Here is a 227,046-nt window from a genome sequence, read left to right as displayed (position 1 = left end):
ATGCAATCCAGACGTAATTCTCGTGGGGAAAATGACCGTATCTGCTGAGCCCATCCGCACAGGAGATCAACGGGAGCCGGTTTCCGGTTCTTCAACGCGAACGGAAACCCTGCAGCCGTCAGAGCATGGCGCATCGGTTTCGTCTGGAGTCATTTAATGTCGTTCATCGCAAAATCGCTTGTCACCGTAACGGCTGCCGTCATGGTCGCAACCAGTGCCTATTCGGCTGATCTTACCAACTATAATGCGCAGCAATTCGACTATGCCAATCCGCCGGCCTTTTCCTGGGGCGGGGCTTATGTCGGTGCCCATGGCGGCATCGCCTCCCCCAAATTTAATCCGCTGGCCAGCGGCCGGGGTCTGACGGGTGGCGTACAGGCCGGCTATAACTTCCAGTTCGGCTCCGGCGTTGTCGGCGCGGAACTGGAAGGATCCTATCTTGGAAACGAAGCACGCGTGCCGAACGGTCGGTTGAGAGAGCGCTTCCGGGGTGCGGCCAAGCTGAAGGCCGGTGTTGCGCTTGACCGCACGCTCGTTTACGGCACCGCCGGCCTGACCACGACGAAATTCAAGGATACGAATGGCGTTAACGGTCCCGATGGCTGGAAACAGGGCTATCTGCTGGGAGCAGGTCTGGAACAGAGCTTTGGTGGCGGTCTGTCGGCCAAGTTTGAATATAATTATGTGAGCACCGGAAATGTCACCACGACGACCTCGAGCGGGCGGTCAAAAACCGATGTGACCGATCATGTCATCAAGGCCGGCCTGAACTATCGTTTCTGAGCGGCCGATCCGATGACAGATTCCAGGGAGAGTTCAAAAGAATATCGCCGCTTTCAACATGGAAGCGGCGGTAAAACAGCGCATGGCGCGAAACGGGCGGGGCCGGGGGGAGATACGAAATCCCGAAACGATCATTCGCATTCAAGCGAAGGCTGCCGGAAGCTCGTCACATACCACTCGCTCCCGGAATTGCGGGTGTAGAATGTATAGAAACAATCGATGCGTTCGACATAACCCGGCGTTTCCGACACTTCGTAACGTTCGCCATGCCGGGTCGACCGCACTTCACCGCTGGATGATCCGGCAACGACCTGTGTCTTGTTCTTGCGCCACTGGTAAGCCTGCTGGCCGGGACCCATGCTGTAAATATTGTCCGGCGGTCCGTAGTCCAGCATCACGCTGGTAATAGGCGCGCCAATATAGCTTTTCATGACCGTCGAGGCGCAGGCGGTGAGCACGGCCGATACGGCGGCGATGAGGATGATCGCTGCCGGGACTGCAAGTGACGATCTGTCGGACATGGGAATTCCTTTCAGCTGCGGTGGATTTCCGCAGGGATAGGAACCGGTCATTGCAAGTACATTGCACGTAAAGATCGCAAGGCGAGCGGGGTGCCGGTGTCAGAGGCCGGCAATATTGCGGCCGATATGCCGCAGGATGCTCTTGAAAAGCTTTACCTCATTGGGATCGAGACCTTCGATCGCGGTTTTTTCGAACATCGCGGCGATGGGCATCAGCTCGTCGGCCAATTCCTTGCCTTTTGTCGTCAGCGTGATGCGCACGATGCGGGCATTGTCGGCCGGCCGCTCGCGGCTGACGAGGTTGCGCCGGACCATCAGCCCCACCAGCCGGGATAGCGTGGAAATCTCCACCGACACCATGTCCGAAAGCTCGGTCAGTGTCTTGCTCTCCTGCTGTCTCAGTGTCGCCAGCACGCGATACATCGGCAGAGTGATGTCATAGGAGGCCAGTCTCAGCGAAAAACGCTCGCCAAGCCGAACGCCCACCCAGTTGAGCAGGTAGGGTACCGAGTCGGTGAACTGATAAGACACGAAGCAAATCCCCGTTTGAGAACCATCTGCGCAGATGCTGATGTGCGCCTATCGGCTGTACCGGCACAATCCATCCGTTTCAATAGCTTCGCTCCAGAAGACCGGGGAATGCGCGGCTGCCTCGCCGTCTGAAATGACAAAAAACATTTGCGTTGACAAATGTTGCAAACGCAAATAAATAAGAATGCAGGATTTGGGAGGATCTCATGACATCAGCACTGTTCGGCCTGAGCAACCTTGCACCGGAAGGCGTCGGCCAGACTTTTCGCACGACGATGCGCCGTTTTCCGGCAACCGTGACGGTTATCACTGCCTGTGCTTCCGGCGATCAGCGTGATCATGGCATGACCGTAACGGCCGTCACGTCAGTCTCGATGGAGCCGCCCTCTCTTCTGGTTTGTCTGAACAATCGCACCTTGCTGCATGAATTGCTGCTGTGCCGGCCGGATTTCATCGTCAATGTGCTGACCCAGGATCAGATCGCGCTTTCGGATGCGTTCAGCGGCAAGGTCTCGCCGGAGGAGCGCTTCGGCAATGGTGACTGGCAGCGCCACGAAAACGGCGTCCTCTATTTGCCAACCGCCCATGCGGCCATCGCCTGCCGTCGGGTGGCTGCTATGCCCTATGGAACGCATACCGTGTTCATCGGGCAGGTGGTTTCGGCCGATGTTAGCGAGACGACGCGGCCGCTGCTTTACGAAAACGCCCAATATTGCGCCGCAAGTCCGGCAAGTCTGCCAGCCTGATATTTCCCGGCCTGTCAGCCACCGACCAAGTACCTTTCCGAAGGAGACAATCATGAACGATATGAGCCATGCGCCGCAACCGGCGCAAACGACCCCGCGTGTTCACCTCACCGGCCGCGTTGCTGGCATAGCCGATCTTTTCCGGGCGAGCGCCCGCCAGACGGAAGAGGCGCGGCGCGTTCCCGCCAGCCATATCGAGGCGCTGCGTGGTATCGGTTATTTCGACATCGTCAAACCCCGTGCCTTTGGCGGAAAGGGCGGTGAATTCGCTGAACTGGTCGAGGCCAATATCGAGCTTTCGGCTGCCTGTGCGTCGACGGGCTGGGTGGCTGGCCTGCTTTCCGCCCATCAATGGCTGCTGGCGATGTTTCCGGAAGAGGCGCAGGCCGACGTCTGGGGTGAAAACCCTGACGCGCTGCTATGTGGTTCCTACGCACCGGTGAAAATGGCTGACGTCGCCGAGGGCGGTTATCGCCTCAGCGGCAAATGGGCCTTCGCTTCGGGTTGCGAAAATGCGCAATGGTCGCTCTGCGCCGCCATTCTGCCGCCGCAGGGTGAGGGCAGGCCGGTTCCCGCTTTCCTGCTCGTTCCCGCCAGCCAATATGTCATTGAAGATACCTGGCATGTGGTGGGGCTGGCCGGCACCGGCTCCAAGACGCTGGTTCTCGATGATGTCTTCGTCCCCAAGCATCGGGTTCTGACCTTCCCGGACGCCACGAGCGGCAAGACGCCCGGCGGGCAATATTATGCCGGGGAAGGCCTGTTCAACATGCCGCTTCTGACCGGCATTCCTTCCTGTCTCGCGGCGGCCGGTGTTGGTGCGGCCAAGGGGGCGCTTGCGGCTTATGTCGACCATGTCGGTGGCCGGGTGACGCGCGGTGCGGTGGCCGGTGGCAATAACCGCATGGCCGAATTCCCGACCATTCAACTGCGCGTTGCCGAAGCGGCGGCAAGCGTGGATGCCGCCTGCGAAATCCTGCTGCGCGATGTGGCGCGCGCGCAGGTGCTGGCGCAGGCCCGGATCGAAGGTCGGGCGGAATTCAGCGTGGATGACCGTCTTTTGAGCCGTCGTGGCCAGGCCTTTGCGGTGTCGCTGGCGCTGCGCGCCGTGCAGGCGCTGAACGATTCCACCGGCGGCGTCGGGCTCGATCTTGCCAACCCCGTGCAGCGGGCCTGGCGCGATGCCAATGCGGTCGGCCGCCACATCAGCATGAACTGGGATGCCGTGGGCACGATGATCGGCCAGAGCATGCTCGGGCTGGAACCCAAGGGCCAGTATTGACCGCGCATCTGGCGGCACATGAACAGCAATTTCGGAGGAAACAACATGCAAGGCAAGGTCGCTCTCGAGGAGCATTTCGCAATCCCGGAAACCCTTCAGGATTCGGCCGGTTTCGTACCCGGTGACTACTGGAAGGAGCTGCAGCACCGCCTGCTCGACATTCAGGATACGCGCCTGAAGCTGATGGATGCGCATGGCATCGAAACCATGATCCTGTCGCTGAATGCGCCGGCGGTGCAGGCTATTCCGGACAAGAAGAAGGCGATCGAGATTGCGCGGCGCGCCAATGACGTGCTTGCCGAAGAATGCGCCAAGCGGCCGGATCGTTTCCTGGCTTTCGCCGCCCTGCCTTTGCAGGACCCGGATGCGGCGACGGAGGAACTTCAGCGCTGTGTCAACGATCTCGGTTTCGTCGGTGCGCTCGTCAACGGTTTCAGCCAGGAGGGCGACGGCCAGACGCCGCTTTATTACGACCTGCCGCAATATCGCTCCTTCTGGGGAGAGCTCGAGAAGCTCGACGTGCCGTTTTACCTGCATCCGCGCAATCCGCTGCCGCAGGATTCGCGCATCTATGACGGCCATCCCTGGCTGCTTGGGCCTACCTGGGCCTTTGCGCAGGAAACGGCTGTTCATGCGCTGCGTCTCATGGCGTCGGGCCTGTTTGACGAACATCCGCGCCTCAACATCATTCTTGGCCATATGGGCGAGGGCCTGCCTTACATGATGTGGCGCATCGACCACCGCAATGCCTGGGTGAAGCTGCCGCCGCGTTATCCGGCCAAGCGCCGTTTCGTGGATTATTTCAACGAGAATTTCCACATCACGACGTCGGGCAATTTCCGCACCCAGACGCTGATCGACGCCATTCTGGAAATCGGTGCCGACCGCATCCTGTTTTCCACCGACTGGCCATTCGAGAATATCGATCACGCCTCCGACTGGTTCAACGCGATGAGTATTGCGGAAGCCGATCGGGTGAAGATCGGCCGCACCAATGCCCGCCGCCTGTTCAAGCTCGACGGGGCCTGAGCCATGCAGCCCTTCGTCTACATGGCAGCTCCTGCCCGCATCGTCTTCGGAGCGGGCAGCTCGACGGGGGTGGCGGAGGAAATTCGCCGCCTTGGCCTGTCGCGGGCGCTGGTGCTTTCCACGCCACAGCAGAAGGGCGATGCGGAAGCGCTCGCCGCACGGCTCGGTCGTCTCGCGGTCGGTATCTTCTCCGAGGCTGCCATGCACACGCCGGTTGAGGTGACGAAGAGGGCGGTCGAAGACTACCGCGCCGCCAATGCGGATTGTGTCGTTGCGCTCGGCGGCGGCTCGACCACCGGTCTCGGCAAGGCGATTGCGCTGCGCACCGATGCGGCGCAGATCGTCATTCCAACCACCTATGCCGGTTCCGAGGTGACGCCCATTCTTGGCCAGACGGAAAACGGGGTGAAGACCACCATGCGCGGGCCGGAAATCCTGCCTGAGGTCGTGATCTACGATGCGGAACTGACGCTGGGGCTGCCTGTGGCTATCAGCATGACAAGCGGACTGAACGCCATGGCCCATGCGGCTGAGGCGCTCTATGCTGGGGACCGAAACCCCATCGCCAGCCTGATAGCGGTGGAGGGATTGCGGGCAATGGTCGAGGCGCTTCCCGGCGTGAAGGCCGATCCGAAGAATATTACGGCGCGCGAGACGGCACTTTATGGTGCGTGGCTGTGCGGCACGGTGCTCGGCGCCGTCGGCATGTCCCTGCATCACAAGCTTTGCCACACGCTGGGCGGTAGTCTCGATCTGTCGCATGCCGAAACCCATGCGGTGCTCTTGCCGCACACCGTTGCCTATGTGGAGCAGGCGGTGCCCGATCTGCTCGCGCCGCTCGCCGCACTTGTCGGCGGCAGAGCCGGGGCTGGGCTTCACGACTTTGCCGCCCGACTTGGCGCACCATCGAGCCTCGCAGCGCTTGGTGTGCAGCAGAGCGATCTCGACCCCATGGCCGAGCTTGCGACGGCCAATCCCTATTGGTGCCCGCGGCCAATCGAAAAAACCGCGATCCGCGACCTGTTGCAGCGCGCCTTTGACGGCGCGCGGCCGGAGTGATGGGAGGAAGACATGACGGATACGAAGATGACCAGCGATGATGGCTATTTCGTCGAGGAGCGTTCGGCGGAGACGGTGATTGCCCGTATGCGTGACTGTGACGATCCGCGCCTGAAGGAGATCATGGCCGTCGTCACCCGCAAGCTGCATGAGGCGGTGAAGGAAATCGAACCGACCGAGGAGGAATGGATGAAGGCTATCCATTTTCTCACCGAGGTCGGCCAGATCTGCAATGAATGGCGGCAGGAGTGGATCCTGTTTTCCGATATTCTCGGTGTTTCCATGCTGGTTGACGCCATCAATCACCGTAAGCCGAGCGGCGCGTCGGAATCCACCGTTCTCGGCCCTTTCCATGTGGCTGATGCGCCGGAAATGCCGATGGGCGCCAATATCTGCCTCGATGGCAAGGGCGAGGACATGGTGGTGACCGGCCGTATTCTCGATACTGAAGGCGCACCGGTTGCCGGCGCGCGCATCGATGTCTGGCAGGCCAATGATGAAGGTTTCTATGACGTGCAGCAGAAGGGTATTCAGCCCGACTTCAATCTGCGCGGTGTTTTCGTTACCGGCGAGGACGGGCGCTACTGGTTCCGGGCGACGAAGCCGAAATATTATCCGATCCCGGATGACGGCCCGGTCGGGCGATTGCTGCGGGCCATGGGGCGTCATCCCTACCGGCCGGCGCATCTGCATTATATCGTTTCGGCAGAAGGCTTTACTACGCTCGTCACGCATATTTTCGATCCGGATGATCCCTATATCCGTTCGGATGCAGTGTTCGGCGTGAAGGAGAGCCTGCTGGCCGATTTCCAACGGGTGGAGGATGCGGAAAAGGCCCGGCAACTGGATTTCATCGGCGAGTGGTTCTGGTCGGTGAACCATGATTTCGTGCTTGCCCGATGAGCACGGGCAACCAGACAGGTTTCTATGTTCGCTTTGCCGAAAGCGACCCCGCCGCCGCGGAGCAGCGGACGGCGCAGATGGACGCGCACAAGGCCTATTTGCGCAGTGAGGAGACCGCGCCCCTGGGGTTCAAAATTCTGGCATCCGGCCCCATGCAGGCGGAAAGCGGCGGGTCATCTGCCGCACTCGTCATTGCTGAAGCCCGTTGCATTGAAGATATGATTGCCTTCAGCGCTGCCGATCCGTTTGTCGTTCACGGCGTCTATAAGAGCGTTCGTATTCTGCACTGGACGCCAACACTATCGAGGATTTCCGGGCTGAAGCCTGACTGACATTTCCGTCGGGTCCTGGGGCCTGACAATCATCAATATTGCATTTGCAATTTTTGCAAATGCAATATTTAATCGGAGACGGGTGATATCGGCGATATGTGTCTTGACAGGAGCGGGACACATATCAGGGTGGAGCAGGCCGGGCACTCGCGGAGCTATCGCCAGGAACGGGAGACGCAATCCATTCCGGATAGCGCGTTCAGGCGTGAAAGGGAGGAAGATGTCCACGAATTATATGAGCGCCGCCTCGGTGCGGACGAAAAACCCGGCTGGCGTCATCGCGACATGTGGTCTGATGATCATGTTCGACGGATACGATCTGGTTGTTTACGGCGCGGTTGCGCCGGCGTTGTTGAAAGAGGGCGCTTGGGCGCTCAACCCTGCCATGGTCGGTCGCGCTGCGGCGCTGACGCTGGTGGGAATGCTGCTCGGCGCGCTGTTTGCCGGCACCATGGCGGACCGTATCGGCCGCCGCAAGGTCGTGCTCATCAGCCTTGCCGGGTTTTCATCGATGATGATTGCTTCGGCCATGACGCCGAACTTTCTGGCTTTTGAAATCACGCGCTTCCTTGCCGGTCTCGGCCTGGGCGCGCTTTTGCCGACAGTGACCGCGCTGGTGCTGGAATTCTCGCCGCCGCACCGCAGGGCGCAGGCCAATTCCCTGTCTTTCCTCGGCTATCTCATCGGCGGCATTATTTCCGGTCTGATGGGTATTCTCCTGCTGGAGAGCTATGGCTGGCGACCTTTGATGCTGATCGGTGGTCTGCCACTTGTTCTTCTGCCGATATTCATGCGGTTCCTGCCGGAATCGCCGGAATGGCTGGCAAGCAAAGGCCGGCAATCGGAGGCAGACGGCATTTGCGACAGCTACGGTCTGCAACGCATCGTGCCCCATGCGAAAATTCAAAAGGGTGGCGTCGGCGCGCTGTTTTCGGAAGGCCGGTTGCTTTCGACGCTGAATGCCTGGGGCATTCACTTCTGCTCGCTGCTTCTGACCTTCGGCATGGTCAACTGGCTGCCGACCATCATGAACAAGATGGGTTATGATATCAGCTCGGCGCTCAGCTTCTCGATCATGCTCAATGTCGGGGCCGCGATCGGCATCCTCATTGGCGGGCGGTTTGCCGATAAGGGCAACGTCAAGGTGGTCGTCGCGGTGCTATTTGCCATCGGTGCCGCCTCTATCTGGGCTTTGACGGTGAACAAGGGGCCGCTGCTCTATGTCTTCGTCGCGCTTGCCGGTGCCGGAACGATCGGAACCCAGATCCTTGCCAATGTTCTGGTCGGCCGGCTTTACCCTGTTCATATTCGCGGCACGGGCCTCGGCTTTTCGCTGGCGGTCGGCCGGCTCGGCGGCATCGCTGGCCCGATGATCGGCGGCCTCGTTTTGCAACGCGGTCTCGCGCCGGAATGGAATTTCTACATTTTCGGCTCGGTCGCGTTGACTGGTTTGTTGCTGACCGTGTTGACCCTGCTTTACCGCACATCGGGTGATGAGCGGGTTTGATGGTAGAAACGACGAGCCGCGGGACCGAAATCCGCGGCTCGCGCACTATGCCTTACGGGAAACCGGCGCAATGCTTTCCATTTGCTGCAATGTCCGCTCATTCGTGCGCTTGGCGCGGGCCAGCGCATCGTCGCGATCTTCGGGCAGCGTGTAGGTCATATAGGACAACGAGGTTTCAAGGTCGTTGTTGTTATGTCCGAGAATGGCAGCGAAATAGCTGTTCTTGGTGACGTGGGGCGGTGCGAAATTGTGATAGGCGACCTCGGCATAGAGGTGCCGCAGCCCATAGGGCTTGGGAAGCTCTTCCTTCGGCCAGAAATCCTCGAACAGGTTAAAAACCGTGTCCCGGAGCAGCAGACGGGTTTCTGACGAAAAATCGTCGATCGACATGCCGTGCCACAGTTTTCCCTGACCGCTTGCGCGCAGGCGTTCATAAGCGGAGAGAATGGTGGCGGAGCGGGCAAGAACCGGGATTTCGTAGGTGATCCCGAATTTCGTTCCTTCGCCCTGTTTCGTCTTGGCCTGGCCGTTGAACAGGATGCTCCATTTGGAAACGCCCTTGCCATAGGGGGCGGTGGAAAACTCGGCCTGGGTAAAGACCTCGTAAGGACGTCGTCCCGTCATGCCGATCAGGCCTATGCCGATCATCAGCGGATCGGCTGACTGCAGGCAATCGGCGCAGATCTTCAGAACCTGCCGGTAGTTTTCGAATGTGATCAGGGCGCCATGCTTGTTGGCGATCTTTTCCATCTTGACCTTGCGGGCGTCGTCATACATCGCGGCATCGCCGGTTGCGATCTTCAGCATCGGGTGATCATCACCGAAGGCTTCGCGGATCGCATTGCGGTACTTGGTGATGTAGGAGATGATCGTCGTCTGCGCCCGGTCCTTCATGATGCTGAGTTCAGCATTCCAGAGGGCCTGCATTTCCTCTTTTTTGGCCACGCCGTTCATTGCTGCAATGAAGTCCGCGATGCGCAGAAGAACCGTGGGCTTGCGGCCGGCGGTGTTGAATTCCGCCCGCTCGATTTTTTCGACGATGGATGTCGCCACGCCGGTTTTCGGATAGTCGGCCCGCTCGATATAGGTATTCAGCCGTTCGCGCAGTTTTTTCATGTTGCAGATGGCAAGCGGTGTGCTCTTTGGGCCGAACTCGGCCTTCAGCGCATACCGATATTTCATGATGTAGAGTTCGAGCGTCTTTTCAGTGCGGCCATTGTCGAAATGGTAGCGGACTTCAGCGTCCCACAGATCGCGGATTTTCTTGTTCCGCACAGCGTCGCTGCTTTTCATCGCTTCTCTGACGCCGGCGACGAACTGGTCGATGCGTTCCACGAGGACGGGTGTTTTTGTCTTGCGCTTTAAGGCGGGCATGCGGCGGCTCCCTGAACCGGTCCGAAAATATAAAATCCATGGTTGGCAATCAACAGAAGCATGGTTGAGGAAACGCCATGAACATTCGCCGCCGGCCGGGTTCTTTTGAATAATAATTTAATCGATTCCGCAAGCGTGGGTGGCGATCGAAGACGGGTTTCGAACTGCCGCCGGTCATTCAACCGGGGCTGAAGGCTGCGGGAGATGATGTTTCCGGGGAGGGAGCCTGCAAATTCATGTTCGGAGCTTCGGAAATTCTCCCGAAGCCCCTCAGGTCAAAATACTCTATTTGGGCAGGCGGGTCTTCAGCGATGTCACAATCCGCTTTGCGAGTGCCTCATAGTCTTCGTCGAAATGGTGGCCGCCTTCAATGGCGATGGTTTCCACACCCTTCGCCTTCAGGCCGGGGCAGGGGTCTTCATCCTCCTCCTCCGTGCCATATACGCACTGCACCAGCTTCGGATCGATCTTGGCGATGTCATCCACCGTCTTGCCGCCCTTGCCTTCGCCAGCCACGCCAAGCCAGCCCTGAACGGAGATTTCGAAATCCACTTCCGTCGACAGGCCCAGCAGCGAGAGCTGCACGACGTGGGATTTCGCGCGTTCCGGCAGAAGATTGTAGGTTGCAGGAATGATGTCGGCACCGAAGGAATAGCCGATCAGCACGACGTTGCGAACCTTCCACTGTTTGCGATAGGTGTCGATGATGCGGCCAAGGTCGCTTGCCACTTCCTGTGGCTGCTTTTCTTTCCAGAAATACCGCAGGGCATCGACGCCGATCACGGGAATGCCCTGTTTCTGCAGCGCACCGCCCACTTCCTCGTCGAGATCGCGCCAGCCGCCGTCGCCGGAATAGATCACCGCCATGGTGTCCATGACAGGGCTCGTTTCGAGAACCTTGATCGGCAGGCCGAGCGGGCTGTCGGTGTCGCCGGCGGCGTCGATCTGGTCGGACAGGGTCTGTGTCAGAATTTCGTCCGCCTTGTCCTCCACGTCAGTCACGTCGATATCGGGATGCAGCTTGACGAGTGCGTTGACGTGGTCGCGGCCCTTCTGGTCCGCAGCGGGCGTAAACAGCACGCTGACGGGCGCCGGCAGCGGACCGTCGGTCAGGCCATAGACCGTTTCGCCATCCACCTTGTCCTTGGTGGCGGGCGTGCAGAGTATCTTCTCGAGCGGCAGGCCCGCCTTGGGGTCGACGGCGATGGCGTCGCGGACGGTGGAGACCGGGCTTTGCGCGATCATTGCCAGCGCCAGCGTTCCGCCCTTGCCGATGCCGGCGAGAATGGGCTGGCGATAGCTGCTGGTGCCGGCGGTGCGCTGGATCTGCTGCGACAGCGACTCGATGTCCGAGATCATGTAGATACACTCGTCGTCATCGGCTTCGAGCGCCTTCAGATATTCCCTGAAGTCGATACCGACCACGGCGGCACCCTTTGCGACCAGCGCCTTGGCGCGGGTCTCGTCGGCGGCTGTCCAGCCGTCCGCGTCGGAAATCAGGAAGACGCTGGCGAGAATATCGCCGTCTGGTACCATGATGTGCTCGGCCGGGATCATGCCGGTCTCATAGGCTGGCTTGTCCTGCGCAAAAACGGAGGTAGAGGCGAACAGGGCGGAAGCGGCGATGACCGCCTTCATCATGGTGGATTTTCTCATTTTCCGATCACTCCTCTGACGCCGCCGCTGATCAGAACCGTTGCGTCCATCAGCGCCAGCGCGGCGTCTGCGCCGTTCTGAACGGCAAGGTAACGCGGTTCCCATTTCGGGTGGAACTTCGTCTTGAACGCACGAAGGCCCTTGAAGTTGTAGAAACGTTCGCCGTGTTCGAACAGCGTGCTGCCAATGCGATCCCAGACGGGCGCTGCATCGCGCTTCGACATGCCGGACATGGGCGCCATGCCGAGATTGAAGCTCTCATAACCCGCCTCACGCAGATATTGCATGATACTGACGAAGAGGAAATCCATCGCGCCGCGCGGCGCATCCGCCGAAAAGCGCATGAGATCGACGGTGGCTTCCTTTTTCGTTTCCGTCACCATCAGATTGGCAAAGGCGGTGATCTTTCCATCTTTGCGAAGAATGGCAACGGGCTGGGACAGGATGTAATCCGGTTCGAAAGCACCGAGCGAGAAGCGTTTTTCCCGCGTGTTGTGATGCGCAAGCCAGCCATCGGAGACCTGTTTCAATTCATCGAGAATATCCGGCACCTGCGATTGTTCGACAACCTCGAAGGTCAGCCCGTCGCGCGCGCCGCGGCTCAGCGACTGGCGAAGGGTGGCGAGCTTGCCGCCCTTCAGTTCGAATGCGGTGAGGTCGACCAGTGCCAGTTCGCCGAGCTTGAAGGCGCGCAGGCCAGCATCGGCGCAATGGGAGAGCAGGAAAGGCGAAATCTGATAAAAGGCGGCGCGTGCGCCCGCCGAACGGGCGGCTTCCACAAATTGCCAGACGAGATCGGGAAAATCCTCCTCGTCGCCAACCGGATCGGCAAAGGCAATCCAGGAACGGCCCTGAATGCCGTACATGATGAAGGCGTTGCCGCTCTCGGAGAACATCACGTGTTTGTCGCCCATGCGCACAAGGTTTGCGTCGGCGGCGTCCTGTTTCATGACGATGCCGGTTGCGTTTACCACGTCTTCGGGCTCGATCGCATCCGGCCTGTAGGCCACCGGCCGCATGAGGCTGAAGATGGCGATGGTGGATGAGGCGAGCACGAGACCGAGAAGGGCGCGCAAACCGCGCGGCGCTTCTTCGGAGAATTCGAACTGCCACCACAGGGTCTGACTGTAATCCGTATCGCGATAGACAAAGAGCAGGATGGTTGCCGCGCCGGCGACGATGACGGCCATGGCGGCGAGCCAGCTTGGCCCCAGCGCCTGCTTCACCAATGAGGCATGGCGGTTGAAGCTGCGCATATTGGCGGCGAGTGCGATGATGAAGACGCCGAGGATAGCGGCTTCAAAGACGGCGATGGCCTTGAGGATGGAGAGAACCAGCGCCAGCGAGGCGGCGACCAGCGCAATCCACCAGGCTCCATCAAGCCGCTGGCCGAGGCCACGTGAGGCGACGACGAGCACAAGGCCGAGAATGCTGGTGAGAAAATGCGCGGCTTCGATGATCGGCAGCGGCACGAAATTGGAAAGGAAATCCAGATTGCTGTCGGGCGTCGGCGTCACGCTCGAGAAGATCAGCATGGTACCGAGGATCATCGCGAAGGTGGATAGCAGCGGCGGTGCGAGCCGCACGGCAAGCTGGCTGATATCGGAGACGACAGGCTTTGCGGCGAACTGCTTCATCTCCGAGACCAGCATCACCAGAATGGCGACCACCAGCGGCAGGACGTGATAGATCACGCGGTATAGAACAAGGCTGCCGAGCAGCTGGTCGACGCTGATGGCGTTGCCAAGCCCTGCGACCATCACGGTTTCAAAGACGCCAAGACCGGCCGGCACATGGCTGAGGACGCCAAGGCCGACGGCAGTGGCGTAGATGGCGAAAAATGTCGGCCAGCCGAGATGCGTGTCGGGCAGCAGCACGTAAAGCACGGAAGCGGAGGCGGCGATATCGAAAGCCGAGACGAGGAACTGACGCGACGATGTGCGGCTGTCGGGAAGGCGAAGACGCCATGCGCCGAGACGGATCGTGCGGCCGTTGCGCCCGATATAGGCGGCAACCACGAGAACGGCGATGACGGCGAGCGCCGCCCCTCTGAGGATCAGCGCATCAACGCCGATAATGGCGGCGATGCGTGGTGCGACGATGAAGGTGGAGATGGCACTGACCGAAAGCAGGCCAAGCCCGAAGGACAGCGTGACAAAGGCGATGACGCGGGCGATTTCACCGGGCGACAGCCCAAGCCGCGAATAGGCGCGAAAGCGGATGGCGCCACCGCTCAAGGGGCCGAAACCGGCGGTATTGCCGATGGCATAAGCGGCAAAAGCTGTCGCCGCCATGGGCGGCAGCGGCAATTTGCGGCCGATATATTCGATCGCATTGGCGTCGTAGAGTATCAGTGCCAGAAAGCTGAGCGCCGTGAAGAAAATGGCAAGCAGAACCGCCGAAGCCGAGGTCTGCGTCAGCGCGTCGATGACGTCGTCATAACGCACCTCCGAGGTCAGGTGATAGATGGCGAAAGTCATCATCACGAAGACGAGCGTGATGGCGATCGCGGTCAGATAGGGGCGGTTTCGGGCAATGAAGCTTTCAACCGCGGATTCCGCGACATCGGTTTGTGTGATTTCGCTCTTGTCTGCCATTTGCTTTATCCAGCGCCCATTCCCAGCTTGGCGAACCACAGGAATGTGTCGCTAATTCGTTTCGGTTGAGGAAATGTGATTAGCAGAAAAGCATGAAGTGTCGATGTAGAGTTTGGCCCGCTCGTCGGTGGATTTTCGCCAATCCTAAAGGCAGAAATGCAACTATGAAATGCATGATTTGCCGGATTGTTCCGAAAGATATCAAATTGAGCGCTGCGGTTGCTTGGTGGTGGCGTTTGATGCCATTACACGCTCCTTTTGATTGAAGGAGATGCAGATGAACACGCCCACAAGAATAGCGCTTTCGCTCGTCGTCGCCCTCGTGGCGGGCGGCGGATACATGGCAGTGGACAAGATGCGCGGTGCCGAATGGGTCGTTTCGCCGCAGCAGATTGCGGAGGCCAAGGCAAAAGGGCAGATGGGTTATGAATCCCGCCCGGGCACAGTGACCGTGTTGCCGATCCGCAGTGAAACGGCGGATGTATTGCCGATGAAATGGGCGATGATCGGTGTGGTTGCCGGGCTTCTGGCCTTCCGGGCGAGCGGCAAGAAAAAAGCGGCAAAGGCTTAAGGGCCTGCCGCTTCATATCTCCGGCGTTCCGCGCCGGAGATGGATTTTACGCTGAGCCTTATGCGCCCCAGGTTTTTTCCAGCACGCGGACCCAGTTGCCGTGGCAGATCTTGGCAAGCGCCTCGTTGTCGTAGCCGCCCTTGCGCAGGGCTTCGACCAGCAATTGCAGATCGCCCGCATCCTTCATGGCGGCGGGAATGGTGGTGCCGTCGAAATCCGAACCGAGGGCCACGTGATCGATGCCGATGCGGTTGACGATATAGTCGACATGGCGGACGAGTTCGCCCAGATCGGTATTCGGGTTCTTCACGCCGTCCTGGCGCAGGAACAAAACGCCGAAATTGATGCCGGCAAGACCACCCGTGTCGCGGATGGCATCCAGCTGGCGATCCGTCAGGTTGCGGCTGTGGTTACACAGCGCATAGGCGTTGGAATGCGAGGCGACGAGCGGTGCGTCTGAAATCCTGGCGATGTCCCAGAAACCCTGCTCGTTCATGTGCGACAGGTCGACCATGATCTTCAGTTCGTTGCAGGTCTTCACCAGTCGTTTGCCGGTATCGGTGAGGCCGGGGCCGATATCCGGCGTCGAGGGGAACCGGAAGGGAACGCCATAGGCGAAAATGTTCGGGCGGCTCCAGACCGGTCCGAGCGTGCGAAGGCCTGCCTCGTAGAGCACGTGCAGCGCATCCAGATCAGCGCCGATCGCTTCCGCGCCCTCGATATGGAAGACCGAGGCAAAAGCGCCCGATGCCATGGCGCTGCGGATATCGGCGGCGGTGCGGCAAACCTTCAGTGCGCCGGCGGATTGTTTCTCGGCGCGGAACAGCAGGCCGGCCATGGAGAGCGTCGCCTTCAGCGCATCGGCTTCTGCCGGTGTCGAAAAATCGCCGTTGGCGTCCTTCTCCATGCTTGGCGACGGCACGTAGATGGCGCAGAGGCCGCCGGCCAGCCCACCCTTCCTGGCGCGTGGCAGGTCGATGTGGCCAACCGTGTCACCCTCGATGAGCAGGGTTTCGGGAGAGGCATTGCCCGACCGCCATAACCGCAGAAGCACATCGTTGTGGCCGTCGAAGACGGGTACGGTTTTTTCATCGGTCATGGTCATTCACCTTCGGATAGGGGGAGGGCGCGGATGCGCGCCTATTCAGACTTTTGGGAATTGGTAGAGGAAAGGTCAAGGCGGGAGCAAATGCAATCCGTGCATAGGCTCTGCCAAATTTGGAATTGGTCGGGCCTCGTTTGCTCGTGTTAATCGCGGGAAAACATAAAAAAAATGACTGGATTGGGGCAAACCCACCGTTTTCCGAAAAATAAGGTCCGAAAGGGGATTTTCGATGATTTCAAGACGCAACCTGTTGATTGCCGGCGCTGCCGTTCCGTTCCTGTCCTATGCGCGCATTCCGGCATTTGCCGCGACACCCAAGGACATTCTTGTCGTCGCGCAGCAGCTGGACAATATGACGAGCCTTGACCCGCATGAAGGTTTCGAAGCCGTCGGTGGTGAAATCATCTCAAACATGTATCAGAAGCTGGTGCGCGCCAACCGCGAGGATTCCACCAAGGTTGATCCGGTTATCGCGAAATCCTGGGAAGCCGATGCGGACAGCAAGGTCTTCACCTTCGTGATCGGTGACGAAGCGACATTCGCGAGCGGTGAGAAAGTGACCGCGGAAGATGTTGCGTTCTCGCTGCAGCGCGCCATCAAGATGAACAAGAGCCCGGCCTTCATCATCAGCCAGTTCGGCTTCACGCCTGAGAATGCCGAGACGACCATCGTTGCCGCCGACGACAAGACGGTGAAGCTGACGACGGCAGAGCCGACCGCCATCTCCTTCCTGCTTTATTGCCTCTCCGCCAATATCGGTGCGATCGTCGAAAAGAAGGCGGTTCTTGCCAATGCGTCGGGCGAAGACCTCGGCAATGGCTGGCTGCAGAAGAACAGCGCCGGTTCCGGCGATTTCATGCTGCAGGCCTGGAAGCCGAGCGAAAGCGTCGCACTCACCGTCAACCCGAACGGTCCTTACAAGGGCAATATCAAGCGTATCGTGCTGCGCCATGTCACCGATCCGTCTTCGCAGCTGCTGATGCTGCAGAAGGGCGATATCGACATTGCACGCGACCTGACGTCGGAGCAGCTGCGTACCGTCAAGGACGACGCCAATATCGAGCTGGAGCGCAAGTCCATCGCCTCGCTGGTGCTGATCTCGCTCAACCAGGGCAATGAGAACCTTGCCAAGCCGCAGGTCTGGCAGGCGATCAAGTGGGCGCTGGACTATAAGGGCATGCAGGAAAACCTGGTGTCACTGACCCACAAGGTTCACCAGAGCTTCGAGCCGGAAGGTTTCCCGGGTGCGGTCAACGACACGCCCTACCAGCGCGATGTCGAAAAGGCCAAGGCGCTGATGGCCGAAGCCGGCCTTGCCGACGGTTTCGAGATCAGCATGGACCACTATTCCGCCCAGCCTTACCCGGATCTGGCGCAGGCCATTCAGGCCAACCTTGCCGATATCGGCATCAAGGTGCGTCTGCAATCGGCTGAAAACCGTCAGGTTCTGACCAAGATGCGCGCCCGCGAACACCAGATGGCGCTGTCCGCATGGGGCACGGATTATTTCGATCCGCATTCCAATGCCGATGTCTTCAACATCAACAAGGACAATGGCGACGACGCCAAGTCGAAGCCCTTCCTGTGGCGTTCGCGTTTCAAGAACGACGACTTCGCCGCCAAGGCGGAAGCCGCCCGTGACGAGAAGGACCCGGCCAAGCGCGTGGAGCTTTATGAAGCCCTGCAGCGCGAGCACATGGAAAACAGCCCGTTCGTGTTCATGTTCCAGACCACGAAGACGGCAGCCTTCCGCAAGGGTGTTTCCGGCTTCGAACTCGGCGTTCTCTCCGAGGGCAATTCCTACCACGATGCGAAGAAAGCGTGACATTGAACAAGCGCGTTAAAAGCATATCGTCGATACTGAGCAGCGTCCTCCTGACGCTGTTCGGTTTGATGGTCATCACCTTCATGATCGGGCGCGTCATGCCCGTCGATCCCGTCATCGCGGCGGTCGGCGATAACGCGCCCGAAGACGTCATCGTGCGGGTGCGGGCCGAAATGGGCCTCGACCAGCCGCTGGTCGTGCAGTTCTTCCACTATGTCACGCAGGTCCTGCATGGCGATTTCGGCAACTCGATCCTGACCCGCAATCCGGTCTGGATCGATATCAAGCGCGTTTTCCCCGCCACGTTCGAACTTGCCACCGCAGCGCTTATTCTCGCAGCGCTGATCGGCATTCCGCTCGGCGTCTGGGCCGCCGTGAAGCAGGGCAAGCTGACGGATCAGGTGATCCGCGTCGTCTGCCTTGCCGGTCACTCCGTGCCTGTTTTCATGCTGGCGCTGATTTCGTTGCTGGTGTTCTATGCCACGCTCGGCGTCGCACCGGGACCGGGCCGTCAGGACATCATCTATGACGGCATGATCACGCAGGTCACTGGCCTGATGACGGTCGACACGCTGCTTGCCGGTGACTGGGATGCCTTTTACGACGCCATCGCCCATATGGTGCAGCCCGTCTGCATCCTCGCCTATTTCAGCATGGCCTATATCACCCGCATGACGCGCGCCTTCATGATCGACGCGCTGAAGGGTGAATATGTCATCACCGCCCGCGCCAAGGGGCTTTCGGCCATGACCGTGATCTGGGGCCACGCCTTCCCGACGGTCGCCGTGCAGCTCGTCACGGTTCTGGCGCTCACCTATGCCGGCCTTCTCGAAGGTGCCGTGGTGACGGAAACCGTCTTCAGCTGGCCGGGCCTTGGTCAATACCTCACCGTCTCGCTCATGAACGCGGACATGAACCCGGTCGTCGGAGCAACCCTGTTGATCGGCTTCATTTATGTCGCCCTCAACCTGCTTGCAGACGTGCTTTACAGAGTTATGGATCCTCGCGTTCGATGATGTTAGCTAATTTCAGAAACTGGGCTCTGGATGAGACGCCGCATTCCCGCACACAGGCTGCCTGGGGAAACCGGTATCGCATCTGGCTCAACCTCAAGTCCAATCCGCTGGCGGTGATCGGTCTGACCATCATCGTCCTGTTCATCGCCCTGTCGCTTCTGGCGCCGCTGCTCGCGCCCTATGATCCGGCAACGCAGAATCTCGGCAACCGCCTGGCATTCCCCAGCGCCGAACACTGGTTCGGCACGGATGAGCTGGGCCGCGACATTCTCTCGCGTATTCTCTATGGCGGCCGCGTCACGCTCGGCATGGTCATTGCCGTCGTCGTTCTCGTGGCACCCATCGGCCTCGCCATCGGCTGCATCGCCGGTTATTTCGGCGGCATTGTCGATACGGTGCTGATGCGGGTGACGGATGTGTTCCTGGCCTTTCCGCGCCTCATCCTCGCGCTCGCCTTCGTCGCGGCACTGAAGCCCGGCGTTGAAAGTGCCATTCTCGCCATCGCGCTCACCGCATGGCCGCCCTATGCGCGCCTTGCCCGCGCCGAAACCATGACGGTGCGCGGCAGCGACTTCGTCGCGGCCTATCGCCTGACCGGCGCTTCCGCCTGGCGCATCATTGCGCGTCACATTGCGCCGCTCTGCGTGCCGAGCCTTATCGTGCGTATCACGCTCGACATGAGCTCGATCATCATCACCGCCGCAAGCCTCGGCTTCCTCGGCATGGGCGCACAGCCGCCTTCGCCGGAATGGGGTGCGATGATTGCAACGGCCAAGCGCTTCATCTTCGAACAATGGTGGGTCGCCACCATTCCCGGCATCGCCATCTTCCTCGTTTCGCTCGCCTTCAACTTCCTTGGCGATGGTCTGCGCGACGTTCTCGACCCGAAGGGACATTGAGCCATGCTGGTCGAAATCGAAAATCTGAAGATCGCTTTCCAGACCCGCACCAGCCGTTTCGAGGCGGTGCGCGGTGTCTCCATGAAGCTCGGCACTGAAAAGCTCGGTATTGTCGGCGAATCCGGTTCGGGCAAGAGCCTGACGGCGCGGGCGCTGATGAAGCTTCTGCCCTCCAATGCGGATATCCGCGCTGACAAGCTTGCCTTCGACGGCATCGACGTGCTGTCCGCAAGCGAAAGGCAGATGCGCCAGATCCGTGGCAAGCGGGCGGGTTTCATTCTGCAGGATCCGAAATATTCGCTGAACCCGGTGAAGACCATGGGTGCGCAGATCGCCGAAGCCTGGCGCGCCCATAAGGGCGGCAGCAAGCGTGCCGCCATGGAAGCGGCCATCGGCCTGCTCGATCAGGTGAAGATCCGCAATCCGCGTCAGGTCGCCTCGTCCTATGCACATGAGGTTTCCGGCGGCATGGGCCAGCGTGTGATGATCGCCATGATGCTGGCGCCCGATCCGGAACTTCTGATCGCCGACGAGCCGACCAGCGCGCTCGACGCCACGGTGCAGGCGGAAATCCTGCGGCTGATCGAGGAACTGGTGTCGGAACGCGGCATGGGCCTCATCCTCATCAGCCACGACCTGCCGCTCGTTTCGCATTTCTGCGACCGCGTGGCCGTAATGTATTCCGGCCGGGTGATGGAGGAGCTGAAGGCGTCCGAACTCCTGAAAGCCGAACATCCCTATACAAAGGGACTTCTGAACTGCATTCCCTCGCTGACGCATCCGCGCGAGCGTCTTCCCGTTCTCAACCGTGATGCAGCGTGGTCCAGCCAATGATCGACGTCGATAATCTCCGTATCAAGTTCGGCGACCGCGAAGTGGTGAAGGGCGTGTCCTTTTCGGTGGAAAAGGGCGGCAGCTTTGGCATCGTCGGCGAAAGCGGCTCGGGCAAGTCCACCATCCTGCGCGCTATGGCCGGCCTCAACGAAAGCTGGGAAGGCCGCATTGCCTTTGCCGGCAAGGACGCACCGCTGAAGCGCACGCCGGAGTTCTTCCGGCAGGTGCAGATGGTGTTTCAGGATCCCTATGGCTCGCTGCATCCGCGCCAGACCATCGACCGCATTCTCAGCGAATTGCCGCTGGTACACGGCATGGACAATATCGAAAAACGCATCCAGCAGGCCTTGTCCGACGTGGCGCTGCCGCAGGCGGTGCGTTTCCGTTTTCCGCACCAGCTCTCCGGCGGCCAGCGCCAACGCGTGGCGATTGCCCGTGCGCTGATCGCCGATCCGCAGGTGCTGCTGCTCGATGAGCCGACTTCGGCGCTCGATGTGTCGGTGCAGGCGGAAATCCTGAACCTGTTGCAGGACCTGCGCGCGGCGCGCAACCTCACCTATATTCTCGTCAGCCACAATCTTGCGGTCATTGCGCATCTGTGCCCGCAGGTTGGCGTGATGCTGAACGGGGACATGGTGGAGCAGCTGAGTGCCGGCGATCTGCGAGATGGCCGGACCAAACATCCGCATACGGAAGAGTTGCGTAGCTTGAGTATCCGGCTGGAAGAACCGGCCTGAGTCTACGTTGCCAATAAACCGAGCGGGTGCCACGAGTTTCTTCTCCCCGAGGGGGAGAAGTCCGCGGCAGCGGGATGAGGGGGCAAGCTTCCCGCAAATCTCTACCGTTGCCCCCTCATCCGACCCTTCGGGCCACCTTCTCCCCGGCGGGGAGAAGAAACAAGCGGCGATGCCGAGGCTTTCTGTAGAGACGACAAGACACGAGACCGAGCCATGCCAAAAGAATTCGACTGGAACGCCGCTTCAACCCTTTCGCAAAGCTTCGTCTCACAATGGGCGGGCAATGAGCCGGGCGGGGCGGTCATCGGTTTTGATCTCGATGGCATCCGTTTCGCTCATGCCGGCGGTGTCGAGAGCCTCTCGACCTTCGCACCCTTTACGCCGCAGAGCGTGGTGCGGTATGCCTCGGTCACCAAACATGCCTTCTGCGCCATGGTGCTTGCGCATTCCGATCTGATCGGGTTGGGCGACCCACTCGGCAAACACCTGCCGGAGTTGCAGCCGCCGCTCCGCGACGTCACGGTGGGACAGGCGCTGGATATGAGCGGTGGCCTGCCGGATACGCGTGAATGCCTCTCGCTGCTTGGTCTTTCCGTCTATACCGAAACGAAGGCCGAACCGCTTCTCGACTATCTGTCGCGGCTCACCCGGCTGAATTTTCCTGCCGGCAGCGAGGTGTCCTATTCCAATACGGGTTACCGGCTGGTGGAAGCGGCGCTGGAGCGTCGCGGTTTCCGTTTCGATGATTTCGTGCAGACACAGATTGCCGATCCCTTCGGCGTGTTTCTGAAGGCGCCGGATGTCTGGAACGATCCAGTCGACGGGCTGGTGCCGGGTTACTGGAAAGCTGAAGACAACTGGCAGCTTTCGGCCGCCGGCCTGCATATCTCCGCTTCAGGTAGCCTTGCGGGCAGCGCCGAAGCACTTACCCGTTGGTTGCAGGGTCTGATGCGGGGCGAGGGAGGCTTCGCGGGTGTTCTTGACGCGCTTTCGGCTGAACGACCGCTCGCCGATGGGCGGATGAGCGAATATGGCCTCGGCCTGCGCTGGTCGCATCTCGGTGACAGGCGTTTCGTCGGTCACGGCGGTTCGCATCCGGGTTACAAGACTTACTTTCTGCTTGATCCGGAAAACGGCACTGGCTTCGTCGTGGTGTCGAACCGCGAGGATACCAATGGCTTCAAGATCGCGCTGGAAGGCATGGCGGCTTTGACCGGCCTGCCTTTGCCCAAACCCGCCGCCAGTCTGCCGGAAGGCCTCTATGTCACCGAAAGCGGGCCGTGGTGGCTGGAGATCAAGGGCAGCACATCCACCTTCATCGATGGTGACGACACGCTTTATGAAGATGTCGATGGCTGGGTCTCCTCCCGTTCCGCATCCTCTCCGATGCGTCTCAGGCTGGATGGTGCCGCCATTGTCGGCGAGGCCGGCCACGCCGCCCGCCGCTTTCTGCCGGTCGGCCAGCATGTCGTGCCGGACGATTTTTCGGGTTTGTGGCGCTCGGATGAGGGAGCGGAATTTTCGATCAGCAGTTCGTCACTGACGATGGGCATCGGCCCCACGCGCCGCAGCATGCCCTTGAAGGCGCTCGGCAATGGCCGTTTCCTTTTCACGCTCATCGACGGGCCGTGGACGAAGCGCGTCTGCCTCAACCGGCTGGGTGAAGACCGGATCGAGCTGGTGTCCAGCCGGGCGCGGATGATCGAATATTCCAGAAACCGCTAACGACTGAGGCCGATCCCGGTGCGCCCCACAAACTCGATGTCATCCTCGGGCTTGACCCGAGGATCCATTGTCGCACTTGGTTGTGGATCCTCGGGTCAAGCCCGAGGATGACGCAAGCGGGCTTTAGTCAGTTTGCTAAACGACCCGAAGCTTTCTAAAGGGTTTCAATCGGCTTCCATTGCTCCTAATAAAGACCCATGTTCCCGGCAGGCTGGGACAACATCTTTGTGGGAGAACAGGCCCTTGGAAGTCAAATGGCTCGAGGATTTCCTGGCGCTGGCCGGAACGCTCAATTTCTCGAAGGCGGCGGATGAGCGGCATGTGACGCAATCCGCTTTCAGCCGGCGTATCAAGCAGCTGGAAGCCTGGGTGGGTGCGACGCTGGTTGACCGCGCTTCCTATCCGTCCCGGCTGACCGAGGCCGGTGTGAAATTCGTGCCGGTGGCGCAGGAGACGCTGAAACAGCTTTACCATGCACGGCGCACGCTTCTTCAGGAAGAAGGGGCCGACGCCAGAACCGTTCGGCTGACGGCGCTGCATACCCTGTCTTTCACCTTCTTTCCCGACTGGCTGAAACGGGTGAACGAGACGGCCGGGCCGCTGTTTTCGGTTCTGCGGCCGGATTCCGGCAGCATGGAAGAAAACCTCAATTCGCTGGTGGACGGGCAGAGCGATTTTCTGCTGACCTATGCCCATCCCGAAGTGCCGATGCTGCTCGATGCGCAGACCTTCGAGTTCCGCGTGCTGGGTGCAGAAAACATCATTCCGGTTTCCGCGCCGGCGAAAGATGGTTCACCGCTGCATGCGCTGGTGGAAAATGCGCGAAAACCCTTTGCCTATCTGGATTATGAAAAGGCCTCGTTCTTCGGGCCGTTGCTGCGCGATCTCCTGAGCGCGCGGCTGCCGCAATTCGAGCGGGTGCATGAGGGCAGCATGTCGGTGGGGCTGAAAGCCATGGCGATGGCCGGCTGGGGTGTCGCCTGGGTGCCGGAAAGCCTGATGCGGCACGAGCTGGATAGCGGCGCTCTGGTGCGCGCCGCTGATTCAAGTTTCGATATTGCCGTCGATATCAGACTTTATCGTTCCAAGGAGAACCGCCGGCCCGTGGTTGAGCGCATCTGGGCGGTTCTCGAAAGTTAGAGCATTTCCGGGAAAAGTGGCCCCCGGTTTTCCATCCGGAAATGCGGCAAACAAAACGCTTTCGATCAGATGGCCGTGCGGCGGGCGTTTTCGAGGTAGAGCGCGCGCAGGCGGCTCACCATCGGGCCGGGCTTGCCGTTACCGACCGGCTTGCCGTCGATCTTCGTGACCGAAACCACGAAGTTGGAGGCGCTGGTCAGGCAGGCCTCGTCGGCATTCAGCGCCTCTTCCAGCGTGAAAGGCCGCTCTTCCAGCGTAAAGCCGGCTTCCTTGGCCAGCTGCAGGGCGGCAAGACGGGTGCAGCCGGGCAGGGTCTTGTTGCTGTTGCCGCGGGTGATGATCTTTTTATCGGCGGTGACGATGTAGGCGGTCGAGGATGCGCCTTCGGTAACGAAACCGTCCTCGATCATCCACGCCTCGTCGCAGCCTTCGGCCTTGGCGATGCGCTTGGCCATGACCTGCGGCAAAAGGCAGACGGTCTTGATATCGCGGCGCTCCCAGCGCTGATCGGGAACGGATTTGACGGCGATGCCGGCTTCTTCGACCGGGGTGCCGATCAGCTTCTTGGCCTGGGTGAACATGACCAGCGTCGGCTTCAGATCGGCGGAGAACAGGAAGTTGCGGTCTTCGGCGCCACGCGTCAGCTGCAGGTAGATCATGCCTTCGACGAGGTTGTTGTCGGCAATCAGGCGGCGCTCTGCCTCGACGATCTCTTTCGTGGTGACCGGCAGCGGCACGTCGATTTCGCGGGCGCTGCGCTCCAGCCGGGCCATGTGCAGGTCGCTGTCGATCAGCTTGCCTTCCAGAACGGAGGTAACTTCATAAATGCCGTCGCCAAACAGGAAACCGCGGTCGAAGATGGAGAGGCGGGCGTCCGCTTCGGGCAGGAATTCGCCGTTGACGTAAACGATGCGACCGGATGGGCTAGTCATGAAAACTCCGTCTGGAAAAGTCAGGCTGAAAGAAGGGTTTTAAGGGCGTCGATGGAAATGGCCTCGACCGTGGAGGCCTTGCCGGTGCCGGCATTGAAGCCCGTCGTCGTCGTTGCCGCACAGAGCGAATTGAGGATCGCCTCCTCCGTCGCCTCTATCGCGGCTTCGAAGAGCGGCGAAATCGCATCGTTGGAAAGTTCCGGATAGTCTGCGACGGCCTTGCGGCGCGCAGGCGTGCGGAGCAGCCGCTCATCGGTGGAAAAGGCCAGAGCGTAATCGCCGGAGCCATTGCTGAGCGCTGCACCCGTGCGCGCCAGCCCGCCGAAGCTTCTGGCCGCCAGACGCTTCAGGTTGCGGGAGGAGAGTGGCGCGTCGGTGGCGACAATGATGACGATCGAGCCATCCTTGTCCTTATGGTCAGGGCTGGCATAAGGCTTGCCGCAGACCAGCAGATGGCCGCCGTAATTGGACTGGACAAGAATGCCGATCGTATAGGTCGTTCCGGCGATGGTGACGATGCGGGATGCGGTGCCGATGCCGCCTTTCATGCCGAAGGCCACCGTGCCGGTTCCGGCACCCACGCCGCCCTCGGCCACCGGGCCTGTGGCCGCGTTTCTGAGCGCGGCTGATATCTCATCGACCGTCGGGCGGCCGGCGCGAATGTCGTTCAGGCGGGAATCGTTGGTTTCGCCGACGACGGCATTGATCGAGACGACTTTCTCATTGCCCGGCTGTGCCAGCGTATGGTGGTTAATCGCCTCGATGGCCCGGCCTGTCGCCAGCGTATTGGTGAGGATAACAGGTGTTTCGAGCTCGCCTAGTTCCTCGATCTGGGTGGAGCCGGCAAATTTGCCGAAGCCGTTATAGACGGCGAAGGCGGCGGGCACCTTGTCCTGAAAGAGATTGCCGCCATGCGGCAGGATCGCGGTTGCGCCGGTGCGGATCGTGTCGCCTTCGATGACGGTCGAATGGCCGATGGTCACGCCTTCGACATCGGTGATGGCGTTGAGCGGGCCGGTCTCGAAATGGCCGGGCCGGAAACCGATATCGCGCAGTCTCGGGCGGGTCGTCTGATGCATCGGGCGATCACTTTTGCGGAATTCAGGCTCAAGGTGGAACAGGCGCGGCTTCATGAAAAGCTTTGCTCTGACTTGACGTTAGACTACTTCGCCGGGAAACGGCATCGCAAAAATGGAATAGTTTTATGCGGGCAATGGATGCGCTCAGGAGGCGCGCAGCGCGGCTTCGCCTTCACGCTCCAGCCATTGCCGCATCGCGTCTTCCGTCCCTTCGCGCGTCGGTGCGCCGATGCGGCCGCCGAATACGGTGCATTTCAGCGCGGCGGCAACGGAGGAGAGGCGGATGGCCGCGCGGCTTTGCATGCCTTCAGCCATCGCCAGCGCAAATGTGCCGTGGAAGATATCGCCCGCCGCCAGTGTGTCCACTGCCTTAACCTGCATGGTCGTCTGGAAATGCACCGTGGGATCGCCGGCCTCCGTCCACCAGCAGCCTTGCGGACCGGCGGTGACGGCGATGAAGGTCTGCGGGTAGCGGGAATGCAGCACCGGCAGCATGTCCTTCACCGTTTCAAGTCCGGTCAGCCGGGCGGCGGCGGGTTCGGAAAAGACGATATGGGTTGCGGCGGGCGCAAGCTTCTCCAGCGTTTCCATCGGCGCCACATCGCCATCCAAAATGGCAGGTTTGCCAAGCGCGCGCGCCACGGTCAGCACATCAAGCGCGAGTTCCGGCCAGCGCACATCCACCAGAACGGCATCGAACGGGGCAATATCTTCCGGTGTACAGGAGCGTTTTTTCTCATGCAGACGATGATCGTAAAAAGGCACGATTAGCCGTTCTCCTCGGTCATCGATGATGATCGTCGACAGGGCCGAGCGCGCGCCGGCGGCGATGGTCATGCCCGCAACATCGATGCCGCTTTCGGCGAGATCGCGCAGGATGCGGGTGCCGGTTTCGTCGTCGCCCACCGCGCCCCAGAGGCTGGCGCGGCCGCCCATGCGATGGGCGGCATAGGCGGCGCTCGACGCCATGCCTTCGGCGATCTGCAGCATCTCATAGGGCAGGACCTTGCCTTCGCCCTTCGGCATGTCATACACACGAAACAGGGTGTCCAGCACGGCGGCACCCACGCAGAGAACATGCTTGCCGCCCGCTTCCTTTACCATTCTCTTCGCTCCTGCCGTGTTCAGATGCGCTTGCCGCTGTCCTTGTCGAACAGATGCACCGTTGCCGGATCGATGGCAATGTGGATCGTATCGCCGAAGCGGACATTGAGGCGCTCGCGGAACAGGCAGGCGATCTCGTCGCCCTTGCAATTGAGCTTGGCGTAGATTTCCGAGCCGGTGCCTTCGACCAGTTCTACCCGGCCTTCAATGCCGGTCTCGGCGGCCCGGATGTGTTCCGGCCGTACGCCGTAGACGAGGTCGCGGCCGCCCAGTTTGCCGATCTCGGCATTGGCGGGCAGCGGCAGGCTGAGACCCTTTGCGGTGCGGAAGACGCCTTCCTCCACCCGGCCGCGAATGAAGTTCATGGCCGGCGAGCCGATGAAACCGGCAACGAAGAGGTTGGCGGGATTGTCGTAAAGCTCAAGCGGCGCGCCGATCTGCTCGATCACGCCATCGTGCAGCACCACGATCTTGTCTGCCATGGTCATGGCTTCCACCTGGTCGTGGGTGACATAAATGGTGGTCGTGCCGATGCGCTGGTGCATGGCCTTGATCTCGCCGCGCATCTGCACGCGCAGCTTGGCATCGAGGTTGGAAAGCGGCTCGTCAAACAGGAAAACCTGCGGATCGCGCACCAGCGCGCGGCCCATGGCGACACGCTGGCGCTGGCCGCCGGAAAGCTGGCGCGGATAACGGTCCAGCAGCTTTTCCAGTCCCAGAATGGCGGCGGCCCTGTCGACCTTGGCCCTGGTTTCCTCGGCGCTGACCTTCTTCAGCTTCAGCGCGAAGCCCATATTGTCCTTGACCGTCATATGCGGATAAAGCGCGTAGTTCTGGAAGACCATGGCGATATCGCGGTCACGGGCGGGCAGGTGGCTCACCTCGCGCGCGCCGATGTGGATTTCGCCGTCGCTCAGTTCCTCCAGCCCGGCGATCATGCGTAGCAGGGTGGACTTGCCGCAGCCGGAAGGGCCGACGAGGACGACGAATTCTCCGTCCTTGATATCGATATCGATACCGTGGATGACGTTGACCGAGCCGAAGCGCTTCTGGACATTTTGAATATTGACCGGTGCCATGTTTTTGGTTCCCGTTATGAGCAATTCCAGCAAAAGTGTGTCGCGGTTTGCGTCCGGAATTGCGTTTAAGAAGCAAGGGCATGGAATGCCCTTTGTTGGTTCAGCCGCCCTTGACGGCGCCGGCGGTGAGACCCGCCACGATCTGTTTCTGTGCGAACATGGTGAGCAGCAGCACCGGCAGCGTGACGATGAGCGCGGCTGCGGCCAGCGGCCCCCAGCTGACCTGTTCGAAGGACAGCATGTTGTAGACCGCGACCGGCAGGGTGCGCGTTTCACGGCTGGCTAGCACGATGCCGAAGACGAAGTTGTTCCACGAGAAGATGACCGCGAGGATGAAGGAGACGACGATGCCGGGCTTGGCAATCGGCAGCGCCACCAGCCGGAACACCTGCCAGGAGGATGCGCCATCGATGCTTGCCGCCTCTTCCAGTTCCTTCGGTGTGGTCTCGAAATAACCGATCATGATCCAGACGACGATCGGCACCGTCACGACAAGATGGATGATGATCTGCGGCCAGAGCGTGCCCAAGAGGTTCAGCCATTGGAACAGCAGGAACAGCGGAATGAGGAATGAGAGGCCCGGCGTCATGCGGGCGATCATGATGATGACGGCGGATTTTTCCGCCTTCAGCCGCGCAATGCCGTAACCGGCGGGAACGCCGATGACGAGCGCCAGAATGGTGGCCGCTCCGGTGACGAGCACCGAGTTCCAGAAATAGAGGAAGAAATTGTTCTCCTCGAACACCTTCACATAGTTCGACCAGGCGAAACGTTCGGGAATGAGGATCGGCGGATAGGCGCCGTTGTCGATCTCATATTTCAGCGAGAGCGAGATCATCCAGATGAAGAACAGGATGACCGGCGAGATCATCACCAGTGCCACGAAGAACAGGCCGATGCGATCGAGTGTCTTGCGTTTTAGAATTTTTCCAGACATCAGCGATCCTCCATCTCGTTCCATTGCGAGCGCTGGCGCACCATCAAAAGCACGAAGGACAGCGCCACGATGATGATGAAAAAGACGACGGCCATGGCCGAGCCGTAACCGATGTCGTAATAGGAAAACGCCGTATTATAGAGATAGATGTTGATGGTTTCAGACGCCGTGCCGGGCCCGCCTTGAGTCATCGCATAGATGATGTCGAAGCTTTTGACGGCATCGATGGAGCGGATGATGACGGCGATCATCAGAAACGGCGCAATCATCGGCATGGTCAGGTAACGGAATTTCTGCCAGGCGTTGGCACCGTCGATTTCAGCACTTTCATAGGGTTCGCGCGGCACTGCAGCCAGCCCGCCGAGCACGATCAGCATGACGAGCGGTGTCCACTGCCAGGTTTCCACCAGCACCAGCGAGGGAATGACGGTCGACTGGTTGTAGATCCATTCCAGCGGCCCGATGCCGATGAGCGACAGCAGATAGTTCAGGACGCCGAGCTGCGGGTGGAACATCATGGTCCAGACGAGCGCGATGGCGACCGGGGTCGCCATCATCGGCATGACGAAAACGCCGCGCAGAAAACCCCGCAGCGGAAACTGCGCATCGAAAACCAGCGCCGCCAATGTTCCGAGGAACAGCGGGGCGACCACCGACAGCACGGTATAAATGAGCGTGTGCCAGAGCGATTCCCAGAACCTGATATCGCCGGCGAGCCGGATATAGTTCTCGAAACCGATAAAGCTCTGCTCCTGTCCGAGCGTCCAGCGGTGCACGCTCATCCACAGGGTAAAGACCCATGGAAAAACGATGACAGCCAGAATGACGATAAGTGCCGGTATAACGAAGGGCCAGTAGTTGGGAGCAAGCCTTGCCGGCCTGCTCCCTTCTCTACGACTGACGCCTGTCTTGGTGTTTTCGATGCTCACGGAGGCCATTATCCCTCGCTACGTGCCAGAACGGGTGCGAACTGTTCCGTCGCCTTTTTCAGCTCGGCCGCCGGGTCCGCGCCGCCGATCATGTTGGTGAGGCCGACGCCGTAGATGTCGCGGAATTCCGTCACCGGAATGATGACGGGAAGCGCAAGCTGCGAGACCTTGCCGGAACCGACAACGGCGTCCAGCCAGGCGGCCGGCATCTTCACGCCTTCGCGGACCTTCTGGTCTTCGAGGATGGACTGGCGGAATGGAACGCCGGCGCCGGCCTGCAACAGACGCGCGCCCATTTCATGCGAGATCGCCCATTGGCAGAAGAGGTAAGCGGCTTCCTTCTTGCTGCTGGCTTCGACAACGCCGAGACCATCGCCAAACGTGCCGGCGGCCTGAACTGCCGGGCCTTTCGGCATGACGCCGTAACCGACCTTGCCGACGACGCGGGATTTTTCCGGGTTCTCGATCGGCGGCGCAAAACCGACGCCATCGAACCACATGCCGATCTTGCCCTGCAGGAAGGCCGATTGCGCTTCCGCCCAGTTGAAGCCGGAGACGCCGGGAGGGGCGGCCTTGGTCATCAGGCGTTGGTAAAGCGCTGCCGCTTCCACCGCTTCCTTGGATTCGGTGTCGATCTTTCCGTCCGCACCGATCGGCTTTGCGCCATAACCCAGCATCAGCGAGGTCCAGACCGGGGTATTGGCGTTCTTCAGGCCGCGGGCGACGAAACCATAGGTGTTGGTTGCGGGATCGGTGATCTTTTCCGCCGCCGTTACCAGTTCCTCGAAGGTTTCAGGGTATTTCAGGCCCTTGGCCTCGAAGAGTTCCTTGTTCCAGTAAACGATCCAGTAATCCACCGAGAAGGGCAGCGAGCGCAGAACGCCATCGCTATCCTTGGCAAACAACATGCCGGCTTCAGCGAAATCCTTTTCGACGAGCGACGGATCGGTGAGCGACGGGTCCTTGAGGAAGCCGCTGATATCGGCCAGCCACTTGCCCTTTTCGAACTGGCGCTTCTGGACGTGATAGCTCAGATGCACGACGTCGAAGCTCGGCTTGCCGGAGGAAAGCTCGATGACGACCTTCTGGCGCTGCTGCTGTTCCGGGGTTGCCTCGGCATTGACCTTGATGCCGGTCAGTTCTTCGAATTCGCCGAGATATTTGATCAGCGTTTCGCTGCGCGGGCTTTTGACGAGGTTGACCTCAAGCGTGGTGCCGGCGTGTTTTTTCCAGTTCACCGCCGCCGATGCCGGGCGAATGCCGAGCATCGCGCTGCCGCCAATCGCGGCCGTGCCTGCCAGAAAGGCGCGACGCGTGGGGTTGAGCAATGAATGCGTCATGTCAGTTCTCCTCCAGATTAGCCGGAAATTCTCCTCACCCCGGCTTGTTGCTTATTTTCATGCAATCCCGGCGCAGGACCGTTTTTTACCCTGCCGGAATTGCCTTACACCGCCAGCGCCCTGTCCCTTGCGTTACGGATATGGGCGGTCAGCCGTTCCACGGCGTCTTCCACGGATCGTTTCTCGATGGCTTCGAGAATGGCGAGATGTTCCTTCATCACCGACTTCACATGGCCAGCGATGCGAAAACGCTCCTGGTTGATCAGGCGCATCTTGATGGAATTGACGCGGTAGGCATTTGATATGATCGAATTGCCGAGACTATCGATGAAGGCATCGTGCATGCCCCAGTCCACCTGCTGGGCATGCTGATCGAGCTCCGGCGATTCTCCGCTATTTTCAGCCGCTTCGGCAATATCGCGATGCTGTTTCAAAAGCTTGGCGATGGCCTCATCGGAAGCCGAGCGGGTGAACAGCGCCACGGCCTCCTTTTCAAGGAAGATGCGGAACTGGAATGCTTCACGGATAAGGTTGATGTCGATATGGGCGACCTGCAAGCCCCGCTGCGGCACGGTCTTGATCAGCCCTTCCGCCTCCAGCCGCGGAATTGCCTCCCGGATCGCCCCCAGTGGCAGACCCGTCAATTCCACGAGGCGGCGTTGCGAGATGAATTGCCCCGGGCGAACATCACGCGAGAGAAGGTGATGCGTAAAGCTTTCATACGCCCGTTCCCGCAATGTCTGTTCGCCGGTATCGTCCATGCTCAACCTTTCAAGGTCTGTTCAAGCGGCCTGTTTGCGAAACAGCGCGTCGAAAGCGCCTTCGATCTGCCGCCGATCCTCAGGTGAAATGGCGACGAGCGGCGCGCGCACATCCGCCCAGATATTTTCGCCTGTCGTGTGTGATACCAGCACCTTGACGGCAGGCGTAACCGGAAATTTCAGAAGTTCCACAACAAGATCGACGATGCGCTTGTCGTCCTTGCCGTCAACGGCCATGGCGCGGACTTCCTGCGTCAGGAAATTGGCGACACCGGAGATGGCGCCCTGGCCGCCGAGGCGGACGCCTCTGGCGAGATCACGCTCATCGCCGATCAGGATGGCGAGATCGCCATGCTCTTTCAGCAGGCGCTCGGTATGGCTCCAGTTGCCTGAGGAATCCTTGACGCCGGTAACGATGCCCGGAAACGCCGCCTTCAGCCGTCCTACCAGTTCGACGGACAATGTCACCATGGTCACGGAGGGGATGTTGTAGACGAGAATGTCGCGTGCATCCTTGCCGATCTTTGCGAAAACCGCCGAGAACCAGGCAAACAGCCCGTCATCGCTGACATTTTTGAAATAGGACGGCGGAGCGAGAAGAATATTGCGGGCGCCCGCTTTCAGGGCCTCGGCCGACTGGTCCGCCGCATCCTCGATGGAGTCCACCAGAACGCCGGTGACGATGCGCGATGGCGCAATACCGGCCTCGACAAAGCGGGACAGGATGACCTGTCGTTCACGGCTGCCGACGGAGCATCCTTCACCGGTGGTGCCGAACAGCGTCACGCTATCACAGCCGTTTGACAGGCAGCGGCGGGCATGCGCGATCATCGCATCGATATCGACGGTTCCATCCGTTTTGAACGGTGTCGTCAGGGCTGCCGAAAGGCCGAATTTCTGGGTCAATTAAGATGCTCCTCCAAGGTGACCGCGGATTGATGGCATACTGACATGTTAGTTGTAAAGCAGTAATTGCAGCGTGATTGTTTGAGGCCTGCAGGACGGGGCAGGAATTCGGTTTTCGACGCGGCGAGTGCCTTGTCTGTGCGGGGTCGGGGATGGGCGATTATGGATGATCGGCGCGGATGCCGTTTTCCGCCCATTTTGCCCGCTTGTTTTCTCTGCCGGTGGTCACGAAAAAATGCGAAAATAAAATTTGACTGTTGGAGTAAAGATTTTTATCAGGCAGTCTGAATATAGGGATAAAGGGACCATCACCATGACCATTGCGGAGCAGACAGCGCCTGTGGCAGAAATCGAACAGAGCCGCGTCAAGCGCCTGAAAGCGGCGACGCGTGGCGCCCATGGCGACCTCGATACTTTCATCATGGCCGCAAAGCCATTCGAGAGCCGCGAAAACTTCGGCAAATTCGTCGAGACGCAATATCTTTTCCATCGCGACCTCGACGTTTTCTTTTCCAATGCCACGCTTGATGGCCTGCTTCCCGATCTCAAAGGCCGCCGCCGTCTTGCCATGATCGAGCAGGACCTTGCCGATCTCGGTCTTGCTATTCCGGAAGCCAAGGCTGCGCGTTTCACCGGCGAAACGCCGTTCGATCTGCCGGAGGCGATGGGCTGGCTTTATGTCGTCGAAGGTTCCAATCTCGGTGCGGCTTTCCTGCTGAAAGATGCAGCCAAGCTCGGTCTTGGCGAAGAATTCGGCGCGCGCCATCTGGCCGGCGCACCGGAAGGGCGCGGCCTGCATTGGCGCACGTTCACCGCAGCGCTGGATGAAATTGCACTGACGGTTGAAGAGGAAGAGCGGGTTGTCGCGGGTGCCGAGGCTGCGTTTCGTGCCGTCCATGCCTATGCGCAGCAGCGGCTGGGTTGAGGTTTTGGCATAGCTGCGCGATTGTTGTCCTCATCGCGCAGAAGTGCTCCGTCGCGTGTGCGATTTTGATTGAGTATCAGCACCCCAGCGCCGCCACCCCGGACTTGATCCGGGGTCCAGCGCGATCAAGTCCTTGATCGCGAAGACTCTATTCATGGCGCAGACGCGCCGCGGCTGGATGCCGGATCGGGTCCGGCACGACGGAGGAGAGCCTTCGGATTTTTTACATCGGTCTGCGAGTGTGGTGAGGGCCGCTCACCTTTGAGCGATCGCTCTCCATATTTGCCAAATAAACAGGCAAATATTTTGACCAAATGATAAATTTTTTGCCTTTTGGTCAAAGCTCCGCCCGCCCCAAAATTTTATCCATTTGATAAAATTATTTTATTTGGTCTGGCACGGAACCTGCTACTCTTTTGTCAAGTCAGGAGACACCTGACGTAAAAAGGGAACAGCAAAATGGAAGTTGGTGTTTTTATCCCGATCGGGAACAATGGGTGGCTTCTTTCTGAAAACGCGCCGCAATACAAGCCGAGCTTCGACTTGAACAAGGCGATCACGCTGAAGGCGGAGCAATATGGCTTCGACTTTGCGCTGTCGATGATCAAGTTGCGCGGCTTCGGCGGCAAGACAGAGTTCTGGGATTACAATCTGGAATCCTTCACGCTGATGGCGGGCCTTGCCGCCGTCACCTCCAAGATCAAGCTTTTCGGCACGGCCGCCACGCTGGTCATGCCGCCGGCCATTGTTGCGCGTATGGCAACGACGATCGATTCCATTTCCGGCGGACGTTTCGGCATCAACCTGATTACCGGCTGGCAGCGTCCGGAATATAGCCAGATGGGGCTGTGGCCGGGCGATGATTATTTCGGTGATCGCTACGAATATCTTGGCGAATACACCACCGTTCTGAAAGAGTTGCTGACGGACGGGCAATCGGATTTCAACGGCAAGTTCTTCAAGATGGAGGATTGCCGCATGAAGCCGGTGCCGCAGGGTGATGTGAAGCTCATCTGCGCTGGTTCTTCCAATTCCGGCATGGCGTTTTCGGCCAAGTTTGCCGATTACAGCTTCTGCTTCGGTGTTGGCGTCAATACACCGAAGGCCTTCGCGCCCACCAATGAGCGGCTTTTGGCGGCAACGGAAAAGTCCGGCCGCGAGGTCAAGTCCGTCGTGCTGACGATGGTGCTTGCCGAGGAAAAATCCGAAGACGCCTGGGCGAAGTGGGAGCATTACAAGGCGGGTGCGGATGAGGACGCCATCAAATGGCTCGGCCTGCAAAGCGCCGTCGACACCAAATCCGGCTCCGACACCAATGTGCGGCACATGTCCAATCCCGTCTCGGCGGTCAACATCAACATGGGAACGCTGATCGGTTCCTATGAGGAAGTGGCGGCCATGCTGGACGAGATGAGCGAAGTGCCGGGAACGGGCGGCGTGATGCTGACTTTCGACGACTTCCTCGAAGGCGTCGAAAAATTCGGCAAATATGTGCAGCCGCTGATGAAGAGCCGGGCGCATGTTCAGGCCGGACTGGAGGCTGCGGAATGAGTGAAGCCGTCGTGGCGGGTTACAAGGGGCCGGAAAGCCGTTCGGAAAGCGTCACGCTTCCCGCAAGGCCGGAGCCGATCACCCTGAAACCCAGCGAGACCGCCGTTGTCGTGGTTGACATGCAGAACGCCTATTCGACCGAGGGCGGTTATGTCGATCTGGCCGGGTTCGATATATCAGGGGCCAAGGGCACCATCGCCAATATCAGGAAGACGCTGGACGCCGCGCGGGCGGCGGGTGTTCAGGTCATCTATTTCCAGAATGGCTGGGACAAGGACTATGTCGAGGCGGGTGGCCCGGGTTCGCCCAACTGGCATAAATCCAACGCGCTGAAGACCATGCGCAAACGCCCGGAATTGCAGGGTCAGCTCTTGGCCAAAGGCACATGGGATTATGCCATCGTCGACGAGTTGCAGCCGCAGCCCGGCGATATTCTGGTGCCGAAGACGCGTTACAGCGGTTTCTTCAACACCAATATGGACAGCGTGCTGCGCGCCCGCGGTATCCGCAATCTGGTGTTCGTCGGCATCGCCACCAATGTCTGCGTCGAAAGCTCGCTGCGCGATGCCTTCCATCTCGAATATTTCGGGGTGATGCTGGAAGATGCCACGCATCATCTGGGCCCGGACTTTATCCAGCAGGCGACGGTCTACAATGTCGAGAAGTTTTTCGGCTGGGTCGCCACCGTCAATGATTTCTGCGGTGTCATCTCGCAGGCCGCACCCGTCAGCGCTTGATATTCAACACAAAAGGAGAACGAAATGCCGAAAAAGATTGTCGTGCCTGCCGGTACCAGCAAACCCATCGCTCCCTTTTCGCCGGGAACCCTTGCCGATGGCGTGGTTTACGTTTCGGGCACGCTTCCCTTCGACAAGGACAATAATGTCGTGCATGTGGGCGATGCCAGCGCGCAGACCCGCCATGTTCTGGAAACCATCAAGTCCGTCATCGAAACCGCCGGCGGCACGATGGAGGACGTGACGATGAACCACATCTTCATCACCGACTGGGCGAATTACCAGGCCGTCAACACGGTCTATGCCGAATATTTTCCCGGCGACAAGCCGGCGCGATATTGCATCCAGTGCGGTCTGGTAAAGCCCGACGCGCTGGTGGAAATCGCCACCGTCGCCCATATCGGCAAATAGGGCTAACGGCAGATGATGCATTTCGAGGTTCATGGCCGGACTGATCCAGAAGCGGCAACCATATTGCTGTCTTCGGGGCTGGGTGGATCGGGCACTTACTGGACGCCGCAGATCGATGCCCTTTCCGATCATTTCCGCATCGTCACCTATGACCATCGCGGAACCGGCAGGACCGGCGGCGAGGTGCCGGCAGAGGGCGACATATCGGCGATGGCGGATGACGTGCTGGAGATTGTGTCGGCCCTGAACCTCGAAAAATTCCACTTCATGGGCCATGCGCTCGGCGGCCTGATCGGTCTCGATATCGCGCTGCGCCAGCCCCGCCTTATCGACCGGCTGGTGCTCATCAATGCCTGGAGCAAGGCCGATCCGCATTCCGGGCGCTGCTTTGACGTGCGGATCGAGCTTCTGGAAAAATCCGGTATCGAGGCGTTCGTGAAAGCCCAGCCGCTGTTTCTTTATCCGGCCGCATGGATGTCGGCACATCAGGAGCGTCTGGCGCGGGACGATGCCCATGGCGTCGCGCATTTTCAGGGCAAGGCGAATGTGCTGCGGCGCATCGCGGCGCTTCGGGCTTTCGATGTCGATAGCCGGCTTGGCGAGATCGATAATCCGGTGCTGGTGGTGGCGACGAAGGACGATCTTCTGGTGCCCTATACGCGTTCCCAGCGGCTTGCCGATGGCTTGCAGCAAAGCGAGCTTTGTCTTCTCGATTTCGGCGCGCATGCGGTCAATATCACCGAGCCCGAGCTTTTCAACACAAGGCTTCTGCAGTTTCTGCTGCCGAGCACCCAGACATTCTGACAGGATTTTAAAGTAACATGACGAAAGCACTTGATGACACGGCTCCTCTGGACAGCAAGGCACTGGCAACGCTTTTTACCGAGGCGCGCACCCATAATGGCTGGACGGACAAGCTGGTCAGTGACGAGACGCTGAAGGCGCTTTACGATCTGACGAAGATGGGGCCGACTTCGGCCAATTGCTCGCCCGGCCGGTTCGTGTTCGTGCGCAGCCCGGAAGCCAAGGAAAAGCTCCGGCCCGCGCTGTCTTCCGGCAATCTCGAAAAGACCATGGCGGCCCCGGTCACGGTCATCGCCGCAATCGACAGCGAATTTTACGAGAAGCTGCCGGTGCTGTTTCCCCATGCCGATGCCCGTTCGTGGTTCACCTCCAGCGCGGCCATGGCCGAGGAGACGGCCTTCCGCAATGGCACGCTGCAGGCGGGTTATCTCATTCTCGCGGCCCGGGCTTTGGGGCTGGATACCGGGGCCATGTCCGGTTTCGACAAGGGCAAGGTGGATGCGGCATTTTTCGCCGGCACGACGTGGAAATCCAATTTCCTGATCAATCTCGGCCATGGTGATCCGTCGAAGCTCTTCGGCCGCCTGCCGCGGCTTGGCTTTGAAGACGCCTGCGTGCTGGCTTGATGGCCTGTTAAGGAAGGATGGGTTAGATGCAGATGATGTCTCTTGAAAAGGAAGCGGAAATGGAGACGAAGACTGCAGAGCAACGCAGCCTCGATTATAGAAACGCCATGGCGCGGCTCGGTGCGGCGGTCAACATCGTCACTACCAATGGTGCAGCTGGTCGTGCCGGCTTTGCAGCAACCGCCGTCTGCAGCGTTTCCGACAATCCGCCCACGCTTCTTGTCTGCCTCAACCGCAATGCTTCAGCCTATAAGGTGGTGAAGGCAAACGGTGTCATCTGCGTCAACACGCTCGCCGCGCATCACGAGGTGCTGAGCACGCTTTTCGGTGGCAAGACGCCGGCCGACGAGCGTTTTGCTGCAGGCAGCTGGAGTGTGCTTGAAACCGGCGCGCCGGTTCTGGAGGACGCGCTCGTCTCTTTCGACTGCCGCATCCGCGAGGCGCATGACGGCGGCACGCATGATATTCTGATCTGCAATGTCGTGGATATGAAGATCAATGGGGGCGATGAGGCGCTGATGTATTTCAACCGGCGTTATCGGATGCTTTGAAGGTGACCGTTTGGCTGAGCACCAGCTCGAACCTGACCGTCGTCATCCTCGGGCTTGACCCGAGGATCCACAACCTGACGCGCGATGGATCCTCGGGTCAAGCCCGAGGATGACGTTGAGGTGGAATAGCGTCTCGGAAATCGAAGGGCGTTTCCGGTTTCCCGGAAACGCCCTTTTCGTTACTTGATCAGCGGCAGGAGATCGTTGATCGACTTCTTCGCATCACCGTAGAACATCCGCGTATTGTCCTTGTAGAACAGCGGGTTCTCGATGCCGGAGTAGCCTGTGCCCTGGCCGCGCTTGGAGACGATGACGAGCTTCGACTTCCACACTTCCAGCACCGGCATGCCCGCGATCGGCGAGTTCGGGTCGTCCTGCGCTGCCGGGTTGACGATGTCGTTGGAGCCGATGACGATGACGACATCGGTATTGGGGAAATCGTCGTTGATTTCGTCCATTTCCAGCACGATGTCGTAGGGCACCTTGGCTTCGGCCAAGAGCACGTTCATGTGGCCGGGAAGACGGCCTGCGACGGGGTGGATGGCGAAGCGCACGGTCTTGCCGTCGGCGCGCAGCTTGCGGGTCAGTTCCGAAACCGCGCTTTGCGCCTGCGCTACCGCCATGCCGTAACCGGGCACGATGATGACGCTGTCGGCATCGTTCAATGCCGCTGCGACACCTTCGGCGTCGATAGCAACCTGCTCGCCCTCGATTTCCATCGCCGGACCCGTCGTGCCGCCGAAACCGCCGAGGATGACCGAGACGAAGGAGCGGTTCATGGCCTTGCACATGATGTAGGACAGGATCGCACCCGAAGAGCCGACCAGCGCGCCGGTGACGATCAGCAGATCGTTGCCGAGCGTGAAGCCGATGGCAGCCGCCGCCCAGCCGGAATAGCTGTTCAGCATGGAGACGACGACCGGCATGTCGGCGCCGCCGATGCCCATGATCAGGTGGTAGCCGATGAAGAAGGCCAGCAGCGTCATCAGCACCAGCGACCATGCGCCTGCGCCGTTGCAATACATGATGAGCAGCACGAGCGACAGGATCGCGGCGCCGGCATTAAGGACATGTCCGCCCGGCAGTTTCTTCGCCTTCCCGTCCACCTTGCCGGCAAGCTTGCCGAAGGCGACAACGGAGCCGGTGAAGGTGACCGCGCCGATGAAGACGCCGAGGAAGACCTCGACCTTCATGATCGCCAGTTCGACAGGCGTCTTGTGGGCGAGGATGGCGGAGAAGCCTGTCAGCAGCGAGCGTGCCGTCTCATCGAGCGAGGCGACATGCGCTTCTTCGATATGGGCGTTGAAACCGATGAAGACGGCGGCGAGGCCGACGAAGGAGTGAAGGGCTGCCACAAGCTGCGGCATTTCGGTCATCTGTACGCGGTTTGCGACGTAATAACCGAGGACGGAGCCACCCGCGATCATCAACAGGACGATGAAGCCTATGCCGACATCAGGTCCGAAGACCGTGGCGGCGGCGGCAAGGCCCATGCCCGTTATGCCGTACCAGACGGCGCGTTTGGCGCTTTCCTGGCCGGAAAGGCCGCCAAGCGAAAGGATGAAAAGAACGGCTGCGGCAACATAGGCCGCGGAAACGATACCAATGGTCATTTATAAGATCCCCGCTTGGCTTACGACTTCTGGAACATGGCGAGCATGCGCCGTGTCACGAGGAAACCGCCGACGATGTTGATCGTCGCGATCAGGACGGAAAGCGAGGCAAGGATCACCACCAGCCAGTTGCCGGAGCCGATCTGCAGCAGCGCGCCCAGAATGACGATGCCGGAAATGGCATTCGTCACTGCCATCAGCGGCGTGTGCAGCGAGTGGCTGACATTCCAGATGACCTGGAAACCGATGAAGCAGGCGAGCACGAAGACGATGAAGTGGCTCATGAAGCTTGCCGGTGCAAACAGACCGACGAGAAGCAGCAGTGCCGTGCCGATAACGAGCAGCCCGACCTGGTTTTTCGTCTGTGCCTTGAACTCGGCCCGTTCCTTTGCGTGCTTTTCCTCGGGTGAAAGCTCTTTGGCTCTTTCCTTCGGTTTCTGTGCGGCAATCGCCTGGATTTTCGGCGGCGGCGGCGGGAATGTTATCTCGCCCTGATAGGTGACGGTGGCGCCACGGATGACATCGTCTTCCATGTTGTGAACCGGCTTGCCGTCTTTTCCGGGTGTCAGATCGGTCATCATGTGACGGATGTTGGTGGCGTAGAGCGTCGAGGCCTGCGCTGCCATGCGGCTCGGGAAATCCGTGTAGCCAATGACGATGACGCCATTGTCGGACACGACACGCTGGTCGGGAACCGTCAGATCGCAATTGCCGCCGCGCTCGGCCGCAAGGTCGATGATGACAGAACCGGGCTTCATCATCGCGACCATGTCGGCAAGCCACAGCTTCGGGGCATCGCGACCCGGAATGAGCGCCGTGGTGATGACGATATCGATCTGCGGTGCGAGCTCGCGGAACTTCTCCAACTGCTTCTCGCGGAATTCCGGCGAGGAGGGGGCGGCATAACCGCCGGTGGCGGCGCCATCCTGCTGCTGATCGGCGAAATCGAGATAGACGAATTGCGCGCCCATGGATTCGATCTGTTCGGCCACTTCCGGGCGAACGTCGAAGGCATAGGTGATGGCGCCGAGCGAGGTGGCCGTGCCGATCGCCGCAAGACCGGCAACGCCGGCACCGATGACCAGAACCTTGGCGGGCGGAACCTTGCCGGCGGCGGTGACCTGACCGGTGAAGAAGCGGCCGAAATTATTGCCGGCCTCGATGACCGCGCGATAACCGGCGATATTGGCCATGGAGGACAGCGCGTCCATCTTCTGGGCGCGGGAAATGCGCGGCACCATGTCCATGGCGATGACGTTTGCGCCCTTTTCCTTGGCCTGCTCCAGAAGGTCCTTGTTCTGGGCGGGGTAGAAGAACGAGATCAGCGTCTTGTCCGAAGACAGGCGATCAATCTCCGACGTTTCCGGCGGACGAACCTTGGCGATGATGTCGGATCCGGCGTAAAGCGCATCCGCGCTATCGACGACGGTAACCCCGGCTGCGCGATAGGCGTCGTCGGAAAATCCCGCCGCCTTGCCCGCACCGGCCTCAACGATGCAATCATATCCGAGTTTCTGCAATGCCTGGGCGCTGTCGGGCGTCATACCGACGCGCGCCTCGCCTTCATATAATTCCCTGGGCGTCCCGATCTTCAAAATGGCTCTCCCTGTGCCTGATAATATAGGGGGGTCATAACCTATTCAGGGGGGCTTTGTCTTCATATTGATTTTGTCTTGCCTGCGACGGAATGACAGCCCGCTGCGACAGGCTCTTTCGATATGCCGGCTTGCCACGCAATAAAAAAACCCGGTGCCTGCGCACCGGGTTCCGAAAGTGTCGATGAGGATGATGATCAATCCATTGTGTGGATGTCGCGATCCTTGGTTTCCGGCAGGAACAGCAGGCCGATGACCAGCGTGATGCCTGCAAAGACGATCGGGTACCAGAGACCGTAATAGATGTCGCCCTTCGCCGCGCTCATCGCAAAGGCGGTGGCGGGCAGAAGACCACCGAACCAGCCGTTGCCGATGTGATAGGGCAGCGACATGCCGGAGTAGCGGATGCGGGTCGGGAACAGTTCGACCAGAAGCGCCGCGATCGGGCCATAGACCATCGTCACATAGATGACGAGGACGGTAAGGACCGCAATGATGACGACCCAGTTCACGGCTGCCGGATCGGCCACCATGGTGAAGGCGCCGCCGCCGGCAATGGTGTAGACGGCCATTTCCGCCGCACCACCGGTCTCGGCCGGTGTCAGCAGCTTGTCCGCCACCAGCTTGTCGGTTGCCACCATCTTCTTGTCGGTGGCGCGAACGGCTTCAGCATTGAGGCTGAGTTCCGGGTTTGCGGCGATGAAGGCGTCCAGTTTTGCGTCCGGAACCTGCGCTGCGCCGCGCACCAGCGGATAACCGCTGTCATGCAGTGCGATGTTGACCTGCTTCTGGAAGGCCTTGTCCTTGGCCGCCGCATCCGCACCGGCTGCGATCGCGTCGTAGCTGGCGATGGTGGCGTCGCCGAGCTTGACGCTCGCCGGCTGGCCGGCCGTTCCGGCAACCACGTCATAGGGAACGGAGTTGCGGGTGAGGAACGAGGTGGCGATATCGCAGGATGTGGTGAATTTCGCCGTGCCTGTCGGGTTGAACTGGAATTTGCAGTCGCCGGGGGCGGCGGTCACGGTGGCGCGAACGGTGGACTGTGCTTGCGCAAGTGCCGGATTGCCCGCCCAGGTGAGCGCTTTGAACAGCGGGAAGTAGGTCAGCATCGCAAGAACGAGGCCGGCCATGATGATCGGCTTGCGGCCGATCTTGTCGGAAAGCCAGCCAAAGAGCACGAAGAAGCCGGTGCCGAGAATGAGGGCTGCCGCAACCATGATATTGGCTGACTGGCCGTCCACCTTCAGAATGCTCTGCAGGAAGAACAGCGCGTAGAACTGGCCGGTGTACCAGACGACGGCCTGACCGATGACGGCGCCGACGAGGGCAAGCAGGGCGATCTTGGCGTTTTTCCACTGGCCGAAGGCTTCGCTGAGCGGTGCCTTGGAGGTCTTGCCCTCTTCCTTCATCTTCTTGAAGGCGGGGGATTCATTCATCTTCAGACGAATCCAGACCGATACGCCGAGCAGCAGAACCGAAACGAGGAAGGGAATGCGCCAGCCCCAGGCGGCGAAGGCTTCCTTGCCGAGTGCGAACTGCACGCCGAGAATGACCACCAGCGACAGGAACAGGCCGAGCGTCGCCGTCGTCTGAATCCACGAGGTGTAATAGCCTCTGCGGCCGTTCGGCGCGTGTTCGGCCACGTAAGTTGCGGCACCGCCATATTCACCGCCGAGCGCCAGACCCTGCAGCATGCGCAGGATGATCAGGATGATCGGAGCGGCGATACCGATCTGCGATGCACTGGGCAGGACACCGACGAGGAAGGTGGAAACACCCATGATGAGAATGGTGATGAGGAAGGTGTATTTACGGCCGACGATATCGCCGAGACGTCCAAACACCAGCGCGCCGAACGGGCGCACGAGGAAGCCGGCGGCAAAGGCCAGAAGCGCGAAGATGTTGCGCGTCGTTTCCGGATATTGGCTGAAGAAGTTCGCGCCGATATAGATCGCGAGCGAGCCGTATAGATAGAAATCGTACCATTCGAAAACCGTTCCGAGAGAAGAGGCGAAAATCACCTTCTTCTCCTCGCCCGTCATTGGACGGGCGGGGCTGCTCACGGCTGCAACATTTGCCATTGTCTGTCCTCCACAGATGTCCCAATCGGCGCAGTGCGGAGCCCGTCTCTCTCCTCCGGGCTCCCCTTTCGGTTGCAATGCGCATGACATCAGAGTGACAGAAAATTAACCCCAATAAGAGCGATGCTTTCGGATTATGACTTTAGTCTAATGTATAACGTGCAAAAATGTCGCGGAGCGGTTTTTGCCTGCCGGGAGCGGACGGACCGAAACATGCCTTTTTTCTTGACACAAACAAGAAACCTTCTAATAGCTTCTCGCGAAGAAGGAGCATCACCTTGCGCAGGCATGTTGCAGACATGATTGTCATGGAAGGACCGGCACAATCCGCCGGCGATGATCCGCGTCTTTCTTATTCCATCCGAATTACGGCCAAAACGACGATTAAAACCGTCTGACGTCTCTGGCCCGCCGCTCTCTCCCCGGTTTGGCTGGGGATCGAGGAAGCCGCGATGCGATGCGGTTTCCCCACCTCACCCAAAAGAGGAGAGACAGAAAGAGAGCTTGATCATGGGTTTCAAAGTTGCAATTGCAGGCGCCACCGGCAACGTCGGTCGCGAAATGCTCAATATCCTCGCCGAACGCGGCTTTCCGGCCGATGAGATCGTGCCGCTCGCTTCCGCCCGTTCGCAGGGCACGGAAGTCTCCTATGGCGATCGCACGCTGAAGGTTTCCAACCTCGAGAATTACGATTTTTCCGACACGGATATTTGCCTGATGTCGGCCGGCGGCGATGTGTCCAAGAAGTGGTCGCCGAAGATCGGCCAGCAGGGTTGCGTCGTCATCGATAACTCGTCTGCATGGCGCTACGATCAGGACGTTCCGCTGATCGTTCCGGAAGTCAATGCCGATGCGGTCGAGGGTTTTTCCCGCAAGAACATCATCGCCAATCCGAATTGCTCCACGGCCCAGCTCGTCGTCGCGCTGAAGCCGCTGCATGACTTCGCAAAGATCAAGCGCGTCGTCGTTTCCACCTACCAGTCGGTTTCCGGTGCCGGCAAGGAAGGCATGGACGAGCTGTTCCAGCAGACCCGCGCCGTCTTCGTCGCCGATCCGGTTGAAACGAAGAAGTTCACCAAGCGCATCGCCTTCAACGTCATTCCGCATATCGATGTCTTCATGGAAGACGGTTACACCAAGGAAGAGTGGAAGGTTCTGGCCGAAACCAAGAAGATGCTCGACCCGAAGATCAAGGTAACCTGCACGGCCGTGCGCGTTCCTGTCTTCATCGGCCATTCGGAATCGGTCAATATCGAGTTTGAAAACGAGATCACCGCCGATCAGGCGCGTGACATCCTGCGCGAAGCGCCGGGTTGCCTCGTCATCGACAAGCATGAAAATGGCGGCTACATCACGCCGGTTGAATCCGCCGGTGAAGATGCGACCTATATTTCGCGTATCCGTGAAGATGCAACGGTTGAAAACGGCCTCAACATCTGGGTCGTTTCGGACAATCTGCGCAAGGGTGCTGCCCTCAACGCCATCCAGATCGCCGAACTCCTGGTCAATCGTGGTCTCATCAAGCCCCGCAAGGCGGCTGCGTGATACGATTTTTTAAGGTTCGTTAAGTATAACCCGTCTGTTCTGTGTGGGGCAGACGGGTTTTCATTTGTGACGATCACGGCCAGTTTATTTGCAGGCCTTGCTGCCGAAAGGCAATTTAAGCCGCCAAAAGACAATTTGGCACCCGAACCCCTGCAACGGCGACGTGTTGGTTCTCGGGATGAATTCCCCAAAGGATATCGAAGGCAGATTTTGATGCGGGCAATGAAGGCAATTCTGGCTGGTGTGGCCATGGTCTCGGTTTTGGCAGCGACGCCGGTTATGGCTGCGCAATGCGGCAACACTTCGGCAGGCTTCGATGCCTGGGTCGGCGCCTTCAAGCAGGAAGCGGCGGGCCGCGGCGTCAGCGCTTCGGTGCTCGACCGTGCCTTCTCCGGCGTCTCCTACAATCAGGCGACCATTCGCGCCGATCGCGGCCAGCACAGCTTCAAGCTGTCCTTCGAACAGTTCATGCAAAAGCGCGGCGGTCAGACGATCATTTCGCGCGGCAAGACCATGAAGAAGAACAACGCCTCTCTCTTTGCTTCGATCGAGAGAGCTTACGGCGTTCCGGCCGGCCCGCTTCTGGCTATCTGGGGCATGGAAACCGGCTTTGGCGGCTTCATGGGCAACCAGCACACGCTTTCCGCCGTTGCAACGCTTTCCTTCGACTGCCGCCGTTCGGATTATTTCACCGAGCAGCTTTATGCGGCGCTGAAGCTCGTCGGCAGCGGCTCGCTCAACGTCAACGCCAAGGGTGCTGCCCATGGTGAAATCGGCCAGACGCAGTTCCTGCCATTGAATGTCGTGCGCTACGGTGTGGATTTCGACCGCGACGGACGGGTCGATCTGGTCGGTTCGCGTGCCGATGCGCTGGCCTCTACGGCCAACTTCCTCGTCGGCCATGGCTGGCAGCGTGGTGCCGGTTACCAGCAGGGACAGGCGAATTATGCCGCCATCCAGGGCTGGAACGCCGCAAGCGTCTATCAGCAGGCCATCGCCTTCATCGGCAAGGCGATCGACGGCCAATAAGGTCGCTTTCAAGGACTAAAGGCCCACTTTCGTCATGCCGGACTAGATCCGGCATCCAGCCCCGGCGCGTCTGCGCCGTGAAAGATCCTTACGCGATCAAAGACTTGATCGCACTGGACCCCGGACCAACTCCGGGGTGACGAAGTTGAATATTATTGGCGGCGACTACGCGTCTAAATCACAGATCCGGGCGGCGAAAGTCGCCCGTTTTGCCGTCCATCACCCACAATTCGCCGGTCGAGATATCGAACCATGCGCCGTGCAGTTTGACCTTGCCGGCGGTCTCCTGCGCCTTGACGAAGGGGAAACCGCGCAGATTGGCGATGGAGTTGCGGATGGAGACGCGTTCCAGCGCGGTCTGTCGCTCGGAGGCGGTCATGACGTCATTGCTCTGGATTTGTTCGGCCGCAGATTTGACCATGTTCATCCATTTGCCGATGAAATCACCGGGCGACAGCGGCTCGAGATTGGGGTCGAGGGCCGCCTGAATGCCGCCACAGCGGCCGTGGCCCATGACGACGATATCTTTCACCTTCAGAACCTGCACGGCATATTCGATGGCCGCCGAGGTGGCGTGGTATTGCCCGTCAGGCTCGAAAGGCGGCACCATGTTGGCGACGTTGCGGACGACGAAAAGCTCTCCCGGTCCGCAATCGAAAATGGTTTCCGGCGCTGAACGGGAGTCACAACAGGCAATGAACAGGGTCTGCGGTTTCTGTCCGGTATCGGCCAGAACGCGATATCTTTCGCGCTCATCGACATAGCGGCCGCTCATGAAGTTCTTGTAGCCGTTCAGAAGAGTTTCCGGAAAATCTTTCATCTATCGCAGTACCGTTATGCTTGGACCAAGATCACGGGGCGAACCTGGCGCGTTGAAGACCAATCCTTTAGAGCATTTTCGCTTTTCTTCGAACCGCGAAACCGCTCCAACTTCCTGTTGCCGCATTTCCGGATGGAAAACCGAGGGCCGCTTTTCCTGGAAATGCTCTAGCCGCTATTTGCGCTTGCTGCGTGAAGGATGCAAGAGATGACGCATCTGCACCATGGCCATGGGTGTGGAAAGACTTGAAGAATCAGTCTCCAGCGTCAGCTCGTTCATTTCGCGTTTTTTTGTTCGCGCCAGAATTTCGAACACGCTGGCGGTGGCCAGTTGCAGCGCCTTTTCATCATCCAGGCCTTCCAGCAGGCGGGCGAGGAACAGCGCCGACATCAGGTCGCCAAGCCCGTTCGGCGCATTCTCGATGGCGCGGTGTTCGGCCAAAAGGGCGTGCCGGCCGCTGAGGTAAAGATTGCCGGTACCACCCGCCATCATTGGCACGGCCGAGGTGACCAGCATTTTCGGCGGGCCGAGTGCGAGCGCCGCATCCATGATGGCATTGTTGGTTTCAAGCTCGGCGCCGCTCATCCACGCCAGTTCGTAGCGGTTCGGTGTCGCGACGGTCGCAAGGGGAATGAGGTGGTCGCGGATGGCTTCGGCGGTCTCAAGGGGAATGTAAAGCCCGCCCAGATCGCCCATGACCGGATCGCAGGCATAAATAAGCCCCGGGTTCTTTTCCTTCAGATTGCGGATCAGCCTTGCGACGGAGCGCACCTGTGACGCGCTTCCGAAATAACCGGTCAGTACAGCCTTGACCTCGCCGACCCATTTGGCGTTCTCAAGGTCGGTCATGGCCTTGTCGAAGTCGTCGTCCTGAAAGCGCATCCGCGTGGACGGGCCATGGCCGGGATGCCAGGGCATGACGATGGTGGGCACTGCCCATACCGGATAACCAAGGGTTTCCAGCGCGAAGACCGCGGCGCGATTGCCGACCGATCCACGCATGACGTGGCTGGAAATGACGATGACGGCGCCCTGTGTATTTTCCTGCATCACGGCCTTCTTGCTTTCAAATGTCGCAGAAGCGCGCAAGTGCCCCTGCCTAGAGATCAAGATGCGCTCTCATGACATATCGCAAGGCCGGTTTCCACCGTTAATCCCGCAAGGGTCTGTCCCGCAAAAGGAAGGGCGGGGCCGGGCGTTCCTGCGCTGCCGGGTTGCCTTCCCGTCATTGCGGGGGGCGAGGCGCTTTTTATTGGCGTATCGGGTCCTCCGAAAAGCACGCTACACTTTTGGGTCTGATGCCCTATAGTTGTAATATGCTCGATCTCGTCATTGCCTATTGGCCCCATATCCTTGCCGTCCTTTCCATTTTGATGGGAACCGTGGCGGCCGTGCATGCCACGATGACGAAAGAGGAGGTCCGTTCCGCACTGGGCTGGGTTGGCGTCATCGTGCTGTCGCCCATCGTCGGCGCGGTCATCTATGCCATTGCCGGCATCAACCGTATTCGCCGGTCGAACATCACACAGCAGCGGTCCTTCATGCAGGACGAGATCATGGATCGCGTGGCGCGTTTCGATGCGGACGCAGAACTGGTTGCCACGCGGTTTGGCCGTCGTTTTGAAGCGATGAAGACGCTGGGTGACCGGGTGACACGCCACGCGCTGACGACCGGCAACACCATCGAACCGCTGGTGACGGGTGACGTCGCCTATGCCGCCATGCTGGAGGCGATCGGGGAGGCGAAGCGCTCGATCATTCTCGAAACATATATTTTCGACAATGACAGGATCGGCGCCCGCTTCGTTTGGGCGCTCGAGCAGGCAAAACTGCGCGGCGTGGAAGTGAGAGTGCTCATCGATGCGGTGGGGGCGCGATATTCCGTACCCAGCATCCTGCCGACGCTCCGGGACAGGGGCATCATCGCCGATGTCTTCAATGGCAATGTCATCATGGGGCTGCGGTTGCCCTATGCCAATCTGCGCACCCACCGCAAGATACTGGTGGTGGACGGGCGCATCGCCTTTAGCGGCGGCATGAATATCCGTGAGGGTTTCACGCTGGAATTCGGTGGCGAGAAGCAGTCGCACGATACCCATTTCAAGATTACCGGGCCGGTGGTTTCGGATTTTTTCTCCATTGCGGCGGAGGACTGGCGTTTCACCACGAAAGAGCGTCTGGACACCCCGGTCTGGGATATCGCCATTCCCGACGGGGTGCCGGGTTCGCAGATCGTCGCCCGGGTTTCCTCCTCCGGGCCGGATAAGAGCATCGAGACCAGTCACAAGATGCTGATGGGTGCGTTTTCCGTCGCCCGTTCCTCCATTCTTATCATGTCGCCCTATTTTCTCCCCGATCGGGAGCTTATTTCGGCACTCATAACCGCAGCAAGGCGGGGAGTGGTGGTCGATATCATCGTGCCCAAAAGCAACAATCTGGTGCTTGTGGACAGGGCGATGACGGCGCAGTTCGACCAGATGCTGAAGAATTATTGCCGCATCTGGCGGGCGACTGGGGCTTTCAACCATTCCAAGCTTCTGGTGATCGACGAGCGCTGGACCTATATCGGCTCCTCCAATCTCGATCCACGCTCGCTGCGACTGAACTTCGAGATCGATCTCGAAGTTATGGATGAGGCGTTTGCCGGGGTGATCGGGGAGCGCATCCGGGATGCGCGTGCGACCGCCTTGCCGGTGCGGCTCAGCGAACTGAATGCGCGCCCATTCGTTGTTCGTTTCGTGGAGCGTGTCCTGTGGCTCGCTTCGCCCTATCTTTAGAGCGCCATGTGCCCATAAGCGGCCATACGGACGTTCTAACAGTTAAGATGTGCGGAGACATTGACGCGTGAAGAAAAACGGTTTGCTCAACAGCGAAAAGAAGGCCCTGGCGACGAATAGCAGTTTGCCAGCCTTCGTCATGCAGTCGCTGCGCGACCATCGCCAGCGGCAGAACGCGGTGCAGGCGGCGAAAGATCATCCCTTCCCCGTCATCGCTTCCTACAATGTGCATAAATGCGTCGGCCGCGACCGCAAGTTCGATCCCGATCGCACCAGCCGCGTCATTCAGGAAATCGGCGCCGACATCATCGCGCTTCAGGAGGCGGACAGCCGTTTTGGCGAGCGCACCGGCCTGCTCGATCTCGCCCGGCTGGAACGGGAAAGCGGCCTCATCCCCGTGCCTATCCAGGCCGGCGTGAAGGCGCATGGGTGGCATGGCAATGTCGTGCTGTTCAAGGAAGGTGCTGTCCGGGATGTGCATACGCTGAAATTGCCGGGGCTGGAGCCGCGCGGTGCACTTGTCGTGGAGCTTGACCTGAAAAGTGGTGGCAGGTTGCGCGTCATTGCCGCCCATTTCGGCCTGTTGCGGCATTCCCGCGCCCAGCAGGCGAAAGCGCTGATCGGGCTTCTGGAAGCGCGCAACGAGTGCGCGACCGTCCTCATGGGAGACCTGAATGAATGGCGGCTCGGTAATGGGTCGTCGCTGAATACGTTCCGGGATGCTTTCGGCGCGCTGCCGCCGGCGGTGCCGAGTTTTCCGTCAAACCTGCCGGTGCTGGCGCTGGACAGGATCATCGCCAATCGTGAAGGTCTGGTCGAGCAGGTGGAAGCGCATGATAGTACGCTGGCGCGCATCGCCTCGGATCACCTGCCGCTGAAAGCCGCGGTCAGGACCGACCTGCTTCAGGCCTGATTTCCCGACATCACATCTTCCAGGTCGTGTCTAAATCCGTTGTGCCGTTGTGAGATGGTTGCGCGAGCGCGCTTCCAGCAATGACCTGCGAATGGCTTCCATCAGTCGCTCTCGATTGTTTCTGGTCTTGCACCGGTCGAGATTTTGCGCGGCAAGCGCGAGATCAAGACCCTCATGCATCACTATCGAATAGGCAACGGTTGTTGCCCAGTTTTCGTAGTCCTGCTCCATCATGTCGCCCCTGAACTAAATCATTTAGTCCGAATCACCCAGTTCTTGAAAGTTACCATAAAATTCAAAGCATAAAATATCATTGTTTCTTTGGTGGTTCGTTACTCGGTGAAGCTATATTGCTTTTTGGCAGTTCTATTGCGGCGCAATATAGATGCTTATTCCAGTTAAGCATTTGAAACTGATTCAATTTCAGGGGAGCCGCATAGACATTTCGTCCATAAAAAACGCCGCGCATCGGGGGGATGCGCGGCGGGCTTGCGTCGAAGGTGGCGGTGGATGGGAGGTTAGGTTTCAGCCGGCCTTTTCGAGCTTGTAGTCCGAATTGGCCGGTTCTTCCTGTTTGTGCTGGATGAGCGGGCGGTTGCCCGCCAGCTTGCGCACCAGCACATAGAAAACCGGTGTCATGAAGATGCCGAAGAACGTCACGCCGATCATGCCGGAGAACACCGCCACACCCATGGCGGCGCGCATTTCAGCGCCCGCACCGGTGGAGATGACCAGCGGCACCACGCCCATGATGAAGGCGAGCGAGGTCATCAGGATCGGGCGAAGGCGAAGCCGGCTTGCCTCGATGGCCGCCTGAAGCGGCGTTCGTCCTTCAAATTCCAGCTCCCGGGCGAATTCCACGATCAGGATCGCGTTCTTCGCCGAAAGACCCACAAGGACGACAAGGCCGATCTGCGTAAAGATGTTGTTGTCCCCTCCTGTCAGCCAGACGCCTGTGAGGGCCGCAAGTACACCGAGCGGGACGATCAGGATGATCGCGATCGGCAAAGTGAGGCTTTCATATTGCGCAGCCAGCACGAGATAGACGAGCAGCAGCGCCAGCGGGAAAACCACGATGCTGGAATTGCCTGCGAGGATCTGCTGGTAGGTCAGGTCCGTCCACTCATAGTCCACGCCCGCGGGCAGGGTTTCAGCGAGGATTTTCTCCATGGCCGCCTGTGCCTGTCCAGACGAGAAGCCCGGTGCCGGACCACCGTTGATATCGGCCGCAAGGAAGCCGTTATAACGGTTGGTGCGCTCCGGCCCTGTCGTCGCATCCACCTTCAACAGCGTCGAAAGCGGGATCATCTGGCCGGTTGCGGAGCGAACCTTCAGGCGGCCAATATCTTCCGCATGGGCGCGGAACTGTGAATCTGCCTGCACCCGAACGCTGTATGTCCGTCCGAAGGCATTGAAGTCGTTGACATAGAGCGAACCGAGATAAATCTGCAGCGTCTGGAACACGTCGCTGACGGAGACACCCAGCTGCTCGGCCTTGGCACGGTCGAGATCAGCGAAGAGCTGCGGCACGTTGATCTGGTAGCTGGAGAAGATGCCCGCCAGCTCCGGCGTCTGATAGGCCTTGCCGATCACCGCTTTGGTTGCTTCATCGAGCGTCTGGTAGCCGTAGCCGGCGCGGTCTTCGATCTGCAGCTTGAAGCCGCCCGTCTGGCCAAGACCGTTGACCGGCGGCGGCGGGAACATGGCGATGAAGGCATCCTGAATGCCCGCATATTTCTGGTTCAGCTGCATGGCGATGGCATTGCCTGACAGTTCCGGCGTCTTGCGCTTTTCGAAGTCGTCGAGAACCGCAAAGACGATGCCGGAATTGGAGCCAATGGTGAAGCCGTTGATCGACAGGCCGGGGAATGCGATGGCATGGCTCACGCCCGGGGTTTCCAGGGCGATGTCGCTCATGCGCTTGATGACGTTTTCCGTGCGGTCAAGCGTTGCGCCATCCGGGAGCTGGGCAAAACCGATCAGGTACTGCTTGTCCTGCGCCGGCACGAAGCCGCTCGGCACTGTCGTGAACATGCCGTAGGTGGCGGCCACCAGCGCCATATAAACGATCATAACAAGGCTCTTGCGCGTCACCAGCCCGCCGACGGTCTTGCCGTAGCCGTTCGATGCGGCGCCGAAGGCACGGTTGAAGCCGCGGAAGAACCAGCCGAGGATTTTGTCCATGAAGCGGGTCAGCCAGTCTTTCGGCGCGCCGTGTTCCTTGAGCAACAGGGCCGCAAGGGCGGGCGACAGCGTCAGCGAGTTGATCGCCGAAATGACGGTGGAGATGGCGATCGTCAGCGCGAACTGCCGGTAGAACTGCCCGGACAGGCCGGAGATGAAGGCGAGCGGCACGAAAACGGCGACCAGAACCAGCGCGATGGCGATGATCGGGCCGGACACTTCCCGCATGGCCTTGTAGGTGGCGTCACGCGGCGAGAGCCCGTTTTCAATGTTTCGCTCGACGTTTTCGACGACCACGATCGCGTCATCCACCACGATGCCGATGGCCAGCACAAGGCCGAACAGGGTCAAGGCGTTGATGGAGAATCCGAAGGCATACATGACGGCGAAGGTGCCGATGATCGAGACCGGAACGGCGATCAGTGGAATGATCGAAGCGCGCCAGGTCTGCAGGAACAGGATGACGACAAGCACCACGAGGCCAACGGCCTCGAGGAGTGTGTCAACGACCTTCTCGATGGAGGAGCGCACGAATTTCGTCGTATCGTAGACGATCTCGTATTTCACACCATCAGGCATTGCCAGCTGCAGATTGTCCATTGTGGCGCGGACATTGTCGGCGATTTCGATGGCGTTGGAGCCGGGGGCCTGAAGCACGGCGACAGCCACGGCGGGTTCGCCGTCGAGCAGCGAGCGCAGCGTGTAATCGGCCGCACCCAGTTCAATGCGGGCGACGTCACGCAGGCGGGTGATTTCACCATTGGCGCCGCTCTTGACGATGATGTTGCCGAATTCCTCCGGTGTCGTCAGACGGCCCTGCGCATTGACGTTGAGCTGCAGGTCGACACCATTAGGGCTTGGCGAAGCACCGATGACGCCGGCTGCGGCCTGCACGTTCTGCTGGCGGATGGCGTCGGAGACGTCGCTGGCCGCCAGATCATGCTCGGCCACCTTCTGCGGGTCGAGCCAGACGCGCATGGAATAGTCACCGGCGCCGAAGACCTGCACCTGGCCAACGCCTTCGATGCGAGCAAGGCGATCCTTGACGTTCAGCGTCGCGTAGTTACGCAGATAGGTGATGTCATAGGCGTCGGTCTTCGAGACGAGGTTGACCACCATGATGAAGTCGGGTGAGCTCTTGACTGTCGTGATGCCGAGTGCGCGGACTTCCGCCGGCAGGCGCGGTTCGGCCTGCGACACACGGTTCTGTACCAGCTGCTGCGCCTTATCGGGATCGGTGCCGAGCTTGAAGGTGACGGTCAGCGTCAGCACGCCGTCAGAGGTTGCCTGGCTGCCCATGTAGAGCATGTCCTCGACGCCGTTGATCTGTTCTTCCAGCGGTGTCGCGACGGTTTCGGCGATAACGGTCGGGTTCGCACCGGGATAGGTGGCGCGCACGACGACGGATGGCGGAACGACTTCGGGATATTCCGAAATCGGCAGGGCGCGCATGCCAAGAAGGCCTGCCACCACAATCAGGATCGACAACACGCCGGCGAATACCGGCCGGTCGACAAAAAATCTGGAAATATTCATATCCAGTCCCTCTCCGGGTCTTTGGGATGCGAAGGCCGTTCCGGCGGCAATCCTGCCGCCGGTGAAGGCCGGTTCTGTCTGAAGGGGCGTCTCGCGGGAGGCGGGACGCTTACTGATCAAAGAGACGGGTTACTGCGAGGCAACCTTGTCTTCCGCCTGCGGTGCAATGGTGGCACCGGGGCGAATGCGCTGTAGGCCGTTGACGACGATCGTATCACCGGCGGCAAGGCCGCTTTCGATGATGCGCTGGCCATCAGCCGGTGCACCGGGCTTGATCTGGCGGTAGCTTACCTTGTTTTCGGCATCGACGATGAAGACGAAGCGCTTGTCCTGATCCGTGCCGATGGCGCGGTCGCTGATGACGATGCGGTTTTCCGGCTTCGGTTCGCCCATGCGCACCCGCACGAACTGACCGGGAATGAGCCTGCCATCCGGATTTTCGAAGACGGCGCGGACACCGATGGTGCCGCTTGCCGAATCCACCTGGTTGTCGATCAGGTGCAGCGTGCCCTTGATCGGCGTGCCTTCATCCGAAAGCGTGCCGATTTCCACCGGGATCTGTTCGAGAGCCGGCAGGGCGCCATCCGTCTGCGGCAGTTCGGCAAGGGCCTTGGCCACCACGCCTTCGCTGGCATTGAAGCTGGCATAGATCGGGTTGACCGATACCAGTGTCGTCAGCGCCGGCGATGTGGAGCCGGCGGCGACGAGGTTGCCGGCGGTGATTTCAATGCGGCCGACACGACCGGAAACCGGGGCGAGGATTTCGGTGTAACCAAGATCGAGCTGCGCCGTGGTCAGTGCGGCGCGGGCGGCGCGAAGCTGGGCTTCGGCATCCGCAAACGAGCTTTGACGCTGGTCGAGATCGCTCTGGGAGATGGTGCGATTGTCGGAAAGCCGGCGGCCACGGTCGAGTTCCGTTTTCGCGAGGCTGACCTTGGCTTCAGCGGAAGCGACCTGGCCCTCAGCGCCAGCAACGGCGGCCTGATAGGGGGCGGGATCGATGGTGAAGAGGGGGTCGCCTTCCTTCACCAGCGCGCCTTCGCGGAAATGCACGGCCTTGATCTGGCCGGCGACACGGGAGCGGATCTGCACCCGGTCAACGGCTTCGAGACGGCCGGAAAATTCTTCCCAGCGCATGACGTCGCGGCTCTCCACCTTGGCGACGGTGACCGGGATAGCCGGCGTCTCGGCGGGCGTGGAAGCTGCCGTCGCATCGCGGCTGGCTGGCAGGTCAAAAAACAGCGCTGCGGCTGCAACGGACATAGCTAGCCCGATGCCGGCGCCCGTCAGGGCCCGGCGCTTTGTGTTCAGCGTCATGGGGTTCTCCTTGGCTCGGTTCAGGAGCCGTCAGTGTCTTAAAATATGCGGTATCAGTGTCTCAACTGGTCAACGAAGGTCTTGAACTCCGAACAGACGGATGAGACCCATCCGCCGCCCTCTCCTTGATAAAGCCCCGTCCAGCCGACGCCGGAGGGGAAAACATGCTGTCGGACGTTGACACCGGAGGCGATGAGCCTGTCGGCATAACCGACCGTTTCGTCGCGCAGAGGGTCGTCCTCGGCGGTAAAGATCAGCGCCGGCGCCACCCGGTTCAGCCGCGTACACTGGCAGGGCGCGGCATAGGGGTGGAAGAACCCACAGGCCTTGGCAAGATAATGGCTCCAGCCATCCGCCCAGCGCTCACGCATGCCGATCCTGTCCGCGTCGCGAAAGGATTCCGTCGTCATCATCGGGTCGATCATGGGCGACAGAAGAATTTGCCCGGCGAGCTTGCCCGGCATGCGGTCACGGGCTTTAAGCGCAAGTCCCGCCGCCACATTGCCGCCTGCCTCTTCGCCGGCCACGAACAGCAGCGATTTCGCGCTGCCATAATGTTTGCGGTCCCGGCTCAGATGGTCGAGCGCTTCGAAAGCGCAATCGATCACCATCGGAAACTCGTTGCCGGACGGCTTGCTATAATCAGCCTCGACAACGATGGCACCGCTTTCCGCCAGGGCGCGCGCTACCGGAAGTTCCGGGCAATTGCCGCCCTTTTCCAGAAACGAACCACCCCGCAGATAAAGGATCACCGGCGGATGGCTGCACAGGCCGGCGCTCTCATATCGGCGCACGGAAAGCTGGGATGCGGGGCCCCCACAGCATTCGATGTTTTCCCAGTGCGCCTTCATTTGATCCGGTCCCGTGTACCGCCATCGGCAGTTCACCATATTTGCAAAATCTGAAATTCATATTATTGTTCGAGAGAAAACGATCAAGTACGTCAAAATGAAAACACTATTCCAAAAAAACGGATAATAGCTTCGATGGATCAGCTTTCCGCCATGCGGGTCTTCACGCGCGTCGTCGAGACCGGCAATTTCAGCCGCGCCGCCACCGCGCTGAACATGCCCAAAACGACGGTTACCAATATGGTGCAGGCGCTGGAGGCGCATCTGCAGACCACGCTTCTCAACCGCACCACGCGGCGGGTGATGCTGACGACTGATGGCGCTCTCTATTATGAGCGAGCCTCACAGATTTTATCGGAAATCGAAGAACTTGATGGTAGCATGTCCAGCGCGCAGGTGCAGCCATCCGGCCGGTTGCGTGTGGAAATGGCGGGTGTCTTTGCGGACCTCGTGGTTATCCCACATCTTTGCGAATTTTACCAGCGTTATCCGCAAATCCGTCTCGATCTCGGCGTAGGTGACCGGCTGGTCGACTATATTGCCGAAAATGTCGACTGTGCGCTCCGGGTTGGCGTGCTGCGCGATCAGTCGCTGATTGCCCGTAAAGTGGGCGAACTCAGGTTCGAGACATTCGCTTCGCCATCCTACATCGAAAATTTCGGCATGCCGCGCGAACCCGAAGATCTGGAGAAGGATCATTATTCGGTGGGTTATCTCAATGCCACCACCGGCCAGATCATGCCGGCTTCCTTCGACAATGGTGTGCGCAGCGTCGAGCTGACCCCGAATTATGTGGTATCCGTCAATGACAGCCGCACTTATCTCAATGCCGCGCTGGCGGGCATGGGCATCGTGCAATTGCCGATCTTCATGGTGAAAGATCACCTGGCGCGCGGCGAACTGGTGCCGGTCCTTTCGGAATGGCAGCGCGAAGCCATGCCGATCTATGTTGTTTATCCGCAGACCCGGCACGTTACTAACAAGGTGCGGGTTTTTGTCGACTGGCTCGCCAAGCTGGTGCACGGCATGGTCTGAGGTGGTCAATCACCGCCCGACCCTTGCCGCGACAAAATCGATGAAGGCGCGCACGCGGGCGGCCAGGTGCTCATGGCCGGCATAAACCGCGTGGATCACTTCCATCTCTTCGGCATTATAGTCTTCTAGCACCGGCACCAGCAGGCCCGCCTCGATATCCGGTTCGATATGAAACTCGCCGACCCTTCCGAGCCCTAACCCCGTCAGGCATAGCCTTCGCATCGCCATGCCGCTGTTGACCGCGACATTGCCGGTGACGGGAAGGCGATAGACTTCCGCCGAGCCGGGATCACGAAACGGCCATTCATTGAGGTTGCGGCTGAAATTGAAGCTGAAGCAATTGTGCTGCGCCAGATCCTGCGGTTTTTCCGGCATGCCGTGTTTTTCGATATAAGCGGGGGAGGCGACGATGATCCGGCGCACCTCTTTCAGCTTTCTCGCCTTCAGGGATGAATCGCCCATCGCGCCCGAGCGGATGGCGATATCGGTGCGCTCCTCGATCAGGCTGATGACGCCGTCGGTCAGTGAGATATCTAGCTCGATGTCAGGATATAGCGACAGGAACTCAGGCGCGAGCGGCAGGAGATAACGTTCGCCGAAACCCAGCGTGGCGTTGACGCGCAGCAGGCCGCGCGGCATCACCTTGCCGCCGCTCGCCACGATCTGTTCCGTCTCGGCTATGTCCGCCAGAATGCGCCGTGCCCGGGAAAGGTAAACCTCCCCCTCCGGTGTCAGCGTTACCACACGGGTGGAACGGGCCAGAAGACGGGTGCCAAGGCGGTCTTCAATGCGGGTGACGAGCTTGCTCACCGCCGAGGGCGACAGTTTCAGCCGACGTCCTGCGGCGGAAAAACTGCCGAGTTCAGCTGCCGCCACAAAGACTTCCATTTCTCCGGCCCGATTGTCCATCGCCGTACCACCTGTGAAATCAATTCAAAGGTATTTATCCAACCTTGCCGATTATCATGCAAGTCCCCTTCGCCCATATTGCGTCCATAGATTTGATCCAACCGGACGGCACCGCTGTCCAGAACGCCCGCGATCCCGCTGGGCGAAGAGGTATTCGTCATGCCATTGGCCATATTTGCCCTGACGATCGCGGCCTATGCGATCGGCACCACGGAGTTCGTCATCGTCGGCCTTCTGCCGACGGTGGCAAATGATCTCAACATTACCCTGCCGCTTGCCGGCCTCATCGTCAGCGTTTACGCGCTGGGCGTCACCTTCGGTGCGCCGATCCTGACGGCGCTGACCGGAAAGATTGAAAGGAAACCGTTGCTGCTTGGACTGATGGCCCTGTTCATCATCGGCAACAGCGCTGCGGCGCTTTCTCCCAGCTACGAGATGTTGCTCGTTGCCCGCGTCATCGCCGCCTTTGCCCATGGCGTCTTTTTCTCGGTCGGCGCAACGATTGCCGCGGATCTCGTGCCGGAAAACCGTCGTGGTTCGGCGATTGCCATGATGTTCATGGGTCTGACGGTCGCCATCGTCACCGGCGTTCCGCTCGGCACCTATATTGGTCAGGTGTTTGGTTGGCGCGCGACCTTCTGGGCCGTTGCCGGGCTTGGTGTCATCGCCTTCTTCGGCATTGCCGCCCTTCTGCCGAACACGCTCAAGAAGGCGCCGCCTGCCAGCCTGCTCGATCAGGTCCGCGTTCTCGGTTCCGGTCGTCTGCTCATCGTTTTTGCCATGACCGCGCTCGGTTACGGCGGCACCTTTGTCGCCTTCACCTTCCTTGCGCCGATCCTGCAGGACGTAACCGGTTTTTCGGAAAAGAGCGTCAGCCTGATCCTCGTGCTTTACGGCATCGCCATTGCCGCCGGCAATATCGGCGGCGGAAAGATCGCCAACCATAACCCTGTCAAGGCGCTGATCGGCCTCTTCCTGGCGCAGTCCATCGTGTTGCTCGTCTTTTCCTTCACGGCTGTCTCGCCGGTGCTGACGCTCATCACACTTGCCGCGCTCGGTTTCCTGTCCTTCGCCAATGTTCCCGGCCTGCAGCTTTACGTGGTGCAACTGGCCAAGGAGCACCGCCCCGGCGCGGTCGATGTTGCCTCGGCGCTCAACATCGCCGCCTTCAATCTCGGCATCGCCATCGGCGCATGGCTCGGTGGTCTGGTGGTGGAATCGCCGATGGGCCTTGCCGCAACCCCATGGGTCGGCGCGATCCTCGTCGCCGTCGCCCTGCTGCTGACCCTCTGGAGCAGCGCTCTTGATCGCCGCGCCGCACTGACGCTGAAAACCGCTTGAGCTTTTCACACCCAATTCCCGGCCATTCCCCTGGGGCTGGCCGGGCAATATCACAGGAGAAAATATATGTTTGACGTTACCGCCAATGGCGCTTCCATTCAGGCGCTCGGCTTCGGCACCTTCCGCATTCCCGGCCCGGATGTCCTGCGCATCGTTCCGCACGCGCTGAAAGCCGGTTTTCGCCATATCGACACGGCCCAGATTTACGGCAACGAGGCCGAAGTGGGTGAGGCCATCGCCGGCTCCGGCGTGGCACGGGGTGATATCTTCCTCACCACCAAGGTCTGGGTCGAGAATTACCGGCACGATGCTTTCCTCGCCTCGGTTGATGAAAGCCTGAAAAAGCTGAAGACCGATTATGTCGATCTGCTGCTTTTGCACTGGCCGAACGAGGCGGTGGCGCTCTCCGAGCAGATCGGCGCGCTGAACGAGGTCCGGCAGGCCGGCAAGGTGCGCCATATCGGCATTTCCAACTTCAATACGGTGCTGATGGCCGAAGCGGTGAAGCTCTCCAAAGCGCCGATCGTCACCAATCAGATCGAATACCATCCTTATATCGATCAGGGCGCGGTGATGGCGGCTGCCAGAGAAGCGGGCATGTCGGTCACCGGTTATTACGGCATGGCTGACGGTAAGGTCTTTGCCGATCCGGTGCTGAAGGATATCGCCGCAAGCCGGGGTAAATCCGTGGCGCAGGTGGTGTTGCGCTGGCTGGTACAGCAGGAGGGCGTTGTTGCTCTCTCCAAAACCGTCAATGAAGCCCGGGTTGATGAAAACCTGGCGATTTTCGATTTTGCGCTGTCGGCTGATGAAATGGCGGCGATCCACGCTCTCGCCAAACCGGATGGCCGTATCGTCTCGCCGGATGGGCTGGCGCCCGTGTGGGATGAAGCTGCCTGAATCGTGACAGCCGGGAGGGGCCAACTCCTCCCGGTTTCATGCATGTGCGGGAAACCGCCACGAAGGCCGAAATTGGTCACGCATCCGGGCTTGCCAGAATGATCACCCGGCACAACAAGCTGCGCAAATCTTTACTTATCGATCCGGAAAAACTGGAGCGGGCGAAGGGATTTGAACCCTCGACCCCAACCTTGGCAAGGTTGTGCTCTACCCCTGAGCTACACCCGCTCAAAACCGCTGGTCCGGGGTAGTTCGCTGGACTGCGGACCGCCGAAGTTCGGCGACGGGTGCTATATCGCTCAATCGATTTTGGAATGCAATAGTTTCTTTTGCGGTTTCGGTGGAAATCCTTCCGGCTGCTGCTTTATTCGAGGGGGCGCGCCGGAGGCAGCGCCATATGCAGTCAGGGGCGGGCGAAAGCTTTGTTTCTGATGGTCTTTATTGCCACGGCAGAAGGCGCGCGGATAACCGGTAGTGCAGAAAATAACCTGTTTACATTTGGTTAAAATCTGATTCGACAAGTGATTCGTTCGGGTGTACAAAATTGATGCCCACGAAAAAAAGAAACGATACTTGGCATATCATCATCGGGAGGATGAGCCTTGTCGTACGCAGCTTTTGAAAGAGTCGGCGCACAATTGTCGCCAGAACAAATCACCGATCTGCAGAATATTTTCGATGGTGTTTGTTTCGAGTGCCTTCAAGATCGCAGCAGCCATGTTGCCAATGAATGTGCAGCAATTTTGATCCGCAGCGCCCAGCGCGGCATTCTGGATCATGAGATGTTGCGCGACATAGGGCTTGCGGTTCTGCGCCGCCATTGATGGCATCATCTTTACGAAAAAAGCGCCCGAGTCTCTCGGGCGCTTTGCTGTGATGAGCCGGCTGCAAATGCCTTTGGCTCAGCTCTTTTCCTGTACGTGTGCTTCGAGAAACCACAGGGATTTGTCGAGATCGCGCGAGGCGGCGGTGAAGATGTCGGCTGTCGTCGGATCGCCGGCCTCGTCGGAATCGTCGATCGCCTTGCGGATCATGTTTGCCACCTCACCATAACGCTCGATCAGAGCGTCGAGATGGTCGTGGATTTTATAGATATCGGTCGGATAGGCCTTGAGCTTCGTCGTTGAGGAGACGTCTTGCAGGCTGCCCAGCGCCGTGCCGCCAAGCTGCACGACGCGTTCGGCAATCGTGTCGCCGTGATTGTCGAGCTGGGTGCGGAAAGTGTCGAGAAGTTCGTGGACGGCGATGAATTGCGGGCCTTTCAGGTTCCAGTGCGCCTGCTTGGTGATAAGCGCAAGGTCGATCACCGAGGCGAGCGATTCATTCAGAATGCCGATCACGGTCGATTTCGCGTTGGAAGGCAGATCGTTTTTCGTCTTGTGCGTCTTCATCGATGTCTCCTGAAGTTGCGGACGGAATGCCGCTTTGGAAAAGTCTGTCGATTAACGTCCGGGCCTGTGGCCCTGTTCCATGTTAAGCACTGCAGCGGCAAAAATCCTGCGCAATCATCAGGTCATTCGTAAAACAGGCAGATGCGCCGGCCGTCTATGTCCTCGACGCGGATCGGCATGTCGTAGATGTCCTTGAGAATCTCCGGGCGGATGATTTCTTGCGCCGGTCCCTGATGGCAGATGCGGCCCTCGCGCATGGCGATGATGGTGTCGGAATACCAGGAGGCGAAGTTGATGTCGTGCAGCACCAGAACCACGGTCTTCTTCAATTCGTCGGCTGCCTTGCGCATGATCTTCATCATGCTGGAGGCATGTTTCATGTCGAGATTGTTGAGCGGCTCGTCGAGCAGCACATAATCCGTGTCCTGACACAGAACCATGGCCACGAAGGCGCGCTGGCGCTGGCCGCCGGAAAGCTCGTCCAGAAAGCGGCCGGCCAGCGGTTCGAGATTGAGATATTCCAGCGCCCGATCGATATGGACCTTGTCCTCGATGGTCGGGCGACCCTTGGAATAGGGATAACGGCCGAAACCGACGAGATCGCGCACCGTCAGGCGCGAGGAAATGTGGTTGTCTTGCCGCAGGATCGAGAGGCGTTTTGCCAGCGTATCGGAAGCGGTCTTGCTCACATCCAGACCGTCCACCGTCACGGTTCCTGCGTCCATGGACATCAGCCGCGCGACGATGGAAAGCAGCGTGGATTTTCCCGCCCCGTTCGGGCCGATGATCGAGGTGACGCCGCCTGCCGGAATGGAGACGGAGACGCCGTCGACGACGAGCGTATCGCCATAGGATTTGCTGATCTGACTGGCGATGATCATCGCGCACCCCGCTTCAAAATAAGACCGATAAAGACGATGCCGCCCAGAAATTCGATGATGATGGAAAGCGCCGTATCGAAGGCGAAGACCCGCTCCAGCACCACCTGGCCACCAACGAGGCAGATTATGGCGATGAGGATCGCCGCCGGCAGCACATAGGCGTGTTTGCTGTTGCCGGTGAGATAATGGGCAAGGGCGGCGACCAGCAGGCCGAAGAACATGACCGGGCCGACGAGCGCGGTTGAGACGGCGACGAGCACGGAGACCAGCACGAGGATGATCGTGACCGTGCGTTTATAGTCGACGCCAAGGCTGATGGCCGTTGCCCGGCCAAGCGAGAGGACGTCGAGCGTGTGCAGGAGGCGCAGCCCGATGATGGTCACGACACCGATGATGATCGCCGAGATCGTCAGAAGCGTGGGATCGATGGAGTTGAAGCTGGCGAAGAGCACGTCCTGCAGCACCGTATATTCGTTCGGGTCGAGCACGCGCTGCATGAAGCCCGAGAGGCTGCGGAAAAAGACGCCGAAGACGATGCCGACCAGTACGAGAAGATGCAGGCTGCGTTCCGCGCCAACGAAAAGCCAGCGATAGAGCAGGGCGGAAAAGGTGACGAGCAGCGCGGTTTCAACGATGAACTTCAGCTGCGGATCGATCATGACAACGGTTGCCGAGCCGAAGACGAAGATCAGCCCGGTCTGCATCAGCACGTAAAGCGAATCGAAACCCATCACCGAAGGGGTGAGGATGCGATTGTTTGTGACGGTCTGGAACAGCACCGTGGAGACGGCGATGGCATAGGCCACCAGCAAGAGCGACAGAAGCTTGATGCCGCGAAACGGCAGTACGAAGCTCCAGCTCCCTTTTGCGCCGAGTGTCATGAAGGCGGCCATGGAGATGAGTGCGAATGCCGCGAGCACGAGCAGAACGGTTTTTGCACGCCGGTCGGGATGTCTCTCACGCATGGTGGCGTTTCCGCAGCAGGAGATAGAGGAACAGCGCGCTGCCGATGACGCCGACCACGGTGCCGATCGGTATCTCGTATGGCGCGCGCACGGTCCGACCGATGATGTCGCAGGAAAGCACGAAGACCGCGCCAAGCGTTGCCACCCAGGGCACGGAGCGGCGCATATTGTCGCCGATCATCAGGCTGACGACATTCGGTACGATCAGGCCGAGAAACGGGATCATGCCGACGGTGACGACGACGACGGCGCTGACCAGAGAAACGATTGTGAGGCCGAGCGCCATCACCCGGCGGTAGTTGAGGCCGAGATTGGTGGTGAAGTCGCGCCCCATGCCGGCCACGGTGAAGCGGTCGGCGGCGAGATAGGCGGCAATGGCGAAGAGGAAACCGACCCACAGCAATTCATACCGGCCGCGCAGCACGCCGGAAAAATCGCCGGTCATCCATGCGCCGAGCGATTGCAGCAGGTCGAAACGATAGGCGAAGAACGTGGTGACGGCGGAAATGACGCCGCCGAGCATGATGCCGATCAGCGGCACCAGCAGCACATCGCGCAGCGGCACCTGTCTCAGGATACGCAGGAAAAGCGCCGTGCCGGCGAGCGCGAAAACGGCTGCCACCAGCATCTTGCCGAAGATCGGCGTTTCGGGTGCAAACAGGGTGACGACGAGAAGGCCGAGACCGGCGGATTCGGTCGTGCCGGCCGTCGAAGGTTCCACGAAGCGGTTGCGCACCAGCATCTGCATGATGAGACCGGCAATCGCCATCGAGCTGCCGGCCAAGATCAACGCCAGCGTGCGCGGAATGCGGCTGACGAGCAGCACGCGCAGCGCATCCGCGCTCGTATCAGGCGAAAAGAGCGTTGTGAGCGAAACGTCGCTCACGCCGACAAACAGGCTGACGATGGCGAGCGTCAAGGCCAGAAGAAGGGCTGATATCAGTGAAAGGGACTTCACGTTGGCAGTTTCCGGAAAAGACGAAAGCTCCCGGCGGCCTCAAGCCATCGGGAGCCCTGATGATATTTGGCAGGGGTTACTTCTTCTCGGAGACGGCCTTGTAGACCTGATCGAGCAGGGTGGAGAGCGCGGTATAACCGCTGCTGACGATATAGGCCGCCTGGGGATCGAGATAGACGATCTGCTTTTTCTTCCAGGCATTGGTCTGGTGGATCAGTTCGTTGTCCAGCACCTGCGCGGCGGCCTTGCCGGGGTCCGTGGCGCGGCCGATGCCGGCGTCACGGTCGATCACGAACAGCCACTCGGGATTGACCTCGGCCAGATATTCGAAGGATACGACGTCGCCGCGGTCGAAGCGGTCATCAATGTCGGCGGCGACCGGCTTGAAGCCGATTTCGGTGTGCAGCCAGCCGGTGCGCGAGCTCGGGCCATACACGCCGACCTTGCCGGCATTGGTGAGGAGGATCATCGCCGTGCCGGAATTCGGGGCGATCTCTTTCAGCCTGGCGACTTTTTCGTCGAGGGCGGCGTCGAGCTTCTTTGCTTCTTCCTGCTTGCCGAAGATATCGCCGAGCTTGGTGATGTTGCCTTTGACGCTGTTGATGAATTCCTTGGAATCGATCGACATGTCGATGGCGGGCGTGATCTTCGAAACGTCAGGATATTTCGCCCGCGAACGGCCGCCGACGATGACGAGATCGGCTTCAGCCGCATTGATCGCCTCGTAATCGGGCTCGAACAGCGTACCGACCTTCAGATATTTGCCGTCGGCATATTTCTGCAGATAGGCCGGCAGGTTGGAGCCGACGACGCCTGTCGGCTCGACGCCCAGCGCATCGAGATTGTCGAGCGAGGGAATATCCAGAACCAGAACCTTCTTCGGTGCCGCTTTCAGCACGGTTTCGCCCTGCGCGTGCTTGATCGTCATTTCCTGCGCGCCCGCGGTCATTGCGCCAAGGCTGAAGGCCGCTGCCGCCAGCAGCCGAACGGGGAAGGTGAAGTTGATGGCCACGAATATGTCCCTTGCAATATGGTTCCGGACCGGCGGAAAGCTTTCCGTCGGGTTAACTTGATGTTCGTTATCAGCTTTATTGACAAGGTCGGCGGAAATCAAAAATATGTTTTAGAACGGTTCTGAATTGCGGTGAGCGGGAAATGTGGGGGGCAGATGAAACATCTGCTCGAACCTCTTCCCCGTCATCCTCGGGCTTGACCCGAGGATCCACTGCGGCGGTGGTGATGGATCCTCGGATCAAGTCCGAGGATGACGTTGAGGGGAAGGAAAGGCCGGCGTCAATTTTGTCGGTGCCTTTTACCCATCACGACCAACGTGACAGCCGCTGTCAATCCGGCGGCCAGTCACCAACAATTTCGCGCCTCTCCAGCTTCAGCGACCGGTCCGGCTGCACCCGATAGGTTTCCACGGCAAACCGCCCATCCTCCATGACAAATTCATTGCTGAGCGTGCTGCCGATGGGGGATTTGGTGAGTTTGGTACGGGGTTGCCCGCCATAGGTGATACTGCCGGGAATGGGTTCCACATCGGGGGCGGCGGTGGAGCAGCCGGCAAGGGCCAGAACCATCATGATCGCGATCGTGCGCATGTTTTTCTCCCAGGTTTGGAGAGTGATCCTATCACGGCTGCACATGTGCCACATATCCCGTTGGCGTGAATAAAAAAGGCCCCGCATCCGAAGATACGGGGCCAGTTGCCTTGGGAGGTTCGTGGTTTCTCAGTCTTCGTTGGCGGCAAGCTGCGTCAGCACCTCGCCACGGCCGCGGATACGCATGATCAGCGGGATGATGAAGGCGGCTGCCGCAACGATGAACAGGCCAACAGCAATCGGCGAAGTGAACAGCACCGTCGGGTCGCCCTGGCCGATGGCAAGTGCACGGCGCAGCTGCTGTTCGGCAAGTGGGCCGAGGATGAGACCAACGACCGCAGGCGCAATCGGATAACCGAAGATGCGCATGATATAGCCGAGGATACCGAAGGCGAGCAGCATGCCGAGTTCGAAGACCGACGGGTTGGCGCCGATGGTGCCGAGTGTCGCAAACAGCAGAATACCCGCGTAGAGCCAGGGCTTCGGAATGGTCAGCAGCTTCACCCACAGGCCGACGAGCGGCAGGTTGAGCACCAGCAGCATCAGGTTGGCGATGAACAGGCTGGCGATCAGGCCCCAGACGAGCTGCGGATTGGTGGCGAACAGCAACGGGCCGGGCTGCAGACCATATTGCTGGAAGCCGGCGAGCATGATGGCGGCGGTTGCCGTGGTCGGCAGGCCGAGTGTGAGCAGTGGCACCAGCGTGCCGGCGGCGGACGCATTGTTGGCGGCTTCCGGACCGGCGACGCCTTCGATGGCGCCATGGCCGAATTCTTCCGGATATTTGGTCAGCTTCTTTTCGGTAGCGTAGGACAGGAAGGTGCCGATTTCAGCACCGCCCGCCGGCATTGCGCCGATGGGGAAGCCGATCAGCGTGCCGCGCAACCAGGCTTTCCACGAGCGTGCCCAGTCCTGCGCGCTCATCCAGACCGAGCCCTTGACGGCTTCGACCTTGTCCGGGCCGGTGCTGCCCTGGGCGACGATGAACAGCGTTTCGCCGATGGCGAACATGGCGACGGCAAGCGTCGTTACTTCGACGCCGTCGAGCAGATCGGGAATACCGAAGCTCATGCGGGTCTGGCCGGTCAGCTGGTCGATGCCGACGATGGCAAGCGCAAAGCCGATGAACAGCGAGGTGAGGCCGCGCAGTGCCGAATCCCCGAAAGCGGAGGAAACGGTGACGAAGGCGAGCACCATCAGCGCGAAATATTCACGCGGGCCGAAGACCAGCGCCAGCTTGACGATATAGGGCGCGATGAAGGCGAGCGCGATGGTGGCGATAAGGCCGGCGACGAAGGAGCCGATGGCGGCGGTGGCCAGCGCCGGCCCGCCTCTGCCCTTGCGGGCCATCTTGTTGCCTTCGAGCGCGGTCACGATTGAAGCGCTTTCGCCCGGCGTGTTGAGCAGGATCGAGGTGGTCGATCCGCCATACATGCCGCCGTAATAGATGCCGGCGAACATGATGAGCGAACCGGCGGGATCGAGCCTGTAGGTAACGGGCAGAAGCAGCGCCACGGTCAGCGCAGGCCCGATGCCGGGCAGAACGCCGACGGCGGTGCCGAGCGTGACGCCGATCAGCGCATAGAGCAGGTTCATGGGTTGGGCAGCAACCTCAAGACCGTGCAGCAGGAATTCAAACGTACTCATGGACAGATGTCCCCCAAAGTGGACCCGATGGGCGGGCGGAACGGCTGGCGTATGCGTCATCGCGCGCCTGCGGTTTCCTGTGATCTCGAATTCGGCGGAATGGCTGTTAGAAGAACAGCCGTTCCAGAGGTCCGGCGGGCAGCGAAAGCTGCAGCAGGCGCGCAAAAATGAACCAGATGGCAAAGCTCAGAACGATGCCGATGGGGATCGAATACCAGAGTTTGCGTTTGCCGAAGGCGCGCGCCGTGAAGGCGAAAAGCAGACCCGTGGCAATGGAGAAACCCGCCACATTCAGCAGCAGCATCTGCGCGGCGAGACCGGCAATGACCCAGACGACCGGAGCGATTTCCTGCCTGTCGCGTTCGGGAAAATCACCGCGCCAGGCCTCAACGGCTGTCCAGAGCGCCAGGCCGACAAGACAGAAGCCGATGGCATAAGGCACGGTTGCCGGGCCGACCGGCGAATAACCGGTGACGCTGGCGAGACGCGCGCTGTCCCAGAAGATCACGCAGGCAATGAGGACGAGGAAGACGGCGATCGCCAGCGCCGCCCAATCAGGGCGGCGCTTTTGATGCTCAGAAGGGTTGGAACCCTGGCTCATTTTACCAGTCCGATGTCTTTGAGGATCGTTTCGGTAGCGGCAGTGTCCTTGGCAAGCTGTGCCTTGAACTCGTCGCCGGAAAGGTAGGTGTCCATCCAGCTCTTGGTCTTCAGGGTTTCCTGCCACTTGGCGGATTTCGCCAGCTTTTCGACGTCTGCACTAACGGCCTTTTCCTGTTCCGGCGTCAGGCCGGGAGCAGCGGCGACCATGCGCCAGTTCTGGACGACGACATCAAGGCCGCTTTCCTTCAGCGTCGGTGCGTCAACGCCTTCCAGCTTCTCTTCGCTGGAAACGGCGAGCAGGCGCAGCGTGCCGGCCTTGACCTGGCTTTCGAATTCGCCGTAGCTCGAAATGCCGGCCGTGACCTGCGATCCGAGGATCGAGGCAAGCGCTTCGCCGCCACCGGAATAAGCGATGTAGTTGATCTTGGTCGGATCAACGCCAGCCGCCTTGGCGATCAGGCCAACGGCGATATGGTCGGTGCCGCCGGCAGAGCCGCCGCCCCAGGAAACGCTGCCCGGGTCTTTCTTGAGCTGTTCGACGAGGTCGCCGATGGTCTTCAGCGGCGAAGATGCCGGAACGACGATGGCTTCATATTCGCCGGTCAGGCGGGCGATCGGCGTCACTTCATTGAGGGTGACGGGCGACTTGTTGGTGAGGATCGCGCCGACCATCACGTAACCGCCGACGATGAGGGCGTTCGGGTTGCCCTTCTGCTGGCTGGCGAACTGCGCAAGACCGATGGTGCCGCCGGCGCCCGGTACGTTCTGCACCTGAACGCTCTTGGAAATGCCTTCTTCCTGCAGCACGGTCTGCAGCGAACGTGCGGTCTGGTCCCAGCCGCCGCCGGGGTTGGCCGGGGCAATGATGGTGTAATCCGCTGCAACCGCCGGAAGAGCGATCACGCCCGCCAGAAATGTGCCGATAAGAAAATGTTTCACTTAGAAAACCCTCCTCAGGATGCCCTTTTGGGCGTCGTTTTTCGTTTATGCGGAAGGGGGCTTCAGGGCGCATCTGTGCCGGCGCTGAGAACTCAGCGCAGGGCCTTGGCAATCCTCAAGATTTCCTCCCGCATCTTCTTCCGCCTCCACGGAATGAAGAAGGATTGCAGAGCATCACAAAAAGCTGTCATCTAACTGACGCTACGCAAGTCCTTGCGCATTTACTCTCTATTAATTTGTGTCGGACGTCCACAGTGGTGTGTCGGGTCAGCGCTTTCAAAGCCTGCCGCTGCCTCATCCCTGTGACAGGCACAGGAATGAGGGACGGTGGGGCGTTCAAACCTATTGCGAGCGCAACGCCTCGTTCCAGCGCTCGATCAGCCGGCTGCGCTTGACCTGGTCCAGATAGACCATCAGGCCGGGGCTGACGGGGACCGGGCGCAATTGTGCGCCGTGGATGGCCTGCATGGTGTTGGCGGTGTTTTCGCCCGCCACTTCCGGGCTGACAGCGGGGATCTGCAATTGCCGGGCCATGATCGTCTGGCCTTCCTTGGACATGAAGAATTCGAGATAACGGCGGCCGAGTTCGGGATTGGCGGCGGCTTCCGGCACCAGCCCGATGCGCGACATGACCACGGTATAATCCTTGGGCAAGACGATGCCGACATCGGGGTGGCGTGAGGCCCAGTCCGCCGCATAAGAACCGAGAATATTGTAACCCAGCACGAAGCGGCCGTCGGAAACGCGCTCCAGAATGGCCGAGGAGGTGGAATAGACCTTCACGCCTGCGGCCCCCATGGCCTTGATGACGCTCCAGATATCGCCGAACTGCTCCTGGTCCCGCGACATGAACAGGAAGCCGACACCGGAGCGCTCAATATCGTAGGTGGCGATGCGGCCATATACTTCCTTGGCGTGGTGTTCGAGGTAATTGACGAATTCGGCACGGGTGGCGGGCGGCTTTTCGGTGGTGAAACTCGGCTTGTGATACACGAAGACCGCCGGCTCGAAGGTCAGCGCATAGGCGGTGTTGCGCCAGTTGGCCCAGGCGGGCCAGCGGGCGCTCATGGCGAGATCCGAGCGCTGGGCGTAACCGTCATTGCTCAGTTTTACCTGCAGATCCATGGCGGAAGAGAAGGCGAAATCAGCGGTCTGTTTGCCGGCATCGGTTTCCTTGACGATGCGGTCATAGATTTCGCCGGTCAGCATATCCTCGTAATGGACGGCGATATCAGGATTGGCCTTCTGGAAACCCTCGATCATCGGCGTTGCCAGAGGTTCATCCAGAGAGGAATAAACCACCAGCGTTTGCGCATCCGCCTTGCCCGATGGGGCCGGAAAAACGGCAACCTGCGCAAGCGCGGGTGAGACCATGCAGAGACAGAGGCAAAGAAGAAGACAGATACGCATGGAAAAGATCATGCCGCAGGCGCTTGCCATTCACAAGCGGTAAGGGCTTGGTTAAACTCGGGAATGCTGCAGGAGGAAGATTTGCGTATTTTGCTGGTCGAGGACAATCAGGTGCTGTCGGAAGGTCTTTCGGCGCTGCTGCGTGGCAGTGGCTATGCGGTGGACGTGGTTTCCGACGGTGCGTCCGCCGATGCGGCGATTGCGGCTGAAAGTTTCGATCTGGTCATTCTCGATCTCAACCTGCCGGAAATGGACGGCATCGAAGTGCTGCGCTCCATGCGTTCACGCCAGGACAAGGCGGCGGTGCTGATCCTGACGGCGCGCGGCACGCCGGAGGAAAAGGTCAAGGGGCTTGATCTCGGTGCCGACGACTACATGATCAAGCCGTTCGACATTACCGAATTCGAGGCAAGGGTGCGGGTGCTGCTGCGCCGCAATGCCGGCCTGCGCTCCTCGGCGCTCAGTTTCGGCAAGGTGCTGTTTGATCTCACATCGCGCACCTTTTCGGCCGATGGGCGTCCGCTCGATATTCCGGCACGCGAGGTGGCGCTGCTGGAAGTGCTGTTCATGCGGGCAGGCAAGGTGGTTGCCAAGGAGGCGATCGTACAGTCGCTGACCGGCTTCGACGACGATATTTCCGCCAATGCCATCGAGCAATATGTCAGCCGCCTGCGCAAGCGGCTTGCCCCCCATGGGCTGACGGTGAAGACGGCGCGCGGCATCGGTTATTATCTGGAAAAGCTGCCGGAGATGGCTGAATGAGACAGGCCGCCTATTCGCTCAGGCGGCGACTTCTAGGCTGGCTTCTCATTTCCACCGCCATCATCGGCTGTGTTGCGCTGACCGATACCTGGCGCGAGGCGGTCAACACCGCCAATGTCGTCTCCGACCGGGTGCTCTCAGGTTCGGCGCTCGCCATTGCCGAGCGGGTGGTGGTGGCCGAAGACGGCTCGCTGGAAGTCGACATTCCCTATGTCGCGCTGGAAATGTTGACATCTGCGGCGCAGGACCGGGTGTTTTACCGTGTCGACGGGCCGAACGGGCAATTCCTCACCGGTTACCAGAACCTGCCGACGGTGGAGAACACGAATGGTGATACGCCCGCCTATCGCGATGCGGTGTTTCGCGACGAGCCGATCCGCATCGCCGCTATCAGGCGTTTTGCCTCCACCGGCATCAATTCCGTGCCGTTTTCCGTAACGGTCGCCGAAACCACCATTGCCCGCAGCCAGCTGGCGCAGGCCATCATTCTGCGTTCGGCGCTGCGGCTGCTTTTGATGATCGTGGGGGCGGCGATCATCGTCTGGATTGCGGTGACGATTTCGCTGAGGCCGCTTTACCGGCTCAGTGAAGCCATTGCCGAGCGCAGCCCCAACGACCTGCACCCCATCCGTCAATCCGTGCCGGTGGAGGTGGAGAATCTGGTGGAAACCGTCAATTCCTTCATGGTGCGGCTGCAATCGGCGCTCGATGCGCTCCGGCATTTCACCGGCAATGCCAGCCACCAGCTGCGCACACCGCTTGCCATCATCAGCACCCAGCTAGCGCTTTCCGCTCGTGCCGGAAGTTTAGAGGAAGCACAGGCGGCGGCGCTGAAGGGCGGCGCGTCAGTGGCGCATGCCGAACATATCCTTGCCCAGCTTCTGCGCATGGCCAATATTGACGCCGCTGGCTCCAGCGAAAAACACGATTTTTCCGCGATAGACCTCGTGGCCGTTGCGCAGAACGTGACTGCCGATTTCGTGCCGCGCGCGGCCGACGCCGGCATTGATCTCGGTTTCGAGGGGGAGGGCGAGGCGACCATTCTTGCCGAGCCGCTCTTGATCGGTGAGCTGATCGGCAACCTCGTCTCCAATGCCATCAATTATGCCGGGCGTGGGGCGGAAGTCACCGTGCGTGTCGGCAGGGAGACGGGCACGGTCTGGCTGGAAGTTGAAGATAACGGCCCCGGTATTCCGCCTGAAAAACGGGCCATGGTACGCCAGCGCTTCGCCCGCGGCGAAGAAAACGCCGCCCCCGGCGCCGGCCTCGGCCTTGCCATCGTTGAGGAAATCGCCGGGCTGTTCGGCGGGCGGCTAACGCTGGAAGATGGCGCGGACGGGCGGGGCCTGAGGGCAAGAATACGCTTCGGGTGAGGCGGCGCATTCAAAACCGCCCCACTATGCCGTCCAATGGGACATCGGCTGGCGTTATTCGTTCATCTTGTCGATGATCTGCATCATGATGTCTGCGCAGGCCTTCATCGGCTCATCGTCAGCACATTTTACATCGATCTTGCGCTCGCCGTCTTCCAGGCGGAAATGAGCTGCCTTGGAGGGCGGCGGCATTCTCTTGCCGTGCGGACCATCCCGCCAACCCGCATGTTTCGGACCGTCAGGGCCGGGCGGCGGCGGGGGCGGTGCATCTGCCCTGGGGCCGGCGTCGGCTGCTCCCGGGGGTGGCGGAGGAGGCGGCTGTTGGGCAAAACTAGACCCTGCCGCGAAGAGAAACGCGGCGCCGGCAATGACCAGTTTTTTCATGTGAATGACCTCGCTGTTGGGCTACGGTCAAGAAACGGCTACATGAGTTGCTCGGTTGCCGGTCGGTGAAAATAATTCCGCATCGTTCAGTTCGGCTGTGCCGTTATCTCACCCCATCCGTTCCGAAGCATAACTTCCCGGGCTTGGCGGGAAGACCACGGTGCGGTTACCGTTGATGAAGGTGCGGTGGTGGATGTGGGCGTGGATGGCGCGGGCCAGTACCTGGCTTTCCACGTCACGGCCAAGCGAGACATAGTCTTCGGCCGATTGCGCGTGGGTGACGCGCACCGTGTCCTGTTCGATGATCGGGCCTTCGTCGAGATCGGCGGTGACGTAGTGCGCTGTCGCACCGATCAGCTTCACGCCGCGCTCATAGGCCTGCTTGTAGGGGTTGGCACCCTTGAAGGAGGGGAGGAAGGAGTGGTGGATGTTGATGATTTTGCCCGACATCTTGCGGCACAGGTCATCGGAGAGAACCTGCATGTAACGGGCCAGCACGACGAGTTCCGTGCCGCTGGTCTCGACCAGGTCCATAAGCTGTGCTTCGGCCTTCGGCTTGTTCTCCTTCGTCACCTTGATGTGGTGGAAGGGGATGTCGTGATTAACGACGACCTTCTGGTAATCGAAATGGTTGGAAACGACGCCGACGATGTCGATCGGCAGCGCACCGATCTTCCAGCGGTAGAGAAGGTCGTTGAGGCAATGGCCGAAACGCGACACCATCAGCAATGTCTTCATGCGCTGGCCATCCGGATAGATGTCCGCCTGCATGCCGAATTTCTCCGCGACCGGCTGAAAGCCCTCGGTGATGGCCTGCAGGGACGCGCCTTCTTCCGACATGAAGGAGACGCGCATGAAGAACTTGCCGGTTTCCAGATCGTCGAACTGCGAACTGTCGACGATGTTGCAGCCTTTTTCCGCCAGATAACCGGAAATCGCGGCGACGATGCCGCGGGTCGATTTGCAGGCCACTGTCAGAACATAGGATGTCATGCGTTTCCCCTCAAAGACGTCGCGCCGGCTTGAGCCGACGCGGTTTGGCGCGTTCCATAGCGCAGCTTTGCGGCAGAGCAAAGCGCCAAGACGAACGCAGCCAAAGTCATAAAACGGGAAAGGCACCCGCGCCGTGCCGGAAGCGACATGGAATGTTCCACGGCCAGCACGGCGGCGGCAGGCATTACAGTGGGGCCGTTACGGCCTCAGGCGCGGCGCAGGCGCATGGCCGTGCGGCCGCGGCCGTCGATCAGTTCAAGCGTGCCGCGGCGCGGCTCCAGCCTGAAGGAGCGCGCGCCTTCCAGCGCATCGATGAACTGCCGTTCCTGGCGCATGATATCGGGAGCGCAGGCCATCTGGGTGGAAATCATCCGGCCGAAATCGACGCGATTGCGGCTGATTTTCACTTCACCACCAATGCCGTTGCAGCCGGCATTGGCTGACACGCGGCCATCGCGGGAAATTTCAAGCGTCGCCTGGCGGCGGCCACGAACCCGCTCGCCTCTGATGTCCTGCACCAGCCAGCGCCCGTCAATGCCGGCTTCCGGTTCCGGCCTGCCCGGGCCGGCACCCACACGCTCCAGCACGAGGTCGGTATTATCCCGGCCGCCGGTCAATACCGAATAGCGCTGCGTGGTGGTGAAGAGCAGCCGGTCGCGGTCACGGATTTCGGCGCTCAGCGCATAGGAGCGGCGGCCCCTGATGTCGCGGTCGTCATAACGCAGCACAAAGGGTACCGGCACCTGGCCGCGTGGGCGGATGGTGGTTTCGGCAATGGTCTGCGACGGCGCATCCGCCAGCGAGACATCGATCAGGCGTACGGTCACGGTTGCGCCCGGCGGCAGGGCGATGCGCTCACGATAGGAGACGGTGCCGCGCAGGCTTGCCGGTGCGGCAGCCGCGCCGCCTGCCGCAAAAAGCGGGGCGAGCGCAACAAGCCCGGCAAAACTGCGGCGGGAAAGAAGAGGCTGGCGATCATTCATGGGGCTTGCTCCGTGCGGTTTCCGTTCGAATTTCAACGGATGATAGAAAACGGCACTGAACGGGCGATGAACCGATGGATGTTCCCCCAAATGCTCGAGGAGAGGTTCGGGGTGGGTGATGGCGTGTGCGATTGCGAGAGCCGAGGCATCTCCACCCTCATTCCTGTGCTTGTTACAGGAAACCAGCCCCCGCGCGTCCACGCGGCAGAGGAGTCTTTTCAGCCCAAGTCCTTGGGCTGACTAGATTCCTGTGACAAGCACAGGAATGAGGGCTAGGAGAGGTCGCCGCAGCCGTGGAAAGCAATTCCTCGGGGTGCAGCCTCCGGCTCACCTCAGCCGCGGAAACCGTCCCGCAATGCTTCGAACTTCGACAGTTGCTCGGCGCGCAATTCCTTGTTTTCGTCGCGGCGGACGAAAATCTTGAACATGGCGCCGCCGGCGGCATTCATGAACCAGACGGAACAGGAGCGGCGGCCGTGAAAACCGCGGTCGACGAAGGTTATGCCGGCGCAATTGTCCTTCTTGATGTGACCGCCGATCGGGCTGTCGCCATGGATGTTGAACCAGCCGTGGCTTTCACTGCCTTCCGGCAGGTGGCCGGGCACTTCCAGCACGATATCGCCGGTCTGCACGATCATGAGGACTTCGCCCCAGCCGCGCATCTCGTTCCAGATCGCGTCGAAACGGTCGGCGGCAGCGGAAACGGCGGCGCCTTGCGGCAGGATCGCCAGAATTTCGGCCGGCGTCACCTCGGCCTTGGCGGCGATGGCTTCGACGATGCCGTCGGGCTTTTCGGCAAGGGCTGCGGCGGCGCGGGCCTGCCGGTCATCGGTCTTTTGGGCTGCAATGCTCATCGGTTGCCTCAGGCAGCAATCGAACGGCGTTCGCCATTCTTGTCTTCATGGATGATGACGTCGAAGCCTTCGAAATGCGGGCCGGAGAGATATTCGACCTTGCCGCGGTTATCACCGGCCTTGGCGTGGGCGGCACGGAACTGTTCGGACTTCGTCCAGGCAAGGAAGTCGTCCTTGGTGGCCCACACGGTGTGCGAGGCATAAAGCGTGTGGTCGTCGGCCTTGGGGCCTTTCAGCATGTGGAATTCGATATAACCCTGCAATTCGCTGAGGTGCGATTTGCGTTCGCGCCAGATGGATTCGAAGGTTTCCTCGTAACCCGGCACGACGCGAAAACGGTTCATTGCGATAAACATGGAATTCTCCCTTTAAGTTTCCTGTTTCAGTCAGGATATCCAGCCGCGGCGACGTTGGGAAGAGGCTCACGACAAAGCGAACAAATTTACTCCACTTATTGATTGCGCGGCTCATAAACATGTGCAAAGAACTCAAGTTAAATGGTGCGGGCAAAGCCGCGCCCGCCCGTGTTTGTGTCGTGTTTCAGGATAACGCCATGTTGAATTTTCGCCTTCGTCCGCTTGTTTTCGCCGCACTCGTGCCCGCCGCAATCGCCTTTGCCGCGCCGGCTGCCATGGCTTCGGACAAGGGTAATCCGGAGGCGAAACGCATCGTCGCGGTGGGCGGTACGGTGACGGAAATCCTCTATGCGCTGGGTGCGCAGGACCGTATCGTGGCGCGCGACAGCACCAGCAGCTATCCGGCGGATGCGCTCTCCAAGCCTGACATCGGCTATATGCGGGCGTTGTCTTCGGAAGGCATTCTGTCGCAGAAACCGGATCTCATCCTCTCCGAAGACGGCTCCGGCCCGGCGGATGTCGTTGCTATTCTCAAGGCCAGTGCGGTGCCTTTCGTCACCGTCGATACGCCGCCAAGCGGCGATGCGATACCGAAGAAGATCGAGGATGTCGGCGCGGCCGTGGGGCTTTCCGACAAGGCGAAGGCGCTGGCGGCGGAGACCAGGGCCGGACTGGATGCGCTTGCCAAGGATGTTTCGGCGGTGCCTGAAAAGAGCAGGAAGCGTGTTCTTTTCGTGCTCTCCAGCGCCGGCGGCCGCGTCATGGCGGCGGGCAAGGATACGGAAGCCGCGGCGATCATCGAAATGGCCGGCGGTATTAATGCCGCTCAGGAAATCAGTGGCTACAAGCCGCTGACGGATGAGGCGGTCATTGCCGCCGCACCCGATGTGGTGCTGACGATGGCGCGCGGCGACCATGCCGCCAAGGCGGCCGAGATTTTTGCGCTGCCCGCCTTCCAGTCCACGCCGGCTGCGGCTTCAAAGGCGCTGATCAGCATGGACGGGCTTTATCTCATCGGTTTTGGTCCGCGTACGCCGGCCGCCGGACGTGAACTGGCAGCGAAGCTTTACCCGGAGGCGGTAAAGCCGTGAGCCTTGCTGCCTTGAGCTCCGCTGAGGGCAGGGTTGCCGGCGACAGATCCCGGCAGGGGGTCGTCACGCTTGCCGTGCTTGTCGGCATCCTGCTGTTTGCCTGTGGCGTGTCGCTTGTCAGTGGACCGACGGGCGTCGGCATTTCCGAGCTCTTCACCTATCTTACCGGCGGCGCGGCTGAGCTCGACGCGCGTGACAAAATCATTCTCGAAGCGGTGCGCCTGCCACGCACGGCGCTCGGCATGTTGATCGGCGCGGGGCTTGGCGTGTCCGGCGCGATGATGCAGGGGCTGTTCCGCAATCCGCTGGCAGATCCCGGCATTGTCGGTGTCACCTCGGGGGCAGCGCTGTTTGCGGTTGCAGCGATTTCTCTCGGGGAAGGCGCGCTTGCCACGGTTGCGGTGTTTTTCGGCCCGCATTTTCTGCCGCTGATGGCGTTTTTCGGCGGGCTACTGAACACCTGGGTGCTTTATCTGATCGCTACAAAGGATGGCGCCACCTCCACCACCACGCTCATTCTGGCCGGTATTGCGGTTGCGGCAATCAGCGGCGCACTGACCGGCCTGATGATTTTCGTCGCCGATGACCGGGCGCTGCGTGATATTACCTTCTGGTCGCTCGGCTCACTTGGTGGGGCAACTCCCGCCAAGGTGCTTGCCACCTTGCCCTTCATCATCGTCGTGCTGGCCATCATTCCCTTCGTCGCACGTGGGCTGGATGCGCTGATTCTGGGCGATGCCGCCGCCTTTCATATGGGCATTCCGGTGCAGCGGCTGAAGCGGATCGTCATCCTGGCCGTTGCTGCCGCCTGCGGGGCAAGTGTGGCGGCGGCCGGTTCCATCGGTTTCGTCGGCATCGTCGTGCCGCATCTTCTGCGTCTCGCCATCGGTCCGTCACATCGCTTCCTGCTGCCGGCCTCGGCGCTGGGCGGCGCCGCGCTTCTGCTCTTGGCGGACAGCTTCGCCCGCACGGTGGCGGCTCCGGCGGAACTGCCCATCGGTGTGGTGACCGCGCTGATCGGCGCGCCGGTCTTCCTGTTCCTGCTGCTGGGCCGCGGCGGTTTTTCCATGCGGAATGCGTCATGATCCGGGCCGAAAACATCACTCTCATCCGCTCCGGTCGCCGCTTGCTGGAAGACGTCAGCGTCGATCTGAAACCGGGCAAGGTCAATGTCATCATCGGCCCGAACGGTGCGGGTAAATCCACGCTGATGAAGGTTCTATGCGGTGAGCTGCATCCGGAACATGGTTCGGTGACCTATAACGACATCGCCCTGCCGCTGTTCAAGCCGGTCCAACTTGCCCGCCTGCGGGCCGTGCTGCCGCAGAATACCCAGCTTGCCTTTCCCTTTACCGCACTTGAAATCGTGCGCATGGGAGCGGTGGCGCAGGGATCACGCGCGCCGGAAGAACAGGCCCGCCGGGCGCTTGCCAAGGCGGGCTTGAGGGGCTTCGAGCAGCGCTCCTACAACATGCTGTCGGGCGGCGAGCAGCAGCGGGTGCAATTTGCCCGGGCCCTGGCGCAGGTGCCTTTTCCGGTGGAAAATGGCGAGGTGCGGGCGCTGTTTCTCGACGAGCCGACGGCAAGTCTCGATATCGGCCACCAGATCGCAGTCCTGGAAACCGCGCGCGATTTCGCGGCTGGTGGCGGTCTCGTGCTTGCCATCCTGCACGATCTCAACCTTGCGGCGGAGTTTGCCGATCAACTTATCGTCATGCATGGCGGCCGGGTGACGGCCAGTGGACCATCGCTGGAAACCATCAGCGACGAGACGATTGCGCGGGTCTATGGCATTGGCGGCGTGGTCGGCCGGCTGCCGGCGCGGCACATTCCTTATGTGTTGCCACAGTCGCGACACCGCTAGGGGAAACCCGCTCAGCTTTCCGGGCGCGTGGCGATGAACAGCGCCGAACCGAGCATGACGGCGGCAACGATGGCGGCGCGCATGAGCGGCGGGTCGCTCAGGAACCAGAAGGCGGCGTAACTCACCGTCATGGCCGACAAGGCTGCGATCTTGGCCTTGCGGGCGATTGCGCCACGTTCGCGCCAACGCCGAAGCGATGGGCCGAATCTGGGATGGCTGAGAAGCCATGCCTCGAGCTTGGGCGAAGAGCGGGAGAAGCACCACAGCGCCAGAAGCAGAAACGGCGTGGTGGGCAAAACGGGAAGAAACGCGCCGACAATGCCGGTCGCGACCATAAGCCAGCCAAGACAGAGGTACAGAAGGCGCATGGCTATGCCGGTATCATGACTTATCTACTCATGATAGAGCGGGTGCGAGAAAACCGCGAGCCTTGTTGCCGCAGGCCCTCGCCGCACCTTAAAAACCGGCGGTTTTTACCATCACATTTGCCGTGATCGGACTGTTACCTCCTGTCGCAGGACGCCTTTAGGGTTGAAAGCGGGGTGCACTGTCTTTATCCCCTTGGGCCGCGATGTCCGGAGCATAACCGGACCGTTAACAGGAAGAAGAAGGAAAACACCATGGCCAAGCTGATCCACTCGATGGTCCGGGTGCTGGACGAAAAGCGTTCGGTGGAATTTTACACGCAGGCTTTTGGGCTTGAGGTTGCGGAACGCGCCGAGTTCGAGAATTTTACGCTGATTTATCTCAGCAATGCCGAGGGCGATTTCGAGCTGGAGCTGACCGTCAACCGGGGTCGCGAAGTGCCCTATGCGCTGGGTGATGGCTATGGTCACCTTGCCGTCAGCGTTGCCGATGTGGATGCCGAACACCAGCGCTTCACCGAGATCGGGCTTTCGCCAGGCAAGATCATCGAAGCCGATTTTAAGGGCCAGCCTTTCGCGAAATACTTTTTCATCTGCGATCCGGATGGTTACAAGATTGAAGTGCTGCAGCGCGGCAACCGGTTCAAATAAGCACCATCATGGGAGAGACGGGCATGGCAGAGGCAGGCGTCAAACTCGAAGACAGCTGGAAACACGTTCTTTCCAGCGAATTCGCCAGCCCCTACATGCTGAAGCTGAAAGACTTCCTGCTTGCCGAAAAAACAGCCGGCAAGCGCATCTTTCCCAAGGGTGCCGAATATTTCCGGGCGCTGGATCTGACGCCGCTGGATGAGGTCAAGGTCGTCATTCTGGGACAGGACCCCTATCACGGGCTTGGCCAGGCGCACGGTCTGTGTTTTTCAGTGCAGCCCGGCGTGCGCATTCCGCCGTCGCTCGTCAATATCTACAAGGAATTGCAGGCCGATCTCGGCATCCGCCCGGTTGGTCACGGTTTTCTGGAAAGCTGGGCAAAACAGGGCGTGCTTTTGCTCAACAGCGTGCTGACGGTGGAAGAATCCCGCGCCGCCTCGCATCAGGGGCAGGGCTGGGAGAAATTCACCGACGCTGTCATCCGCGCCGTCAATGATGAATGCGATCACGTGGTCTTCCTGCTCTGGGGGTCCTACGCCCAGAAAAAGGCGGCCTTTGTGGATCAGCGCAAGCATCTGGTGCTGCGCTCGCCGCATCCGTCTCCGCTTTCGGCCCATAACGGCTTTTTCGGCAATGGCCATTTTTCCAAGGCCAACGCCTTTCTCGCCTCCCACGGTCGCCAGCCGATCGACTGGCAATTACCGGAAACGGTGTAAGCCATCCCTGCATGTACTTCCGTCATTCCGGCCTTGAGCCGGAATCCAGCCGACGCGCGTCTGTGCGGCGAGAAGAGTCCTTTCAGCCCAAAGACTTGGGCTGGCTGGATGCCGGATCAGGTCCGGCATGACGGGATTCAAAACCAAAATGTCTTTACAGCGCGGCAGCCTCCGGTCTAAAGAATACTAGACTACAAAGTGAAGGATTATGCCCGTGTCTCTCCTGTCTGCAGAAACCTCCGTCTCGCTGCCCGATCCGCTGTCGATCGTCGATGCTTTCGAGGATCATTTTTCCGAGCATATGGAGATGGAACGCGAAGGCCCGACGGTGCGCTTCAAGACCGAATATGGCCATGGCAGCTTCAGCGCCGAAGGTGGCCGGTTCGCCGCACGGGTCAACTGCATTTCCGAACATATACTGATGTCGGTAAAGGCCATGGTGGCCGAGCATATCGTCGAGTTTTCCGGCGAGACGGGGCTGGATTTCCGCTGGAGCGGCCATGGGGCCCATCAGCGTGAACTGCCCAATCTCTTCATCGGCAGGGTTGCCCGCGCCTATAACCTCACGCCGCATATGCGCCGGCTGGTCGTCTCCGTCGAAAGCGGCATCGAAAGACTGGTCACCGGCGGCATGCATGTGCGCCTGCTGCTGGTGCCGGACCAGGCCCGCGCGCCGGTCTGGCCCTATCTCGCGCCCACCGGCGCCATCGTCTGGCCGGCCGGTGACGACCTGTTGATGCGGCGGGTTTACACCATCCGTTCCGGCGATGTCGGTCGCGGCGAAGTGGATATCGATTTCGTCATGCATGAGGGTGATGACATGCCGGGCGCGACCTTCGGCGCGACGGCAAAGCCGGGTGATGTCCTCGGCATCATCGGCCCGAGCGGCACCTGCCCGGAGGCGGAGCGTTACGTCTTTGCCGGTGACGAGACCGCGCTGCCGGTGATGCTGCGCATGGCGGCCGAAATGCCTGCTGGCAAGAAGCTCCGCGTCTACGCTGAAATTGACGACGAGGCCGAGCGGCAGGAGATCGTCTGCGCGGCCGATGTCGAATGGACATGGCTTTATCGTCGCGGCAAGCCTGCCGGCACCTCCGGCCTCATCGAAAAGGCGCTGCGCGAGCATGCCTGGAGTGCGGACCATGACGGCCTGCATGTCTTCGTTGCCTGCGAAAAGTCCGAGGCAAGGGTGGCGAAATCCTTCCTGACCGATGAAATAGCCTTCCCCAAGGCGTCGCTGCGCGCTGTCGGTTACTGGACCATGGGCGCAGCCGACGATCATTGAGGTCTGCGGCATGGCAGCTTTGGCTGAACAGTAGATTTTATCGTTCACCAATCGGGAACAATCCGTTCCCGTCGTCCACTCTATGCCTGACGCGCCTATTACCCCATCTTTACGCCATGAACAGAGCGGGCCCGATTACGAGGCCTGCCAGGCGAAAAGGGGTTTATCATGCTCAACCAGATCAAGGGCCTGCACCACGTCACGTCAATGGCGGCCAGTGCGCGCCAGAACAACGGTTTTTTCACCGATACGCTCGGCCTGCGCCGGGTGAAGAAGACCGTCAATTTCGACGCACCTGACGTCTATCACCTCTATTATGGCGATGAGCTCGGCACGCCTGGCTCCGTCATGACCTATTTTCCGTTCCCGCATATCGCCCAGGGCCGTCCCGGCACCGGTGAAGTGGGCACGACGCTGTTTTCCGTTCCCGAGGGATCGCTCGGCTACTGGCAGGAGCGCCTTTCAAAGGCCGGTGTTGACGGCCTGAAGGCCGATGAGGCCTTCGGCAACAAGCGCCTGCATTTTGCCGGACCTGACGGAGACGGTTTCGCGCTGGTCGAGGTCAGAGATGATGCCCGCGCACAATGGACTGGCAACGGCGTTGGCGAAGATCAGGCGATCCATGGGTTTCAGGGCGCATCCCTGCGTCTTCGCGACGAGGGCGCAACCGCCGAGCTTTTGAAGTTCATGGGATATCAGGAAGTGGATCGTCAGGACGGTGTTTTGCGTCTTGGCATGCCCGGCGGCAATGGTGCCGACGTCATCGACATCGAAACCATGCCGAATATCTCCGGCGCCCGGCTGGGCGCAGGCTCCGTGCACCACATCGCCTTTGCGGTCGAAAACCGCGAAAAGCAGCTGGAGGTACGCAAGGCGCTGATGGATACCGGTTATCAGGTGACGCCTGTCATCGACCGGGACTATTTCTGGGCGATCTATTTCCGCACGCCGGGCGGTGTGTTGTTCGAAGTGGCCACCAACGAACCCGGTTTCGACCGTGACGAGGACACCGCTCATCTTGGCGAGGCGCTGAAGCTGCCGACCCAGCATGCGCATCTGCGCTCCGTGCTGGAAAAGCACCTGGAGCCGCTGGGTGATGAGAAGGCGGTTTAATCCGCTCTCACTTAACCCTCCATTGCGTTTGGCAGGACGTTGCCGCGTCTTTCTTCTCCCCGTTCGGGGAGGAGGTGGCCTGAAGGGTCGGATGAGGGGGAACCCCCCGCGGTTTATCTCCCGCCGCGCTCCCTCAACCCGCTACCGCGACCTTCTCCCTGGCGGGGAGGAGAAACCGGCGGCAAGCCTCTTGCTCCACATGCGATCGCGCTGCCCGGAAACTGAAAAAGCCACGGGTATCGCTGAACCTTCTCCTTCCAGAAAGGATTATCCGATGAACACGGACACCTATTTCCACAAATCCCGCGCCGGTGCCGCCGGTGCGCCGCTTTTCCTGGTGCTGCATGGCACGGGTGGCGATGAAAACCAGTTCTTCGACTTTGGCTCCCGTCTTTTGCCGCAGGCCACCGTCCTCTCACCCGTCGGCGATGTTTCCGAACATGGCGCGGCGCGTTTCTTCCGGCGCACGGGCGAGGGCGTTTACGACATGGCCGATCTTGCCCGGGCAACCGAGAAGCTGGCGGATTTCGTCAAGGCAAACCGCGAACATTACCAGTCCGGACCAATCATCGGCCTCGGCTTTTCAAACGGCGCGAATATTCTCGCCAATGTGCTGATCGAACAGCCCGAGCTTTTCGATGCCGCAGTGCTGATGCATCCGCTGATCCCGTTCGAGCCGAAGATTTCCCCGGCAAAACCCACACGCCGGGTGTTGATCACGGCGGGAGAGCGGGATCCGATCTGCCCGGTGCCGCTGACGACAGCGCTGGAAAAGAACCTTCAGGCGCAGGGTGGAACCGTGGAGACGGTATGGCATCCGGGCGGGCATGAAATTCGCTCCAGCGAGATCGATGCCGTGCGGGAATTTCTCTCGGTTTACGGGGAATAACGCTGTCTTCCGTCATGCCGGCCTTGAGCCGGTATCCAGCCGCGGCGCGTCTGCGTCGTGGGAAGAGTCTTTCGTGATCAAGGACTTGATCGCACTGGACCCCGGATTTAGTTCGGGGTGACGGGTGCGGATGAGGTGCATTCGCCCAAACTCAACGTCACCTTCGGGTCAAGCCCGAGAATGACGGAGGAGGTGTTTCGCAGTTCCATCATGTCCCTAGATCAGCCTCGTCCCGCCCAGCCTCAGCGATATCCGCATTGCTGCAGCTGCGCCTCATAACGCAGCGCCATGTTGGCGGAGCGGCGCGCGGCCTTCTGGACGGCGGAATTGTTGCGCCAGCTGCCCTTGGCATAACCGGCATGGCCGGAATAATAGGCGAGGTAGAGATTATAGGGGTCGTTCAGCGAAATGCCGTTTTCGCGGCGGCTCTTGGCGTGATACCAGCCGACAAAGTGGATGGCATCGGTGAAATCGGTACGGCTGGCGCCCCGGCGGCCGGTTTCGCGCTGGTAGACACTCCATGTGCCATCCAGTGCCTGGGCATAACCATAAGCGCTGGACTGGCGCGTCCAGGGAATGAAGCCCAGGAGCTTGGTGCGCGGCGGCCGTGCATAGGGACGGAAGGCGGATTCGGTGTAGATCGTCGCCATCATCACAGGCACGGGCACGCCGAACTCCCGTTCGGCCGCTTTCGCATCACGTCGCCAGTTATTGAAGATGCCGTTCCGCTGTTCGAAAATCGCACAGGCATTGGTGACCTGCGACGGTGCGGTGGCACAACCGGCCAGAACGAGCATCAGAAAAACTACGGCAAATACGCCACGCATAACGGAACCCTTTCGTTCCGCTATTCTTAAATTGCTAACCATTAACGTCGGGTTTTAAGACAAGGTTAATTCAAATGCTGCCGATCAGGGACCTGTTAACCCGCTGAAAATTCCTGTGTCCGGGATGGGGCGAAAACGTGCGTTGCACTTCTGCCGCGCGCCTTTTTTGGGATGCATTTATCCCCGCGCGTCCCCGTCTCGGCCGATCAGGCTATAATCGCCTCATCCCGATCATCGAGCGTGCGCGCGGCGCAAGATGGGCGGGGCAGGCGGCCAAAACCGGGGAGTTTCCCGATGTCACGGTTAAGGCGGCCGGCATATGTTCGTCCTCCAAACAGGAACCGGTTTGGCGGGCGGATCATATGTTGAAACCGGGCCGCATCGCCTGCAAAACCTTCCATACCATTTATATCCCCGCAGCGATGCGGCCCATTTATCGCCCCTCAACGCTGCTTCCGAATTCGGGGCGGTGATATCGGCGCATATTTGAATAAAAAGCGGTCGCTGTACAAAAATGAAAACCGATAAAATTGTAGCAATCGGCTTAAAGCGGTCGAAAACAGTCCTGTGCCATTGTGGGATCACAGACGGAGAGCGCCTTTGAAAAGAGACGTTCCCACAAGACAGAAATCGAGACCGGCACAAGCCGGCGGATCGCCAAACGGGGTATGAAATGTTGAAGAAGATTATTGCTGCTGCCATCTGCGGAATTGTCGTTGCTTCCATGTCCACCCATGCCGATGCGGCGGGTGCTGCCGGGTTTGCCCGTGGTTTTGCCGCTGTCGAAAAGAGTGCGGTGACCGAGATCGGTATCTCGGCGCCGGGCGGTTTTGATGGCTGTGTTCTTTCCGCCGGCCAATGTGTTTCGACGATTGCCGCGCCGCTCAACGGCGAGCGTCGTGAGGAACTGTTGCGCATCAACCGCGATGTGAACGCCACCATGGGCGCGCTCGATGATTATTTTTCCGGCTTCGCAACCGATGTCCCGGCGACCCCTTCGTCAAGCCTTGGCGATTGCGGTGATTGCGCCGCCATCAAGCGCACGGCGCTGGCCGGTGCCGGCTGGTCTTCGAGCGCCCTGCGCCTTGCCTTTTCGCTGAACAATGATGGATCGCTCGAAAAAGTGCTGATCGTCACCACCGATAAGGGCGATATCGTCCTCGGCAATGCCGTCTTTTCTCCGGCCGAGCGCGAAACCGCGCTTTAAGCCCATCTTTCATGCCTGCCAGACTGCGCCGGTTTTCCTGACCCCATTGGTTCAGGAAGCCGGCGATTTTTTTCGTTCTGCGACGGCAATGCCGGCCAGCGCCATGACGAGTGCCATGATCTGGTAGGTGTGCAGGGTTTCGCTGAGGACGACAACGGACAGCAAGGTGCCAAAGACCGGCACGAGGTTGATGAAGAGGCCGGCGCGGTTGGCGCCGATCTGCTCCACGCCCTTGATGTACAGGATCTGCGCGATGAGTGACGCAAAAATGGCGGCATAGACCACCAGAACCCAGCCCTTCTGATCCGGCCAGATGACGCTGTCGCGCGACATTTCCCAGAAGACCAGCGGCACCGAGGTGATGAGGGCGAAGAAGGCGGGGATGGCCATCAGCGTGCGCCAGTCTACGGCCGGTTTCCAGCGCAGGATGACGGTGTAGATGGCATAGACCAGCACGGCGAGCAGCATGACGGCGTCGCCGACATTCATTTCCAGCTGCAGCAGCGAGACCGGGTCGCCATGCGAGGCTAGCAGCGCCACGCCTGATATGGTGAGACAGAAGCCGACGATCTGGCCGAACAGCACGCGGGTGCGGAACAGGATGAAGTTCAGGACGAAGATGACCATGGGAATGCCGGCCTGAATGACGGCGGCATTGATGGCCGAGGTGTGCTGCAGGGCCGTGTAGAGAAACACGTTGAAGGCGGTGTAACCGACGCTGCCGAGCACGAAGAAATAGGGCAGGCGCTTTTTCACCACCGGCCAGTCCTTGATCAGCTGCGGCACGGAAATGGCGAAGATGATGGCGACGGCGAAGACCCAGCGCAGGGAGGTGAAGGCCATGGGGCTGATGTGGCCGACGGCGAGCTTGCCGGCAACCGTGTTGCCGCCCCAGCAGAGCGTGGCGATGATGAGGGCGATATAGGCTTTGGAGGGCACGCTGATGTTTCGCTTCTTCACGGGGCGGGAAAAACGGCAAAGGGGTGAATGGCGGTCTTGCGCCCGCGCCTGGCCCCCACGGGGCGAGATAATGCGGGAAATCCACGCCTTGTCACGGAAAAAGCAAAATTCTCCATAAGAAACAGGGTCGCTTTCCGTAAAACAACACAGTATACATTCGCGGGTTTGGGTTTCCCATCGGGTTATCGGGCGCGCAAGCGCCATGAGCAGGAAAGCAAGAAATGACGAATGTTGTGGTGGTCGGCTCGCAATGGGGCGACGAAGGCAAAGGCAAGATTGTCGACTGGCTGTCCGAGCGGGCAGATGTCGTCGTGCGGTATCAGGGCGGCCATAATGCCGGCCATACGCTTGTCATCGATGGCATCAGCTACAAGCTTTCGCTTCTGCCGTCCGGCGTCGTGCGTCCCGGCAAGCTTGCGGTCATCGGCAATGGCGTTGTGGTCGATCCGCATGCGCTGATCGCTGAAATCGGCCGTCTGGAAGCGCAGGGCGTCAAGGTCACGCCGGAAAACCTGCGTATCGCCGACAATGCCACGCTTATTCTTTCGCTGCACCGTGAACTGGACGGCATGCGCGAAGACGCCGCCTCCAACAGCGGCACCAAGATCGGCACCACCCGTCGCGGCATCGGCCCGGCTTACGAAGACAAGGTTGGCCGCCGCGCCATCCGCGTCATGGATCTGGCCGACATGGAGGCGCTTTCCGCCAAGGTTGACCGTATCCTCACGCATCATAATGCCCTTCGCCGTGGTTTCGGCGCGGCCGAGGTTTCGCATGAGACGATCATGGAAGAGCTGGGTTCGATTGCCGAGCGCATCCTACCGTTCAGCGAAACCGTCTGGCTGCTGCTCGACAAGAAGCGTCGCGCCGGTGCGCGCATCCTGTTTGAGGGCGCTCAGGGCTCGCTGCTCGATATCGACCACGGCACCTATCCTTACGTGACCTCTTCCAACACGGTTGCCGGCCAGGCCGCCGCCGGTTCCGGCATGGGTCCGGGTTCACTGGGTTACATTCTCGGCATCACCAAGGCTTACACCACCCGCGTTGGCGAAGGTCCGTTCCCGACCGAGCTGAATGACGAGATCGGCCAGTTCCTGGGCGAAAAGGGTCATGAATTCGGCACCGTCACCGGCCGCAAGCGCCGCTGCGGCTGGTTTGACGCCGCACTGGTGCGCCAGTCGGTCGCCACCAACGGCATTACCGGCATCGCACTCACCAAGCTTGACGTGCTTGATGGTCTCGACGAGCTGAAAATCTGCGTCGGCTACAAGCTTGACGGGCAGGAAATCGACCATCTTCCGGCCAGCCAGGGCGCGCAAGCGCGTGTCGAGCCGATCTACATCACGCTGGAAGGCTGGAAGGAATCTACCGTCGGTGCCCGAAAATGGGCGGATTTGCCTGCTCAGGCAATCAAATATGTCCGTCAGGTCGAGGAATTGATCGGGGCGCCTGTCGCACTTCTGTCGACAAGTCCGGAGCGTGACGACACCATACTTGTGACTGATCCGTTTGAGGATTAATGTCCTCGGCGATCTAGATTCATAAACCATATCGGGCCGGTACGTCGCCGGTCACGACGAGAAAGTGCTTATGGCGGATTTTGTAGCAGTCATTCGCAAGGCCGTGGATGGCTTGGCGAACAATACTCCCGAAAACCGGGCGAAGGTTTACGACAAGGCGCGCAGTGCGGTTGTGCGCCAACTCGAGAATATGAAGCCACGTCCGCCGGAAGAATTGTTGCGCCGGCAGATCGCCAAGCTGGACGCCGCCATTGCCGAGGTGGACAGCGAGTATGCGGAGGCGCTTCCGGCGCTGGAGGAGGATGATGCATTCTCTTCCACCGCCGAAGAGGCCGCAGCACCTTACCATCAGCACGATATCGACGAGGATCGCGCGGCCCATGCCGCCGAGCCTGTCGAGGCGGAAGAACCCGCCTCGACCGAAGTAGTACAGCCTGAGCCGGCTTATGAAGAACCCGCCGTCGAGGAAGAGCCGCGCCACGAGACGCCGGTTTCCGCCGCCGCCGAGCAGGATGAGCAGGTTTATGAGGAACAGCGCGAAGAAGAGCGCGAGCCGGAAGAGCTCTATGAAGCGCCCGCTCCGGTAACGCCCGCCGTTGCCGATGAAACGCACGGAACCTATTTCACTCGTGCGGAGGAAGAGCCGGCCTATCGCTCGGCTGACGAGCACGACCGTGAATTCGAGACCGCGCCGCGTGAAGAAGACACGTCCGTTCCCGCCCATTGGGCAAAGCCTGTGGATGAGGACGACTGGCGCAAGCTGGAAGAGGCGCAGGCCGACGATGTGCGCCCCGCTGACGACTATGCCGACGTGCGTGCCGAGACGGACGAGCGCCCGCTGGTCGCCGGTTATGCCGCGCAGCATTATCAGGACCCGGCGGTGAATTTCGAGCCGGAAAAGCGCGATGAGGATGACCGCTTCGGCCATGCGGCGGTTGATCACGATCCGGTCTTCGGCCAGCAGGATGAATTTTCCGAACCGCGCCCGACGGACGATACGACCCCGAAAAAGTCTGCCGTTGTTGAAGATTTCTCGTCCTACTTCCAGGACACCGAGATTGCCATTCCGGCCAAGGACGCGCCGGCTCTGCCGCGCGCCGACAATGATCCCTTCGGTGATCAGGCACCGGCCAAGGACAACAAGGAACGCACCCCCTGGGACGATCTGGACGAGCTGATCGGTTACGACGGCGCGTCGTCTTCCAGCCGGGCAACTGCGGACGATACGCCCGCCGTGGGCGCAGGTGCCGCGACGCCCGCTTACATGGTCAAGAAGAAGCCGCGCCGCAACTATGCGTCGCTGGTGCTTGCCCTTGTTGGTGCCGGGCTTCTGGCAGGTGGCGGTTATGCGCTGTGGATGAACCGCGATGCCCTGAACGACATGGTCGGCGGGCTGGTGCAATCGGCACAGAATGGTGGCCAGACCCAGACGCCTCCGGCCACTACTCCGACAGGTGAGGCGCAGACATCGACGCCGCCCGCAACCCAGCAGCCGCCCGCCGCCGGGCAGCAGCCGGCAAACCACCAGACGCCGACGCATGGCGACGATGGTTCCGTGACCGGCACGAAGTTCACCCAGCGGCTTCTGGCTGACGGGACCGAGCGTGACGAGGGACCGGCGCCGGGTGCAAACGGCCAGCCGGTTACGGCAGAAGGCCAGTCGGTTTACGAACAGAACGTTGCGCCGCCGCCTGCGGGTGAGGCTCCTGCCAATCCTGCGGGCGCGCCTGCGGGAACCCCCGCTGGCACGCCGCCGGCACAGCAGCCTGCTGCTGCCGCCACCGGCGATCGCATGTTCCTTTACGAGGAAGTGCTGGGCCAGACGGTTCCGACAGCCATTCAGGGCAGCGTTTCCTGGTCGCTGCAGCAGGAAAATGACGCGGAAGGCAAGCCGTCTCCGACCGTTCAGGGCCAGATTACGGTTCCCGGCCGTGGCTTGAGTGCGCTTATTACCTTCAAGCGCAACACCGATCCGTCGCTGCCGGCCAGCCACCTGATCGAAATCGTCTTCTCGGTTTCGCCAGGCTTTGAAGGCGGAGCGATTGACAGCGTCCAGCGTATCGCGATGAAGAGCACCGAGCAGGATCGCGGCAATGCCCTGATCGCGGTTCCGGCCAAGATCACCGACGATTTCCACATGATCGCGCTCAACGACTTTCCGGATGCGATGAAGACCAATCTGGAGCTGCTGAAAAGCCGCAACTGGATCGATATTCCGGTCTCCTATCGCAACGGTCGCCGCGCGCTGCTGACCCTGCAAAAGGGCAATGACGGCATCGCCGCCTTCGACAAGGCGCTCAGCGAATGGGCGGCGGCGGCACCTGCTGCCGGCGGTCAGTGATGATCCGGGGGCTTGCCGAGAGCTGGCCCCCTCATCGCCTCGCTTGCGCTCCGGCACTTCTCCCCGACGGGGAGAAGAAACTGCCGCGCCCGATTGCGCGCTTCAGACATAATCCCTGAGATTTGATACGGAGTGAGATGCCGCCGCAAATTCTTCTCCCCGTCGGGGAGAAGTGCCGGAGCGCAAGCGAGGCGATGAGGGGGCAACGCTCAAGGGTTTCCCGCAACCATGCGTCTGGCAAACAAAAAGCCCGCAAATCTTGCAATCTGCGGGCTTCATATTGATTAGCGTTTCAAGGACCGTTTACGCATCCACCACGCGCAATGCGCGTGCGGCTTCCAGCGCTTCCTTCTGCACCGCTTCCTGCACCTTCTCGAAGGCGCGAACCTCGATCTGGCGGACGCGTTCGCGGCTGATGTCGAACTCGGAGGAGAGTTCCTCCAGCGTCACCGGGTCTTCGGCAAGCCGGCGGGCCTCGAAGATGCGGCGCTCACGGTCGTTCAGCACGCCCATGGCCTTGGCCAGCATGCGGCGGCGGGTTTCCAACTCGTCCTGCTCGATCAGCACGGCTTCCTGGCTTTCATGGTCATCCACCAGCCAGTCCTGCCATTGGCCGGACTCACCCTCGGAGGCCTTGATCGGCGCATTCAGCGATGCGTCGCCATGCAGGCGGCGGTTCATCGAGATGACTTCTTCTTCCGACACCTGCAGTTTGGTGGCGATTTCCTTGACGTGTTCCGGCTTCAGATCGCCATCGTCAATCGCCTGGATACGGCCCTTCAGCCGGCGCAGGTTAAAGAACAGGCGCTTCTGGTTTGCGGTCGTACCCATCTTCACCAGCGACCACGAACGCAGGATATATTCCTGGATCGAAGCCTTGATCCACCACATGGCATAGGTGGCCAGACGGAAACCGCGTTCCGGATCGAACTTCTTCACCGCTTGCATCAGGCCGACATTGCCTTCGGACACGACTTCGCCGATCGGCAGGCCGTAGCCGCGATAACCCATGGCAATCTTGGCAACGAGACGCAGATGGCTGGTGACGAGCTTATGGGCGGCGTCGCGGTCGCCATGCTCGGCATAACGCTTGCCAAGCATGTACTCTTCCTGCGGCTCCAGCATCGGAAATTTACGGATGTCGTCGAGATATCTATTGAGACCGGCTTCACCGGCCGTAATCGTAGGCAAACTATTGCGGGCCATAAAGCACCCCCTTATCTATGGTCTGGAACGGCACCCTCTCTGGCGTGGCAAAATCACCCGCCCGAGGCATGCCGTAAGCTGCGGGTCGTTACCGACCCCGCACGAACCCATGTGACAGATATGTATGCGCCCGCCGTGTTTCAAGCGAACGCTGTGTTCACACATGCGTTATGTTCCGGCGGGACTGTCTCTGACCTGTTTAACTTTCGAACGGTAGATTCGTTCCGAAAAACCGCCAAGGCCGGAGCGTACCATCAGCTCATACATAACCCGCCGCCGCATGGGATTGTGCAGGCGCATGACTTTGGAACCGAGGAACTGCGTCTCCACATGGCCAAGCGCCTGTAGATCGGGGTCGGTGGCAATTGCGCCCGCATAAGTCGCGTGAAATTCCCGGCGGCAGACATAGGTTTTATATTTTGTCATGCTGAAGCAGACGAGGCTATGGCCATGGGTGCGCAGAAAATCGGCGACACCCACCGTTACCTCCGGCCAGGCCGGATTGAAGGTATCGTCGAAAACGATGATGCCGTGCGGGGCGATCACCTCCATCGCCAGTTTCGCATCCGCCAGCACGTGATGCAGGTGGTGGCCGCCATCGATGCTGAAGAAGCGCGCCGGGCCGATGCGTGAGGTGATCTCGGTAGGTGCCAGCCGGGTGCTGTCGCCCCTGATGATCAAGTCCTCGTCCATGGCAAAACCCAGCCGGCGGCCATTTTCCATCAGCCGCTCATATTGATCGAGGCTGCCATCTTCGGGCGGATCAAGATCGAACAGATCGACGCCCAGCACCTTTTCCTGTGTCTGGGCGAATTTGCGCAGCAGGAAATAGGAACGGCCATAATAGACACCGATTTCCGCCATGCCGCCGTTGAGATCATCCCGCGTCTGCGCCTGCAGCAAAGCCTTGAAGACAAGCGCATCGGGTGGGTCGATATAACCTTCTATGCTGCGTAAATCCTGAAATATGAACCGGCGGTCTTCGATATTCATGCGCGATAGATCCCGTCATCATGCCGGTTCCGTTGAGGCTTTAGCATCGAACGGACGGCGTTGCCTGCGGCGTCGGTTATTCGGCAAGCCCGGCGTGCGGCCACGATGTTTACGGGGACGATTGCAAGCTTTGCGGGGGCCGAGGAGGTGCGACGATTGAAGCGAAATTGGGGCGGTCTACAAAAAGGACCGACTGCGGAATATCGCTATCCGCTAATCTTTTTTTATTATCCGGGACTTCCGGCGAGATATATGGCGCGGTTTTTTTGACCGCGCCATACCAGTTTTTAGCTGCGCAGGGCTTCAAGCAGCTCTTGCATATCGTCAGGCATGTCGGTTTCGAACTCCATCACCTCGCCGGTGCGGGGGTGTTCGAAGGCCAGCAGATAGGCATGCAGCGCCTGCCGCGGAAAGCGGTTGACGGTGCTTCTGGCCGGTTCTTCCAAAAGGTTCGCCTTGGTGCGGAAGGACGCGCCATATTCGGGGTCGCCGATCAGCGGATGGCCGATATGGGCCATGTGCACGCGGATCTGGTGGGTGCGCCCGGTTTCCAGGCGGCACTCCACCATGGAGGCGAGGCAGGAAGCGTCAGGCCGTTCATGGAAGCGTTCCATTACCTCGTAATGGGTGATCGCTTCGCGGGCGTCATCGGTATCTTCACGTTTGACGGTACGTTTGGTGCGGTCGGCGCCGCGGCCAAGGGCAGCATCGATGGTGCCGCGCAGGGTGCGCGGGCGACCCCAGACGACGGCCTTATAGGCCCGCTCCAGCGGCCCGGTGCGGCCGTGATCGGCAAATTGCGCGGCAAGATGACGGTGCGCATTATCGTTTTTCGCCACGACCATGACGCCGGAGGTTTCCTTGTCCAGCCGGTGCACGATGCCGGGGCGCTTTACGCCGCCAATGCCGGAAAGGCTGTCGCCGCAATGGTGGATGAGGGCGTTGACCAGCGTCCCCGTCCAGTTTCCGGCACCCGGATGCACGACGAGACCGGCGGGCTTGACGAGCACGATAAGGTCTTCGTCCTCATATTCCACGTCGAGCGGAATATCCTCGCCCTGCGGTACGGGGTCTTCCGGCTCCGGCATGACGATTTCGATGCGATCGCCCGGATGCACCTTCTTTTTCGGCTCGGTCACGGGCTTTCCGTTGAGAAGAACCGCGCCCTGTTCGATCAGCGCCTTCAGGCGGCTGCGTGACAGATCGCCGCCAACTTCGCCCACCAGCCACACATCGAGGCGGCCTTCGGCATCTTCCCCGGCAATCAGGACTTTCCTTGCGTCTCCGCCTTGTTTAAAGGGGTCGTTCATTGTTATTTTTCCGATCCATCAGCATTTCAGGGAACCCGATGACGCAGATCGAGCCAGACGAACAGGAAGACAAGCCGCTTGATCCGGCCGTGGAAAAAGTTCGCCGCAAGATGATCCGTTTGCAGATCGTGTCGGGCTCCGTGATGTTTATCAGCCTTATGGCCGTCTTCGGTGCGGTTGTCTACAAGGCGATGGGGCCGTCGAAAACCGTTCAGACGCAGAGTGCTGCGCCAAATCTTGCCGTTCCAACCGGTAACGGCCCGCTGGCCGTCACCGCCAGCCTGCCGCAGGGCTTTGTGATCGACAATGTCAGCTATTCCGGCGGCGACATGCTGTTTTATGGTCGGCTTGCCAATGGCACCCGCAAGGCGCTGGTCTTCAACGTCGCGGCCGGCCGTTTTCTGGCCGATGTGACTGTTGATGCCCAGTGAGGGCAACGAGGGTGTGCTGCTGGATGGGCGGGCGCTGATCCCGGTCGAAGATCCGGCCGATTCACGCATCGCCGCCTTTCGCGATATTCGCGAGCGCGACCTGACCGGGCGTCAGGGGCGCTTCATCGCCGAAGGCACGGTGGTGCTGCGCATGCTGGCCACCGCCCACAAAGCGGGCGGCGCCTTTGCGGCGGAGAGCATTCTCATCCTCAAAAACCGGCTTGCCGGCGTTGCCGATATTCTTGCCGATTTCCCTGATGATGTTCCCGTCTATGTGGCCGAAGCGCCGGTGCTTGACGGCATCGTCGGTTTCCACCTGCATCGCGGCATTCTGGCGCTCGGCCGCCGGGTGGAGCGTGATGGGCTGGGGGACATGACGGCAGCACTTCCCGCCGCCTCGCTGGTGCTGGTGGGCTGCGGCATTTCCAATCACGATAATCTCGGCGCGATGTTCCGCAACGCGGCGGCGTTTTATGCCGATGCGGTGCTGCTGGACGAGACGTGCTGCGATCCGCTCTATCGCAAGGCGCTCAGGGTCTCTGTCGGTTCGGTACTGTCGGTGCCCTATCATCGCGGCGGCGGCGCGGTGGCGATGCTGGAGCGGCTGTCCGAGGCCGGTTTTGCGATCTGGAGCCTTTCGCCAAACGGCGAGACCGAAATCCGCAACATTCCCCGCTCCGAGCGCATGGCGCTGGTGATCGGCACGGAGGGCGAGGGGTTGCCGCAATCGGTGCTGTCTCGGTTTCATACCGCGCGGATTGCACAGTCGCCGCAGCTGGATAGCTTGAATGCGGGCACGGCTTCGGGGCTGGCGCTTTATCAGATGGCGGGGGTTATGGGGCGGGTGTGATCGGGCGGTATCAATATGTGCCGGGAGGCTTACAGTTAACTCTGTGTATGCCGCTTCACCCCCCTCTGCCCTGCCGGGCATCTCCCCCACAAGGAGGGAGATCGATACGCGGCGAGGTTTCGACCATCTCAACGTTTGTGAATTCGGCGATCTCGACATTTAAGAATGAAGTGGCTGTAGTGCGTCTTGCCGATCTCCCTCCTTGTGGGGGAGATGCCCGGCAGGGCAGAGGGGGGTGAAGCGGCAAACTCTGCCCTCACCCTTCCCGCTTCCCCATCAACGCACCCGCCCGCGTCGCAAGGCTCTCCCGCGCAGACGAAGCGGAAGCCTTGGCCAGCAACCCCGGAATAGGCGATTTCTCACCCTCCTGCGCCGCCGTCAGTGCAATCATCCTTGCGGCGATCCTTGCGATTTCGCGGCGGATTGGTCCGTCATTGCCGGTGCCGCGCACATTCAGCAGGCGTTCGGTGAGCGCCGTGCCCTGATTGCGGATATCTTCTATTTCCTGCTCCAGACCTTCCGGCGAGGGTGTGGTCGGCTCAGCCACGGGGGAGATTGCGGCCTCATCTGTGGCCACCGCCTGTGCCAGCTCCTCCGTAACGACGGGTGCCGTTTGGGGCGCGGCGGCGGGGGCAGGGGGTGCCGGTTGCAACTGGCTCGCCGGTGTCTCGGCCGGCACGGCGGGGTTCGGCAGGCGAATGATCATGTCGTTGCTGCGGCCGCCGGTTGCCGCAAGCTGTTCCTTGAGGCGGGCGACTTCCTGATTGCGCAGCGTCAGCATCGTATCGAGATCGGCATTTTTCGCCATCACGGTAGCGACCTGGTCTTCCAGTCGGGTGACCTTGCGGCTTTCGCGCGCAACCGCCGTCATGGCTTCCTTGTTGCGGGCCGCCACATCCTGCAATTCGCGGGTGGCGGTCTCGCCTTCCTTGCGGAAGCGCGTGGCGCTCTGTTTTGCCTGCTCGGCCTCCAGATCGCGGGTGGCGGCGGTGATTTTCGAATCATCCAGTTCGCGCGTCAGATTGGTGAGACGGGCGGTAAGATCAGACATCTGGGCGGCGCGCTCGTTGGCGGCCTGTTCCTGTTGCGTGAGGCTTGCGGCAATCGCACCGGCGCGTTCCTCGCTGGTATCGAGGGCGGCGCGCAGTTCGCCGATCTCCAGCGTCAGCTCTTCGATTTTCAGCGAAAAGCTGCGGTTCTGTTCGCCCAGCCGATAGGCATCGCTGGAAGCTGCCTCGTTGGCGAGGCGCAGCGAGGTGTTTTTCTCCCGCTCGGTATCCAGTTCCTGACGGACCTTGGCGTTTTCGGCGGCGTAAAGCGCACGCGCCATATCCTTCTGGGCGCGGACTTCCTGCGGGCTGATGGGCATGGTCGCGCGCAGGCGGTTTTCCGTATAGGCGACGATGCGGCGGTGGATCGCGGGTGCAATCAACAGGGCCAGCAGGGTTGCGGTGAGAAAACCCAATCCGAAAAGAATGGCATATTCGATCACGCGGGACAGTCTCCGAAACTCAGATACGCGCGCATTCGGAAAGAGGAGCGCGAAAGCACGTTACGCTATTATTGCAACCGTGGGGAGGGGTCTCCCGGCAATTGCACAGGCGGTGTCGGCGCCACTTGTTTCTTCTCCCCGAGGGGAGAAGTCCGCGGCAGCGGGATGAGGGGGGTAACGGTCGCGATATACGGAGAGCTAGCCCCGTCATTCGACCCTTCGGGCCACCTTCTCCCCGGCGGGGAGAAAAAACCCGCCGCAATCTCCCGTCCTATATGCCACGGTTGGCTCCGCTGCACCTCGACTTCAGCGAATCAGAAGGGGTTCCAGGTCGGCTGCTGGGTGAGCTTCAAGTAACCGACATTGATGCCGAGGCGCGCGCCGATGCCGGTGCGGATGGGGGCGAGTGTCACGTCGCTGCTCTTCAGATAGGTCATGCCGACGCCGGCGACGATGAAGGCGGAACCGCTGACGCCACCATAACGGCGGTAAAGCGCATCGACGGAGGGAAGATTATAGACCAGCATCATGGCGCGGGTACCCTGACCGCCATAGTCCAGCCCGAGCGACGGGCCCTGCCAGAAAACCGGGTGCTGGCCGGCATTCTTGGTATAAAGCGTGCCCTCGCCATAGGTGAGGCCGGCAACGAAGGCGCCGGAGCCTTCCTGGCCAAGAATGTAACCGTTCGGAAGTCCGTATTGCTGGAAGGCGCGCTCCACCACCTTGGCAAGGCCGCCGGTGGTTTCACCGAAGAATCCGTGGCCTGCATCCACGACTTCCTGGATGGAATATTGATCGCTGGTCTGGGCAAAGGCCGGTGCGACCCACATCAAGAGGCTCGCAAGGAGCGCGAAAATCTTTCCCAGTCCGAGGCGTGCAATGGTGCGGGTTTTCGTAAGGCGCATCGTCATGTCCGTCCGTCTGTTTCGTTAACGCATCAGCCCGAAAAACCGAATCGATTTTCGCAAGGGCCGATGCGTAGAGTCAAAGTTCTACAGCATCTGTCGTGCGTCCTAACGGATACACGGGGCTCCAATGTGGCCTGTTAAGGCATTTGGCATTTTGAAACCATCCTATTAACAATCGGTTTACCAAATATGGTGTCATTATGGCTTAACAATTTCCACACCGTCCGCGCCTCCCTTGCGCAGGAGAGAATTTTATGACGAGCAAACTCAATATCACGCTGTCCGGTCCCGATCTGGCGGCTCTTCTGTGCAGTCGCGTGTGCCATGATGTGATTTCTCCTGTCGGTGCCATCAATAACGGCCTCGAATTGCTGGACGAAGGCGGCACGGATGACGATGCGCTCGATCTCATCCGCACGTCAGCCCTTAACGCATCCGTGCGGCTGAAGTTCGCCCGGCTCGCTTTCGGCGCCTCCGGTTCCGCCGGTGCTTCCATCGATACCGGCGAGGCCGAAAAGGCCGCGCAGGATTTCGCCGCGGCTGAAAAGAAGGCTGAAGTCAGCTGGAACGGTCCGCGCGCTATCGTTCCGAAAAATCGTGTCAAACTTCTGCTCAACCTCTTCCTTGTCGCTTATGGCGCAATCCCGCGCGGCGGCAATGTGGATGTGCTGCTGGAAAGCCCCGACGGAGACGCCAAGTTCGAAATCACCGTCAAGGGTCGGATGATGCGCGTTCCCGCCAAGTTCGTGGAGATTTACGAAGGACGGCTGGAAGAGGCGGTCGACGCCCATTCCGTGCAGCCCTATTACACGCTGCTTCTGGCGGAAGAGGCCAATATGGCGGTGGAATACAAGGTGCATGAAGACCGCATCGTCTTTACCGCAAAGACGATCGCCGAGTGACCGCTTTGCGGATGTGATTTTACGAAAAGGCCGGGACTGCGTCTGCCGACGCGCCGGCCTTTTTTCGTTTTGGGGAGCACGTTCATGGTTCGTCTGACAACAGCCCGTCTCATCCTTCGGCCACAGGCCATCGGGGATGAAGCGCTTTACCGCGCTTTCTGGCAGGCGGATGTTCCACCGATCGAGGGGCTGGCCTCGATTGCGCCGCTGGATGCGGAACTCGCCTTCGCCCGCCTTTTGCGCTTCATCGGCCATTGGTCCGTTTATGGATTTGGTCCCTTTGTGGTGGAAGAGCGCGCCACGGGACGCATCGTCGGCGAAGTGGGCTTTGCCCATATGCGCCGCGGACATGGCGCTGATTTTGACACGGTTCCCGAGGCAATGTGGAAGATCGATGCCGCACTGAACGGCAAGGGTGTCGCGACCGAGGCCGTGGAAGCCGTGACCGGCTGGTTCGACGGCAGCGGAATTTCGCAACGGACCGTCTGCATGATCGATCCGCTGAACAGCCCTTCACTGGCCATCGCTGCCCGATTCGGCTTTCGGCCATTCCGCGAAACGACGTTCCGCAAATCCCCGATCCGGCTTTTCGAACGTGTGACTGAGGTTTAGACGATTGCGTGAAGGCGCTGCCTTGATCGTGTTTCAGTCCGTCCTGAAACCCGTTTGAGGTCTCGGGCAGCGGCGGTTTGAGCCAAGGGGTTGGTGCATATCAACTCCTGGAGCATCTCATGCGTAATTTCCTTCTGGCGACAATTGTCATCTTCTCCCTTGCTCCCGCCGCGATGGCGGAAAGCACTATCGGTTTCAGGCAGATCAAATTGCCTGATGATGCAGGTGCAAGAGCGCTCAATGTCTCATTATGGTATCCGGCCATTCCATCGGAAAAAACGGAGATGGTGGGTGAAAACGCCGCCTTTTACGGCCTTCAGGTTCAACCGGGTGCTTCCTTTCCGCTCGGTTCCCGCCCTCTCGTTCTGCTCTCGCACGGGTTTGGCGGAAGCTGGCGCAATCTGAACTGGCTTGCCGGAGAACTTGTGCAGGACGGTTATGTCGTGGCTGCGCCGGATCATCAGGGCGAATCATTTACCGAAGAAAATGCAGCCGAGGTCATCCCTTTATGGGAACGACCACGCGATATCGGCAGAACGCTGACGGCACTTCTTGATGATGATCGGCTGGCCGGCGAGATCGACAGGACGCGCATCGCCGTCATCGGCCATTCGCTTGGCGGCTGGACCGCGATGGAACTGGTGGGAGGCCGCTATAGCGCCGAACTCGCCTTGAAGGACTGCAATGCGGGGAAAGCGCCACCGCAATGCAAGGCGCCGCGGCTGCTGGCCAAGGTCGGCATCGTCGGCGGTGGCAAGGCCGATCCGCGCCTTTCGATGGATTTGCGGGATATCCGCATCCGCGCGGCCATTGCGCTCGATCTCGGCCCGGCCGCCGGATTTCTGCCGGAAACGCTTGAGGGAGTGGATGTGCCGGTTCTGGTTCTGGCTGCCGGTGTGGAAACGCCTGAGATCGCCGCGATCAGGGCCGATTCCGATTACATCGCCCGGCATCTGCCAAAAACCACGACGGTCTATCGGGAGATACCGGATGCCAGCCACTTCAGCTTCATGCAGCTGTGCAAGCCCAATGGCGAAAAAATCGTCGAAGAGATGTCACCGGGCGAAGGTTTCGTCTGCCGGGATGGCGGGGGCAGGGGCCGGGCTGAAATCCACGCACAAATCGCGGAGACAATCGGCGGCTTTCTCAAGGAGAAACTGCATTAGGAGGGTTGTCCGCCCGATAGTTGGGGGGACGCCTTGCGGAAACCTTTCGGCTCTCCGCAGCGCCTCGATCCTTCAAGCGGCGTTGAGCGGGTAATATCGAAAAACGAGATCTTCCGGGTCGCTGCGCGGCGCGGATGGGTCGGCAGAACCACCGATTCGCCTGGCGACGGCTGCCGATTTGCTGTTTTGCGGCGATACGTAACTCACCAGTGTCGGCAGCCTCAGGGTTTCGAAGGCCCAGCCGCGCAGCTTTATGGCGGCTTCGGCGACATAACCTTTGCCCTCGTGCCCGTCATAAAGCAGCCAGCCCAGTTCCTTTTCGGGAAATAGCGGGCCGTGATTGATGCCGACCTGGCCGATGCATTCCCCCGTTTCATCAAGCTCGATCATCAGCGCCCCGTGGCCGAAGAAGTGCCAGTTGGCCAGATCGTGACAGAACACACCCCATGTCGACGGCAGGTCGTAGGGGCCGCCGACGCCGAGGGAGCGTGGTGATGTCATGAAGGCCAGATAAGCGGGGAAATCCGCCATGGTCTGCGGGCGCAATGTCAGGCGTTGGGTTTTAAGGGTCGGGATAGGGTGGTTCATGGCATTGGTCCTTTTTGGGAGTGCCAATATGCGCTTTCTGTTGCGTCTGAATGAAGCGGGCGTGTTTCGGCTTTGACGCACAACAAAAAACCCGCTGTCGCCAGCGGGTCTTTTAAAACTGTCCTGTTCTTATAGGAGATCAGGCGGTTTCGAGGAATTCCGTGGCGCCGTCAGGCTCGCGCAGAACATAGCCGCGGCCCCAGACGGTTTCGATGTAGTTTGCGCCGCCTGCGGCATTTGCCAGCTTCTTGCGCAGCTTGCAGATGAAGACGTCGATGATCTTCAGTTCCGGCTCGTCCATGCCGCCATAAAGGTGGTTCAGGAACATTTCCTTGGTCAGCGTCGTGCCCTTGCGCAGCGAAAGCAGCTCGAGCATCTGATATTCCTTGCCGGTCAGGTGAACGCGCTGGCCACCCACTTCAACCGTCTTGGCATCGAGATTGACGATCAGCTCGCCGGTGGAAATGACCGACTGCGCATGGCCCTTGGAACGGCGGACGATGGCGTGAATGCGGGCAACAAGCTCGTCCTTGTGGAACGGCTTTGTCATGTAATCGTCGGCGCCGAAGCCGAGGCCGCGCACCTTGTCCTCGATGCCGGCCATGCCGGAGAGGATGAGGATCGGCGTCTTGACCTTGGAAAGGCGCAAGGTTCTCAACACTTCATAACCCGACATGTCAGGCAGGTTGAGGTCGAGAAGAATAATGTCGTAATCGTAGAGCTTGCCAAGGTCCACGCCTTCCTCGCCGAGGTCGGTCGTGTAGACGTTAAAGCTTTCCGACTTGAGCATCAGTTCAATGCTCTGCGCTGTCGCGCTGTCGTCTTCAATCAGTAGAACCCGCATAATTATCCCCTTTGCCGCCCGCGAACCGGTAAAACATTGCCTCGCGCGATGCGGATCCAGACGTTGCCTGATTTGCAGGCTGCCACCAAATGGTTAACAAATTCTAATTGCCTTTGGCAAGGTGTATCGAATTTATTAAGCAAAGAAGGCATTTCTCTGTTTTTGCACGTGAATCCACCATCGCCAAAATTGAAGCTTAACGTGAGGATTTCCCGCTAAGTGATTCAATCGACTCTCACATCGTCTGGCCCATTTTTTGGACCTGGCATTTACCGACCCTTAAATGATCGTGTTTATCATTAACGATGCCCGTAAACGAAAGGTTAACGACGGTGGTTTTTTATTAACGTCGGGTAACTTTTAAGAATCATTCCGGCACAGGAGTTAACCTTTGCGGAGTGACGGGCGGGTTAAACGGGCCGATCAGAGTGGCATAGTGCCTTTTTGATCCGGGTCTCGCTATCCATGGAGTATTGCGTATGAAGTCGCGTGACAGCCTGGTTCGCCTGAAGGAATTTCAGGTCAATGAAAAACGCCGGCAGCTTAACCAGCTGCAGCAGATGATGTCCGAATTCGAGCGGATGGCAAAGGAACTGGTGCATCAGATCTCGCTGGAAGAGAGCAAGTCGGGCATTACCGATCCGACACATTTTGCCTATCCGACCTTTGCCAAGGCCGCGCGCCAGCGGGCGGATAATCTTCAGGTCTCGATCCGGGAACTGAAGGCCCAGCAGGAAGCCGCCGAAGCTTCGCTGGAAGAAGTGCAGGCCGAATATGAAAAGGCCGCTGCCCTCGAAAACCGCGACGGAGCAATCCGCGCCCGCGCCTGACATCAGGCGTATAATCGGACGAATGATCGTCCTCATTGACGGCTGCCGGTGGATCAGGAGGCGGCTTTCAATGACGGGATGACATGCATTTTTTTAAAAGGCCGCCCTTTGAGGGCGGCCTTTTGTTTTGGCGGGGTACCCCGTGTCTTTCCGCGGGACGGCGGCGCCGGATTTTTATTGTCCGGGTATGGGGAAAGGCGTAATTTAAGCGGGTTCCGACCGTGAGCCGGAGGCTTTGCGTGCGCGCCTCAAGCGGGCGCGGACGGCTATGGCAGGGAGGGAAAAATGGCCCGCCAATATATTGATTGCCGCGAATTCCCCAGTGACAGCAAATGCACGATCGCCATCTCCGCCGATTCTCCGGAAGAATTGATGGAGGCAGCGGTGCACCATGCCGTGGCTGTGCATGGGGCCAAGGATACGCCTGAATTTCGCGAGGAGGTCCGCCACAGCATGCATGCGGGAACGCCGCCGCTGAAGGTGGCGTGACGCGCATTTATGAATGACGCGATATTTGGAACGGCCGTGAGGGATCGGGCGTAAGCCGCGTGTTTCTTCTCCCCGCCAGGGAGAAGTCCGCGGCAGCGGGATGAGGGGGCAAGCTCTCAGTTTATCGCTAGCGTTGCCCCCTCATCCGACCCTCCGGGCCACCTTCTCCCCGGCGGGGAGAAGAAACATGAGGCGACGCTTGCGATCATTCTGCCCTCAGACAGAAGATAAAGCCGCCTTACCCCTGGATAACATCCGCCCATTCTTTATGGCGCAGCGCCTGGGCCTTGAAAAACGGGCAGAGCGGAATGATTTTCCAGCCGCCCTTGCGGGCCTCATCAATTGCGTGGGCTGCGAGCGCCTGGCCGACGCCTTGGCCGCGCAGCGCATCGGGCACGCCGGTATGATCGATGATGATAAGGGTGGGGGAGGTGCGCGAATAGGTCATCTCGGCCTTGTGGCCATCGACGGTTGCCGAATATTCGCCGTGCGATCCGGTTTCGGTTGTCTTGATATCCATGATGTGCGCCTCCTTGCTGTTCGTATTGGCCACTGTAACGGCTTGCGCCTGAATTGAAACAGCGGGAAAGCGAACGCAGCGGACACAAACCGGCGACAATCATTTTACCGTAAGACTGGCATGCTGTGCGGGGAAATCCGAAATCAAACCAAATGCTCCGTCGAAAGTCCGACGGAGCATTTTGATAATTCGGTCTGGGCGCGTTACCGCGCCAGCGCAATATCAGTGGCGATATTGCTGAATGCGCGTGGTGCGCAGGCCGGCAAGGCCATGATCGGAGATCGAGGACTGCCAGGACAGGAATTCTTCAACGGTGAGCGTATAACGCTCGCAGGCTTCCTCGAGGCTCAACAGTCCTCCGCGTACCGCTGCAACCACCTCCGCCTTTCTGCGAATGACCCAGCGTCGGGTATTGGCAGGCGGAAGATCCGCGATCGTCAGAGGGCTGCCATCGGGGCCGATGACATATTTAACTCGTGGGCGTATCATTTCGGTCATTGGACACTCTATACAAACTCAAGACCATATGACGGGAACTTTAGCCCCGTACCTTTAAAAATTGCCTAAGCAGGTCGTGACAATTTATTAAGAATTTGAACGGTTTCGCCTGATTTGTTCGAGTCGCCTTATTTTGCCGGGAAAAAATTTTTCCAAAAATCGCAATTTTTCTCACTCGCCGGTTGTTTCCATCAAAGCGCCGCAAGCGAAAGGCACGTTTTCCCGCTGCCCTGGGCAAATTCTGCCGTTCCCTCATGCTGCAGCCGCAATCGGTCGCCGACATTGAGCGGAAGGATGGATGTGGCTGACTGCTGGGTGCCGGTGGCGGAGGCGTTGCCGGCGATGCTGAAGCTGGTCGCCGCACCGTTCACGAACAGCGTTACCCGGTGGCCGGAGGAAGATGCGACGGCAAGCGCCAATACCGCGAGATAGAGGCCTTTTGCTGGAACGACGAGTTCACGCCCGCCGCCATTGACGGCATCGCCAAGCGCAAAGCCGCCCTCGGCGATGAACAGCAGGGAGAAGCCCGCCGCAGAGCCGTTGGCGGGCTTGGTTGTGCCCGCCGGCAGGCCGGCGACGACGAGCGGACGATTGGGCATGGAGACCCGGCCGTCGCCGCTGCACAGGAGTGCCGTGTGCCAGGAGGTTCCGTCCGCACTGGTCTTGATTGAGAACCCGTCATGACCGGCAAGCCCCATTTCCGCCCGGCCGCTCCAGCCGGACTGGAACAGCAGCGAGGCGGTATCGGCCTTTCCCGCCTTGTTGACCGTCAGCCGATGGCTGCCGTCTTCCGGCGTATGGGTGAAGAGGCTGGCGGGGGAGGCGAGTGCCAGACGGTTGGCCGTGTCGGCCTCCGTGCCGATGCCCAGCCTTTCCATCCGGCCGGCGGCGGGCAACGGCATGTCGCGCCAGACGCCGTCGCGCAGGATGCGGTATTTGTCCTCACTGGCAAACCAGGCCGTCCAGCCGGGCTGCGGTGTGATCGAGAGCCACGCGCCATCCTGCCGGAAGGCGAGCCTTCCGCCTTTGCCGGCCCAATCGCCCGTGGCATCCGCGGAGAGGAGGAAGCAGTCTCCTTCCGCCGCATTTTCGGGCGGTGTGGAGACCGTGGCCTTGATGGTGAGCTGCACGACCGCATCCAGCCTTTGCAGGGCTTCGTTGTGGGTGACGTGCTTCTGTGCCTGTGAGGGCAGGATATAGGGAAGGTGAAGTCTCGCCGTCTGGTCCGTCATGGTGTCTCTTTCGCGCTCGGGTATCGTTTGCGAGAGAGTTTGATGCGGTTGGGCGGGGTGGGGATGCGCGGGGATGAGATTATTTTTTGTTGGCGTTGGTGGGTGGAATTTACCCCCCTCTGCCCTGCCGGGCATCTCCCCCACAAGGAGGGAGATCAGCAAGAAGCGCTACTTCCGCTTCATTCTCAAATGTCGAGATGGCCGAAGCTTTGCCTCGAGTCGATCTCCCCCCTTGAGGGGGAGATGCCCGGCAGGGCAGAGGGGGGTGAAGCCGCATACGCCAAAGCGAACAAACCTGCCCAATCATCTCGTCGGTTATCCCGCGATTTCCACCGCCATTGCGCCTTCAGCAATAAAATCCGGATTGGCCAGCGCATCCTCGCCATCGCCCCTTACCGCGTAGGCAAGCAGCCGGCCTTCGCAATCGAGCGTTCGCCCGCCGGCAGCGCGCAGCACGGCGTCGCCGGCGGCTGTGTCCCACATCATGGTGCGGCTGAAGCGGGGGTAGATATCGGCGGCACCTTCGGCCAGCAGGCAGAATTTCAGCGAGGAGCCGACGGAAATGCAGTCTTTCAGCCCGTGTTCGGCCACGAAGGCTTCCGTCTTCGCCGTGCAATGCGAGCGGCTGATCAGCGCCACGGGTGCTGCGCCGCGCTGGCGTGCACGGATGGGGTGGCGCGACAGGATCGCTCCCTCGCCGGAAATGGCGAGCTTTTCCGCCTTGTTGCCTTCACCCGTCCATGCCTGCCAACGGCAGGGGGCATAAACCACGCCGGCAACCGGAGCGCCGTTGCGGATAAGCGCGATGTTGACGGTGAAGTCGTCCTTGCCGGAGATGAATTCCTTGGTTCCATCAAGCGGATCAACGAGGAAGAACTCCATGCCGGTCTCCGGCAGGATGCCGTTTGAGACAGCCTCTTCGGCGATCACGGGAATGTCTGGAAAATGCGCGGCCAGCGCCGCAAGAATGATCGTTTCGGCGCGTTGATCGGCCTCGGTCACCGGCGAGCAGTCATCCTTGTAAGACACGTGCGGGCCGGCGCGATGGACCGCCATGATTGCCTGCCCGGCGTCCAGCGCCGCTTTCGTCAATATGTCGATCATCTCTTTGCCGTTGCCATCCCGTGCCGGGATCTTTCGATCCTCAATGTCGCTACTCCTTTGCCCGTCGCCCGTCAAATAATGGCGGTAGACAAGACTAAAATAAGCATTCCGGCATCATTTTTTCAGCACTTCCTGCCAAAATCATGGCTCTTTTGACCGGGAAAAGGGCAGTCCATGTGGAAATTCCAAATTTTGTGCAGGATCGCCCGTTTTTGACTTCACATTTTTAACGAACACGATATGCATTTTGGGAGTGGGGATACTCGCAGGGGTTCCCCCAATAATTAACATAACGAGGCGTGGCCCATTTGAGGCCATACCCGGGGGAAAGACATGGAGTATTTTATCCAGCAGCTCATCAACGGGCTGACTCTTGGATCGATCTATGGCCTCATCGCTATCGGTTATACGATGGTTTATGGCATTATCGGCATGATCAACTTCGCCCATGGCGATATTTTCATGCTTGGCGGCTTTGCCGCGCTGATCGTTTTTTTGATTGCAACATCATTTTTCGCCGGCATTCCGGTGGCGCTTCTTCTGCTTCTGATGATGGTCGTCGCCATGCTGATGACCGGCCTGTGGAACTGGGTGATCGAGCGCGTCGCCTACCGGCCTCTGCGCGGCTCATTCCGTCTTGCACCGCTGATCACCGCCATCGGCATGTCGATCGCGCTGTCAAACTTCATCCAGGTCACCCAGGGTCCGCGCAACAAGCCGATCCCGTCAATGGTGACGGAAAGCTATCATTTCGGTGCCATCACCGTATCGCTGAAGCAGCTGATCATCATGGTCGTTACTTCGGTGCTGCTGTTCGCCTTCTGGTACATCGTCAACAAGACCCCGCTCGGCAGGGCGCAGCGCGCCACCGAACAGGACCGCAAGATGGCCGCCCTGCTCGGCGTTGATGTCGACAGGACGATCTCCATCACTTTCATCATGGGCGCTGCGCTGGCCGCCGTCGCCGGTACGATGTATCTGATGTATTACGGCGTGGCTTCGTTCAGCGACGGTTTCGTTCCCGGCGTCAAGGCCTTCACCGCGGCCGTTCTCGGCGGTATCGGTTCGCTACCGGGCGCCGTTCTCGGCGGTCTGTTGATCGGCCTCATCGAATCGCTGTGGTCGGCCTATTTCTCCATCGCCTACAAGGATGTCGCGGCATTCGGCATCCTGGCTTTCGTGCTGATCTTCAAGCCGACCGGTATTCTCGGTCGTCCGGAAGTCGAGAAGGTGTGATCCCATGACCAATATCGCTTCCGAAAATGCCGCTTCCAGCCCGAGCCTGATGGCAACGGCGGTGAAGGAGGGGCTGATTGCCGGCGTCGTCTCGTTCGGCATGTTCATTCTCTATATCGGCATCATCACCTATCAGGATATCAATAACCAGCTGATCTGGGGCACCCGCTGGGGGCTGCTGGCGATCTTCGTCGCCGTCGCCGCCGTTGGCCGTTTCCTCGTGGTCGGCTTCTTCAAGCCATCGATGGATCGTCGCAGGCTTGCCAAGGCAAAAACCGGTATTCTGGAAATCTCCGAGAAGAAGGGCTTTTTCCATAAGCACTTCCTCAAGCTGGCGCTCGTCCTGTTGCTGCTTTACCCTGTTATAACAGTGCAATTGTTCGGTTTTCAGGGTTCGTTGAAGTTCGTGGACAATTTCGGCATCCAGATCCTTATCTATGTGATGCTGGCCTGGGGCCTCAACATCGTCGTCGGGCTGGCCGGCCTGCTCGATCTCGGCTACGTGGCCTTTTATGCGGTCGGTGCTTATTCCTACGCGCTGCTGTCCAGCCAGTTCGGCCTGTCCTTCTGGGTGCTTCTGCCGCTTGCCGGCATTCTTGCCGGCTTCTGGGGCATCATCCTCGGTTTCCCGGTCCTGAGACTTCGCGGCGACTATCTGGCGATCGTAACACTCGCCTTTGGTGAAATCATCCGTCTCGTCTTGCTGAACTGGACAGATGTGACGAGGGGCACATTCGGTATTTCCGGCATCGCCAAGGCTTCCGTCTTCGGCATCTGGTCCTTCGATGTCGGTGCGCCGAACAACTTCGCCAAGGCGTTTGGCCTGTCGATGTCATCGGCCTATTACAAGATCTTCCTGTTCTATGTGATCCTGCTTCTGTGCATGCTGACGGCCTACGTCACGATCAAGCTGCGCCGCATGCCGATCGGCCGTGCATGGGAAGCGCTGCGTGAGGACGAAATCGCCTGCCGTTCGCTCGGTATCGATACCGTCATCACCAAGCTCACCGCCTTTGCGACGGGCGCGATGTTCGGCGGTTTCGCCGGTTCGTTCTTCGCCGCGCGTCAGGGTTTCGTGTCGCCGGAAAGCTTCGTCTTCCTCGAATCCGCCGTCATCCTCGCCATCGTCGTGCTTGGCGGCATGGGCTCGCTGACCGGTATTGCCATTGCCGCCCTCGTCATGGTCGGCGGCACGGAGCTTCTGCGTGAAATGGAATTCCTGAAGCACATCTTCGGGCCTGATTTCACGCCGGAACTCTATCGTATGCTGCTGTTCGGCCTCGCCATGGTCATCGTCATGCTGTTCAAGCCGCGCGGCTTCGTCGGCTCGCGTGAACCCACGGCCTTCCTCAAGGAACGCAAGGCCGTGTCCGGCAGCTTTACCAAGGAAGGTCACGGTTGATGGCTTCCGGAACGATGAACATGACATCCAATGCGACTGGCAATACGACTGGCGACACGATCCTCAAGGTCGAACATCTGTCGATGAAGTTCGGCGGCCTGATGGCCATCAACGACTTCTCCTTCGAGGCAAAGCGCGGTGAGATCACCGCGCTGATCGGCCCCAACGGCGCTGGAAAGACCACGGTTTTCAACTGCATCACCGGCTTCTACAAGCCGACGATGGGCATGATCACCATGCGCCAGCAAAGCGGTGAGGCGCATCTTCTCGAGCGCCTGCCGGATTTCGAAATCACCAAGAAGGCCAAGGTGGCGCGCACCTTCCAGAACATCCGCCTGTTTTCGGGCCTCACGGTTCTGGAAAACCTGCTGGTGGCGCAGCACAATGCGCTGATGAAGGCCTCGGGTTACACCATCCTCGGTCTTCTTGGCCTGCCCGCCTATAAAAAGGCGGTTGCGAGCTCGATCGAAAAAGCCAAGTACTGGCTGGACAAGGCCGATCTGACCGACCGCGCCGACGACCCGGCCGGTGATCTGCCCTATGGCGCGCAGCGTCGTCTGGAAATCGCCCGCGCCATGTGCACGGGGCCGGAGCTGCTGTGCCTCGACGAGCCGGCCGCCGGTCTCAACCCGAAGGAATCGCTGGCGCTCAACACGCTGCTGCGCGGCATCCGCGACGAGGGCACGTCGCTGCTCCTCATCGAGCATGACATGTCCGTGGTGATGCAGATTTCCGACCATGTGGTGGTTCTGGAATATGGCCAGAAGATTTCCGACGGCACGCCGGACCATGTGAAGAACGACCCCAAGGTCATCGCCGCCTATCTGGGTGTCGAGGATGATGAAGTGGAAGACGTGATTGCGGAAGAACTCGACGGAGGAGCGGCCTGATGTCCGGTGAACCGCTTCTGAAAGTCCAGGGTGTCGAAACCTATTATGGCAATATCCGCGCGCTCGCCGGTGTCGATGTCGAAGTCAACAAGGGCGAAATCGTCAGCCTGATCGGCGCCAATGGCGCCGGCAAGTCGACGCTGATGATGACCATCTGCGGCAGCCCGCAGGCCCGTGCCGGCCAGGTGATCTTCGACGGCGAGGACATTACGCAGCTGCCGACGCACCTCATCGCCCGCAAGCGTATTGCCCAGTCGCCCGAAGGCCGGCGGATTTTCCCGCGCATGACGGTGCTGGAAAACCTGCAGATGGGCGCCAATCTCGACAACCTGAAATATTTCAAGGAAGACGTCGAGAAGATCTTCGTGATGTTCCCGCGCCTGAAGGAACGCCAGAGCCAGCGCGGCGGCACGCTTTCCGGCGGCGAGCAGCAGATGCTCTCCATCGGCCGCGCGCTGATGGCACGGCCGAAGCTGCTTCTTCTCGATGAACCGTCGCTGGGTCTCGCGCCGCTGATCGTCAAGGGCATCTTCGAGGCGATCAAGAAACTCAACAAGGAGGAAGGGCTGACCGTCTTCCTGGTGGAGCAGAACGCCTTTGCCGCGCTAAAGCTTTCCGACCGCGCTTACGTGATGGTCAACGGCAAGGTGACGATGAGCGGTTCGGGCAAGGAACTGCTGGCTGATCCGCAGGTGCGCGCTGCTTATCTGGAAGGCGGACGGCACTGAAAGATTTTACTTGCGCCGCAAATTTTGCGGCGCAAAACTGCACACGGTGTTCAGCCGAATTCTTCGGGATCAGGGCGGGACGCAAACAATAAAATGCCCACCGGCAAACGGCGGGACGACAGACAAGGCAGGGCCTGGGCATTTTCGCCCGGCACTGATGGGGAAAGAGATGCAGGGCCTTTTTTTCGAGACGGATAGCGGCGTGCGTTATGTTCTGCGCGCACTGGTTGTTCTTCTGGGTTTCTGGACGGCGTGGCGCACGGGCAAATCCGTGGCCGATGGCTGGGGCGATTATACGCGTGTGGTAATCTATACGCTGGCATTGGGGCTGGTGATGCGCTTCCTGCATCACGCGCTCTTCAACGGGCCGTTCATCAACGGCTTTTATTACGTGTTTGACGTCGTTCTTCTTCTGGTCTTTTCCAGCATCGGTTTCCGCATGCGCCGGACAAGCCAGATGGTCAATAACTACTATTGGCTTTACGATCGCACGTCGGCATTTTCCTACAAGAAGAAAGATTGACAGGCGGATTTTTCCGGCTGCACAATGCTCGTCAGAGTGGAACGGTTTCTGTTCGGTTAAGGTGGGTACCGAACAGGTCCTTGCAATCAACCCATCCAAGGAACTGGGAGTAAAGTAATGAAGAAGTCTCTTCTTTCCGCTGTCGCGCTGACCGCCATGGTCGCCTTCGGCGGTTCGGCCTGGGCCGATGTCGTGATCGCTGTCGGCGCACCGCTGACCGGCCCGAACGCTGCTTTTGGCGCTCAGATCCAGAAGGGTGCCGAACAGGCTGCGAAAGACATCAATGCCGCCGGCGGCATCAATGGCGAGCAGATCAAGATCGTGCTGGGTGACGACGTATCCGACCCGAAGCAGGGTATTTCGGTTGCCAATAAATTCGTTGCCGACGGCGTGAAATTCGTCATCGGTCACTTCAACTCCGGCGTTTCCATTCCGGCTTCCGAAGTTTATGCCGAAAATGGCATTCTCGAAGTGACGCCGGCCGCAACCAACCCGGTCTTTACCGAGCGTGGCCTGTGGAACACCTTCCGCACCTGCGGTCGTGACGACCAGCAGGGTGGCATTGCCGGCAAGTATCTGGCCGACCACTTCAAGGACGCCAAGATCGCCGTCATTCACGACAAGACCCCCTATGGTCAGGGCCTTGCCGATGAAACCAAGAAGGCAGCCAATGCCGCCGGCCTGACGGAAGTCATGTATGAAGGCGTCAATGTCGGCGACAAGGACTTCTCGGCGCTGATTTCGAAGATGAAGGAAGCCGGCGTTTCGGTCATCTATTGGGGTGGCTTGCACACCGAAGCCGGTCTGATCATCCGCCAGGCGGCCGATCAGGGCCTGAAGGCGAAGCTGATCTCGGGTGACGGCATCGTCTCGAACGAACTGGCTTCCATCGCCGGTGACGCCGTCGAAGGCACGCTTAACACCTTCGGCCCCGATCCGACGCTGCGCCCGGAAAACAAGGAACTGGTAGAGAAGTTCAAGGCCGCCGGCTTCAATCCGGAAGCCTACACGCTCTACTCCTATGCAGCTCTGCAGTCGATCGCAGGCGCGGCAAAGGCCGCCGGTTCCGTTGAGCCGGAAAAGGTTGCCGAAGCCCTGAAGTCCGGTACTTTCCCGACTGCACTGGGTGACATCTCCTTCGACGAGAAGGGCGATCCGAAGCTTCCCGGCTACGTCATGTACGAGTGGAAGAAGGGCGCGGACGGCAAGTTCACCTACGTCCAGCAGGGCAGCTAAGCCTTTCTGCGTTACACGATCGAAGCCCGGCAGCGATGCCGGGCTTTTTTGTTTGCGACGATGTCTTATCGCCATGGCCCGCCACACTGGAGACAACAAGGCGCGAAACAAACATCTCGCGAAACTGCGATGAGGGGCAGCAATGACGATAAAGCGGGCCTTGTTTCTGTTCCTTGGTCTGACTGCGCTGGCGGCGGTGCTCTTCGGCCTGCACCTCTTCAGCAAATCGCGAACGGTGCAATCATTCGGAACCATCGTCGCCCGGGTCGAAACAGCAAAGCCCTTGGTGGCGCTGACATTCGATGACGGACCTTCGGCGGGCTTCACGCAGGGTGTTCTGGCGGTCCTCAGGGAACGCGGAGTGAAGGCGACTTTTTTCCTGACGGGCAGGGAGACCGAAGAAAACCTGCCGCAGGCGCGTATGATCGTCGGCGAAGGACATCAGGTCGGCAACCACAGCTTTACCCATTCCAACATGACGCTGATGGGGACGGAGCGCATAAGTGAGGAAATCGAGCGCACCGATACGGCCATTCGGGCGGCGGGTTATGAAGGCGAGATCATGTTCCGCCCGCCCTATGGCAAGAAGCTGCTGACTTTGCCCTGGTATCTTTCCCGGCATGAACGGAAAACCATCATGTGGGATGTCGAGCCGGAATCGTTTCCTGAAGTCGCCGGGGATACTGCTGCTTTTGCGAAACATGTGATCGAGCAAACGCAAAATGGCTCGATCATCATCATGCATGTCATGTATCGAAGCCGCGAAATATCCCGGCAGGCCTTGCCCCTGATCATCGACGGTCTGCGCCAACGCGGGTTTGAGTTCGTCACCGTTTCGCAATTGCTGGACAGTCGCTGAGGCCAGTGTTGCTGCGTGCAGGTGCGGTTCAGCCGATCCGCGTCAGGATAAAGTCTGCACGTTCTGCGATGCCCGATTTCGGGAGCACGACGGTGTCGTAGCCAAGCGCGTCATAGTCGTGGAGCAGACGCTCGTATTCCTCGACCGCCGCATCGAAATCGTGCCGGCGCTCGTCATCGCCCCGGTAGATTTCCGGCCAGGGCGGGGTGAGGAAAACCAGCCTGTTGTAGCGATGCGCATGGCGCAATGTATCGATGAAGGCATCGCCGCTGACATGGCGCAGCGCGGAGGCCGCGTCAATCAGGCCACGGTCGAAGAAGACGAGGCCATCCGGCGGCGCCTTTTGCCGGTCTTCGAGTGCCATGGCGATGGCGCGGCGGGCGAAGGCTTCGATGTCGATCCACGGCAGGGCGGTGCCGTTGTTGCGGGTTTCTTCGATGACGATGCGGCGGCCGGGTTCCTCGACAGTGGCAAAACCGCGCCGGGATAGCTCGGCAAGCAGGGTGGATTTGCCGCCGCCGGAGCAGCCGGAAAGGATGAAACGGTTCATGGGTGTTTGTTCCTGTGTTGGGTTCAGCGGATCGGACGGTGATTTTGGGTGGTGGTTTGCCGCGAGTTTCTTCTCTCCCCGAGGAGGAGAAGGTGGCCCGAAGGGTCGGATGAGGGGGCTAGGTTGCCGGACTTCGGAGGGCTTGCCCCCTCATCCCGCTGCCGCGGACTTCTCCCCGGCGGGGAGAAGAAACAAGCGGCCGCCGCTCGTCCGGAATTGGCTGCTCTGCGGGATGTCAGCAGCAGCCTAACGCATCACGCGAGGAAATTCACCCCTGATGCAGAACATGCGCCGCCTTGACGGCCGCCGACGCGCGGTTTTCGACGCCGAGCTTCACATAGATCTGTTCCAGATGTTTGTTCACCGTTCTCGCGGAAAGGCCGAGAATATCGCCGATATCGCGGTTGGATTTGCCCTTGGCGATCCACAGCAGCACTTCCGATTCCCGCGCGGTGAGGGAGAAATGCTCGCGCAACAGGTGGTCGTCGGATTTCTCGCTGGCGGCGGTGAGGCGGAAGAGGAATTCATCCGGCCCCATGGCGCCGAGGAAAGACAGTTGCAGGGCAGGGCGTCCGGCCTCGGTGATTGTCAGCGGCATGTCGCGGCCGGTTTCCGCTGCCGCCCGTTCTGCGAGCCAGCGGCCGATATGGATGACGACGGTTTCCATGCCGTCGTCACGGCCGGTGGCGGCGTTGACGAGCCGGGTCGCCTGCGGTGTGGACCAGTGGATGGCGCCGCTGGCGCGCACGGCAAGCAGATGGCGGCCGGCGGCGTCGAGCGCCACGCGGGCGCTCTGGGCCGAGCGGGCATTGGAAAGGTGCACGCGGATGCGGGCGCGCAACTCATCGATGTTGATCGGCTTGGTCAGATAATCGACACCGCCGGATTCGAGCGCCCGCACCACATGTTCGGTCTCGGTCAGCCCGGTCATGAAGATGACAGGCACCTGCGCCACCGCCGCATTGGCCTTCAGCCGGCGGCAGGTCTCGAAACCGTCCATTGTGGGCATGACGGCGTCGAGCAGGATGATATCGGGCGTGATGCGTTCGGCAATGTTGAGCGCGGCCTGTCCCGAGGTGGCGATCAGCGCCGAAAAGCCGGACTGTTCCAGCGCATCGGTGAGGAAGCCGAGCGCTTCCGGGCTGTCATCCACCAGCAGGACGATGTCTCTTGGAGCCGCTGTTGCCTGAGCGCTCATGCGTTGCCGTCTCCCGTGTCTTTATCCGCAAACCGTTTGAGAAAATGCGTGTAACCGGCCAGATCGAAGGCCTGCACATAGGTGCCAAGCTCCTGCGTGAAAGGCAGGTTATCCGTGTTGCGGGCGAGATCGGCGAGTTTCGCCTCTATGCCGCGGATGTAGCCGATTTCGCCGAGCTGCTGCAAATCCTTGATATGGATTGCGCCGGGATGGATGATTTGCGGTTTTGGCTGCGGTGCGGGTGCCGGGGGCAGGTCCGCCTCGTAAATCCATTCAAGCCCGAGATGCACGGCGAGCCTGTCGCAAAGGTGGCGGATATCGACCGGCTTGGCGATGGCGTCGTTGTGATTGTCCTCGCCAGCGCCCGCCACGGTGCCGTCGCCGATATTGGCCGAGAGCATGAGGAGCGGCGCGGTCTGGCCGGCTTCGCGCAGCTTCGTCACGAGTTGCCAGCCGCTCATGCCGGGCATGGAAATATCGATGAGGAAGAGGTCTGGTTTCACGCCTTCGATCAGTGTCAGGCATTCGGGGCCGCTCTGGGCCGTCAGCACCACGAAATCGAGCGGCGAGAGCACCTGCCGCATCAGCTCGCGGTGGTCCTCATTATCGTCAACCACGACGATGGTGCGGCGTGGGCCGGAATAGGAGCGGATGGTTTTTTCCGGCGCGGGTGCGGTGCTTGGCCGGTGGACGGCTGACAGCATCAGGCGGACGCGGAAGGTGGAACCCTCATCCTTTTCGCTGGAAACGGAAATCTCGCCGCCGAGCGTGTTGGTTAGAAGCCGTGTGATGGTGAGGCCAAGGCCGAGGCCGGGCATCGGGCGCACGCTTTCCGCCTCGCCGCGCTGGAAGGGCTCGTAAATGCGGGCAAGATCCTTTTCGGCAATGCCACGGCCGGTATCGGACACCGTGAAGCTTGCCACCTGGCTGCGATAGGCGACATCGAAGGTAACGGCTCCCTCATCGGTGAATTTGATGGCATTGGAGAGCAGGTTGACGAGGATCTGGCGCAGCCGTTTTTCATCGGTGCGGACATATTGCGGCAGAGCTGCGGTGCGCTCATGGCGGAATTCCAGCCCCTTGGCCTGCGCCTGCGGGCGGAACATATCGACGATCTGGTCGAGGAAGTCCTGAATATTGATCTCGTTGGAATAGACCTGCAGGCGGCCTGCCTCGATCTTGGAAATATCGAGAAGCCCGTCGATCAGGCCCGACAGGTGATCGGCCGAGCGGCGAATGACCTTGATGGCCGATTGCCGCGGAGGGGGAATGGTGTCGTCGCGTTCAAGAATCTGGGCATAACCCAGAACGGCGTTGAGCGGCGTGCGCAATTCGTGGCTGAGGCCGACGACATAACGGCTCTTGGCGCGGTTGGCGGCCTCAGCGGTTTCCTTGGCGTCCTGAAGGGCGGCATCGGTCTTCTTGTGGGCGGCGATTTCCTTGAGCAGCAGCGTGTTCTGGCGGGAAGATTCCTCTTCCGCCACGACGCGGCTGTCATGGGCAAGCACGAGGAACCAGCAGACGATGCCGGCAATGACGGCGAAGACGAAAAACACGATGAGGATGGTGCGGTTGACGACATCGGCCGTTGCCGGCGAGGCGGTGCCGACCTGATGGGCGATCAGAGCGAGAATGCCGCCGATGGTGGTGACGGCAATAGCGGCCGCCATACCGTAACGTCCGAGCCGGGTGGCGAGCTTTGCTACCAGTTGTGCGGGCAGGAAGGATTTCGCGACGGTCGCGACCTGATAGTTCAGCTTCGCCTTCGGCTTGCACATGTCGTGGCAGCGGCTGTCCAGCGAGCAGCAGAGCGAACAGATCGGCGCGGCATAAGCGGGACACCAGGCCATATCCTCCGGCTCGAACGGGTGTTCGCAGATGGAGCAGGTGATGCTGCTTTCTTCCCGCCATTTCTGGCGCGGCTTGCGGGCGAGATAAAATTTGCCCTTCGTGCCCCATGCGATCAGCGGCGAGGCGATGAAAGCGACGATGAGCGTCAGATAGGGTGCGAGCGAGGCGGCAAGTGGGCCGAAGGTGCCGAAATGCGCCATGAGCGCGATGGTGGCCGAAAGCGCCATGGAGCCGACGCCGACGGGATTGATATCGTAAAGATGGGCGCGCTTGAATTCGATGCCTGGCGGGGCAAGGCCAAGCGGCTTGTTGATGAAAAGATCGGCGGAAATGGTGCAGAGCCACGCCATGGCGATGATGGAGAAGATGCCGAGCGTTTCTTCCAGCAGGCGGTAGATGCCGAGTTCCATCAACAGCAGTGCGATGGCCACATTGAAGACCAGCCAGACGACGCGGCCGGGGTGGCTGTGGGTAAGCCGCGAGAAGAAGTTCGACCAGGCGAGCGAACCCGCATAGGCATTCATGACATTGATCTTCAGCTGCGAGACGACCACGAAGGCGACCATCAGCAGCATGGCGGCGGTCTCGTTGGGGATCATGTAACCGAAGGCGGTGAGATACATCTGCGCCGGATCGGCGGCGCGATCCACCGAAACGCCAGAGCTGAAGGTCAAGACCACGAGGAACGAGCCGGCGAGCAGCTTCGGTACGCCAACGACCACCCAGCCGGCGCCGGCCAGAAAGACGGCGATGCGGTGGCGCAGGCGGCTCTGGCCTTCGGCCGGCAGGAAGCGCAGGAAATCCACCTGTTCGCCGATCTGCGACATCAGCGCCAGAATGACGGCGGAGGCCGCGCCGAATTCCACCAGATTGAAATCCGCCACCGTGCCTGATGGCCCCGAGGCGTGGTGGATGCCGGCAAAGGCGCGCCAGAGATCGTATTTTTCCCAGTCCATCAAGGCGATGAAGATGAAGGGCAGGATGTTGAGAATGATCCAGAAGGGCTGGGTGATGATCTGGAAGCGGCTGATGAGCCTCACGCCATGGGTGACGAGCGGAATGACCATGACGGCGGAGATGATGTAGCCGATCCACAAGGGAATGCCGAGCGCCAGTTCCAGCGCGCCGGACATGATCGACGCCTCGATGGCGAAGAGCATGAAGGTGAAGGCGGCGTAGATGAGCGAGGTGATGGTGGAGCCGATATAACCGAAGCTCGCGCCGCGCGTCAGAAGATCGATATCGACGCCGTGGCGGATGGCATAACGGCTGATCGGCAGGCCGACGGCGAGCATGGCGATGGCGGCGGCGAAGATGGCGTAAAAGGCATTGGTGGTGCCGTAGGAGAGCGTGATCGCCCCGCCGATGGCTTCCAGCGCCAGAAAGGAAATCGCGCCAATGGCGGTGTGGGAAATGCGGTTGGAGGAAAATTGCCGGGCGCTTTTGGCGGTGAAGCGCAGCGCATAATCTTCCAGCGTCTGGTTGGCGACCCAGCGGTTATATTCGCGCCTGACGGGGATGATGCGTTGCCGTGCGGCCATGCCTATCGAGCGCCTTTCGTGAACGGGCTTCTCACAGCCGCACCGACATGCCGCCATCCACCGTCAGCACATGGCCGTTGACGAAGGAGGCCGCGTCGCTGGCCAGAAACAGCGCCGCACCGGCAATCTCGTCCGGCCGGCCCCAGCGCTCCAGCGGCACGCGCAGCTTGGCGAAGGCGACCATCTCAGGGTTTTCAGCAAGGGCGGCATTGGTTTCTGTCGCGAACATGCCGGGTGCGATGGCGTTGCTGGTGATGCCGCGTGCGCCATATTCCACGGCGATCGCCCGCATCAGCCCGGTCAGCCCCTGTTTGGCGACGGGATAGATGGCATCTCCCGGCCGAACGATATGGCCGAGAATGGAGGTGATGGTGATGAGGCGGCCGTAACCATTGATGTTCATGGCCTCTGCCGCATCGCGTGACAGCGAGATGGAGGAGGTGAGATCGGTGCGGATCAGCTCCAGCACGTCCTCATCGCTGAATTCGGCAAGCGGGCGGCGGTCACGCGCGCCGACATTGTTGACGAGGATATCGAGGTGGCCAAACTCGTCCATGATGCGGCGGACAAGCGCGCTGCCGGCGGTCGTATCGGCGATATCGAAGGCGGCGTAATCGGCCTTGCCGCCGGCCTTGCGCAGCGTGTCGACCGCCTGTTCCAGCGTTTCGGCATTGCGGCCGGTCAGCCACACATGGGCGCCCGCTTCGGCAAAGGCGCTGGCAATTTCAAAACCGAGGCCGCGGCCGCTGCCGGTGATGATGGCGGTGCGGTTTTCGAGAGAGAATTTCTGAAGAATGCCCATCGCTCACCTTCTTGCTTGACGTGCCGAAACTTCTTGGAGTTCGCGAAGGAAGAATATGCCGCGTGGGGCAGAGGGCGAAAGGTCGCCCGTCCGGCCCGGCCGTTCGGTGGACAGAAAAATGGCGTCGCCCGGTTGCGGGCGACGCCATGTCTTGGCTTATCAGGCAGCGGCCGACTTTGCGAGCGGCACTTCTGCGATCGTCTTCAGAACGACGGAAGCGATCTGGTAGGGGCAGCCTTGCGAGTTCGGGCGACGGTCTTCGAGGTAACCACGGTAACCGTTGTTGACGAAGGAATGCGGAACGCGGATCGAGGCGCCACGGTCTGCCACGCCATAGGAGAACTTGTTCCACGGAGCGGTTTCGTGCTTGCCGGTCAGGCGCAGATGGTTGTCCGGGCCGTAAACGTCGATGTGCTCCTGCCAGTTCTTGGCGAAAGCAGCCATGAGGGCTTCGAAATAGTCCTTGCCGCCAACTTCACGCATGAACTTGGTGGAGAAGTTGCAGTGCATGCCCGAGCCGTTCCAGTCGGTATCGCCGAGCGGCTTGCAATGGAATTCGACGTCGATGCCGTACTGTTCGCACAGACGCAGCAGCAGGTAACGGGCGATCCAGATCTGGTCGGCGGCGCGCTTGGAGCCCTTGCCGAAAATCTGGAATTCCCACTGGCCCTTGGCCACTTCGGCGTTGATGCCTTCGTGGTTGATGCCGGCTTCGAGGCAGAGATCGAGGTGCTCTTCAACGATTTCACGGGCAACCGAACCGACGTTCTTGAAACCGACGCCGGTGTAATACGGGCCCTGCGGAGCCGGGTAACCCTGTTCCGGGAAGCCGAGCGGGCGGCCGTCCTGGTAGAAGAAATATTCCTGTTCGAAACCGAACCATGCATCCTCGTCCTCGACGATGGTTGCGCGGCTGTTCGAGGCATGCGGGGTGACGCCATCGGGCATCATGACTTCGCACATGACGAGTGCACCGTTGGTGCGGGCCGGGTCGGGGTAGATCGCGACGGGCTTCAGCACGCAATCCGACGAATGGCCTTCAGCCTGCTGGGTGGAGGAGCCATCAAAACCCCAAAGCGGCAGCTGCTCGAGTGTCGGGAATTCGTCGAATTCCTTGACCTGTGTCTTGCCGCGCAGGTTGGCGACCGGCTTGTATCCATCCAGCCAGATGTACTCGAGTTTGAACTTAGTCATTACGAACCTCTCATAGGTAAAAATGCGAAGCCTTGAGGCTTCCGTGGCTTTCGCCGCCGGAAGCGCATTCGCGTTCAAGGGCTGACCCCTTAGATGCATGCCGCGTGCCAGATTGGCGATGTTTCGCAAATTCTTCGAAAAATCTTTCAGAGGCTCTGGAACGCAAGGGCCGCGATATTGCGCGAAGCCGGCCCTGTTGCACTGCGGAAAGCAAATTTAACCCTCATGTTTCATCATTGAATCCTGATAGATAGCCGGCGTCTGGGCATGAAATGCCCTGTTGCGGTGCAATGATTTCAATTGCGCGCGACGGATCGGCATTTGCCCCAAAAACCGGCGCTCTCGGAATGGTTTTTCTTGCTGATTGGCCGATTAGTGCCTATATTTTTCGCAACGTGATTTTTTTTTAATCAAACGAAGCGAATCCGGTCTTTGCGGGTTTGCTTCACAACCAAAGTGCTTCGATGCAAACAGAGTGAGATGGTCGAAATGGCAACTGGCTTTCATCGCGAGACGGCAACGATCTATCAATTCCCGGTCGGCGGGCGCGCGGGGCTTTCCAAGTTCCACAATAGCGCGCTGAGCGAGCTTGAGCGTCAGGCACGCGAGCCGCATGTGGATTTTGGCTCCTGGTATCATGATGACGCGATCCGCGACGAAGAGCGGGACGGCAAGCCGCATTCCTGATGTGTCGCACCTCTGATGTGAAACGGTGCCGCGCATTTCTTCTCCCCGAGGGGGAGAAGGTGGCCCGAAGGGTCGGATGACGGGGCTAGCTCTCCGTATATCTCGACCGTTACCCCCTCATCCCGCTGCCGCGGACTTCTCCCCGGCGGGGAGAAGAAACAAGTTGAGATGTCTCGCTCCACTCGTAAGTTAAGCTTGTCCACCCCCCACTGCACCTTTCGCCACCCCGCCTACGTCAATTGACGTATACGGTTTCGCATCCGCGAGATCGATAGTCCCTCCCAGCAGCGGCCGCTGATGCCGCTGAGCCTCCACAGGAGGCCAACAAGGAGAGGGGTTCTTCCGATGACATTCCGCAAGACGCTTAGTGCCGCGCTGCTTGGCGCGATCCTGTCCACCACCGCCTTCCATGGCGCTTTTGCCGCTGACGACACCATCAAGGTCGGCGTGCTGCATTCGCTGTCCGGCACCATGGCGATTTCAGAAACGACGCTGAAAGACGCCATGCTGATGCTCATCGACGAGCAGAACAAGAAGGGCGGCGTGCTCGGCAAGAAGCTTGAAGCCGTGGTGGTCGATCCGGCTTCCGACTGGCCGCTGTTCGCCGAAAAGGCCCGCCAGCTGATTTCGCAGGACAAGGTCGCCGCCGTCTTCGGCTGCTGGACGTCTTCGTCACGCAAATCCGTGCTGCCGGTGTTCGAGGAACTGAACTCGATCCTGTTCTACCCCGTTCAGTACGAGGGTGAGGAATCCTCGCGCAACATCTTCTATACGGGTGCTGCACCGAACCAGCAGGCCATTCCGGCCGTCGATTATCTCGCCAGCACCGAAGGTGTGGAACGCTGGGTTCTGGCCGGCACGGACTATGTCTATCCGCAGACCACCAACAAGATCCTGAAGGCCTACCTGATGTCGAAGGGCGTCAAGGAAGAGGACATCATGATCAACTACACGCCGTTCGGTCATTCCGACTGGCAGACGATCGTGTCCGACATCAAGAAATTCGGCTCGGCCGGCAAGAAGACCGCCGTGGTTTCCACCATCAATGGTGACGCCAACGTGCCTTTCTACAAGGAACTGGCAAACCAGGGCGTCAAGGCCGAGGATATTCCGGTCGTCGCCTTCTCGGTCGGTGAAGAAGAGCTGGCCGGTCTCGATACCGCCCCGCTGGTCGGCCACCTTGCCGCCTGGAACTACTTCCAGTCCGTCGATACCGAGGTCAATGCCGAGTTCATCAAGACCTGGCATGCCTTTACCAAGAACGACAAGCGCGTGACCAACGACCCGATGGAAGCCGCCTATATCGGCTTCAACGCCTGGGTAAAGGCCGTCGAATCCGCCGGCACGACGGAGACGGACAAGGTTCTCGACTCGATCATCGGCGTTTCCGTGCCGAACCTTTCGGGCGGTTACTCCACTGTCATGCCGAACCACCACATCACCAAGCCGGTGCTGATCGGCGAAATCCAGGCCGATGGGCAGTTCGAGATCGTGCAGCAGACACCACAGGTGGTGGGGGATGAATGGTCGGACTACCTGCCGGACTCGAAGGATCTGATTTCGGATTGGCGCAAGCCGATGTCTTGCGGGAACTTTAATGTGGCCAGTGGCAAGTGCGGCGGCAAGGGTAGCTGATTAGCCCCGGGGATAGTGCCGCTCCCTCTTCGTTGGGGGCGGTGCTTCAATAGTTGAAAACTGAACAAGCGTGCCCCCCTCTGCCCTGCCGGGCATCTCCCCCACAGGTGGGGAGATCGACTCGTGGCGAGGCCTCGCATTTCTCGTTTGTCGAGATAGAGCGATGCGGTGCGTCCTGCCGATCTCCCTCCTTGTGGGGGAGATGCCCGGCAGGGCAGAGGGGGGTGAAGCCGCATACTCAAGCCACGCCACACAAACGCCCCGTCGCAAACCGCCCAAGGACCCCGACATGACGATCCGATCTTTTCTCGGAGCCATCTTCCTCTGGCTCATCCTGGGGATCGCAGCCCACTCTTTCGCGCAAAGCGATCCGAAGGCGCTGATCGACGCCCTCGGCACGGCTGACTTCAAGCAGGCCGAAACGCTGATTGGCCAGATTGCCGCCACCGGCGACGCGCGTGTCGTGCCGGCGCTCGAGGCTTTCGCGGCGGGCGATCTTTACGTGCGCAAGGCCGACAATCTGGTGTTCATGACGAAACCTGAAGGCTCCAGCTTCACGCTCATCGACCCACTGACCGGTGAAAGCGCCGGTGAAGTACCGAAGGCGGCCGTTTCCAAGATCAGGGTCAATAACAATCTGCGTCGCGTCATCCGCGCCGCGATGGGCGGTCTGACGCTGCTCAGCCCGGAACGCTCCGTACGGCTTTCAGCGGCAGACGCGGTTCTGAAAGCGCCGAGTGCTGAAAATCTCGAATTGCTGGAAGCGGCCATCGCCAAGGAGACCGATACTGAAGTGCGGACCCGGATGGAGGAAGCGCGGGCTGTCTCGCTGCTTTCCTCCGACCGTCCGCTCGACCAGAAGAAAGACGCGATTGCCACCATCAAGAGCCTTGGCGGGCGCGATGCGATCGGCATCCTCATGGCGGCGTCCTCGTCAGTCGATCCGAGCCTGAAACCCGACATAGACGAGGCGATTTCCAGCATCGAAAGTGCGCTTGCCTTCTGGGATTACGTCCAGAATGTCTGGTACGGCCTGTCGCTCGGTTCCGTGCTGCTGCTGGCCGCCATCGGCCTTGCCATCACCTTCGGCGTGATGGGCATCATCAACATGGCGCATGGCGAGATGGTGATGATCGGCGCTTACTCCACCTTCATGGTGCAGGAGGTGATCCGCAGCCATTTCCCCGGCCTGTTTGACTGGTCGCTGGCGATTGCCCTGCCTGCTGCCTTTCTGGTGACGGGTTTTGTCGGCCTGGTGATGGAGCGCGGCGTCATCCGCTTCCTCTATGGGCGGCCGCTGGAAACGCTGCTCGCCACATGGGGCATCTCGCTCATCCTGCAGCAGGGCGTGCGCTCCATTTTCGGCCCCACCAACCGGGAAGTCGGCAGTCCGAGCTGGATGTCCGGCTCCTTCAGCGTCGGTTATCTCAATTTCACCTGGAACCGGGTGTGGATCGTCTGCTTCTCGCTCTCGGTGTTCTTCGCGCTGCTGGTGCTGCTGAAACGCTCCGCCTTTGGCCTGCAGATGCGCGCCGTGACGCAGAACCGTCGCATGGCCTCTTCCATGGGCATTCGCACGCCGTGGGTGGATGCCTTCACCTTCGCGCTCGGTTCAGGCGTTGCCGGTCTTGCCGGCGTAGCGCTGTCGCAGATCGACAATGTCTCTCCCAATCTCGGCCAGAGCTACATCATCGACAGTTTCATGGTCGTGGTGTTCGGTGGCGTCGGCAATCTCTGGGGAACCTTGGTCGGCGCGCTGTCGCTCGGTGTGCTCAACAAGTTCCTAGAGCCGACGGTTGGCGCCGTGCTCGGCAAGATCCTCGTGCTCGTCCTCATCATTCTGTTCATCCAGAAGCGGCCGCGCGGTCTCTTCGCACTCAAGGGAAGGGCGATCGAAGCATGATTACCGGCTTCCTCCTGCGCGCGCTCGATCGCCGCATTTCCATCGCCATCGGCATCATTCTGGCCATTGCCGTGATTGTGCCTGCCTCCAACCTGCTGTTGCCAGCCGACAGCGCGTTCCGCATCCCGACCTACATCATGTCGATGCTCGGCAAATATCTGGCCTATGCGCTCTTGGCGCTGGCGCTTGATCTGGTCTGGGGTTATTGCGGCATTCTCTCGCTTGGCCACGCCGCCTTCTTCGCGCTCGGCGGTTATGCCATGGGCATGTATCTGATGCGGCAGATCGGCACGCGCGGGGTTTATGGCCATCCGGTGCTGCCCGATTTTATGGTGTTCCTTAACTGGAAGGAACTGCCGTGGTTCTGGCAGGGTTTCGACATGTTCTGGTTTGCGGCGCTGATGGTGCTTGTCGTGCCGGGGCTGCTGGCCTTCGTGTTCGGCTGGTTCGCCTTCCGCTCGCGCGTCAACGGCGTTTATCTCTCCATCATCACCCAGGCCATGACCTATGCCCTGCTGCTCGCGTTCTTCCGCAACGATATGGGTTTCGGTGGCAATAATGGCCTCACCGATTTCAAGGATATCCTTGGCTTTTCCGTGCAGGCGGATGGCACACGCGCCGTGCTGTTTGCCGTAACCGCCGTGATGCTGGCGATCTCGCTGCTGATCGCGTCAGGCATCGTCAATTCCAAATTCGGCAAGGTGCTGGTGGGCGTGCGGGATGCCGAAAGCCGGGTGCGCTTCCTCGGTTTCCGGGTCGAAAACATCAAACTTTTCACCTTTGTCGTGTCGGCCATGATGGCGGGCATTGCCGGCGCGCTATTCGTGCCGCAGGTGGGCATCATCAATCCCGGCGAATTTTCGCCCGCCAACTCCATCGAAGTGGTGGTGTGGACGGCGGTGGGTGGGCGCGGCACGCTGATCGGGCCGATCCTCGGCGCTGTTCTCGTTAATGGCGGCAAGAGCTATTTCACCGGCGCATTCCCGGAATTCTGGCTGTTTGCGCTGGGTGGTCTCTTCATCGCGGTGACGCTGTTTTTCCCAAAGGGCATTGTCGGCACCCTGCAGCATTATCTCGCAGGGCGTCGCGAAAAGCGCGTTGCGCGGGCGGTGAGCGTTGGTGACCGGCCTGAAAACGACAGCGCGGTTGCGCAACAGGCGGCGGAGTGAGGCGGATATGAACACGATTTCCGAAAACAGAACGAAAAGCCTGCTTTATCTCGACGGTGTCTCCGTTTCCTTCGATGGTTTCAGGGCGCTCAACTCCCTCTCCTTCGTGGTGGAACCGGGCGAACTGCGCGCCATCATCGGCCCGAATGGCGCGGGCAAGACGACGATGATGGATATCATCACCGGCAAGACGCGGCCGGACAGCGGCACGGTGCTGTTCGAAGACAGCATCGACCTCACCAAAAAGGACGAGGCGGATATTGCCCAGCTCGGCATCGGCCGAAAATTCCAGAAGCCGACGGTATTCGAAAGCCACACCGTCTGGGATAATCTGGAACTGGCGCTGAACCGCAAGCGCGGCGTGTTCGCCACGCTGTTCTACCGGCTGACGCAAGAGGACAAGGCCCGCATCGAGGAAATCCTCGCCACCGTGCGGCTTGGCCACCGCCGGGGCGACCTCGCCGCCAATCTCTCGCACGGGCAGAAACAGTGGCTGGAGATCGGCATGCTGCTCGCACAGGAGCCGAAGCTGCTGCTGGTGGACGAGCCGGTGGCGGGCATGACGGATGCGGAAACGGCCGAAACTGCGGTGCTGTTGAAAGAAATCGCCAAGACCCGTTCGGTTGTGGTGGTGGAACACGACATGGGTTTCATCCGCGAGCTGGGCGTGAAGGTGACGTGTCTTGCCGAAGGCTCGGTGCTGGCGGAAGGGTCGATCGATTTTGTGTCCAGCGATCCGAAGGTGATCGAGAATTATCTGGGGCGGTGATGGAGGCGGGTGTCACAAGGACATTTGGGCGTTTGCCGCTGTGGATCCTCGGGTCAAGCCCGAGGATGACGGCAGGGGGTATGTTGTCAGCAGTGCCCCATTCTCCGCCGTCACCCTCGGGCTTGACCCGAGGATCCACCCCCAAGCCCTCAGCCAAACTCCTCATAAAGATCACGCCATTCCGGATTAAAATCTTCAATCAGCTTGATTTTCCAGTCGCGATACCAGCGCTTCAACGATTTCTCCCGCTGGATGGCGGTGCCGATGCTCATGTGCTCCTCATACCAGACGAGGCGCGTACATCCATAACGACTGGTAAAACCTTCCGTCAGACCCTCGCGGTGTTCGTATATTCGCTGCTCGAGGTTGGACGTGACGCCGATGTAGAGCGTTCCGTGTCTGCCGCTCGTGACGATGTAAACGAAGCCGGTCATGGTGGGCTCCCGGAGGTGGATCCTCGGGTCAAGCCCGAGGATGACGGGTGGGGTGTGGTTACGCCCGGAGCTTATACCTGCAATGTTGCACGAACATTTTTGCACCCTGACGTCCCACAGCCAGGGCGAAATCTCGATGTAGTGGCGTCGTTTTCCGTCCCGCGCCTAGCTACGTCATCCTCGGGCTTGACCTGAGGATCCACAATCCGCTCCCCGATGAAGCTACAGGTGGCACCATGCTGACAGTCGAAAACATCAATCTCCACTACGGCGCCGCCCAAGCGCTCCGCGGCGTTTCGCTTAATGCGGAGATGGGCAAGATTACCTGCGTTCTCGGCCGCAACGGTGTAGGCAAAAGCTCGCTTTTGCGCGCCGTCACCGGCCAGCAGGCCACCAGTGCCGGGACGATCAGTTTCGGCGGCGCTGCGCTGGATGGGCTGGCGCCTTACCAGCGGGCGAAGCGTGGTGTCGGTTATGTGCCGCAGGGGCGTGAAATCTTTCCGCTGCTCAGCGTTCAGGAAAATCTGGAAAGCGGTTATGCGCCGCTGCCGCGCAGGGAACGGTTCATCCCGGACGATATTTTCAGCCTGTTTCCGGTGCTGCAATCCATGCTGTCGCGGCGCGGCGGCGATCTCTCCGGCGGCCAGCAGCAGCAGCTCGCCATCGGCCGGGCTTTGGTGACGCGGCCGAAAATCCTCGTTCTCGATGAGCCGACCGAGGGCATTCAGCCATCGATCATCAAGGATATCGGCCGGGCGATCAAATATCTGCGCGATTCCACCGGCATGGCGATCCTGCTGGTCGAGCAATATCTGGATTTCTGCCGCGAGCTTGCCGATTACGTCTACATCATGGATCGCGGCGAAATCGTGCATGAGGGGCTGGCCGAAACGCTGGATACCCCGGAAGCGCGGCGTCATCTGACAGTATAAATGGAGACTAAAAATACCGCACGCCGATCACGGCGTGCAAACGGCCGATTAATATTTTGAAAGCCTATGCGCCTGAGCATAGCTTTTATGCGCAATTTTAGCATTTCGTTGAATAAAAGCCTGTGATATTGGCAGCGCAAATGCTGCATGCGAGACACAGGAAAAGTCTATTCGCACGCCGCGACAGTTGATCCCTTACATTCCATGCACCTCCGACGTATCGTCGGAGACATAGTGCCAATAAAGGCGTGTCAATGATTCCAGACTTTGCAATTGGCCGGGCTGCCCGGTTGTTCCGCTCCGCCCGCACCGTCATTCTGGGCATTGCGATATGCGCAAGCGCTGGTGCCGCAGCGTCGGCATCAACCTGCGGTCAGCTCCCCGGACCCGGCATGGAGCCTGGTCGGCATGATTTTTCCATTCTCTCTAAAGGGCAGAAACGCGACGGCGTCTATTTTGTTCCCTCTGCCTATGACGGAAAAAAGCCGGTGCCGGTGGTATTCGATTTCCATGGCTCCAACAGCAATCCGCACGGTCAGCTGAACCGCAGCGGCTGGGACAAGCTGGCCGAGCGTGATGGTCTGATGGTCGTGGCGCTGGCCGGCAGTCTGAACGGCGAATTGCCCGGCACCCATGCCTGGAACGTGCCGGGCGTTACCACGCGTCCCGGCGGGCTGGATGAGGTGGGTTTCATTCGCAATGCGATTGACATGGTCAAGGGCAAATTCTGCGTGGATGAAGAGCGCTTTTATGGTTCCGGTTATTCCGGCGGCGGGCGCATGCTGTCGCAATTCATCTGCAATGGCAGCGCGGATTTCACCGCCGCCGGTTTCGTCGCCTCGCTGCGCGCGGGTTATCCGCTGGAGACCGAAGGCAAATGGGGACCGGATGCGGCAAGCTGCCAGCCGGCACGGCCGATGTCGATCATCGCCTTTGCCGGGTTGAAGGACCCTGCCAATCCCTATCAGGGCGGCGGCAAATCCTACTGGCAATATGGCGGCGAGACGGCGCTGAAGCGCTGGGCCGAGATGGATGGCTGCAAGGGCGCTGCCAAAAGCAAGGTGGGCGAGAGCTTCACCGTTAATTCCTACGATGTCTGCAAGGCTGGCGCACGCATCCAGTCCTATGTCATCGAAAACTGGGACCATGCCTGGCCGCGCGCCACCATGAAGGCCGAAGTGCTGGCCGCGAGCGCCGTCGTTACCCGCAAGCCGGGCGGCGAGCAGACGCCGAAGGCGGAACCCGCCGTGGAGCGCAAGATGCCCACAGGCGAAGTGACGCGCACGGTTGATGCGGCTGAAAGAATGTGGGACTTCTTCCGCAATACGGAAGGGCAGCTGGTGGTGGACGCCGTTGTCAAGAAGGATTGTGGCGCAAAGGCCTCGTCCGCTTCCGCAAGTACATCGGAGACCGCGTGCAGCAGCAACAGCAAGCCATCGGCCCTTCCGGTTGTGAAGACGCTCAACAACCTGTCCGGCAGCAGCGCGCCCGTGGCAGAGGACGCATTGTAACCAAGGCGGTTGAAGGGCGCAGCCGGCTGGACGAACTGTTTCAGGAAGGCTGCGCCAAAATCCGACTGCCGGATACGTTTTCAAACGAAGCCGAGGCCATTCTCATCAATTCCTCCGGCGGGCTGACCGGCGGAGACGAAATAGAATGGCAGGCCACCGCCGGTGCTGGCACCTCGCTGGTGGTGACGACGCAGGCCTGCGAGAAGGTCTATAAGGCATCATCAGGCACAGCCACCGTCACCGCCCGCGTTTCGGCCGGACCGGGTGCCCGGTTACACTGGCTGCCGCAGGAAACCATCCTCTTCGACCGCGCTTCCCTGACCCGAAGGCTCGAAGCCGATCTCGACCAATCTTCCGAATTCATCGCCGTCGAAGCCGTTTTACTTGGCCGCCAGGCCATGGGCGAGATGATGACGCATGGCCTTTTTCGTGACCGCTGGCGCATTCGCCATGGCGGCAGGCTGGTGCATGCCGAAGAGCTTCTGCTTGAGGGCGAGGTGGCGGAGCTGACCGCGAAGACGGCGGTTCTGGCCGGTCAGGTGGCCTTCGCCACGCTTCTCTATATCGGGCCCCTCGCCGAGGCGCTTCTGCCTAAAATCCGGGCGATTGCCGGTGAAAGCGGCGGTGCTAGCGAATGGCGGGGCAAGCTTATCGTGCGTGTCTCCGCGGCGAACGGTTTCTCCCTCAGAAAATTGCTTTTTCCGATCATTTCGCTCTTGCGAAACGGCGCGCCAGTGCCGAAAGTCTGGAATCTGTAACCTCCGGATCGCCCGCGACAGGCGACCTTCCGGGGTCTGTCAAACAAGTCGGACCTGTTCTTCGAAACCCTCAGTGGTTTGTGGTGCAGGTGCGAAAGCTGCGGGACGACGATGAACCTTAGCCCAAGAGAAAAAGACAAGCTTTTGATTTCCATGGCCGCCATGGTGGCGCGCCGCCGGCTGGAGCGTGGCGTGAAGCTCAACTATCCCGAAGCGATTGCGCTGATTAGCGATTTCGTCGTTGAGGGCGCCCGTGACGGCCGTGCCGTTGCAGACCTGATGGAAGCCGGCGCGCATGTGATTTCCCGCGATCAGGTGATGGAAGGCATCGCCGAGATGATCCATGATGTGCAGGTGGAAGCGACGTTTCCCGATGGCACCAAGCTGGTGACCGTTCACGAACCGATCCGATAGAGGAGGGTGGCATGGCGCTGGAACTGAGGCCCAATTGCGAATGCTGCGACCGCGATCTCGCGCCCGACAGCCGGGATGCGATGATCTGCTCGTTCGAATGCACCTTCTGCGTTGATTGTGTGACGGATGTGCTTGATGGCGCCTGCCCGAATTGCGGCGGTGAGCTGGTTCGCAGGCCGGTCCGCCCGGCGGCAAAACTCGTCAACAATCCGGCGTCCACGAAGCGCGTGCTGAAGGCCGAAGGCTGCGCGGCCGCGACCGCCGCCTGAAACAGATAAGGGAGAGCACCATGAAGCCAGGCGAAATCATTGCCGCAGAGGGCACCATCGAGCTCAATGCCGGCCAGCCGACGGTGACGATCGAGGTGGCCAATTCGGGCGACCGGCCGGTGCAGGTGGGCAGCCATTACCATTTCTTCGAGACCAATGCCGGGCTGATCTTTGAGCGTGACAAGGCGCGTGGCATGCGTCTCGATATTCCCGCGGGCACGGCGGTTCGTTTCGAACCGGGCCAGAAGCGGGAAGTGACGCTGGTGCCGCTTTCCGGCAAGCGTGAGGTTTATGGTTTTCGTCAACAGGTCATGGGGAGGTTATGAAATGGCCAGTGCGCATTATCATGGAAGCTGCCAGTGCGGCGACGTCAGCTTCGAGGTCGATGCCGATCTCGATCACACCATTGTCTGCAATTGCTCGCGCTGCAAGCGTCTGGGCTCGACGCTTGCCTTTGCGCCGCGTGAGAAATTCACCCTGCTTTCCGGCGAGGAAAAGCTGAGCGAATATCTCTTCAACAAACACCATATTCATCATCTTTTCTGCTCCACCTGCGGCATTGAGAGCTTCGCTTATGCCGACGGGCCGGATGGAACGCCGATGGTGGCGGTGAACGCCAATTGTCTCGATGGCGTCGATCCCCGGGCGCTGAAGCCACAGGCTTTTGACGGCGCGGCGGCCTGAAGATGAGGATGAACCGAAACAGCCTTTTCGTCGCAGCCGTGCTGCTTACCGCAACAGCCGGCTTGTCGATGCCGGCGGCGGCGCAGACCGAGCCGGATTGCAAGGCGCCGGAAACGCAGGCGGACATGACCATCTGCGCCGGCAAGGATTATGAAAAGGCCGACAAGCAGCTCAACGCCGAATATCAGAAGCTGCGCAAGCTGCTCACCGAGCGCGACAAGACGGCGGATGCAGACGGCAAGGGTGCGACCGACGCTCTGGTGACTGCACAGCGCGCCTGGGTGGCGTTTCGTGATGCCAATTGCGCGCTTGCCGGCTTTCAGGCCCGCGGCGGCTCGATGGAACCGATGCTGATTTCGTCCTGCCTGGCCGAGATGAGCGGCAAGCGCGCTGCAGAACTACGCCAGCTTGCCGAGGGTTTCTGAACGGCATGGGGCGGCGCATCACGATTGTCGGAAACGGGGAACTGCCGCCGGGCGCGGCTGATGTCATCGACCGTTCCGATATCGTCATCCGCTTTAATGACTGCCGGTCGCTGGGGCTTGGCGGCAAACGCACCGATGTGGTGGCCGTCTGCAACACGGGGCGGCCGGGCCATGAGATGACGGAAGGCACCGACTGGCGCGAGAGCGACGGCGTGCGGCAGGCCGCCGCCATCTGGTCGGTGCGTGATCCCGCAAAATTTGCCGAAATGGAGCCGGATATTCGCGCGCGCTGGCCGGAACTGACCGATTTCTGCGCCGACTATACTCCCGGTTTCGCGGCCATCGCCCGCGAGACCGGCAAGAGCCATATCGTCATTCCCCGCGGCGTGCATGAGAGGCTGGATGCGGCGCTCGAAGCCTATAAGCCCGCACCCTATGTCTGCCCCAGCACCGGCCTTTTCACCATCGCCCATGTTCTCGAGAGCGTGAGCGGTGATGGTGACGAGGTGGCGATTGCCGGTTTCGGCCATCAGGGCTGGAGCGGTCACCCATTTGCCGCCGAACAACAGCTGGTCGAGGCCCTTGCGGGCAAGGGCCGGCTCAAAAGAATTTCTCCCACATCGATTTTCTCCGCGTCCCAAGGAGCCTGAGCCCATGCCTTACAAGATTTCCCGCGCCGCCTATGCCGGCATGTTCGGCCCGACGGTTGGTGACAAGGTGCGTCTTGCCGATACCGAACTCTTCATCGAGATCGAAAAGGACCACACCACCTATGGCGAGGAAGTGAAATTCGGCGGCGGCAAGGTCATTCGTGATGGCATGGGCCAGAGCCAGGCGACGCGGGCGGAAGGTGCTGTTGATACCGTCATTACCAATGTCGTGATCGTCGACCATAGCGGCATCTACAAGGCGGATGTGGGCCTGAAGAACGGCCGTATCCACGCCATCGGCAAGGCCGGCAACCCGGACACGCAGCCGGGCGTTACGATCATCGTCGGTCCCTCGACGGAGGCGATTGCCGGCGAGGGCAGGATCCTGACGGCCGGCGGCATGGACGCGCATATCCATTACATCTGCCCGCAGCAGATCGAGGAAGCGCTGATGAGCGGTGTGACCTGCATGCTGGGCGGCGGCTCCGGCCCGGCGCATGGCACGCTTGCCACCACCTGCACCGGTGCATGGCATATCGAGCGGATGATCGAGAGCTTCGATGCTTTTCCGATGAATCTGGCACTGGCCGGCAAGGGCAATGCCTCGCTGCCCGCGCCACTGGAGGAGATGATCCTTGCCGGCGCATCGTCGCTGAAGCTGCATGAGGACTGGGGCACGACGCCCGCCGCCATCGACAATTGCCTGACGGTCGCCGACGAATATGACGTGCAGGTGATGATCCACACCGATACGCTGAACGAGAGCGGCTTCGTGGAAGACACGGTCGCCGCCATCAGGGGCCGCACCATCCACGCCTTCCACACCGAAGGAGCGGGCGGCGGGCACGCGCCTGATATCATCAAGGTTTGCGGCAACCCCAATGTCATCCCGTCTTCCACCAACCCGACGCGGCCCTATACCGTCAATACGCTGGCCGAACATCTGGATATGCTGATGGTGTGTCACCACCTGTCGCCGTCCATTCCGGAAGACATTGCCTTTGCCGAAAGCCGCATCCGCAAGGAAACCATCGCGGCGGAGGATATTCTCCACGATATCGGCGCGTTTTCGATCATCTCGTCGGATAGTCAGGCCATGGGCCGTGTCGGCGAGGTGGCGATCCGCACCTGGCAGACCGCCGACAAGATGAAACGCCAGCGCGGCCGCCTGAAGGAAGAGACCGGCGAAAACGACAATTTCCGGGTGCGCCGTTACATCGCCAAATACACGATCAATCCGGCGATTGCGCAGGGCGTCAGCCATGAGATCGGCTCTGTCGAAGTCGGCAAGCGTGCCGATCTTGTCCTGTGGAACCCGGCCTTTTTCGGCGTGAAGCCGGAGATGGTGCTGCTCGGCGGTTCGATTGCCGCTGCCCCGATGGGCGATCCGAATGCCTCCATTCCCACACCGCAGCCGATGCATTACCGGCCGATGTTTGCCGCCTATGGCAAGCTGCGCACCAATTCCTCGGTCACTTTCGTATCGCAGGCGTCGCTGGATGCCGGCCTTGCCCAGCGCCTTGGCGTCGCCAAGAAGCTGTTGGCGGTGAAGAATGTGCGCGGCGGCATTTCCAAGGCGTCGATGATCCACAATTCACTTACGCCGCATATCGAGGTTGATCCCGAGACCTATGAAGTGCGGGCAGATGGTGAATTGCTGACCTGCGAACCCGCCACCGTGCTGCCGATGGCGCAGCGTTATTTCCTGTTTTAACGGGGCGTTGTGTTGAGAACTGTCCTCAGATGGATCGGCGGCGGCGTGCTGCTGATCGTGCTGCTTCTGGTGCTCGGCACTTTGATGCCGCGCCCCTTTTTCGCCGATGATGCAAGCGGCGTGAGGGACCGTGAAATCCTGCTCTTGTCCAACCCGATCCATACCGACATTGCCCTGCCGGTGGATGATGATCTGCGGCGGATGTTCTCCGAATTGCAGGAGGATGGGATAGCGGTCAATCATCCCGCCGCCGCCTATCTGGTGTTTGGCTGGGGTGGACGGTCGTTTTATATAGAGACGCCCACCTGGGCCGATCTGAAACCGATGCCGGTGCTGCGCTCGTTCACGCTGGACCGGTCGGTGGTGCATGTGGACGTGACGGGAGACTTTCCCGCCGATATGGCCGGAGTGAAACGGCTTCGCATTTCTGAAGAGGGTTATCAGCGTCTTCTCGCGGGTATCAGGGCAAGTTTTGTCAGAAATGACGGCAAGGTCCAGCTTGTCCCCAGCGCCGCCTATGGTCTGACGGACGCGTTTTTCGAGGCGAATGGCTGGTTTAATGCGCTGGCCGGCTGCAACACGTGGTCGGCCGCCATGTTGCGCGAGGCCGGTATTCGAACCGGCTGGTGGACGCCCTTGCCGCCGCTGCTGCGCTGGTCGGTCGATCTCCACAATTGATCCCTCGCCGATGCGGCATTTCGTACATTCGATGACTTAAATCCGATTTTTATGCTGCACCGCAGCGCATCTTGCGCTATGGAAACGGCAAAAGAATTCCACGCGGATTGATCCCAAGCGATCCGCGTAAAACACCTGATCAGGAGAAAAGACATGCTCGGCAAAAAAGTGCCCGCCGTAACTTTCCGCACGCGCGTTCGCGACGAGGCCGTTGGCGGCCCCAACCCGTTCCGCTGGCAGGACATGACCTCCGACGATTATTTCAAGGGCAAGAAGGTCGTCCTGTTTTCGCTGCCGGGCGCCTTCACGCCGACCTGCTCGACCTTCCAGCTTCCCGATTTCGAAAAGCTGGCGGGTGAATTCCGCGCGCTCGGCGTCGATGAGATCTATTGCCTGTCGGTCAACGATGCCTTCGTCATGAATGCCTGGGCAAAGGGCCAGAACCTCGAAAACGTCAAGGTCATTCCGGATGGTTCGGGTGAGTTCACCCGCAAGATGGGCATGCTGGTCGCCAAGGACAATCTCGGTTTCGGCATGCGCTCCTGGCGTTACGCCGCCGTCGTCAATGACGGTCTGGTGGAGCAGTGGTTCGAGGAAGAGGGTTATCAGGATAATTGCGAATCCGACCCTTACGGCGTTTCCTCGCCGCAGAACATTCTGGAAAACCTCAAGGCACGCGCTGCGGCCTGATTTTGGTTTTTGCGAAGGCCCGGCACCGATGCCGTGTCTTCGGGTGCCGACAGGAGGCGAAAACCTCTCCTCCGTCATCCTCGCCCTTGAGGCGAGGATCCATAAGCGTCTGACGGGTGGATCCTCGGGTCAAGCCCGAGGATGACGTCGAAAGTGGAGAAAGGTTTGCACCTGGCCCGGCTGTGATGCCGGGCTTTGTCATTCTTGTGGCCATGTGCCCTGAAATCGCGCCTTGAAATCCCCCCGCCTATCCGTCAAAAATCGTCTTCCCAAGACAGTTTTCGAACGGATCATCCCATGCTGCGTGTCACCTCTTACCACCCCGCCGGAACCCCTGGCGACGAGCCTTCCGGTTATGTCACGCTGGCGCATGACCAGCGGCATCTGCGCCGCAAGTTGCTGCATCTGCAAAATGACGAGATGGTGATGCTCGATCTGAAGGAAGCCGTGCTGTTTGCCCATGGCGATCTTCTGGTGGTGGAAAACGGCGATCTGATCGAGGTTCGGGCCGCGGCTGAAAAGCTGTTTGAAATCACGCCGAAGGATCGGCTTCACCTGATCGAGCTTGCCTGGCATCTGGGTAATCGGCATCTTTCGGCGCAGATTGAGGAGGAGCGCATTCTCATCCTGCGTGACCACGTCATCCGCGCCATGCTTGAAGGTCTCGGCGCCACGGTGCGTGAGGTGGAAGAACCTTTCCAGCCGGCGCGCGGTGCCTATCACGCCCATGGCGGCCATTCCCATGGTCATGATCACGGGCACCACCATCACGATCACGGCTGATCCGTGGGCGACGATCGCGGCGTTGCCGCGCTGCTGCGGCTGATGGCCTGGCTGTCGCCGGCCTTTCCGGTTGGCGGTTTTTCCTATTCCGGCGGGCTGGAAAAGGCGGTTGAGGACCGGCGTGTGCGCGATGCCGCTGAACTGGGCGGCTGGGTGGAGACACTTTTGCGCCACGGCAGCCTGTGGAACGATGCGGTGTTTCTGGCGGAAGGCTGGCGCAGGGGCAGTGATGCCGCCGCCCTGAATCAAACGGCCACTCTTGCGCGGGCACTGGCCGGCTCGGCGGAGCGATATCGTGAAACGGTGCTTCTGGGTGATGCCTTCGTTGCCGCCGCAGGCGCATGGCCGCATGTGGTTCTCGAGCTTTTGCCGGAGGAATGTCCATATCCTGTCGCCGTCGGGGCCGTGGCCGCCGCGCATGGGGTGCCGCTCAAGGAAACGCTTGCCGCTTTCGCACATGCCGGCGTCTCGCAAATGGTTTCGGCCGGCATCCGCCTCGGCGTCGCAGGCCAGAAGGATGGCGTCGCCGTTCTGGCCGCAAGCGAGGCGGTGATTGCAGAGATGGCCGCGAGGACCGTGCAATCCACGCTCGATGATCTCGGCAGCGCCACGATCCTTGCCGATACGGCGGCGATGCGCCACGAGGTTCAGGGCACGCGGCTTTTCCGTTCTTGAAGCAGACAGTACGGCAATCGTTGGAGCGGGCGCATACCACTTGTTTCTTCTCCCCAAGGGGGGAGAAGGTCGCGGCAGCGGGATGAGGGGGCGAGCTCTCAGTCTCTCGCTGGCGTTGCCCCCTCATCCGACCCTTCGGGCCACCTTCTCCCCCTCGGGGAGAAGAAACAGGCGGCACGGTTCTTGCTTTCTTTTGAAGCGTTGGTCCAAGGCATTAAGGTAGAAAATACCAAAGCATAGTGAAGGAAACACAGTCGTGAAATCGGGCATGAAATCGGGCAATGGCCCGCTGCGCGTCGGCATTGGCGGGCCGGTTGGTTCGGGCAAGACGGCGCTGACGGAAAAGCTCTGCAAGGCGATGAGCGCCGATTATTCCGTCGCCGTCGTTACCAACGATATCTACACCAAGGAGGATGCCGAGGCGCTGGTGCGCATGCAGGCGCTGCCATCGGAACGGATTGTCGGCGTGGAGACGGGCGGTTGCCCGCATACCGCAATCCGCGAGGATGCGACGATCAATCTGCAGGCGATTGCCGGGCTCAATGCGCGCTTTCCGGATCTGGATGTCGTCTTCATCGAATCCGGTGGCGACAATCTCGCAGCGACCTTTTCGCCCGATCTTGCCGATATCACCATCTATGTGATTTCCGTCTGCCAGGGCGAGGAAATCCCGCGCAAGGGTGGGCCGGGCATCACCCGCTCCGACCTGCTGGTCATCAACAAGAAGGACCTCGCGCCTTATGTCGGGGCCGATCTGACTGTCATGGACAATGATGCGACCCGCATGCGCAATGCCATGCCCTTCGTCTTCACCGACATGAAGCGGGGCGATGGGGTGGAGCGCATCGTCGGTTTCCTGAAAGAGCAGGGTGGTCTCTGAGCCATGAATACGCCTCTTCATTTCGGTCCCTATGCCGTTTCCCGTTTTGTCGATGGCGTCTACAAGGCGCCGGTCGGCCATCTCATCCATCGGCAGGGCGAGACGGCGCTGGCCGCGGTTCTCGCCGGGCTTGAAGGCGAGACGGTGGATGTGGATGTCAATTGTTTCGCGCTCTCCGGGCCTGATGGCATCTGGCTGGTCGATGCCGGTTGCGGCACGGCCTGGGGCGCCGCTTATGGCCATGCCCGCGCGGCGCTGATCGCCGCCGGTATTCAGCCGGCCGATGTAAGGCGTGTCATCCTCACCCACATTCACGGCGACCATGCGTTGGGTCTCATTGATGGCGACAAGCCCTATTTTCCCAATGCGGAAATATGGGTGCCGGAGGCCGATCTTGGCTTTTTCACTAGTGCGGATGCCCGCAAGAGCTTGCCGCCAGCCCGGCAGGGCGGTTTCGATCTCGCCGCCCGGCTGCTCGATATCTGTGGTGCCATTCTGCGGCCGATCCCCATGGGCATGATTGCCGACGACATCGAGGCGATCGCCATGCCCGGCCACACGCCGGGGCATGCCGGCTATCTCATCGGCAGCGGCGATAACCGGCTGTTATTGTGGGGTGATGTACTGCATGTCAGCGGGTTGCAGGCAGATGATCCTGAAATCGCTTTCGTTTACGATATCGATTCCGAACTTGCCTATGCCACCCGTGTTGCGGCGCTGGCCGAGGCCGCCGATCACGGCTGGCTGGTATCCGGCGGCCATCTTGGCGGCTTTTTTCATATTGAACGGCAGGGCGACGGCTTCCGCTTCGTGCCGCAGCCGGGTTGATCTGACCTTTCCGGAACGGCGAAAGGCGGGCTGCCGGCTGGCATCCCGCCTTTCTTCCTCTCCCGCTATCTTCAGATCTGCTTCAATGCTGCGACGTCATTGACCTGCACGATGCGGCCACGCACGGTGACACCTGATTTTTTCAGCGCCGAGAAGGCGCGTGACAGGGCTTCCGGCGCAAGACCGAGCTTGCCGGCAAGCAGGCTCTTCTGGAACGGCAGCCGCAGCGAAAAGGATGTCGCATCCCGCGGGCCCTGATTGATGAGATAATGGGCGACGCGTTGTGGCGCGGTCTGCAGCCGGTCGTTGGCGATGCAATCCATGGTGCCGAGCAGGCTGTTGGAAAGGCAGCGCATGACGGCCTTGGCGATTGCCGGCTCCTGATCGATCAACGTCCTAATTCTCGCGAGCTCGAAACGCGCCACCGTGCAGCTTTCCGCCGCCTGCGCGCTGTAGCGATAGGTGTCGCTGCCGAAAATCAGGCATTCGTTGAACGTATCGCCCGGACCGCTGACGCGCACATCCGCCTCGCGCCCATGCCTGTCCAGCCGGTAAAGGCGGACATAACCCGACAGAACGCAATAAAAATGCTGCGCCGCTTCGCCTTCCTTGAAGAGCACATGGCGGGCGTTGACATTGATGATGGTCGCCGCCTCCATCAGTTTCAACGCCACTGCGTCATCCGCTATCCCGATCAAGGGCGCGCGCAGCAGAATGTTCCTGTCCCTGTTGCTCAGCTTCACGGTCTTGTTCACGTCCATCCGGCTCCCGCTCAAACCTTTTGCCGGGCTGTCCGCAGCGATACGAAACCGGGGATGTTCCGTCTCTCTCACGCCTATCTGCAAAGAACTCATCGCATTATCCTTCGACCGGCAATTCCCGATGCGAGGGAGATTAGCAGTTCACCTGAAAAGCGAATTGATTTCGATCAAACGGGGTTTGACGCTGTCATATTTGGGGGAGCCGGAATGTGACGAGGCCATGCATGCTTCAAAGCGCAGGGGAAATATGAAGCAGGTGGGTGCCGCATGTTTCTTCTCCCCGAGGGGGAGAAGGTCGCGGCAGCGGGATGAGGGGGCGCGCTTGCCGGATTTCGGAGAGCTTGCCCCCTCATCCGACCCTTCGGGCCACCTTCTCCCCGGCGGGGAGAAGAAACGTGTGGCGACGTATTGCGCAAAATAAAAACGCCGGGCACAAGGCCCGGCGTTTCAAACTTCATTCTGCGAGCTTCACTCCGCAGCAAGCGGCGGCAGCCGCAAGATATTGCTGCCCTTGTCGCTGGATTTGTCTCCCGAGCCCTTTTCCATGCCGGCGACCCGGGCCTCCAGCGAGGAGAGAGCCAGGCTGTTTTCGCGGGCGATCTCCGAGAGTTTCTCGTTGGAGAGAGCCTCTTCCTCCTCTTCCTTCTTGCCGACGAAACGGCCGAAGAGGTGGGCGAGCAGGCGCGACAGGTCGTCCATGATCAGGAAGAAGGCCGGAACCACGATCAGCGACAGCACGGTCGAGACGATGATGCCGCCGATGACCGCGATTGCCATCGGCGCGCGGAACGAGCCGCCTTCGCCGACGCCGAGTGCCGAAGGCAACATGCCTGCCGACATGGCGATGGAGGTCATGATGATCGGGCGGGCGCGCTTGCGGCCGGCCTCGATCATGGCGTGGACCCGTTCCATGCCATGACGGCGCATTTCGATGGCGAAGTCTACCAGAAGGATGGCGTTCTTCGTCACGATGCCCATCAGCATCAGGATGCCGATGAGAACCGGCATGGACAGCGCGTTCTGGGTGATGATGAGCGCGACGGCCACGCCGCCGATGGCGAGCGGCAGCGAGAACAGGATGGTGAAGGGCTGGATGACATCCTTGAACAGCAGGATGAGCACCACCAGCACCAGCAGCAGGCCAAGCACCATGGCGTTGACGAAGCCCTGCTGCATTTCGCCCTGCACCTTGGCGTCGCCGCTTTCCGCCAGGCGCACGCTTGCCGGCAGCTTGGTTTCCTCGACGATCCGCTTGAATTCGGCCGTCGAGGTATCGAGCGCCGTGCCGAATGGCACGTCGGATCCGATTGAGACGACGCGGTTGCGGTCATTGCGCTTGATCGAGCTCGGACCTTCCGAATAGTCGATGTCGGCGACGCTGTAGAGCGGCACCAGCGACCCGGATGCGGTCTTGATCTTCAGGGCGCGGATCGTGGCAAGATCGCGGCGGGTATCGATGGATGCCTGCACGCGGATCGGAATCTGCCGGTCATCGAGCGAGATCTTCGTCAACTGGGCGTCGATATCGCCGATGGTGGCGACGCGAACCGTCTGCGAAATCTGCTGCGGCGTGATGCCGAGGCGGGCGATTTCATCCTTGCGCGGGCGGATCTGCAATTCCGGACGCGGCAAGGCGCCTTCCGAGCTGACATTGGCAAGGATGGGCGAGGCGCGCAGGCGGCTTTCGAGAATGCCGACGGCGTCGTTCAGGTCCTTCTCGTTCGACGACAGGAAGTTGAAGCTCAGCTCGCGTTCCGCACGGTCGTTCAGCTTGATGATGCGGACATCCGGAATGGTGCGGACCTTGGCGAAGATATCCCGTTCCACATCCCACTGCGGACGTGTGCGGCCCTTTTCTTCCACCTTCGGAAGATATTGGCCGATGAGCGGAATGGAGCCCAGACCCTTGTTGACCAGCACCTTCAGCAGCGAGTGGTCGATATGCTGGAGGATGACGTTGACGGTGGCGCGGCGAAGTTCCAGATCGCCCTTGGGCGAAGCGCCACCGAGAATGAAGACGCTTTCCACGCCGTTGATGTCACGGATGGCATGGAATATCTCGGTCGTCGTCCGGTCGGTTTCATCCAGTGTGGCATTGGGCGGCAGTTCCACCGAAAGCGTCACACGCGAGGCGTCGTCCGGCGGCAGGAAGCTGCCCGGAACGCCGGCGAGAAGAATGACGGAGGCAACGAGGAAGCCGATGGCGCCGATGAGCGTGAGGTACCGCGCCCACCACTTGCGGGTGGTGGCGGAAACCATGCGCGTATAGGCCTTCATCAGCCGGCCGTCATTGTCGTGATGGTCGTCCATCGCGTCTTCGGCGCGCATCAGATAGGCCGCCATCAGCGGCGTGATGAGGCGGGCCACCGCCAGTGAGAAGAACACCGAGAAGGCAACCGTCAGACCGAACTGGATGAAGTACTGACCGGGAATGCCGGGCATGAACGAGACAGGCACGAAGACGGCGATGATGGTGAAGCTGGTGGCGATGACGGCGAGACCGATTTCGTCGGCGGCTTCAAGTGCTGCCCGATAGGGCGTCTTGCCCATCTTGATGTGGCGGGCGATGTTTTCGATTTCCACGATGGCGTCGTCCACGAGAATACCCGTGGCGAGCGTCAGCGCGAGGAAGCTGACGAGGTTGAGCGAGAAGCCCATGATATCCATGATCCAGAAGGTCGGGATCGCGGAAAGCGGCAGCGCCACGGCGGCAATCAGGGTTGCGCGCCAGTTCCGGAGGAAGAGCAGGACGACGATGATGGCGAGGATGGCGCCCTCTATCAGCGTATCAAGCGCCGCCTTGTAGTTGCCATAGGTGAAATAGACGGCGTCGTCGACCATCTGGATCGAGACTTCCGGATGATCCTTGCGGACCTTTTCGAGGCTTTCCGCCACGGTTTCGGCAACCGAGACTTCGCTTGCGCCCTTGGAGCGGAACACCGCGAAGGTGACGGCGGGATTGCCGTTGAACCGCGAGAAGGATTTCTGCTCCTGATAGGTGTCGGCCACCGTACCCAGCTCGGAAAGCTTGACGAAGCGGCCGTTGGAGAGCGCGATGGTGGTGTTGGCAAGCTGCGTCACGTCGCGCGTGTCGCCGAGCGTGCGGATCGTCTGCTCATTGCCGCCGATCTGGCCGCGGCCGGAACCGAGATCGATGTTGGTGCCGCGCAGCTGGCTGTTCACCTCGCTCGCGGTAATGCCATAGGCATCGAGTTTTTCGGGGCTGAGCGAAACACGCACTTCGCGGTCCGCACCACCGTAACGGTCGACCTTGCCGATGCCGGACTGGCCCTGCAGCGAGCGCTTGATCGTGTCGTCGACGAACCAGGACAGTTCTTCGAGCGTCATGTTCGGCGAAGAGACGGCAAAGGTCTGGATCGCCTGGCCTTCGACGTCGATCTTGCTGACCACAGGCACTTCGATATCGGCCGGCAGATCGCTGCGGATCTTGTCGATGGCGTCCTTCGTGTCCTGAACGGCCTCTTCCGTCGGCTTTTCGATGCGGAAGACGACCGTTGTCGTCGACTGGCCGTCGACCACGGTGGACTGGATTTCATCGACGCCACTGATGGCGGCGACAGCGTCTTCGATTTCCTTCGTCACCTGCATTTCCAGCTCGGAGGGCGAAGCGCCGCTCTGGGTCACGGTGACGGCAACGACGGGAACGTCGATATTCGGAAAACGGGTGATCGGCAGGGTCTTGAAGGCCTGCATGCCGAGGATCATCAAAAGCGCGAAGCCGAGAAGCGGCGCAATCGGGTTACGGATTGACCATGCGGAGAAGTTCATTTCATTCCCTCAGTCAGTTGGACGCAGCCGTCTGGGCTTCGACCGGTCGGATCCGGTCACCATCACGCACGAATGCTCCAGCTTTCTCGACAACCTTGTCTCCAGCGGCAAGGCCGCTGACAATTTCGATGAAACCGCTGTCTTCTATGCCGGTCTCGATCTTCACCTGCTTGACGACGTCGCCTTCCACCCTGCGGGTGGTCGAGCCTTCGCGTCCGGAGGTCACGGCCGATAGCGGCAGGGCAAGCGCGTTCGTCTCTTCGACGATGATCTCGGCGCTGGCATACATGCCTGAGCGTGCCGGGCTGTTTTCCGGCAGCACCACGTGTACGGAACCGAGGCGCGTCGTCGGATCGACGGTCGGCGACACGAGGCGCACCTTGCCCTCTATTTTCTGGGCTCCGCCGGCAACCGTCAAATAGGCTTTCTGACCGGCCTTGACCTTCTGGATATCGGTTTCGGAGAGATCAGCGACGAGTTCGATCGCGCCATCCTTGATGACGGTGAAAAGCGGATTTCCGGCACCGCTGGCAATGGCTCCGACCTTGGCGTTCTTGGCGGAGACGATGCCGGCGACAGGAGTTTTCACGCCGGTGCGGGTCAGTTTCAGATCGATATCGTCGATCTGCGCGGCAACGACCTTGATGTCAGCCTCGCCGGCGGACACCGCCTGTCTTGCTGCCTCCAGCCGGGCCTGCGCCACTTGCGCGGCGGCTTCGGTCTTTTCCGTCTCCGAAACCGAACCGGAGCCGCTCTGGCCGAGCTTGGCGGCGCGGTCACGCTGGCGAAGGGCATCGTTGAGATTGGCCTGCGCTTCCAGCACCTGCGCTTTCGACTGGGTGACGGAGGCTTCGGCCTTGGCCTTGTTGGCCTCAAGTTGGCTCTTTTGCAGCACAAGGCTGTCAGAGGACAGCACGGCCAGAACCGCATTGGCCTCCACCCGGTCGCCGATATCGGCATTCAGCGTGTCGATCGACAGGCCGTCAACCAGCGGCTGGACGTAGATCTCGTCCACGGGGCGGATTGTGCCTGTCGCGATGATGCGGTCCACGAGATCGCGTTTCGCGGCGTGCGCCACGATGATGGAGGGCAGGTTCTGCTGCTTGGCCGGTGCCTGCGCTTCGCCTTCGGCGGCAGCCGAAAAGGGCAGTGCCGTTGCGGAAAGAAGGAGGAAAACAAAGCGGTTGAAGGTAAATTTATGCTGCATGTGTCTTGGCTCGCGCAATATCCGATCGCATGTCCTGCAGCCGTGAGGCGTGTTTTAATAGGTCATGCGATAGCGAATGTGAAACAAGGGATCACAATACTTCCTTTTCGATCCTCCCGATTCAAACGCCCCTCAACGCGAATCTCAAGCACCTTGCCCTTGTGCTTTTTCTACAAGATCAAATCTGGCAGTCTTGTGGGCGGGACTCTAATTGTTGTTGTCGTGCAAATCAATCCGCATAGCCACGATGGTTGATATACATTTTTGTATAGCGGTAGATGTTGTAATTCGTCAGATGGGTTACCACTGAGTGAGGCGGTCGGGAATTCTGAGAACGCCTAATACACCGTCATCGTCGGGCTTGACCCGAGGATGACGGAGGAGAGGTCGTCATTCAACAAAATCGCGCGGTCATCGCCGCGCGATCTTATCTTCCCGCCTCAGACTATTTCAGCGCCGCGTCGGTGATTTCGGTGGTATAGGCGCCGGAGGGTTCCCTGGTAATGACCGGGTCGGACCCGCCGCCGAGCAGCGTCTTGACGGTGCGTTCGTAATCCGCCTTGTCGAGCGCGCCTTTCGAGCCGGCAGTCAGCTTGGCGACTTCGCCCATCATGCGCTTCTGGTGCTTTTCGGTCTGGGCGCCTGAGGCGTCGTTTTCGAGAACGATATCTGCGGCATCGTCAGGGTTTTCTTCCGCCCACTTCCAGCCCTTCATCGAGGCACGGACGAATTTGACCATGTCTTCCTTGAATTTGGCGTCCTTCAGCTTGTCTTCGAGAACGTAAAGCCCGTCTTCCAGCGTCGCCACGCCTTCGTCCTCATATTTGAAGGTGACGAGGTCTTCCGGCTTGATGCCGGCATCGAGGACCTGACCGTATTCATTATAGGTCATGGTGGAAATGCAGGCGGCCTGTTTCTGCAGCAGTGGATCGACGTTGAAACCCTGCTTGAGAACGGTAACGCCATCTGCGCCGCCGGTGGTCGGTATTTTCAGGTGCGCCATCCATGACAGGAACGGATATTCATTGCCGAAGAACCAGACGCCGAGCGTCTTGCCCTTAAAATCATCCGGTTTGGTGATGCCGGTTTCTTTCAGGCAGGTGAGCATCATGCCCGACGATTTGAACGGCTGGGCAATGTTGACCAGCGGCACGCCCTTTTCACGGGTGGCGAGTGCGGATGGCAGCCAGTCGACGATCACGTCAGCGCCGCCACCGGCCAGAACCTGTGCGGGCGCAATGTCTGGGCCGCCCGGCTTGATATCGACGTCAAGGCCTTCGGCTTCATAAAAGCCCTTGTCCTTGGCAACGTAATAACCGGCGAATTGCGCCTGGGTCACCCATTTCAGCTGCAGGGTAATCTTGTCGGCGGCCTGCGCACTGAATGCCGTCATCACTGACGCGCCGGCAAGAAGCATGGATGCAAGTTTCATTTTCATCGCTGTTCCCTTTTTCGTTATTTACGTTCGTCCCCCACGGACGGACGGATGCCAGAAGGTGACGGCCCGCTCCGCGAGCGCCACCAGACCGTAAAAGCCGGAGCCTGCGAGCGCGGCGACCGCGATTTCGGCCCAGACCATATCGACATTGCTGCGGCCCATTTCCGCCGAGATGCGGAAACCCATGCCGACGATGGGTGTGCCGAAGAATTCCGCGACGATGGCGCCGATCAGCGCCAGCGTGGAGTTGATTTTCAGCGCGTTGAAGATGAAGGGCCAGGCGGCGGGCAGGCGCAGCTTCACCAGTGTCTGCCACCAGCCGGCGGCATAGGTGCGCATCAGGTCGCGTTCCATGTGGCTGGAAGCGGCAAGCCCCTGCACCGTGTTCACCAGCATCGGAAAGAAGGTCATGATGACGACGACGGCGACTTTCGACTGCCAGTCGAAGCCGAACCACATGACCATGATGGGGGCGATGCCGACGACAGGCAGAGCGGAGACGAAATTGCCGATGGGCAGCAGCCCGCGCTGGAGGAAGGGCGAACGGTCGATGAGGATGGCGACGGCAAAGCCGAGGCCGCAGCCGAGCACATAGCCCGTCAGCACCGATTTGAGGAAAGTCTGGCGGAAATCCGCCCAGAGGATCGGCAGGGAGCTGGCGAGGCGCGCGAGGATGGCGCTGGGGGCCGGCAGCAGGATGGGCGGTACGGAAAAACCACGGACCACACCTTCCCACAAGACGAGGATGGCCAATCCGAAGAGGAGCGGCACGGCGATGCGGCTGATGCGCTTTGCCGAGGGGGAAACGAAGCGGCGGCGCACCAGCCATTCGTTGAAGGCCCAGGCGGCAAGCCAGAACAGGATCGCGCCGATAAACCAGAAGGGGTTCGTCATGGCCTTGCTCCCATTCGTTTCAGGACTGCCGCGTGGGCGATGCCGATAATGGACACCAGAAGCGCTGCGACACCGGCGGCCATGAACAGCGCCGCCCATATCTGCACCGTCTGGCCATAATAGGAGCCGGAAAGCAGCCGCGCGCCGAGACCGGCGACGGCTCCTGTGGGCAATTCACCGACGATGGCGCCGACCAGCGCAATGGCAATGGCGATCTTCAGCGAGGTGAAGAGATAGGGCAGTGCGGCGGGCCAGCGCAGCTTCCAGAAGATTTGCGCAGGCGAGGCATTATAGGTGTGCATCAGGTCCAGCTGGATGGTTTCGGGACTTCTCAGGCCCTTCACCATGCCGACGACGATGGGAAAGAAGGAAAGGTAGGTGGAAATCAGCGCCTTCGGCAGCAGGCCGGAAATGCCGATGGAATTCAGGACGACGATGATCATCGGCGCAATGGCGAGGATGGGGATCGTCTGGCTGGCGATGATCCACGGCATGACGGAGCGATCCATGGCGCGGTTATGGATGATGGCGACGGCGAGCAGGATGCCGAGGACCGCGCCGATGGCGAAACCGAGCAGCGTGGCGGAGAGCGTAACGCCGGCATGATAGACGAGGCTGCGCTTGGAGGTGATGGCCTTGTTGACGGTGGTGTCCCAGAGTTCGGCGGCGATCTGGTGCGGGGCGGGGAGGACCGGGCGCTCCTGCGCGAAGGTTTGCGGCAGGAGCTGCGAGAAGCTCGGCGTCTGGCCGGCGCGGGCGGCCTGATCGCGGGCGAAGGGCATGTTGAGATAGATGACGGCGAGGTGCCAGACGATGAGGATGGCGAGGAGGACGGTGAGGATGGGGAGGATGTGGTGGCGGAGGAGGGTCATTGGTTGACCCTCGGTTGGTGGGGGTTACGTTTGCTCCGAGGGCGCGGTTTACCCCCCTCTGCACTGCCGAGCATCTCCCCCTCAAGGGGGGAGATCGACTCGTTGTGAGCTCTCGTCCATCTGAAAGCTTGAGAATGGAGTGGCGAAATCGCGCCTTGCCGATCTCCCTCCTTGTGGGGGAGATGCCCGGCAGGGCAGAGGGGGGTAACGCCTGCCGCAGCGGCGTCTTTTCCAGCATCACCCCTCATAGCTATGCCCCGCCTTCAACCCCTCACGCACCCGATGCGCAATCGCCAGAAACTCCGGTGTCTCGCGAATTTCCAGCGGCCTTTCCCGAGGCAAGGTGGATGTGATCACATCCGTTACTCTCCCCGGCCGCGGCGACATGACGACAATTTTCGTCGAGAGATAAACCGCTTCCGGAATGGAATGGGTGACGAAGCAGATGGTCTTGCCGGTCGTATCCCAGAGTTTCAGCAGCTGTTCGTTCAGATGATCGCGGACAATTTCGTCGAGCGCGCCGAAGGGTTCGTCCATCAGCAGCAGGTCGGCATCGAAGGCGAGTGCGCGGGCGATGGAGGCGCGCTGCTGCATGCCGCCCGAGAGTTGCCAGGGGTATTTCTTGCCGAAACCGTTGAGGTTGACGAGGTCCATCGTACGCTCAATGCGTTCGCGCTGCTGGGCTTTGGTGTAACCCATGATTTCGAGCGGCAAAGCGATATTCTTTTCGATGCTGCGCCAGGGATAAAGTGCTGCGGCCTGAAAGACATAACCGTAGGATCGGTCCCGACGGGCGTTTTCCGGCGTCGTGCCGTTGACGGTGATCTCTCCCGATGTGTGTTTTTCGAGATCGGCAATGACCCTCAGAAAGGTGGTCTTGCCGCAACCCGACGGGCCGATGAAGGAGACGAATTCGCCCTTGCCGACTTCGAGATCGACATTGGACAGCGCATGTACCGGCCCATCCCCCGTTTCGAAGGTGAGGCCGAGATTTTTGGCGGAAACGACGGAATAGGGGGAGGCCGGATTCATCGTGGCTTGGTTTCGCTTTCCGTCAGGGCCGCGAGCGCCAATGGCAGCATGCGGGTTTCGGTGAGTCTGGCGATCGGCAGATCGGGCGTGGTGTCGAGATCGAGCCAGCGCACTTCCTCAATTTCCGCCTGCGGCAGGACCTCGGTATGAAGTCTGGCTGTAAAAGCATGGGCAACGACATCGGCCCCCGGCTCATTGGCGGCTTCCTCCCGAAAGACGCCCTCATAATGAACGGCATGGTCTGGCAAGGTCAGGCCGATTTCCTCGGCAAGTTCGCGGCGCAGGGCCTGTTCCGGCGTTTCCCCGGGGTCGATCTTGCCGCCCGGTTGCATGAATTGTGTGGTGCCGCGCTTGCGCACCACCAGCATTTGCCGCCGCTCGTTTAAAAGAACGGCAGCGGCGATGATGATTTCACGTTTTGCTTCAGTGCTCATGATCACACACCCGATGCCGGAATGCCGCTGCGTTCCACCCGGCGCGGCGAAACAAGTTCCTTCCAGGTGGAAAGCGCCCGGCTGACGGCGGGGTAGGGATCGCGGGCGATAAACTGGCCGTGGCCCGGCTGGGTTTCGATGCTGCCCTCCTCGATGCTGACGAGACCGCGCGACAGGGTGAAGCGCGGCAGCCCCCTGATCTTCTGTCCCTCAAAGACATTGTAATCGATGGCCGATTGCTGGCTCGCCGCGCTGATGGTCTTTTTCAGTGCCGGATCCCAGACGACGATATCGGCATCGCTGCCAACGAGGATTGCGCCCTTTTTCGGATAGATATTGAGGATCTTGGCGATGTTGGTGGAGGTGACGGCGACGAATTCGTTCATCGTCAGACGTCCGGTCACCACACCATGGGTCCAAAGCAGCGGCATGCGATCTTCGAGCCCGCCGGTGCCGTTTGGTATCTTGCGGAAATCACCCAGCCCGAAGCGTTTCTGCTGGGTGGTGAAGGCGCAATGGTCGGTCGCCACACATTGCAGCGACCCGGAGGCGAGACCCGCCCAGAGACTGTCCTGATGCTGGCGGTTGCGGAAGGGCGGCGACATGACCCGGCGGGCGGCGTGATCCCAGTCGGGATTGGCATATTCGCTTTCATCGAGGATCAGGTGCTGGATCAGTGGCTCGCCATAAACCCGCATGCCGTTTTGGCGGGCGCGGCGGATCGCTTCATGCGCCTGCTCGCAGGAGGTGTGGACGACGTAAAGCGGCGCGCCGGCCATATCGGCGATGATGATGGCGCGGTTGGTGGCCTCGCCTTCCACCGAGGGCGGGCGGGAATAGGCATGCGCTTCCGGCCCGGTATTGCCTTCCGCCATCAGCTTCTCCTGCATCTGCGCGACGATATCGCCGTTTTCCGCATGCACGAAGGGAAGGGCGCCCAGTTCGGCGCAGCGCGAGAAAGAGGCGAACATCTCGTCGTCATTCACCATCAGTGCGCCCTTATAGGCCATGAAGTGCTTGAAGGAGTTGATGCCCTTTTCCAGAACCACTGTCTTCATGTCGTTGAAGACCTGCTCGCCCCACCAGGTAACGGCCATGTGGAAGGAATAGTCGCAATTGGCCCGCGTCGCCTTGTTGTCCCAGCGCTGCAGGGCGTCGAGAAGCGGTTGGGCGGGCTCCGGCAGGCAAAAATCCACCACCATGGTTGTTCCGCCGGCCAGTGCCGCCCGCGTGCCGCTCTCGAAATCATCGGCGGAATAGGTGCCCATGAACGGCATTTCCAGATGCACATGCGGATCGATGCCGCCGGGCATGACGTAACATCCGGTAGCATCGAGGATGGTGCCGCCGGTGAGATCAAGCCCGATCTCGGTGATTTTGCCACCTTCGATTTTTACATCGGCCTTGTAGGTGAGGTCGGCGGTAACGATGGTGCCGTTCTTGATGATGGTGGCGGTCATTGAACTGTGTTCCCGGTGGCGAGGGCTGGCGAATAGCGGTCGGGATGATTAGGCGGGAAAGTCTTAGTGTTCAGCACGGCGAGGATGGTGTTGAGCGTAAAGGAAAGCTCTTCGAAGATTTCGTGGTTCCAGAACCGTAGAACTGCATAGCCGTGATTGTTAAGCCAGAGCGTTCTTTGCCGGTCATGCATGGAAGAGGCGTGCTGTGATCCGTCAAGCTCGACAACCAGCATTTGTTCGCGGCAGACGAAATCGGCGATGTAAGGGCCAAGAGGGACTTGTCGGCCGAATTTGAAACCGTTCAACCGCCGGTCCTTCAGTTCGTACCAGAGGCGGTATTCGGCGTCGGTCTCGTCGCGGCGGAGTTTTCGGGCTTGTGCAGTTTTGCCTGAGTGGCGTTTTGCTGCTTTTTTACCGGTATGGTCTGCCATGACCCTTGCCCCCTCATCCGGCCCTTCGGGCCACCTTCTCCCCGGCGGGGAGAAGAATTGGGAGGAACCGTCGCATATTTCTGTGACGTCGATGGTCGGGGTGAGGGGCTTGCCACGGGTTTCTTCTCCCCGCCGGGGAGAAGGTGGCCCGAAGGGTCGGATGAGGGGGCTTGGCCTCGTTGGTACGATCATTCCACGATCTCCGCCGTCTCCAGCACCGCATGCAGCAGCACGTCGCAACCGGCCTTTGCCCATTCGGGCGAAATCTCTTCCGCTTCGTTGTGGGAAAGCCCGTCCACGCAGGGGCAGAAGATCATGGTGGAGGGGGCGACCCTTGCGGTCCAGCAGGCATCGTGGCCGGCGCCGGAGATGATGTCCATGTGGCTGTAGCCGAGTTTTTCGGCAGCAGTGCGCACGCGGCCGACCAGAACCGGATCGAAGGTGACGGGGTCGAAATGGCCGATGGCTTCGATCGCGCAGCCGACGCCGAGTTCTTCGGCGATCACTGGCACCTCGCGCTCGAAAATGGCGCGCATGCTGTCCAGTTTCGCCTGAGACGGTGTTCGAAGGTCGATGGTGAAAACCACTTTGCCGGGCAGCACATTGCGGGAATTGGGGGTGAAGATCATCTGGCCGACGCCGGCGACAGCGCCCGGCTGGTGGGCCATTGCCACTTCCTGCACCTTTTCGAGAATGCGGGCCGCGGCAAGGCCGGCATTGACGCGCATGGCCATCGGCGTGGAGCCGGTATGGGCCTCCTTGCCGGTCAGTGTCACTTCCAGCCACCACAGGCCCTGGCAATGGGTGACGACGCCGATCTGTTTGTCCTGCGCCTCCAGAATGGGTCCCTGTTCGATGTGATATTCGAAATAGGCGTGCATTTTACGCGCGCCGACATCTTCCTCGCCCAGCCAGCCGATGCGTTTCAGCTCGTCGCCATAGGTCTTGCCGTCTGTATCGGTGCGGCTGTAGGCGTAATCGAGATCATGGATGCCGGCAAAGACGCCTGATGCCAGCATGGCGGGCGCAAAACGCGCGCCTTCCTCGTTCGACCAGTTGGTGACAACGATGGGGTGCCGGGTTTTGATGTTGAGGTCGTTGAGGCTGCGCACCACCTCCAGCCCGGCCAGCACACCGAGCACGCCGTCATATTTGCCGCCCGTCGGCTGGGTATCGAGATGGCTGCCGATATAGACAGGAAGCGCGTCCGGATCCTCACCGGCGCGGGTGGCGAACATGGTGCCCATGCGGTCGACGCCAAGCGTCAGGCCCGCCGCCTCGCACCAGCGCTTGAACAGATGGCGGCCTTCTCCGTCCTCATCCGTCAGTGTGCGGCGATTATTGCCGCCGGCGATGCCGGGGCCGATCTTCGCCATGTCCATCAGACTATCCCACAGACGGTCGCCATTGACCGTCAAGTTCTTACCCGCCGCCATGAAATGTCGTCCTCACCTGTTTTGTTTTTATCGAAGCAAAGCTTGTGCCGTTCCTGTTTTTGCCGGCTAAGATAACAGCCATTGCCTTGTGCTGGCGATGATGGATAAATTGACCGGCTGGTAAACAATGCAAATTTGCGATGACGTCAGCAAGGGACTTTTGTGACGAATCGCACTATTTTGCCTAAACTGTACGCGTCGATTATTTTTTAATCATACTGTAGCGGCAATTGCATCGAAAAGAAACAGAGAGCAGAGAATGGCCATACCGCGCGCAGCGAAAACACAGAAGCGGACCCGCATTCAGGAGGAAAAGCAGGAAGCTATCCTCGAGGCAGCGCTCAGTGTCTTTTCCATCAACGGCTTTCGTGGTTCCACCATAGACCAGATTGCCGAGGCGGCCGGCATGTCCAAGCCGAATGTGCTTTATTATTTCCGCACCAAGGAGGCGATGCATCGCGCCCTCATCGAGCGGGTGCTGGATACATGGCTTGATCCGCTCAGGGCTTTTGATGCCGAGGGTAATCCTGAAAGCGAAATCCGCTCCTATATTCGCCGCAAGCTGGAAATGTCGCGGGATTTTCCGCGTGAAAGCCGGCTGTTCGCCAATGAAATCCTGCAGGGTGCGCCGCATATCGAAGATGAGCTGAAAGGGCCTCTCAAACAACTGGTGGATGAAAAGGCCGAGGTGATCCGTGCCTGGGTGAAGGCCGGGCGGATTGCCAAATGTGACCCCTATCATCTCATCTTTTCGATCTGGTCGACCACCCAGCATTATGCGGATTTTGATGTGCAGGTGCGGGCGGTGCTGGGTGACAGGCATGGCGGCGATGGCCGTTTTGAAGATGCGGCCCGACATCTGGAGCAGCTTTTCATTGGTGGATTGCGGCTAAACGGCTAAGCGGGACGGGTTCTCGCGAATATGTGATCGATGTTTTGTGTCAAAACATGAGGAAAATGATCACCTTTATACTTTACTCCAAAACTCATCTTTACTATGGTGCCGCTATCCCGAATGTCCGGGGCATGAAAAATCAACCGGCAGGTGAGGGAATGGCACGCAAGGAAAAGAAGAAGGCCGAACGCGGCGGCAAGCAGGGCAAAGGCGCGCCTCAAAACGAAAAGGACGTGGCCGAACAGCAGCTTTCCGGGCCGAAGAGCTTTCTTTATGTCGGCGGCCGTGACTGTCAGGTTGCCCATCTTCGCCAGATCGCCAGCAATTTCGGCGCTGAACTGATCCATCACGATGGCGGACTGCGTGAAGCGGTGTCGCGCATCGATACCGTGCTTCCTTCCGTCGACTGCGTTTTCTGCCCGATCGACTGTATCAGCCATGATGCGTGTCTGCGGGTGAAGTCGGGTTGCAAGAAATTCGGCAAGACGTTCATTCCGCTGCGCAATGGCAGCAAATCCAGTCTGGAGCGGGCGCTGCAGACCATGAATGAACGGACCTCCAGCGATGAGCGACGAGCGCAATAATTTCCATGATGATGAGCCCGCGGCAGCAGAAGCCTGCCGCGTGGAACTGCACAAGATGGCCGAACAGGGCGCCGATCCGGCCCTGACGGACATGTATGAAATCGTCGGCGAACGGGAGCGGCGCAACCGTGCGGCGGCCGCCGACAGCAATGTGGTGACCTTTCCCCATCTGCGCACCCGCCAACCCGGCGAAACGCCTTCCTTCGCCCTCGGCGAAGCGGCTAAAGGCGGCCGCAACATCCTGTCGTTTCGCTGGAGGCGTCGTTAAGGCCGATCAGCCTTTCGGCTTCAAAAATGCCCCGGCGCAGAGCACGAGCCATCCGGTGATCATGCCAAGGCCACCCGTGGGTGCGGCGAAGGGAAACAGGCTGTGGCCGGAAAAATGCCTGACGACGAGATCACCGACAAAGATCGCGGTGCCCAACCCCAGGATCAGGCCGGCTGGAATGGCGGTCCTGATACGGTCCGCACCGATATGGAGCGCCACCAGCACCGGGGCATGCGCCAGCGCCATGGCCGAGGCATTGCCCAGCATATAGGTCTCGCCCGTATGCGTGGCGGCGGCGGCAAGCATGACGCCGGCGGCACCCAGAAGGCCGCCGAGCAAAAGAATGAAGGCGCGCAATCTGTCGTGGGTCATGGATTTTCCGCTTCCTGATTCTGCATATGAAAAGCCAGCCGCTCCACCGGCGCCCAGATGATCTCGCGCAGCTTGGGGTTCTCGATGGTCTCGTCCATGGCGCGGCGGAAGCAGAGCAGCCATTCATCGCGCTCGGCAGGGCCGATGGGCGCGACGAAATGGCGGCGGCGCAACATCGGATGGCCGTGTTTCTCGACATAGACGGGCGGTCCGCCAAGATATCCCGTCAGATAATCGTAAAACTTCGCCTCGCTGCCGGAAAGATCGGCAGGGTGGATGGCACGGCAATGCGCCGCCTCCGGCAGGGTGTCCATCAATTCATAAAAGCGCCGGGTCAGGGCCTTGACGGTCGCATCGCCGCCGATCGCTTCATAAAGGGTAGTGGTCTCGCCGCTCATCATCCGCCTCGTCTGGCCCTGCGGTCCTTATCGCTTTCTCAAGCGGGAAGAGCAACAAGGAAAGGTGGGATGCGACATTTGCGACATTGTGCTGATCGACCCCTCAGTTTTCGGGCCCGACGTATCGTTGAATAGCCTGAACGGCGATTTTGAGTGGCGCGACATGTTCTGTCACCACGGCCCAAACCACATCGTCCGCGATCTTGTGGTATTCATGGCGGAGAATATTGCCGATCCCGCGAATCTGTTTTCATGGGATGTCCGGCGCGAGGTCCAGCAATTCCTCCGGTATGTGCCGTGATGCCTCGGAAACGATCTCCAAGGCGCGCTGTACAGCAAGCTTGAGGAGCCAATTTTGCTGAAAATCAGCAAGTGACAGGCCTGCAGTGTGGTCTCAATGCCGTTTATGGCCTCCATAATTTCAGAGAGAACTGGCCCAACCCTGCGTCTGATCATCAAAATATCCGTACTGCGGATCGCTCGATGTCATTCCGGAGCAGCGGGTGGAGGCTGTTGCGTGTCGTCACGTCCACTTCCACCGCCAGCTCTTCTTCCAGAAACTGCTTGATACCGACGAGATCGAGCAATGAGAAACGGCGGCTCGGATCATAATCGATAAAGATGTCCAGATCGCTTGAACCAAGGGCTTCATCGCGGGCCGTCGATCCAAAAATATAGAGCGACGTTGCGCCCATGCTTTTCACCGCATGGGCGTGCCGCTTGAGTTTTCTGATCGCGTCCGTTCTCTTCATGCGTTCAGCTTATATCATCCCGCATGCGCCATCCACTCATCCAAAATTGCGGATGAGATCGAGCCCCTTGTTCAGAAGTGTTTCGGCTTCTCCCTGATTGGCGGCTTCGACGTAGCAGCGCATTTCGGGCGCGTTGCCGGAAGGGCGGAAGTGGATGGTGCTGCCGTCGGTGAGCGCCACGCGCAGGCCGTCGATGTCGCTCAGCGTCTTCACCTTGCCGACCGGGGCGAGGAAAGCCTCGAGATTGTCGCGCGAAGCGCGCAGATGCGTCATCAGGGCGGCGCTTTTTTCCTGGGCGAAATTCTCCAGACGGTCGGCGGCGGCGACCGGCAGATTGTAGGCGGCGGCGATCTCCGACAGCGGCTTTTTCTGTTCGGCCGACAGAAGCAGCACGGCGAGAACCGGCAGAAAGCTGTCACGCGTCGGCAGCGGCGAGACTGCCCTGCCGTTGAGGGTGAAGGCTGAAGCCGTGAGCAGGCCGCCATTGGCCTCGAAGCCCATGACGCCGTTTCTGCCGGCGGCAAGCGCCTCTGCCATACCTGCGATGACGAAAGGCGAGCCGACCCTGGTGCGAACGACCTCGAAGGAACCGCTCGCTTCAATGCCGGAATTGGAGGTGACGGGGGTGACGACCACACCGGCATCGAGGAAATTGGCGGTGATGAGCCCGATCAGGTCGCCGCGCAGCGGCACGCCGTTTTCATCGGCAAGCAGCGGGCGATCGCCGTCACCGTCAGCGGAAACGATGGCGTCGAGACCATGTTCCGGCGCCCACTTCTTGAGAAGCGTAAGTGTTTCCGGCGAGACCGCCTCGGTATCAACAGGAATGAAGCTCTCCGAGCGGCCGAGCGCCACGACGTCAGCGCCATAATGGGCGAGAACGTCGACGAAGAGATCGCGCGCTACGGTGCTGTGCTGGTAAACGCCGATCTTGAGGCCCGACAACGCCTTTTCCGGCAGCAGCGCGATGTTGCGTTCGTAAAACAGTTCGGCTGCGATTGCGGAATGGTTTTCCGCCGTCGCGGCCTCGTCGCTCACACCTTCGGCTTCGACTTCGGCTGCAAGAGCGGCGATTGCCGTTTCGTCCTGCTTGTCGATTTCGCCATCCGGGCGATAGAATTTGATGCCGTTGCGATCGGCCGGAATATGCGAACCGGTGATCATCAACGCGCCTGCCTTCAGCGACAGGCCGTAAAGCGCCAGCGCGGGTGTCGGCACGGTGCCGCAATCGAGCGGTGTGAGACCGGCCTTTTTCAGCGCGGCGATGCAGGTTGCCGAAACATCGGGGCTCGAATCCCGGAAGTCGCGGGCCACGAGAATGGGATCGCCCGCCTTTGCCTGGCCCGATGTGAGAAGGTGCCTTGCAAATGCCGTGGCATAGACGGCCGAGGCTTTTCCTTTCAGATCGACAGAGAGGCCGCGAAGGCCGCTCGTTCCAAATTTCAGGCTCATGCCAAACTCCGTTTCGATAAAATCTTTGAGGTTCAAATGGATAATATAAAAATATAACGGCTGAAAGAACCGTATTGATCCATTCACGTCAATCATCTCTTTCATAGCGGTCCCGAATGGGCGATGATTGCGGGGATGAAGCGGGTAACCTAAAATTCACCCGTCATATTTAAACTTGTCCGTCGATAGCGGCTGTGGCGACAGATGGAAACCATCTGTTGCCGGCCTTTTTGTGGTTCATTCGAGTTGGATTGGCTGATGTACAGGCTTCAAAAGGCGGGACATAAGCAGGCACGTCCGCTTGATGAAAAAACGGCGCCCGTCGCCAGGCCCCATGGTTCCCTGCTGGACGATCTGGTGGATGAGGACGAGGTTTTCGAACGCACGGTGCTGAAAGAGCATCTGGAGCCGAAACCGGTCGCCGCCGCCGAGCCGCCCCCGGCTGAAAAGCCCGTCAAACCATCCTCGCCGACCGGTAGTCTGGCGGCCGCGCTGCCGGGCCTGAAATATATCGACAGGATCGGTGTGGACGATATCCTCGTCTGGCTGCGTAACGGCATTGTCTGGATCGCGCTGGCGATCATTCTCTGCGTCGCCGCCGCACTGACCTATGCTTCCATGACGCCGCCGCGTTACACCGCCTATACGGATATCGTCGTTAATCCCTCCAATCTCAACGTCGTCAATGACGGCGTGTTTTCGCCGAGCCAGCAGCGCGACACCCAGATACTCGAAGTGGAAAGCAAGCTGCGCACCATCACCTCGCGCAACGTGCTGGCGCGGGTGGTGGATGAGCTGAAGCTCGATCAGGATGCCGAATTCATCAATCCGCCGCCACTTGCCCGGCTGAAGGCGATGTTTTCGTCGAAGCCGGAAGATGGCGACAACCGGGTCGGGGCGCTCCGTTCCCTCGGCGACCGGGTGGCGGCGGAACGCGATCCGCGCTCCTTCGTGGTGACGCTTTCGGTCTGGACCAACGACGCGGAAAAATCCGTGACGGTTTCCAAGGCCATCGTCAAAGCCTTTGAAAGCGAGCTGTTCCAGACGACCTCCGACAGCAGCCAGCGTGTTGTCGACGATCTCAAGAAACGGCTCGAGGAGATGCGCGAGAACGTGACTGCTGCCGAAAAGCGGGTGGCGGATTTCCGTCGTGAGAACGGATTGCAGGAAAATAACGGCCAGCTGGTCAGCAATCTCGCCTCTGGCGAACTGAATGCGCAGGTTCTGGCGGCACAGCAGCGCGTCATTCAGGAAGAATCACGCCTGAAGCAGATGGAAGCGGCGATTGCCCAGAACCGCACGCAGAGCGACGCCATCTTCGACAGCCAGACGATGAACACCATCCGCGCGCAATATAGCACCCTGCAGCAGCAGATCGGCGCGATGACGCTGACCTATGGCGCGCGGCATCCGCGCCTGGCAACCGCGGGGGCGGAGCGCGCCATGCTGGAACGCGGCATGGCGGATGAAGCGCGGCGCATCCTGCAGGCGGCCAAGACCAATGTCGCCGAGGCCCGCTCTTCGCTTGATGCCCTCAGATTGAAAGCGGTGGCGGAACGGGCCAACGTCTTCACCGATAACGAGGCGCAGGTGCGGCTCAGGGATCTGGAGCGCGACGCCAATTCGGCCGCCGCGATCTACGAGACCTATCTTACCCGCTCGCGCCAGCTTGCCGAACAGCAGTCGATCGATTCCACCAATGTGCGGGTGATTTCGCAGCCCGTCGCGCCGAATTCCAGAAGCTGGCCGCCGGGCAAGCTGACCTTCCTGATTGCCGGTGGCGCAGGCGGTCTGTTCCTTGGTCTCGGCATTGCCGGGGCGCTCGGGCTCTGGGGTTATCTGCGCCGCAACGACCACGATGAAAGTGCTGCGCGTTACGCCTGATGGGGCCGACCCGTTGCGCTTATTCTTCCGACGTCAGGCCGTCATAAACTTCGAGCAGGGCAGCGGCGATGGCGGCACCCAGCGCATTGCCGGCATCGCGAATGCCGGCCTCGTCGCCGTCGCGGACGGAAATGGCGAGATCGGACGCTTCGTTGGCGACGATTTCCTTTGCCCGTTCTATTGCCCAGAGGCCGAAATCGCCGCGGTTGTCGATCGAGATGGTTTCCATGGCCTTGACCTTTTCTGTGGTGTGGGTTCGCGGTTCCTTAACCCATCGGCCGGCAAACCGGAATAGGCGGAAAGAGTGGTCTCAACCTGTGGGCGTGTAAATTGTCGGCTTCAAGCGAAGGGTTTATAAAAATATTAATGATAGTTCTTCGTAGTGTTTGAAGCCTTATACTCTAAGCATATGTGTGACTATAACAATGAAACGACGCCTATCTTGGACACCGGACAGATTATGACAGGGAGCGAAATGCCGGATGCGAAAGGGCCGAACAAGACCTGGCCCGTCATTCCGCTTGCGGCTTTACCCATCACTGACGCGACGATTGAAGAAACGGCGGAGGATTTCATCCTGCGGGCGGGGCGTGTGCGCGCTACCGGCGCAAGGCCGTTCTATTCGACCTCGGCGAACGGTCAGGTCATTGCGCTTTGCCATCACGACAGGGAATTTGACGCCATGCTGCGGCAGGCGGACCAGATTCATGCCGACGGCATGTCACTGGTAATCTTTTCCCGCAAGTTCTGTCCGAATGCACTGCGCGAACGCGTTGCGACGACGGATCTCGTTCATGCGGTTGCCCGCCGGGCCGAAGAGACGGGTGCGCGGTTTTATTTCCTCGGTGGCTCCGAAGAGGTCAACCGCGCCGCAGTCGAGGAAATGCAGAGGCTTTATCCGCGTCTGGTTTTTTCCGGGCGGCGCAACGGTTATTTCAGCCGGGACGAAGAAGAGGCGATCCTTGCCGATGTCGTGGCAGCGCAGACCGATATTCTCTGGGTTGGCTTCGGAATTCCGCTGGAGCAACGCTTCGTCTCGCGCAATCTGGACAGGCTTTCCGGCGTTGCCGTGGTCAAGACCTGCGGTGGCCTGTTCGATTTTCTCGCCGGTAAAAACAGCCGCGCGCCGCAATGGATGCAGGATATGGGGCTGGAATGGCTCTACAGGGCGATGCTTGAGCCGAGACGCCTTGGCAAACGTTACCTGCTGACCAATCCGATCGCTATATATTCGCTTCTGAAGCACAGCTACCGGGCTTCGGGACGCTGACGAAGCGGCGGTTTTGCCATCCGCATGTTTGATTGCGCAGCGGATTTTTTGAGAGCCGCGAGCGCCAGTCTATATGAGATCACCCTAACGTATTGAAACGATGCGCCTTGCCGCTGAAATTCGTTGCAACTGCGCGCAACGGCGCTACACTGGGAAAATATTATAAATTTATTCGAATCAGAGATATTTGAGGGCAGCGATGGTCATTACGTCCATTTCTCTTTTTGTTTATGGGATTGGCACTGTTACCTCTCTCGCCATGACCTACATTGAAGGCGCTCGCCGCGACAGGGATTGGGATTTTTACCGGGTGACCGGTATCGTGCTTTGTTTCTTGTGGCCGGTTCTCGTTCCGCTTCTCATTCTTGCCGCCGTCTTTTCTTCCCTCGGTTTCCAGAAACGCATGAATGCGCTTTCGCTGGGCAGGGAAAAAACGCTGGGCTGATACGGGCACCCGTAATGAGGAATATCAGGTCTTTTTCACCGGCGCCTTATAGGGCGTGAGCGTGATGCCCAGGCTTGCCATCACGCGGCCGAGGGACATCAGCGGCGGATGGGTGGCGGGCAGCAGCGCCCCGGTTTTCAGGAAAGCGGCAACGGCGCGGATAAGCGACAGCCCGAGGCTGACGACGTTCTTGGCGGCAAGCAGCAATCCGCCCTTGAGGCCGGGACGGCGAGCGCGGTCGATGCTGTAATTGATGATGCCGGTTCTGAGCGAGCGCTCCATGATCCAGCGCGGCGCCATGCGGTTTTCCGGCACATATTCGATGATGAGGGCCTGAGCGCTCCAGGCGAATTTGAAACCTGCCTTGCGGCAGCGGGTGAAGAAATCCATATCGCCGCCGCCGAGGAAATTGAACCGCACGTCGAATTCCGGTTTCGGCAAGCTCTCAAAAACTTTCCGAGAAATCAGACAATTGCCCGATCCGTGGATCTGTTCGACGGGACCGGTTGGCGCTTCGATGGAGCCGAACAGCGGATGTGACAGCACCGCCTTTGGCGCGGGTGCGTCGAATTCGCGGTTGACCGGTCCGCCGACGATATCGGCGCCGAAGGACTTGGCCGCCGACACCATTTCGGCGAGCCAGACGGGGGAGGCGGCCTCGTCATCATCGATCATCAGGAACCATTGAGCGGACGGATAGCTCTGCCGGGCGGTGCGGAAGGCGGTATTGATGGCGTAACAATTGCCCTGTGTCGGCTCCACCAGCGTCTGGCCGGCCATGCCGCTTTCACCAAAAAACGCACGCGCCACGGCAAGGCCCTGCTGGCCTGCGCCATCATTGTCGACCACGACGATGGCGAAGGGAAAATCGACCTTCTGGGCCGCCAGCGACAAAAGCGTCTTTCGCAGGCCTTCGGGCCGGCGGAAACTGGGAATGCACACCACCGCTTCCGGCATGATCTCGGGCATGGAAACTCCTAAATACCGGCAAGCGCTGCGGCGGAAAAAACGACGGCCCTGAGGCTTTGGCGGGGGCGATGAATGAGCGTATCGGCAAGTGCCTTAAAGGCCTCGCGGTAACGGCGGGCGCGGAAAGCCTGCGCCACGGTATAGGCATTCATGTGGTTTTCGGATTTGTGGCGAAGCCGCCGCAGTTCCTGCGGGGAAATGGCGGCGACGATGGCGGGGTCGGAAAACACCGCCTCGATGGCCGGCTCGCAGTCCCGGAAGGTCAAAAGCCGGTTCATCATCACGCTCGTCCGGTGCACCCGGTAATCGAGAACATGGCAGCCGGGCAGATAGACAAAGCGGCCGGCGGCGGCGAGCCTGCACCAGCCATACCAGTCTTCCGCATAACGCAATGTCTCGTCGAAACCGCCGAAATCCTGAAAGATGCGGGTCCTGACCAACATGATGCCGCCATTGACGATGAAGTTCCCGCCCAGCAGCGGCTGGAGGATGAAACCGTCAGGTTTTTCACGGCGGCGGATGAGATTGCGCCGGCCGATCTTGGCGCCGTTTTCGTCGATGCGCTCATAATCGCCATAGACGGCAACGACGTCAGGGCCGGAGATACCGGCGCAAAGAGCGGCGATGGCATCCGGCTTCAGCCGGTCGTCGGCATCGAGAAACATCGTCCATTCGCCGCGTGCCTGCGACAGGCCGAAATTGCGCACGGCGGAAACGCCCTGCCGGCCCTGCGGCCGGGCGAGCAATTTGACCCGTGGATCGGAAAAACCTTCCACCTTCTGCGCGGTGGTATCGGTGGAGCCGTCATCAACCACCAGCACCTCGCGGATGGTCTCGCCCTGAAGCAGGACGCTTTCGATCGCTTCCACGATGTAACGCTCGCCGTTGCGAACGGGAATGACAATCGAAACGGAAACCAAGGTTTTCAACTCCATAAGGGTGGGCCAAGAATTCGCACAGCGAAGTTACTACCGGATTAAGCGGACCTCGCCAATTATGACGTGGTATAGCGTCGGTTAACCTTGCAAATCTTTAATATCCTTTTGGCATGATCGAGATGTTATGTTTTGAGAATTAGAGCGTGGTTGCGTCCTTTCGGACGTTGATGCGCGAGGGTTGCGGAGGCGGGTGAATGCGGATCGGGCGGCGGAATTTTCTGGGCGGTGCGGCGAGTGCCGGCCTGTTGCATGCCATGGCCGGTCCGACCCTTGCCGCGCAGAAGAAAGCGCCGGTCAAAACCGCCCCTTATGGTGCGGCGGTTTATCTGCCGGATCTCAATGCCGATAGCCGCATCGGCGAGGCTGTTGTCAAATATTGCTCGCGCATCACCCCGGTTACCGAAATGAAATGGGAGGTCATGCGGCCTTCCGCTGACGTGTTCGATTTCGCCGCCGCGGATGCAATCGCCAACTTTGCGCGCCAGCACAAGCTTTCCATGCACGGCCATCCGCTGATCTGGTACGCCTCCAACGCGCCCTGGCTTGCGAGTGTCGGCGGCAGCGGCAAGGTCGAGAAGCTGATGGAGACCCACATCGTCAAGGTGATGGAGCGTTACAAGGACGTGATCCACAGCTGGGACGTGGTCAATGAGCCGATCCCCGATGTGCCGGGCAATGTGCGCGCGCGGCGGGATGCCTGGTATTACGGGGCGGGATCGGACGCCATCAAGAAGGCCTTCGATATTGCGCACGCAGTCGATCCGAAGGCGCAGCTCGTTCTCAACGAATATGATGTGGAATTCGCGGTTGAAAAATCGCCGGCCAAACGCGCGGCCTTCCGCAACCTTATTCTCGAACTGCTTGAGAAGGGCGCGCCGATCAACGCCATCGGCCTGCAGGGACATCTGCGCGGCGGCTGGCCGATCGCCAAGGACGAGCTTGCCGCGTTCGCCACGGAAATGCGCAGCTACGGTCTTGCCATTCTGGTGACGGAGCTGGATGTGATGGACCAGACGCTGCCCGGTCCGGAGGCCGAACGCGATATGCTGATCAACGGCCAGGTCCGCGATTTTCTGGAAGCGGCCTCGGCGGGTGGCGGGCTCTCCTCGATCACGACCTGGGGTATTTCGGACCAATATAGCTGGATCCGTTGGGCCTATCCGCGCCGGGACGGCACGCCCAACCGGCCGCTGCCGCTGGACTGGAGCTTCAACGAAAAACCGATGATCGCCGTCATCAATGAATTCCGGAACCGTGGTGCATGAGCATGAGTGCTGAAACGTCGCTTCCTCCCGTACAGAAAGCGCTGCAGATCAATCTGCATCCCTTCGATGCTCCGCATGCGGCCCTTACCCTGCCGCATCAGCTGCGGGTCTGGGGCGGTCAGGTGGACCGCATTCTTCTGACTGTTGATACCGGGCAGGTCGGGGCGGGCCGTTACAAGGGCAACGGCTTTGATGCGGCCAGCAAACGCCTTTTCGACATGCTGGAGGAAATGCAGACCAATTATCCGCATCTGCATGTGGATGTGGTTGATTACAGCGATGCGGCGCGCAACCTGGTGGCAAAGACCTTCTTTTCGCGCTCGCCGATCCCCTATCCGGCCAAGGCCTTCGATGGGGGGCCGTTTCATGTGTATTTCTATGGCCTGAAACGTGCCAATGCCCGTTATGTGCTGCATATGGACAGCGACATGATGTTTGGCGGCGGCAGCCAGAGCTGGTTCGAAGAGGCCGTTGCCCTGCAGAAGGCCAACCCGGATGCCCTTTGCATCACGCCGTTTTCCGGGCCGCCAACGGTGCGCGGCGATCTTGATATTTCCCGCCATGTCGGCATGCCGGGGGTGAGGAACATCCCTGAGCCGCGCAAGCTGCCATCGCGCATCCCCACATGGCGTTTCGCCACTGTCTCCACGCGGCTTTTCATGATCGACATGGACCGTTTTGCCAAGCGGATCGGCTCTCTGGAACTGCTGCGGCCCGATGCCAAGCGGCGTATCCGCTCCTATGCCTATAACCAGCAGCCGGTCTCGATGCCCGCCGAAGAGGTGCTGAGCACCAACATGATGCGCGTGGGCGTGCACCGGCTGGATTTTCTCGGGACGGGGAAGGGCATGTATTCGCTACATCCACCCTATCGCTCGCCGGAATTTTACGCGGCGCTGGGGTCGATCGTCGAGCGTATCGAAAAGGGTGACGTCCCCGAAGGACAGCTGGGTGACTTCGATATCAACGGCTCGATGGTGGACTGGACCAGCGCGCTGGCAGCCAAGACGCGCTCCAAACGTTATGCGAAGGCGCTGCGCCACCTGATCTCGGCGAATGTCCAGCGTTTCACCAAGGCGTAGAACGCTTGCAGCCTGCCTTCTGCGCCAAGGGCGTGGGGGCGGCTCAATAGTCGGTTATGAGCTTGCTCCAGCTTTCCGAGCACAGCCCGCCAATATAGATGTCGCCGGCAATCGCCCGGTCGCGCAGGGCTTCATCCCGGGTTGCCATGCAGAAATATCCGTCATGGCGAAAGCTCATATGGTTCTGGCGGTACAGCGCGTTTATGAGAAAGGGCTGTGACATGCCGGTGACGTGGGCGTAGTTCTCGTCGTCGAAATGGCGGAACAGGGTGTTGAGCACGTCGTTTTCACGGCCGGCATCACAGACGAGATTAAGCACATAGGCGGTTCTTCCCGGCTGGCCGAAAAACAGCGCGGCGCCCATGACATGGCCTTCTGCGGTCTCGATCGTCAGGCTTTTCAGTTCACCGAGGCTCTCGTTGGCCCTGCTCATTTCTATCAGCCAGTGAAACTCCTCGTGAGACCATTCCGGACGAATGGAAAACCGCTCGATCATCGTCAGCGCCTTGCGGCGGAATGTCTCGAAATCCACGGTTCTGACGCTGGCGCCGGCGACCTGATGCGGCCTCAAGCCTTTTTTCCATGATCGCAGGATGCCGTCGATAAATCCAAGCGCCGACAGGGCAAGGGTGGTCTTGACCAGTTTCGAGCGTCGCGGCATGCGCAGCGCAATCGTGCAGAAGGGCTTGAGGGCCTTGTGCCATTGCAGGCTTTCGATCGGCATCATATTGCCGCCGATCGCCACCCAGTGATCGGCGCTGACGGGGGAGGCCGTGTCCGAAAACAGCATGTCATGTTTCGTTGCCCGCATGCTGCGAGACAGGCGGGCAGCCCCCAGCGCGCCGAGTTTCCCATCTGATGCGAAAGCGCACAATAACCTGGCGGTAATGGCTTTTCCATTCGCGATAAACCGCATGGGGACTGCGAGGATGACGCTAGTGACCCTGTTTTCCCCCGCATCATAGACGACGCTGCCATATTCCGGATCAAAGGTGGGGCTGCTGAAGAACAATGTCTCGACATAGGAGCGGAAATCGAAATTTACGTCACGCCCGGTCTTCTTGAACGCGCTGTTGAGAACCGCCTCGACAGCCTCGACATCGTCCTTGCGCATGGGGCGAATGCCGACCGTTCCGGGCTTGCCCGTGCACCGTGTGGATTGACCGATATCGCCATCGTCCATGTTGGTGTGTCTTGGAACGTCCACCTTAGGTCTCCAGCCTTATGCGCAATTATGAGATCAACTCCAGGATATATCTTGAGTTGTTAATATACGCTAAAGAGAGCCAGGAGTCATACCCTCAATACGTCCAAATTGTCCTTCTGCAGTACAGGCGGAAGCGATTTATTCCAGGTTATATTTCGTTTTGAACTTAATAAAATCAAATATTTGATGTCAATTCACAAAATTGTTTCCAGCGGAAATTCCATCGCTCCCCGAACTGACCTCCAGAATAATGCGTCATTTCTCTGTTTGCGGGTCTATCTCTTTATAACAAAAGAAAAAGACGGAATTACTATTCTTCCGTGCATTATGCATAACTAAAAAATAGGATTTTTGCTGGATATTCCTGTGACGGGGAGGAAGCATCGGATACGATGTGTGCTGACGTGGAAAAAGGAAGAGAAAAACCCCTTATGGATGCAGCGGACGACGGACAGGGGCGTGGCTATTGGCGGGACGCATTGTTTTATGTGACCTTCCTTTACTTCACGATCGGCTTTTCGCCCTATGTTTCACTTTCCTCCACCTATTCCGGCTCCGCCATGGCAGCCGGCTCCAGCCTTCTCAACCAGCTCACCGCGATCATTCTGCTTTTCAGTTTCGTGGCGTTCATGGCGAAGGAAAAGTCGTTCTCGATCCTCTTTGCACCGCGCCTGCTGATCGCGGCGATTTTCGGCTGGTATGCGTTCACTTCGCTGGTGGGCGAAGCGCCGATGTTCTCGCTGCGGCGGCTGGTCATGTGCGCCATCATCTGTGCGCTTGCGGATGGTTTCCTGCAGTTGCCGCGCACCGAGCGGCATTTCACCACCATGCTTGCCTTCTGCGTGTGGATTATCCTGTTCCTGTGCTATTTCGGGATCGCGGCTTTGCCCGGGCGGTCGATTCATCAGGTCAGCGATGCGCTTGAGCCGTTTCTTGCGGGCAACTGGCGGGGCGTCTTCAATCACAAGAACGAGGCCGCCTCGATCATGTCGGTGCTGATCATCGTCGGGATCTACCTTTGCAGGCGCTGGTCCTTCTTCGGGGGGATGGTGGTTCTACTGCTGTCGCTGATCTTTCTGGTCAAGTCAGGCGGCAAGACGGCGCTTGGGCTGATGCCGATCATCATCGGTACAGGCTGGTTCATCGTGCGCTGGCCCCAATGGCGGTATCTGGTCGTGACCCTGCTGATGGTGGTCTTCACGACGGTGGTTATCGGTACCACTGTCGATCCGGTCTTTTCGCAGATGCTGACCAATATGGGGATCGACGCCAGTTTCACGGGCCGAACCGATATCTGGACCATCGCCATTGATTATATCCATCAGCGACCGGTTCTCGGCTACGGGTATCAGGCCTTCTGGCGCAGCGATGCGCTATTATCGAGTTCCATTGAAAACAACAGCTGGGCGGCGACCGCGCCGGCTGCGCATAATGCCTATTTCGACCTTGTGCTTGCGGCCGGCATTCCGGGTCTGGTGCTGGTGCTGGTGTGGATCTATCTGCTGCCGCTTCATTATCTTGGCAAGATGGATGAGGCCACGCGCAAAAGCCCGCTGACGCGGCTTTATGTCGGCGTCTGGCTATATGTGCTGCTTTACAGCTTTCTGGAAACGATCCTCATGCTAAGCGCTGGTTTCGTCTGGTTTTTCCTTATCGTCGCCGTGATGGGCCTGCATCTGCAGGCGACTGCCAGCCTGGTCCAGGATGAGAAACGGCGGGAGCCGGCCCGCGCCGATGATGACGGGATAATGGTGCCGAAGCCTCTTTCGCGCCCCACATCATAGGCTGTTCGTTGCGGACGATGTCTGGTGGGAAGACGCCGGTTCGTGCCGGTTCGTGCCGGTGCGCGCAAGTGGTGCTCCGCCGTGCTGGTGGCAGGACTGGAGATGCCATTCGCCATTGATGGGGTACATTTTTTCATCGCAGCTATTGACCTCAACTATTGTTGAGGAATTATCAGAGCATGGAACACTGTTGAAGGACGTTCCATGAGCGATATCATACTCTCCCTACGGATCATATCTGGCCGCGCCCGCAACCCGCGCTCCCCTTCCAGGGAGGCGTGACGATGGCTGAAAATTCCACGGCGCTGAAAATCACCCTGCTGTTTGTCGCCACACTCACCATCATGGCCGGAACGACGGTTGCGCCCTCGCTGCCCGCCATCGAACAGAACTTCCTGTCGACAGCCAATGTCGGGCTGTTGAGCCGTATGGTGTTGACCTTGCCATCGGTTTTCGTTGCGCTCTGCGCGCCCGTCGCCGGAATGCTGGCGGACCGCTTCGGCCGCAAACGGCTGCTGCTGGGTGCCATCCTGCTTTACAGCCTTTCCGGCATATCCGGTCTTTTTGCCGATAGCCTTGCGGGTCTGCTCGTTGGACGGGCGTTTCTGGGTCTGGCGATCGGCGGCATCATGACGATCGGCACGGCGCTGGTGGGCGACTATTTCGAGGGGCCGGCACGGGAGCGTTATCTGGGGCTGCAGCAGGCTTTCACCCAGCTTGGCGGTGTCTTTTTCGTCGTCGCGGGTGGATTGCTGGCAGATATTCACTGGCGCGCACCCTTTGCGGTCTATGCCATCGCCCTGCTCATTCTGCCGGCGGCCCTGCTTTTCCTGAAGGAACCGGCGAGGGGTGATAGCCGCGGCGGCGAGGGCGGGCCGGCTTTTGCCGTCAATTGGCCTCTGGTGGCCGTGCTGGCGGCGGCAGTGTTTCTCGTCAACGCGCTGTTTTACACCATCCCTTCGCAATTGCCGTTTTTCATGCGTGAACTCGGCGTGTTTTCCGGCAGTGTTGCGGGATATGCGATTGGCATCTTCAATCTGGCGGGTGCGCTGACGGCGCTCAATTTTGCAAGATTGCGCAGCCATATGGGTGTGGCCGCCATTCTTGCCGTCGGGCTGGTGCTGATGGCGACGGGATTTGCGCTGCTTGCCATGGCAGACGGGCTGGTATTCATGCTGTCGGCGGTTGGCGTGGCGGGGCTTGGTCTTGGCCTTGTGATGCCGGCCATCATGTCCACGACGATCATGCTTGCACCGCTGCGGCTGCGCGGGCGTATCGCCGGCATCGTCACGGCATCGATGTTCCTCGGACATTTCATCTCGCCGCTGGCGAGCCAGCCGTGGATTGCCCGGTTCGGTTTTGCAACGGCCTATCGCGATATCGCGGTGGTCTTTGCCGCCATGGCCGGTCTTGCCCTGCTGGCCGCACTGGTTCAGCGCTGGACGATGATGCGCAAAGCGCGGACTTTTGCCCGAAGCGGATGATGGGCCGGGGGCGGTGGATGCGTGTTGCAGGCGCCGCTTCGTTCGGCAAAGCAGGCGGCAGAAATACCTGTCGCCGCTTTATAATCCTAATATTCTGCAGGCCCGAGGGACATGAAGGAATTGTAAAGTTTTTGACTATAATCATTTTATCGAACAAGGAATGGTGATCGGCATCCAGCAAATTGGCCGCGCTCCATTTCTCTCGAAATGCGCCTCCGCTCTCTTTCGGGTCGCCTGTGCTTTAGAAGGTAACCTGTCGATATTTGATGGGCGGGCATCACTTTTGGCGGGCGCATGCATGATGCAAATCGCGGCTCGGGCCGGTGATGCGTCTCGCGAAGCCTCAATGATCGAGGCGTTCGACGTGCAATGTCAGTTTTGCCGAACACCTCCGGCACGGGGAAGGAGCGGTTTTTCATTGACGTGAGGTTTCCGTGTCTTTCCTTCAAAACGCCAGCATTCGCACCAAAATCCTGTCGCTTATTCTGCCGCTCTGCATCGTCGGTCTCGCCGCGACCGCCTTCATGTCCAGCCGTTACAAGGAGGCGGATACGGCCTATTCGTTCTTCATTGCCAATGACAACGCCGCTCTGGTGGAGCTTGCGCGGGCCAACCGAAATCTCGCCGCGGTTGCCTATGGTGCCTATCAGGTGATGGCCTATGATGCGAGCGGGCCGGATATCAAGGTTGCCAGGGAATTTTATGCCGAGAGCAAGCGGCTGCTGGTGATGCGCCTCAACAATGTGAAGGCGGCCTTTCCCGAAGAGGCGACTGCAATCAACGGCTTTATGGCGAAATCGCAGGAGATTACCGCGATTACCGACAAGGCGGTCGAATTTGGCATCGCAGATCGCTCCGCGGAAGCGGCAGCGGAGATGCTGAAGGCTGATGCCTCCATTCGCCCCGCCGCGGTTGAGATGGCGGCGCTGCTGGACAAGCTGGCGAAAGGCGTCATCAAGGGTAGTGACGATCTGACGGACCAGACCAATTCGACGATCCTGACATCGCTTGCCGCGATCGGATTTGTTTTCTCCATCGGTGTCATTCTGGCGATTTTCGTGGCGTCGCGTGGCATCACCGCGCCGATTGCCCGCCTGCGCGAACGGATGGTAGCGTTGGCCGGCGGCGAGACGGCGGCGGAAATCGACGGCACGGGCCGCGGAGACGAAGTCGGCCAGATGGCCAAAGCCGTTCAGGTATTCCGCGAAAATGCGCTCGAGCGTATTCGTCTCGAGCAGGAAACCGAAGCCAATCGTAGCCTTTCGGAAAAGGACCGCATCGAGCGTGAGCAGCAGAAGGCGCGCGAAGCGGCTGACGTTAAGTTCGCAGTCGATAATCTCGCTGCAGGTCTGTCGAAACTGTCCGAAGGCGATGTTTCCTATCGCATCGGCCAGCCGTTCACGGCAGCGCTGGATGGCGTTCGCAACGACTTCAACATGTCGGCTGAAAAGCTGCAGGGCGCGCTGACCAAGGTTGCGCAGAATGCCGGTGGCATCGGTGCCGGCGCAAACGAGATCAAATCGGCCGCCGATGATCTTGCCAAGCGCACGGAACAGCAGGCCGCAGCCGTGGAAGAAACCGCCGCCGCCCTGGAAGAGATCACCACCACGGTGCGCGATTCCACCAAGCGCGCGCAAGAAGCCGGCCAGATCGTCAGCCGCGCCAAGGCGGGTGCCGAACAATCCGGCGAAGTGGTGCGCCGCGCCGTGGTCGCCATGGAACAGATTGCCAAATCCGCCAATGAGATCAGCAATATCATCGGTGTGATCGACGAAATCGCCTTCCAGACCAATCTTCTGGCGCTGAATGCCGGTGTGGAGGCCGCGCGTGCGGGCGAGGCCGGCAAGGGATTTGCTGTCGTCGCACAGGAAGTGCGCGAGCTTGCGCAGCGCTCCGCCAGTGCGGCGAAGGAAATCAAGGCGCTGATCACCACGTCCAACGATCAGGTGCAGCAGGGTGTTCAGCTGGTGGGCGACACCGGCAAGGCGCTGGCGACCATCGTCTCGGAAGTGCAGGAGATCAACCGGCACGTGGTTTCCATCGTCGAATCCGCACAGGAGCAGTCTTCCGGCCTCCAGCAGATCAATACGGCCGTCAACCAGATGGATCAGGACACGCAGAAAAATGCGGCGATGGTGGAAGAAACCAATGCCGCAAGCCACAGCCTCGCCAAGGAGGTCGCCTCGCTTAACCAGCTGCTCTCGCAGTTCAGGCTTGGTGAAGCCGCCTATCAGCAGAAGAGCCAGCCCGCTCCGGTTCGCAATGCCGGCGGCAACGACAGGCCGGTCGCATCCCCCGTCCGCGCGCTGGGCCGCAAGCTCGCCTCCGCCTTCTCCGGCAATGCGGCGGTGGATACGTCAAAGGATGACTGGCAGGAGTTTTAAGCGACGGTCGGTTATTTGCAGGAACGTCGGCGGGGATATCTCCGCCGATGTTCAAGGAGGTTAACGTTGGGCGGCTTTGTATTGCGGGCTCAATGAAGACCGGACAGCTTTCTCAAGTCGCTGTTTATGCGCGACTGCCAAACCTTACCCATGGCTTTGTGTTGCTCCACAACTTCGGGGTCGAGCCGGATCGTAACGGGCGTTTTCAACGTTTCCGCTTTTGGCCTGCCGCGACGGGCGAGTTCCCGATCGATGCTTTTTCCAAGGCCAGGGAAAAACTTGCGAAATGGCTTTGCCAGGGCGACTTGTTCGTCCGTGGCTTCCGGGGGCATCCGCATCAGATGCGATCATCCGCTGGACTTCCACCTCTTCCTTTTGCGTGAGCAAACGTTTCGAAGAAAATTTAACAGGCATCAGAGCCTCCTTTCCCTGGCGCTGGCTGGCCGCATTGAAATCACGGACAGGCACTGCGAGCCCAACGGGCGAAAAAAACCGCGACAATGATACGTCCCTCAAATTCACCCACGGCCATAAAGCGGTTTTCATTGGCCGATATGACAATGGAGCCTGCGAAAAATTCAATCGGCGATCTGCCTGCCCGATACCGATCGGCGCGGGTTTGTCATGGGCGCTTACAGCGCCATTAGAAACAATGGAGGGACTTTACCCTTGGGCGCAGCGGCGCGCTCCCTTTCGGGTGAGATAGTTTCAATCTCATTTGCCAAGTGATTGAAATAATGGCGCACCCGACAGGATTCGAACCTGTGACCTTTGGAATCGGAATCCAACACTCTATCCAGCTGAGCTACGGGTGCAGCGGTCACGCTTGAATCGCGTGCAGCGGTTGGTTCATACCCCAGCTTTCTTTCCGCATCAATGTCTAAAAATCAGAGATTTGCGAAACGGCACGTGTTTTTCTGCCGGGGTGAGACGCGGTTTGTTGTGGGGTGCTGATGCCTTTGTGCGGGTTCCGGAAACAATGCGTCGTTTGGCGTATTGCTTTTTCTGTTGAAATCGGGTTTCCCCTATAAGTAGTATGTTATCGCCTGATCCTGTTGCTGTTTTGCCGCCACCACGGGCAGGCGCCGGGATTGGCGCGATGCCTTTCAAACACGGTGCGGCGGGCCGTGCGATACCCTCAAAATCGGCGGGTAAATAGTCATATTTTTCCCGGCCTCCGGATGGCGGCCTGGAGGCGAGGTTTGGGTTTTTGCGGATTAACTGTCAAATTATTATACAATATTAGTATCATCTACATTTATTTGGGATACAGTTTTGGAACGTTGTCGGTTATGATTTCGGCAGGGTAAAGGAACGAATCAAGCGGGGGATCGGATGGCTTTGCGATTGGCACATAGCAACGGGCCGCGGGCGGAAAAGGCCGAAAGCGACGGAGTGGAACCGGTGCATCTTACGGCAATTGACTATGGACTGTTGACGACGGCGATCGGCTATCATTTACGGCACTCGCAACTTGCCGTGGCAAATGGGTTCTCCGATGTGCTGGCGGAACGGGGATTGCGACCGGCTGATTTTTCGGTTCTCGTCATTGTTGGTGGCAATCCGGGCCTGAAACAGAGCGATGTGGCGGAAGCGCTCGGCATCCAGCGCGCCAATTTCGTCGCGATCGTCGACAGCATGGAAGACAAGGGGCTGCTTGTCCGCCGCCGGTCGGAAGAGGACAGGCGTGTTCATTTTCTCGACATGACCGAGGAAGGCAGCCGCCTTCTCGACAGCCTTTCCGATTCATGGCGCGACCGTGAGGAAAAGCTGATCGACAGGATTGGCGGCAAGAAAGCCCGCGACCAGCTGCTGTCGCTGCTTGGACGTCTGCGGGACTAAGCGGGGCTCTCGTCGACGGGGACTGCTCTGCGAGCAACGACCCGGAAAGTGCGGGTCGGGCCTAACCTCCGGCTCGCCGGGTTGTGCATGGTGATTTGCCGTTCCGGTATTTTCACGACAGCCTGATCGGTGGCGGCTCGATTTGCGTTGCAATTTTCCTGTGAAACGGCCAAGACGACCTGCATATGCCTTTGGTCACCCGATGCCGTAAGAGCGCGGTGTGGCGGAAAAGGCCGGAAACGGGAACGCCATGCTGAACATCGATACCAGCCATCCGCTTTATCGCCCTTTATGGGTCAGGTTGCTGATCGTCGGTTTCTGTGCGGCCTGGGCGGTGATCGAATTCGTCAATCGCGAATTTTTCTGGGGCACGATCGTCGGCGGCATCGCCGCCTATGCGGCCTATGAGCTTTTAGTGAAATTCAAACCCGTGAGCGTTGATGATGCGGCCAAGGGCGGAGCGGACAAGGCTGCGCCAGACGAACCCGCCGATAACGCGCCCGTCGATAAAAACGACGCCGGCTGACAGCGGCATATCCTCCTGCAGGCATCGCTGCCTCGCATTCCACTATTTAAGTTTTCAGCATCCGGATCGCCTGGTCGATCAGCAGATTTGCCGCGGTCATGCGCAGGGTCGCATTGTGCCGGAATTCCGGTTTCACGCCGTCGGGGTGGTTGAGACGGGCAAAGGCGCGGCGTTTTTCCGCAAGCGTTGCGGCGGTGTCGGTTTCATGGATCGCCAGTTCCATTGACACATCCGCGAGCGAGGTCTTTTCGAGATGGGCCGGCATGGGTTCCGGCTCTGGCTCCGGCTGGGGTTCAGGCGGCGGTGCCGGGTCGGCCAGAAAGGCGAGATAGGCATCGAGACCGCCATTGACCGGTTGCGGTGCAGCAGAAGGCGTGCCGACGACGAAGCTGGAATTGAAACCGGCGATGCGATGACGGGCAGGCGGCGGCGGTTCCGCGGCTTCCTCTTCTCTTTCCTGCTTCAGTCTTTCGACGACCGACTGGAAGACGGATTGTCCGAAAAGCATGCGGCTGTTCCCCTGTGCCGGCTCATAAATCCAGGCTGTTTATAAGATGAAGGTGGCGTCTGGCTTGCCACCTCGTCGTGGGCCCGTCGTCAGGCGGCCATCATCATGGTCCCGTCAGCTTTCGGCTTTCATCCAGTACCAGATCGTAAAGCAGCCGGGCGCTGGGCGGCAAAACACGGCCTTTGGTGGTGATGATGCTGTAAGGCTTGACCACAAGTTCGAAATCCGTCGGCAGGATGCGGGTGCGGCCGATGCCGGCCTGCTGGCCGGCCACGAATTCGGCCATGTCCTGCGCGATCGGCGCAATTGCATTGGTGTTGCAGATCAGCGCGAGCGTCAGAAGCATGGACGGCGTGTTGATGATATTGCGCGGCATGGCAACGCCATGGGTGAGGAACACGTCCTCCATCGTTCTGCGCAGCAGGGCGCCCGGCGGCTGGAAAACCCAATCGTAGGCGGAAAGATCGTTCAACGTTACCGGCTCGCCGCCAAGCAGGGGGTGGCCTTCGCCGACCACCAGACAGGCGCGCTCGATGCCGATTTCATGGATGGAAAACAGGCCGGGGTCGAAATCGTCAGGAATGCGGCCGATGATGAAATCGTGACGCGCGGCCAGCAACTCCCGGGCCAGCACATTGCTGCTTTCCACCTGCACGTTGATCTCGATGCCGGGATAGGTGTCCGTCGCCCGCTTGATGGCGGGAACCACAAGGCTGATGGCGGGTGCCGTGACGGCGCCGATATAGACCGAGCCGCCGCTGCCGGATTTCATCTGGTTAAGCTCGCGGCTCGCCTCGCGCAGCTCCAGCAATATGGTGCGCGCCCGACGGGCCAGTGCCTCGCCGAATTTGGTCAGCACCACGCCGCGCGAGGCCCTTTGACAGAGCGGGCTTTTGACGATGGCTTCCATTTCGGAAAGCATGCGCGAGGCCGCCGGCTGTGTTATGTTCATGGCCGCTGCGGCGGCGCTGACCTGCCCGTGTTCCTCGATCATGACCAGCATGCGCAGATGGCTCATCTTCAATCCGGCGCGCAGAAGCGGGTTGTCTTCAAAGACGAAAAGCGCGTCTGTTGTTTGCGTCTGCTCATACACTTTTTGGTTGTTCATTCGCCGTTTTATACCCCTCATCGGTTATTGTATCGATTTAATATAGCATAATTGATATAGGTAAGCCGATATATTCTATTTGACAGTTATATGGATTCAGAACAGTTTGCGGGATGCCGGGGAGGAGCGGCATCTGTTCCATTTCGCAGCTGCGAGATCGGAACGGGCCGAACGCGGCTCCTTCCTCTGACGGCATGAATTTCATGGTGCGCCGCAACATGCGGGTGCCAGAAAAGGGTTCAAGGGAGAGAGTTAATGAAGTCCATTATTTCGCTGATGGCGGCTTGTGCCATCGGTGCTGCTTCCTTCGCAGCACCGGCTTTCGCACAGGACAAGGGTTCCGTCGGCATTGCCATGCCGACCAAGTCTTCCGCTCGCTGGATCGATGACGGCAACAACATCGTCAAGCAGCTGCAGGAAGCCGGTTACACGACCGACCTGCAATATGCCGACGACGACATTCCGAACCAGCTGTCCCAGATCGAAAACATGGTCACCAAGGGCGTGAAAGTCCTCGTGATCGCCTCGATCGACGGCACCACGCTTTCGGACGTTCTGAAGCAGGCTGGCGAGCAGGGCATCAAGGTCATCGCTTATGACCGCCTTATCCGCAACAGCGGCGACGTCAGCTACTACGCAACGTTCGACAACTTCCAGGTTGGCGTTCTGCAGGCGACTTCGATCGTTGACAAGCTTGGCCTGAAGGACGGCAAGGGTCCCTTCAACATCGAGCTGTTCGGCGGTTCTCCTGACGATAACAACGCCTTCTTCTTCTATGACGGCGCAATGTCGGTTCTGAAGCCTTACATCGACAGCGGCAAGCTGGTCGTGAAGTCCGGCCAGATGGGCATGGACAAGGTCGGTACGCTGCGTTGGGATCCGGCAACGGCCCAGGCCCGTATGGATAACCTGCTGTCGGCTTATTACACCGACGCCAAGGTTGACGCCGTTCTGTCGCCTTACGACGGTCTGTCCATCGGCATCATCTCCTCGCTGAAGGGCGTTGGTTATGGTTCGAAGGACCAGCCGCTGCCGGTCGTTTCCGGTCAGGACGCTGAAGTCCCGTCGGTCAAGTCGATCATTGCAGGCGAACAGTATTCCACCATTTTCAAGGACACCCGCGAACTCGCGAAGGTTACCGTCGACATGGTGAATGCCGTTCTGCAGGGCAAGGAGCCTGAGGTAAACGACACCAAGACCTATGAAAATGGCGTCAAGGTCGTTCCGTCCTACCTGCTGAAGCCGGTTGCCGTGACCAAGGAGAACTACAAGCAGGTTCTCGTTGATGGCGGTTATTACAAAGAAGACCAGCTGAAATAAGCCTGAAGACACATGCGGGGATGACTTGGCGTCATCCCCGTTTTTCCATAAAAATAAAAACGCCGAAATTAATCGGGCGCTGGATTGCGATATGGCCAATACCATTCTCGAAATGCGGAACATCACCAAGACGTTTCCGGGCGTGAAAGCGCTTGAGAACGTCAACCTCAAGGTTAAAGAGGGTGAGATCCACGCACTCGTCGGTGAGAACGGCGCGGGGAAGTCGACCTTGATGAAGGTCCTTTCCGGTGTTTATCCCGCCGGCACCTATGAGGGCGAAATCCACTATGAAGGCGCAGTGCGGAATTTTCGCGCCATCAATGATAGCGAAGATATTGGTATCATCATCATTCACCAGGAACTGGCATTGGTGCCGCTCCTGTCGATTGCGGAAAACATCTTCCTCGGCAACGAGGTCGCCTCGAACGGCGTCATCAGCTGGCAGCAGACCTTCAACCGGACCCGCGAACTGTTAAAGAAGGTGGGCCTGAAGGAATCGCCGGAGACGCTGATCACCGATATCGGTGTGGGCAAGCAGCAGCTGGTGGAAATCGCCAAGGCATTGTCGAAGAGCGTGAAGCTGCTCATCCTCGACGAGCCGACCGCCTCGCTCAACGAAAGCGATTCCGAGGCGCTGCTCAACCTTTTGATCGAATTCCGCAAGCAGGGCATGACCTCGATCATCATCACCCACAAGCTCAACGAAGTGCGCAAGGTGGCCGACCAGATCACCGTTTTGCGTGATGGCATGACGGTGAAGACGCTCGACTGTCATCAGGAAGAAATCAGCGAGGATGTCATCATCCGCAACATGGTGGGGCGTGATCTCGAAGATCGTTATCCGCCACGCGATGTGCCGATCGGCGAGACCATTCTCGAAGTGAAGAACTGGAACGCCTATCACCAGCAGCACCGTGACCGGAAGGTTCTGCACGATATCAACGTCACCGTGCGCAAGGGCGAAGTCGTCGGCATTGCCGGGCTGATGGGGGCAGGGCGCACTGAATTCGCGATGAGCGTGTTCGGCAAGTCCTACGGCCACAAGATCAGCGGTGAAGTGCTGATCCACGGCAAGCCCGTGGATGTCAGCACCGTGCGCCGCGCCATCGATGCCGGTCTTGCCTATGTGACGGAAGACCGCAAACATCTCGGCCTCGTGCTCAACGACAACATCCTGCACAACACCACGCTTGCCAACCTGGCCGGCGTGTCCAAGGCCAGCGTCATAGACGACATCAAGGAAATGAAGGTGGCGAGCGATTTCCGCACGCGCCTGCGCATCCGGTCTTCGGGCATCTTTCAGGAAACGGTCAATCTTTCGGGCGGCAACCAGCAGAAGGTGGTGCTGTCCAAGTGGCTGTTCTCCGATCCTGACGTGCTGATCCTCGACGAGCCGACCCGCGGCATCGATGTCGGCGCTAAATATGAAATTTACACTATCATCAACCAGCTCGCTGCCGACGGCAAAGGCGTTCTGATGATATCATCGGAAATGCCCGAACTGCTCGGCAATTGCGACCGCATCTACGTCATGAACGAAGGCCGCATCGTCGCTGAATTGCCGAAGGGAGAGGCGAGCCAGGAAAGCATCATGCGCGCTATCATGCGCTCAGGGGAGAAGAACTCATGAGTTCGGCAAACACAACAAGCGAAGAAAGTAACGTCATCTCGATCTCATCCTATATTCGCTCGAATATCCGCGAATATGGCATGCTGATCGCGCTCGTCGCCATCATGGTTTTCTTCCAGTTCTACACTGGCGGCATCCTGTTCCGTCCGGTCAACCTCACCAACCTCATCCTGCAGAACTCGTTCATCGTCATCATGGCGCTGGGCATGCTGCTGGTCATCGTTGCCGGGCATATCGACCTTTCGGTCGGCTCCATCGTCGCCTTCGTCGGCGCGATAGCGGCGATATTGACCGTGCAATGGGGCATGAACCCGTTTCTGGCGGCGCTGATTTGTCTCGTCATCGGCGGCATCATCGGTGCTGCCCAGGGTTACTGGATCGCCTATCACCGTATTCCGTCCTTCATCGTGACCTTGGCGGGCATGCTGGTGTTCCGCGGCCTGACGCTGTTCGTGCTCGGCGGCAAGAACATCGGTCCTTTCCCGACCGACTTCCAGATCATCAGCACGGGCTTCCTGCCTGACATCGGTGGTATCGAAGGTCTCAACACCACCTCGATGATCCTGACCGTGCTGATCACCGTGGCGCTGTTTTATCTGGCGTGGCGCCGCCGCGTGGTGAACGTGAAGCATGGCATCGACGTGGAGCCGTTCGGTTTCTTCATCGTGCAGAATCTGCTGATCTCAGGCGCTATCCTGTTCCTGGGTTACCAGCTGTCCACCTATCGCGGCCTGCCGAACGTGCTGATCGTGATGCTGGTCCTCATCGCGCTCTACAGCTTCGTGACGCGCCGCACGACCATCGGTCGCCGTGTCTACGCCATGGGCGGCAATGAGAAGGCAACCAAGCTTTCCGGTATCAACACCGAACGCCTCAGCTTCCTCACCTTTGTCAACATGGGCGTGCTGGCCGGTCTTGCCGGCATGATCATCGCGACCCGCCTCAACTCGGCGACGCCGAAGGCCGGTGTGGGCTTCGAGCTTGACGTGATCGCGGCCTGCTTCATCGGCGGTGCTTCGGCCTCCGGCGGTGTTGGCAAGATCACCGGTGCGGTCATCGGCGCCTTCATCATGGGCGTCATGAACAACGGCATGTCGATCGTCGGTCTCGGCATCGACTTCCAGCAGATGGTCAAGGGCCTCGTGCTGCTCGCTGCCGTGTTCTTCGACGTCTACAACAAGAACAAGGGCTGATCGGCCCAACCAAATCGCAAGTCAAAAAAGTGGCCGGTTTCCGGCCACTTTCATAAGATGCAGGCGCGATGCGCCGTAGCGGATAAGGCGCATGGCGCCGCAGGAAGGAAAACCCGTGCTCATTTCACAGATCAAAGATGCCAGTGGCAAAATCATTGTAGCGGTTCGCGAAGACGGCGGACAGGCGCAGGCGGTCAAGGGTGCCGGTTCGGTCTACGCGCTTGCCATGGAAGCCGCCAATAGCGGCAAGAGCCTTGCCGACGTTGTTTCCGCCCATGGTCTGGGCGATGCCGTCGATCTCGAAAAGGCCTATGCCGAGGGCCGTTTCCTGCCGCCGATCACCCATCCCGATCCGGCGCATCTGCATCTGACCGGCACGGGCCTCACCCATCTCGGCTCGGCCGCAACCCGCGACAGCATGCACAAGAAGACCACGGAAGCCGCCGAGGAAAGCCTGACGGATTCCATGAAGATGTTCCGCATGGGTCTGGAAAACGGCAAGCCGAAGGCCGGTGAAAAGGGCGTACAGCCCGAGTGGTTCTACAAGGGCAACGGCCATGTGGCTGCAGCACCCGGTGCGGCGCTCACCTCGCCATCCTTCGCGCTGGATGGCGGCGAAGAGCCCGAGATGGCCGGCATCTACGTCATTTCGGATAAGGGCGAGCCCGTGCGCATCGGCTTTGCCGTCTCCAACGAGTTTTCCGATCACGTCACCGAGCGGGTCAACTATCTCTACCTCGCCCACTCCAAGCTGCGCCCTGCAAGCTTTGGCCCGGAAATCCGCGTTGGTGCGGCACCTTCGGATATTCGCGGCACCTCGCGCATCCGCCGCGGCGACAAGGTCGTCTTCGAAAAGCCGTTCGTTTCGGGTGAGGACAACATGTCCCATACCTTCGCGAACCTCGAATATCACCACTTCAAATACGGCCTGTTCCGTGCGCCGGGCGACGTGCATGTGCACATGTTCGGCACGGCCACGCTCTCCTTCGCAGACGGCATCAAGCCGGAAGCGGGCGACGTCTTCGAGATCGAGGCAGCCGGTTTCGGCCTGCCGCTGAAGAACCCGCTGGCCGTGGACGCGGAAGAAGAGATCGCTGTTCGGCAGATCTGATCTGCGGGCTGATTTTGAGAATGCCAAAGGGGGTGGGGCCATCACATGGTAGTCCCACCCCTCGACCTCATCCTCGGGCTTGGCCCGAGGATCGGCAACAGACTGACCCGTGAGACGTGGTTGGATCCTCGGGTCAAGCCCGAGGATGACGCTGAAGGTCAGGCCTTATGTCCAATTGTCCCTTCGCGCGCGGGCAATGTTCAGGCGATTGCGTCTCAACCGTCGTCGTCTGTCAGATGCGCAACATCCGCCAGTGAAACGACGGCGCGATTTTGCCAATAGTCGTCTTCCTTCAAATGCGTGATGCTTCCAGACCGCGCCGGAAAACTGACATGGCCGACGTTTTCGATCGGCATCTTGATCCATGCCGCGATGACGAAGGTAAGAGCAAAGCCATGGGTAACGATGACCTGCGTGGGGCAGGGGCGTGATATAATGGTATTCACGGAGCGGTACACCCTTTCCGCCACTTCGCGTCTCGTTTCTCCGTCGGCAATTCCGCCGCGATGATCCAAACGGTTATGATGAGGGGCGGGGATCTGGCGGGCGTCGAGCCATTCCTGCGGCATGCCGCCGGCTGAACCATAGCTTATTTCCCGCAGGTCATGCGTGGTTTCAAAAGGGTGCTTGAGGTGTTCAGCGACGATTGCAGCTGTCTGGGAGGCTCGGAGAAGATCGGAGCTGAAGATTTCAACCGGGGCGCTGCCGATCAAGGCCATAAGCTTGGCGGCTGTCGCCTCCGCATCGGCCCTGCCCCTGGGTGTCAGCTCGGTGTCATACCAGCCCCCGACCTTGTTCTCGACATGGTGGACGGACTGAGTGTGCGTGACGACAAAGATGTTCTTCATAGCGTTTTTCCCGGTATTTTCAGGCCTGCTCAATCCCCCACAGCTTGCCTTCGCCCACCTCCACTGAATTACCCGCGGGATCGCGGACATAGACCGAATAGCTGTCATTCGGCCAGCGATGGTAATGTTCGACGGGAATTCCAAGCGCTTCGAACCGGTCCTTCCAGCCATCCACTTCCGATTTATCCTTTGCATAAAAGCAGAAATGGCCCTGGCCCGCCGCGCCGTGGCGAGGGATCGGATTGTCGGGATCGGCCCGGCGGGATTGCTGCGGATCGAAGATCAGCAGCATTTGTCGGCCGCATCTGAAAAACACGAATTGGCCGGGCAGTCTGCGCACCACCTCCAGCCCGAACACATCGCGGTAAAAGGTCTCGGCGGCGTCGAGATCATCCACGTAGATTGCGGTTTCCATGATGGCTGCTGGCGGGCGCATGTTTCCTCCGGTATCTACTGGGCGTCCGACACGGCAAGTGGCGGGACGCTTATGTTTTGGCGCTGTAGGTCAGTACGGTCAGATCGTGTTTGCCGACGCCGCGTTCCAGAACCGTCCAGCCGCAATTGACGTAATAGGTCTCGAGATCGCGCTGGCAGCACAGGTAGCTGGTATGGTGGCCGAGTTTGGCTGCCCTTTGCGTGGCGGCCTGCATCAGGGCCCGTGCTACGCCTGAGCGCCGTCGGTCTTCCTCCACCCAGAGAGCGGCAACCCATGGCAGATATTGCGGCCGCTCCTCCAGATCGCAATGGATAAGGAATGCGGAGCCGACATAAGCTTCACCGTCATGGGCAACGAAACCGGTGGGCAGGGCGTGCGGGTTGGTCATGTCCTTCAGGTGCTCGGCGACATCATCGACCTTGAGGCCGCTGTCCTGCCACCACGCCGTCCAGACACGGTCGGCGATGACGGGGCCATGGGACTGGCAGTCGCAATAGTCGGAAATAGTGTACAAGACCGTCTCCCGGCCGGCTTTTCTGCCCGCAGGCTGGAGCCGGATCATGCTTTCAAATCAATGCGGCGATTTAAACGGTCGGGAGACGCTTTCGCAACCGGCAAGTTCCGGAAATGGATCAGGACTTCGTTGCCGTCACATGCAGCCAGTCGGTCGGCATCTTGTCGTAACCGCTGCCTTGACGGGATGTGATCCCGACGCTCGTCCAGCCAAATTGAGCGTAGAGATTTTCGAGCCAGGCTTTGGAAGGATAGTTGTAATAACGGCCAAACGTGTCACGGCCTTCCGCCTCTCCGGCCTTGAAACTGGCGTAAAATACACCGCCCGGTTTCAGTGCCCCGTGAATACGGCCGATAATGCCGGCAAGTGCTGCGCGTGGCACATGCAGCAGGCAGGCATTGGCCCAGACGCCGTCATAACGTTCCCTGTCGTCAATATCCTCGAACAGCAATGTCACGACTGGAACCCCAAGCCGGGCTTGCGCCGCCTTGGCGATCTCGGGTGTTCCATCGGTGGGGTGAACGTCGAAACCGGCAGCCAGCATGAATTCGCTGTCCTGCCCGCCGCCGCATCCGAGCTCAAGAATGCTCGCGCCCTCCGGCAGCTGCGCCAGAAATGTCTCCAGATGCGGGCGGTCAGGAGCCTGTCCCCGGGTGGTGTAGGCGTTGGCATTATCGGTGTAAAAACCGATCGTATCCTCGTCTTTGGCGGCCATCATCTCAACTCTGCGACTGGTTCTGGCTCTGCGACTGCTGCACGGTGACAGTCACGTTCAGCGTCTCACCGGCGGGGCCGATGCGCATGCCTGATATCGGCGCGCAATCGCGGTAGCACAGGCCCGACGCGATGCGGACATAACGGTCATCGGGGCAGATATTGTTGGCGGCGTCGAAGCCGACCCACCCAAGCCCCTGAAGATGCACCTCGGCCCAGGCGTGGGTGGCCGTCTGTTCTTCCACTTCTTCCATCATCAGATAACCGGAAACATAACGGGCCGGCAGGCCCATCAGCCGCGCTGCGGAAATCAGGATATGGGCATGGTCCTGGCACACGCCCTTGCCTGCCTCCAGCGCCGTTTCCGCCGTGGTTTCAATATCGGTTGCATCCGGCACATAGTCCACCTTGCGGTGAATATTCTCCATGAGGTCATGCAGGCGGGAGAGTTCAGTGTCACCAGTGCTGACTTTTACCAGCTCACGCACCAGTTTTCCCGGCTTGGTGCGCGGCGTCTCGCGCTGGAAGAGCCAGAGCGGCGCATTGCCAATATGGTGCCCGAACACGCCGGCCCTGTCTTCGGTGGTGACGAGGCCGCTTGCCACAACCTTGACCTTGCGTTGCGGGCCTTCCGTTTCCACTAGCGAAACCCGGTTACCGAAATGGTCGTCATAGGTCACTTCGACGGTGGCGCCATCCACCGAGACATCCCAGTTCTCCACCGTCTGGCAGGGGCCGGTCTGCGGTGTCAGGCGCAGCCGCTGCAACGCATAGGGCGTCGGCTCGTCATAGACATATTCCGTCGTATGGGTGATTTTCAGACGCATAAGCTGTCCCCGTCCACGCGCTTATTGATAAAAGCGGTAGCCTTCCATGATTTCCTGTCCCAGCTGCCCGTTGCGGTTTATGAATCTCTCCAGAAACTCGTGCAGACCTTCATCCATGACGCGGTTGATCGTCGTCTTGCGCAGGCTGTCACGAATGCTTTCGGCCGTCTCATGTGCCTGGTGCCTTTCGCCGTAATCCTCAGCTATGTAATTGAGGTTGCTGGCTATCTTCTCGTAACAATAGGCGAGCGAACGCGGCATGCGGCCATTGAGAATGAGGAAGTCGGCAATATTGGCCGGCTTGTATTCCGCATCATAGACCCAGCCATAGGAACGATGCGCCGAGACCGAGCGCAGGATGGATTCCCATTGTGCGTTGTCGAGCGAGGAACCGACATGCGCCACAGCCGGCAGCAGCACGTAATATTTGACGTCGAGAATGCGGGCGGTGTTGTCGGCCCGTTCGATGAAGGTGCCGATGCGGGAGAAATTATAGAGATCGTTGCGCAGCATCGAGCCGTGGAAAGCGCCGCGAACCAGACCGGCGCGGTGTTTGATGCCGTCGATGGTCTGCGGCATGTCCGCCGGCTTCACCCTGCGCTCGAGGCTGGTCTTCAGCTCGATCCAGAATTCGTTGGTCGCTTCCCATGTCTCGCGCGTCAGCGCGGTGCGCACCATGCGGGCATTGTTGCGGCCCGCCTCGATGCAGGAGAGGACGCTTGACGGGTTGGCTTTGTCGCGCAGGAGATAATCGATCGCATCCGCCGTCGTCACCTTGTCGTGTGTTTCGAGGAACGCCTCGTGGACGCCAGCACTCTGCAACACGCCGTCCCAGTCTTCATCGCCGCTGCCCGAGCGCGTCAGTGAAACGCGCAGACCCGCATCGATCAGCCGGGCGATGTTTTCAGCGCGCTCGATGTACCGGAACATCCAGTAGAGCCCGTTTGCCGTTCTGCCCAGCATGGCTTAGTCCTCCAGTACCCATGTATCCTTGGTGCCGCCGCCCTGGCTGGAATTGACCACCAGCGAGCCCTGCTTGAGCGCGACGCGGGTCAGGCCGCCGGGAATGATCTTCACCTTGTCCGACACCAGCACGTAAGGGCGCAGATCGACATGGCGCGGCGCGATGCCGTTTTTCACCATGATCGGCACGGTGGACAGCGACAGCGTTGGCTGCGCAATATAGTTGGAGGGGCGGGCCTTGAGCTTTTCGGCAAACAGCGCCCGTTCCTTTTTTGTCGCCGTGGGGCCGACCAGCATGCCGTAACCGCCCGAACCGTGGACTTCCTTGACGACCAGTTCGGCAAGATTGTCGAGCACGTATTTCAGGCTGTCCGGCTCCGAACAGCGCCAGGTCGGCACGTTTTCCAGGAGCGGCTTGCGGCCGGTATAAAATTCGACGATCTCAGGCATGTAGGAATAGACGGCCTTGTCGTCGGAGATGCCGGTGCCGGGGGCATTGGCGATGGTGATGTTGCCGGCACGGTAGACATCCATGATGCCGGGCACGCCGAGCGCCGAATCCGGACGGAAGGTCAGCGGATCGAGGAAGTCGTCGTCGACGCGGCGATAGAGAACATCGATTGCCTCATAACCGCGGGTGGTGCGCATCTTGACCTTGCCGTCCATGACACGCAGGTCGGATCCTTCCACCAGCTCCACGCCCATCATGTCGGCGAGGAAGGAATGTTCGTAATAGGCGGAATTATAGATGCCGGGTGTCAGCACCGCGACGCGCGGCTTGCCGGAACAGCCGGGCGGGGCGAGCGAGGCGAGCGATTGCCGCAGCAGATAGGGATAGTCCTCCACCCGCCGCACGCGGTTTTCATGGAAGAGTTCCGGGAACATCTGCATCATCGTCTCGCGGTTTTCCAGCATGTAGCTGACACCGGAGGGCGTGCGGGCATTGTCTTCCAGAACATAAAACTGGTCTTCGCCGGTGCGGACGATGTCTGTGCCGACAATGTGGGTATAGACGCCGCCGGGCGGGGTGAAACCGATCATCTCCGGCAGGAAGGCTTCGTTTTTCTCGATGATTTCGCGTGGGATGCGGCCGGCGCGGATGATTTCCTGCTTGTGGTAGATATCGTCGAGGAAAGCATTGAGGGCGAGAACGCGCTGTTCGATGCCCTGGGCCAGTTTGCGCCACTCACGTCCGGAGATGATGCGCGGGATGATATCGAAGGGGATCAGTTTTTCTGAACTGTCGGCATGGCCATAGACTGCGAAAGTAATGCCGGTTTTTCGAAAGATGTTTTCCGCGTCTTTTGATTTCTGGATCAGGTGCGACCTGTCCTGTCGGCTGTACCACTCGTTATAGTTTTCATATGGGCTTCGCGGCGTTTCGTCCGCATTTATCATTTCGTCAAATGCCAACTTCGATGTCCCCTTTTTTACCATATGAATACAAGGCCAAATGCAATGCAAGAACTATGCGGACCTCCTCATGAAGATTTTTTCTCGCCCTAGAGTTTTAAAAAAGAAGCGTTATTTCGGTTTCAGCCTATAAATGCGGCATCGTCAAAATGGTTGCGCGGCGCGGCAGTGCGGAAGGGCATGATGGTGCTGTGTGCGCCGTGGGCGAATGCACAAAATTTGTTCGTTCGTTTTCGGTTGATGGATTGCGGATGCCGCATAAGAAAAACTGAAAGATGCGATCACGAAAACGCCTTTGACCTTTGGCGGCGATAGCGATACCGCCTTGGCAAACGGCGTGTATGCCGCCACAGGCCTGGTGCCAAGCCGGCCTGCTTTTTCACCGGTGTTCCTTGGCCGAAATATCAATTCGCTGCATGGTCTTGCATCCCCGGCAATGTCCGAGAGGCGGGATTGTGCCGCACAGGGGATGTTCCCATGTCGCTTGACCGTCTGGCTCCGGCCATCTTCGTGTTTCTCTGGTCGACCGGCTGGGTCACGGCCAAATATGCCGTCTATTATACCGGGCCGCTGACCTTCCTCTGTCTGCGTTACCTGCTGGCCGGCCTGATATTATGGGCGATCTGCCGGCTGTCCGCCATTTCCTGGCCGAAGCAGCGCGCCGATGTCCTGCGGGCGATCCTGTCCGGCGTGTTCCTGCACGGCATTTATCTCGGCATGATCTGGTGGGCGATCGGGCAGGGCGTGCCGGCGGCGATCGGCGGCATCATCGCTGGTCTGCAGCCGCTGATGACGGCGGTGGCCGCCCGTTTCATGATTGGCGAGAGAATCTCACCCATGCAACGTGCCGGTTTGCTGCTCGGTTTTGCCGGCATTGCCATCGCCGTGCTGCCGAAGGTCATGGCTACGGGTGCGCTTGGCATGTCCGTGCCGCTTTATGCCGTGGCGGTGAATGTGCTCGGCATGGTGTCGGTGACCTATGGCACGCTCTACCAGAAGAAATATGTCCATGGCGGAAACATCATGGCGGTGGCGACGCTGCAATATGTCGGCGCGCTGCTGGTCACCATTCCCTTTGCGCTTTTACTGGAAGACGGGCATGTGGACTGGAGCCTCGGGCTGGCCGCCACGCTTGGCTGGTCGGTGGGTGCGATTTCCATCGGCGCGGTTGCATTGCTTCTTTATCTCATCCGGCGTGGGCAGGTATCGCGCGCGGCCTCACTGATCTATCTCGTGCCGCCGCTTGCCGCCGTGGAAGCTGCGCTGCTGTTCGGGGAAACGCTGACGCCGGCCATGATTGCCGGTACGGTTCTCGCGGTCACGGGGGTCTATCTCGCCAACCGCCGGCCCACTGCATCGGTTGCAGCGGGTTAATTACTACAACCTCATATTAGGGGTTTGTTAACCATAAAATTATACCTCTCGTTAATCACATGATTTGGCGGGGGTTACATGTCTATTTCACGTCGTGGGGTTCTGTTCGGATTGCCACTGTTTCTGGCCGGCTGCGCAAATACCGGTATCGGTCAGCAAAGGCTTAATTATGCGGCGATGCCGGAAGAGAAATTCCCGCTGCCCGCCATGCATCTCGACAAGGTCAAGCCGGAACTTCGCCGGCAGGAAGTCACCTACGATACCAGCCATCCGGCCGGAACGGTGGTGGTGGATACGCCGGCACGGCGACTCTATTATGTCATGGGCGATGGTCGCGCCATGCGTTACGGCGTCGGTGTTGGCCGGCAGGGTCTTGCGCTGAAGGGCGACGCCTATATCGGCCGCAAATCCGAGTGGCCGTCCTGGACGCCGACAGCAAACATGATGCGCCGCGATCCGCGCAATCTGAAATTCGCCGGTGGCATGGCGGGCGGCCCGAACAATCCGCTCGGTGCCCGCGCGCTTTATCTCTATCGCGGCGGCAACGACACCATGTTCCGCCTGCACGGCACCAACCAGCCGCAATCCATCGGCCACGCCATGTCCAGCGGCTGCATCCGCATGCTCAACCACGATATCATCGATCTTTACAGCCGCGTGCCGGTTGGCTCCAAGGTGGTTGTGCTGCAGGCGTGATGGAGAGGCGGATTTTTCCGCCTTTGCCTCGCCAAAAAATGTCTGTACCCTTGAGTTGAGTTTTTCAGCAGATGGCCAATTTTATGCTGGAAAATCAACCATGTGTAGAATGCCTCCCTTTCTGTATTTAAGGGAGTTCTGCAATATCGGAAACGTGATTTCCGGTGTTCGAGACGTGTATCCATAAAGGCTTGAATGCACTGTATCGAGCGCGGCACCACTTCAACGGGGACACATGAACATGGCAGCTTTCGACAATCTTTCTCGCTATCGACCTTATGCTCTTGCGGCACTGCGCATCATCGCAGCGCTGCTTTTCATCGAACATGGAACGCAGAAGCTGTTCGGCTTTCCGGCATCGCAGATGGAAGGCTCGTTGCCGACCCTGATGCTGGTGGCGGCGCTTCTGGAACTCGTCGGCGGCATTCTCGTGCTGATCGGCCTGTTCACACGACCGGTCGCCTTCATCCTTTCCGGTCAGATGGCCGTCGCCTATTTCATGGCGCACGCGCCCAGCAGCGTTTTCCCGGTCCTGAACGGTGGCGATGCCGCCATCCTGTTCTGCTTCGTCTTCCTCTATCTGGTCTTTGCCGGTCCAGGCGCTTTCTCGGCGGATGAACGCCGGGCCTGATCTGCCCGACCGATCAGCATCGATCCTTTTACCGAAGCCCCGCATGGTCATGCCGTGCGGGGCTTCTTTTTTGGAAAAGCGGTAAAACTTCGGCCGCCACCGAAGCATAGATGCCTGTTTTCGGGTTAAGAACGGTTGATCCTGAACGCTGTTGGAAAGTCGATCCGTGACCACTCAAAATCCCATTGCCCGCGAATTGCTGCTGCTCGCGCTTCTGTCCACGCTATGGGCGGCCTCCTATACGTTCATCAAGATCGGGGTGGAGACGATACCGCCCATCACCTTCATCGCATCGCGGACGCTGATTGCGGGTCTGCTGCTCTACGTCGTGATCCGGTTGCGCGGGCTGCGATTGCCGAAAGATTTTGCCACCTGGCGGCTGTTTTTCATTCAGGCCTGTATCAACAGCGTGTTGCCTTTCACGCTGATTGCCTGGGCGGAGCAGAGCATCGACGCCGGGCTTGCCGTCATTCTCAATGCCACGACGCCGATCTTCACCTTTCTTCTCACCGCGCTGGTTATCAGGCATGAGGCGGTCAGCGGGCGCAAGCTGTTCGGCACCATTGCCGGCATGACGGGCGTGTGTCTCATCATCGGCATGGAGGCGCTGGGTGGTGCGGGCGAGGCGATATGGAGCCAGCTCGCCGTGCTGATGGCGGCGTTTTCCTATGCCTGTGCGGCGATCTTCGGCAAGAACTTCAAGGGGCTTGATCCGATCATGCCGGCTGCTGGCTCGCTGATCTGCGGTGCGGTGCTGCTTTTGCCCGTCAGCCTGGTCGTTGACCGACCGTGGACATTGTCGCCTTCGGCCGCCTCGCTCACTTCGCTTGTGTGTTTGAGCGTCTTTTCAACCGCGCTCGCCTTCATGATCTATTTCCGGCTGATGCAGACGCTCGGCTCGGTCGGCACCACATCGCAGGCCTATCTGCGGGTGCCGGTCGGCGTGGCGATCGGCATGGCATTTCTGGGGGAAGTGCCGACACCTGCCATGTGGGTGGGTCTCGTCTGTGTCATCGCCGGCGTGCTGGCCATGACCCTGCCATCCCGGCGTCGACCGGTTGTGCAAGGCGGGTGAGGGCAAAGAAAAACCCCGCAGGCTGGTGGCTTGCGGGGGGTGATCTGAAGGCGTCTCGGAAGAGAACAACCGCATGGTAGACCGAGCGGGTGCCGCTTGTTTCTTCTCCCCGAGGGGGAGAAGTCCGCGGCAGCGGGATGAGGGGGCGCCGTTGCCGGATTTCGGAGGACTTACCCCTCATCCGACCCTTCGGGCCACCTTCTCCCCGGCGGGGAGAAGAAATGGGCCGCGAGCGTCCTCAATCCACGCGAAGCAACTTAACGGTTGCGGCCGCGATGGCCGTTGCCGGAAGCGCGCTTTTCCTGGCCGTTGCCGCCAGCAGGTGCGTGGCGGTTGGCGCCGCTGCCGCCGGGCTTGCGGGCCGGACGGCGGTGCTTGCGGGGGCCGGCCGGACGACCTGCGTCGCCTTCAGCCTGCTTCACACGCTTGAAGTCGGACGTGACTTCCAGATCATTGTCCGCATCGCGCGGCGCATGGTTGCGGGATGGGCGAGATTCGCCATTGTGACGTCCACCTTCGCGCGGGCCGCGCTGCTGGCCACCATTGTTGTTGTTGCGGCCGCCACGGTTGTTGTTGGGGCGCGTCGGGCTGGCGAGACCGGCCGGACGTTCACCTGATGCGACCGGGATATCGATCTTCATCAGCTTTTCGATGTCGTGCAGCAGGCGGGTTTCGTCCGGTGCGCAGAAAGCGATGGCGATGCCGTCGCGACCGGCGCGGGCGGTACGGCCGATGCGGTGAACGTAGGCATCAGGCACTTCCGGCAGGTCGTAGTTGAAGACGTGGGTTACGGCCGGGATATCGATGCCGCGGGCGGCGACGTCGGTTGCGACCAGAACCTTGATGTCACCATCTTTGAAGCCCTTCAGTGCCCGCTCGCGCTGGCCCTGGCTCTTGTTGCCGTGGATGGAGGCGACCTTGAAACCGATATGTTCCAGATGCTTGTAAAGCTTTTCCGCGCCGTGCTTGGTGCGCAGGAAAACGATCGAGCGACCGTCCGGGTTCTCGTTCAGCGACTTCTTCAGGAGATCGGTCTTGTCGTTCTTGCCGGCGACGAAATGCACGTACTGCTCGACCTTGTCGGCAGCCTTGCCCGGAGGCGTGACCTCGACCTTGATCGGGTCGGTCAGGAAGTTGCTGGCAAGCTCGGAAATCGCCTTCGGCATGGTCGCCGAAAAGAGCAGCGTCTGGCGCTTGGGCGGAACCATGCGGGAAATCTTGCGCAGATCGTGGATGAAGCCGAGATCGAGCATCTGGTCGGCTTCGTCGAGAACGAGATACGTCACCTTGGAGAGCGAGATGGCGTTGCGGGCGATGAGGTCCAGCAGGCGGCCGGGCGTGGCGACGAGGATGTCGGTGCCTTTTTCGAGCTGCAGCTGCTGCTTGTTGATCGACGCGCCGCCGACAACCTGGTTGATGCGCAGCGGCGTCTTCTTCACGAAGGAGCGCAGGTTTTCGCCGATCTGGTTCACCAGTTCGCGGGTCGGTGCAAGGATCAGCGTGCGGGTGGTGCGGTTTGCCGGACGGTCGGCCTGCTTCATCAGCATTTCGATGATCGGCAGGCCGAAGGCTGCGGTCTTGCCGGTGCCGGTCTGTGCGAGGCCGATGAGGTCACGGCCTTCGAGCAGCAGCGGAATGGCTTTTGCCTGAATGGGGGTCGGGGTTGTGTAGCCAAGCTGGGTAACGCTGGCCACAATCTTTTCGGAGAGGCCGAGTTCGCTAAAACTGGTCAATATATTGCCTTTCGGGGCGCCAAAACAAACTCAGCCGGAGCAGGGCTGCTGTCCGGTGGTTTCGGCGTCAAGAACCCCGCGTGAATTGGGAACTTGTGGGTTGGAATAACTTTCTGCGCATCAGTGCGGCAAATGCCGTCTTCTGTATTCGTTGCGCTTTTCCTTCATGCGGGCCAGATTTCTCTTGGAACAAGTCGTTCTGGACATACGCTGCAGCTCACGCGGCTGCCGAAGGTGAAAGCTTGACCGGCATGTGGGCGTTTTGCGCGTTAAAGTCAAGCGATAGTTTTATAACGCGGCTGTCCCGCGACGCATGGCAGCCATGCGCAAGGTCGGCCGGTTATGGTCGGAATGGCGCATCGGAGCGAATATTTATGGTTAAAAAAGGGTAGCAGTGCCGCACGGTACATAGCAAACGGCGATTTTATCACATAACGTTTTTACGACGATATCCGGAAATATTTGATTCGACAGAAATGGAACTGCACGGTGTGGAGTATCGATTGACCGAAGGCAGCGGGTTGCTGGAAAAAGCTTACAGGGCCGTCGCCGCCCTGGACTTGCCCGCGTGCATCAAGGACAGCGAGCTGCGCTATCTCATGGTCAACGCCGCCTATGGCCGGATCATGGGGCGTCCACCCGCGTCGTTTCAGGGGCAAACGAGCTTTTCCCTCTCCGCCGATATTCGCGATGCCGAACGGGAAGACAGGGAGCGCCGCTCGCTGGTTTTCGCCACGGATGAGCTGATCGCCTGTCATGGTGCGGCGTCTTCCGGGCCATATACGCTTCGTTGCGAACGTTTTATCGGCGATGACGGCAATCTTTTCCTGTTTGAAGCATTCGAGGAAATGCCGGCGGTTGCCATTGAGGGCTTCTCCAGCGGCGATAACGCCTCCGAGTTGCTGTTCGGCAGTGGGGTGATTGATCTCATCGATGCCGGTATCGTTATCTATGACGAAGAAAACCGGCTGATTTATTGCAACGCCCGCTTCCTGGAATTCTACAGTGCCTTCGGTGTTGCGCTGAAGCCGGGCATGCGGCTCGAAGCGCTGATGGAAGCGGTCTATTTTTCAAGCGGTTACAGCCGCGCGAAAGAGGATGATCAGGCTTTTGAAAGCTGGAAGCAGGAGCAGCTGCGGGATTTTTCCCTGCCCTACCTGGAAAGAGTGGAGCAGTTTGCCGATGGCCGCTGGGTGCGCATGGTCAACAAGCGGCTGGAAAACGGCATGCTGGTGGGGCTGCGCATCGACGTGACCGAGTTCAAGGCGCATGAGACCCTGCTCAGCACGCAGATCCGCGAGACCTGGCTGCTGCGCGCCGCGCTTGAGCAATTGCCGGTGGCGGTCTTTTTGCGGGATCATGACAGGCGGCTGACCTTTGCCAATGCGGCCTATGAGAAATTCGTCGGAGGCGATCTCGCCCATTTTATCGGCAAGACCGAAAACGAGATGTTTCCGGCGACCGGCGAGCAGTCCCGGCTTGAAAACGAGCGGCTGCTTGAAACGGGCGAGGCAATCGAGAAGGCGGAAACCCTGCCGCTGCCGGATGGCAGCTCCGTTCCCGTCATTACCCGCCTCGGCCGGGTGGCGACGCCTGACGACGAATATTATCTGGTCGGCTCGGTTACCGATGTCAGCCTGTTGCAGGACCGTGAAAATGCACTGATTGCGGCGCAGGCACAGGCCGAAGCGCTGCACCGCCAGCTGGAGATGATTCTTCATGCCCTGCCGGTGGGCGTGCTGCTCATCAACGCCGATCTCGTCATCGAATATGTCAATCCGTTCTTTTACGAGGTCTGGGGCGAAATTGGTGGCGAGAAATCGCTGGTCGGCAAAAGCTATCGCGAATTCATGGAATTGAATTTCGAAAGCGGCCTTTACGACTACGGCGACATGTCCTTCGCTGATCTTTATAGTCAGCGAACGGCGCGGCTTCTCAGCAAGGAGGCCTCTGCGCCGCGCGAAGTGCGCAGCAAAAGCGGCAAGGTTACCGTCATCTCGAAAACCCGCCTCGATGGCGGGAAAATCCTCAGCACCTATGCCGACGTGACCGATGTGCGCATGCGCGATGCAGAGATCATGAAGGCCAAGGCCGAGCTGGAGCGCGTCGGCGAATATATGCAGGGCGCCACGCGCGCCATGGCGCAGGGCCTGGTGCTGGTCGAGCAGGGCACGATCATCATGTCCAACGAAGCGATGGCGCGGATGTTCGACGTGCCGCCGCATCTGCTGGAAAAAGGCCGCAACTGGTCGGGCTTCTTTGCCCATTGTGCCAAGCGCGGAGATTTCGGCACCGCCGAGGAGGCGGCGGCAACGCTTGCCGCCTGGAAAGACAACATTGCCGCCAACCAGCCGTTTTCCTGGCTCATCCATGTGGCCGGCAAAACCTGGCTCAATCTGGAAGCCACCAACAGTTCCGGCAATTACTGGCTCGTCATCGTCACCGATGTGACCGAGATGAAGCTGCGTGAAGAGGAATTGCAGCGGCTACTTTCGCGGGCGGAAGCGGCGGATCGCGCCAAATCGGAATTCCTGGCCAATATGAGCCATGAAATCCGCACGCCGATGAACGGTGTGCTCGGCATGGCGGAGCTTCTGGCCAAGTCCAATCTGGACACGCGCCAGAAGACTTTCACCGATATCATCGTCAAGTCAGGCAATGCGCTTCTGACGATCATCAACGACATTCTCGATTTTTCCAAGATCGAGGCCGGACAGATGAAGCTGCGCAGCGTGCCTTTCGATCCGGCCGAAGCGGTGGAGGATGTGGTTTCGCTTCTCTCCTCGGCGGCGCTGGAAAAGGACATCGAACTGGTTGTCCGGATCGACCCGTCGGTTTTCGGCAAGGTCATGGGCGATGCCGGGCGGTTCCGCCAGATCGTCACCAACCTCGTCGGCAACGCCGTGAAATTCACCGAAACGGGGCATGTGCTGATCGAGCTTGCCGCGCAATCGGCCGAGGCGTCGGAAACCATGCTCTCGCTGCGCGTTGAAGACAGCGGCATCGGCATTCCGCCTGACAAGCTCGAGACGATCTTCGACAAGTTCAGCCAGGTGGATGGTTCGGCGACGCGCCGGCACGAGGGAACAGGGCTTGGACTGGCGATCACGGTCGGCCTTGTCGGTCTTTTCGACGGTTCGATCAATGTCGTGAGCGAGGTCGGCAAGGGATCGACCTTCGAGGTCAATATCCCGTTTCAGGTCACCGAAAGGCGGCGTGACGTTCCGCTTATGTCCGTGGCGATCGACGATATCCGGGTGCTGGTCATCGACGACAACGACGTCAATCGCCGTATATTGACCGAGCAGCTGAAGACTTGGGGCATTGATGGCCATGCGGTGGAGGACGGCCCGTCCGGCATCGCCGTGCTGCAGGAGGCCGTGTCGCTCGGCTTTGCCATCGACGCCATCATCCTCGATTATCATATGCCTGTCATGAACGGCCTGGATGTGGTCGAGCGTATTCGCGCGGACCAACGTTTCGATGAGATTGCCATCGTGTTTCTGACCTCCATGGATGTGGTGGGTGACGAGACGCTGTTTACCGATCTCAACGTACAGGCGCATCTGATGAAACCGGCGCGGGCGCGGCTCTTGCGCTCCACCCTGTTCGATGTGGTGCGCGACGTGCGGCTGAAACGCGCCCGCCTGCAGCCGCTGGCACTGGATGCAGGCGGCGGGCCGGTGCGCACGGAAAGGCGTCTGGCTGAAAATAAACAGCGCATTCCGCCAGCGACCCCGGCTGTTTCCGAACGCCGCCGGCCGAGCCTGATCGACGTGCTGGTGGCCGAGGACAATGACGTCAACCAGATTGTCTTCACCCAGATTTTGCAGCAGGCGGGTTTGCGTTTCCTGATCGTCGGCAACGGCAAGAAGGCGGTTCAGGCGTGGGAAGAAAACAATCCCGCCATCATCCTCATGGATGTCTCGATGCCTGTCATTAACGGCCATCAGGCAACGCTTGCCATCCGCGCCGCCGAACAGGCGGCGGCGGACGGCCGGCATGTGCCGATCATCGGTGTTACCGCCCATACCCAGGACGGTGACCGGGAGCTTTGCCTGCAGGCGGGCATGGATGATTATCTGTCGAAGCCGATCAGTCCTGAAATCCTCGAGGACAAGATCGCGCAATGGCTGGGGGATGCCATGCCCCGGCGTGACGCGCCGGGCGTCTGATCATCCGGCGCGGCGAGGGTTTTCGGAATTGCCTCAGGCGGGCCGTTTGGTGCCGCAGAGCATTTCCCGCTTTCCGGCAAAGCCCTTGCGCCGTTCCAGGTCAAAACCCGCGGCGATGAGGTTGCGGCGAACGAAACCGGCGGCGGCATAGGAGGCGAATGTGCCCTCCGACGCCGTTTTGGCAAAGAGCGCCTGCATGATTTCCAGCGACCACATGTCCGGATTGCGCGCCGGCGCGAAGCCGTCCAGAAACCACGCGTCGAAACTCTCGTTGCTGCTGGAGATTCCGGCAAAGGCCTCGCCGCAGACCACCGTCAGGCGCGTCTCGTCATCCAGTGCGATGTCGACCCTGCCTTGCGGCTCTTCCGGCCAGAGGGCGACAAGCGCCTTGCGCTCAGTATCGATCTCCGGCCAGCGGGAAAGCGCCCGGTCGATCTCGTCCGCCTTCATCGGGTAAAGCTCGAAGGAGATGAAATGCAGCGTGGAGCGGCCGTTGCGCATCTCTTTCCACTGGCGCCATGTCTCGCAGAGATTAAGGCCGGTGCCGAAGCCCAGCTCACCGATACGGAAAACGCCCTCCCGTTCAAGCCAACGCTCCGGCAGGCCGTTTCCGGACAGGAAGACATGGCCGCATTCCAGCCTGCCATCCGTCTGGCAATAAAAATGATCGTCAAAGGCCAGCGAATAGGGCATATCCCCGTCACGCCAGTCGAGTGCGGTACGGGTTTCTCCGGTTGCGGAACCGGTCTCTGTGCCAGCCTCTGGGATAAAGTCGTTGGAATTTTTCATGGCTAATGCCGATAGTCCTGCTTTCGAACAGGGTCAATCTCCAAGATTGCCGGGCTCCGTGCCGCTCCTCATCGTTGGTGGCGGCATTATGGGGCTATGGGCCGCCGTCAAGGCGGAACGGCTCGGAATAGACACCCTGCTGGTGGAGGCGGAGCAACTCGGTAGCGGAGCAAGCGGCGGTCTGCTTGGTGCATTGATGCCGCATATGCCGGACCGATGGTCGGACAAGAAGCAGTTCCAGTTCGATGCCCTTGTGGCGCTGGAAACGGAAATTGCCGGGCTGGAGGCCGTGACCGGGCTTTCGGCCGGTTATCGCCGTTGCGGCCGGATCATTCCTTTGCCGAGACCACATCTGCGGGGCATCGCGGAGCGGCACGAACGGGATGCCGGGGAAAACTGGGTGTCGGGTGAGCGCCGGTTCCACTGGCATGTCGGCGACGGGCCTTCGGTGGCAGACTGGGTGGATGATGCGGCAGGGCAGGCCGGCTTTGTGCTGGACACGCTGGCGGCGAGGGTTTCTCCGCGCGCGATGATCGCCCTTCTCTCGGCTTTTCTCCGCAAGGCCCGACATGTGCGGGTGGTGGAACGGTGCTCGGTGGTTTCGCTCGACCCGCAAGCTGGGCGAGCGATGTTATCTTCGGGAGATGAGGTTGCCTTCGGCCATGTTGTCGTCGCCAACGGGCATGGTTCTTTTCCCCTGCTTCGTGACGCGATGGGTCTGGAGGCCGGTGTTGCGCTTGGGCAGGCGGTGAAAGGGCAGGCGGCGCTTCTTGACGCGGCGGCCGACCCGGCCATGCCGGTCGTCTTCCTCAACGGTCTTTACATCGTGCCGCATGAGGATGGCACCGTCGCCATCGGCAGTACCAGCGAAGATTGTTTTTCTGAGCCTTTCAGCACCGACGAAAAGCTGGAAAAGCTGCTTGCAGAAGCATGTAGCGTGGTACCATCGCTTGCCCGCGCACCGGTTCTGGAACGGTGGGCCGGCCTGCGGCCGAAGGCGGTCGGCAGAGACCCGATGGTGGGGTCGGTTGCCGGTTATCCGAAGCTTGTCGCGCTTTCGGGTGGCTTCAAGGTCAGCTTCGGTCTTGCCCATTTTCTTGCCGCTGCGGCCTTGCAAACCGTGTGCGGGGAGACAGCTGACGTACCCGCCGGGTTTCGCCTTCAACAACACGTGAATATTGCCGTCACGGACTTTAGAAAGTGCTGATCAGGCCGTCCACGTCGTTAATCTGTCACGCAAATCACCTATTTGCTGGCCTGCAACGAGGCCGGTTTGGCCGCTTTTGCGGCGAGGTGACAGCGCATGCGATACGCCATTCATTTCACGCCTACCCCCAATGACCCCCTGACGCAGGCAGCCGCCGCGTGGTTGGGGCGCGATGCCTATTCCGGTCAGGCAGTGGAGCCGCCGGGCATGATCGATCTCGGCATGCAGGAGATTTCATATCACACGGCGCTGCCGCGCCGTTACGGTTTCCATGGCACGATCAAGGCGCCTTTCCGGCTTGCCGAGGGCCACTCCGAGGCCGCGCTGTTGCGCGACCTGATGTATTTTTCCGGCAAGCAGGACCCTTTCACGCTTCCACAACTCGTGGTGGCAAGGCATGGGAATGTCTTCAGCCTCGTTCCCGAGCGCCCCTGCGAAGTGCTGCATTTTTTTGCCGCCCGCGTGGTGCAGGAATTCGACCGTTACCGCGCGCCGCTGTCCGAGGCGGAAATCGAGCGGGCGGATCCGGACCGGCTTTCAGCCTCGCAGCTCACCAACCTGCACCGCTGGGGCAGCCCGCACGTGATGGATGAGTTCCGGTTCCAGATGTCGCTGACGGGCGGTGTTGAGCCTGCCAGCAGCCAGCGAGTCGAGCGCGCCGTGCGCAAGGTTTTCGAGCCGCTGCTGACCCGGGAACTGCAATTTTCAAGCCTTGCGCTTTTCATCGAGGATGAACCGGGTGCGCCCTTCCGGGTGCATTCGCTGCATCCCATGGGCCGCGTTTCCGCCCGCAAGATTGCCTGAGAAACGGCTGCCCATAATCGTATACAAAAATGCATCGGAATGTCGGCAAAATTGATCTCGACATTCCGGATGCGGATGATACCGTTCGGCATCGCATATCCGAAGTTTGCGCCGTTTACCCATTCCGGGCCGGTGCACTTTGGAGATTTGTTTATGTCTCCCGAAGTCGGTTTCCGCCTGGGGAGAGATGTCTTGGGTGGCTGAATGATTTCCGACAATTACTCCCGCAATCTGGTGGGCTATGGCCGTAACGTTCCCGATCCGAAATGGCCGGGCGGCGCGCGCATCGCCGTGCAATTCGTCATCAATTACGAGGAGGGTGGCGAAAGCTGCATTCTCGACAATGACAAGGCCTCGGAATCGCTGCTGTCGGAAATCGTTGGCGCCCAGCCCTGGCCGGGCCAACGCAACCTGAATATGGAATCGATCTACGAATATGGTTCGCGCGCCGGCTTCTGGCGGCTGTGGCGCATGTTCACAAGTCTTGGTGTCACCACCACCGTTTATGGCGTGACCGCCGCCATGGCCCGCAATCCGGAAGCCGTCGCGGCCATGAAGGAAGCCGGCTGGGAAATTGCCAGCCACGGTTATCGCTGGCTGGAATATAAGGATTTCTCCGAAGAGGAAGAGCGCAAACATATAACCGAAGCGGTGCGCCTGCATAAGGAGGTGACCGGTGAACGGCCTTACGGCATGTATCAGGGCAAGCCTTCGGACAATACGCTGCGCCTCGTCATGGAAGAGGGCGGTTTTCTCTATTCGTCCGATTCCTATGCCGACGATCTGCCCTATTGGGTGAAGGGCGCGAAAGAAGAGCCTTTCCTGATCATTCCTTATACGCTTGACACCAACGACATGCGTTTCGCCACGCCGCAGGGTTTCAACTCCGGTGACCAGTTCTTTGCCTATCTGAAAGATGCTTTCGACGTGCTTTATCAGGAAGGCGCTGAAGGCGCGCCGAAGATGATGAGCGTCGGTCTGCATTGCCGCCTTGTCGGCCGTCCCGGTCGCGCCGCGGCTTTGCGTCGTTTCATCGAATATGTGCTTAGCCATGACAAGGTGTGGATCCCGCAGCGGATCGAAATCGCCCGGCACTGGCATGAACATCACAAGCCGGTGGCTCCGTGATGTCGGCGCGGCAGGAATTTGTCGCCCGGTTCGGTGGCGTGTTTGAACATTCGCCCTTCATCGCCGAGCGGGCCTATGATGCCGGTGTGGATGAGGGGGATTTGACGGCGAAGGTGGTTCACGCCGCACTCACCGCGCAGTTTCGTGGCGCTTCCGAGGCTGAAAGGCTCGGCGTGTTGCGGGCGCATCCCGATCTTGCCGGCAAGCTGGCGATTGCGGGCGAGCTGACGGCCGATAGCCTGAGCGAACAGGCAGGTGCGGGGCTCGATCGGCTTTCGCCGGCGGAACATGCGCGTTTTACCGAGCTGAACAGCGCCTATACCCAGAAATTCGGCTTTCCCTTCATCATCGCAGTCAAGGGGCTGAACAGGCACGATATTCTTTCCGCCTTCGAGACCCGTATCGGCAATGATGCGGCGCAAGAGTCCGCGACCGCGACGGCGCAGGTGGAAAAGATCGCCTGGCTGCGCCTTTCCGCGATGCTGCCGGAGGGCTGAATTGGCGAGCGGTGGCCGTTCTGCTAGGATCGTGCTGTCTGGAGATGAGATCATGAGACCCTCCGAGGTACTGGAAAACAACAGGGAAGCCATCCGCGAAGCGACGAAGCGCTTCAACGCGGCAAACCCCCGCGTGTTCGGCTCCGTTGCCCGCGGTGAGGACCGGCCGGACAGCGATCTCGATATTCTGGTGGATGCATTGCCGGGCACGACACTGTTTGATCTCGGCGGTTTACTGGAGGAACTGAAGGCGCTGCTTGGTGTCGAGGTCGACGTCGTCACCTCAGGCGGTCTGCATTCGGATATAAAGGCGCGCGTGCTGAAGGAAGCCAAAGCGGTATGAGTACGGATCGGCTTCTGCTCTATCTGAAGGATATGGATGTCGCCGCGTCCAGAATACGGGATTTCATTCAGGACATGGATGAGGCCGCTTTTTCCTCCGACACGCGTACGCAGATGGCGGTCATGATGGGGCTTGCCCTCATTGGCGAGGCGGTTGCCAAACTCGACAAGCACTACCCCGCGTTTTTACAGCAGCACCCGGAAATCCCCTGGATAAAGATGAAGGGTATGCGCAATCTGATCGTGCATGATTATTTCCGGGCGGAGCTCTCGGTTGTCTGGAAAACGATAACGCAGAGCATTCCGGATTTACAGGCGCGTCTCTCCCTCCTCAGAAACTGGCATGCCCAAGGTGAATGACATTTGACCGATTTTCTCGACATAAAACCCCTTACCAAAGAGGCATTCGCATCCTTCGGCGATGTGATCGAAATCACGCCTTCTTCCATGCGGCACATCAATGGCGGCCAGACCGAGCGGCATCATGCGCTTGCCGCACCCGAGGCGGCGGGCGAGGGCGCGCGCATCATCCTCAACATCTTCCGGGGGCAGCCGCGGGTATTCCCGCACAAGATCGAAATGATGGAGCGGCATCCGTTCGGCAGCCAGAGTTTTTCGCCGCTTTCCGGCAGGCCTTTCCTCGTCGTCGTTGCGGAAGATGACGGAGGCCGTCCGGCCCGGCCGCAGGTGTTTCTGGCACGCGGGGACCAGGGTGTGAATTACCGCCGCAATGTCTGGCATTATCCGCTGATGCCGTTACAGGCGGTTTCTGATTTTCTGGTTGCCGACCGCGAAGGGCCGGGCAACAATCTGGAAGAGCATTTTTTCGATGAGCCCTTCATGATCGCGGAGCCCAACCCATGACCGGTCTGACCACCCATGTTCTCGACGCCGCCCATGGTACGCCGGCTGAGGGACTGACGATCGAGCTTTACCGGCTCTCCGGCGATCGCCGCGAGAAGCTGAAGACGGTGACGACCAATAGTGACGGCCGTGTGGATGGCGGGCCGCTGCTGGTCGGCGAGAGTTTCAAGGCTGGCGAATATGAGCTGGTTTTCCATGCCGGTGATTATCTGCGCGGCAGGGGCGTTGTGCTGCCCGAACCGGCCTTTCTCGACATTATCCCGATCCGCTTCGGCATTGCCGATGAGAGCGGCCACTACCACGTGCCGCTTCTGCTTTCGCCCTATAGCTATTCCACCTATCGAGGAAGCTGATTGCCATGATCTTTGCCGCCATTGCCGATATTCACGGAAACTGCGCTGCGCTTGAAGCCGTGCTTGAGGATATCGCCAGGCTTGGCATCAAGGATATCGTCAATCTCGGTGATTGTTTCAGCGGGCCGCTGGAGGCGGGTTTCACCGGTGATGTGCTGGTGAGCAACTGGATCCCCAGCATTCGTGGCAATCACGACCGGGAACTGATCGAGCGTACTCCAGAGGATATGGGCAGCTGGGAAAGGCCGGCCCATGCGCAGATGACTGCCGCGCATCTGGACTGGCTGCAAACCCTGCCCTTCAGCATGGTATTCAAGGACGTTGCCTATTGCTGCCACGGCTCGCCGCTCGGCGATCTCGACTATTGGCTGGAAACGCTGTCGCCGGAAGGTGTGCTGAAACTGCGGCCGCTCGCCGAAATCGAGGCGAGGGCGGAAGGCATAACCCAGCCGTTGATGCTGTGCGGCCATACCCATATTCCCCGCGCGGTGCAGCTTTCCGATGGCCGGCTGATCGTCAATCCCGGCAGCGTCGGCTGCCCCGGCTGGAAGGACGATACGCCCTTCGAACATCACGTCGAGGCCGGTCATCCGCTCGCCAGCTATGCGGTTCTGGAAGAAACCGGGCGTGGCTGGCAGGTCTATTTGCGGAATATCCGCTACGACAATCTGGCCATGGCCGAGATGGCGCGAGTCAACGGCATTCCGTATCTGGCCGATGCTCTGGAGAATGGCTGGCTCAAGCGGTAAAACTTACCCCTCGCTGTTCATCACCACGCAGGCGTAGGACTGCGCCTTCAGTTCCTTGCAGGCGGAAACCGCCGAAGACTGGTCTTCGAAGCCGGTAAAGCGGGCGCGGTAGAGCGTTGCTGAGCCGCTTTGCACCGCTTCGGTATAGGGGGCGATCCCGGCATAGCTGCCGATGTTGGAGCGGGCGTTGGCGAGCAGCGAGCGGGCGGCGGCTTCGCTATCGGCAGCGGCGATCTGCACTTCCCAGCGGCTTCTCTGGCCCGTGGGCTGGCCAATCGCAGCAGCGGGGGAGGGTTTCGGAATGGCGGAGACCTGGATCATGTCGGCCATCTGGTTGTTGGCCGTGGCGATCTGCGTGGCAACGGGGTCGGAGCGGCGTTCGGCAAACATCGGCAATGGTACCGATGCGGTCGGGACGGCTGCGGGCGGCACATCGAAGGTGCGGCTGACATTGGCGCTGGCGACGAGCTGTTCGGTGTTGCGGCTTCTCGATGCCTGCGGCACGGCCTTGTCGAGAAGGGCTGCCATCTGCGCATCGCGGCTGCGCGCGGTCTTGCCGCCTAGCACGACGCCGACGACGCGGCGGCCATTGTCATTGATGGCGCTGACGAGGTTGAAACCGGAGGCATTGGTATAACCGGTCTTGATGCCATCCATGCCCCGATAACGATACATCAGATTATTGTGGCCACGGATGCGTTTTCCCCGGAAGCTGAAGGATTCCATGGCGAAGAGGTCATATTCCTTGGGGAAGTCGCGCTGCAGCGCAAGGCCGAGCTTCGCCATGTCACGCGCCGTCGTCACCTGCGATTTGCTGGGCAGGCCGGAAGCGTTGCGGAACACCGTTTTCGACATGCCGAGCTGGCGGGCCTTGCGGGTCATCATCTCGGCAAACCTTGCCTCGGAGCCGCCGAGGTGATCGCCCATGCCCTCTGCCATGTCGTTGGCGGATTTGACGATCATGCCATAAACCGCTTCGCGCACGGTGAAGGTCTGGCCCTGGCGCACATAAAGCTTGGAGGGGATGACGGCTGCACCATTCTTGGACATCTTTATCTTCTGGTCCCAGCGAATGCGGCCGGCATGCAGCGCCTCGAAGGTCATGTAAAGCGTCATCATCTTGGTGAGCGAAGCGGGGTGGTTCAGCACATCGGCATTGCGGGACGCCAGAACCTTGCCGGTATTGGCATCCATGATGAAATGGGCGTAGCCGGCCTGCGCCGGCGATGCCTGCAATGAGAGGAACGCGCAAAAGAAGGCGAGCGCGAAGACCCATGTTCCCGCCATTCCCCGTTTGACCGTTCCCGACATAATCCGCCCCTTTTGTTTGACCGCCGCTGTTGATTTCAAGTTTTACTGACACTTTCCGGCAACAAAACCGCTAAAACTTTAGAGATCGCTTTCATGCTTAATTAAGTATGAATTTCAACCCGTCTGCTGCCCTCACAATTTCCTTGAAAAGAAACCTACCATCCGGTATGTTTTGAAGCATGACAAATGCTCACGAACGAAAGAAACAGCCCGAGATCGTGCGTCGCAGCCTCCTTGACTGCGCGGCGAAACTTGCTGCTGATCAGGGTGTTGCGGCACTTTCCATACAGGCGGTGGCCGATGCGGCCGGGGTGACGAAGGGTGGGCTGTTCCACCATTTTCCCTCCAAGCAGGCCTTGCTGGAGGCCGTCATGGCTGACCTTCTTTCGGCGCTGGACGCGGAAATCGATGCGCTCATCTCACAGGATTGTGAAGCTTATGGATGCTTCACGCGGGCCTATGTGAAGGCGGTTTTCGATGATCGTGACCGGGATTCGGGCAGGCAATGGGCGGCAATCTCGGTTTCCATGGTCGGTGAGCCGTCGCTTCGGCGCATGTGGACCAGCTGGGTCGAAGGACGTCTTGCCCGTCATAAAGATACGGATGACGGGGTGGTACTGGAGATGGTGCGACTTGCGGCTGACGGCATCTGGTTTGCCGATCTTCTGGCCGATGATGGCAGGGCAGGTGGCGACAGGGCGGCTCTCAAGGCCCGGATGATCGCCCAGACGACAAAGGAAACGGAACGATGAACGCGGCACTTTTCACCTATGGGGCGCTTGTCGCGGCCATTATCTGCGAGGTCATCGCGACCTCATTCCTGCAGCAGTCGCAGCAATTCACAAGGTGGCTGCCGACGGTGCTGATGGCGGTATTTTACGGCGCGGCCTTTTACCTTCTGTCGTTCACGCTGCGCGTCATACCTGTCGGAGTTGCCTATGCGATCTGGAGCGGGCTCGGCATCGTGCTGATCTCGGGCATCGGTTATTTCGTGTTCCGCCAGACGCTGGATATTGCCGCCATTATCGGTCTCGGTTTCATTATCACCGGCGTGGTGATCGTGAATGTGTTTTCGAAGACCGTGGGGCACTAGGTTCTCTTGTCCTCATTCTTGTTCCCCGGAACAAGCCCGAGGATGTCACAGGAATCCAGCCGGCGCGCGTCGGCGCGACAGAAAGAGTCCTTTCAGCTCAAGGACTTGGGCTGGCTGGATCCCTGTGACAGGCACAGGGATGAGGGAGGCAGCGTAGGGCGGGACTTTATGGCGCATCGGCTCTGAGGCCCTGCCCATCTACTCGACGTCAGCATCAAGCCAGAATACTGCGATCCACATCCGTGATCAGCCTTTTGCCGCAAAGCGCCATGCTGACATCCATCTCCTTGCGGATGATTTCGAGCGCCGTCGTCACGCCCTGCTTGCCATCAGCGCCGAGGCCGTAGAGGAAGGGGCGGCCGATATAGGTGCCTTTGGCTCCGAGTGCCAAGGCCTTCAGCACGTCCTGACCGGAGCGGATGCCGCCATCCATGTGCACCTCAACCCTGTCGCCGACGGCATCGACGATTTTCGGCAGCATGGCGATGGAGGAATGGGCGCCATCGAGCTGGCGGCCGCCATGGTTGGAGACGATGATGGCGTCGGCGCCGGTATCGAGCGACGCGCGCGCATCTTCCTCGTCAAGAATGCCCTTGAGGATGAGCTTTCCGCCCCAGCGTTCCTTGATCCATTCCACGTCTTTCCAGGACAACCGCGGATCGAACTGTTCCGCCGTCCAGGAGGAGAGCGACGAGAGGTCGGAAACGTTCTTGGCGTGGCCGACGATGTTACCGAAGCTGCGGCGCTTGGTGCGCGCCATGTCCAGGCACCATTTGGGCCGGGTGGCCATCTGCCAGATATGTTTCGGGGTGAATTTCGGCGGGGCCGAGAGGCCGTTGCGCAGATCCTTGTGGCGCTGGCCGAGGATTTGCAGGTCGAGCGTCAACACCAGCGCCGAGCATCCGGCGGCCTTGGCGCGGTCGATCAGATTATTGACGAAATCCCGGTCCTTCATCACGTAGAGCTGGAACCAGAAGGGTTTCGAGGTGACGGAAGCGACATCCTCGATGGAGCAGATGCTCATGGTCGAGAGCGTGAAGGGCACGCCGAATTCCTCCGCCGCTTTTGCGGCCAGCATTTCGCCATCGGCGTGCTGCATGCCGGTGAGCCCGGTGGGGGAGAGCGCGACCGGCATCGAAACCTTCTCGCCAACCATTTCTGTGGCCAGCGACCGGTCAGTCATATCCACCAGCACGCGCTGGCGCAGCTTTATCTTGGCAAAATCATCCTCATTGGCGCGGTAGGTGCTTTCCGTCCACGCGCCGCTATCGGCATAGTCGAAAAACATTTTCGGCACACGGCGCTGAGCCTGTTGCTTCAGGTCCGTTATGGTCAGGATTTTGCCCATGGATAAAGCCTTCACATTTGAATGATGGCTTCACATAACATGAATGTGGCGGTCACGACATCAAAATCGACGGATTTCCATCACCAGAATGCCCGCAAAAACAGCTCGGCTCCCAGTATGAGCAGGCAGATGAGAAACCAGCGCCGGAATGTTGCCGGGCTGACGACATAACGGATTTTCTGGCCAAGCCACATTCCGGCAAGGGCCGGCAGCACGGCCAGCGCGGAAAGCGACAGATGCTCGACGTGAAAGGCATTCTGGGAGGCAAGGCCGGTAGCGAGCGCGATGGTGGAGACGGTGAAAGAAAGGCCGAGCGCCTGCACGAGATCATCCCGGCTGAAACCGAGCGACTGGATATAGGGCACGGCTGGCACGACGAAAATTCCGGTGCCGCCGGTCAACAGGCCGGTTGCGAGCCCCATGACCGGGGAGAGTTTCGGTTCCAGCCCGGCCGGAATCGAGATGGGTCTGGCAAGCAGGCTATAGGCCGCGTAAGCCGCAAGGCACAGGCCGAGCGCCGAGGTGGTCCAGACGCCGGTGCCTGATGTCATCAGCCGGATGCCGATGAGGGTGCCCAGCGCAATGGCGATCATCATCGGCCACAGCCGCTTCACGATGGCCCGGAAATCCGGCCCGGCCAACAATTGCCAGATATTGGTGATGAAGGAGGGCAAAATGAGCAGGCCGGCGGCGATGACCGGCGGCATGAAGAGGCCGAGCACGCCCATGGCAACGGTGGGCAGTCCCATGCCGGTCACGCCCTTGACGATGCCTGCGATGATGAAGGTCGCGAGAACCATGAGCATGGTGGTTGTGTCTAGATTCAGCACGGGGTGCTCCGGAGGGTTTTCACGTTTTGGCCAAGATGGCGTCAGGAAATCATGTGGAGCGAGCGGGTGCCACGGGCTTCTTCTCCCCGCCGGGGAGAAGGTCGCGGCAGCGGGATGAGGGGGCAAGCGTGAGGTCTATCGCTGGCGTTGCCCCCTCATCCGACCCTTCGGGCCACCTTCTCCCCGGCGGGGAGAAGAAACAAGCGGCACCCGCTCGATCTTATATTTCAATGGTATAAACCACGTCGTGACCGGATGTTTCGGCCCCAGCCGAACTATGCCAGCACGCTTTTCAATGCCCTGCCGGCCACATAGGTTTCCACCACGGTGCGGTCATCACCCATGGTCAGCATCAGGAACAGTTCTTCCGTCAGGCTTTTCACCACTTCCATCTTAAGGGACATGGCGGGCGTCGAGGAGGCGTTCAGCACCGTGATGTCGGCATCCGTGCCGGCCTCCAGCGTGCCGATGCGGTCGACCATGGAAAGCGCTTCGGCATTGCCGCGCGTCATCAGATACCAGCTTTCCAGCGGGTTGAGGCGTTCGCCCAGCAATTGCTGGATTTTGTAAGCCTCGTCCATGGTGCGCAGCATGGAATAGCTCGATCCGCCGCCGATATCGGTGGCGACCGCGATGCGCACCGGCTTTTCGCGGCGTTGCAGCTTTTTCATCGGGAACAGGCCGGAGCCGATGAAGAGGTTGGACGTGGGGCAATGCACGGCCACCGCGCCGGTTTCCGACAGCGCATCGGCTTCGCGCTCCGAGAGGTGGATGGCGTGGCCGAGCAGGGTCTTGTTGCCCATCAGTCCGTAGCGCACATAGATGTCGGTATAGTCGGTCGCTTCGGGGTAAAGCTCGCAGGTATATTTGATCTCGTCCAGATTTTCAGAGAGATGCGTCTGGATGAAGAGATCGGGAAACTCCTGCGCCAGCGCCTGGGCGGCCTCCATCTGCTTCGGGGTGGAGGTGATGGCGAAGCGCGGCGTGATGGCGACGTGGTTGCGGCCCTTACCGTGCCAGTCGGCGATGACGGCCCGTGTCTCGTCATAGGATGTTTCCGGCGTGTCCAGCAGGCCCTGCGGGGCGTTACGGTCCATCATCACCTTGCCGCCGACCATCAGCATGTTGCGCTTCATTGCTTCAGCGAAAAAGGCATCGGCGGAGGTTTTGTGCACGGAGCAATAGGCGGCGGCCGTGGTGGTGCCGTGGCGCAGAAGTTCGTCGTAGAAATGCGTGGCGATGCGCTGCGCATGGGCGCTTTCGACGAATCGGCATTCTTCCGGGAAGGTATAGGTGTTCAGCCATTCCAATAGATTGGCGGCATAGGAGCCGATGACCTGCATTTGCGGGAAATGCAGGTGCATGTCGATGAGGCCGGGCACGATGAGATGCGGGCGGTGGTCCTTTTCCTCGACCTCTTCGGGGGCCGTCTTACGGATATCGGCATAATCGCCAATGGCGGCGATCCTGCCATTTTCGAGCAGCAGGCCGCCATCTTCGATATAGAGATAGCTTTGCGTGTCGTCGATTGCGAGCGGCGCGCGGCGGAAGCTCAGCAGGCGGCCACGCAGCAGAACCATGCTCATTCAGTTTTTCCTTCGGCTTTTCCAGCCCCGGAAACCGCACTTTCATACCAGGCGGTCAGCACCTTGCGCTCATCCGGGGTGATGGCGGTGATGTTGCCGGGAGGCATGGCATGGCTGCGGCCGGCTTGCAAATAGATTTCGCGCGCATGGGCGGCGATCTGTTCGTCGGTTTCGAGCTTCACCGATTTTGGTGTGAAGGGCACACCTTCCCAGACAGGCTCGGCCGCATGGCACATGGAACAGCGACCCTGAACCACATCACGCGCCTTGGTAAAATGAGCGTCGCTGACGAATTGCTGCTGCATGGGGGAGAGCGTCGCGGCCTTCTGCTCCTCCTCGCCGGTCAGCACTTTCGGCACGGTGGAAAGCCACATGATGACGATGAAGATGAGGGCGGTGAGAAGCCAGGTCCATGTTGGTTTGCCCTTGCGGGCATGGGTGGTGTTGAACCAGTGCCTGATAGTGACGCCCATCAGGAAGACCAGCGCTGCGATGATCCAGTTGAACTCAGTGGCGAAAGCCAGCGGGTAATGGTTCGACAGCATGAAGAAGATGACGGGCAGCGTCAGGTAGTTGTTGTGCAGTGAACGCTGCTTGGCGATGCGGCCATATTTCGGGTCCGGCGTGCGCCCGGCAATCAGGTCTGCGACGACGATCTTCTGGTTGGGAATGATGATGAAAAACACGTTCGCAGACATGATGGTGGCGGTAAACGCGCCGAGATGCAGGAAGGCGGCACGCCCGGTGAAGACCTGCGTATAACCCCATGCCATCGCCACCAGCGCGACGTAAAGCACGATCATCAGGCCCCAGGTATTGTTGCCGAGTGGCGATTTACAGAGGAAATCATAAAACAGCCAGCCGATGGCAAGCGATGCCAGCGACAGACAGATGGCCTGGAACTGGGTGAGATCAAGCACGGAATGATCGATGAGGAAGAGATCCGCACCGCCATAATAAACGATGCAGAGCATGGCGAAACCGGAAAGCCAGGTCACGTAGCTTTCCCATTTGAACCATGTCAGGTGTTCGGGCATCTGGGCAGGCGCAACCAGATATTTCTGGATGTGGTAAAAACCGCCGCCATGGACCTGCCACTCCTCGCCATAAGCCCCCGGCGGCAGATGCGCCCGTTTGACCAGCCCGAGATCGAGCGCGATGAAATAGAAGGACGAGCCGATCCAGGCGATGGCGGTGATGACGTGGAGCCAGCGGACGGCAAAGGCCATCCATTCCCACGCAATGGCGTATTCGTACATGCGGTTCCCCTGATCCTTGTGCAGCGCACCTTGCGAGAAATTTGACCGTTAGGAAAGGGAAAAGCAGCGGTCGGGGAGTGATTGTTCACAATCCGGTGGTCTTGTGTTCACAACCCGGTTCGGGCCGCGAGCGGACCGTGGCAAGCCCGGTAAAGTTGCAATGTGTGCTTCCTGCCGCATAGTTTGTGCTTAGCTGGCTAACGCGACTCAGCTATTATCCTGTAAGCGGCCCGCCAATGTGCTAAAATATAGGGCTGCGGAGCTTTTAAAGCTCCCATAACATGTTTCGCTGGCGGTTATTCCGAAAGCGGGTGCTGCGAACCCTGGGGCGGGGGGCAGATCAGGGGCAGGTGTCGCGGTTCCCGGTGCCGTTGTGTCCGGGTACGTGTTGATGTGTGGAATTTGAATGAAGGGACGCAATGACCTTCCGGCAGCCGCCGTTGTTTTCAACGGAGACCATGCCGATGCGCCTTATTCTGACGGTCCTCTTCTTATTTCTGGCGTGCACCGCCACGGCACTTGCCCATGAATCCCACAAGGGGTTCAAATATGAAAGCTACTGCTGCAATGGCGATGCCCAGACGGGCGACTGCCAGATGATCCCCACGCGCAGCGTTCGTGTCACGCCTGATGGTTATGAGGTTTCGCTCGCCCCCGGCGATCATCGCATGGTGACGCGACGCCATGTCTTCAACTGGTCGCAGAGCGAGGCAAGACGGTCGGAGGACGGCGAATATCATCTCTGCCTGTTTCCGGATGAGGATACGCCCCGCTGTTTTTATGCGCCGGACATGGGGTATTGATGGGGCTGCTGCGGCCGGCTTTCCTCGATCCGCTTCAATATCCAGTCGCGAAACAGTTTGATCTTGCGGATGTTCCTGCGGTTTTCGGGATAGACAAGCCAGTAGTTCTTGCCTTCGCTGCTGAGATGCTCGAAGGGCTGGTAGAGACGGCCGAGCGCGATCTCATCGGCGTAAAGTTCAGGGGTGAGCATGGCCACACCCTGACCGGCGATCGCCGCTGCGGCTTCAAAAGCCTGAACGCTGAGACGGCTGCGCGGATATCGTTCGAGATTTGGGTTTTCGATGCCGACTTCCCGGAACCATTGGCTCCACCACACGTCACCGGGATCGATGATGCGCAGGCGCAGGAGGTCTTCCGGCTGCTTCAAGCCACCGATGCTTTGCGCAAGATCGGGATGCAGCATCGGCGTATAAACACCGCGAAGCAGCCGGTGATAGGTCAATCCCCTCACGTCGTCGCGGCTCCAGCGAATGGCGACATCGCAGTCCGATTGGTTGAAATCGATCAGGGCGCCCGATGTTTCCAGTCTGACGGCGATGGAGGGATGCTCCAGTTGGAAAGCGCCCAGATGTCGCGACAGCCAGCGTGATGCGAAGGTGGCCGTGGAATGTATGGTCAGGGTGGCATCCGGCGCGTCGCGCACACTGTCGACGGCCTCCCGAAGCGTATTGAAGGCGTCGGCAACCTTTGGCGCCAGTTTTTCCCCCGCCTCCGTCAGCGACACCTGCCGTGCCATGCGCAGGAAAAGCGGCTCGCCAATATTCTCCTCCAGCAACTTCACCTGATAGCTCACCGCCGTCTGCGTCATGCCCAGCTCTTCGCCGGCCTTGGTGAAGCTCAGATGCCTTGCGGCGGCATCGAAGACGCGCAGGGCATTGAGGGGGAACTGGCGAGACATCTTCATGGATAAGTTCTCTTTATGCCAAAGGCCAAAGGTTTCATTGGTTTTTCTCCGGAAACCAGAGCATTTTTAGCCCAATTCATCAACTGAGCTTCTGACATTTTTGAATGGAGACGAACATGCGCACAGCACTTTTGCGCGCGTGGTCCCGCCTGCGTGCGGGCCTGCGGACAGCGGAACGGTTTACCCTTGAAAGCCTTGCACCGGACAATCTGGCGGATGAAAGCTTGCCGGATGGGCTCAGGCGTGATCTTGGTCTTGAGGATGGGCGTGTCGATTTTCGTTGCGACGGATTTCGGCAGCGGAAAATGCTTGCAGCAACTCGGCTGCCACAAGGGCCGCTATGACGGCGGGGCGTTTGTCTCTCACGCTTGTGCCGCCGATGGGCAGGGTGAGCTTTGCAAGGCGGGAAGGGGGCTCACCTTCCCGTTCCAGCCAATGGGCGAAGGTGGCGCGTTTGGTCTTCGAACCAATCATGCCGACATAAGCGAGATCGTCGCGGGCAAGCGCTTCCTTCGCAATCAGGAAATCGAGCGCATGATCGTGGGTGACAATGATGGCCGCGCCGTTTGCCGGGATTTTCGGAACGAATGCTTCCGGCATGGGGGTCAGTATGGACGCCACCACTGAGGGAAGATCGCGCAGCTCGCTTTCACGGGTTTCCACCACCGTCAGGGTCAGGGGCAGCAGCGACAGGGCATCTGCCAGTGCCTTGCCGACGTGACCTGCGCCAAAAATGAAGACGGCGGGCTGCTGCTCGGCCTCGCCCTTCAGCCGCGCCTCAAGCCCGGCAGCGATCTCTGCCGTTATCCGCCGGAAGCGGATGAGGGTGCGGCCGCCGCAGCACTGGCCTATTTCCGGCCCTAGCGGAATATCCATGCGGTCTTCGGCAGCACCCGTTCGCAGCATGGCGCGGGCGTGGTCTATCGCCATATATTCGAACTGCCCGCCGCCGATGGTTTCCCACAAGTCAGCCTGTGAGACCAGCATGAAGGTGCCGGCCTCGCGTGGGGATGAGCCTTTCACGGCCTCGATTTCCACGAGGATTGCGGGAGCAGGGCGGGCGAGGAAGGCGGAGAGGGAGGCGTCAGGCATTGAGGCTGGCCCCCTCATCCGGCGCTGCGCGCCACCTTCTCCCCGGCGGGGAGAAGAAGGGTCCCGCAAGCTCCGCACTACGACGGCAACATTTTTGAATTGCCGTGACGGGGCGGCAAATTTCTTCTCCCCGCCGGGGAGAAGGTGGCCCGAAGGGACGGATGAGGGGGCTCGGCCACATGGATACGCCCTCCCTCACACCTTCTTCAACCGTTCCACCGCCATCAGAATCCGTTCGGGCGTTGCCGGTGCATCGAGGCGCGGGCAGACCTTGTAGTCGGCGACGGAGGCGACGGCCATGGAGAGGGCTTCGAGAACCGAGATCGCCAACATGAAGGGCGGTTCGCCCACGGCCTTGGAACGGCCGATGGTGGGCTCGGCATTTTCCGCCCATTCCGCCAGCTTGACGTTAAAGCTCTTCGGCCGGTCGGAGGCGAGCGGGATCTTGTAGGTGGAAGGCGCGTGGGTGCGCAGCCGCCCCTTGCCGTCCCACCACAATTCCTCGGTGGTCAGCCAGCCCATGCCCTGCACGAAGGCGCCCTCGATCTGGCCGATATCGATGGCCGGGTTCAGCGATTTGCCGACATCGTGGAGGATATCGGTGCGTTCCATCAAATATTCGCCGGTCAGCGTATCGATCGATACTTCCGAGCAGGCCGCGCCATAGGCGAAATAATAAAACGGCGTGCCACGGCCGGCGGCGCGGTCCCAGTGGATTTTCGGCGTCTTGTAAAAACCGGCGGCGGAAAGCTGCACGCGGGCGAAATAGGCCTTTTTGATGAAATCGTTGAAGGCGATTTCCTCAAGGCCGATGCGCACCCGGTTTGGCAGGAAGACGACTTCCTCTTCCGGCACGTTCCAGTTCTCAGTGGCGAATTTGACGAGCCGCTCGCGGATCTGGCGGGCGGCGTCATAGGCCGCCATGCCGTTAAGGTCGGTGCCGGAGGAGGCGGCGGTGGCCGACGTGTTCGGCACCTTGCCCGTGGTCGTGGCTGTGATCTTCACCCGGCCGATATCCACCTGGAAGGCATCGGCCACCACCTGCGCCACCTTGGTGTAGAGGCCCTGGCCCATTTCGGTGCCGCCATGGTTCAGGTGAATGGAGCCGTCATTATAGATATGCACCAACGCGCCCGCCTGATTGAAGGCGGTCATGGTGAAGGAGATGCCGAATTTGACAGGGGTGAGCGCGATGCCCTTGCGGATGATCGGGCTGGTTTTGTTGAACTCGATGATTGCATCACGTCGTGCGCGGTAGTCGCTTGACGTCTCCAGCTCCTCGACAACGCGGGCGATGATGTTGTCTTCGACTTCCTGATGATAGGGCGTCGTGGTGCGGCCGGAGCCGGTCTCGCCGTAGAAATTCAGCTTGCGGATATCGAGCGGGTCCTTGCCAACGGCATAGGCGATCTCCTCGATAAACCGTTCCGCGCCGAGCATGCCCTGCGGCCCGCCGAAACCGCGAAAGGCGGTGTTGGAGACGGTGTGGGTTTTCAGCGGCCGCGAGGTCAGATGCACATGCGGGTAGAAATAGCTGGAATCGGCATGGAACAGCGCGCGATCCGTGACCGGACCGGAGAGATCGGAGGAAAAACCGCAGCGGGCGGCATAGGTGGCGTCGACGGCGTGGATGCGGCCTTCTTCATCGAAGCCCAACTCGTAATCGACGCGGAAATCATGGCGCTTGCCGGTGGCGCTCATGTCCTCGTCGCGGTCCGGACGGATTTTCACGGCCCGGTTCAGCTTCTTGGCGGCGATGGCGCAGAGTGCTGCAAACTGGTTGCCCTGCGTTTCCTTGCCGCCGAAACCGCCGCCCATGCGGCGCACCTGCACCGTGACGGCGTTGGACGGCACCTGCAGGATGTGGCTGACGATATGCTGGATTTCGCTTGGATGCTGGGTGGAACTCCACAACGTCACCTCGTCATCCTCGCCCGGCACGGCCATGGCGATGTGGCTTTCGAGATAAAAATGCTCCTGCCCGCCGATCCGCATCGTGCCGGTGAGGCGACGCGGTGCGACATCCATTTCGATCTTGGCATCGCCACGTTTCAGCGTCATCGGATCGATGACGAGCGCGCCGCCATTTTCAATCGCCGTGTCGATATCGGTGAAATGCGGCAGGTCCCTATAGGTGATCTTTGCCTTGCGGGCCGCCTTTCTGGCGATATCGCGGGTTTCGGCAAAGACCGCGAAGATCGGCTGGCCGTGGAATTCGACCTTTGTCTCGGCCAGCAAAGGTTCGTCGTGGCGACCGCCTGACGAGACATCGTTTTCGCCGGGCACGTCCTTGCCAACCATGACCCAGAGCACGCCCGGTGTGGCCTCCACTTCGGAAAGGTCCATGGAGACGATTTCGGCATGCGCCCGGTCGGAAAGGCCGAGTGCGCCGTGAACGAGGCCTGCGGGCTCAGGGATATCATCGATATATTCGGCGCTGCCCGTCACGTGCTTATGGGCGGAGTCGTGCCGGAGCGACCTGTGGATGGGGCCGTCGATTTCGGTCTTGGTCTTGTCGAAGCTTGTGGTGTCCATGGTTCAAGCCTCCTCCAGCGTGAAGCGCGCGAGTTCCTGCTTCTCGCCCGAAGTCTCAAGGAAGAACCGCGTCAGCAGGTTCTTGGCCGTCATTTGCCGATATTCGGCGGTGGCGCGCCAGTCGGTCAGCGGGGTGAAATCCTCGTCCAGCACATCGCGCGCTGCGTCGATGGTATCCTGCGACCACGCCTTGCCGAGAAGAGCTGCCTCCAGATGAGCGGCGCGTTTCGGCGTGCCGGCCATGCCGCCAAAGGCGATGCGGATGTCCTCGATGGTGCCGTCAGCGTCGAGCGTCAGATTGAAGGCGGCGCAGAGGGCGGAAATATCCTCGTCGCGCCGTTTGGAAATCTTGTAGACGGCGTAGTGGCTTTCCGGCTTCTGGAACGGAATGAAAAGCTTTTCGACGAATTCGCCGCTCAGCCGGTCCTGTTTGCCGTAATCGATGAAATAGCTCTCCAGCGGCACGGTGCGGCCGCCGGAAGACGAGCGCAGGGTGAGCGTCGCGCCAAGCGCGATCAGCGCCGGCGGTGTATCGCCGATTGGCGAGCCGTTGGCGATGTTGCCGCCGATGGTTCCCATATTGCGCACCTGCTCGCCGCCGAGGCGGTTAAACAGCCGGGCAAGCGGTGGGAAATGGTCTGCAATGGTCTTGAAGGCCTGGCTGTAGGTGACGCCGGCACCGAGAGTCACGCCATCCTCATCCACCGTAATCGCCTGCAAATCTCCGAGATTGTTGATGAAGATGACGGGGTTCAGCGCCCGCATCTGCTTCGTTACCCACAGGCCGACATCGGTGGAACCGGCGACGATGGTGGCCTTTGGTTCAGCGGCGTAAATCTCGGTCAAATCAGACAGCGTCGCCGGAATGATGGTGCGATCCTCGCCTCTGACGACGGTGATCGTCTCGTTTTCGCGGATCACCCAGAGCCGTGCCATGATGTCGGTGCGGTCTCGTTGCAGCGGATCGAAGAGCGCACTCGGGCGGGCCGCGGCGATTTTTTCGGCGGCCTTCACGATCGGCTCGTAACCCGTGCATCGACAGAGATTGCCTTGCAGCGCCTTTTCAATATCGGCGCGGCGGGGTTTTTCGCTGGTCAGCCAGAGGCCGTAAAGCGACATGATGAAGCCCGGCGTACAGAAGCCGCATTGCGACCCGTGGAAATCCACCATGGCCTGCTGCACCGGGTGCAGCGTGCCATCGCGCGCGGCCAGATGCTCCACCGTGACAATGTGGGTGCCGTGCAGCGAGCCCAGAAAACGGATACAGGCATTGACGCTTTCATAACGCAACGAACCATCCAGCAGACGCCCGACCAGCACCGTGCAGGCACCGCAGTCGCCTTCCGCACAGCCTTCCTTTGTCCCGGTCAACCGCTTGCTGATGCGGAGGTAATCGAGAAGCGTGTCCGTTGGTCCGAAATCCCTGAGCGAGATGGTTTCGCTGTTGAGGATGAAGCTGATCGCGTCTTTCATGCAATGCCCTGCTTTTTGTCCGGCTGCCGAGCCGGTTTCTTGTCATTATCTCAGCATATCTATGCACGACCGCGCGTGCATATCGATTTCCGTTTTGGCAATTCATTGTTTCCATAACGGAAAGAAAATCCGGCAATTATTGCGCCGTCCAGCCGCCATCGACGGAAATATGCGTGCCGGTGATGTTGCTTGCGGCGTCACTTGCCAGAAACAGGGCGGCCGCCGCCACGTCATCGACGGTGACGAATTGCTTGGTCGCCTGCAATTCCAGCATCACGTCGTTCTTCACCGCCTCTTCGCTGATGCCGCGCACCTTGGCCATTTCCGGTATCTGCTTTTCGACCAGCGGCGTCAGCACGTAACCGGGACAAATGGCGTTGACGGTGACGCCGGTCTGCGCAAGCTCCAGCGCCGCTGTCTTCGTCAGGCCCATGATGCCGTGTTTGGCCGCCACATAGGCCGATTTGAACGGCGAGGCGACGAGACCGTGGGCCGAGGAAATATTGATGATGCGGCCTTTGCCGGCCTTCTTCATCAGCGGTATCACGGCACGCATGGTATGGAAGGAACTGGTCAGATTGATGGCGATGATCCAGTCCCATTTTTCCGTCGGGAAGTCCTCGATCGGCGCGATGTGCTGGATGCCGGCATTGTTGATGAGCACATCCACCGAGCCGAGCTTTTCATGGGAGGAATTGATAAGGTCGGCGATCTCGTCCGGTTTCGTCATATCGGCCGGGTGATAAAGCACGCGCCCGCCGCTTTCGGCTTCCAGCAAAAGGCGGAGTTTTTCAATCTCGTCCTCGTCGCCGAAACCGTTCAGCACGATATTGGCGCCTTCCCTCGCAAATCTCTGGGCGATGGCAAGGCCGATACCGCTTGTGGAGCCTGTCACGATAACTGTCCGATGCATGCTTTCCCCTTTTTGCATTACTTCGCACATGTTTAAGCAGGTTATGCCCAAAGGGGGCGGGCTGGCAATCGCCATTTCGGGCGTCATTGCGCGGGCCATTTCAGGCAAGGGTGACGCGGTGGCGAATCCGGCTGCGCCTATCCATTTTTTCGAAGCTAAGCTTCCAGATTTTGCGTTTGTCTGGGGGGCTGTGCGTCCCTATCTCTGAGGCAAGCAAACAGAGGTATCGTTTATGGAACTCGGTCTTTACACATTCGCGGATGTCAATCCCAACCCCGCCGATGGCCGCGGGCCGGAAGGCGCGCGCCGGCTGAAGGATCTTCTCGAGGAAATCGAGCTTGCCGATCAGGTCGGGCTCGATGTTTTCGGGCTGGGCGAGCACCACCGCCCGGATTATGTCGCTTCCTCGCCCTCCACCGTGCTTGCGGCTGCGGCTGTCAAAACCAGGAACATTCGTCTCACCAGCGCCGTCTCGGTGTTGAGTTCGGATGATCCGGTGCGGGTGTTCCAGCAATTTTCGACCGTCGATCTCCTGTCGAACGGTCGCGCCGAAATCATGGCCGGGCGCGGCTCCTTCATCGAATCCTACCCGCTGTTCGGTTACGATCTCGAGGATTATGACGTGCTCTTCGCCGAAAAGCTCGATCTGCTGCTGGCGCTGCGCGAACAGGAAATCGTCACCTGGTCCGGTACCAAACATCCGGCCATCAACGGGCGCGGCGTCTATCCGCGCCCGCTGCAGGAACGTCTGCCGGTATGGATTGCGGTGGGCGGCACGCCGCAATCGGTGGCGCGGGCCGGCGCCATGGGCCTGCCGGTGGCGCTTGCCATTATCGGCGGCGAATATCGCCGTTTCGCGCCGCTGTTCGATCTCTACCACGAGGCGGCACGCCGGGCGGGGCAGGAAAAGACCAAGCTGCGCACCAGCATCAATGTGCATGGCTTCATTGCCGACACCACCGAGAAGGCGGCGGACCAGTTTTATGGCCCGCAGGCGGAGGTGATGAACCGCATTGGCCGCGAGCGTGGCTGGGGGCCGACGAACCGCGCGCATTTCGATGCGGCACGCGGGCCGGAGGGCAATCTTTTCCTCGGTGAGCCGGAACTGGTGGCGGAAAAGATCATCAAAGCACATGGCGTGTTCAGGAATGATCGCTTCCTGCTGCAGATGGCCATCGGCCTGATGCCGCATGATCAGATCATGCGCGGCATCGAGCTTTATGGTACGAAAGTCGCCCCTGTTGTCAGAAAAGAATTGACGGGGAGTGCCGATCCGGTGAAAGCCACGGCCTGATGATTACCAAGGCGGGCGTTTTCAGACCCGCCAAATAGAACGACGGACAGAGACATGGTCATTTCCACCGAAGAAGAACTTGATCTGCTGAAGGATATCGGCCGTTTGTGCGCCGTTGCCATGCAGACCATGGCGGACGCGCTGGAACCCGGCATCACCACGGCCGAACTGGATGCTATCGGCCGCAAGGTGCTGGAGGATAATGGTGCGCAATCGGCGCCGGAATTCTGCTACAAGTTTCCCGGCGCGACCTGCATCAGCGTCAACGAGGAAGTGGCCCACGGTATTCCGGGGCCACGCATCATCAAGGCAGGTGATCTCGTCAATATCGATGTCTCGGCGGTGAAGAACGGCTTTTTCGGTGATACGGGTTCGTCTTTCGCCGTGCCACCGGTGAAGAAGGATATCGAACGCCTGTGCCGTGATGGCAAGCGCGCCATGTGGACGGGCCTGCAGCAGGTGAAAACCGGCCGGCCCTTTGCCGATATCGGCAATGCCATCGGCGCTTTTGCCAAAAAGAACCGCTATACGCTGATCACCAACCTCGCCAGCCACGGCATCGGCCGCTCCCTGCATGAAGAGCCGAAGGAACTGGCGACCTGGCCCGACAAGGGCGAGCGCCGCATCATGCAGGAAGGCATGGTGTTCACCGTCGAGCCGTTTCTTTCGACGGGCGCCTATTGGGCCGAAGACGGTGACGATGATCCATGGACGCTCTACAGCGATCCGAGCGCGCCGACGGTGCAATATGAGCATACGGTGGTGGCAACGAAGAACGGGCCGCTGGTGCTGACGCTGGTTGAGTGACGGGTGGGGCTGAGTTCCGTTCATCAAGGGCAAATTACAACGTCTATCTTCTCGTTCTCGCCCCTGAGTGGGGCGAGCGGGTGCCCCTTGTTTCTTCTCCCCGAGGGGGAGAAGTCCGCGGCAGCGGGATGAGGGGGTAAGGGTCGAGATATACGGAGAGCTTGCCCCCTCATCCGACCCTTCGGGCCACCTTCTCCCCCTCGGGGAGAAGAATACACGCCACCCTCGGAGCGTATCGACGCTCGCCACGTGACCGATAAAGGCGGCTTATGACGCCGATCAAAATAACTCGCTTGTCGCTTATTCGCCCGGTTGCGATAAGCCATGCATGATCACCGACAAGCCACTTTCCGCCAGACATCTAACTGCACTCGGTTTCGCCGGGGCTCTGATGATGGCGTCCGCCATGGGTTTCGGCCGCTTTTCCTTCACCCCCATTCTGCCTGGCATGATGGCGGATGTGCCGCTTTCGGCTGGGGATGCTGGCATCGTGGCGGCGGGCAATTTTGCCGGTTATCTGGCGGGTGCGGTACTTTCGGCCTATTCCTGGGGTTCGGGGAGGGAGCGGCTTGTAGCACTTGGCGGGCTGTTTTCCACCGCCGCGCTGCTGCTGGCCATGGCCGCTTTCAATTCCGTCGCGGCCTTCACCGTCATCCGGTTTCTGGCCGGTGTCGCCAGTGCGCTGACCATGATCTTCACGTCGCAGATCGTCATCGGCCATGCCATGAAGGCCGGCAAGGATCATATTCAGGCGCTGCATTATGGCGGGGTTGGCGCGGGTATCGCCATCTCCTCGCTTGCGGTCTATCTGATCGGCGTGGTTTTTGATGGCGGTGGCGCCTCCTGGCGGGAGGAGTGGATCGCCGGTGCCGTCTTTTCCTTCCTGGCCTTCCTTCTTGTCTGGCGGGTGCTGCCCGCAGGCCCGCCACGGCATGCGTCCTCGGTGGCCGAACCGCCACTCCAATGGACGCGGCCGCTCGTCCTGACAACGCTTGCCTACGGGCTTTTCGGGTTTGGTTATGTCATCACCGCCACCTTCATAGTGGCGATTGCCCGCATGGCCGCTGCCGGTGCTTTCGTGGAGTTTCTGGCCTGGTTCATCACCGGCTGCGCCGCCGCCATTTCACTGTTCCTGTGGAAACCGGTGCTTAAGTCACAGGGATTGAAACGCGCTTTCGTGATCGTTCTCGCCGTCGAAGCCGTCGGCGTCTTCGCTTCCGTGATGCTGCCTCCGGTGCCTGGTGTTCTCGCGGGCGGCCTGCTTCTGGGGCTGACCTTCATGGTCATCACCGCCTATGGCCTGCAGCTCGGCCGGGAATTTGCCGGGCCAAGCCCGCGCCGCGCCTTCGCGCTGATGACGGCCGCCTTCGGAACGGGCCAGATCGTCGGGCCGCTGGCCGCCGGCTGGATTGCCGAGGTGACGGGCAGTTTTACCGCACCCAGCATTCTTGCTTCCGCCGTGCTCGTCGTCAGCATTCTCCTGATGCTGCCGGTGCTCGCTACCGAGCGGCGGCGTTAGGCAGCGGGTCGTCTCTGCCGGCTTTTCTGCGGTGTTCCATCGCGGCTCGTTTCGCCAGCTTCGCCTTACATCTTGTTAAGGTCCGCGCTTCTCCGTTGCTGTGCACAAATTTCTGCCCTAGGTTCGGGCCATCTAGTGCTTCGCCAATAATGGCTGATTTCAAACGCGCGTGAGTTCGAAAACGTGTTTCATTCCTTCTTTCCCAAGCCGAAAGCCTTCTTTACCTCCGCCATCGTTTGGGCCTTCTTCGCCATTCTTGCCTGGTATTTCATCTTTGAAAGGCTAGGGGCGTCCTGGGGTTATGCGATGCCCGAGCAGGAACCCTACGATCTCAGCTATTTTCTGGTTCCGGCAAATCTGTTCTTTTACGGCTATCTCGCATCGTGCCTGGCGTTATTCGGCGTTGTCTGGACCGTCATCGCCAAGGATCACCCCTGGAAGCTCTGGTCTATCTGGGGATCGCTGCTGATTATCGCGGTGACCTATTTCGGCGTTCAGATTTCCGTCGTCATCAACAATTTCCGGCGGCCTTTCGGCGACCTTCTGCAAAATGCCCTTTCCAAACAACCGGGTATCGAAGTCTGGGATTTCTACAGCCTCCAGATCGTCTTCGCCAAGATTGCCTTTCTCAGCATGGCGGTTTCGATCCTGACGGATTTCTTCACCAGCCACTACATCTTCCGCTGGCGAACCGCGATGAACGATTTCTACATGTCCAAGTGGGAAAAGCTGCGCCATATCGAAGGTGCTTCCCAGCGCGTTCAGGAAGATACGATGCGGTTCTCCTCCACGCTTGAGGCATTGGGCATCACCCTGATCAATTCGGTGATGACGCTCGTCGTTTTCCTGCCGATCCTGTTTGCGCTGTCTTCCTATGTCTCCGAATTGCCGATCATCGGCGAAGTGCCGCATGCGCTGTTCTGGCTGGCGATCGTCTGGTCGATATTCGGCACGGTGCTTCTTGCAACGGTCGGCATCAAACTGCCCGGTTTGAACTTCCGCAATCAGCGTGTGGAAGCCGCCTATCGTAAGGAACTTGTCTATGGCGAGGATCACGCCGACCGCGCCCAGCCGCCAACAGTCAAGGAGCTCTACTCCAATGTGCGGAAGAACTATTTCCGCATGTACTGGCACTATCTCTATTTCAACGTGGCGCGGTATTTCTACATTCAGGCCGATGCGGTGTTCCTGCTCCTGATGCTCGTTCCCACCATCGTCGCCGGCAAGATCACCTATGGTATCTATCAGCAGATCGCCACGGCCTTCGGTCAGGTCAGTAATTCGTTCCAGTATCTGGTCAACTCCTGGACGACGATCATCGAACTGCTTTCCATCCACAAACGTCTTGTCGCCTTCGAAGCGGCAATCGACGACAAGCCCCTGCCTGACATCGACGAGCGTTATCTGCAGCGCGAAGCGGAAGCCGGTGAACTGGCGGCCAACAAACCCTGAGAAAAGGCGGTCGATTGGCCGCCTTCAGGTCTTGAGCACGTCCTACGGAGACGATGTGTTTGGTGAACTGCCTCATCCGCACGTCGTCACCCCGGACTTGATCCGGGGTCCAGCGCGATCAAGTCCTTGATCGCAAAAGGCTCTTGTCACGGCGCAGACGCGCCGTGGCTGGATGCCGGGTCGAGCCCGGCATGACGGAGGAGAGGTATTCGACCTTTGTCACGAAACGGAGAGTGTGAGGAAGTTTACCCCTCGGTTTTCTGCTTCTTCCGCGCCTCGATCATCGGCATGGCCTCAGCATAACTCACGCAGGCGACATCGTCTTTCCGGCAGACTTCGCGCAGCAGGCGTTCATAAGCGTTCCAATAGGCGCCGCCATTCATCTTCACGAAATGAAAGCCCATCTGCAGCGGAATGCGCTCGCCATTGTATTGTCTGTCGAAAGCGTTGCGGAAGGCCGTATAGGCGCGGTCTTCAAATTCCCTGGCGCGATCCGGCGTCTCGACGCCGATTGAATGGCGGATGAAGAGATTGTAGTCCATGGCGATGATGGGGCGGTTACCCGGCCCTTCGGGAATGAGCGGCAGGCCGAAATGCTCGATACCGTCGCGTTCCGCCGGCCATTCCGGCCCTTTGGTGATGCTGGTGGCATCGTAAACGAAGCCATGTTTTTTCTGGGCGGTGGTCAGTGCCGGTCCCTGCGACAGATAGGGCGCACGGAAACCGTTGATGTTCTTCACCATGTTGCGCCAGCCTTCGGGCTCCTCGCCCTTCTTGCCGATCATCTGCCAGGCATTTTCCAGCGTGCTGGTGAAGGTGGTGAATTCGCCGTCCCATTGTTCGGCGGTCCATTGGCCTCCATCGAAGTGGCCGCAGGTGTGGTTGCCGATCTCGTTACCTTCACGATAGGCGGCCCAGATGTTTCTGAGCCGCGTCTCCACCTCTTCCGGTGACTGACCGAAACCGACATTGGAGCGACCGGCCTTCTGGCCCGGACCCTGATAGGTCTTGGCGCTGGTCTTGCGGTCCATGACCAGCGTGCAGGCGAGAAAATAGGTGAAATGCGCGCCGACCTCCTTCGCCGTCGCCCGGCTTCTTTCCCACAGCGTATTGTCGCCCGCACCGTCAAAGGACACGATGACAAGCTGCTTCGGCTTTTCCGTATTTTCGGCAAAAGCGGGCAGGGCGGCGAGAAGCGACAGGGAAAAAGCGGCAAATGGGCGAAACATCAGTCATCCGTCATATGATACACCGTGGCCTTTTGCGGGTGGAATAAGGCGAAGCTTTGAATAGTCTGGCTTTTTTACGTCTTTCAGCCTAATTCCTGTTCTGCCTCGCGGTGATAGGGCCGCGTTCCGATCCACCGGGGGACCGTGTTCCATGCTTTTTCTCGTACTCTGTCTTGCCTTGTTTTTCCTGACGCATCTTTTGAAGGTATTTGCGCCGCAATTTCGCGGGCGGATGATCGCGAAGCTGGGTGAAGGTCCTTTCAAGGGGCTTTATTCCGTCGCCAGCCTCATCACGCTTGGCCTTGTCATCTATGCCTTTGGGGAAGCCCGGCAGGAGACGGGCAT

The 227,046-nt window shown here is 59.9% G+C and carries 220 protein-coding genes, 2 tRNA genes and 2 pseudogenes (1 of these 224 cut by a window edge); 119 read left to right on the top strand and 105 right to left on the bottom strand.

The window, feature by feature from the left end:
* Positions 1-156: 156 nt before the first annotated feature.
* Entirely contained in the window at positions 157-783 is a 627-nt protein-coding gene (locus tag EXN68_RS09810) for an outer membrane protein (protein WP_142840606.1), read from the top strand.
* A 131-nt stretch (positions 784-914) separates the two neighbouring features.
* On the opposite strand, the gene EXN68_RS09805 is transcribed toward EXN68_RS09810, so the two are convergent.
* On the bottom strand, positions 915-1,304 hold the full coding sequence (locus EXN68_RS09805) for a hypothetical protein (protein ID WP_142840605.1): 390 nt from the start codon (positions 1,302-1,304) through the stop codon (positions 915-917).
* A gap of 99 nt (positions 1,305-1,403) precedes the next feature.
* Positions 1,404-1,835: a MarR family winged helix-turn-helix transcriptional regulator gene (locus EXN68_RS09800; protein ID WP_142840604.1), complete on the bottom strand. Its 432-nt coding sequence runs from the start codon at positions 1,833-1,835 to the stop codon at positions 1,404-1,406.
* Positions 1,836-2,041: 206 nt separating this feature from the next.
* On the opposite strand from EXN68_RS09800, the gene graD reads away from it, so the two are divergent.
* The 7 genes from graD to EXN68_RS09765 all read left to right on the top strand — a co-directional run bounded on the left by graD (position 2,042) and on the right by EXN68_RS09765 (position 8,693).
* Positions 2,042-2,581, top strand: coding sequence for an FADH(2)-dependent resorcinol hydroxylase reductase component (gene graD / locus EXN68_RS09795; RefSeq protein ID WP_142840603.1), 540 nt, complete (start codon positions 2,042-2,044; stop codon positions 2,579-2,581).
* A 52-nt stretch (positions 2,582-2,633) separates the two neighbouring features.
* Positions 2,634-3,863, top strand: coding sequence for an FADH(2)-dependent resorcinol hydroxylase oxygenase component (gene graA / locus EXN68_RS09790; protein ID WP_142840602.1), 1,230 nt, complete (start codon positions 2,634-2,636; stop codon positions 3,861-3,863).
* 45 nt (positions 3,864-3,908) lie between these two features.
* Positions 3,909-4,892 (top strand): gamma-resorcylate decarboxylase, encoded by a 984-nt coding sequence (gene tsdA, locus EXN68_RS09785; protein WP_142840601.1) that lies wholly within the window; start codon positions 3,909-3,911, stop codon positions 4,890-4,892.
* Between the two features lie 3 nt (positions 4,893-4,895).
* Positions 4,896-5,951: a maleylacetate reductase gene (locus EXN68_RS09780; RefSeq protein WP_142840600.1), complete on the top strand. Its 1,056-nt coding sequence runs from the start codon at positions 4,896-4,898 to the stop codon at positions 5,949-5,951.
* A gap of 12 nt (positions 5,952-5,963) precedes the next feature.
* The gene (graB, locus tag EXN68_RS09775; RefSeq protein WP_142840599.1) at positions 5,964-6,854 is read left to right on the top strand and encodes a hydroxyquinol 1,2-dioxygenase; all 891 of its coding nucleotides are present in this window, start codon (positions 5,964-5,966) and stop codon (positions 6,852-6,854) included.
* The gene (locus EXN68_RS09770; protein ID WP_142840598.1) at positions 6,851-7,186 is read left to right on the top strand and encodes a YciI family protein; all 336 of its coding nucleotides are present in this window, start codon (positions 6,851-6,853) and stop codon (positions 7,184-7,186) included. The genes graB and EXN68_RS09770 overlap by 4 nt, the downstream gene beginning before the upstream one ends.
* Before the next feature lie 220 nt (positions 7,187-7,406).
* Positions 7,407-8,693 carry an MFS transporter gene (locus EXN68_RS09765; RefSeq protein WP_161991270.1) on the top strand — a complete coding sequence of 429 codons (1,287 nt, stop codon included), beginning with the start codon at positions 7,407-7,409 and terminating at the stop codon, positions 8,691-8,693.
* Between the two features lie 45 nt (positions 8,694-8,738).
* Here the strand turns inward: EXN68_RS09765 and telA are convergent, their stop codons facing one another.
* From telA to mprF, 3 genes are all read right to left on the bottom strand, one after another.
* On the bottom strand, positions 8,739-10,067 hold the full coding sequence (telA, locus tag EXN68_RS09760) for a telomere resolvase TelA (RefSeq protein WP_142840597.1): 1,329 nt from the start codon (positions 10,065-10,067) through the stop codon (positions 8,739-8,741).
* Positions 10,068-10,352: 285 nt separating this feature from the next.
* A complete protein-coding gene (locus EXN68_RS09755; protein WP_142840596.1) occupies positions 10,353-11,723 on the bottom strand; it encodes a virulence factor in 1,371 nt (456 codons plus the stop codon).
* Positions 11,720-14,320 carry a bifunctional lysylphosphatidylglycerol flippase/synthetase MprF gene (gene mprF, locus EXN68_RS09750; protein WP_142840595.1) on the bottom strand — a complete coding sequence of 867 codons (2,601 nt, stop codon included), beginning with the start codon at positions 14,318-14,320 and terminating at the stop codon, positions 11,720-11,722. The genes EXN68_RS09755 and mprF overlap by 4 nt, the downstream gene beginning before the upstream one ends.
* A 277-nt stretch (positions 14,321-14,597) precedes the next feature.
* Here mprF and EXN68_RS09745 point away from each other — a divergent pair, with 277 nt between their 5' ends.
* Positions 14,598-14,891 carry a hypothetical protein gene (locus EXN68_RS09745; protein WP_142840594.1) on the top strand — a complete coding sequence of 98 codons (294 nt, stop codon included), beginning with the start codon at positions 14,598-14,600 and terminating at the stop codon, positions 14,889-14,891.
* 58 nt (positions 14,892-14,949) lie between these two features.
* Here EXN68_RS09745 and EXN68_RS09740 read toward each other — a convergent pair whose 3' ends face one another.
* Positions 14,950-15,990 carry a dipeptidase gene (locus tag EXN68_RS09740; protein ID WP_142840593.1) on the bottom strand — a complete coding sequence of 347 codons (1,041 nt, stop codon included), beginning with the start codon at positions 15,988-15,990 and terminating at the stop codon, positions 14,950-14,952.
* A 235-nt stretch (positions 15,991-16,225) separates the two neighbouring features.
* Between EXN68_RS09740 and EXN68_RS09735 the strand changes: the two genes are divergently transcribed.
* The 7 genes from EXN68_RS09735 to EXN68_RS09705 all read left to right on the top strand — a co-directional run bounded on the left by EXN68_RS09735 (position 16,226) and on the right by EXN68_RS09705 (position 24,172).
* Positions 16,226-17,821 carry an ABC transporter substrate-binding protein gene (locus EXN68_RS09735; RefSeq protein WP_142840592.1) on the top strand — a complete coding sequence of 532 codons (1,596 nt, stop codon included), beginning with the start codon at positions 16,226-16,228 and terminating at the stop codon, positions 17,819-17,821.
* Between the two features lie 2 nt (positions 17,822-17,823).
* Positions 17,824-18,837, top strand: coding sequence for an ABC transporter permease (locus tag EXN68_RS09730; protein WP_065114132.1), 1,014 nt, complete (start codon positions 17,824-17,826; stop codon positions 18,835-18,837).
* Positions 18,834-19,736, top strand: a complete 903-nt coding sequence (nikC, locus tag EXN68_RS09725; protein WP_004433196.1) for a nickel transporter permease — start codon at positions 18,834-18,836, stop codon at positions 19,734-19,736. Before EXN68_RS09730 ends, nikC begins: the two co-directional genes overlap by 4 nt.
* 3 nt (positions 19,737-19,739) lie before the next feature.
* Positions 19,740-20,570, top strand: coding sequence for an ABC transporter ATP-binding protein (locus EXN68_RS09720; protein WP_004433197.1), 831 nt, complete (start codon positions 19,740-19,742; stop codon positions 20,568-20,570).
* On the top strand, positions 20,567-21,307 hold the full coding sequence (locus EXN68_RS09715; protein WP_065114131.1) for an ABC transporter ATP-binding protein: 741 nt from the start codon (positions 20,567-20,569) through the stop codon (positions 21,305-21,307). Before EXN68_RS09720 ends, EXN68_RS09715 begins: the two co-directional genes overlap by 4 nt.
* Positions 21,308-21,520: 213 nt before the next feature.
* Positions 21,521-23,032, top strand: coding sequence for a serine hydrolase domain-containing protein (locus tag EXN68_RS09710; RefSeq protein ID WP_142840591.1), 1,512 nt, complete (start codon positions 21,521-21,523; stop codon positions 23,030-23,032).
* Between the two features lie 243 nt (positions 23,033-23,275).
* Complete coding sequence (locus EXN68_RS09705) at positions 23,276-24,172, top strand: LysR substrate-binding domain-containing protein (RefSeq protein ID WP_142840590.1); 897 nt, start codon at positions 23,276-23,278, stop codon at positions 24,170-24,172.
* Between the two features lie 65 nt (positions 24,173-24,237).
* On the opposite strand, the gene EXN68_RS09700 is transcribed toward EXN68_RS09705, so the two are convergent.
* From EXN68_RS09700 to EXN68_RS09660, 9 genes are all read right to left on the bottom strand, one after another.
* Complete coding sequence (locus EXN68_RS09700; protein ID WP_065114128.1) at positions 24,238-25,104, bottom strand: D-amino-acid transaminase; 867 nt, start codon at positions 25,102-25,104, stop codon at positions 24,238-24,240.
* A 20-nt stretch (positions 25,105-25,124) separates the two neighbouring features.
* Positions 25,125-26,183, bottom strand: a complete 1,059-nt coding sequence (locus tag EXN68_RS09695) for a P1 family peptidase (RefSeq protein ID WP_142840705.1) — start codon at positions 26,181-26,183, stop codon at positions 25,125-25,127.
* 144 nt (positions 26,184-26,327) lie between these two features.
* Entirely contained in the window at positions 26,328-27,287 is a 960-nt protein-coding gene (locus tag EXN68_RS09690; protein WP_142840589.1) for a sugar kinase, read from the bottom strand.
* A 20-nt stretch (positions 27,288-27,307) separates the two neighbouring features.
* Entirely contained in the window at positions 27,308-28,366 is a 1,059-nt protein-coding gene (locus EXN68_RS09685) for an ABC transporter ATP-binding protein (RefSeq protein ID WP_142840588.1), read from the bottom strand.
* Between the two features lie 100 nt (positions 28,367-28,466).
* Positions 28,467-29,303, bottom strand: a complete 837-nt coding sequence (locus EXN68_RS09680; protein WP_142840587.1) for a carbohydrate ABC transporter permease — start codon at positions 29,301-29,303, stop codon at positions 28,467-28,469.
* The gene (locus EXN68_RS09675; RefSeq protein WP_065114124.1) at positions 29,303-30,241 is read right to left on the bottom strand and encodes a carbohydrate ABC transporter permease; all 939 of its coding nucleotides are present in this window, start codon (positions 30,239-30,241) and stop codon (positions 29,303-29,305) included. Before EXN68_RS09675 ends, EXN68_RS09680 begins: the two co-directional genes overlap by 1 nt.
* Entirely contained in the window at positions 30,241-31,572 is a 1,332-nt protein-coding gene (locus EXN68_RS09670) for an ABC transporter substrate-binding protein (RefSeq protein WP_065114123.1), read from the bottom strand. Before EXN68_RS09670 ends, EXN68_RS09675 begins: the two co-directional genes overlap by 1 nt.
* A gap of 104 nt (positions 31,573-31,676) precedes the next feature.
* A complete protein-coding gene (locus tag EXN68_RS09665; RefSeq protein ID WP_110756346.1) occupies positions 31,677-32,333 on the bottom strand; it encodes a GntR family transcriptional regulator in 657 nt (218 codons plus the stop codon).
* 21 nt (positions 32,334-32,354) lie between these two features.
* Positions 32,355-33,239: a dihydrodipicolinate synthase family protein gene (locus EXN68_RS09660; protein WP_142840586.1), complete on the bottom strand. Its 885-nt coding sequence runs from the start codon at positions 33,237-33,239 to the stop codon at positions 32,355-32,357.
* A 313-nt stretch (positions 33,240-33,552) separates the two neighbouring features.
* Between EXN68_RS09660 and EXN68_RS09655 the strand changes: the two genes are divergently transcribed.
* The 7 genes from EXN68_RS09655 to rutF all read left to right on the top strand — a co-directional run bounded on the left by EXN68_RS09655 (position 33,553) and on the right by rutF (position 38,844).
* Positions 33,553-34,164 (top strand): biliverdin-producing heme oxygenase, encoded by a 612-nt coding sequence (locus EXN68_RS09655; protein WP_142840585.1) that lies wholly within the window; start codon positions 33,553-33,555, stop codon positions 34,162-34,164.
* A gap of 459 nt (positions 34,165-34,623) precedes the next feature.
* Positions 34,624-35,715 (top strand): pyrimidine utilization protein A, encoded by a 1,092-nt coding sequence (gene rutA / locus EXN68_RS09650; RefSeq protein ID WP_046801552.1) that lies wholly within the window; start codon positions 34,624-34,626, stop codon positions 35,713-35,715.
* Positions 35,712-36,452: a pyrimidine utilization protein B gene (gene rutB, locus EXN68_RS09645; protein ID WP_142840584.1), complete on the top strand. Its 741-nt coding sequence runs from the start codon at positions 35,712-35,714 to the stop codon at positions 36,450-36,452. The genes rutA and rutB overlap by 4 nt, the downstream gene beginning before the upstream one ends.
* Before the next feature lie 24 nt (positions 36,453-36,476).
* Positions 36,477-36,863 (top strand): pyrimidine utilization protein C, encoded by a 387-nt coding sequence (rutC, locus tag EXN68_RS09640; RefSeq protein ID WP_003492069.1) that lies wholly within the window; start codon positions 36,477-36,479, stop codon positions 36,861-36,863.
* Positions 36,864-36,875: 12 nt separating this feature from the next.
* Positions 36,876-37,667 carry a pyrimidine utilization protein D gene (gene rutD / locus EXN68_RS09635; RefSeq protein ID WP_161991269.1) on the top strand — a complete coding sequence of 264 codons (792 nt, stop codon included), beginning with the start codon at positions 36,876-36,878 and terminating at the stop codon, positions 37,665-37,667.
* Between the two features lie 17 nt (positions 37,668-37,684).
* Positions 37,685-38,293, top strand: coding sequence for a malonic semialdehyde reductase (locus EXN68_RS09630; RefSeq protein WP_142840583.1), 609 nt, complete (start codon positions 37,685-37,687; stop codon positions 38,291-38,293).
* Positions 38,294-38,319: 26 nt separating this feature from the next.
* Positions 38,320-38,844, top strand: coding sequence for an NADH-dependent FMN reductase RutF (gene rutF, locus EXN68_RS09625; RefSeq protein ID WP_142840582.1), 525 nt, complete (start codon positions 38,320-38,322; stop codon positions 38,842-38,844).
* A gap of 179 nt (positions 38,845-39,023) precedes the next feature.
* On the opposite strand, the gene EXN68_RS09620 is transcribed toward rutF, so the two are convergent.
* From EXN68_RS09620 to EXN68_RS09610, 3 genes are all read right to left on the bottom strand, one after another.
* Positions 39,024-40,457, bottom strand: coding sequence for an NAD(P)(+) transhydrogenase (Re/Si-specific) subunit beta (locus EXN68_RS09620; protein ID WP_142840581.1), 1,434 nt, complete (start codon positions 40,455-40,457; stop codon positions 39,024-39,026).
* A gap of 20 nt (positions 40,458-40,477) precedes the next feature.
* Positions 40,478-42,052 carry a Re/Si-specific NAD(P)(+) transhydrogenase subunit alpha gene (locus tag EXN68_RS09615; protein WP_142840580.1) on the bottom strand — a complete coding sequence of 525 codons (1,575 nt, stop codon included), beginning with the start codon at positions 42,050-42,052 and terminating at the stop codon, positions 40,478-40,480.
* Between the two features lie 197 nt (positions 42,053-42,249).
* Entirely contained in the window at positions 42,250-44,133 is a 1,884-nt protein-coding gene (locus EXN68_RS09610) for an MFS transporter (RefSeq protein WP_161991268.1), read from the bottom strand.
* Between the two features lie 510 nt (positions 44,134-44,643).
* On the opposite strand from EXN68_RS09610, the gene EXN68_RS09600 reads away from it, so the two are divergent.
* Together EXN68_RS09600 and EXN68_RS09595 are read left to right on the top strand one after the other, a co-directional pair.
* Positions 44,644-45,678, top strand: a complete 1,035-nt coding sequence (locus EXN68_RS09600) for an aspartate-semialdehyde dehydrogenase (protein WP_142840579.1) — start codon at positions 44,644-44,646, stop codon at positions 45,676-45,678.
* Between the two features lie 213 nt (positions 45,679-45,891).
* Positions 45,892-46,707, top strand: coding sequence for a lytic murein transglycosylase (locus EXN68_RS09595; RefSeq protein WP_142840578.1), 816 nt, complete (start codon positions 45,892-45,894; stop codon positions 46,705-46,707).
* Between the two features lie 178 nt (positions 46,708-46,885).
* On the opposite strand, the gene EXN68_RS09590 is transcribed toward EXN68_RS09595, so the two are convergent.
* Both EXN68_RS09590 and pdxY read right to left on the bottom strand, forming a co-directional pair.
* Positions 46,886-47,527, bottom strand: a complete 642-nt coding sequence (locus EXN68_RS09590) for a carbonic anhydrase (RefSeq protein ID WP_035224474.1) — start codon at positions 47,525-47,527, stop codon at positions 46,886-46,888.
* A gap of 174 nt (positions 47,528-47,701) precedes the next feature.
* Positions 47,702-48,577 carry a pyridoxal kinase PdxY gene (gene pdxY, locus EXN68_RS09585; RefSeq protein ID WP_142840577.1) on the bottom strand — a complete coding sequence of 292 codons (876 nt, stop codon included), beginning with the start codon at positions 48,575-48,577 and terminating at the stop codon, positions 47,702-47,704.
* Between the two features lie 266 nt (positions 48,578-48,843).
* Here pdxY and EXN68_RS09580 point away from each other — a divergent pair, with 266 nt between their 5' ends.
* Together EXN68_RS09580 and EXN68_RS09575 are read left to right on the top strand one after the other, a co-directional pair.
* The gene (locus EXN68_RS09580) at positions 48,844-50,304 is read left to right on the top strand and encodes a phospholipase D-like domain-containing protein (protein ID WP_142840576.1); all 1,461 of its coding nucleotides are present in this window, start codon (positions 48,844-48,846) and stop codon (positions 50,302-50,304) included.
* A 67-nt stretch (positions 50,305-50,371) separates the two neighbouring features.
* Positions 50,372-51,217, top strand: a complete 846-nt coding sequence (locus EXN68_RS09575) for an endonuclease/exonuclease/phosphatase family protein (protein WP_142840575.1) — start codon at positions 50,372-50,374, stop codon at positions 51,215-51,217.
* Between the two features lie 30 nt (positions 51,218-51,247).
* Here EXN68_RS09575 and EXN68_RS09570 read toward each other — a convergent pair whose 3' ends face one another.
* The 4 genes from EXN68_RS09570 to EXN68_RS09555 form a co-directional block, all read right to left on the bottom strand.
* The gene (locus EXN68_RS09570) at positions 51,248-51,451 is read right to left on the bottom strand and encodes a hypothetical protein (RefSeq protein ID WP_161991266.1); all 204 of its coding nucleotides are present in this window, start codon (positions 51,449-51,451) and stop codon (positions 51,248-51,250) included.
* Positions 51,452-51,742: 291 nt separating this feature from the next.
* Positions 51,743-54,937, bottom strand: coding sequence for an efflux RND transporter permease subunit (locus tag EXN68_RS09565; protein WP_127757677.1), 3,195 nt, complete (start codon positions 54,935-54,937; stop codon positions 51,743-51,745).
* 129 nt (positions 54,938-55,066) lie between these two features.
* Positions 55,067-56,254, bottom strand: coding sequence for an efflux RND transporter periplasmic adaptor subunit (locus EXN68_RS09560; protein ID WP_142840573.1), 1,188 nt, complete (start codon positions 56,252-56,254; stop codon positions 55,067-55,069).
* Positions 56,255-56,307: 53 nt separating this feature from the next.
* The gene (locus EXN68_RS09555; RefSeq protein WP_142840572.1) at positions 56,308-57,105 is read right to left on the bottom strand and encodes an alpha/beta hydrolase fold domain-containing protein; all 798 of its coding nucleotides are present in this window, start codon (positions 57,103-57,105) and stop codon (positions 56,308-56,310) included.
* Positions 57,106-57,240: 135 nt separating this feature from the next.
* On the opposite strand from EXN68_RS09555, the gene EXN68_RS09550 reads away from it, so the two are divergent.
* Positions 57,241-58,140 (top strand): LysR family transcriptional regulator, encoded by a 900-nt coding sequence (locus EXN68_RS09550; protein ID WP_046801534.1) that lies wholly within the window; start codon positions 57,241-57,243, stop codon positions 58,138-58,140.
* A gap of 9 nt (positions 58,141-58,149) precedes the next feature.
* Here the strand turns inward: EXN68_RS09550 and EXN68_RS09545 are convergent, their stop codons facing one another.
* Positions 58,150-59,049 carry a LysR family transcriptional regulator gene (locus EXN68_RS09545; protein WP_142840571.1) on the bottom strand — a complete coding sequence of 300 codons (900 nt, stop codon included), beginning with the start codon at positions 59,047-59,049 and terminating at the stop codon, positions 58,150-58,152.
* Between the two features lie 159 nt (positions 59,050-59,208).
* Between EXN68_RS09545 and EXN68_RS09540 the strand changes: the two genes are divergently transcribed.
* Together EXN68_RS09540 and EXN68_RS09535 are read left to right on the top strand one after the other, a co-directional pair.
* Complete coding sequence (locus EXN68_RS09540; RefSeq protein ID WP_046801533.1) at positions 59,209-60,390, top strand: MFS transporter; 1,182 nt, start codon at positions 59,209-59,211, stop codon at positions 60,388-60,390.
* Positions 60,391-60,456: 66 nt separating this feature from the next.
* The gene (locus EXN68_RS09535; RefSeq protein WP_142840570.1) at positions 60,457-61,290 is read left to right on the top strand and encodes an aldo/keto reductase; all 834 of its coding nucleotides are present in this window, start codon (positions 60,457-60,459) and stop codon (positions 61,288-61,290) included.
* 153 nt (positions 61,291-61,443) lie between these two features.
* Here the strand turns inward: EXN68_RS09535 and EXN68_RS09530 are convergent.
* A tRNA-Gly gene (locus tag EXN68_RS09530) sits at positions 61,444-61,518 on the bottom strand.
* A gap of 374 nt (positions 61,519-61,892) precedes the next feature.
* On the opposite strand from EXN68_RS09530, the gene EXN68_RS27405 reads away from it, so the two are divergent.
* The gene (locus tag EXN68_RS27405; RefSeq protein WP_161991265.1) at positions 61,893-62,114 is read left to right on the top strand and encodes a hypothetical protein; all 222 of its coding nucleotides are present in this window, start codon (positions 61,893-61,895) and stop codon (positions 62,112-62,114) included.
* A gap of 78 nt (positions 62,115-62,192) precedes the next feature.
* Here the strand turns inward: EXN68_RS27405 and dps are convergent, their stop codons facing one another.
* The 10 genes from dps to EXN68_RS09475 all read right to left on the bottom strand — a co-directional run bounded on the left by dps (position 62,193) and on the right by EXN68_RS09475 (position 71,688).
* Entirely contained in the window at positions 62,193-62,681 is a 489-nt protein-coding gene (dps, locus tag EXN68_RS09520) for a DNA starvation/stationary phase protection protein Dps (protein WP_142840568.1), read from the bottom strand.
* Positions 62,682-62,803: 122 nt separating this feature from the next.
* Positions 62,804-63,562: an iron ABC transporter ATP-binding protein gene (locus EXN68_RS09515; protein ID WP_142840567.1), complete on the bottom strand. Its 759-nt coding sequence runs from the start codon at positions 63,560-63,562 to the stop codon at positions 62,804-62,806.
* A complete protein-coding gene (locus tag EXN68_RS09510) occupies positions 63,559-64,527 on the bottom strand; it encodes an iron chelate uptake ABC transporter family permease subunit (protein WP_142840566.1) in 969 nt (322 codons plus the stop codon). The genes EXN68_RS09515 and EXN68_RS09510 overlap by 4 nt, the downstream gene beginning before the upstream one ends.
* Positions 64,520-65,485 (bottom strand): ABC transporter permease, encoded by a 966-nt coding sequence (locus EXN68_RS09505; protein WP_142840565.1) that lies wholly within the window; start codon positions 65,483-65,485, stop codon positions 64,520-64,522. The genes EXN68_RS09510 and EXN68_RS09505 overlap by 8 nt, the downstream gene beginning before the upstream one ends.
* Positions 65,486-65,561: 76 nt before the next feature.
* On the bottom strand, positions 65,562-66,497 hold the full coding sequence (locus EXN68_RS09500) for a siderophore ABC transporter substrate-binding protein (RefSeq protein WP_142840564.1): 936 nt from the start codon (positions 66,495-66,497) through the stop codon (positions 65,562-65,564).
* Between the two features lie 331 nt (positions 66,498-66,828).
* A complete protein-coding gene (locus EXN68_RS09495; RefSeq protein ID WP_142840563.1) occupies positions 66,829-67,089 on the bottom strand; it encodes a hypothetical protein in 261 nt (86 codons plus the stop codon).
* Between the two features lie 129 nt (positions 67,090-67,218).
* Entirely contained in the window at positions 67,219-68,736 is a 1,518-nt protein-coding gene (locus EXN68_RS09490; protein WP_020809148.1) for a tripartite tricarboxylate transporter permease, read from the bottom strand.
* Between the two features lie 106 nt (positions 68,737-68,842).
* On the bottom strand, positions 68,843-69,337 hold the full coding sequence (locus EXN68_RS09485) for a tripartite tricarboxylate transporter TctB family protein (protein WP_142840562.1): 495 nt from the start codon (positions 69,335-69,337) through the stop codon (positions 68,843-68,845).
* Positions 69,334-70,278 carry a Bug family tripartite tricarboxylate transporter substrate binding protein gene (locus EXN68_RS09480; protein WP_142840561.1) on the bottom strand — a complete coding sequence of 315 codons (945 nt, stop codon included), beginning with the start codon at positions 70,276-70,278 and terminating at the stop codon, positions 69,334-69,336. Before EXN68_RS09480 ends, EXN68_RS09485 begins: the two co-directional genes overlap by 4 nt.
* A 342-nt stretch (positions 70,279-70,620) precedes the next feature.
* Positions 70,621-71,688, bottom strand: a complete 1,068-nt coding sequence (locus EXN68_RS09475; RefSeq protein WP_237681381.1) for an ABC transporter substrate-binding protein — start codon at positions 71,686-71,688, stop codon at positions 70,621-70,623.
* Positions 71,689-71,769: 81 nt separating this feature from the next.
* On the opposite strand from EXN68_RS09475, the gene EXN68_RS09470 reads away from it, so the two are divergent.
* Together EXN68_RS09470 and EXN68_RS09465 are read left to right on the top strand one after the other, a co-directional pair.
* Positions 71,770-72,450 (top strand): response regulator, encoded by a 681-nt coding sequence (locus tag EXN68_RS09470; RefSeq protein WP_010972345.1) that lies wholly within the window; start codon positions 71,770-71,772, stop codon positions 72,448-72,450.
* Positions 72,447-73,823, top strand: a complete 1,377-nt coding sequence (locus EXN68_RS09465) for a sensor histidine kinase (protein ID WP_142840559.1) — start codon at positions 72,447-72,449, stop codon at positions 73,821-73,823. Before EXN68_RS09470 ends, EXN68_RS09465 begins: the two co-directional genes overlap by 4 nt.
* 54 nt (positions 73,824-73,877) lie before the next feature.
* Here the strand turns inward: EXN68_RS09465 and EXN68_RS28120 are convergent, their stop codons facing one another.
* The 5 genes from EXN68_RS28120 to hmuQ all read right to left on the bottom strand — a co-directional run bounded on the left by EXN68_RS28120 (position 73,878) and on the right by hmuQ (position 77,393).
* Positions 73,878-74,015, bottom strand: a complete 138-nt coding sequence (locus EXN68_RS28120) for a hypothetical protein (RefSeq protein WP_309546933.1) — start codon at positions 74,013-74,015, stop codon at positions 73,878-73,880.
* A gap of 300 nt (positions 74,016-74,315) precedes the next feature.
* Positions 74,316-75,200 carry a formyltetrahydrofolate deformylase gene (gene purU / locus EXN68_RS09455; RefSeq protein WP_142840557.1) on the bottom strand — a complete coding sequence of 295 codons (885 nt, stop codon included), beginning with the start codon at positions 75,198-75,200 and terminating at the stop codon, positions 74,316-74,318.
* Between the two features lie 206 nt (positions 75,201-75,406).
* The gene (locus tag EXN68_RS09445; RefSeq protein WP_142840556.1) at positions 75,407-76,183 is read right to left on the bottom strand and encodes a YbaY family lipoprotein; all 777 of its coding nucleotides are present in this window, start codon (positions 76,181-76,183) and stop codon (positions 75,407-75,409) included.
* Between the two features lie 332 nt (positions 76,184-76,515).
* Positions 76,516-77,037: a heme utilization cystosolic carrier protein HutX gene (hutX, locus tag EXN68_RS09440; protein WP_142840555.1), complete on the bottom strand. Its 522-nt coding sequence runs from the start codon at positions 77,035-77,037 to the stop codon at positions 76,516-76,518.
* A gap of 8 nt (positions 77,038-77,045) precedes the next feature.
* Positions 77,046-77,393: a heme-degrading protein HmuQ gene (hmuQ, locus tag EXN68_RS09435; protein ID WP_142840554.1), complete on the bottom strand. Its 348-nt coding sequence runs from the start codon at positions 77,391-77,393 to the stop codon at positions 77,046-77,048.
* 197 nt (positions 77,394-77,590) lie between these two features.
* Between hmuQ and EXN68_RS09430 the strand changes: the two genes are divergently transcribed.
* The 3 genes from EXN68_RS09430 to EXN68_RS09420 are packed head-to-tail and all read left to right on the top strand — an operon-like array spanning position 77,591 to position 80,348.
* The gene (locus EXN68_RS09430) at positions 77,591-78,484 is read left to right on the top strand and encodes a heme/hemin ABC transporter substrate-binding protein (RefSeq protein ID WP_142840553.1); all 894 of its coding nucleotides are present in this window, start codon (positions 77,591-77,593) and stop codon (positions 78,482-78,484) included.
* Complete coding sequence (locus EXN68_RS09425; protein WP_142840552.1) at positions 78,481-79,569, top strand: FecCD family ABC transporter permease; 1,089 nt, start codon at positions 78,481-78,483, stop codon at positions 79,567-79,569. Before EXN68_RS09430 ends, EXN68_RS09425 begins: the two co-directional genes overlap by 4 nt.
* Positions 79,566-80,348 carry a heme ABC transporter ATP-binding protein gene (locus EXN68_RS09420; RefSeq protein ID WP_142840551.1) on the top strand — a complete coding sequence of 261 codons (783 nt, stop codon included), beginning with the start codon at positions 79,566-79,568 and terminating at the stop codon, positions 80,346-80,348. Before EXN68_RS09425 ends, EXN68_RS09420 begins: the two co-directional genes overlap by 4 nt.
* Positions 80,349-80,359: 11 nt before the next feature.
* On the opposite strand, the gene EXN68_RS09415 is transcribed toward EXN68_RS09420, so the two are convergent.
* A complete protein-coding gene (locus EXN68_RS09415; RefSeq protein ID WP_142840550.1) occupies positions 80,360-80,716 on the bottom strand; it encodes a YbaN family protein in 357 nt (118 codons plus the stop codon).
* 252 nt (positions 80,717-80,968) lie between these two features.
* On the opposite strand from EXN68_RS09415, the gene EXN68_RS09410 reads away from it, so the two are divergent.
* The 5 genes from EXN68_RS09410 to EXN68_RS09390 all read left to right on the top strand — a co-directional run bounded on the left by EXN68_RS09410 (position 80,969) and on the right by EXN68_RS09390 (position 85,367).
* A complete protein-coding gene (locus EXN68_RS09410) occupies positions 80,969-81,364 on the top strand; it encodes a VOC family protein (RefSeq protein ID WP_142840549.1) in 396 nt (131 codons plus the stop codon).
* Positions 81,365-81,387: 23 nt separating this feature from the next.
* On the top strand, positions 81,388-82,080 hold the full coding sequence (gene ung, locus EXN68_RS09405; protein ID WP_142840548.1) for a uracil-DNA glycosylase: 693 nt from the start codon (positions 81,388-81,390) through the stop codon (positions 82,078-82,080).
* A 208-nt stretch (positions 82,081-82,288) separates the two neighbouring features.
* A complete protein-coding gene (locus EXN68_RS09400; RefSeq protein WP_142840547.1) occupies positions 82,289-83,365 on the top strand; it encodes a DUF2218 domain-containing protein in 1,077 nt (358 codons plus the stop codon).
* Between the two features lie 168 nt (positions 83,366-83,533).
* Positions 83,534-84,478, top strand: a complete 945-nt coding sequence (locus EXN68_RS09395; protein WP_142840546.1) for a VOC family protein — start codon at positions 83,534-83,536, stop codon at positions 84,476-84,478.
* Between the two features lie 274 nt (positions 84,479-84,752).
* Complete coding sequence (locus EXN68_RS09390; protein ID WP_142840545.1) at positions 84,753-85,367, top strand: alpha/beta hydrolase; 615 nt, start codon at positions 84,753-84,755, stop codon at positions 85,365-85,367.
* 242 nt (positions 85,368-85,609) lie between these two features.
* Here the strand turns inward: EXN68_RS09390 and EXN68_RS09385 are convergent, their stop codons facing one another.
* Positions 85,610-86,194, bottom strand: a complete 585-nt coding sequence (locus EXN68_RS09385) for a transglycosylase SLT domain-containing protein (RefSeq protein ID WP_046801507.1) — start codon at positions 86,192-86,194, stop codon at positions 85,610-85,612.
* A 673-nt stretch (positions 86,195-86,867) separates the two neighbouring features.
* Here EXN68_RS09385 and EXN68_RS09375 point away from each other — a divergent pair.
* Positions 86,868-87,401 carry a transglutaminase-like cysteine peptidase gene (locus EXN68_RS09375; protein ID WP_142840544.1) on the top strand — a complete coding sequence of 178 codons (534 nt, stop codon included), beginning with the start codon at positions 86,868-86,870 and terminating at the stop codon, positions 87,399-87,401.
* A 51-nt stretch (positions 87,402-87,452) separates the two neighbouring features.
* Here the strand turns inward: EXN68_RS09375 and EXN68_RS09370 are convergent, their stop codons facing one another.
* On the bottom strand, positions 87,453-88,340 hold the full coding sequence (locus EXN68_RS09370; protein WP_193559510.1) for a DMT family transporter: 888 nt from the start codon (positions 88,338-88,340) through the stop codon (positions 87,453-87,455).
* A gap of 242 nt (positions 88,341-88,582) precedes the next feature.
* On the opposite strand from EXN68_RS09370, the gene EXN68_RS09365 reads away from it, so the two are divergent.
* A complete protein-coding gene (locus EXN68_RS09365) occupies positions 88,583-89,881 on the top strand; it encodes an adenylosuccinate synthase (RefSeq protein ID WP_065114076.1) in 1,299 nt (432 codons plus the stop codon).
* A 70-nt stretch (positions 89,882-89,951) separates the two neighbouring features.
* Positions 89,952-92,222, top strand: coding sequence for a hypothetical protein (locus EXN68_RS09360; protein ID WP_161991264.1), 2,271 nt, complete (start codon positions 89,952-89,954; stop codon positions 92,220-92,222).
* Between the two features lie 303 nt (positions 92,223-92,525).
* Here EXN68_RS09360 and rpoH read toward each other — a convergent pair whose 3' ends face one another.
* From rpoH to EXN68_RS09345, 3 genes are all read right to left on the bottom strand, one after another.
* Positions 92,526-93,428 (bottom strand): RNA polymerase sigma factor RpoH, encoded by a 903-nt coding sequence (gene rpoH, locus EXN68_RS09355; protein ID WP_142840541.1) that lies wholly within the window; start codon positions 93,426-93,428, stop codon positions 92,526-92,528.
* A gap of 168 nt (positions 93,429-93,596) precedes the next feature.
* Entirely contained in the window at positions 93,597-94,421 is an 825-nt protein-coding gene (locus tag EXN68_RS09350; protein WP_142840540.1) for a class I SAM-dependent methyltransferase, read from the bottom strand.
* Between the two features lie 287 nt (positions 94,422-94,708).
* Positions 94,709-95,731 carry an RluA family pseudouridine synthase gene (locus EXN68_RS09345; protein WP_142840539.1) on the bottom strand — a complete coding sequence of 341 codons (1,023 nt, stop codon included), beginning with the start codon at positions 95,729-95,731 and terminating at the stop codon, positions 94,709-94,711.
* 38 nt (positions 95,732-95,769) lie between these two features.
* On the opposite strand from EXN68_RS09345, the gene EXN68_RS09340 reads away from it, so the two are divergent.
* Together EXN68_RS09340 and EXN68_RS09335 are read left to right on the top strand one after the other, a co-directional pair.
* Positions 95,770-96,162 carry a hypothetical protein gene (locus EXN68_RS09340; RefSeq protein ID WP_046801500.1) on the top strand — a complete coding sequence of 131 codons (393 nt, stop codon included), beginning with the start codon at positions 95,770-95,772 and terminating at the stop codon, positions 96,160-96,162.
* On the top strand, positions 96,152-97,012 hold the full coding sequence (locus EXN68_RS09335) for a TrmH family RNA methyltransferase (RefSeq protein ID WP_142840538.1): 861 nt from the start codon (positions 96,152-96,154) through the stop codon (positions 97,010-97,012). Before EXN68_RS09340 ends, EXN68_RS09335 begins: the two co-directional genes overlap by 11 nt.
* A 256-nt stretch (positions 97,013-97,268) precedes the next feature.
* Here EXN68_RS09335 and EXN68_RS09325 read toward each other — a convergent pair whose 3' ends face one another.
* Both EXN68_RS09325 and EXN68_RS09320 read right to left on the bottom strand, forming a co-directional pair.
* Positions 97,269-98,504: a coiled-coil domain-containing protein gene (locus EXN68_RS09325; RefSeq protein ID WP_142840537.1), complete on the bottom strand. Its 1,236-nt coding sequence runs from the start codon at positions 98,502-98,504 to the stop codon at positions 97,269-97,271.
* Positions 98,505-98,818: 314 nt separating this feature from the next.
* On the bottom strand, positions 98,819-99,415 hold the full coding sequence (locus tag EXN68_RS09320; protein WP_052818233.1) for a DUF1134 domain-containing protein: 597 nt from the start codon (positions 99,413-99,415) through the stop codon (positions 98,819-98,821).
* Positions 99,416-99,666: 251 nt separating this feature from the next.
* On the opposite strand from EXN68_RS09320, the gene chpT reads away from it, so the two are divergent.
* From chpT to EXN68_RS09305, 3 genes are all read left to right on the top strand, one after another.
* Positions 99,667-100,314 carry a histidine phosphotransferase ChpT gene (gene chpT, locus EXN68_RS09315; RefSeq protein WP_142840536.1) on the top strand — a complete coding sequence of 216 codons (648 nt, stop codon included), beginning with the start codon at positions 99,667-99,669 and terminating at the stop codon, positions 100,312-100,314.
* Positions 100,315-100,398: 84 nt separating this feature from the next.
* Positions 100,399-100,926 carry a GNAT family N-acetyltransferase gene (locus tag EXN68_RS09310; protein ID WP_142840535.1) on the top strand — a complete coding sequence of 176 codons (528 nt, stop codon included), beginning with the start codon at positions 100,399-100,401 and terminating at the stop codon, positions 100,924-100,926.
* Between the two features lie 119 nt (positions 100,927-101,045).
* Entirely contained in the window at positions 101,046-102,092 is a 1,047-nt protein-coding gene (locus EXN68_RS09305) for an alpha/beta hydrolase family protein (protein ID WP_142840534.1), read from the top strand.
* Between the two features lie 72 nt (positions 102,093-102,164).
* On the opposite strand, the gene EXN68_RS09300 is transcribed toward EXN68_RS09305, so the two are convergent.
* Positions 102,165-102,680, bottom strand: a complete 516-nt coding sequence (locus EXN68_RS09300; RefSeq protein WP_142840533.1) for a GNAT family N-acetyltransferase — start codon at positions 102,678-102,680, stop codon at positions 102,165-102,167.
* A gap of 139 nt (positions 102,681-102,819) precedes the next feature.
* Positions 102,820-103,524 (bottom strand): response regulator transcription factor CtrA, encoded by a 705-nt coding sequence (ctrA, locus tag EXN68_RS09295; RefSeq protein ID WP_003491823.1) that lies wholly within the window; start codon positions 103,522-103,524, stop codon positions 102,820-102,822.
* Between the two features lie 479 nt (positions 103,525-104,003).
* Between ctrA and EXN68_RS09290 the strand changes: the two genes are divergently transcribed.
* Both EXN68_RS09290 and EXN68_RS09285 read left to right on the top strand, forming a co-directional pair.
* Entirely contained in the window at positions 104,004-104,354 is a 351-nt protein-coding gene (locus EXN68_RS09290) for a flagellar export protein FliJ (RefSeq protein ID WP_003491821.1), read from the top strand.
* 285 nt (positions 104,355-104,639) lie between these two features.
* Positions 104,640-104,843: a DUF1059 domain-containing protein gene (locus tag EXN68_RS09285; RefSeq protein ID WP_142840532.1), complete on the top strand. Its 204-nt coding sequence runs from the start codon at positions 104,640-104,642 to the stop codon at positions 104,841-104,843.
* A gap of 238 nt (positions 104,844-105,081) precedes the next feature.
* Here the strand turns inward: EXN68_RS09285 and EXN68_RS09275 are convergent, their stop codons facing one another.
* From EXN68_RS09275 to cysQ, 4 genes are all read right to left on the bottom strand, one after another.
* Entirely contained in the window at positions 105,082-105,363 is a 282-nt protein-coding gene (locus EXN68_RS09275) for a GNAT family N-acetyltransferase (protein WP_142840531.1), read from the bottom strand.
* A 222-nt stretch (positions 105,364-105,585) separates the two neighbouring features.
* Positions 105,586-105,861 carry a CtrA inhibitor SciP gene (gene sciP / locus EXN68_RS09270; RefSeq protein ID WP_004430042.1) on the bottom strand — a complete coding sequence of 92 codons (276 nt, stop codon included), beginning with the start codon at positions 105,859-105,861 and terminating at the stop codon, positions 105,586-105,588.
* A 191-nt stretch (positions 105,862-106,052) separates the two neighbouring features.
* The gene (locus tag EXN68_RS09265; protein ID WP_142840530.1) at positions 106,053-107,093 is read right to left on the bottom strand and encodes a DUF2793 domain-containing protein; all 1,041 of its coding nucleotides are present in this window, start codon (positions 107,091-107,093) and stop codon (positions 106,053-106,055) included.
* Positions 107,094-107,408: 315 nt separating this feature from the next.
* Positions 107,409-108,197 carry a 3'(2'),5'-bisphosphate nucleotidase CysQ gene (cysQ, locus tag EXN68_RS09260; RefSeq protein WP_142840529.1) on the bottom strand — a complete coding sequence of 263 codons (789 nt, stop codon included), beginning with the start codon at positions 108,195-108,197 and terminating at the stop codon, positions 107,409-107,411.
* 333 nt (positions 108,198-108,530) lie between these two features.
* Between cysQ and EXN68_RS09255 the strand changes: the two genes are divergently transcribed.
* The 7 genes from EXN68_RS09255 to EXN68_RS09225 all read left to right on the top strand — a co-directional run bounded on the left by EXN68_RS09255 (position 108,531) and on the right by EXN68_RS09225 (position 115,071).
* Positions 108,531-109,433, top strand: coding sequence for a branched-chain amino acid ABC transporter permease (locus EXN68_RS09255; protein WP_142840528.1), 903 nt, complete (start codon positions 108,531-108,533; stop codon positions 109,431-109,433).
* 4 nt (positions 109,434-109,437) lie between these two features.
* Positions 109,438-110,835, top strand: a complete 1,398-nt coding sequence (livM, locus tag EXN68_RS09250) for a high-affinity branched-chain amino acid ABC transporter permease LivM (RefSeq protein ID WP_142840527.1) — start codon at positions 109,438-109,440, stop codon at positions 110,833-110,835.
* Positions 110,835-111,725 (top strand): ABC transporter ATP-binding protein, encoded by an 891-nt coding sequence (locus EXN68_RS09245; protein WP_142840526.1) that lies wholly within the window; start codon positions 110,835-110,837, stop codon positions 111,723-111,725. Before livM ends, EXN68_RS09245 begins: the two co-directional genes overlap by 1 nt.
* Complete coding sequence (locus EXN68_RS09240; RefSeq protein WP_142840525.1) at positions 111,725-112,453, top strand: ABC transporter ATP-binding protein; 729 nt, start codon at positions 111,725-111,727, stop codon at positions 112,451-112,453. The genes EXN68_RS09245 and EXN68_RS09240 overlap by 1 nt, the downstream gene beginning before the upstream one ends.
* A 169-nt stretch (positions 112,454-112,622) precedes the next feature.
* On the top strand, positions 112,623-112,976 hold the full coding sequence (locus tag EXN68_RS09235; RefSeq protein ID WP_142840524.1) for a DUF6867 family protein: 354 nt from the start codon (positions 112,623-112,625) through the stop codon (positions 112,974-112,976).
* Between the two features lie 117 nt (positions 112,977-113,093).
* Entirely contained in the window at positions 113,094-114,212 is a 1,119-nt protein-coding gene (locus tag EXN68_RS09230; RefSeq protein WP_142840523.1) for a branched-chain amino acid ABC transporter substrate-binding protein, read from the top strand.
* Between the two features lie 142 nt (positions 114,213-114,354).
* Positions 114,355-115,071, top strand: coding sequence for a polysaccharide deacetylase family protein (locus EXN68_RS09225; protein WP_142840522.1), 717 nt, complete (start codon positions 114,355-114,357; stop codon positions 115,069-115,071).
* Between the two features lie 28 nt (positions 115,072-115,099).
* Here the strand turns inward: EXN68_RS09225 and EXN68_RS09220 are convergent, their stop codons facing one another.
* The 5 genes from EXN68_RS09220 to EXN68_RS09200 all read right to left on the bottom strand — a co-directional run bounded on the left by EXN68_RS09220 (position 115,100) and on the right by EXN68_RS09200 (position 122,207).
* Complete coding sequence (locus EXN68_RS09220; RefSeq protein ID WP_142840521.1) at positions 115,100-115,621, bottom strand: AAA family ATPase; 522 nt, start codon at positions 115,619-115,621, stop codon at positions 115,100-115,102.
* A gap of 268 nt (positions 115,622-115,889) precedes the next feature.
* Positions 115,890-116,819, bottom strand: coding sequence for a response regulator (locus EXN68_RS09215; RefSeq protein ID WP_142840520.1), 930 nt, complete (start codon positions 116,817-116,819; stop codon positions 115,890-115,892).
* Complete coding sequence (locus EXN68_RS09210) at positions 116,816-120,211, bottom strand: hybrid sensor histidine kinase/response regulator (protein WP_142840519.1); 3,396 nt, start codon at positions 120,209-120,211, stop codon at positions 116,816-116,818. The genes EXN68_RS09215 and EXN68_RS09210 overlap by 4 nt, the downstream gene beginning before the upstream one ends.
* Positions 120,212-120,242: 31 nt before the next feature.
* Positions 120,243-121,013, bottom strand: a complete 771-nt coding sequence (locus EXN68_RS09205; protein WP_142840518.1) for an SDR family oxidoreductase — start codon at positions 121,011-121,013, stop codon at positions 120,243-120,245.
* Between the two features lie 159 nt (positions 121,014-121,172).
* Positions 121,173-122,207, bottom strand: coding sequence for a glutamine synthetase beta-grasp domain-containing protein (locus EXN68_RS09200; RefSeq protein ID WP_142840517.1), 1,035 nt, complete (start codon positions 122,205-122,207; stop codon positions 121,173-121,175).
* Positions 122,208-122,687: 480 nt separating this feature from the next.
* On the opposite strand from EXN68_RS09200, the gene EXN68_RS09195 reads away from it, so the two are divergent.
* The 5 genes from EXN68_RS09195 (at position 122,688) to urtD (ending at position 128,370) form a co-directional block, all read left to right on the top strand.
* Positions 122,688-122,894 carry a DUF2735 domain-containing protein gene (locus EXN68_RS09195; protein ID WP_161991263.1) on the top strand — a complete coding sequence of 69 codons (207 nt, stop codon included), beginning with the start codon at positions 122,688-122,690 and terminating at the stop codon, positions 122,892-122,894.
* Positions 122,895-123,239: 345 nt separating this feature from the next.
* A complete protein-coding gene (urtA, locus tag EXN68_RS09190; RefSeq protein ID WP_142840515.1) occupies positions 123,240-124,529 on the top strand; it encodes an urea ABC transporter substrate-binding protein in 1,290 nt (429 codons plus the stop codon).
* A gap of 289 nt (positions 124,530-124,818) precedes the next feature.
* Entirely contained in the window at positions 124,819-126,432 is a 1,614-nt protein-coding gene (gene urtB / locus EXN68_RS09180) for an urea ABC transporter permease subunit UrtB (protein ID WP_142840514.1), read from the top strand.
* Positions 126,429-127,601: an urea ABC transporter permease subunit UrtC gene (gene urtC / locus EXN68_RS09175; protein ID WP_142840513.1), complete on the top strand. Its 1,173-nt coding sequence runs from the start codon at positions 126,429-126,431 to the stop codon at positions 127,599-127,601. The genes urtB and urtC overlap by 4 nt, the downstream gene beginning before the upstream one ends.
* 7 nt (positions 127,602-127,608) lie before the next feature.
* Positions 127,609-128,370, top strand: coding sequence for an urea ABC transporter ATP-binding protein UrtD (urtD, locus tag EXN68_RS09170; RefSeq protein WP_142840512.1), 762 nt, complete (start codon positions 127,609-127,611; stop codon positions 128,368-128,370).
* Positions 128,371-128,519: 149 nt separating this feature from the next.
* On the opposite strand, the gene EXN68_RS09165 is transcribed toward urtD, so the two are convergent.
* The gene (locus EXN68_RS09165; protein WP_110756268.1) at positions 128,520-128,804 is read right to left on the bottom strand and encodes a GIY-YIG nuclease family protein; all 285 of its coding nucleotides are present in this window, start codon (positions 128,802-128,804) and stop codon (positions 128,520-128,522) included.
* A gap of 236 nt (positions 128,805-129,040) precedes the next feature.
* On the opposite strand from EXN68_RS09165, the gene urtE reads away from it, so the two are divergent.
* The 16 genes from urtE (at position 129,041) to aidB (ending at position 140,695) form a co-directional block, all read left to right on the top strand.
* Entirely contained in the window at positions 129,041-129,736 is a 696-nt protein-coding gene (urtE, locus tag EXN68_RS09160) for an urea ABC transporter ATP-binding subunit UrtE (RefSeq protein ID WP_142840511.1), read from the top strand.
* 254 nt (positions 129,737-129,990) lie between these two features.
* Positions 129,991-131,247, top strand: a complete 1,257-nt coding sequence (locus EXN68_RS09155; protein WP_142840510.1) for a CE1 family esterase — start codon at positions 129,991-129,993, stop codon at positions 131,245-131,247.
* The gene (locus EXN68_RS09150; protein ID WP_161991262.1) at positions 131,151-132,005 is read left to right on the top strand and encodes an urease accessory protein UreD; all 855 of its coding nucleotides are present in this window, start codon (positions 131,151-131,153) and stop codon (positions 132,003-132,005) included. The genes EXN68_RS09155 and EXN68_RS09150 overlap by 97 nt, the downstream gene beginning before the upstream one ends.
* 111 nt (positions 132,006-132,116) lie before the next feature.
* Positions 132,117-132,419, top strand: coding sequence for an urease subunit gamma (locus EXN68_RS09145; RefSeq protein WP_006315002.1), 303 nt, complete (start codon positions 132,117-132,119; stop codon positions 132,417-132,419).
* 11 nt (positions 132,420-132,430) lie between these two features.
* Positions 132,431-132,688, top strand: a complete 258-nt coding sequence (locus tag EXN68_RS09140) for a DUF1272 domain-containing protein (protein ID WP_142840509.1) — start codon at positions 132,431-132,433, stop codon at positions 132,686-132,688.
* A gap of 20 nt (positions 132,689-132,708) precedes the next feature.
* On the top strand, positions 132,709-133,014 hold the full coding sequence (locus tag EXN68_RS09135; RefSeq protein ID WP_046797816.1) for an urease subunit beta: 306 nt from the start codon (positions 132,709-132,711) through the stop codon (positions 133,012-133,014).
* Position 133,015: 1 nt separating this feature from the next.
* Positions 133,016-133,372, top strand: a complete 357-nt coding sequence (locus EXN68_RS09130) for a GFA family protein (protein ID WP_142840508.1) — start codon at positions 133,016-133,018, stop codon at positions 133,370-133,372.
* A gap of 2 nt (positions 133,373-133,374) precedes the next feature.
* Complete coding sequence (locus tag EXN68_RS09125) at positions 133,375-133,797, top strand: lysozyme inhibitor LprI family protein (protein ID WP_161991261.1); 423 nt, start codon at positions 133,375-133,377, stop codon at positions 133,795-133,797.
* A gap of 5 nt (positions 133,798-133,802) precedes the next feature.
* Complete coding sequence (locus tag EXN68_RS09120; RefSeq protein WP_142840506.1) at positions 133,803-134,447, top strand: Urease operon accessory protein; 645 nt, start codon at positions 133,803-133,805, stop codon at positions 134,445-134,447.
* 4 nt (positions 134,448-134,451) lie between these two features.
* Positions 134,452-136,161, top strand: a complete 1,710-nt coding sequence (ureC, locus tag EXN68_RS09115; protein ID WP_110756255.1) for an urease subunit alpha — start codon at positions 134,452-134,454, stop codon at positions 136,159-136,161.
* A gap of 9 nt (positions 136,162-136,170) precedes the next feature.
* Positions 136,171-136,839, top strand: a complete 669-nt coding sequence (locus tag EXN68_RS09110; RefSeq protein WP_161991260.1) for a TIGR02117 family protein — start codon at positions 136,171-136,173, stop codon at positions 136,837-136,839.
* A 153-nt stretch (positions 136,840-136,992) separates the two neighbouring features.
* The gene (locus EXN68_RS09105) at positions 136,993-137,529 is read left to right on the top strand and encodes a peroxiredoxin (RefSeq protein WP_142840504.1); all 537 of its coding nucleotides are present in this window, start codon (positions 136,993-136,995) and stop codon (positions 137,527-137,529) included.
* A gap of 297 nt (positions 137,530-137,826) precedes the next feature.
* Positions 137,827-138,312 carry an urease accessory protein UreE gene (gene ureE / locus EXN68_RS09100; protein WP_142840503.1) on the top strand — a complete coding sequence of 162 codons (486 nt, stop codon included), beginning with the start codon at positions 137,827-137,829 and terminating at the stop codon, positions 138,310-138,312.
* 3 nt (positions 138,313-138,315) lie between these two features.
* A complete protein-coding gene (locus EXN68_RS09095) occupies positions 138,316-138,987 on the top strand; it encodes an urease accessory protein UreF (protein ID WP_161991259.1) in 672 nt (223 codons plus the stop codon).
* 268 nt (positions 138,988-139,255) lie between these two features.
* Positions 139,256-139,867: an urease accessory protein UreG gene (ureG, locus tag EXN68_RS09090; RefSeq protein ID WP_065114033.1), complete on the top strand. Its 612-nt coding sequence runs from the start codon at positions 139,256-139,258 to the stop codon at positions 139,865-139,867.
* Between the two features lie 3 nt (positions 139,868-139,870).
* Positions 139,871-140,695 (top strand): AidB family quorum-quenching N-acyl homoserine lactonase, encoded by an 825-nt coding sequence (aidB, locus tag EXN68_RS09085; RefSeq protein WP_142840502.1) that lies wholly within the window; start codon positions 139,871-139,873, stop codon positions 140,693-140,695.
* Positions 140,696-140,766: 71 nt separating this feature from the next.
* On the opposite strand, the gene EXN68_RS09080 is transcribed toward aidB, so the two are convergent.
* The 11 genes from EXN68_RS09080 to EXN68_RS09020 form a co-directional block, all read right to left on the bottom strand.
* The gene (locus EXN68_RS09080; RefSeq protein WP_142840501.1) at positions 140,767-141,456 is read right to left on the bottom strand and encodes a Crp/Fnr family transcriptional regulator; all 690 of its coding nucleotides are present in this window, start codon (positions 141,454-141,456) and stop codon (positions 140,767-140,769) included.
* 468 nt (positions 141,457-141,924) lie between these two features.
* Complete coding sequence (locus EXN68_RS09075) at positions 141,925-145,245, bottom strand: efflux RND transporter permease subunit (protein WP_142840500.1); 3,321 nt, start codon at positions 145,243-145,245, stop codon at positions 141,925-141,927.
* A 13-nt stretch (positions 145,246-145,258) separates the two neighbouring features.
* Complete coding sequence (locus tag EXN68_RS09070) at positions 145,259-146,452, bottom strand: efflux RND transporter periplasmic adaptor subunit (RefSeq protein ID WP_142840499.1); 1,194 nt, start codon at positions 146,450-146,452, stop codon at positions 145,259-145,261.
* 445 nt (positions 146,453-146,897) lie between these two features.
* Positions 146,898-147,890, bottom strand: a complete 993-nt coding sequence (locus EXN68_RS09065) for an ABC transporter substrate-binding protein (RefSeq protein WP_142840498.1) — start codon at positions 147,888-147,890, stop codon at positions 146,898-146,900.
* Between the two features lie 21 nt (positions 147,891-147,911).
* Positions 147,912-148,784, bottom strand: a complete 873-nt coding sequence (locus tag EXN68_RS09060) for an ABC transporter permease (protein WP_142840497.1) — start codon at positions 148,782-148,784, stop codon at positions 147,912-147,914.
* Positions 148,781-149,656 (bottom strand): ABC transporter permease, encoded by an 876-nt coding sequence (locus EXN68_RS09055; protein ID WP_142840496.1) that lies wholly within the window; start codon positions 149,654-149,656, stop codon positions 148,781-148,783. The genes EXN68_RS09060 and EXN68_RS09055 overlap by 4 nt, the downstream gene beginning before the upstream one ends.
* A gap of 237 nt (positions 149,657-149,893) precedes the next feature.
* Positions 149,894-150,688: an ABC transporter ATP-binding protein gene (locus tag EXN68_RS09045; protein WP_142840495.1), complete on the bottom strand. Its 795-nt coding sequence runs from the start codon at positions 150,686-150,688 to the stop codon at positions 149,894-149,896.
* Positions 150,685-151,122, bottom strand: a complete 438-nt coding sequence (locus EXN68_RS09040; protein WP_142840494.1) for an NUDIX hydrolase — start codon at positions 151,120-151,122, stop codon at positions 150,685-150,687. Before EXN68_RS09040 ends, EXN68_RS09045 begins: the two co-directional genes overlap by 4 nt.
* Before the next feature lie 2 nt (positions 151,123-151,124).
* Entirely contained in the window at positions 151,125-152,582 is a 1,458-nt protein-coding gene (gene hydA, locus EXN68_RS09035) for a dihydropyrimidinase (RefSeq protein ID WP_142840493.1), read from the bottom strand.
* The gene (locus EXN68_RS09030; RefSeq protein WP_142840492.1) at positions 152,579-153,013 is read right to left on the bottom strand and encodes an endonuclease domain-containing protein; all 435 of its coding nucleotides are present in this window, start codon (positions 153,011-153,013) and stop codon (positions 152,579-152,581) included. The genes hydA and EXN68_RS09030 overlap by 4 nt, the downstream gene beginning before the upstream one ends.
* Before the next feature lie 188 nt (positions 153,014-153,201).
* Complete coding sequence (locus EXN68_RS09020) at positions 153,202-154,449, bottom strand: Zn-dependent hydrolase (RefSeq protein WP_161991258.1); 1,248 nt, start codon at positions 154,447-154,449, stop codon at positions 153,202-153,204.
* A gap of 259 nt (positions 154,450-154,708) precedes the next feature.
* On the opposite strand from EXN68_RS09020, the gene rutR reads away from it, so the two are divergent.
* The 3 genes and pseudogenes from rutR (at position 154,709) to EXN68_RS09005 (ending at position 156,196) form a co-directional block, all read left to right on the top strand.
* Complete coding sequence (gene rutR / locus EXN68_RS09015; protein ID WP_142840491.1) at positions 154,709-155,350, top strand: HTH-type transcriptional regulator RutR; 642 nt, start codon at positions 154,709-154,711, stop codon at positions 155,348-155,350.
* A 254-nt stretch (positions 155,351-155,604) separates the two neighbouring features.
* A pseudogene (locus EXN68_RS09010) lies at positions 155,605-155,928 on the top strand (DUF2325 domain-containing protein); the annotation flags it as partial.
* A complete protein-coding gene (locus EXN68_RS09005) occupies positions 155,909-156,196 on the top strand; it encodes a hypothetical protein (protein WP_142840699.1) in 288 nt (95 codons plus the stop codon). The pseudogene EXN68_RS09010 and the gene EXN68_RS09005, both read left to right, overlap by 20 nt.
* Positions 156,197-156,202: 6 nt before the next feature.
* Here EXN68_RS09005 and EXN68_RS09000 read toward each other — a convergent pair whose 3' ends face one another.
* Together EXN68_RS09000 and EXN68_RS08995 are read right to left on the bottom strand one after the other, a co-directional pair.
* Complete coding sequence (locus EXN68_RS09000) at positions 156,203-156,568, bottom strand: DUF423 domain-containing protein (protein WP_142840489.1); 366 nt, start codon at positions 156,566-156,568, stop codon at positions 156,203-156,205.
* Positions 156,565-156,966 (bottom strand): group II truncated hemoglobin, encoded by a 402-nt coding sequence (locus EXN68_RS08995; protein WP_142840488.1) that lies wholly within the window; start codon positions 156,964-156,966, stop codon positions 156,565-156,567. The genes EXN68_RS09000 and EXN68_RS08995 overlap by 4 nt, the downstream gene beginning before the upstream one ends.
* Between EXN68_RS08995 and EXN68_RS28245 the strand changes: the two genes are divergently transcribed.
* Positions 156,950-157,267: a hypothetical protein gene (locus EXN68_RS28245; RefSeq protein ID WP_428845908.1), complete on the top strand. Its 318-nt coding sequence runs from the start codon at positions 156,950-156,952 to the stop codon at positions 157,265-157,267. The two genes, EXN68_RS08995 and EXN68_RS28245, sit on opposite strands and share 17 nt — an antisense overlap.
* Here the strand turns inward: EXN68_RS28245 and EXN68_RS28240 are convergent.
* The 3 genes from EXN68_RS28240 to uppO form a co-directional block, all read right to left on the bottom strand.
* The gene (locus EXN68_RS28240) at positions 157,217-157,345 is read right to left on the bottom strand and encodes a HepT-like ribonuclease domain-containing protein (RefSeq protein WP_442866769.1); all 129 of its coding nucleotides are present in this window, start codon (positions 157,343-157,345) and stop codon (positions 157,217-157,219) included. The two genes, EXN68_RS28245 and EXN68_RS28240, sit on opposite strands and share 51 nt — an antisense overlap.
* A gap of 76 nt (positions 157,346-157,421) precedes the next feature.
* Positions 157,422-157,718 carry a nucleotidyltransferase family protein gene (locus EXN68_RS08985; RefSeq protein WP_142840487.1) on the bottom strand — a complete coding sequence of 99 codons (297 nt, stop codon included), beginning with the start codon at positions 157,716-157,718 and terminating at the stop codon, positions 157,422-157,424.
* A 36-nt stretch (positions 157,719-157,754) separates the two neighbouring features.
* Positions 157,755-159,170 (bottom strand): polysaccharide biosynthesis phosphomannomutase UppO, encoded by a 1,416-nt coding sequence (gene uppO, locus EXN68_RS08980; RefSeq protein ID WP_142840486.1) that lies wholly within the window; start codon positions 159,168-159,170, stop codon positions 157,755-157,757.
* A 258-nt stretch (positions 159,171-159,428) separates the two neighbouring features.
* Here uppO and uppM point away from each other — a divergent pair, with 258 nt between their 5' ends.
* The gene (gene uppM, locus EXN68_RS08970) at positions 159,429-161,054 is read left to right on the top strand and encodes a polysaccharide biosynthesis protein UppM (RefSeq protein ID WP_161991257.1); all 1,626 of its coding nucleotides are present in this window, start codon (positions 159,429-159,431) and stop codon (positions 161,052-161,054) included.
* Between the two features lie 19 nt (positions 161,055-161,073).
* Here the strand turns inward: uppM and EXN68_RS27400 are convergent, their stop codons facing one another.
* Positions 161,074-161,283: a hypothetical protein gene (locus EXN68_RS27400; RefSeq protein ID WP_161991256.1), complete on the bottom strand. Its 210-nt coding sequence runs from the start codon at positions 161,281-161,283 to the stop codon at positions 161,074-161,076.
* A gap of 246 nt (positions 161,284-161,529) precedes the next feature.
* Here EXN68_RS27400 and uppL point away from each other — a divergent pair, with 246 nt between their 5' ends.
* Together uppL and EXN68_RS08955 are read left to right on the top strand one after the other, a co-directional pair.
* On the top strand, positions 161,530-162,324 hold the full coding sequence (gene uppL, locus EXN68_RS08960; RefSeq protein ID WP_142840697.1) for a polysaccharide biosynthesis UDP-hexose transferase UppL: 795 nt from the start codon (positions 161,530-161,532) through the stop codon (positions 162,322-162,324).
* 199 nt (positions 162,325-162,523) lie between these two features.
* Positions 162,524-162,769 carry a hypothetical protein gene (locus EXN68_RS08955; RefSeq protein ID WP_142840485.1) on the top strand — a complete coding sequence of 82 codons (246 nt, stop codon included), beginning with the start codon at positions 162,524-162,526 and terminating at the stop codon, positions 162,767-162,769.
* Positions 162,770-162,793: 24 nt separating this feature from the next.
* Here the strand turns inward: EXN68_RS08955 and uppJ are convergent, their stop codons facing one another.
* Together uppJ and uppH are read right to left on the bottom strand one after the other, a co-directional pair.
* Positions 162,794-163,738: a polysaccharide biosynthesis UDP-hexose transferase UppJ gene (gene uppJ / locus EXN68_RS08950; protein WP_142840484.1), complete on the bottom strand. Its 945-nt coding sequence runs from the start codon at positions 163,736-163,738 to the stop codon at positions 162,794-162,796.
* Positions 163,739-163,746: 8 nt separating this feature from the next.
* Complete coding sequence (gene uppH, locus EXN68_RS08945; RefSeq protein WP_237681380.1) at positions 163,747-164,658, bottom strand: polysaccharide biosynthesis endo-1,4-beta-xylanase UppH; 912 nt, start codon at positions 164,656-164,658, stop codon at positions 163,747-163,749.
* A 212-nt stretch (positions 164,659-164,870) separates the two neighbouring features.
* Here uppH and uppI point away from each other — a divergent pair, with 212 nt between their 5' ends.
* Entirely contained in the window at positions 164,871-165,941 is a 1,071-nt protein-coding gene (gene uppI, locus EXN68_RS08940) for a polysaccharide biosynthesis UDP-hexose transferase UppI (protein ID WP_142840482.1), read from the top strand.
* A 2-nt stretch (positions 165,942-165,943) separates the two neighbouring features.
* On the top strand, positions 165,944-167,023 hold the full coding sequence (gene uppG / locus EXN68_RS08935; RefSeq protein ID WP_161991284.1) for a polysaccharide biosynthesis glycosyltransferase UppG: 1,080 nt from the start codon (positions 165,944-165,946) through the stop codon (positions 167,021-167,023).
* Positions 167,024-167,066: 43 nt separating this feature from the next.
* Here uppG and EXN68_RS08930 read toward each other — a convergent pair whose 3' ends face one another.
* The gene (locus EXN68_RS08930) at positions 167,067-168,137 is read right to left on the bottom strand and encodes a GNAT family N-acetyltransferase (protein WP_161991283.1); all 1,071 of its coding nucleotides are present in this window, start codon (positions 168,135-168,137) and stop codon (positions 167,067-167,069) included.
* A 524-nt stretch (positions 168,138-168,661) separates the two neighbouring features.
* Here EXN68_RS08930 and EXN68_RS08925 point away from each other — a divergent pair.
* The 3 genes from EXN68_RS08925 to EXN68_RS08915 all read left to right on the top strand — a co-directional run bounded on the left by EXN68_RS08925 (position 168,662) and on the right by EXN68_RS08915 (position 173,882).
* On the top strand, positions 168,662-170,014 hold the full coding sequence (locus EXN68_RS08925) for an O-antigen ligase family protein (protein WP_161991255.1): 1,353 nt from the start codon (positions 168,662-168,664) through the stop codon (positions 170,012-170,014).
* A gap of 284 nt (positions 170,015-170,298) precedes the next feature.
* Positions 170,299-171,498, top strand: a complete 1,200-nt coding sequence (locus EXN68_RS08920) for an MFS transporter (protein WP_142840479.1) — start codon at positions 170,299-170,301, stop codon at positions 171,496-171,498.
* 434 nt (positions 171,499-171,932) lie between these two features.
* A complete protein-coding gene (locus tag EXN68_RS08915; RefSeq protein ID WP_142840478.1) occupies positions 171,933-173,882 on the top strand; it encodes a methyl-accepting chemotaxis protein in 1,950 nt (649 codons plus the stop codon).
* Between the two features lie 89 nt (positions 173,883-173,971).
* Here EXN68_RS08915 and EXN68_RS08910 read toward each other — a convergent pair.
* Together EXN68_RS08910 and EXN68_RS08905 are read right to left on the bottom strand one after the other, a co-directional pair.
* A pseudogene (locus EXN68_RS08910) lies at positions 173,972-174,296 on the bottom strand (BrnA antitoxin family protein).
* A gap of 324 nt (positions 174,297-174,620) precedes the next feature.
* A tRNA-Arg gene (locus EXN68_RS08905) sits at positions 174,621-174,697 on the bottom strand.
* A gap of 520 nt (positions 174,698-175,217) precedes the next feature.
* On the opposite strand from EXN68_RS08905, the gene EXN68_RS08900 reads away from it, so the two are divergent.
* Positions 175,218-175,724: a MarR family winged helix-turn-helix transcriptional regulator gene (locus EXN68_RS08900; RefSeq protein WP_142840477.1), complete on the top strand. Its 507-nt coding sequence runs from the start codon at positions 175,218-175,220 to the stop codon at positions 175,722-175,724.
* 250 nt (positions 175,725-175,974) lie between these two features.
* Entirely contained in the window at positions 175,975-176,250 is a 276-nt protein-coding gene (locus EXN68_RS08895; RefSeq protein WP_142840476.1) for a hypothetical protein, read from the top strand.
* A 46-nt stretch (positions 176,251-176,296) separates the two neighbouring features.
* Here the strand turns inward: EXN68_RS08895 and EXN68_RS08890 are convergent, their stop codons facing one another.
* Together EXN68_RS08890 and EXN68_RS08885 are read right to left on the bottom strand one after the other, a co-directional pair.
* A complete protein-coding gene (locus tag EXN68_RS08890; RefSeq protein ID WP_142840475.1) occupies positions 176,297-176,758 on the bottom strand; it encodes a hypothetical protein in 462 nt (153 codons plus the stop codon).
* Between the two features lie 103 nt (positions 176,759-176,861).
* Complete coding sequence (locus EXN68_RS08885) at positions 176,862-177,866, bottom strand: LysR family transcriptional regulator (RefSeq protein WP_142840474.1); 1,005 nt, start codon at positions 177,864-177,866, stop codon at positions 176,862-176,864.
* Between the two features lie 255 nt (positions 177,867-178,121).
* On the opposite strand from EXN68_RS08885, the gene chvE reads away from it, so the two are divergent.
* The 4 genes from chvE to araD1 all read left to right on the top strand — a co-directional run bounded on the left by chvE (position 178,122) and on the right by araD1 (position 183,120).
* Positions 178,122-179,186 (top strand): sugar ABC transporter substrate-binding protein ChvE, encoded by a 1,065-nt coding sequence (gene chvE / locus EXN68_RS08875; protein ID WP_142840472.1) that lies wholly within the window; start codon positions 178,122-178,124, stop codon positions 179,184-179,186.
* 91 nt (positions 179,187-179,277) lie between these two features.
* On the top strand, positions 179,278-180,816 hold the full coding sequence (gene gguA / locus EXN68_RS08870; RefSeq protein WP_142840471.1) for a sugar ABC transporter ATP-binding protein GguA: 1,539 nt from the start codon (positions 179,278-179,280) through the stop codon (positions 180,814-180,816).
* The gene (gene gguB, locus EXN68_RS08865) at positions 180,813-182,009 is read left to right on the top strand and encodes a sugar ABC transporter permease GguB (protein WP_142840470.1); all 1,197 of its coding nucleotides are present in this window, start codon (positions 180,813-180,815) and stop codon (positions 182,007-182,009) included. Before gguA ends, gguB begins: the two co-directional genes overlap by 4 nt.
* Positions 182,010-182,124: 115 nt before the next feature.
* A complete protein-coding gene (gene araD1, locus EXN68_RS08860; protein ID WP_161991282.1) occupies positions 182,125-183,120 on the top strand; it encodes a 2-keto-3-deoxy-L-arabinonate dehydratase AraD1 in 996 nt (331 codons plus the stop codon).
* 215 nt (positions 183,121-183,335) lie between these two features.
* Here the strand turns inward: araD1 and EXN68_RS08850 are convergent, their stop codons facing one another.
* From EXN68_RS08850 to EXN68_RS08820, 7 genes are all read right to left on the bottom strand, one after another.
* Positions 183,336-183,968, bottom strand: coding sequence for a histidine phosphatase family protein (locus EXN68_RS08850; RefSeq protein ID WP_142840467.1), 633 nt, complete (start codon positions 183,966-183,968; stop codon positions 183,336-183,338).
* A gap of 19 nt (positions 183,969-183,987) precedes the next feature.
* Positions 183,988-184,404: a VOC family protein gene (locus EXN68_RS08845; RefSeq protein ID WP_142840466.1), complete on the bottom strand. Its 417-nt coding sequence runs from the start codon at positions 184,402-184,404 to the stop codon at positions 183,988-183,990.
* Between the two features lie 49 nt (positions 184,405-184,453).
* Positions 184,454-184,918: a GNAT family N-acetyltransferase gene (locus EXN68_RS08840; protein ID WP_161991254.1), complete on the bottom strand. Its 465-nt coding sequence runs from the start codon at positions 184,916-184,918 to the stop codon at positions 184,454-184,456.
* 118 nt (positions 184,919-185,036) lie between these two features.
* Complete coding sequence (locus EXN68_RS08835) at positions 185,037-185,633, bottom strand: class I SAM-dependent methyltransferase (protein ID WP_142840695.1); 597 nt, start codon at positions 185,631-185,633, stop codon at positions 185,037-185,039.
* A gap of 4 nt (positions 185,634-185,637) precedes the next feature.
* Positions 185,638-186,459 (bottom strand): transglutaminase family protein, encoded by an 822-nt coding sequence (locus EXN68_RS08830; RefSeq protein WP_142840464.1) that lies wholly within the window; start codon positions 186,457-186,459, stop codon positions 185,638-185,640.
* Positions 186,460-186,480: 21 nt separating this feature from the next.
* Positions 186,481-187,422 carry an alpha-E domain-containing protein gene (locus EXN68_RS08825; RefSeq protein WP_142840463.1) on the bottom strand — a complete coding sequence of 314 codons (942 nt, stop codon included), beginning with the start codon at positions 187,420-187,422 and terminating at the stop codon, positions 186,481-186,483.
* Positions 187,423-187,425: 3 nt separating this feature from the next.
* Positions 187,426-188,835 (bottom strand): circularly permuted type 2 ATP-grasp protein, encoded by a 1,410-nt coding sequence (locus EXN68_RS08820; RefSeq protein WP_161991253.1) that lies wholly within the window; start codon positions 188,833-188,835, stop codon positions 187,426-187,428.
* A 477-nt stretch (positions 188,836-189,312) separates the two neighbouring features.
* Here EXN68_RS08820 and EXN68_RS08815 point away from each other — a divergent pair, with 477 nt between their 5' ends.
* The 4 genes from EXN68_RS08815 to EXN68_RS08800 all read left to right on the top strand — a co-directional run bounded on the left by EXN68_RS08815 (position 189,313) and on the right by EXN68_RS08800 (position 192,611).
* Positions 189,313-190,209, top strand: a complete 897-nt coding sequence (locus EXN68_RS08815) for a DMT family transporter (protein WP_142840462.1) — start codon at positions 189,313-189,315, stop codon at positions 190,207-190,209.
* Positions 190,210-190,287: 78 nt separating this feature from the next.
* Positions 190,288-190,905 carry a L,D-transpeptidase gene (locus EXN68_RS08810; RefSeq protein ID WP_142840461.1) on the top strand — a complete coding sequence of 206 codons (618 nt, stop codon included), beginning with the start codon at positions 190,288-190,290 and terminating at the stop codon, positions 190,903-190,905.
* 241 nt (positions 190,906-191,146) lie between these two features.
* Positions 191,147-191,536, top strand: coding sequence for a DoxX family protein (locus EXN68_RS08805; RefSeq protein ID WP_161991252.1), 390 nt, complete (start codon positions 191,147-191,149; stop codon positions 191,534-191,536).
* A gap of 166 nt (positions 191,537-191,702) precedes the next feature.
* Positions 191,703-192,611, top strand: coding sequence for a DMT family transporter (locus tag EXN68_RS08800; RefSeq protein WP_142840459.1), 909 nt, complete (start codon positions 191,703-191,705; stop codon positions 192,609-192,611).
* Between the two features lie 257 nt (positions 192,612-192,868).
* Here EXN68_RS08800 and EXN68_RS08795 read toward each other — a convergent pair whose 3' ends face one another.
* On the bottom strand, positions 192,869-194,344 hold the full coding sequence (locus EXN68_RS08795) for a DEAD/DEAH box helicase (RefSeq protein ID WP_142840458.1): 1,476 nt from the start codon (positions 194,342-194,344) through the stop codon (positions 192,869-192,871).
* Between the two features lie 476 nt (positions 194,345-194,820).
* Between EXN68_RS08795 and EXN68_RS08790 the strand changes: the two genes are divergently transcribed.
* Positions 194,821-198,519: a PAS-domain containing protein gene (locus tag EXN68_RS08790; RefSeq protein WP_142840457.1), complete on the top strand. Its 3,699-nt coding sequence runs from the start codon at positions 194,821-194,823 to the stop codon at positions 198,517-198,519.
* Between the two features lie 33 nt (positions 198,520-198,552).
* Here EXN68_RS08790 and mnmC2 read toward each other — a convergent pair whose 3' ends face one another.
* Positions 198,553-199,308: a tRNA (5-methylaminomethyl-2-thiouridine)(34)-methyltransferase MnmC2 gene (gene mnmC2, locus EXN68_RS08785; protein WP_142840456.1), complete on the bottom strand. Its 756-nt coding sequence runs from the start codon at positions 199,306-199,308 to the stop codon at positions 198,553-198,555.
* On the opposite strand from mnmC2, the gene EXN68_RS08780 reads away from it, so the two are divergent.
* The 9 genes from EXN68_RS08780 to EXN68_RS08740 all read left to right on the top strand — a co-directional run bounded on the left by EXN68_RS08780 (position 199,307) and on the right by EXN68_RS08740 (position 205,252).
* On the top strand, positions 199,307-200,515 hold the full coding sequence (locus EXN68_RS08780) for an NAD(P)/FAD-dependent oxidoreductase (RefSeq protein WP_142840455.1): 1,209 nt from the start codon (positions 199,307-199,309) through the stop codon (positions 200,513-200,515). The genes mnmC2 and EXN68_RS08780 overlap by 2 nt on opposite strands.
* Positions 200,516-200,611: 96 nt before the next feature.
* Positions 200,612-201,319: a DUF1045 domain-containing protein gene (locus tag EXN68_RS08775; RefSeq protein ID WP_142840454.1), complete on the top strand. Its 708-nt coding sequence runs from the start codon at positions 200,612-200,614 to the stop codon at positions 201,317-201,319.
* 204 nt (positions 201,320-201,523) lie between these two features.
* A complete protein-coding gene (gene puuE / locus EXN68_RS08770) occupies positions 201,524-202,447 on the top strand; it encodes an allantoinase PuuE (RefSeq protein ID WP_142840453.1) in 924 nt (307 codons plus the stop codon).
* Complete coding sequence (uraD, locus tag EXN68_RS08765; RefSeq protein ID WP_142840452.1) at positions 202,447-202,944, top strand: 2-oxo-4-hydroxy-4-carboxy-5-ureidoimidazoline decarboxylase; 498 nt, start codon at positions 202,447-202,449, stop codon at positions 202,942-202,944. The genes puuE and uraD overlap by 1 nt, the downstream gene beginning before the upstream one ends.
* 52 nt (positions 202,945-202,996) lie before the next feature.
* Complete coding sequence (locus tag EXN68_RS08760; RefSeq protein WP_142840451.1) at positions 202,997-203,287, top strand: nucleotidyltransferase family protein; 291 nt, start codon at positions 202,997-202,999, stop codon at positions 203,285-203,287.
* Positions 203,284-203,646, top strand: coding sequence for a HepT-like ribonuclease domain-containing protein (locus EXN68_RS08755; protein WP_142840450.1), 363 nt, complete (start codon positions 203,284-203,286; stop codon positions 203,644-203,646). The genes EXN68_RS08760 and EXN68_RS08755 overlap by 4 nt, the downstream gene beginning before the upstream one ends.
* 3 nt (positions 203,647-203,649) lie before the next feature.
* Positions 203,650-204,150, top strand: coding sequence for an ureidoglycolate lyase (locus EXN68_RS08750; protein ID WP_142840449.1), 501 nt, complete (start codon positions 203,650-203,652; stop codon positions 204,148-204,150).
* Positions 204,147-204,503: a hydroxyisourate hydrolase gene (gene uraH / locus EXN68_RS08745; protein ID WP_142840448.1), complete on the top strand. Its 357-nt coding sequence runs from the start codon at positions 204,147-204,149 to the stop codon at positions 204,501-204,503. Before EXN68_RS08750 ends, uraH begins: the two co-directional genes overlap by 4 nt.
* A gap of 5 nt (positions 204,504-204,508) precedes the next feature.
* Positions 204,509-205,252, top strand: coding sequence for a metallophosphoesterase family protein (locus EXN68_RS08740; RefSeq protein WP_142840447.1), 744 nt, complete (start codon positions 204,509-204,511; stop codon positions 205,250-205,252).
* A gap of 3 nt (positions 205,253-205,255) precedes the next feature.
* On the opposite strand, the gene EXN68_RS08735 is transcribed toward EXN68_RS08740, so the two are convergent.
* Positions 205,256-206,539, bottom strand: coding sequence for a D-alanyl-D-alanine carboxypeptidase (locus EXN68_RS08735; RefSeq protein ID WP_161991281.1), 1,284 nt, complete (start codon positions 206,537-206,539; stop codon positions 205,256-205,258).
* Positions 206,540-206,742: 203 nt separating this feature from the next.
* On the opposite strand from EXN68_RS08735, the gene EXN68_RS08730 reads away from it, so the two are divergent.
* Both EXN68_RS08730 and EXN68_RS08725 read left to right on the top strand, forming a co-directional pair.
* Entirely contained in the window at positions 206,743-207,315 is a 573-nt protein-coding gene (locus EXN68_RS08730; protein WP_142840445.1) for a TetR/AcrR family transcriptional regulator, read from the top strand.
* Entirely contained in the window at positions 207,312-207,656 is a 345-nt protein-coding gene (locus EXN68_RS08725) for a DMT family transporter (protein WP_142840444.1), read from the top strand. The genes EXN68_RS08730 and EXN68_RS08725 overlap by 4 nt, the downstream gene beginning before the upstream one ends.
* A gap of 214 nt (positions 207,657-207,870) precedes the next feature.
* On the opposite strand, the gene EXN68_RS08715 is transcribed toward EXN68_RS08725, so the two are convergent.
* The 4 genes from EXN68_RS08715 to puuD all read right to left on the bottom strand — a co-directional run bounded on the left by EXN68_RS08715 (position 207,871) and on the right by puuD (position 212,679).
* Positions 207,871-209,004 carry an alpha-hydroxy acid oxidase gene (locus EXN68_RS08715; RefSeq protein WP_161991251.1) on the bottom strand — a complete coding sequence of 378 codons (1,134 nt, stop codon included), beginning with the start codon at positions 209,002-209,004 and terminating at the stop codon, positions 207,871-207,873.
* A gap of 80 nt (positions 209,005-209,084) precedes the next feature.
* The gene (locus tag EXN68_RS08710; protein WP_142840693.1) at positions 209,085-209,804 is read right to left on the bottom strand and encodes a sulfite exporter TauE/SafE family protein; all 720 of its coding nucleotides are present in this window, start codon (positions 209,802-209,804) and stop codon (positions 209,085-209,087) included.
* Positions 209,805-210,109: 305 nt separating this feature from the next.
* Positions 210,110-211,420 carry a guanine deaminase gene (gene guaD, locus EXN68_RS08705; RefSeq protein ID WP_142840442.1) on the bottom strand — a complete coding sequence of 437 codons (1,311 nt, stop codon included), beginning with the start codon at positions 211,418-211,420 and terminating at the stop codon, positions 210,110-210,112.
* Positions 211,417-212,679 carry a urate hydroxylase PuuD gene (gene puuD / locus EXN68_RS08700; protein WP_065113945.1) on the bottom strand — a complete coding sequence of 421 codons (1,263 nt, stop codon included), beginning with the start codon at positions 212,677-212,679 and terminating at the stop codon, positions 211,417-211,419. Before puuD ends, guaD begins: the two co-directional genes overlap by 4 nt.
* A gap of 464 nt (positions 212,680-213,143) precedes the next feature.
* Here puuD and EXN68_RS08695 point away from each other — a divergent pair, with 464 nt between their 5' ends.
* Positions 213,144-213,482, top strand: a complete 339-nt coding sequence (locus EXN68_RS08695; RefSeq protein WP_161991249.1) for a hypothetical protein — start codon at positions 213,144-213,146, stop codon at positions 213,480-213,482.
* Here EXN68_RS08695 and EXN68_RS08690 read toward each other — a convergent pair.
* The 5 genes from EXN68_RS08690 to EXN68_RS08670 form a co-directional block, all read right to left on the bottom strand.
* Positions 213,458-214,387 (bottom strand): LysR substrate-binding domain-containing protein, encoded by a 930-nt coding sequence (locus tag EXN68_RS08690; protein ID WP_142840441.1) that lies wholly within the window; start codon positions 214,385-214,387, stop codon positions 213,458-213,460. The two genes, EXN68_RS08695 and EXN68_RS08690, sit on opposite strands and share 25 nt — an antisense overlap.
* 237 nt (positions 214,388-214,624) lie before the next feature.
* Positions 214,625-215,479, bottom strand: coding sequence for a xanthine dehydrogenase accessory protein XdhC (gene xdhC / locus EXN68_RS08685; protein ID WP_161991248.1), 855 nt, complete (start codon positions 215,477-215,479; stop codon positions 214,625-214,627).
* 195 nt (positions 215,480-215,674) lie between these two features.
* Positions 215,675-218,014: a xanthine dehydrogenase molybdopterin binding subunit gene (xdhB, locus tag EXN68_RS08680; protein WP_161991247.1), complete on the bottom strand. Its 2,340-nt coding sequence runs from the start codon at positions 218,012-218,014 to the stop codon at positions 215,675-215,677.
* A 3-nt stretch (positions 218,015-218,017) separates the two neighbouring features.
* Positions 218,018-219,487, bottom strand: coding sequence for a xanthine dehydrogenase small subunit (gene xdhA, locus EXN68_RS08675; protein ID WP_142840439.1), 1,470 nt, complete (start codon positions 219,485-219,487; stop codon positions 218,018-218,020).
* Between the two features lie 136 nt (positions 219,488-219,623).
* Positions 219,624-220,400, bottom strand: a complete 777-nt coding sequence (locus tag EXN68_RS08670) for a 3-hydroxybutyrate dehydrogenase (protein ID WP_142840438.1) — start codon at positions 220,398-220,400, stop codon at positions 219,624-219,626.
* A gap of 232 nt (positions 220,401-220,632) precedes the next feature.
* Here EXN68_RS08670 and EXN68_RS08660 point away from each other — a divergent pair, with 232 nt between their 5' ends.
* The 4 genes from EXN68_RS08660 (at position 220,633) to sbmA (ending at position 225,472) form a co-directional block, all read left to right on the top strand.
* Positions 220,633-221,694, top strand: coding sequence for an LLM class flavin-dependent oxidoreductase (locus tag EXN68_RS08660; RefSeq protein ID WP_142840436.1), 1,062 nt, complete (start codon positions 220,633-220,635; stop codon positions 221,692-221,694).
* A 54-nt stretch (positions 221,695-221,748) separates the two neighbouring features.
* The gene (map, locus tag EXN68_RS08655) at positions 221,749-222,501 is read left to right on the top strand and encodes a type I methionyl aminopeptidase (protein ID WP_142840435.1); all 753 of its coding nucleotides are present in this window, start codon (positions 221,749-221,751) and stop codon (positions 222,499-222,501) included.
* A 328-nt stretch (positions 222,502-222,829) separates the two neighbouring features.
* The gene (locus tag EXN68_RS08650) at positions 222,830-224,020 is read left to right on the top strand and encodes an MFS transporter (RefSeq protein ID WP_142840434.1); all 1,191 of its coding nucleotides are present in this window, start codon (positions 222,830-222,832) and stop codon (positions 224,018-224,020) included.
* 183 nt (positions 224,021-224,203) lie between these two features.
* Positions 224,204-225,472: a peptide antibiotic transporter SbmA gene (sbmA, locus tag EXN68_RS08645; protein ID WP_142840433.1), complete on the top strand. Its 1,269-nt coding sequence runs from the start codon at positions 224,204-224,206 to the stop codon at positions 225,470-225,472.
* A gap of 245 nt (positions 225,473-225,717) precedes the next feature.
* On the opposite strand, the gene EXN68_RS08640 is transcribed toward sbmA, so the two are convergent.
* Positions 225,718-226,701 (bottom strand): polysaccharide deacetylase family protein, encoded by a 984-nt coding sequence (locus tag EXN68_RS08640; RefSeq protein WP_142840432.1) that lies wholly within the window; start codon positions 226,699-226,701, stop codon positions 225,718-225,720.
* A 151-nt stretch (positions 226,702-226,852) separates the two neighbouring features.
* Between EXN68_RS08640 and EXN68_RS08635 the strand changes: the two genes are divergently transcribed.
* A protein-coding gene (locus EXN68_RS08635) for an NnrU family protein (protein WP_142840431.1) crosses the window boundary here: on the top strand, positions 226,853-227,046 show its start. It continues 391 nt past the right edge of the window; only the first 194 of its 585 coding nucleotides appear in the window; its start codon is at positions 226,853-226,855; its stop codon lies beyond the right edge, outside the window.

The sequence above is a fragment of the Martinezella rhizogenes genome, from assembly GCF_007002745.1.
Taxonomy (GTDB): domain Bacteria; phylum Pseudomonadota; class Alphaproteobacteria; order Rhizobiales; family Rhizobiaceae; genus Agrobacterium; species Agrobacterium cucumeris.
The sequence above is the reverse complement of the archived record's forward strand: the minus strand, read 5'-3'. Positions and strand labels throughout refer to the sequence as shown.

Coding starts and splice junctions, on each gene's coding strand:
- EXN68_RS09810 (WP_142840606.1), top strand. CDS start 157: ATGTCGTTCATCGCAAAATCGCTTGTCACCGTAACGGCTGCCGTCATG.
- EXN68_RS09805 (WP_142840605.1), bottom strand. CDS start 1,304: ATGTCCGACAGATCGTCACTTGCAGTCCCGGCAGCGATCATCCTCATC.
- graD (WP_142840603.1), top strand. CDS start 2,042: ATGACATCAGCACTGTTCGGCCTGAGCAACCTTGCACCGGAAGGCGTC.
- graA (WP_142840602.1), top strand. CDS start 2,634: ATGAACGATATGAGCCATGCGCCGCAACCGGCGCAAACGACCCCGCGT.
- tsdA (WP_142840601.1), top strand. CDS start 3,909: ATGCAAGGCAAGGTCGCTCTCGAGGAGCATTTCGCAATCCCGGAAACC.
- EXN68_RS09780 (WP_142840600.1), top strand. CDS start 4,896: ATGCAGCCCTTCGTCTACATGGCAGCTCCTGCCCGCATCGTCTTCGGA.
- graB (WP_142840599.1), top strand. CDS start 5,964: ATGACGGATACGAAGATGACCAGCGATGATGGCTATTTCGTCGAGGAG.
- EXN68_RS09770 (WP_142840598.1), top strand. CDS start 6,851: ATGAGCACGGGCAACCAGACAGGTTTCTATGTTCGCTTTGCCGAAAGC.
- EXN68_RS09765 (WP_161991270.1), top strand. CDS start 7,407: ATGTCCACGAATTATATGAGCGCCGCCTCGGTGCGGACGAAAAACCCG.
- telA (WP_142840597.1), bottom strand. CDS start 10,067: ATGCCCGCCTTAAAGCGCAAGACAAAAACACCCGTCCTCGTGGAACGC.
- EXN68_RS09755 (WP_142840596.1), bottom strand. CDS start 11,723: ATGAGAAAATCCACCATGATGAAGGCGGTCATCGCCGCTTCCGCCCTG.
- mprF (WP_142840595.1), bottom strand. CDS start 14,320: ATGGCAGACAAGAGCGAAATCACACAAACCGATGTCGCGGAATCCGCG.
- EXN68_RS09745 (WP_142840594.1), top strand. CDS start 14,598: ATGAACACGCCCACAAGAATAGCGCTTTCGCTCGTCGTCGCCCTCGTG.
- EXN68_RS09740 (WP_142840593.1), bottom strand. CDS start 15,990: ATGACCGATGAAAAAACCGTACCCGTCTTCGACGGCCACAACGATGTG.
- EXN68_RS09735 (WP_142840592.1), top strand. CDS start 16,226: ATGATTTCAAGACGCAACCTGTTGATTGCCGGCGCTGCCGTTCCGTTC.
- nikC (WP_004433196.1), top strand. CDS start 18,834: ATGATGTTAGCTAATTTCAGAAACTGGGCTCTGGATGAGACGCCGCAT.
- EXN68_RS09720 (WP_004433197.1), top strand. CDS start 19,740: ATGCTGGTCGAAATCGAAAATCTGAAGATCGCTTTCCAGACCCGCACC.
- EXN68_RS09715 (WP_065114131.1), top strand. CDS start 20,567: ATGATCGACGTCGATAATCTCCGTATCAAGTTCGGCGACCGCGAAGTG.
- EXN68_RS09710 (WP_142840591.1), top strand. CDS start 21,521: ATGCCAAAAGAATTCGACTGGAACGCCGCTTCAACCCTTTCGCAAAGC.
- EXN68_RS09700 (WP_065114128.1), bottom strand. CDS start 25,104: ATGACTAGCCCATCCGGTCGCATCGTTTACGTCAACGGCGAATTCCTG.
- EXN68_RS09695 (WP_142840705.1), bottom strand. CDS start 26,183: ATGCATCAGACGACCCGCCCGAGACTGCGCGATATCGGTTTCCGGCCC.
- EXN68_RS09690 (WP_142840589.1), bottom strand. CDS start 27,287: ATGGTAAAGGAAGCGGGCGGCAAGCATGTTCTCTGCGTGGGTGCCGCC.
- EXN68_RS09685 (WP_142840588.1), bottom strand. CDS start 28,366: ATGGCACCGGTCAATATTCAAAATGTCCAGAAGCGCTTCGGCTCGGTC.
- EXN68_RS09680 (WP_142840587.1), bottom strand. CDS start 29,303: ATGTCTGGAAAAATTCTAAAACGCAAGACACTCGATCGCATCGGCCTG.
- EXN68_RS09675 (WP_065114124.1), bottom strand. CDS start 30,241: ATGGCCTCCGTGAGCATCGAAAACACCAAGACAGGCGTCAGTCGTAGA.
- EXN68_RS09670 (WP_065114123.1), bottom strand. CDS start 31,572: ATGACGCATTCATTGCTCAACCCCACGCGTCGCGCCTTTCTGGCAGGC.
- EXN68_RS09665 (WP_110756346.1), bottom strand. CDS start 32,333: ATGGACGATACCGGCGAACAGACATTGCGGGAACGGGCGTATGAAAGC.
- EXN68_RS09655 (WP_142840585.1), top strand. CDS start 33,553: ATGACCATTGCGGAGCAGACAGCGCCTGTGGCAGAAATCGAACAGAGC.
- rutA (WP_046801552.1), top strand. CDS start 34,624: ATGGAAGTTGGTGTTTTTATCCCGATCGGGAACAATGGGTGGCTTCTT.
- rutB (WP_142840584.1), top strand. CDS start 35,712: ATGAGTGAAGCCGTCGTGGCGGGTTACAAGGGGCCGGAAAGCCGTTCG.
- rutC (WP_003492069.1), top strand. CDS start 36,477: ATGCCGAAAAAGATTGTCGTGCCTGCCGGTACCAGCAAACCCATCGCT.
- rutD (WP_161991269.1), top strand. CDS start 36,876: ATGATGCATTTCGAGGTTCATGGCCGGACTGATCCAGAAGCGGCAACC.
- EXN68_RS09630 (WP_142840583.1), top strand. CDS start 37,685: ATGACGAAAGCACTTGATGACACGGCTCCTCTGGACAGCAAGGCACTG.
- rutF (WP_142840582.1), top strand. CDS start 38,320: ATGCAGATGATGTCTCTTGAAAAGGAAGCGGAAATGGAGACGAAGACT.
- EXN68_RS09620 (WP_142840581.1), bottom strand. CDS start 40,457: ATGACCATTGGTATCGTTTCCGCGGCCTATGTTGCCGCAGCCGTTCTT.
- EXN68_RS09610 (WP_161991268.1), bottom strand. CDS start 44,133: ATGGCAAATGTTGCAGCCGTGAGCAGCCCCGCCCGTCCAATGACGGGC.
- EXN68_RS09600 (WP_142840579.1), top strand. CDS start 44,644: ATGGGTTTCAAAGTTGCAATTGCAGGCGCCACCGGCAACGTCGGTCGC.
- EXN68_RS09595 (WP_142840578.1), top strand. CDS start 45,892: ATGCGGGCAATGAAGGCAATTCTGGCTGGTGTGGCCATGGTCTCGGTT.
- EXN68_RS09590 (WP_035224474.1), bottom strand. CDS start 47,527: ATGAAAGATTTTCCGGAAACTCTTCTGAACGGCTACAAGAACTTCATG.
- pdxY (WP_142840577.1), bottom strand. CDS start 48,577: ATGCAGGAAAATACACAGGGCGCCGTCATCGTCATTTCCAGCCACGTC.
- EXN68_RS09580 (WP_142840576.1), top strand. CDS start 48,844: ATGCTCGATCTCGTCATTGCCTATTGGCCCCATATCCTTGCCGTCCTT.
- EXN68_RS09570 (WP_161991266.1), bottom strand. CDS start 51,451: ATGATGGAGCAGGACTACGAAAACTGGGCAACAACCGTTGCCTATTCG.
- EXN68_RS09565 (WP_127757677.1), bottom strand. CDS start 54,937: ATGAATATTTCCAGATTTTTTGTCGACCGGCCGGTATTCGCCGGCGTG.
- EXN68_RS09560 (WP_142840573.1), bottom strand. CDS start 56,254: ATGACGCTGAACACAAAGCGCCGGGCCCTGACGGGCGCCGGCATCGGG.
- EXN68_RS09555 (WP_142840572.1), bottom strand. CDS start 57,105: ATGAAGGCGCACTGGGAAAACATCGAATGCTGTGGGGGCCCCGCATCC.
- EXN68_RS09550 (WP_046801534.1), top strand. CDS start 57,241: ATGGATCAGCTTTCCGCCATGCGGGTCTTCACGCGCGTCGTCGAGACC.
- EXN68_RS09545 (WP_142840571.1), bottom strand. CDS start 59,049: ATGGACAATCGGGCCGGAGAAATGGAAGTCTTTGTGGCGGCAGCTGAA.
- EXN68_RS09540 (WP_046801533.1), top strand. CDS start 59,209: ATGCCATTGGCCATATTTGCCCTGACGATCGCGGCCTATGCGATCGGC.
- EXN68_RS09535 (WP_142840570.1), top strand. CDS start 60,457: ATGTTTGACGTTACCGCCAATGGCGCTTCCATTCAGGCGCTCGGCTTC.
- dps (WP_142840568.1), bottom strand. CDS start 62,681: ATGAAGACGCACAAGACGAAAAACGATCTGCCTTCCAACGCGAAATCG.
- EXN68_RS09515 (WP_142840567.1), bottom strand. CDS start 63,562: ATGATCATCGCCAGTCAGATCAGCAAATCCTATGGCGATACGCTCGTC.
- EXN68_RS09510 (WP_142840566.1), bottom strand. CDS start 64,527: ATGCGTGAGAGACATCCCGACCGGCGTGCAAAAACCGTTCTGCTCGTG.
- EXN68_RS09495 (WP_142840563.1), bottom strand. CDS start 67,089: ATGCGCACGATCGCGATCATGATGGTTCTGGCCCTTGCCGGCTGCTCC.
- EXN68_RS09490 (WP_020809148.1), bottom strand. CDS start 68,736: ATGAGTACGTTTGAATTCCTGCTGCACGGTCTTGAGGTTGCTGCCCAA.
- EXN68_RS09485 (WP_142840562.1), bottom strand. CDS start 69,337: ATGAGCCAGGGTTCCAACCCTTCTGAGCATCAAAAGCGCCGCCCTGAT.
- EXN68_RS09475 (WP_237681381.1), bottom strand. CDS start 71,688: ATGCGTATCTGTCTTCTTCTTTGCCTCTGTCTCTGCATGGTCTCACCC.
- EXN68_RS09465 (WP_142840559.1), top strand. CDS start 72,447: ATGAGACAGGCCGCCTATTCGCTCAGGCGGCGACTTCTAGGCTGGCTT.
- EXN68_RS28120 (WP_309546933.1), bottom strand. CDS start 74,015: ATGCCGCCGCCCTCCAAGGCAGCTCATTTCCGCCTGGAAGACGGCGAG.
- purU (WP_142840557.1), bottom strand. CDS start 75,200: ATGACATCCTATGTTCTGACAGTGGCCTGCAAATCGACCCGCGGCATC.
- EXN68_RS09445 (WP_142840556.1), bottom strand. CDS start 76,183: ATGAATGATCGCCAGCCTCTTCTTTCCCGCCGCAGTTTTGCCGGGCTT.
- hutX (WP_142840555.1), bottom strand. CDS start 77,037: ATGAGCATTGCAGCCCAAAAGACCGATGACCGGCAGGCCCGCGCCGCC.
- hmuQ (WP_142840554.1), bottom strand. CDS start 77,393: ATGTTTATCGCAATGAACCGTTTTCGCGTCGTGCCGGGTTACGAGGAA.
- EXN68_RS09430 (WP_142840553.1), top strand. CDS start 77,591: ATGTTGAATTTTCGCCTTCGTCCGCTTGTTTTCGCCGCACTCGTGCCC.
- EXN68_RS09420 (WP_142840551.1), top strand. CDS start 79,566: ATGATCCGGGCCGAAAACATCACTCTCATCCGCTCCGGTCGCCGCTTG.
- EXN68_RS09415 (WP_142840550.1), bottom strand. CDS start 80,716: ATGCGCCTTCTGTACCTCTGTCTTGGCTGGCTTATGGTCGCGACCGGC.
- EXN68_RS09410 (WP_142840549.1), top strand. CDS start 80,969: ATGGCCAAGCTGATCCACTCGATGGTCCGGGTGCTGGACGAAAAGCGT.
- ung (WP_142840548.1), top strand. CDS start 81,388: ATGGCAGAGGCAGGCGTCAAACTCGAAGACAGCTGGAAACACGTTCTT.
- EXN68_RS09400 (WP_142840547.1), top strand. CDS start 82,289: ATGCCCGTGTCTCTCCTGTCTGCAGAAACCTCCGTCTCGCTGCCCGAT.
- EXN68_RS09395 (WP_142840546.1), top strand. CDS start 83,534: ATGCTCAACCAGATCAAGGGCCTGCACCACGTCACGTCAATGGCGGCC.
- EXN68_RS09390 (WP_142840545.1), top strand. CDS start 84,753: ATGAACACGGACACCTATTTCCACAAATCCCGCGCCGGTGCCGCCGGT.
- EXN68_RS09385 (WP_046801507.1), bottom strand. CDS start 86,194: ATGCGTGGCGTATTTGCCGTAGTTTTTCTGATGCTCGTTCTGGCCGGT.
- EXN68_RS09375 (WP_142840544.1), top strand. CDS start 86,868: ATGTTGAAGAAGATTATTGCTGCTGCCATCTGCGGAATTGTCGTTGCT.
- EXN68_RS09365 (WP_065114076.1), top strand. CDS start 88,583: ATGACGAATGTTGTGGTGGTCGGCTCGCAATGGGGCGACGAAGGCAAA.
- EXN68_RS09360 (WP_161991264.1), top strand. CDS start 89,952: ATGGCGGATTTTGTAGCAGTCATTCGCAAGGCCGTGGATGGCTTGGCG.
- rpoH (WP_142840541.1), bottom strand. CDS start 93,428: ATGGCCCGCAATAGTTTGCCTACGATTACGGCCGGTGAAGCCGGTCTC.
- EXN68_RS09350 (WP_142840540.1), bottom strand. CDS start 94,421: ATGAATATCGAAGACCGCCGGTTCATATTTCAGGATTTACGCAGCATA.
- EXN68_RS09345 (WP_142840539.1), bottom strand. CDS start 95,731: ATGAACGACCCCTTTAAACAAGGCGGAGACGCAAGGAAAGTCCTGATT.
- EXN68_RS09340 (WP_046801500.1), top strand. CDS start 95,770: ATGACGCAGATCGAGCCAGACGAACAGGAAGACAAGCCGCTTGATCCG.
- EXN68_RS09335 (WP_142840538.1), top strand. CDS start 96,152: ATGCCCAGTGAGGGCAACGAGGGTGTGCTGCTGGATGGGCGGGCGCTG.
- EXN68_RS09320 (WP_052818233.1), bottom strand. CDS start 99,415: ATGACGATGCGCCTTACGAAAACCCGCACCATTGCACGCCTCGGACTG.
- chpT (WP_142840536.1), top strand. CDS start 99,667: ATGACGAGCAAACTCAATATCACGCTGTCCGGTCCCGATCTGGCGGCT.
- EXN68_RS09310 (WP_142840535.1), top strand. CDS start 100,399: ATGGTTCGTCTGACAACAGCCCGTCTCATCCTTCGGCCACAGGCCATC.
- EXN68_RS09305 (WP_142840534.1), top strand. CDS start 101,046: ATGCGTAATTTCCTTCTGGCGACAATTGTCATCTTCTCCCTTGCTCCC.
- EXN68_RS09300 (WP_142840533.1), bottom strand. CDS start 102,680: ATGAACCACCCTATCCCGACCCTTAAAACCCAACGCCTGACATTGCGC.
- ctrA (WP_003491823.1), bottom strand. CDS start 103,524: ATGCGGGTTCTACTGATTGAAGACGACAGCGCGACAGCGCAGAGCATT.
- EXN68_RS09290 (WP_003491821.1), top strand. CDS start 104,004: ATGAAGTCGCGTGACAGCCTGGTTCGCCTGAAGGAATTTCAGGTCAAT.
- EXN68_RS09285 (WP_142840532.1), top strand. CDS start 104,640: ATGGCCCGCCAATATATTGATTGCCGCGAATTCCCCAGTGACAGCAAA.
- EXN68_RS09275 (WP_142840531.1), bottom strand. CDS start 105,363: ATGGATATCAAGACAACCGAAACCGGATCGCACGGCGAATATTCGGCA.
- sciP (WP_004430042.1), bottom strand. CDS start 105,861: ATGACCGAAATGATACGCCCACGAGTTAAATATGTCATCGGCCCCGAT.
- EXN68_RS09265 (WP_142840530.1), bottom strand. CDS start 107,093: ATGACGGACCAGACGGCGAGACTTCACCTTCCCTATATCCTGCCCTCA.
- cysQ (WP_142840529.1), bottom strand. CDS start 108,197: ATGATCGACATATTGACGAAAGCGGCGCTGGACGCCGGGCAGGCAATC.
- EXN68_RS09255 (WP_142840528.1), top strand. CDS start 108,531: ATGGAGTATTTTATCCAGCAGCTCATCAACGGGCTGACTCTTGGATCG.
- livM (WP_142840527.1), top strand. CDS start 109,438: ATGACCAATATCGCTTCCGAAAATGCCGCTTCCAGCCCGAGCCTGATG.
- EXN68_RS09245 (WP_142840526.1), top strand. CDS start 110,835: ATGGCTTCCGGAACGATGAACATGACATCCAATGCGACTGGCAATACG.
- EXN68_RS09240 (WP_142840525.1), top strand. CDS start 111,725: ATGTCCGGTGAACCGCTTCTGAAAGTCCAGGGTGTCGAAACCTATTAT.
- EXN68_RS09235 (WP_142840524.1), top strand. CDS start 112,623: ATGCAGGGCCTTTTTTTCGAGACGGATAGCGGCGTGCGTTATGTTCTG.
- EXN68_RS09230 (WP_142840523.1), top strand. CDS start 113,094: ATGAAGAAGTCTCTTCTTTCCGCTGTCGCGCTGACCGCCATGGTCGCC.
- EXN68_RS09225 (WP_142840522.1), top strand. CDS start 114,355: ATGACGATAAAGCGGGCCTTGTTTCTGTTCCTTGGTCTGACTGCGCTG.
- EXN68_RS09220 (WP_142840521.1), bottom strand. CDS start 115,621: ATGAACCGTTTCATCCTTTCCGGCTGCTCCGGCGGCGGCAAATCCACC.
- EXN68_RS09215 (WP_142840520.1), bottom strand. CDS start 116,819: ATGAGCGCTCAGGCAACAGCGGCTCCAAGAGACATCGTCCTGCTGGTG.
- EXN68_RS09210 (WP_142840519.1), bottom strand. CDS start 120,211: ATGGCCGCACGGCAACGCATCATCCCCGTCAGGCGCGAATATAACCGC.
- EXN68_RS09205 (WP_142840518.1), bottom strand. CDS start 121,013: ATGGGCATTCTTCAGAAATTCTCTCTCGAAAACCGCACCGCCATCATC.
- EXN68_RS09200 (WP_142840517.1), bottom strand. CDS start 122,207: ATGACTAAGTTCAAACTCGAGTACATCTGGCTGGATGGATACAAGCCG.
- EXN68_RS09195 (WP_161991263.1), top strand. CDS start 122,688: ATGGTCGAAATGGCAACTGGCTTTCATCGCGAGACGGCAACGATCTAT.
- urtA (WP_142840515.1), top strand. CDS start 123,240: ATGACATTCCGCAAGACGCTTAGTGCCGCGCTGCTTGGCGCGATCCTG.
- urtB (WP_142840514.1), top strand. CDS start 124,819: ATGACGATCCGATCTTTTCTCGGAGCCATCTTCCTCTGGCTCATCCTG.
- urtC (WP_142840513.1), top strand. CDS start 126,429: ATGATTACCGGCTTCCTCCTGCGCGCGCTCGATCGCCGCATTTCCATC.
- urtD (WP_142840512.1), top strand. CDS start 127,609: ATGAACACGATTTCCGAAAACAGAACGAAAAGCCTGCTTTATCTCGAC.
- EXN68_RS09165 (WP_110756268.1), bottom strand. CDS start 128,804: ATGACCGGCTTCGTTTACATCGTCACGAGCGGCAGACACGGAACGCTC.
- urtE (WP_142840511.1), top strand. CDS start 129,041: ATGCTGACAGTCGAAAACATCAATCTCCACTACGGCGCCGCCCAAGCG.
- EXN68_RS09155 (WP_142840510.1), top strand. CDS start 129,991: ATGATTCCAGACTTTGCAATTGGCCGGGCTGCCCGGTTGTTCCGCTCC.
- EXN68_RS09145 (WP_006315002.1), top strand. CDS start 132,117: ATGAACCTTAGCCCAAGAGAAAAAGACAAGCTTTTGATTTCCATGGCC.
- EXN68_RS09140 (WP_142840509.1), top strand. CDS start 132,431: ATGGCGCTGGAACTGAGGCCCAATTGCGAATGCTGCGACCGCGATCTC.
- EXN68_RS09135 (WP_046797816.1), top strand. CDS start 132,709: ATGAAGCCAGGCGAAATCATTGCCGCAGAGGGCACCATCGAGCTCAAT.
- EXN68_RS09130 (WP_142840508.1), top strand. CDS start 133,016: ATGGCCAGTGCGCATTATCATGGAAGCTGCCAGTGCGGCGACGTCAGC.
- EXN68_RS09125 (WP_161991261.1), top strand. CDS start 133,375: ATGAGGATGAACCGAAACAGCCTTTTCGTCGCAGCCGTGCTGCTTACC.
- EXN68_RS09120 (WP_142840506.1), top strand. CDS start 133,803: ATGGGGCGGCGCATCACGATTGTCGGAAACGGGGAACTGCCGCCGGGC.
- ureC (WP_110756255.1), top strand. CDS start 134,452: ATGCCTTACAAGATTTCCCGCGCCGCCTATGCCGGCATGTTCGGCCCG.
- EXN68_RS09105 (WP_142840504.1), top strand. CDS start 136,993: ATGCTCGGCAAAAAAGTGCCCGCCGTAACTTTCCGCACGCGCGTTCGC.
- ureE (WP_142840503.1), top strand. CDS start 137,827: ATGCTGCGTGTCACCTCTTACCACCCCGCCGGAACCCCTGGCGACGAG.
- ureG (WP_065114033.1), top strand. CDS start 139,256: ATGAAATCGGGCAATGGCCCGCTGCGCGTCGGCATTGGCGGGCCGGTT.
- aidB (WP_142840502.1), top strand. CDS start 139,871: ATGAATACGCCTCTTCATTTCGGTCCCTATGCCGTTTCCCGTTTTGTC.
- EXN68_RS09080 (WP_142840501.1), bottom strand. CDS start 141,456: ATGGACGTGAACAAGACCGTGAAGCTGAGCAACAGGGACAGGAACATT.
- EXN68_RS09075 (WP_142840500.1), bottom strand. CDS start 145,245: ATGAACTTCTCCGCATGGTCAATCCGTAACCCGATTGCGCCGCTTCTC.
- EXN68_RS09070 (WP_142840499.1), bottom strand. CDS start 146,452: ATGCAGCATAAATTTACCTTCAACCGCTTTGTTTTCCTCCTTCTTTCC.
- EXN68_RS09065 (WP_142840498.1), bottom strand. CDS start 147,890: ATGAAAATGAAACTTGCATCCATGCTTCTTGCCGGCGCGTCAGTGATG.
- EXN68_RS09060 (WP_142840497.1), bottom strand. CDS start 148,784: ATGACGAACCCCTTCTGGTTTATCGGCGCGATCCTGTTCTGGCTTGCC.
- EXN68_RS09055 (WP_142840496.1), bottom strand. CDS start 149,656: ATGACCCTCCTCCGCCACCACATCCTCCCCATCCTCACCGTCCTCCTC.
- EXN68_RS09045 (WP_142840495.1), bottom strand. CDS start 150,688: ATGAATCCGGCCTCCCCCTATTCCGTCGTTTCCGCCAAAAATCTCGGC.
- EXN68_RS09040 (WP_142840494.1), bottom strand. CDS start 151,122: ATGAGCACTGAAGCAAAACGTGAAATCATCATCGCCGCTGCCGTTCTT.
- hydA (WP_142840493.1), bottom strand. CDS start 152,582: ATGACCGCCACCATCATCAAGAACGGCACCATCGTTACCGCCGACCTC.
- EXN68_RS09030 (WP_142840492.1), bottom strand. CDS start 153,013: ATGGCAGACCATACCGGTAAAAAAGCAGCAAAACGCCACTCAGGCAAA.
- EXN68_RS09020 (WP_161991258.1), bottom strand. CDS start 154,449: ATGGCGGCGGGTAAGAACTTGACGGTCAATGGCGACCGTCTGTGGGAT.
- rutR (WP_142840491.1), top strand. CDS start 154,709: ATGGCCATACCGCGCGCAGCGAAAACACAGAAGCGGACCCGCATTCAG.
- EXN68_RS09005 (WP_142840699.1), top strand. CDS start 155,909: ATGAGCGACGAGCGCAATAATTTCCATGATGATGAGCCCGCGGCAGCA.
- EXN68_RS09000 (WP_142840489.1), bottom strand. CDS start 156,568: ATGACCCACGACAGATTGCGCGCCTTCATTCTTTTGCTCGGCGGCCTT.
- EXN68_RS08995 (WP_142840488.1), bottom strand. CDS start 156,966: ATGAGCGGCGAGACCACTACCCTTTATGAAGCGATCGGCGGCGATGCG.
- EXN68_RS08985 (WP_142840487.1), bottom strand. CDS start 157,718: ATGAAGAGAACGGACGCGATCAGAAAACTCAAGCGGCACGCCCATGCG.
- uppO (WP_142840486.1), bottom strand. CDS start 159,170: ATGAGCCTGAAATTTGGAACGAGCGGCCTTCGCGGCCTCTCTGTCGAT.
- uppM (WP_161991257.1), top strand. CDS start 159,429: ATGTACAGGCTTCAAAAGGCGGGACATAAGCAGGCACGTCCGCTTGAT.
- EXN68_RS27400 (WP_161991256.1), bottom strand. CDS start 161,283: ATGGAAACCATCTCGATCGACAACCGCGGCGATTTCGGCCTCTGGGCA.
- uppL (WP_142840697.1), top strand. CDS start 161,530: ATGCCGGATGCGAAAGGGCCGAACAAGACCTGGCCCGTCATTCCGCTT.
- EXN68_RS08955 (WP_142840485.1), top strand. CDS start 162,524: ATGGTCATTACGTCCATTTCTCTTTTTGTTTATGGGATTGGCACTGTT.
- uppJ (WP_142840484.1), bottom strand. CDS start 163,738: ATGCCCGAGATCATGCCGGAAGCGGTGGTGTGCATTCCCAGTTTCCGC.
- uppI (WP_142840482.1), top strand. CDS start 164,871: ATGCGGATCGGGCGGCGGAATTTTCTGGGCGGTGCGGCGAGTGCCGGC.
- uppG (WP_161991284.1), top strand. CDS start 165,944: ATGAGTGCTGAAACGTCGCTTCCTCCCGTACAGAAAGCGCTGCAGATC.
- EXN68_RS08930 (WP_161991283.1), bottom strand. CDS start 168,137: ATGCGCAAGGACGATGTCGAGGCTGTCGAGGCGGTTCTCAACAGCGCG.
- EXN68_RS08925 (WP_161991255.1), top strand. CDS start 168,662: ATGGATGCAGCGGACGACGGACAGGGGCGTGGCTATTGGCGGGACGCA.
- EXN68_RS08920 (WP_142840479.1), top strand. CDS start 170,299: ATGGCTGAAAATTCCACGGCGCTGAAAATCACCCTGCTGTTTGTCGCC.
- EXN68_RS08900 (WP_142840477.1), top strand. CDS start 175,218: ATGGCTTTGCGATTGGCACATAGCAACGGGCCGCGGGCGGAAAAGGCC.
- EXN68_RS08895 (WP_142840476.1), top strand. CDS start 175,975: ATGCTGAACATCGATACCAGCCATCCGCTTTATCGCCCTTTATGGGTC.
- EXN68_RS08890 (WP_142840475.1), bottom strand. CDS start 176,758: ATGCTTTTCGGACAATCCGTCTTCCAGTCGGTCGTCGAAAGACTGAAG.
- EXN68_RS08885 (WP_142840474.1), bottom strand. CDS start 177,866: ATGAACAACCAAAAAGTGTATGAGCAGACGCAAACAACAGACGCGCTT.
- chvE (WP_142840472.1), top strand. CDS start 178,122: ATGAAGTCCATTATTTCGCTGATGGCGGCTTGTGCCATCGGTGCTGCT.
- gguA (WP_142840471.1), top strand. CDS start 179,278: ATGGCCAATACCATTCTCGAAATGCGGAACATCACCAAGACGTTTCCG.
- gguB (WP_142840470.1), top strand. CDS start 180,813: ATGAGTTCGGCAAACACAACAAGCGAAGAAAGTAACGTCATCTCGATC.
- EXN68_RS08850 (WP_142840467.1), bottom strand. CDS start 183,968: ATGAAGAACATCTTTGTCGTCACGCACACTCAGTCCGTCCACCATGTC.
- EXN68_RS08845 (WP_142840466.1), bottom strand. CDS start 184,404: ATGCGCCCGCCAGCAGCCATCATGGAAACCGCAATCTACGTGGATGAT.
- EXN68_RS08835 (WP_142840695.1), bottom strand. CDS start 185,633: ATGGCCGCCAAAGACGAGGATACGATCGGTTTTTACACCGATAATGCC.
- EXN68_RS08830 (WP_142840464.1), bottom strand. CDS start 186,459: ATGCGTCTGAAAATCACCCATACGACGGAATATGTCTATGACGAGCCG.
- EXN68_RS08825 (WP_142840463.1), bottom strand. CDS start 187,422: ATGCTGGGCAGAACGGCAAACGGGCTCTACTGGATGTTCCGGTACATC.
- EXN68_RS08815 (WP_142840462.1), top strand. CDS start 189,313: ATGTCGCTTGACCGTCTGGCTCCGGCCATCTTCGTGTTTCTCTGGTCG.
- EXN68_RS08810 (WP_142840461.1), top strand. CDS start 190,288: ATGTCTATTTCACGTCGTGGGGTTCTGTTCGGATTGCCACTGTTTCTG.
- EXN68_RS08805 (WP_161991252.1), top strand. CDS start 191,147: ATGGCAGCTTTCGACAATCTTTCTCGCTATCGACCTTATGCTCTTGCG.
- EXN68_RS08790 (WP_142840457.1), top strand. CDS start 194,821: ATGGAACTGCACGGTGTGGAGTATCGATTGACCGAAGGCAGCGGGTTG.
- EXN68_RS08780 (WP_142840455.1), top strand. CDS start 199,307: ATGGCTAATGCCGATAGTCCTGCTTTCGAACAGGGTCAATCTCCAAGA.
- mnmC2 (WP_142840456.1), bottom strand. CDS start 199,308: ATGAAAAATTCCAACGACTTTATCCCAGAGGCTGGCACAGAGACCGGT.
- EXN68_RS08775 (WP_142840454.1), top strand. CDS start 200,612: ATGCGATACGCCATTCATTTCACGCCTACCCCCAATGACCCCCTGACG.
- puuE (WP_142840453.1), top strand. CDS start 201,524: ATGATTTCCGACAATTACTCCCGCAATCTGGTGGGCTATGGCCGTAAC.
- uraD (WP_142840452.1), top strand. CDS start 202,447: ATGTCGGCGCGGCAGGAATTTGTCGCCCGGTTCGGTGGCGTGTTTGAA.
- EXN68_RS08760 (WP_142840451.1), top strand. CDS start 202,997: ATGAGACCCTCCGAGGTACTGGAAAACAACAGGGAAGCCATCCGCGAA.
- EXN68_RS08755 (WP_142840450.1), top strand. CDS start 203,284: ATGAGTACGGATCGGCTTCTGCTCTATCTGAAGGATATGGATGTCGCC.
- uraH (WP_142840448.1), top strand. CDS start 204,147: ATGACCGGTCTGACCACCCATGTTCTCGACGCCGCCCATGGTACGCCG.
- EXN68_RS08740 (WP_142840447.1), top strand. CDS start 204,509: ATGATCTTTGCCGCCATTGCCGATATTCACGGAAACTGCGCTGCGCTT.
- EXN68_RS08735 (WP_161991281.1), bottom strand. CDS start 206,539: ATGGCGGGAACATGGGTCTTCGCGCTCGCCTTCTTTTGCGCGTTCCTC.
- EXN68_RS08730 (WP_142840445.1), top strand. CDS start 206,743: ATGACAAATGCTCACGAACGAAAGAAACAGCCCGAGATCGTGCGTCGC.
- EXN68_RS08725 (WP_142840444.1), top strand. CDS start 207,312: ATGAACGCGGCACTTTTCACCTATGGGGCGCTTGTCGCGGCCATTATC.
- EXN68_RS08715 (WP_161991251.1), bottom strand. CDS start 209,004: ATGGGCAAAATCCTGACCATAACGGACCTGAAGCAACAGGCTCAGCGC.
- EXN68_RS08710 (WP_142840693.1), bottom strand. CDS start 209,804: ATGGTTCTCGCGACCTTCATCATCGCAGGCATCGTCAAGGGCGTGACC.
- guaD (WP_142840442.1), bottom strand. CDS start 211,420: ATGAGCATGGTTCTGCTGCGTGGCCGCCTGCTGAGCTTCCGCCGCGCG.
- puuD (WP_065113945.1), bottom strand. CDS start 212,679: ATGTACGAATACGCCATTGCGTGGGAATGGATGGCCTTTGCCGTCCGC.
- EXN68_RS08695 (WP_161991249.1), top strand. CDS start 213,144: ATGCGCCTTATTCTGACGGTCCTCTTCTTATTTCTGGCGTGCACCGCC.
- EXN68_RS08690 (WP_142840441.1), bottom strand. CDS start 214,387: ATGAAGATGTCTCGCCAGTTCCCCCTCAATGCCCTGCGCGTCTTCGAT.
- xdhC (WP_161991248.1), bottom strand. CDS start 215,479: ATGCCTGACGCCTCCCTCTCCGCCTTCCTCGCCCGCCCTGCTCCCGCA.
- xdhB (WP_161991247.1), bottom strand. CDS start 218,014: ATGGACACCACAAGCTTCGACAAGACCAAGACCGAAATCGACGGCCCC.
- xdhA (WP_142840439.1), bottom strand. CDS start 219,487: ATGAAAGACGCGATCAGCTTCATCCTCAACAGCGAAACCATCTCGCTC.
- EXN68_RS08670 (WP_142840438.1), bottom strand. CDS start 220,400: ATGCATCGGACAGTTATCGTGACAGGCTCCACAAGCGGTATCGGCCTT.
- EXN68_RS08660 (WP_142840436.1), top strand. CDS start 220,633: ATGGAACTCGGTCTTTACACATTCGCGGATGTCAATCCCAACCCCGCC.
- map (WP_142840435.1), top strand. CDS start 221,749: ATGGTCATTTCCACCGAAGAAGAACTTGATCTGCTGAAGGATATCGGC.
- EXN68_RS08650 (WP_142840434.1), top strand. CDS start 222,830: ATGATCACCGACAAGCCACTTTCCGCCAGACATCTAACTGCACTCGGT.
- EXN68_RS08640 (WP_142840432.1), bottom strand. CDS start 226,701: ATGTTTCGCCCATTTGCCGCTTTTTCCCTGTCGCTTCTCGCCGCCCTG.